The 230,069-nt window shown below is 68.3% G+C and carries 202 protein-coding genes, 2 tRNA genes and 1 other RNA gene (2 of these 205 cut by a window edge); 61 read left to right on the forward strand and 144 right to left on the reverse strand.

Features of this window, described 5'->3' with window-relative positions; all coding sequences use genetic code 11:
- The 3 genes in view from DOE79_RS08905 to DOE79_RS08915 are tightly spaced (at most 56 nt apart) and all read right to left on the reverse strand, a layout consistent with a single transcriptional unit that may run on beyond the window.
- Nucleotides 1-288, reverse strand: partial view of a thymidine kinase gene (locus DOE79_RS08905; RefSeq protein ID WP_120338203.1) — the 5' end (the start) only. It extends 462 nt beyond the left edge of the window; 288 of the gene's 750 nt are visible here — the first part of the coding sequence; it begins with the start codon at nt 286-288; the stop codon falls past the left edge of the window.
- A 56-nt stretch (nt 289-344) separates the two neighbouring features.
- On the reverse strand, nt 345-1,667 hold the full coding sequence (locus tag DOE79_RS08910) for a hypothetical protein (protein ID WP_120338204.1): 1,323 nt from the start codon (nt 1,665-1,667) through the stop codon (nt 345-347).
- Nucleotides 1,664-2,977: a sensor histidine kinase gene (locus DOE79_RS08915; protein ID WP_162942684.1), complete on the reverse strand. Its 1,314-nt coding sequence runs from the start codon at nt 2,975-2,977 to the stop codon at nt 1,664-1,666. Before DOE79_RS08915 ends, DOE79_RS08910 begins: the two co-directional genes overlap by 4 nt.
- A gap of 335 nt (nt 2,978-3,312) precedes the next feature.
- Here DOE79_RS08915 and DOE79_RS08920 point away from each other — a divergent pair, with 335 nt between their 5' ends.
- Nucleotides 3,313-4,533 (forward strand): acyltransferase family protein, encoded by a 1,221-nt coding sequence (locus tag DOE79_RS08920; protein WP_120338206.1) that lies wholly within the window; start codon nt 3,313-3,315, stop codon nt 4,531-4,533.
- Between the two features lie 358 nt (nt 4,534-4,891).
- Here DOE79_RS08920 and DOE79_RS20735 read toward each other — a convergent pair whose 3' ends face one another.
- The 3 genes from DOE79_RS20735 to DOE79_RS08940 all read right to left on the reverse strand — a co-directional run bounded on the left by DOE79_RS20735 (nt 4,892) and on the right by DOE79_RS08940 (nt 10,354).
- Nucleotides 4,892-7,039, reverse strand: coding sequence for an intein-containing Rv2578c family radical SAM protein (locus DOE79_RS20735; RefSeq protein ID WP_181445870.1), 2,148 nt, complete (start codon nt 7,037-7,039; stop codon nt 4,892-4,894).
- A gap of 187 nt (nt 7,040-7,226) precedes the next feature.
- Nucleotides 7,227-8,660: an MDR family MFS transporter gene (locus tag DOE79_RS08935; protein ID WP_120338207.1), complete on the reverse strand. Its 1,434-nt coding sequence runs from the start codon at nt 8,658-8,660 to the stop codon at nt 7,227-7,229.
- A gap of 263 nt (nt 8,661-8,923) precedes the next feature.
- On the reverse strand, nt 8,924-10,354 hold the full coding sequence (locus DOE79_RS08940; RefSeq protein WP_245977310.1) for a malate:quinone oxidoreductase: 1,431 nt from the start codon (nt 10,352-10,354) through the stop codon (nt 8,924-8,926).
- A gap of 159 nt (nt 10,355-10,513) precedes the next feature.
- Here DOE79_RS08940 and DOE79_RS08945 point away from each other — a divergent pair, with 159 nt between their 5' ends.
- Nucleotides 10,514-11,500: a glycoside hydrolase family 6 protein gene (locus tag DOE79_RS08945; protein WP_120338209.1), complete on the forward strand. Its 987-nt coding sequence runs from the start codon at nt 10,514-10,516 to the stop codon at nt 11,498-11,500.
- An 82-nt stretch (nt 11,501-11,582) separates the two neighbouring features.
- Nucleotides 11,583-12,551, forward strand: coding sequence for a response regulator transcription factor (locus DOE79_RS08950; RefSeq protein WP_342767957.1), 969 nt, complete (start codon nt 11,583-11,585; stop codon nt 12,549-12,551).
- 161 nt (nt 12,552-12,712) lie between these two features.
- Here DOE79_RS08950 and DOE79_RS08955 read toward each other — a convergent pair whose 3' ends face one another.
- Nucleotides 12,713-13,069 (reverse strand): hypothetical protein, encoded by a 357-nt coding sequence (locus DOE79_RS08955; RefSeq protein WP_120338211.1) that lies wholly within the window; start codon nt 13,067-13,069, stop codon nt 12,713-12,715.
- Complete coding sequence (locus tag DOE79_RS08960) at nt 13,066-14,508, reverse strand: glycosyltransferase family 2 protein (protein ID WP_245977222.1); 1,443 nt, start codon at nt 14,506-14,508, stop codon at nt 13,066-13,068. Before DOE79_RS08960 ends, DOE79_RS08955 begins: the two co-directional genes overlap by 4 nt.
- Nucleotides 14,509-14,626: 118 nt before the next feature.
- Here DOE79_RS08960 and DOE79_RS08965 point away from each other — a divergent pair, with 118 nt between their 5' ends.
- Nucleotides 14,627-15,229 (forward strand): hypothetical protein, encoded by a 603-nt coding sequence (locus tag DOE79_RS08965; RefSeq protein ID WP_120338212.1) that lies wholly within the window; start codon nt 14,627-14,629, stop codon nt 15,227-15,229.
- A 95-nt stretch (nt 15,230-15,324) separates the two neighbouring features.
- On the opposite strand, the gene DOE79_RS08970 is transcribed toward DOE79_RS08965, so the two are convergent.
- The 15 genes from DOE79_RS08970 to DOE79_RS09040 form a co-directional block, all read right to left on the reverse strand.
- Nucleotides 15,325-16,509: a GGDEF domain-containing protein gene (locus DOE79_RS08970; protein ID WP_120338213.1), complete on the reverse strand. Its 1,185-nt coding sequence runs from the start codon at nt 16,507-16,509 to the stop codon at nt 15,325-15,327.
- A 31-nt stretch (nt 16,510-16,540) separates the two neighbouring features.
- Nucleotides 16,541-18,202, reverse strand: coding sequence for a sensor histidine kinase (locus tag DOE79_RS08975; RefSeq protein WP_120338214.1), 1,662 nt, complete (start codon nt 18,200-18,202; stop codon nt 16,541-16,543).
- A 16-nt stretch (nt 18,203-18,218) separates the two neighbouring features.
- A complete protein-coding gene (locus tag DOE79_RS08980) occupies nt 18,219-20,627 on the reverse strand; it encodes a putative bifunctional diguanylate cyclase/phosphodiesterase (RefSeq protein ID WP_162942685.1) in 2,409 nt (802 codons plus the stop codon).
- A gap of 48 nt (nt 20,628-20,675) precedes the next feature.
- Nucleotides 20,676-21,770 (reverse strand): aspartate-semialdehyde dehydrogenase, encoded by a 1,095-nt coding sequence (locus DOE79_RS08985; RefSeq protein ID WP_120338216.1) that lies wholly within the window; start codon nt 21,768-21,770, stop codon nt 20,676-20,678.
- 273 nt (nt 21,771-22,043) lie between these two features.
- Nucleotides 22,044-23,339: an aspartate kinase gene (locus DOE79_RS08990; RefSeq protein ID WP_120338217.1), complete on the reverse strand. Its 1,296-nt coding sequence runs from the start codon at nt 23,337-23,339 to the stop codon at nt 22,044-22,046.
- 248 nt (nt 23,340-23,587) lie between these two features.
- On the reverse strand, nt 23,588-24,187 hold the full coding sequence (gene recR, locus DOE79_RS08995) for a recombination mediator RecR (RefSeq protein WP_066592631.1): 600 nt from the start codon (nt 24,185-24,187) through the stop codon (nt 23,588-23,590).
- Nucleotides 24,188-27,199, reverse strand: coding sequence for a DNA polymerase III subunit gamma and tau (locus tag DOE79_RS09000; protein WP_120338218.1), 3,012 nt, complete (start codon nt 27,197-27,199; stop codon nt 24,188-24,190). It lies immediately after the preceding gene.
- 229 nt (nt 27,200-27,428) lie between these two features.
- Complete coding sequence (locus tag DOE79_RS09005; protein ID WP_120338219.1) at nt 27,429-27,623, reverse strand: helix-turn-helix transcriptional regulator; 195 nt, start codon at nt 27,621-27,623, stop codon at nt 27,429-27,431.
- Nucleotides 27,620-28,048 carry a hypothetical protein gene (locus DOE79_RS09010; RefSeq protein ID WP_120338220.1) on the reverse strand — a complete coding sequence of 143 codons (429 nt, stop codon included), beginning with the start codon at nt 28,046-28,048 and terminating at the stop codon, nt 27,620-27,622. The genes DOE79_RS09005 and DOE79_RS09010 overlap by 4 nt, the downstream gene beginning before the upstream one ends.
- A gap of 256 nt (nt 28,049-28,304) precedes the next feature.
- A complete protein-coding gene (locus DOE79_RS09015) occupies nt 28,305-30,398 on the reverse strand; it encodes a glycoside hydrolase family 35 protein (RefSeq protein WP_245977225.1) in 2,094 nt (697 codons plus the stop codon).
- Between the two features lie 2 nt (nt 30,399-30,400).
- Nucleotides 30,401-32,548: a beta-galactosidase gene (locus DOE79_RS09020; RefSeq protein WP_120338221.1), complete on the reverse strand. Its 2,148-nt coding sequence runs from the start codon at nt 32,546-32,548 to the stop codon at nt 30,401-30,403.
- A complete protein-coding gene (arfA, locus tag DOE79_RS09025; protein ID WP_220094304.1) occupies nt 32,545-34,083 on the reverse strand; it encodes an arabinosylfuranosidase ArfA in 1,539 nt (512 codons plus the stop codon). The genes DOE79_RS09020 and arfA (DOE79_RS09025) overlap by 4 nt, the downstream gene beginning before the upstream one ends.
- 84 nt (nt 34,084-34,167) lie before the next feature.
- Nucleotides 34,168-35,517, reverse strand: coding sequence for an ABC transporter substrate-binding protein (locus DOE79_RS09030; protein WP_120338222.1), 1,350 nt, complete (start codon nt 35,515-35,517; stop codon nt 34,168-34,170).
- Between the two features lie 120 nt (nt 35,518-35,637).
- Complete coding sequence (locus tag DOE79_RS09035; RefSeq protein ID WP_425455719.1) at nt 35,638-36,447, reverse strand: carbohydrate ABC transporter permease; 810 nt, start codon at nt 36,445-36,447, stop codon at nt 35,638-35,640.
- Between the two features lie 139 nt (nt 36,448-36,586).
- Nucleotides 36,587-37,516, reverse strand: a complete 930-nt coding sequence (locus DOE79_RS09040) for a carbohydrate ABC transporter permease (protein ID WP_120338224.1) — start codon at nt 37,514-37,516, stop codon at nt 36,587-36,589.
- A 219-nt stretch (nt 37,517-37,735) separates the two neighbouring features.
- Here DOE79_RS09040 and DOE79_RS09045 point away from each other — a divergent pair, with 219 nt between their 5' ends.
- Nucleotides 37,736-38,728, forward strand: coding sequence for a LacI family DNA-binding transcriptional regulator (locus DOE79_RS09045; protein WP_120340241.1), 993 nt, complete (start codon nt 37,736-37,738; stop codon nt 38,726-38,728).
- Nucleotides 38,729-38,835: 107 nt separating this feature from the next.
- On the opposite strand, the gene DOE79_RS09050 is transcribed toward DOE79_RS09045, so the two are convergent.
- From DOE79_RS09050 to ffs, 7 genes are all read right to left on the reverse strand, one after another.
- Entirely contained in the window at nt 38,836-39,348 is a 513-nt protein-coding gene (locus DOE79_RS09050; protein ID WP_120338225.1) for a CinA family protein, read from the reverse strand.
- Between the two features lie 231 nt (nt 39,349-39,579).
- Nucleotides 39,580-39,702 carry a hypothetical protein gene (locus DOE79_RS21030; protein ID WP_281270299.1) on the reverse strand — a complete coding sequence of 41 codons (123 nt, stop codon included), beginning with the start codon at nt 39,700-39,702 and terminating at the stop codon, nt 39,580-39,582.
- Nucleotides 39,703-39,853: 151 nt separating this feature from the next.
- Complete coding sequence (locus DOE79_RS09055) at nt 39,854-40,264, reverse strand: YccF domain-containing protein (protein WP_120338226.1); 411 nt, start codon at nt 40,262-40,264, stop codon at nt 39,854-39,856.
- A 187-nt stretch (nt 40,265-40,451) separates the two neighbouring features.
- On the reverse strand, nt 40,452-41,645 hold the full coding sequence (locus tag DOE79_RS09060; protein WP_120338227.1) for an acetate/propionate family kinase: 1,194 nt from the start codon (nt 41,643-41,645) through the stop codon (nt 40,452-40,454).
- Nucleotides 41,642-43,858 (reverse strand): phosphate acetyltransferase, encoded by a 2,217-nt coding sequence (gene pta / locus DOE79_RS09065; protein WP_120338228.1) that lies wholly within the window; start codon nt 43,856-43,858, stop codon nt 41,642-41,644. Before pta ends, DOE79_RS09060 begins: the two co-directional genes overlap by 4 nt.
- A gap of 2 nt (nt 43,859-43,860) precedes the next feature.
- The gene (locus tag DOE79_RS09070; protein WP_120338229.1) at nt 43,861-46,335 is read right to left on the reverse strand and encodes a phosphoketolase family protein; all 2,475 of its coding nucleotides are present in this window, start codon (nt 46,333-46,335) and stop codon (nt 43,861-43,863) included.
- A gap of 190 nt (nt 46,336-46,525) precedes the next feature.
- Nucleotides 46,526-46,622: signal recognition particle sRNA small type (gene ffs / locus DOE79_RS09075), an RNA gene on the reverse strand.
- Between the two features lie 120 nt (nt 46,623-46,742).
- Between ffs and DOE79_RS09080 the strand changes: the two genes are divergently transcribed.
- The 4 genes from DOE79_RS09080 to DOE79_RS09095 all read left to right on the forward strand — a co-directional run bounded on the left by DOE79_RS09080 (nt 46,743) and on the right by DOE79_RS09095 (nt 50,248).
- Nucleotides 46,743-46,830, forward strand: a tRNA-Ser gene (locus DOE79_RS09080).
- 197 nt (nt 46,831-47,027) lie between these two features.
- Nucleotides 47,028-48,458 (forward strand): MFS transporter, encoded by a 1,431-nt coding sequence (locus tag DOE79_RS09085; protein ID WP_245977226.1) that lies wholly within the window; start codon nt 47,028-47,030, stop codon nt 48,456-48,458.
- A gap of 111 nt (nt 48,459-48,569) precedes the next feature.
- On the forward strand, nt 48,570-48,947 hold the full coding sequence (locus tag DOE79_RS09090) for a YciI family protein (protein WP_120338230.1): 378 nt from the start codon (nt 48,570-48,572) through the stop codon (nt 48,945-48,947).
- A complete protein-coding gene (locus DOE79_RS09095; RefSeq protein ID WP_120338231.1) occupies nt 48,929-50,248 on the forward strand; it encodes an RNA polymerase sigma factor in 1,320 nt (439 codons plus the stop codon). Before DOE79_RS09090 ends, DOE79_RS09095 begins: the two co-directional genes overlap by 19 nt.
- Nucleotides 50,249-50,459: 211 nt before the next feature.
- Here DOE79_RS09095 and DOE79_RS09100 read toward each other — a convergent pair whose 3' ends face one another.
- The 3 genes from DOE79_RS09100 to DOE79_RS09110 are packed head-to-tail and all read right to left on the reverse strand — an operon-like array spanning nt 50,460 to nt 52,700.
- Nucleotides 50,460-50,699, reverse strand: a complete 240-nt coding sequence (locus DOE79_RS09100) for a putative acetyltransferase (RefSeq protein ID WP_120338232.1) — start codon at nt 50,697-50,699, stop codon at nt 50,460-50,462.
- Complete coding sequence (locus DOE79_RS09105; RefSeq protein ID WP_066592567.1) at nt 50,696-51,352, reverse strand: potassium channel family protein; 657 nt, start codon at nt 51,350-51,352, stop codon at nt 50,696-50,698. Before DOE79_RS09105 ends, DOE79_RS09100 begins: the two co-directional genes overlap by 4 nt.
- 49 nt (nt 51,353-51,401) lie before the next feature.
- Entirely contained in the window at nt 51,402-52,700 is a 1,299-nt protein-coding gene (locus DOE79_RS09110) for a TrkH family potassium uptake protein (protein ID WP_342767958.1), read from the reverse strand.
- A 213-nt stretch (nt 52,701-52,913) separates the two neighbouring features.
- Between DOE79_RS09110 and DOE79_RS09115 the strand changes: the two genes are divergently transcribed.
- Nucleotides 52,914-53,513 (forward strand): hypothetical protein, encoded by a 600-nt coding sequence (locus tag DOE79_RS09115; protein WP_162942686.1) that lies wholly within the window; start codon nt 52,914-52,916, stop codon nt 53,511-53,513.
- 9 nt (nt 53,514-53,522) lie between these two features.
- Here DOE79_RS09115 and DOE79_RS09120 read toward each other — a convergent pair whose 3' ends face one another.
- The 12 genes from DOE79_RS09120 to DOE79_RS09170 all read right to left on the reverse strand — a co-directional run bounded on the left by DOE79_RS09120 (nt 53,523) and on the right by DOE79_RS09170 (nt 65,859).
- Entirely contained in the window at nt 53,523-54,347 is an 825-nt protein-coding gene (locus DOE79_RS09120) for a GNAT family N-acetyltransferase (protein WP_120338235.1), read from the reverse strand.
- A gap of 218 nt (nt 54,348-54,565) precedes the next feature.
- Nucleotides 54,566-55,939: an NAD(P)/FAD-dependent oxidoreductase gene (locus DOE79_RS09125; RefSeq protein ID WP_120340243.1), complete on the reverse strand. Its 1,374-nt coding sequence runs from the start codon at nt 55,937-55,939 to the stop codon at nt 54,566-54,568.
- A gap of 70 nt (nt 55,940-56,009) precedes the next feature.
- Nucleotides 56,010-56,447, reverse strand: coding sequence for a DUF805 domain-containing protein (locus DOE79_RS09130; RefSeq protein WP_120338236.1), 438 nt, complete (start codon nt 56,445-56,447; stop codon nt 56,010-56,012).
- A gap of 146 nt (nt 56,448-56,593) precedes the next feature.
- Nucleotides 56,594-56,740, reverse strand: coding sequence for a hypothetical protein (locus DOE79_RS20525; RefSeq protein ID WP_162942687.1), 147 nt, complete (start codon nt 56,738-56,740; stop codon nt 56,594-56,596).
- 127 nt (nt 56,741-56,867) lie between these two features.
- A complete protein-coding gene (locus tag DOE79_RS09135) occupies nt 56,868-58,145 on the reverse strand; it encodes a saccharopine dehydrogenase family protein (RefSeq protein ID WP_120338237.1) in 1,278 nt (425 codons plus the stop codon).
- 32 nt (nt 58,146-58,177) lie between these two features.
- A complete protein-coding gene (locus DOE79_RS09140; protein WP_120338238.1) occupies nt 58,178-59,413 on the reverse strand; it encodes a hypothetical protein in 1,236 nt (411 codons plus the stop codon).
- A gap of 37 nt (nt 59,414-59,450) precedes the next feature.
- The gene (locus DOE79_RS09145) at nt 59,451-60,629 is read right to left on the reverse strand and encodes a hypothetical protein (protein ID WP_120338239.1); all 1,179 of its coding nucleotides are present in this window, start codon (nt 60,627-60,629) and stop codon (nt 59,451-59,453) included.
- 37 nt (nt 60,630-60,666) lie between these two features.
- On the reverse strand, nt 60,667-61,428 hold the full coding sequence (locus DOE79_RS09150; protein WP_120338240.1) for a phosphatase PAP2 family protein: 762 nt from the start codon (nt 61,426-61,428) through the stop codon (nt 60,667-60,669).
- A gap of 64 nt (nt 61,429-61,492) precedes the next feature.
- Entirely contained in the window at nt 61,493-62,908 is a 1,416-nt protein-coding gene (locus DOE79_RS09155; protein WP_120338241.1) for a sensor domain-containing diguanylate cyclase, read from the reverse strand.
- The gene (locus tag DOE79_RS09160) at nt 62,905-63,744 is read right to left on the reverse strand and encodes an alpha/beta fold hydrolase (protein WP_245977236.1); all 840 of its coding nucleotides are present in this window, start codon (nt 63,742-63,744) and stop codon (nt 62,905-62,907) included. The genes DOE79_RS09155 and DOE79_RS09160 overlap by 4 nt, the downstream gene beginning before the upstream one ends.
- A gap of 164 nt (nt 63,745-63,908) precedes the next feature.
- Entirely contained in the window at nt 63,909-65,186 is a 1,278-nt protein-coding gene (locus DOE79_RS09165; RefSeq protein ID WP_245977239.1) for a multidrug effflux MFS transporter, read from the reverse strand.
- A 184-nt stretch (nt 65,187-65,370) separates the two neighbouring features.
- Nucleotides 65,371-65,859 (reverse strand): GNAT family N-acetyltransferase, encoded by a 489-nt coding sequence (locus DOE79_RS09170; RefSeq protein WP_120340245.1) that lies wholly within the window; start codon nt 65,857-65,859, stop codon nt 65,371-65,373.
- A gap of 102 nt (nt 65,860-65,961) precedes the next feature.
- On the opposite strand from DOE79_RS09170, the gene DOE79_RS09175 reads away from it, so the two are divergent.
- Nucleotides 65,962-66,888, forward strand: coding sequence for a LysR substrate-binding domain-containing protein (locus DOE79_RS09175; RefSeq protein WP_120338243.1), 927 nt, complete (start codon nt 65,962-65,964; stop codon nt 66,886-66,888).
- On the opposite strand, the gene DOE79_RS09180 is transcribed toward DOE79_RS09175, so the two are convergent.
- Nucleotides 66,880-68,067, reverse strand: a complete 1,188-nt coding sequence (locus DOE79_RS09180; protein WP_120338244.1) for an ROK family transcriptional regulator — start codon at nt 68,065-68,067, stop codon at nt 66,880-66,882. The two genes, DOE79_RS09175 and DOE79_RS09180, sit on opposite strands and share 9 nt — an antisense overlap.
- 278 nt (nt 68,068-68,345) lie before the next feature.
- Between DOE79_RS09180 and DOE79_RS09185 the strand changes: the two genes are divergently transcribed.
- Nucleotides 68,346-69,191 (forward strand): NAD-dependent epimerase/dehydratase family protein, encoded by an 846-nt coding sequence (locus DOE79_RS09185; RefSeq protein ID WP_120340246.1) that lies wholly within the window; start codon nt 68,346-68,348, stop codon nt 69,189-69,191.
- Nucleotides 69,192-69,263: 72 nt separating this feature from the next.
- Here the strand turns inward: DOE79_RS09185 and DOE79_RS09190 are convergent, their stop codons facing one another.
- From DOE79_RS09190 to chvE (DOE79_RS09235), 10 genes are all read right to left on the reverse strand, one after another.
- Complete coding sequence (locus tag DOE79_RS09190; protein ID WP_120338245.1) at nt 69,264-70,721, reverse strand: GH1 family beta-glucosidase; 1,458 nt, start codon at nt 70,719-70,721, stop codon at nt 69,264-69,266.
- Nucleotides 70,718-73,057, reverse strand: a complete 2,340-nt coding sequence (yicI, locus tag DOE79_RS09195) for an alpha-xylosidase (RefSeq protein WP_120338246.1) — start codon at nt 73,055-73,057, stop codon at nt 70,718-70,720. Before yicI ends, DOE79_RS09190 begins: the two co-directional genes overlap by 4 nt.
- A gap of 2 nt (nt 73,058-73,059) precedes the next feature.
- Entirely contained in the window at nt 73,060-73,986 is a 927-nt protein-coding gene (locus DOE79_RS09200) for a carbohydrate ABC transporter permease (RefSeq protein WP_120338247.1), read from the reverse strand.
- Complete coding sequence (locus DOE79_RS09205; protein WP_120338248.1) at nt 73,986-74,975, reverse strand: carbohydrate ABC transporter permease; 990 nt, start codon at nt 74,973-74,975, stop codon at nt 73,986-73,988. Before DOE79_RS09205 ends, DOE79_RS09200 begins: the two co-directional genes overlap by 1 nt.
- Before the next feature lie 121 nt (nt 74,976-75,096).
- The gene (locus tag DOE79_RS09210) at nt 75,097-76,395 is read right to left on the reverse strand and encodes an ABC transporter substrate-binding protein (RefSeq protein ID WP_120338249.1); all 1,299 of its coding nucleotides are present in this window, start codon (nt 76,393-76,395) and stop codon (nt 75,097-75,099) included.
- Between the two features lie 158 nt (nt 76,396-76,553).
- Complete coding sequence (locus DOE79_RS09215) at nt 76,554-77,567, reverse strand: LacI family DNA-binding transcriptional regulator (protein ID WP_120338250.1); 1,014 nt, start codon at nt 77,565-77,567, stop codon at nt 76,554-76,556.
- A 332-nt stretch (nt 77,568-77,899) separates the two neighbouring features.
- Entirely contained in the window at nt 77,900-79,117 is a 1,218-nt protein-coding gene (locus DOE79_RS09220; protein ID WP_245977241.1) for an ROK family transcriptional regulator, read from the reverse strand.
- A 73-nt stretch (nt 79,118-79,190) separates the two neighbouring features.
- The gene (gene mmsB, locus DOE79_RS09225; protein WP_120338251.1) at nt 79,191-80,411 is read right to left on the reverse strand and encodes a multiple monosaccharide ABC transporter permease; all 1,221 of its coding nucleotides are present in this window, start codon (nt 80,409-80,411) and stop codon (nt 79,191-79,193) included.
- Between the two features lie 5 nt (nt 80,412-80,416).
- The gene (mmsA, locus tag DOE79_RS09230; protein ID WP_120340248.1) at nt 80,417-81,925 is read right to left on the reverse strand and encodes a multiple monosaccharide ABC transporter ATP-binding protein; all 1,509 of its coding nucleotides are present in this window, start codon (nt 81,923-81,925) and stop codon (nt 80,417-80,419) included.
- A gap of 129 nt (nt 81,926-82,054) precedes the next feature.
- On the reverse strand, nt 82,055-83,182 hold the full coding sequence (chvE, locus tag DOE79_RS09235) for a multiple monosaccharide ABC transporter substrate-binding protein (protein WP_120338252.1): 1,128 nt from the start codon (nt 83,180-83,182) through the stop codon (nt 82,055-82,057).
- A 474-nt stretch (nt 83,183-83,656) separates the two neighbouring features.
- Between chvE (DOE79_RS09235) and xylA the strand changes: the two genes are divergently transcribed.
- Entirely contained in the window at nt 83,657-84,847 is a 1,191-nt protein-coding gene (gene xylA / locus DOE79_RS09240) for a xylose isomerase (RefSeq protein ID WP_066592498.1), read from the forward strand.
- A gap of 422 nt (nt 84,848-85,269) precedes the next feature.
- Here the strand turns inward: xylA and DOE79_RS09245 are convergent, their stop codons facing one another.
- Together DOE79_RS09245 and DOE79_RS09250 are read right to left on the reverse strand one after the other, a co-directional pair.
- Nucleotides 85,270-85,767: a MarR family winged helix-turn-helix transcriptional regulator gene (locus DOE79_RS09245; RefSeq protein ID WP_120338253.1), complete on the reverse strand. Its 498-nt coding sequence runs from the start codon at nt 85,765-85,767 to the stop codon at nt 85,270-85,272.
- Nucleotides 85,768-85,942: 175 nt separating this feature from the next.
- Nucleotides 85,943-87,238, reverse strand: a complete 1,296-nt coding sequence (locus DOE79_RS09250) for an ice-binding family protein (RefSeq protein WP_120338254.1) — start codon at nt 87,236-87,238, stop codon at nt 85,943-85,945.
- A 503-nt stretch (nt 87,239-87,741) separates the two neighbouring features.
- Here DOE79_RS09250 and xylB point away from each other — a divergent pair.
- On the forward strand, nt 87,742-89,154 hold the full coding sequence (gene xylB, locus DOE79_RS09255) for a xylulokinase (protein WP_120338255.1): 1,413 nt from the start codon (nt 87,742-87,744) through the stop codon (nt 89,152-89,154).
- A gap of 183 nt (nt 89,155-89,337) precedes the next feature.
- On the opposite strand, the gene arfA (DOE79_RS09260) is transcribed toward xylB, so the two are convergent.
- The 6 genes from arfA (DOE79_RS09260) to DOE79_RS09285 all read right to left on the reverse strand — a co-directional run bounded on the left by arfA (DOE79_RS09260) (nt 89,338) and on the right by DOE79_RS09285 (nt 97,015).
- Nucleotides 89,338-90,843: an arabinosylfuranosidase ArfA gene (gene arfA / locus DOE79_RS09260; protein WP_120338256.1), complete on the reverse strand. Its 1,506-nt coding sequence runs from the start codon at nt 90,841-90,843 to the stop codon at nt 89,338-89,340.
- A gap of 86 nt (nt 90,844-90,929) precedes the next feature.
- The gene (locus tag DOE79_RS09265) at nt 90,930-91,871 is read right to left on the reverse strand and encodes a carbohydrate ABC transporter permease (RefSeq protein ID WP_120338257.1); all 942 of its coding nucleotides are present in this window, start codon (nt 91,869-91,871) and stop codon (nt 90,930-90,932) included.
- Nucleotides 91,871-92,827, reverse strand: coding sequence for a carbohydrate ABC transporter permease (locus DOE79_RS09270; RefSeq protein ID WP_120338258.1), 957 nt, complete (start codon nt 92,825-92,827; stop codon nt 91,871-91,873). Before DOE79_RS09270 ends, DOE79_RS09265 begins: the two co-directional genes overlap by 1 nt.
- A 125-nt stretch (nt 92,828-92,952) precedes the next feature.
- Nucleotides 92,953-94,299: an ABC transporter substrate-binding protein gene (locus tag DOE79_RS09275; RefSeq protein ID WP_120338259.1), complete on the reverse strand. Its 1,347-nt coding sequence runs from the start codon at nt 94,297-94,299 to the stop codon at nt 92,953-92,955.
- A 404-nt stretch (nt 94,300-94,703) separates the two neighbouring features.
- Nucleotides 94,704-95,738 carry a LacI family DNA-binding transcriptional regulator gene (locus DOE79_RS09280; protein WP_120338260.1) on the reverse strand — a complete coding sequence of 345 codons (1,035 nt, stop codon included), beginning with the start codon at nt 95,736-95,738 and terminating at the stop codon, nt 94,704-94,706.
- A 173-nt stretch (nt 95,739-95,911) separates the two neighbouring features.
- Entirely contained in the window at nt 95,912-97,015 is a 1,104-nt protein-coding gene (locus DOE79_RS09285; RefSeq protein ID WP_120338261.1) for a glycerate kinase, read from the reverse strand.
- Nucleotides 97,016-97,132: 117 nt separating this feature from the next.
- On the opposite strand from DOE79_RS09285, the gene DOE79_RS09290 reads away from it, so the two are divergent.
- The 3 genes from DOE79_RS09290 (at nt 97,133) to DOE79_RS09300 (ending at nt 100,057) form a co-directional block, all read left to right on the forward strand.
- On the forward strand, nt 97,133-98,458 hold the full coding sequence (locus DOE79_RS09290) for a GNAT family N-acetyltransferase (protein ID WP_120338262.1): 1,326 nt from the start codon (nt 97,133-97,135) through the stop codon (nt 98,456-98,458).
- A gap of 257 nt (nt 98,459-98,715) precedes the next feature.
- Nucleotides 98,716-99,564: a DsbA family protein gene (locus tag DOE79_RS09295; RefSeq protein ID WP_162942688.1), complete on the forward strand. Its 849-nt coding sequence runs from the start codon at nt 98,716-98,718 to the stop codon at nt 99,562-99,564.
- Nucleotides 99,565-99,688: 124 nt separating this feature from the next.
- Nucleotides 99,689-100,057 (forward strand): CHY zinc finger protein, encoded by a 369-nt coding sequence (locus DOE79_RS09300; protein ID WP_120338264.1) that lies wholly within the window; start codon nt 99,689-99,691, stop codon nt 100,055-100,057.
- 33 nt (nt 100,058-100,090) lie between these two features.
- On the opposite strand, the gene DOE79_RS09305 is transcribed toward DOE79_RS09300, so the two are convergent.
- The 3 genes from DOE79_RS09305 to DOE79_RS09315 form a co-directional block, all read right to left on the reverse strand.
- Nucleotides 100,091-100,870, reverse strand: a complete 780-nt coding sequence (locus DOE79_RS09305; RefSeq protein ID WP_120338265.1) for a M23 family metallopeptidase — start codon at nt 100,868-100,870, stop codon at nt 100,091-100,093.
- 400 nt (nt 100,871-101,270) lie between these two features.
- Entirely contained in the window at nt 101,271-101,459 is a 189-nt protein-coding gene (locus tag DOE79_RS09310) for a hypothetical protein (protein WP_120338266.1), read from the reverse strand.
- A gap of 35 nt (nt 101,460-101,494) precedes the next feature.
- Nucleotides 101,495-101,863, reverse strand: a complete 369-nt coding sequence (locus DOE79_RS09315) for an ArsR/SmtB family transcription factor (RefSeq protein ID WP_120338267.1) — start codon at nt 101,861-101,863, stop codon at nt 101,495-101,497.
- 97 nt (nt 101,864-101,960) lie between these two features.
- On the opposite strand from DOE79_RS09315, the gene arsB reads away from it, so the two are divergent.
- Both arsB and DOE79_RS09325 read left to right on the forward strand, forming a co-directional pair.
- Entirely contained in the window at nt 101,961-103,121 is a 1,161-nt protein-coding gene (arsB, locus tag DOE79_RS09320; RefSeq protein ID WP_120338268.1) for an ACR3 family arsenite efflux transporter, read from the forward strand.
- 78 nt (nt 103,122-103,199) lie between these two features.
- Nucleotides 103,200-104,807 carry a helix-turn-helix domain-containing protein gene (locus DOE79_RS09325; protein ID WP_162942689.1) on the forward strand — a complete coding sequence of 536 codons (1,608 nt, stop codon included), beginning with the start codon at nt 103,200-103,202 and terminating at the stop codon, nt 104,805-104,807.
- Between the two features lie 16 nt (nt 104,808-104,823).
- Here DOE79_RS09325 and DOE79_RS09330 read toward each other — a convergent pair whose 3' ends face one another.
- A complete protein-coding gene (locus DOE79_RS09330; protein WP_120338270.1) occupies nt 104,824-105,288 on the reverse strand; it encodes a PPC domain-containing DNA-binding protein in 465 nt (154 codons plus the stop codon).
- A gap of 416 nt (nt 105,289-105,704) precedes the next feature.
- Here DOE79_RS09330 and DOE79_RS09335 point away from each other — a divergent pair, with 416 nt between their 5' ends.
- The 6 genes from DOE79_RS09335 (at nt 105,705) to DOE79_RS09360 (ending at nt 112,854) form a co-directional block, all read left to right on the forward strand.
- Nucleotides 105,705-106,919, forward strand: a complete 1,215-nt coding sequence (locus DOE79_RS09335) for an amidohydrolase family protein (RefSeq protein WP_120338271.1) — start codon at nt 105,705-105,707, stop codon at nt 106,917-106,919.
- A gap of 140 nt (nt 106,920-107,059) precedes the next feature.
- Nucleotides 107,060-108,643 (forward strand): ABC transporter substrate-binding protein, encoded by a 1,584-nt coding sequence (locus tag DOE79_RS09340; protein WP_120338272.1) that lies wholly within the window; start codon nt 107,060-107,062, stop codon nt 108,641-108,643.
- An 87-nt stretch (nt 108,644-108,730) separates the two neighbouring features.
- On the forward strand, nt 108,731-109,813 hold the full coding sequence (locus DOE79_RS09345) for an ABC transporter permease (protein WP_220094305.1): 1,083 nt from the start codon (nt 108,731-108,733) through the stop codon (nt 109,811-109,813).
- Nucleotides 109,810-110,655 (forward strand): ABC transporter permease, encoded by an 846-nt coding sequence (locus DOE79_RS09350; RefSeq protein WP_120338273.1) that lies wholly within the window; start codon nt 109,810-109,812, stop codon nt 110,653-110,655. Before DOE79_RS09345 ends, DOE79_RS09350 begins: the two co-directional genes overlap by 4 nt.
- Nucleotides 110,652-112,352: a dipeptide ABC transporter ATP-binding protein gene (locus tag DOE79_RS09355; RefSeq protein ID WP_120338274.1), complete on the forward strand. Its 1,701-nt coding sequence runs from the start codon at nt 110,652-110,654 to the stop codon at nt 112,350-112,352. Before DOE79_RS09350 ends, DOE79_RS09355 begins: the two co-directional genes overlap by 4 nt.
- A gap of 70 nt (nt 112,353-112,422) precedes the next feature.
- Nucleotides 112,423-112,854, forward strand: coding sequence for an arsenate reductase ArsC (locus DOE79_RS09360; protein WP_120338275.1), 432 nt, complete (start codon nt 112,423-112,425; stop codon nt 112,852-112,854).
- A gap of 10 nt (nt 112,855-112,864) precedes the next feature.
- On the opposite strand, the gene DOE79_RS09365 is transcribed toward DOE79_RS09360, so the two are convergent.
- The 3 genes from DOE79_RS09365 to DOE79_RS09375 all read right to left on the reverse strand — a co-directional run bounded on the left by DOE79_RS09365 (nt 112,865) and on the right by DOE79_RS09375 (nt 114,329).
- Nucleotides 112,865-113,278 (reverse strand): Hsp20/alpha crystallin family protein, encoded by a 414-nt coding sequence (locus DOE79_RS09365; protein WP_120338276.1) that lies wholly within the window; start codon nt 113,276-113,278, stop codon nt 112,865-112,867.
- Between the two features lie 74 nt (nt 113,279-113,352).
- On the reverse strand, nt 113,353-113,721 hold the full coding sequence (locus tag DOE79_RS09370) for a GNAT family N-acetyltransferase (RefSeq protein WP_120338277.1): 369 nt from the start codon (nt 113,719-113,721) through the stop codon (nt 113,353-113,355).
- 68 nt (nt 113,722-113,789) lie between these two features.
- Nucleotides 113,790-114,329, reverse strand: a complete 540-nt coding sequence (locus DOE79_RS09375; RefSeq protein WP_120338278.1) for a MarR family winged helix-turn-helix transcriptional regulator — start codon at nt 114,327-114,329, stop codon at nt 113,790-113,792.
- Between the two features lie 115 nt (nt 114,330-114,444).
- Between DOE79_RS09375 and DOE79_RS09380 the strand changes: the two genes are divergently transcribed.
- From DOE79_RS09380 to DOE79_RS09395, 4 genes are all read left to right on the forward strand, one after another.
- Entirely contained in the window at nt 114,445-114,876 is a 432-nt protein-coding gene (locus DOE79_RS09380; RefSeq protein ID WP_120338279.1) for an Ohr family peroxiredoxin, read from the forward strand.
- A gap of 149 nt (nt 114,877-115,025) precedes the next feature.
- On the forward strand, nt 115,026-115,694 hold the full coding sequence (locus DOE79_RS09385) for a TetR/AcrR family transcriptional regulator (protein WP_120338280.1): 669 nt from the start codon (nt 115,026-115,028) through the stop codon (nt 115,692-115,694).
- Nucleotides 115,695-115,827: 133 nt separating this feature from the next.
- Entirely contained in the window at nt 115,828-117,240 is a 1,413-nt protein-coding gene (locus DOE79_RS09390; RefSeq protein ID WP_162942690.1) for an NtaA/DmoA family FMN-dependent monooxygenase, read from the forward strand.
- Nucleotides 117,241-117,327: 87 nt separating this feature from the next.
- The gene (locus DOE79_RS09395; protein ID WP_120338282.1) at nt 117,328-118,542 is read left to right on the forward strand and encodes an LCP family protein; all 1,215 of its coding nucleotides are present in this window, start codon (nt 117,328-117,330) and stop codon (nt 118,540-118,542) included.
- Between the two features lie 28 nt (nt 118,543-118,570).
- Here DOE79_RS09395 and DOE79_RS09400 read toward each other — a convergent pair whose 3' ends face one another.
- Nucleotides 118,571-119,215: a ScbR family autoregulator-binding transcription factor gene (locus DOE79_RS09400; protein ID WP_120338283.1), complete on the reverse strand. Its 645-nt coding sequence runs from the start codon at nt 119,213-119,215 to the stop codon at nt 118,571-118,573.
- A gap of 229 nt (nt 119,216-119,444) precedes the next feature.
- Here DOE79_RS09400 and DOE79_RS09405 point away from each other — a divergent pair, with 229 nt between their 5' ends.
- A complete protein-coding gene (locus DOE79_RS09405; protein ID WP_120338284.1) occupies nt 119,445-119,738 on the forward strand; it encodes a PLDc N-terminal domain-containing protein in 294 nt (97 codons plus the stop codon).
- A gap of 14 nt (nt 119,739-119,752) precedes the next feature.
- Here the strand turns inward: DOE79_RS09405 and DOE79_RS09410 are convergent, their stop codons facing one another.
- A complete protein-coding gene (locus DOE79_RS09410) occupies nt 119,753-120,313 on the reverse strand; it encodes a universal stress protein (protein WP_120340250.1) in 561 nt (186 codons plus the stop codon).
- Nucleotides 120,314-120,492: 179 nt separating this feature from the next.
- A complete protein-coding gene (locus tag DOE79_RS09415; protein ID WP_245977243.1) occupies nt 120,493-121,923 on the reverse strand; it encodes a protein kinase domain-containing protein in 1,431 nt (476 codons plus the stop codon).
- A gap of 177 nt (nt 121,924-122,100) precedes the next feature.
- Here DOE79_RS09415 and DOE79_RS09420 point away from each other — a divergent pair, with 177 nt between their 5' ends.
- A complete protein-coding gene (locus DOE79_RS09420; RefSeq protein ID WP_120338285.1) occupies nt 122,101-123,030 on the forward strand; it encodes a hypothetical protein in 930 nt (309 codons plus the stop codon).
- Between the two features lie 39 nt (nt 123,031-123,069).
- Entirely contained in the window at nt 123,070-123,801 is a 732-nt protein-coding gene (gene budA / locus DOE79_RS09425) for an acetolactate decarboxylase (RefSeq protein ID WP_245977245.1), read from the forward strand.
- A 57-nt stretch (nt 123,802-123,858) separates the two neighbouring features.
- Here the strand turns inward: budA and DOE79_RS09430 are convergent, their stop codons facing one another.
- The 4 genes from DOE79_RS09430 to ykgO all read right to left on the reverse strand — a co-directional run bounded on the left by DOE79_RS09430 (nt 123,859) and on the right by ykgO (nt 127,223).
- On the reverse strand, nt 123,859-124,140 hold the full coding sequence (locus DOE79_RS09430) for a helix-turn-helix domain-containing protein (protein WP_162942691.1): 282 nt from the start codon (nt 124,138-124,140) through the stop codon (nt 123,859-123,861).
- Between the two features lie 76 nt (nt 124,141-124,216).
- Nucleotides 124,217-125,563, reverse strand: coding sequence for a class I SAM-dependent methyltransferase (locus tag DOE79_RS09435; RefSeq protein WP_120338287.1), 1,347 nt, complete (start codon nt 125,561-125,563; stop codon nt 124,217-124,219).
- Nucleotides 125,560-126,936, reverse strand: a complete 1,377-nt coding sequence (locus DOE79_RS09440; RefSeq protein ID WP_245977247.1) for an FAD-binding oxidoreductase — start codon at nt 126,934-126,936, stop codon at nt 125,560-125,562. Before DOE79_RS09440 ends, DOE79_RS09435 begins: the two co-directional genes overlap by 4 nt.
- Nucleotides 126,937-127,100: 164 nt before the next feature.
- Entirely contained in the window at nt 127,101-127,223 is a 123-nt protein-coding gene (ykgO, locus tag DOE79_RS09445) for a type B 50S ribosomal protein L36 (protein ID WP_120338289.1), read from the reverse strand.
- 47 nt (nt 127,224-127,270) lie between these two features.
- Between ykgO and DOE79_RS09450 the strand changes: the two genes are divergently transcribed.
- Nucleotides 127,271-128,305: a GTP-binding protein gene (locus tag DOE79_RS09450; RefSeq protein ID WP_120338290.1), complete on the forward strand. Its 1,035-nt coding sequence runs from the start codon at nt 127,271-127,273 to the stop codon at nt 128,303-128,305.
- 20 nt (nt 128,306-128,325) lie between these two features.
- Here DOE79_RS09450 and DOE79_RS09455 read toward each other — a convergent pair whose 3' ends face one another.
- Nucleotides 128,326-129,033, reverse strand: coding sequence for an IclR family transcriptional regulator (locus tag DOE79_RS09455; RefSeq protein WP_245977249.1), 708 nt, complete (start codon nt 129,031-129,033; stop codon nt 128,326-128,328).
- Between the two features lie 89 nt (nt 129,034-129,122).
- Nucleotides 129,123-130,463 (reverse strand): MFS transporter, encoded by a 1,341-nt coding sequence (locus DOE79_RS09460; RefSeq protein WP_220094307.1) that lies wholly within the window; start codon nt 130,461-130,463, stop codon nt 129,123-129,125.
- 168 nt (nt 130,464-130,631) lie between these two features.
- Here DOE79_RS09460 and DOE79_RS09465 point away from each other — a divergent pair, with 168 nt between their 5' ends.
- Together DOE79_RS09465 and DOE79_RS09470 are read left to right on the forward strand one after the other, a co-directional pair.
- Nucleotides 130,632-132,914 (forward strand): FAD-dependent oxidoreductase, encoded by a 2,283-nt coding sequence (locus tag DOE79_RS09465; RefSeq protein WP_120340254.1) that lies wholly within the window; start codon nt 130,632-130,634, stop codon nt 132,912-132,914.
- Entirely contained in the window at nt 132,907-133,947 is a 1,041-nt protein-coding gene (locus tag DOE79_RS09470) for a hypothetical protein (protein WP_120338291.1), read from the forward strand. The genes DOE79_RS09465 and DOE79_RS09470 overlap by 8 nt, the downstream gene beginning before the upstream one ends.
- Nucleotides 133,948-134,035: 88 nt before the next feature.
- Here the strand turns inward: DOE79_RS09470 and nrdF are convergent, their stop codons facing one another.
- The 9 genes from nrdF to DOE79_RS09515 form a co-directional block, all read right to left on the reverse strand.
- Nucleotides 134,036-135,010, reverse strand: a complete 975-nt coding sequence (gene nrdF / locus DOE79_RS09475) for a class 1b ribonucleoside-diphosphate reductase subunit beta (RefSeq protein ID WP_066592434.1) — start codon at nt 135,008-135,010, stop codon at nt 134,036-134,038.
- Complete coding sequence (locus DOE79_RS09480; protein ID WP_245977251.1) at nt 135,003-135,830, reverse strand: NUMOD3 domain-containing DNA-binding protein; 828 nt, start codon at nt 135,828-135,830, stop codon at nt 135,003-135,005. Before DOE79_RS09480 ends, nrdF begins: the two co-directional genes overlap by 8 nt.
- A gap of 46 nt (nt 135,831-135,876) precedes the next feature.
- On the reverse strand, nt 135,877-137,982 hold the full coding sequence (gene nrdE, locus DOE79_RS09485) for a class 1b ribonucleoside-diphosphate reductase subunit alpha (RefSeq protein WP_120340256.1): 2,106 nt from the start codon (nt 137,980-137,982) through the stop codon (nt 135,877-135,879).
- A gap of 35 nt (nt 137,983-138,017) precedes the next feature.
- Nucleotides 138,018-138,479: a class Ib ribonucleoside-diphosphate reductase assembly flavoprotein NrdI gene (nrdI, locus tag DOE79_RS09490; protein ID WP_120338292.1), complete on the reverse strand. Its 462-nt coding sequence runs from the start codon at nt 138,477-138,479 to the stop codon at nt 138,018-138,020.
- Between the two features lie 78 nt (nt 138,480-138,557).
- On the reverse strand, nt 138,558-138,791 hold the full coding sequence (gene nrdH / locus DOE79_RS09495) for a glutaredoxin-like protein NrdH (RefSeq protein ID WP_066592430.1): 234 nt from the start codon (nt 138,789-138,791) through the stop codon (nt 138,558-138,560).
- A gap of 375 nt (nt 138,792-139,166) precedes the next feature.
- The gene (locus DOE79_RS09500; protein ID WP_120338293.1) at nt 139,167-140,192 is read right to left on the reverse strand and encodes an ABC transporter permease subunit; all 1,026 of its coding nucleotides are present in this window, start codon (nt 140,190-140,192) and stop codon (nt 139,167-139,169) included.
- Entirely contained in the window at nt 140,189-141,265 is a 1,077-nt protein-coding gene (locus DOE79_RS09505; RefSeq protein WP_120338294.1) for an ABC transporter permease, read from the reverse strand. The genes DOE79_RS09500 and DOE79_RS09505 overlap by 4 nt, the downstream gene beginning before the upstream one ends.
- On the reverse strand, nt 141,262-142,788 hold the full coding sequence (locus DOE79_RS09510; protein WP_120338295.1) for a sugar ABC transporter ATP-binding protein: 1,527 nt from the start codon (nt 142,786-142,788) through the stop codon (nt 141,262-141,264). Before DOE79_RS09510 ends, DOE79_RS09505 begins: the two co-directional genes overlap by 4 nt.
- A 138-nt stretch (nt 142,789-142,926) precedes the next feature.
- Complete coding sequence (locus DOE79_RS09515; RefSeq protein ID WP_120338296.1) at nt 142,927-143,928, reverse strand: ABC transporter substrate-binding protein; 1,002 nt, start codon at nt 143,926-143,928, stop codon at nt 142,927-142,929.
- 338 nt (nt 143,929-144,266) lie between these two features.
- Between DOE79_RS09515 and DOE79_RS09520 the strand changes: the two genes are divergently transcribed.
- Both DOE79_RS09520 and DOE79_RS09525 read left to right on the forward strand, forming a co-directional pair.
- On the forward strand, nt 144,267-145,796 hold the full coding sequence (locus DOE79_RS09520) for a sugar ABC transporter ATP-binding protein (RefSeq protein WP_120340257.1): 1,530 nt from the start codon (nt 144,267-144,269) through the stop codon (nt 145,794-145,796).
- A 151-nt stretch (nt 145,797-145,947) separates the two neighbouring features.
- A complete protein-coding gene (locus DOE79_RS09525; protein WP_220094310.1) occupies nt 145,948-146,961 on the forward strand; it encodes a LacI family DNA-binding transcriptional regulator in 1,014 nt (337 codons plus the stop codon).
- A gap of 13 nt (nt 146,962-146,974) precedes the next feature.
- On the opposite strand, the gene DOE79_RS09530 is transcribed toward DOE79_RS09525, so the two are convergent.
- The 12 genes from DOE79_RS09530 to DOE79_RS09580 form a co-directional block, all read right to left on the reverse strand.
- The gene (locus tag DOE79_RS09530; RefSeq protein WP_162942692.1) at nt 146,975-147,973 is read right to left on the reverse strand and encodes a type IV toxin-antitoxin system AbiEi family antitoxin domain-containing protein; all 999 of its coding nucleotides are present in this window, start codon (nt 147,971-147,973) and stop codon (nt 146,975-146,977) included.
- Nucleotides 147,974-148,445: 472 nt separating this feature from the next.
- The gene (mmsB, locus tag DOE79_RS09535; protein ID WP_066592399.1) at nt 148,446-149,687 is read right to left on the reverse strand and encodes a multiple monosaccharide ABC transporter permease; all 1,242 of its coding nucleotides are present in this window, start codon (nt 149,685-149,687) and stop codon (nt 148,446-148,448) included.
- A 33-nt stretch (nt 149,688-149,720) separates the two neighbouring features.
- Complete coding sequence (mmsA, locus tag DOE79_RS09540; RefSeq protein ID WP_120338298.1) at nt 149,721-151,250, reverse strand: multiple monosaccharide ABC transporter ATP-binding protein; 1,530 nt, start codon at nt 151,248-151,250, stop codon at nt 149,721-149,723.
- 84 nt (nt 151,251-151,334) lie between these two features.
- Nucleotides 151,335-152,414, reverse strand: a complete 1,080-nt coding sequence (chvE, locus tag DOE79_RS09545; RefSeq protein ID WP_181445888.1) for a multiple monosaccharide ABC transporter substrate-binding protein — start codon at nt 152,412-152,414, stop codon at nt 151,335-151,337.
- Nucleotides 152,415-152,541: 127 nt separating this feature from the next.
- On the reverse strand, nt 152,542-154,074 hold the full coding sequence (araA, locus tag DOE79_RS09550; protein WP_120338299.1) for an L-arabinose isomerase: 1,533 nt from the start codon (nt 154,072-154,074) through the stop codon (nt 152,542-152,544).
- Entirely contained in the window at nt 154,074-154,784 is a 711-nt protein-coding gene (locus tag DOE79_RS09555) for an L-ribulose-5-phosphate 4-epimerase (RefSeq protein ID WP_066592387.1), read from the reverse strand. The genes araA and DOE79_RS09555 overlap by 1 nt, the downstream gene beginning before the upstream one ends.
- Complete coding sequence (locus tag DOE79_RS21035) at nt 154,781-154,909, reverse strand: hypothetical protein (RefSeq protein ID WP_281270301.1); 129 nt, start codon at nt 154,907-154,909, stop codon at nt 154,781-154,783. Before DOE79_RS21035 ends, DOE79_RS09555 begins: the two co-directional genes overlap by 4 nt.
- A 186-nt stretch (nt 154,910-155,095) precedes the next feature.
- Nucleotides 155,096-156,115, reverse strand: coding sequence for a LacI family DNA-binding transcriptional regulator (locus tag DOE79_RS09560; RefSeq protein WP_120338300.1), 1,020 nt, complete (start codon nt 156,113-156,115; stop codon nt 155,096-155,098).
- Nucleotides 156,116-156,272: 157 nt separating this feature from the next.
- Nucleotides 156,273-157,289: a LacI family DNA-binding transcriptional regulator gene (locus DOE79_RS09565; RefSeq protein ID WP_120338301.1), complete on the reverse strand. Its 1,017-nt coding sequence runs from the start codon at nt 157,287-157,289 to the stop codon at nt 156,273-156,275.
- Between the two features lie 19 nt (nt 157,290-157,308).
- Nucleotides 157,309-158,214, reverse strand: coding sequence for a carbohydrate ABC transporter permease (locus tag DOE79_RS09570; protein WP_120338302.1), 906 nt, complete (start codon nt 158,212-158,214; stop codon nt 157,309-157,311).
- A 2-nt stretch (nt 158,215-158,216) separates the two neighbouring features.
- Entirely contained in the window at nt 158,217-159,185 is a 969-nt protein-coding gene (locus tag DOE79_RS09575) for a carbohydrate ABC transporter permease (protein ID WP_425455706.1), read from the reverse strand.
- Nucleotides 159,186-159,283: 98 nt separating this feature from the next.
- On the reverse strand, nt 159,284-160,585 hold the full coding sequence (locus tag DOE79_RS09580) for an ABC transporter substrate-binding protein (RefSeq protein WP_120338303.1): 1,302 nt from the start codon (nt 160,583-160,585) through the stop codon (nt 159,284-159,286).
- Nucleotides 160,586-160,775: 190 nt separating this feature from the next.
- On the opposite strand from DOE79_RS09580, the gene DOE79_RS09585 reads away from it, so the two are divergent.
- Nucleotides 160,776-162,806 carry a beta-galactosidase gene (locus DOE79_RS09585; protein ID WP_120338304.1) on the forward strand — a complete coding sequence of 677 codons (2,031 nt, stop codon included), beginning with the start codon at nt 160,776-160,778 and terminating at the stop codon, nt 162,804-162,806.
- Nucleotides 162,807-162,905: 99 nt separating this feature from the next.
- Here DOE79_RS09585 and DOE79_RS09590 read toward each other — a convergent pair whose 3' ends face one another.
- The 3 genes from DOE79_RS09590 to DOE79_RS09600 form a co-directional block, all read right to left on the reverse strand.
- On the reverse strand, nt 162,906-163,580 hold the full coding sequence (locus tag DOE79_RS09590; protein ID WP_120338305.1) for a cyclase family protein: 675 nt from the start codon (nt 163,578-163,580) through the stop codon (nt 162,906-162,908).
- 194 nt (nt 163,581-163,774) lie between these two features.
- Nucleotides 163,775-164,935, reverse strand: a complete 1,161-nt coding sequence (locus DOE79_RS09595; RefSeq protein WP_120338306.1) for a cystathionine gamma-synthase — start codon at nt 164,933-164,935, stop codon at nt 163,775-163,777.
- Between the two features lie 64 nt (nt 164,936-164,999).
- A complete protein-coding gene (locus DOE79_RS09600; RefSeq protein ID WP_120338307.1) occupies nt 165,000-166,364 on the reverse strand; it encodes a cystathionine beta-synthase in 1,365 nt (454 codons plus the stop codon).
- A gap of 272 nt (nt 166,365-166,636) precedes the next feature.
- Between DOE79_RS09600 and DOE79_RS09605 the strand changes: the two genes are divergently transcribed.
- Together DOE79_RS09605 and DOE79_RS09610 are read left to right on the forward strand one after the other, a co-directional pair.
- Nucleotides 166,637-167,329, forward strand: coding sequence for a thioredoxin-like domain-containing protein (locus DOE79_RS09605; RefSeq protein WP_245977253.1), 693 nt, complete (start codon nt 166,637-166,639; stop codon nt 167,327-167,329).
- On the forward strand, nt 167,310-167,972 hold the full coding sequence (locus tag DOE79_RS09610) for a DUF305 domain-containing protein (RefSeq protein ID WP_120338309.1): 663 nt from the start codon (nt 167,310-167,312) through the stop codon (nt 167,970-167,972). Before DOE79_RS09605 ends, DOE79_RS09610 begins: the two co-directional genes overlap by 20 nt.
- Nucleotides 167,973-168,010: 38 nt before the next feature.
- Here the strand turns inward: DOE79_RS09610 and DOE79_RS09615 are convergent, their stop codons facing one another.
- From DOE79_RS09615 to DOE79_RS09630, 4 genes are all read right to left on the reverse strand, one after another.
- Nucleotides 168,011-169,903, reverse strand: coding sequence for an ABC transporter ATP-binding protein (locus DOE79_RS09615; protein ID WP_120338310.1), 1,893 nt, complete (start codon nt 169,901-169,903; stop codon nt 168,011-168,013).
- 126 nt (nt 169,904-170,029) lie between these two features.
- Nucleotides 170,030-171,013 (reverse strand): carbohydrate ABC transporter permease, encoded by a 984-nt coding sequence (locus tag DOE79_RS09620; RefSeq protein ID WP_220094316.1) that lies wholly within the window; start codon nt 171,011-171,013, stop codon nt 170,030-170,032.
- Nucleotides 171,010-171,981: a carbohydrate ABC transporter permease gene (locus DOE79_RS09625; RefSeq protein WP_120338311.1), complete on the reverse strand. Its 972-nt coding sequence runs from the start codon at nt 171,979-171,981 to the stop codon at nt 171,010-171,012. The genes DOE79_RS09620 and DOE79_RS09625 overlap by 4 nt, the downstream gene beginning before the upstream one ends.
- Nucleotides 171,982-172,079: 98 nt before the next feature.
- A complete protein-coding gene (locus DOE79_RS09630; RefSeq protein WP_120338312.1) occupies nt 172,080-173,441 on the reverse strand; it encodes an ABC transporter substrate-binding protein in 1,362 nt (453 codons plus the stop codon).
- Between the two features lie 308 nt (nt 173,442-173,749).
- On the opposite strand from DOE79_RS09630, the gene DOE79_RS09635 reads away from it, so the two are divergent.
- Nucleotides 173,750-174,760 (forward strand): LacI family DNA-binding transcriptional regulator, encoded by a 1,011-nt coding sequence (locus DOE79_RS09635; RefSeq protein WP_120338313.1) that lies wholly within the window; start codon nt 173,750-173,752, stop codon nt 174,758-174,760.
- 62 nt (nt 174,761-174,822) lie between these two features.
- Entirely contained in the window at nt 174,823-175,911 is a 1,089-nt protein-coding gene (locus DOE79_RS09640; RefSeq protein WP_245977255.1) for a DNA-3-methyladenine glycosylase family protein, read from the forward strand.
- A 164-nt stretch (nt 175,912-176,075) separates the two neighbouring features.
- Here DOE79_RS09640 and DOE79_RS09645 read toward each other — a convergent pair whose 3' ends face one another.
- Together DOE79_RS09645 and DOE79_RS09650 are read right to left on the reverse strand one after the other, a co-directional pair.
- Nucleotides 176,076-177,425 (reverse strand): MFS transporter, encoded by a 1,350-nt coding sequence (locus DOE79_RS09645; RefSeq protein ID WP_120338315.1) that lies wholly within the window; start codon nt 177,423-177,425, stop codon nt 176,076-176,078.
- Nucleotides 177,422-177,901: a MarR family winged helix-turn-helix transcriptional regulator gene (locus tag DOE79_RS09650; protein ID WP_120338316.1), complete on the reverse strand. Its 480-nt coding sequence runs from the start codon at nt 177,899-177,901 to the stop codon at nt 177,422-177,424. The genes DOE79_RS09645 and DOE79_RS09650 overlap by 4 nt, the downstream gene beginning before the upstream one ends.
- A gap of 261 nt (nt 177,902-178,162) precedes the next feature.
- Between DOE79_RS09650 and DOE79_RS09655 the strand changes: the two genes are divergently transcribed.
- Nucleotides 178,163-179,101: a DUF559 domain-containing protein gene (locus DOE79_RS09655; protein WP_162942693.1), complete on the forward strand. Its 939-nt coding sequence runs from the start codon at nt 178,163-178,165 to the stop codon at nt 179,099-179,101.
- A gap of 349 nt (nt 179,102-179,450) precedes the next feature.
- Here the strand turns inward: DOE79_RS09655 and rplL are convergent, their stop codons facing one another.
- The gene (rplL, locus tag DOE79_RS09660; RefSeq protein WP_066592329.1) at nt 179,451-179,834 is read right to left on the reverse strand and encodes a 50S ribosomal protein L7/L12; all 384 of its coding nucleotides are present in this window, start codon (nt 179,832-179,834) and stop codon (nt 179,451-179,453) included.
- Between the two features lie 52 nt (nt 179,835-179,886).
- Complete coding sequence (gene rplJ / locus DOE79_RS09665) at nt 179,887-180,402, reverse strand: 50S ribosomal protein L10 (protein WP_120338318.1); 516 nt, start codon at nt 180,400-180,402, stop codon at nt 179,887-179,889.
- A gap of 316 nt (nt 180,403-180,718) precedes the next feature.
- Between rplJ and DOE79_RS09670 the strand changes: the two genes are divergently transcribed.
- Entirely contained in the window at nt 180,719-182,527 is a 1,809-nt protein-coding gene (locus DOE79_RS09670) for an MFS transporter (protein ID WP_425455707.1), read from the forward strand.
- 10 nt (nt 182,528-182,537) lie between these two features.
- Nucleotides 182,538-183,050, forward strand: coding sequence for a MarR family winged helix-turn-helix transcriptional regulator (locus tag DOE79_RS09675; RefSeq protein WP_162942694.1), 513 nt, complete (start codon nt 182,538-182,540; stop codon nt 183,048-183,050).
- 81 nt (nt 183,051-183,131) lie between these two features.
- Here the strand turns inward: DOE79_RS09675 and DOE79_RS09680 are convergent, their stop codons facing one another.
- The 3 genes from DOE79_RS09680 to DOE79_RS09690 all read right to left on the reverse strand — a co-directional run bounded on the left by DOE79_RS09680 (nt 183,132) and on the right by DOE79_RS09690 (nt 186,688).
- On the reverse strand, nt 183,132-184,076 hold the full coding sequence (locus tag DOE79_RS09680; RefSeq protein ID WP_120338320.1) for a hypothetical protein: 945 nt from the start codon (nt 184,074-184,076) through the stop codon (nt 183,132-183,134).
- 357 nt (nt 184,077-184,433) lie between these two features.
- Complete coding sequence (locus DOE79_RS09685) at nt 184,434-185,942, reverse strand: sensor histidine kinase (RefSeq protein WP_120338321.1); 1,509 nt, start codon at nt 185,940-185,942, stop codon at nt 184,434-184,436.
- On the reverse strand, nt 185,942-186,688 hold the full coding sequence (locus DOE79_RS09690) for a response regulator transcription factor (RefSeq protein WP_120338322.1): 747 nt from the start codon (nt 186,686-186,688) through the stop codon (nt 185,942-185,944). The genes DOE79_RS09685 and DOE79_RS09690 overlap by 1 nt, the downstream gene beginning before the upstream one ends.
- A gap of 205 nt (nt 186,689-186,893) precedes the next feature.
- Here DOE79_RS09690 and DOE79_RS09695 point away from each other — a divergent pair, with 205 nt between their 5' ends.
- From DOE79_RS09695 to DOE79_RS09705, 3 genes are all read left to right on the forward strand, one after another.
- Nucleotides 186,894-188,369, forward strand: a complete 1,476-nt coding sequence (locus DOE79_RS09695) for an ABC transporter permease (protein ID WP_120338323.1) — start codon at nt 186,894-186,896, stop codon at nt 188,367-188,369.
- A gap of 47 nt (nt 188,370-188,416) precedes the next feature.
- Nucleotides 188,417-189,088, forward strand: coding sequence for an ABC transporter ATP-binding protein (locus tag DOE79_RS09700; RefSeq protein ID WP_120338324.1), 672 nt, complete (start codon nt 188,417-188,419; stop codon nt 189,086-189,088).
- Nucleotides 189,089-189,272: 184 nt separating this feature from the next.
- The gene (locus DOE79_RS09705; RefSeq protein WP_425455720.1) at nt 189,273-189,956 is read left to right on the forward strand and encodes a YqaJ viral recombinase family protein; all 684 of its coding nucleotides are present in this window, start codon (nt 189,273-189,275) and stop codon (nt 189,954-189,956) included.
- On the opposite strand, the gene DOE79_RS09710 is transcribed toward DOE79_RS09705, so the two are convergent.
- From DOE79_RS09710 to DOE79_RS09725, 4 genes are all read right to left on the reverse strand, one after another.
- Nucleotides 189,944-190,579: a signal peptidase I gene (locus tag DOE79_RS09710; protein WP_120338326.1), complete on the reverse strand. Its 636-nt coding sequence runs from the start codon at nt 190,577-190,579 to the stop codon at nt 189,944-189,946. The genes DOE79_RS09705 and DOE79_RS09710 overlap by 13 nt on opposite strands.
- 1 nt (nt 190,580) lies before the next feature.
- Nucleotides 190,581-191,882: an RICIN domain-containing protein gene (locus DOE79_RS09715; RefSeq protein WP_120338327.1), complete on the reverse strand. Its 1,302-nt coding sequence runs from the start codon at nt 191,880-191,882 to the stop codon at nt 190,581-190,583.
- 96 nt (nt 191,883-191,978) lie between these two features.
- Nucleotides 191,979-192,587: a hypothetical protein gene (locus tag DOE79_RS09720; RefSeq protein WP_162942695.1), complete on the reverse strand. Its 609-nt coding sequence runs from the start codon at nt 192,585-192,587 to the stop codon at nt 191,979-191,981.
- Between the two features lie 121 nt (nt 192,588-192,708).
- The gene (locus DOE79_RS09725) at nt 192,709-193,281 is read right to left on the reverse strand and encodes an alternate-type signal peptide domain-containing protein (protein WP_120338329.1); all 573 of its coding nucleotides are present in this window, start codon (nt 193,279-193,281) and stop codon (nt 192,709-192,711) included.
- A gap of 432 nt (nt 193,282-193,713) precedes the next feature.
- Here DOE79_RS09725 and DOE79_RS09730 point away from each other — a divergent pair, with 432 nt between their 5' ends.
- Both DOE79_RS09730 and DOE79_RS09735 read left to right on the forward strand, forming a co-directional pair.
- Entirely contained in the window at nt 193,714-194,712 is a 999-nt protein-coding gene (locus DOE79_RS09730; protein WP_245977256.1) for an NADP-dependent oxidoreductase, read from the forward strand.
- Nucleotides 194,709-196,139: a cryptochrome/photolyase family protein gene (locus DOE79_RS09735; protein ID WP_120338331.1), complete on the forward strand. Its 1,431-nt coding sequence runs from the start codon at nt 194,709-194,711 to the stop codon at nt 196,137-196,139. The genes DOE79_RS09730 and DOE79_RS09735 overlap by 4 nt, the downstream gene beginning before the upstream one ends.
- Before the next feature lie 96 nt (nt 196,140-196,235).
- Here the strand turns inward: DOE79_RS09735 and DOE79_RS09740 are convergent, their stop codons facing one another.
- The 3 genes from DOE79_RS09740 to aceA all read right to left on the reverse strand — a co-directional run bounded on the left by DOE79_RS09740 (nt 196,236) and on the right by aceA (nt 200,109).
- Complete coding sequence (locus DOE79_RS09740; RefSeq protein WP_120338332.1) at nt 196,236-196,799, reverse strand: GNAT family N-acetyltransferase; 564 nt, start codon at nt 196,797-196,799, stop codon at nt 196,236-196,238.
- A 105-nt stretch (nt 196,800-196,904) separates the two neighbouring features.
- Nucleotides 196,905-198,689: a malate synthase A gene (aceB, locus tag DOE79_RS09745; RefSeq protein ID WP_120338333.1), complete on the reverse strand. Its 1,785-nt coding sequence runs from the start codon at nt 198,687-198,689 to the stop codon at nt 196,905-196,907.
- Nucleotides 198,690-198,735: 46 nt separating this feature from the next.
- A complete protein-coding gene (gene aceA, locus DOE79_RS09750; protein ID WP_120338334.1) occupies nt 198,736-200,109 on the reverse strand; it encodes an isocitrate lyase in 1,374 nt (457 codons plus the stop codon).
- Nucleotides 200,110-200,314: 205 nt separating this feature from the next.
- Between aceA and DOE79_RS09755 the strand changes: the two genes are divergently transcribed.
- Nucleotides 200,315-201,847 (forward strand): helix-turn-helix transcriptional regulator, encoded by a 1,533-nt coding sequence (locus DOE79_RS09755; RefSeq protein WP_120338335.1) that lies wholly within the window; start codon nt 200,315-200,317, stop codon nt 201,845-201,847.
- Between the two features lie 258 nt (nt 201,848-202,105).
- Here DOE79_RS09755 and DOE79_RS09760 read toward each other — a convergent pair whose 3' ends face one another.
- The 4 genes from DOE79_RS09760 to DOE79_RS09775 form a co-directional block, all read right to left on the reverse strand.
- Complete coding sequence (locus tag DOE79_RS09760; protein ID WP_120338336.1) at nt 202,106-202,567, reverse strand: MarR family winged helix-turn-helix transcriptional regulator; 462 nt, start codon at nt 202,565-202,567, stop codon at nt 202,106-202,108.
- Between the two features lie 99 nt (nt 202,568-202,666).
- Nucleotides 202,667-203,509, reverse strand: coding sequence for a transglutaminase family protein (locus tag DOE79_RS09765; protein WP_120338337.1), 843 nt, complete (start codon nt 203,507-203,509; stop codon nt 202,667-202,669).
- Entirely contained in the window at nt 203,506-204,435 is a 930-nt protein-coding gene (locus DOE79_RS09770) for an alpha-E domain-containing protein (RefSeq protein ID WP_120338338.1), read from the reverse strand. Before DOE79_RS09770 ends, DOE79_RS09765 begins: the two co-directional genes overlap by 4 nt.
- Nucleotides 204,429-206,123 carry a circularly permuted type 2 ATP-grasp protein gene (locus DOE79_RS09775; protein WP_120338339.1) on the reverse strand — a complete coding sequence of 565 codons (1,695 nt, stop codon included), beginning with the start codon at nt 206,121-206,123 and terminating at the stop codon, nt 204,429-204,431. The genes DOE79_RS09770 and DOE79_RS09775 overlap by 7 nt, the downstream gene beginning before the upstream one ends.
- 275 nt (nt 206,124-206,398) lie before the next feature.
- Here DOE79_RS09775 and DOE79_RS09780 point away from each other — a divergent pair, with 275 nt between their 5' ends.
- The gene (locus tag DOE79_RS09780; RefSeq protein ID WP_120338340.1) at nt 206,399-208,084 is read left to right on the forward strand and encodes an ATP-binding cassette domain-containing protein; all 1,686 of its coding nucleotides are present in this window, start codon (nt 206,399-206,401) and stop codon (nt 208,082-208,084) included.
- 15 nt (nt 208,085-208,099) lie between these two features.
- Here DOE79_RS09780 and DOE79_RS09785 read toward each other — a convergent pair whose 3' ends face one another.
- The 6 genes from DOE79_RS09785 to DOE79_RS09810 form a co-directional block, all read right to left on the reverse strand.
- Nucleotides 208,100-208,738 (reverse strand): GntR family transcriptional regulator, encoded by a 639-nt coding sequence (locus DOE79_RS09785; RefSeq protein WP_162942696.1) that lies wholly within the window; start codon nt 208,736-208,738, stop codon nt 208,100-208,102.
- Between the two features lie 180 nt (nt 208,739-208,918).
- Nucleotides 208,919-209,608 (reverse strand): 50S ribosomal protein L1, encoded by a 690-nt coding sequence (rplA, locus tag DOE79_RS09790; RefSeq protein ID WP_120338342.1) that lies wholly within the window; start codon nt 209,606-209,608, stop codon nt 208,919-208,921.
- Nucleotides 209,609-209,743: 135 nt separating this feature from the next.
- Nucleotides 209,744-210,175: a 50S ribosomal protein L11 gene (rplK, locus tag DOE79_RS09795; RefSeq protein WP_066592266.1), complete on the reverse strand. Its 432-nt coding sequence runs from the start codon at nt 210,173-210,175 to the stop codon at nt 209,744-209,746.
- 107 nt (nt 210,176-210,282) lie between these two features.
- On the reverse strand, nt 210,283-211,221 hold the full coding sequence (gene nusG / locus DOE79_RS09800; protein WP_120338343.1) for a transcription termination/antitermination protein NusG: 939 nt from the start codon (nt 211,219-211,221) through the stop codon (nt 210,283-210,285).
- 106 nt (nt 211,222-211,327) lie between these two features.
- Nucleotides 211,328-211,600, reverse strand: a complete 273-nt coding sequence (gene secE / locus DOE79_RS09805; protein ID WP_066592261.1) for a preprotein translocase subunit SecE — start codon at nt 211,598-211,600, stop codon at nt 211,328-211,330.
- A gap of 42 nt (nt 211,601-211,642) precedes the next feature.
- A tRNA-Trp gene (locus tag DOE79_RS09810) sits at nt 211,643-211,715 on the reverse strand.
- A 169-nt stretch (nt 211,716-211,884) separates the two neighbouring features.
- Here DOE79_RS09810 and DOE79_RS09815 point away from each other — a divergent pair.
- The 5 genes from DOE79_RS09815 to DOE79_RS09835 all read left to right on the forward strand — a co-directional run bounded on the left by DOE79_RS09815 (nt 211,885) and on the right by DOE79_RS09835 (nt 216,984).
- Nucleotides 211,885-213,087: a pyridoxal phosphate-dependent aminotransferase gene (locus DOE79_RS09815; protein ID WP_120338344.1), complete on the forward strand. Its 1,203-nt coding sequence runs from the start codon at nt 211,885-211,887 to the stop codon at nt 213,085-213,087.
- Between the two features lie 139 nt (nt 213,088-213,226).
- The gene (locus DOE79_RS09820) at nt 213,227-214,147 is read left to right on the forward strand and encodes an ABC transporter ATP-binding protein (protein ID WP_120338345.1); all 921 of its coding nucleotides are present in this window, start codon (nt 213,227-213,229) and stop codon (nt 214,145-214,147) included.
- Nucleotides 214,144-215,004 carry an ABC transporter permease gene (locus DOE79_RS09825; RefSeq protein ID WP_120338346.1) on the forward strand — a complete coding sequence of 287 codons (861 nt, stop codon included), beginning with the start codon at nt 214,144-214,146 and terminating at the stop codon, nt 215,002-215,004. Before DOE79_RS09820 ends, DOE79_RS09825 begins: the two co-directional genes overlap by 4 nt.
- A gap of 52 nt (nt 215,005-215,056) precedes the next feature.
- Nucleotides 215,057-216,364: a sensor histidine kinase gene (locus DOE79_RS09830; protein WP_120338347.1), complete on the forward strand. Its 1,308-nt coding sequence runs from the start codon at nt 215,057-215,059 to the stop codon at nt 216,362-216,364.
- A complete protein-coding gene (locus DOE79_RS09835; protein WP_120338348.1) occupies nt 216,361-216,984 on the forward strand; it encodes a response regulator in 624 nt (207 codons plus the stop codon). The genes DOE79_RS09830 and DOE79_RS09835 overlap by 4 nt, the downstream gene beginning before the upstream one ends.
- A gap of 126 nt (nt 216,985-217,110) precedes the next feature.
- Here DOE79_RS09835 and DOE79_RS09840 read toward each other — a convergent pair whose 3' ends face one another.
- The 3 genes from DOE79_RS09840 to DOE79_RS09850 are packed head-to-tail and all read right to left on the reverse strand — an operon-like array spanning nt 217,111 to nt 219,179.
- The gene (locus tag DOE79_RS09840) at nt 217,111-218,286 is read right to left on the reverse strand and encodes a UDP-N-acetylmuramate dehydrogenase (protein WP_120338349.1); all 1,176 of its coding nucleotides are present in this window, start codon (nt 218,284-218,286) and stop codon (nt 217,111-217,113) included.
- A 6-nt stretch (nt 218,287-218,292) separates the two neighbouring features.
- Nucleotides 218,293-218,736 carry a MaoC family dehydratase gene (locus DOE79_RS09845; protein ID WP_120338350.1) on the reverse strand — a complete coding sequence of 148 codons (444 nt, stop codon included), beginning with the start codon at nt 218,734-218,736 and terminating at the stop codon, nt 218,293-218,295.
- Nucleotides 218,733-219,179 (reverse strand): FAS1-like dehydratase domain-containing protein, encoded by a 447-nt coding sequence (locus DOE79_RS09850; RefSeq protein ID WP_084020535.1) that lies wholly within the window; start codon nt 219,177-219,179, stop codon nt 218,733-218,735. Before DOE79_RS09850 ends, DOE79_RS09845 begins: the two co-directional genes overlap by 4 nt.
- A 95-nt stretch (nt 219,180-219,274) precedes the next feature.
- On the opposite strand from DOE79_RS09850, the gene DOE79_RS09855 reads away from it, so the two are divergent.
- Nucleotides 219,275-219,760, forward strand: coding sequence for a GNAT family N-acetyltransferase (locus DOE79_RS09855; protein ID WP_162942697.1), 486 nt, complete (start codon nt 219,275-219,277; stop codon nt 219,758-219,760).
- 56 nt (nt 219,761-219,816) lie between these two features.
- On the opposite strand, the gene DOE79_RS09860 is transcribed toward DOE79_RS09855, so the two are convergent.
- The 3 genes from DOE79_RS09860 to DOE79_RS09870 form a co-directional block, all read right to left on the reverse strand.
- Complete coding sequence (locus tag DOE79_RS09860) at nt 219,817-220,650, reverse strand: MetQ/NlpA family ABC transporter substrate-binding protein (protein ID WP_120338352.1); 834 nt, start codon at nt 220,648-220,650, stop codon at nt 219,817-219,819.
- Between the two features lie 95 nt (nt 220,651-220,745).
- The gene (locus DOE79_RS09865; RefSeq protein WP_281270304.1) at nt 220,746-221,513 is read right to left on the reverse strand and encodes a methionine ABC transporter permease; all 768 of its coding nucleotides are present in this window, start codon (nt 221,511-221,513) and stop codon (nt 220,746-220,748) included.
- A gap of 2 nt (nt 221,514-221,515) precedes the next feature.
- Entirely contained in the window at nt 221,516-222,502 is a 987-nt protein-coding gene (locus tag DOE79_RS09870) for a methionine ABC transporter ATP-binding protein (protein ID WP_120338353.1), read from the reverse strand.
- A 173-nt stretch (nt 222,503-222,675) separates the two neighbouring features.
- Between DOE79_RS09870 and DOE79_RS09875 the strand changes: the two genes are divergently transcribed.
- Both DOE79_RS09875 and DOE79_RS09880 read left to right on the forward strand, forming a co-directional pair.
- Nucleotides 222,676-223,230, forward strand: coding sequence for a HEAT repeat domain-containing protein (locus DOE79_RS09875; RefSeq protein WP_066592227.1), 555 nt, complete (start codon nt 222,676-222,678; stop codon nt 223,228-223,230).
- Between the two features lie 62 nt (nt 223,231-223,292).
- Nucleotides 223,293-224,045 carry an SGNH/GDSL hydrolase family protein gene (locus DOE79_RS09880; protein ID WP_245977257.1) on the forward strand — a complete coding sequence of 251 codons (753 nt, stop codon included), beginning with the start codon at nt 223,293-223,295 and terminating at the stop codon, nt 224,043-224,045.
- 3 nt (nt 224,046-224,048) lie between these two features.
- Here the strand turns inward: DOE79_RS09880 and DOE79_RS09885 are convergent, their stop codons facing one another.
- From DOE79_RS09885 to DOE79_RS09905, 5 genes are all read right to left on the reverse strand, one after another.
- A complete protein-coding gene (locus tag DOE79_RS09885; protein WP_245977258.1) occupies nt 224,049-224,783 on the reverse strand; it encodes a glycosyltransferase family 2 protein in 735 nt (244 codons plus the stop codon).
- Nucleotides 224,780-226,276 (reverse strand): PIG-L family deacetylase, encoded by a 1,497-nt coding sequence (locus DOE79_RS09890; RefSeq protein ID WP_120338354.1) that lies wholly within the window; start codon nt 226,274-226,276, stop codon nt 224,780-224,782. Before DOE79_RS09890 ends, DOE79_RS09885 begins: the two co-directional genes overlap by 4 nt.
- On the reverse strand, nt 226,270-227,337 hold the full coding sequence (locus tag DOE79_RS09895) for an acyl-CoA dehydrogenase family protein (protein ID WP_162942698.1): 1,068 nt from the start codon (nt 227,335-227,337) through the stop codon (nt 226,270-226,272). The genes DOE79_RS09890 and DOE79_RS09895 overlap by 7 nt, the downstream gene beginning before the upstream one ends.
- A 475-nt stretch (nt 227,338-227,812) precedes the next feature.
- The gene (locus tag DOE79_RS09900) at nt 227,813-228,280 is read right to left on the reverse strand and encodes a nitroreductase/quinone reductase family protein (protein ID WP_220094318.1); all 468 of its coding nucleotides are present in this window, start codon (nt 228,278-228,280) and stop codon (nt 227,813-227,815) included.
- 123 nt (nt 228,281-228,403) lie between these two features.
- Complete coding sequence (locus tag DOE79_RS09905; protein ID WP_120338357.1) at nt 228,404-229,195, reverse strand: SDR family NAD(P)-dependent oxidoreductase; 792 nt, start codon at nt 229,193-229,195, stop codon at nt 228,404-228,406.
- A 101-nt stretch (nt 229,196-229,296) separates the two neighbouring features.
- Here DOE79_RS09905 and DOE79_RS09910 point away from each other — a divergent pair, with 101 nt between their 5' ends.
- Entirely contained in the window at nt 229,297-229,797 is a 501-nt protein-coding gene (locus DOE79_RS09910) for a MarR family winged helix-turn-helix transcriptional regulator (RefSeq protein WP_120338358.1), read from the forward strand.
- A 9-nt stretch (nt 229,798-229,806) separates the two neighbouring features.
- On the opposite strand, the gene DOE79_RS09915 is transcribed toward DOE79_RS09910, so the two are convergent.
- On the reverse strand, nt 229,807-230,069 hold the 3' portion of the coding sequence (locus DOE79_RS09915) for a beta-xylosidase/alpha-l-arabinosidase (protein WP_120340265.1). 2,059 nt of this gene lie beyond the right edge of the window; the window shows 263 of its 2,322 coding nt (coding positions 2,060-2,322); the start codon falls outside the window, past its right edge; the stop codon is at nt 229,807-229,809.

A 230,069-nucleotide genomic window follows, 5' to 3' on the forward strand; every position in this document is an offset into this window, starting at 1 on the left:
CTGGGCCTCGTCGACGAGCAGGGCGCTCACGTCCAGGCCGGTGCCCGCGAGCACGCCGGCGCGGTGCTCCTGGAACGCGGCATACGCATCCGTTTCGGGGGTGAGCAGGAAGTCGACCCCGCGGGTGACGCCCAGGCGGGAGAGGATGCCGCGGTCGCCCTTGGTGTCGATGGACGGTTTGGTGAGCAGCACCCGGTGGCCGCGCTCCTCGTAGTTGTAGGCGGCCTGGAGCATTGAGGTGCTCTTGCCGCTGTTCATCGCCCCGTATCGGAAATACAGTTTCGCCATTACCGCCGGTACCGCCTTGCCCTGTCGGAATTGCGCCGCAAGCGGCCGTTCACCTTTCAGCGTACTTGGCGGGAGGCTTTCGGCGCGCGCACCCCAGTGGGGGTGGCCGGGGTCGCGGGCGCTTCCGCGGTCGGCGGGCGGGCGTCGGTGCGCAGGCCGTCGAACTCGATGGTCAACGACGGGCGCCGCACGGTGACCCGCACATTGGCGAAGGACACCCGGATGACGCCCAGATACGGCCGGAGCAGCGCCCGCACCCGCCGCGGCGGCAGGTCGAGGGCGGCCTGGATGGTGATGGTGTCGACGCGCGCGGGCTGGGGTGCGGCGGCGAGCACGCCGAGCGGCCGCAGGGCGGCGGGCGCGACAGCGGCGGCCGGGCCGGGCGCCCCCGCGATCTGCACGACCAGGCTGTGCGGGTCGAAGCCGGGCGCGGCACAGAGGGCCCCGATCAGCGCCGCCGTTGCGGCCCGCTGTTCGGCGCTGAACGCCGTGGCCCGATGCTCGGGGTCGGCGACGACGAGCAGCCCCGGTGTGCCGCGTTCGGTGAGAGCGGCCCGTTCCCGGGTGGCGACGGTGTCGAGCCAGGTGCGGTCGATCTCGGCGACCAGGCTCCGGCGCACCTCGGCGGCCAGATGGCCGGCCTGGGCGATGTCGAGCGCGGTGACGGCGCCCTTGTCGAGCAGGGCGGTGAGGAAGGGGATCACGCCGGACTTCAGCGCGGTGACCTGCTGCTCCACCACGGCACGGGCCATCTGGCCGCGGGCCTCCTCGGTACGGGCGACGATGGCGCGGCGCGCATCCGCCTGCCAGGCGAGGATCGACTGCACGATGCGACGCGAGTACGCGGCGCCGGCCGCGGCGGGCGCGAGGATCTGGATGGCCGAGACGATCGCGTAGACGGCGATGGGCACGTCGACCCGGAACGATCCGGCCTGCGGCAGGGTCACCGCGACGGCGATGAGGCTCGCGACCGCACCGGAGAGGATGATTTCCCGCCAGGGGCGGTAGGGCGCCAGCGCGAGGAGGAGCAGGCCGATGCAGACCGGGCCGAAGTCGTCTTGCACGAGCAGGTTCCCACCCCACCGGCTGAGCTGCTCGAGCAGGTAACCGAACACGGCCAGGCTCACCATGATGAGGTGCATCCGGGCGCCGAAGGGCGAGTGCGCCGGCTGTGTGGCGATCACCAGGGTGCCCGCCGCCGCGGCCATGGCCAGGATGGCGAGGGTCGCCAGCAGCGGATTCTGCACCTGGTCGGACTGCAGCACGGTGGCGATCACGGAGTAGCAGAGCACGAAGGCCGCCACGGCGGGCGCCAGGGGCCAGGCGGCGAGGGTGCCGAGCGGGTCGAGGCGCTGCTGGGTGGCGCGGCGGGCGATCACGGGGCGACCGCGCCGTCGGGCGTGCCGGAGGGAGTGGACGCGCCGGTGTCCGGGGCGGCCGGGTCGCCGGGCGTGCTGTCTGGGGTGGGCGCGGAAGATACCGGGGTGCTGGCGGGCGCGGGGCCGGCGGGCAGGGTGAGCAGTACCGAGGTGCCCGCGCCGGGGCGCGACCAGATCACCACGGAGCCGCCGAGTCGCTCGATGCGTTTGCGCACCGACTGCCGCAGCCCCAACCGGTCGGAGCCGGTCTCGGCCTCCATGAAACCGCGTCCGGCATCGAGCACCATCACCGAGACGTTCTGGTCGTCGGCCTCGATGACCACCTCGGCGGAGACGATGCCGGCGTGCAGCAGCACGTTGACCAGGCACTGCTGCACGGCCAGGCCGAGCTCGCGATCGCTCTCGGGACTGAGCCGGCCGAGGGCCTCTTTGTCGCCGGTGATGTCGACGACGAGACCACGGTCACGACTGCGGTCGATGGCCCGGAACACGGCACTGGAAAGCCATCCGTCGCTGCCCGCCGGAGCGCCGGCGCTCCGTTCGTCGACGTGGGTGAGCCAGTCCCGGTCGGCGAGGGTCTGCAGGGTCTCGCGCAGCCCGGCCTCGAGGCCGCGGCTGAGCGGACCCGGCTTGGCGCGGGCCACCGAGACGAGCTGGTTGAGGGTGGTGTCGTGCATCAGGGCGATGGCCCGCACGTCGAAGTCGTGGCGCAGGATGCGCGATTCGTCGTCTTGCACCGCCCGGTGGATGGCCGGCTGCGCGGCGCGACCGTGCCGGCGGGCGAGCCCGTCGAGCAGCATCACGGCCACCAGGAAGAGGTAGGTCACGATGGTGAACACGTCGGGCCGGTCGGGCACGGCGGTCTGCGAGACGGCCAGGGTGGCGGCGACCTCCGCGAGGAGGAATCCGACGGTGCTCCACAGCACGCCGACGAGCGCCCCTGAACCGGCGCCGCCGACCATGATGAGCGCCATCTTGGGCAGGGAGATGAGGAACATGTCCGAGGACGGGAACACCCCCGGCATGCCGAGCACCGCGCCGGTGAATAAATAGGTACACACCGCGCCGAGCACCAGGTAGGCGATGGTGAGCGGCACCGTGCGCCACTTGGCCAGCAGCGCGAGCATGGCGGCCATGCCCAGAAGCGCGGCGACGGTGACCTGGAGCCGGTCGGTGACCGGGGACACGCTCAGCGCAAGCACCGACAGCAGCGCACCGGCCAGGCAGACCAGGCCGAACCAGTGCGACGCGCGCGCGAGGGCACGGCTCAACGTGGCCTGAACCAGGTGGCCGGGTAACCCTAGTGACATCGCGCCCTCTCCGCCTCTGATTATCTCAGGTGCACGAGGGCGTGTCAGTCGGCACATCCTGACTTGATCGTGTCAAAGACTCGCAGAATTCGTCATTTCCGACGGCACGGTGCATCGCGGGTCGCGGGTGCCGTTTCACCACCCCGTCCAGGGCCGTGAGCCCAAGACCGAATGCCAAGGCAACTTGAGGGCACGGCTCAGGGCTGATCGCCCCGCAGTGACGTACCGTGGTGCCCCGCTACTGCCCGGTGCGACAGCACCACAATCTGGGTCAGAGTGACGGTGTTGCCTTGCCCAGAAACCTGCAGGAAACTCAATCCCGCTAAAATCCGCGGATGGAGATAACAGAAAACAAAGACGGCCGTGCGCGAATCGATTACCTCGACGGGCTTCGCGCCAGTCTCCTTCTTCTTGGCATCCCCTTTCATGCGGCACTCGCGTTCTCTGGCGAGACGTGGTTCGTAACGAGTCCGGACAAATCGAATTTTCTTTACGCGCTGTCGGAGTTCCTGCATGTGTGGCGTATGCCAGCATTCTTCATTGTGGCGGGGTTTTTTGCCGTGATGATGCTTCGGAGGAGACCTGCGGGCCGGTGGTGGAAAGGGCGACTCAGGCGACTCGGGATCCCCCTTCTATTTGGAATGATCATCCTGAATCCATTGCAGTGGATCACCCTTGGATACTTCGACACGATGTCATCGTCGTCAGCGTTCGCCCTCGCTATGTCGAAGGCGCTCCCGCCCTCGTTCTACTGGACCATGCACCTGTGGTTCCTCGTAGAGCTCCTGATCTACTGCGCCATCGTTGCGGCAATCTTCGCGACACCGTTGCGCTCACACACATCTCGCATTGTCGGCCGGTGCGTCAGCTGGATCATCAATCACCCTGTAGCCGGAATCGCAATCTATCTAGTGGTCCTCTCGATGCTGGTCGGCGCGGGTTTGGCTGCATGGCAGGTTCTCGATCTCGGAACGGTATTCGCTGGCCTAATCTCTCGCAACATTGTCATCTTCGCGCCGGCATTCCTTACCGGTTGTCTGCTCGCAACGCGATCAGACCTTCTGAGCGCATTCACCCGCATCTCAATGCCGGCACTCTCAATAGTGGGCTTCGGATGCGTAGCCGTGATTCTGGTCATCGAGCTAGGACTTTCAAGCGAGTCGTCCGCGATTCTCTCACTGCAGTCGATCGCCTGGACAGTAGGAGGGCTGACCCTGTCAGCGGTGGTTTTCGCCATCGCATCGAAGGTCTTCGTCAAACCGAGCTCGCTCGTCAGAGTGATAGTAGACGCGTCGCTGGTGGTGTATCTGTTGCATCAACCGTTGATCATCCTGATTGGGAATCTACTGATCGATCTACGCATCACAGGCGTGGTGGCCTGGGTAGTCACGGTTGCCAGCACTCTCATCATTGCGCTACTGGCCTACGAGGCGGTGAATCGCGTGCCTGGAATGCGTTTTCTGATGTCAGGACGCGCCGATCGAGGCTGGAGTTTTCTCGATCTGCGGAACAACTTGCCTGAAGCTGCTGCACGAGCGTCGAGCCAAGGTCGCTAGGGTCTAGCGCGACCGCGCGCACCTTTCAGGAATTTCCATTTACCTCTTTTTCGCAGTTGATAGTTGGTTGTCGCCATGCGCGCTGGGCACGAAGCCTGGCCGGACCCTTCCCAGTCATACGGATCTATGATCAGCCGGGTGCGAGGTTCGCTGGGCACCCTGGCCGCGTGCGCAGCCAGGAGTGCGCCGATGACCTCGGCAGTGCTCAGGCGCTCTAGTCAAGCAGCAGGGCAGTCTGCACGGGTTAGGCAACCGCCTCGACAGCGTCCACCCACGCCGCGCCGCGCCGTTCGACCAGATGGGAATACCGACGGTAGCGTCAAACCACCAAACAAGGCTGGTGCCCGCGAGTGGACGTTCAGAAAAGGGTCGGTTCCACATTCATGGGCAGCTCCGCGGCGATGAGGGAAAGAGGGACCTCCAAGCTGTCCTGCGGGCCGGCGCCTTCGCTCGCGGGCACGCCGGTCAAGGCCATCGAGCGGATGCCGCCGGTCGCCGGGTCCTCCCGGCGCCGCTCAAGCCCGTGCGCGCGCAGCAGCGGGTGGATGCGCTCGGCCAGCCACTGACGGTACTCCTTGGGGGCGTAGGCGCCGCGTTTGTAGAGCTCGCGGTATCGGGGCATCAGCTCGGGGTGGTCCTGCTCGAGCCAGTGGAAGTACCACTCCTTCACCCCGGGCTTGAGGTACAGGGCGCTGTAGAGCACCCCGGTGGCACCGGCGGCCTTGGCCTGCCGCATGGCCTCGTCGAGGTGGGCGCGGGTGTCGGTGAGGAACGGCAGGATCGGCATCATGAACACCGAGCAGTCCATCCCCTTCTCGCGGATCGCGGTGACCGTCGCCAGCCGGGCCTTCGTGCTCGGGGTGCCCGGCTCCACGGCCTGCTGCAACGCGTCGTCGTAGATCGCGATCGACAGCGCCAGGTCCACGGGCACCTGCCGGCTGGCCTCAGCGAGCAGGTCCAGGTCGCGGCGCAGCAGGGTGCCCTTCGTGAGGATAGAGAACGGGGTGCCGGAGTCGGCGAGCGCCGCGATGATGCCCGGCATCAGCCGGTAACGCCCCTCGGCGCGCTGGTACGGGTCGGTGTTGGTTCCCAGCGCCACCGGATGCTTGCCCCAGCTGGGTTTGGCGAGTTCCTTGCGGAGCACCTCGGCCACGTTCACCTTGACGATGATCTCGTTGTCGAAGTCCTTGCCGGCGTCGAGGTCGAGGTAGTTGTGGGTGGGGCGAGCAAAGCAATTGTGACTGACGATGCCATTGGCGATGAAGTCTCCGGTGCCCGTGGTGATGTCGATCATGTCCATGGTGGCGCCGAGGTCTTCAATCGACACGATCTGAAGCTTGGCATCCGATTTGACGGCTCTGCCAGCGATGGGGAGCTTACGGTCGATGGCAGGGCCGCTCAGGTTAAAAAACTTCGACCGCATCGCCAGCCCACCGGTCACTCGAACGCAGCGAACACCATTCGGTCTCGCGTCCTCGAGCACGTGATCGATTCCCAGCACCTCCATGGACCTCTGAATGTTGGCGAGAATCGCATCGTCTTTGTTGCTGATGCGCAGAACTCCCTGCGAACACGATCCCTCGGCGTCGAACACGCCCGCAAGATACCCAGCATGCCAATCCACATCCGGCGACTCGGGCCACGCAATCAGTGTGGTGATCTGGGCGTAGTTCGCCGCCTTTCCCGAGTAGATCGAGTTGATCGCCCGCCGCGTTTCGGAGGCGGCTGAAAAGGGCCGCGTTAGCGTGTGGATGTCTTCCTGGTCGAGAAACAGGCGGGTGCGGTTGAGCGCTTCAGGATCAGCCGATGCGAGCCTGAACAGCCGCACCTTGCTACCGCCTCCCGTCCGACGCGGATAATCACGGGAGATCATCATGCCGTCGCCTCGTATCATCCCCGTCAGGTAACCCCGCCTATAACTGGGCGCAAAGTATTGGGGCTGAGTTGTCTCGGTGAGTCCATTGAGCCCGAAGCCCATCAACTTATTGTTCGTGGTGAGATACGGACGTTGCCCATCGCCGCTCATCGAGCCGGTGACGAACTTCCAGCCTCGCTCGGTGAGAAAGCGGTGGTCGCCGCTCGCCACAATCTCCGTACCGTCGCCCAGAGTGATCCGGTGGCCCCGCTTGCGCGTGTTCCAAGCCGCAAGCACGGTGGTCTGCACGAAGCGACGATAAGACCCCTCCACTCGTGTGCCGATGATGGCCTCGCCGACTTTGACGTCCCACAGGGGCTTTTGCCGCCCGTCTGCCATCAGGATGAGGGTTTCAGGGCTCAGGCAATAGGTGCACGCATGGGAACAGCCCCGGTACGGGTTGATCGTCCAGCCGAAGGGCATCGCGCTCTGGCCGGGGACCCGGTTGAGGGCGGACTTGGCGAGCACCTCGTGGAACGTGATGCCGTCGAACTCGGGGGTGCGGACGCTCCGCACCAGGTTGTTCAGCCGGGCGAGGCCGGGCAGGGCCCCGGCCTGCTCGGTCGTCAGTTCCTGTCCACTCCAGCGCATGCCACTAGTCGAACACACGTTCGATTTTGATGCAAGCGGGCTGACGGCATCCGCCAGAGCCGGACCCGACGACGACGGGGCGGCATAACTCGTGCAATCCCCGCCACACCTAGCCCAAACAACCGGTTTTGGACCCATTTCAGAAAAACTGCAGGAGTTATGCACACCGGATGGCGGCAGCGGGCGGCTAGGGGGTGACTGGCTCGGGGTCGAAGCCGAGCGGCTTGGTGCGGGGCATGTAGAAGGCCGCCGCCACGGTCGCGACCGCGGTGATCGCGAGGGCGACGAACACGGCGGATGACGCGGCCGTGATGGCCTCGGGGCCGTGGCCGGTGTTGCCCGGCAGCGCGTAGATCGCGTTGGCGAGGGCGCCGAAGATCGCCACGCCCACGGCGCTGCCGATCGAGCGGGAGAACATGTTTGTTCCGGTGACGACCCCGCGTTCGTCCCACTCGACGCTCGACTGGGCGGCGATCATCGATGGCGTGGCCACCAGGCCCAGTCCGAGGCCGATCACGAAGCACGAGACGGCCACGGTGGCCACCGCGGGGGTTGCCGCGGTGAGGGCCAGGGTCACCGTTCCGAGAACGGTGATGGCCAGGCCGATCAGCACGGTGGCGCGGAAGCCGATCCGCAGGTAGAGCCGCCCCGACTGGGATGCCGAGATCGGCCAGCCGATGGTCAGGGCCGCGACGGCCAGACCGCCGAGGATCGGGGTGACGCCGAGCGAGCCCTCCAGGTACGTCGGCACGAACGAGGTCAGCCCCAGCATGATGGCACCGACGCCCAGACCGATCAGCGAGCTGGTCAGCACCACCCGCCGCGAGAACACCCACATCGGCAGCACCGGTTCGGCCGCCCGGCGCTCGGCGAACACGAAGGCGATCAGCAGCAGTGCGCCGGCGCCGAAGACGCCGATGCTCTGTGGCGAGCCCCATGCCCAGGCCTGGCCGCCCTCGAGCACCGCCAGGAGCAGGGCGCTCAGCGCGAGCATCAGCAGGGTGGCCCCGAGGTAATCCACCTTGTGCTTGCGGTGCTGGATGGTCTCGTGGAAGGTGCGCATGAGCATCCCCGCCGCCAGGAGGCACAGGGGAATGTTGATGAAGAAGATCCAGCGCCACGACGAGAATTCGGCGAACACCCCGCCGAGGGTGGGGCCGACCACGGAGGACACCGCCCACACGCTGGCGAGGTAGCCCTGGGTCTTGGCGCGCTCGGCCACGGTGTAGATATCGCCGGCGATGGTGACCGACATCGGCAGGATGGCGCCGGCGCCCAGGCCCTGCACGGCCCGGAAGGCGATCAGGGCGGGCATGCTCCAGGCGAATCCGCACAGGATCGAGCCGAGCAGGAAGATCCCGATGCCGAACAGGAGGATCGGCTTGCGGCCGATGACATCGGAGAGCTTCGCGTACACCGGCACCGACACCGCTTGGGCGAGCAGGTAGATGGAGAACAGCCACGGGAACTGCGAAAAACCGCCGATGTCCTTCACGATGGAGGGCACCGCCGTGGCAAGGATCGTCGACTCGATGGCGACAAGCCCGGTCGTCAGCATCAGGGCGATGAGGATGGGCCCGCGTTCGGACCGGAAGCCGACGTCCCGTCTATCCACGCTCATCGGATGGACGTTGCCCGGGTGTCGTCGCTAGTGCTCACTGTGGACCCAAGCTTCGGGCAGGGCGAAGTATTCCGGCCACTCGCAGATCGAGCGCGTCGAGATCGGGTCGCGAGGTCGCGACAGGCTCGATCAGCGGACGGGGCACGGGGTCTCTAACGCTTGAAGACAAGGGTGCAACCACTCGGTGATCGAGCTTGTCGAGATCCCGTCGCCAGGCCTCGACAAGCTCGACCAACGGATGGGTCGCCGCCGACCGGAGCGGGCTACGCGGTCAGGTGCAAGGTCTTGGCGGTGGCGGCCAGGCTGGCTGCAGCGGCCGCGGGGTTGTCGGAGAGTTTGGTGCCCAGGCTGGGGATCATTTCGCGCAGCTGCGGCTCCCAGCGGGAGTAATCGCTGGGGAAGCAGCGCTTGAGCAGGTCCACCATGATCGGCGCGGCGGTGGATGCACCCGGCGATGCCCCGAGCAGGCCCGCGATGCTGCCGTCGGCGGAGGTGATGACCTCGGTGCCGAACTGCAGCACGCCGCCGGCCTTGGCGTCCTTCTTCATCACCTGCACGCGCTGCCCGGCGGTGATGAGCTCCCAGTCCTTGGCCTGCGCGGTGGGCATGAACTCCCGCAGCGCCTCGAGCTTGGCCCTCCGGGAGGCGAAGACCTCGCCGATCAGATACTTCATCAGGCCGAAGTTGTTCTTGGCCACCGCGAGCATGGGCACGAGGTTGTGCGGACGCACCGAGAACGGCAGGTCGAACCAGGTGCTGCGCTTGAGGAACTTGGGGCTGAACCCGGCGAACGGGCCGAAGAGCAAGGAGGTCTCGCCATCCACCACCCGCGTGTCGAGGTGCGGCACCGACATCGGCGGCGCGCCTACGGCGGCCTTGCCGTACACCTTGGCCTGGTGCTGCGCCACGATGGCGGGGTTGCTGGTGCGCAGGAACTGGCCGCTGATGGGGAAGCCGCCGAAGCCCTTGATCTCGGGGATGCCACTCTTCTGCAGCAGCGCGAGGGCTCCCCCGCCGGCGCCGACGAAGACGAACTTGGCCTCGACGGTGTTGGTGTACCGGCCCACCAGGCTGAGCAGCTTGAGTTTCCAGGAACCGTCGTCCTGCTGCTTGAGGGTGGTGACCTGCTGGTTGAGATGCACCTTCACGCCGCGCTTCTGGAGCGAGTCGAAGAGGTACCGGGTGACCGCGCCGAAGTCCACGTCGGTGCCGGAGTCGATGCGGGTCGCCGCGATCTTCTGGGTGGCGGCGCGCTTCTTGGTGAGCAGCGGCGTCCACTGGCCGATGACGGCGGGGTCCTCGCTGTACTCCAGACCGGCGAACAGCGGCTGGTCGGCGAGCGCGTCACGGCGCTTGCGCAGGTAGTCCACGCTGGAGGAGCCGTGCACGAAGGTCATGTGCGGGGTGGAGTTGATGAACTTCTCGGGCTCGGGCAGCACACCCGTCTCAACGAGGTGCGACCAGAGCTGGCGGCTGATCTGGAACTGCTCGTTGATCGCCACCGCCTTCTCCGGTGTCACCGAGCCGTCCGCCGCCTGCGGCATGTAATTGAGCTCGCAGAGCGCTGCGTGGCCGGTACCGGCGTTGTTCCAGGGGTTGGAGCTCTCCTGAGCGAGTTCGCCGAGGCGCTCGTAGACCTGGATGTTCCAGTCGGGCTGCAGTTCGGCGAGCAGGGTGGCCAGGGTGGCACTCATGATGCCCCCGCCAATCAGGGCGACATCGACCTTTTCTGAATTCACGCTCTTACTCTAACCCGCGGGATGAGCGGGTCCGCCGGAGCCTGCGGCAACCAGGCGCACCCACGCGCACCCCACACGTACGCCGGGGCGCACGCCGACGTATAGGGTGGCCAAATGGAATCCACCGGAAGCCGTCTCGGCCTCTCCCTGGGCATCATCGCCCTCGCCGCTCCGATCGTCGCGCTGGGCCTGTTCATCGGCAGCTTCGCGATCACCGCCGTCGAAGCGATGCGCAGCAACCCCCTCGCCGGGGCGACCTTCTATACCAATCCGGATTCAACGGCCCGGGTGGCCGCCGCCGCGGCCGACCCGGGGTCCGCCGACGCCGCCACCCTCACCCGCCTGGCAGACCAGCCCGCGGCGATCTGGCTGCTGCCGGAGCGATACCCGATGGACACAGTGCGTGCCGACGTCGCCGCGATCGCGGATGCCGCGGCGGCGGCCGGTCAGCTGCCCGTGTTCGTGATCTACGGCATCCCCGACCGCGACTGCGGCAACTTCTCGACCGGCGGCCTGTCGGAGAGCGACTACCCGATCTGGGTCGAGTCGATCGCCACTGCCCTCGACACCCGCGCGGCCGTCGTCATTCTCGAACCGGATGCGCTCGCCCTCGCCCAGCAGTGCGGCAACGTGCCCCAGCGGGTGGCGCAGATCCAACAGGGCGTCGCCGCCCTGCAGGGCACCCTCGCCACGGTGTACCTCGACGCGGGCCACTCCGACTGGCTCGATGCGGCCACCACCGCCAACCTGCTCAACCAGGCCGGCGTGCAGAACGTGCGCGGCTTCGCCACCAACGTCTCCAACTACAACGACTCGGCCGCCGAACAGGCCTTCGGCGAGGCCGTCTCCGCGCTCACCAACGGCGCCCACTTCATCGTCGACACCTCCCGCAATGGCGCGGGGAGCAACGGCGAGTGGTGCAACCCCACCGGACGGGCACTCGGCGCGACCCCCGAAGCCACCACCGATGACGGGCTGCGCGACGCCAACCTCTGGGTGAAGGAGCCCGGCGAAAGCGACGGCACCTGCAACAACGGCCCCGCCGCCGGCGAGTGGTGGCCGGAGCGGGCCCTGCAGCTGGCCGCCGCCGCGGGCTGGTGACCCTCAGCTAGGTATTGATGGATGCTCAGGGCGAGTAAGATCCTCAGGTATGTCATCGTCTGGAGAAACACGCAGGGTAGCGGTGATCATCGAGGATGACGCGGATATCCGGCATCTGCTCGAAGCCGTGCTCACACAGGCCGGATTCGACGCGATCGCAACGAGCAACGGCCTCGATGGCGTGCGTGCCGTGCGCGCCTACGACCCCATTGTGACCACGCTCGATGTGAGCATGCCCGGCATGGACGGCTTCGAAACCGCCAAGCGCATCCGGGCGTTCAGCTCGACGTACCTGGTGATGCTCACCGCTCGCGACGAAGAGATCGACACGCTGCAGGGCCTCGAGGCCGGCGCGGACGACTACCTCACCAAGCCGTTCCGCCCCCGTGAATTGCGCGCCCGCATCGACGCCATGCTGCGCCGCCCCCGGCTGGCTTCGGCGCCGGCGACAGCCGGCGACCCGGCGGATACTCCGACCGCCCAGCCCGCGCCCGCCGCTCCGGTAGTCCAGGTGCAGGCCACGCCTGCTCCCGCCGAGATTCCGTACACCCCCGCCTACGTGCCGCCGACGCCGGTGGCCGCTCCCCCGGCCGAGGTCATCCCGACCCTGGCCCCGGTGCCCGTGTCGGTGGAGTATGTGTCCGCCGCCGCGCCCACCGTCATTGTGTCCAACGACAGCGCCGTGGCCGACGAACGCGCCGACGACTGGATCGAGCACAACGGGCTGCGGTTGAGCAACGACATGCGCCTGGCGATGCTCGGCTCGGCCGAGCTCGACCTCACCCGCACCGAGTTCGACCTGCTGGCCGCGCTGCTCGAGTCCAAGCGCCGGGTGCGCAGCAAGGCCGACCTGGCGCTGCTGCTGCGCGGTGAGAGCTACGTGACCTCGTACTACGTCAACGAGGCCGACAAGCGGGCCGTCGAGGCGCACCTGAGCAACCTGCGCCGCAAGCTCGGCGACAGCCTCACCGCGCCGCGCTGGCTGGAGACCGTGCGCGGGGTGGGCTACCGGCTGGCGGCGTCAGACGAGGCCGGACGCGAGACCTACTAGCGCGGGTTCACGCGACGGGTCGCGGGGTCTCGACAGGCTCGACCAGCGGAACGGGGCTCGACCCGCGGGAACTGGGCTCGACCGGCGGGTGGGTTGCGCGACCGGCGGGATGGGTGCGTGGCCGGACGGGTGTGCGGGCGTATGGGGTCGGTACTGCGCCGTCAGCGCTGCAGGGCGAACATCGTGGCGAGGTCGTGGCAGGCCTGCTCCCCCACCTCGTTGAGCCGGTCGATGTGCCGGGCCGAGCCGGCGATGTCGCCGTCACGAAGGGCGTCGTGCATCATCGCGGCGGTGGCCTCCACCGTCACGGCGCCCACCATGGTGCTGCTCGAGCGGATGCTGAGCAGCACGACGTGAGCCTCTTCGGCATCCGGAAAGGCCAGTGCCGTGGCGAGGCGCTGCGAGCGGCTGCGCCACAGGTGCACGAAGTCGTGCACAAAACGGCGCTGCATCTCGCGGTCCCCGCCCATCTGGGTGAGCAGGGTCCGTAACGCCGTGGCTTCGATGTGGGCGCTCACACCCGGTAGCCGCGGTGGCGCTTGATCAGGGTGAAGAACATAGTAAGAGTCTGCAGCACAGTGGTGACTCCGAGGATCGGCCAGCCGATCCAGAGGATGGTCGACTGGATGACGACGGGCAGCTGCAACCAGATGAACACCATCGCGGCGGCGGCGGCCACGCCGACCAGCAGCGGCACGAGGTGGGCGTTGCCTGAGCCGCGCTCGGCCTTGGCCTGCTCCGCCCAGTTGTCAACCTGCTTGTTGCTGGCGAACTTGGTCCAGGCCCGCACGAAGTGGCCGATCCGCACCCACATGTAGATCTCGGCGGGGAAGAAGGCGATGGCGAAGAAGATGTCCTTGCCGTTGCGATTCTTCATCGACATGGCCGTGCGCAGGTTGAGCAGCAGCGCCACGGTGGGAGGGATCAACCAGATGGGGCTGAACACGAACGCGCCGATCGACAGGGAGGCGAACAGCAGGATGAAGAACATCACCCGGGTGAGCACGTTGACCACCATCGAGAAGTTCTCGATCCAGCGCAGCCGCAGGTTGGGGTGGAACGGCTGGCCCTTCGTGTCGCCGCGCTGACCCGGCCACATGAGTTCGATGGCGCCGAAGTTCCACTTGACCTGCTGGGCATCCAGGCCGCGCAGGGTGGTCATGCCGCCCACGTTGGCGCGCGCCTGGGCGCTGATCTTGGTGAGGTAGCCGGCGCTCTTGATCTGCAGGGAGAGCAGCGAGTCCTCCACCTCGCTGTCCTTCACCCACGGGGTGGCCTGATGGCTGTCCACCATCACCTCGCGCAGCGCCTTGGTGGAGAAGATCGAGAACTGGCCGCCGAGCACGGCCATGTTGCGGCCGCGCAGCATGTTCTGCATGTTGAAGGCGGCGAACTGGGCACGCTGGCCGGCGATGAGGAAGCTCGGCACGACGCCCTTGATGACGGTGTCGTCGATGCTGTAAATCGCCGAGATGCCGCCGACGCGGGTGTCCGAGGCGATCTCGGCCTCGAGCTGCTCCACGGCGTTCGTCGCCGCGGTCGTGTCGCCGTCGACGCCGAGCAGGAAGTCACAGCCCTCGATGAGTGAGTAGCCGTAGTTGAGCGCGCCGACCTTCTTGTCGGGGTTCTCGCCGATGTCGTGCACGAACACCTCGGTGAACTGCATGACGCCGTCCGTGACGACCTCGTGCGGGCCGGCGTACTGGCTGGCGATCTTCACGGTGTCGTCGGTGGTGTTGTTGACCACCACGTGGATCACGTCGGGAAGGCGCGTCTGGGCGAGCAGGGAGTCGAGCACCCCGCCGATCGAGTCGGCTTCGTTGTACGCCGGCACGATGCATCCGATAGTGGGGCGGAAGGTGGGGAGGCCCTCGACCATTTCATTGAATTCATTGGCGTAGGCAGCGAGCACCGGGTCGACGGGCGCGGGCTTGGCGTAGCGGTTTCTCTCGTTCACATGTGCAACTTTGTCAGGGCAACTCCCGGTTTGTGCTGAGGACGTGTCAAGGTTTTCTCAAGATAAGCTCAAGAACGGCGCAGCAGCAGCACGCCCACACGATTACCGGGGGGACCACATGCCGACGACGACCCGCACGCGCCTCGCGTCGCTCACCGTGGCCGCCGCCCTCACGCTCAGCCTCGCCGCCTGTGGGCAGGCGCCCTGGGCCGGTTTGGATGCCGCGGGCAGCACACCCACGCCCACCGCGAAGGCCACCATCACCCCGATCGTCAACGATCTGTCGGCCGGTTCGGCCCGGCACGAGCTCGTCGCCGGCGATGCGGCCCTCACGGTGGACTACTCATCGTCGCTGAGCATGGACCAGTGGACCGCGTCGGCGAACAAGCCCGTGAGCTTCTCGGTCAGCGCCGCGCTGGGCACCGATGACGGCCAGGGTGTCTACCTGTCCAAGGTCAGCATCGTCACGGCCGTCAGCGGCCCCACCGGGGCCTTGGATGCCCCGGCCACGTTCGTCGACCAGTCCTCCCTGCCCACCGGGTACGTCATGAAGGCGCCGTACAGCTACGGCCAGACGTACGTGCTCTCGGCGATCGACCCGGCCGCCACCAGCGTCACCCTGTCGTTCACCTATGAGCTGCTCATCCAGACGACGCCCACGTCGACGACGTTCGCCAAGCAGACCGCGAGCGACCAGCTCACCATCGCCATCGCGCAGTGACCGCCGGCCCCACTCGGGAACCGTGAGTGGGGCACGCGAACTCGAGTCTTGTGGCGCTCAGCTCCCAGTTCGCGGATGCTTGTTCGCGCGTCGGGTCAGAGGTCGCCGCGGGGAATCGGGGCCGCATCCACGGCCACGGCGATGTCGTTGCCGCCGCGGTGCTTGACGATGTCGATCGCCTGGTTGACCGCGTCGCTGAGCGCACCGAGGTCGTAGCCGTGGTCGAAGGTGTCGGCGATGCCGAAACTCGCCGTGAGCCGGATCTGGTACGACTCGCCCAGCGGGCCGTCGACCAGGGCGTTCTGCACCCGTTCGGTGATCGCCCGGGCCTCGGTGGCGGAGGACACCCCGGCCAGGATGAAGAACCGGCCGGCGGCCAGGTGGCCGATCTGGGCCATCATCGGGGCGCTGCCGCGGAGCGTGTCGGCGAACCGGGAGATGGCCTCATCCCCCGCGGTGCGGCCGAACGCGGTGTTGATCTCGGGCAGGTTGTCGATGTCCGCGCCGATCACGGCAAGCCCACGCTCGGACATCTCGGCCCGCTGCAGGTGGTCGGCTGCGGCCTGACGGAACGACGGCCCGGAGAGCACGCCGGCGGCCGAGTGGATGCCCACGGCGATGTCACCGACGGCGTTGCTGCCCACCCGCTCGGCTCGCAGGATCGACACCGCGATGCTCGCCGTGACGATGAGCGCCATGTTGAAGATCGAGGTGGTGCCCGTACCGAAGTAGGTGGTGAAGGTGATGCTCCCCGGGCCGTCCAGGAGGAAGGTGACCGCGCGGCCGAGGTAGAAGAGGCAGGCGAGGAACAGGACGATCGCGAGGATGCGTCCGTTCACGTTGCGGCGCAGCCGGCGCCGCATCGCCTCTGCACCGCCGAGGGCGCCGAGCGAGGAGATGACCAGCCAGAGCAGCCCTGCGCCGGCCCATTCGCCGCCGTCCTCACCGGGGATGATCGTGACGACACCGACGATGAGGGCCAGTCCGCCGACAACGAGGAAGGCCGAGGACCGGCCGTTGTAGACCCGGCTGCCCGACCAGAGCGAGCCGATGGAGATCACCAGTGCGGTGTTGGCCAGGGCGATGGCCCACCAGGCGGTGTCGCTGATGGCATAGACGCCGTAGCCGACGGCCACCATGATGCCCGTCACGAAAGCGAGGCTCCACAGTCGCCCGGGCGGGTCGTTGCGGTTGAGCGCGGTGTTGAAAATGAAGGATGCCCCGCAGAGCACCACCATCAGCCCGCTGATCATCTGCAGTGTCGGTGCGTCTAGTTCCATGTTGTCCCCCGGCGGGCGTGGCAGTCCACGCTCACCCTCTGTTCACCGGGAGCGTGGCGATCGCCGTGGTTCCCTTGCCTTTGACGGATTCAAGTCTGAGGTCGCCGCCATGCTCGCGCATGATCTCCCGGCTGATGCTGAGGCCCAGCCCGGTGCCGTGCACGCTGGAGCCGCGTACAGAGTCGGCCCGGTAGAACCGGTCGAACAGGTTGCCCTGCTCGTCTTCGCTCATGCCGCGGCCGGTGTCGGCGACGCGTACCTCGATGCCGCAGTCCACTTCGTGCGCCGACACAGTGACCTTGCCGGACTCCACGTTGTACTTGATCGCGTTCGAGAAGACGTTGTCCACGACCTGGCGCAGCCGGAAGGCGTCGGCGATCACAATGATCTCGGGCAGGTCGACGAGTTCGAATCGAATGCCGCGTTGCGAGGCCAACGGCTCGGCCGATTCGGCGGCATCCGTGATGATGGCGGTCAGATCGCACGCCGCCACGTTCAGCGCCAGGCCTTCCTTGGAGGCGCTGGCCGCGGTGAGCAGCCCGGAGACGATCTCGAGCAGCCGGTCGGCGTTCTTCGACGCGATTTCCAGCATCCGCCGGGTGTCGGGGTCGACCCGCTCGTCGTCGAGCGCCAACTCGAGGTAGCCCAGAATCGAGGTCAGCGGGGTGCGCAGCTCGTGGGAGACGGAGGCGACGAGGTCGTCCCTGGCCTGCACCGCGCGCACCTCGGCCGTGACGTCGCGGGTCACCAGCACCCCACCGTCGAACCGGCCGGCGGTGTCGCGGATGGGCCGGGCCGACACGAGCACGGCGGCCTGCTGCTGGTCGGGCGAACCGACCCACACCGTCACCCGGTCGACGGTTTCGCCGCGCATGGCCCGCTGGGTGGGCCGGTCCGGGCCCTCGAAGAGGGTGACCCCGTCTTCCTTGAAAACTATGGCGTCCAGGCCGACCCCGTCGCTCACCCCGAACCGGGCGAGCAGCGATCGTTGGGCCCGGTTGATGAAGTTCACCGTGGTGTCTTTGTTGTACCCGACGACACCGAAGTCGACGGTGTTGAAGATCTCGTCGAGGGTCTGCTCCTGGCGGCGGGAGCGCTGCAGCGCCGCCTCGAACAGGCCCGCTTGCTGGGTGAGCAGCACCCGCTGCGCCTGGGCGCGTCGGTTGGAGGTGTAGGTGACCGAGGCGACGAACGCGAGCATGATCGTCACCACCGCCAGCAGCGGCGCCTGGCCGGCCGTGTAGCCCGTGGCGTTCAGCGGATCGGTGAAGAATTTCAACGGCAAACCGGCCCAGAGCAGCACGGCGGAGAACAGCACACTGCCGGTCGCCCCTGCCAGGCCGAAGTGGGTGGACATCCAGATGACCGGGAAGACGAGCAGGAAACTGACACCCAGTTGCGGCTGGGCTTCCCGGGCCAGGGTGAGCCCGACGATGTCCAGCAGCGGGAGGATCACGATCCACGACTTGGGGAACAGGCGCCACGGCACCGCCGCGGCAAGGCCGGTGGCGGCGAAGATGATCATCACGCCGAGGAAGTACAGCGGGGCCGCGAACATGGCCGCATTGTTGACGACGGTGACGACCACCAGCAGCAGGGTGGCCGCGGCCAAGAGCAGCTGGGAGAGGAAGACGCTGCGTTCCACGCGCTCCCGCACGCCGACGCGCGGCATCCTCAATATCTGCTCGACCATACTGTGACCCTAACCTTTACAGCGACAACCCAGACACGGCGCGCACAGGCAGTACGGCGGCCGCTCCGAATTCCTCCAGGCGGGCGAGGGTCTTCTCGAAACTGCGCGGCACCCCGTAGTGGAATCCCTGTGCGCTCCGGATACCCAACGAGGACAGGTGGGCGGCCATGGCCTCGTTCTCGACACCCTCCACGATCATCGAGTACTCGAGGTTGTCGCCGAAGCCCTGCAGCGCCGTGAGCACCTCGCGCTGGCGCACATCGTCGAGGTCGTCGACGAGGCTCTTGTCGATCTTGAGGATGTCCATGGGCATCCGCACGAGGGCGTCGACCGAGGAGTCCTGGGAGCCGTAGTCGTCGAGCGCGATCATGATGCCGATGTCACGCAGGTGGTCGGCCTGGGCACGCACGGCGGTAGAGACGCGGGCCACGGAGCGCTCGTTCAGCTCCAGGCAGAGCGAGATGCCGGGGTAGCGTTCGGCCAGGTCTTCGACGAACGAACCCACTCGTTGGGGCAGGATCTGGCCCGCCTCCACGTTGATGGTCATGCAGACGATACGCGGTTCGATGAGCCGGAAGTCGGCCGCCGCGGCCATGGCCTTGACGGCCACCTGCCGGGTGAGCGCGTCGAGCCGGCCGAGGCTCTTGGCCTTCTCCACCAGGGAGGGCGGCGACAGCGGGCCGAGCTCGGGGTCGGTGTAGCGCACAAGGGCCTCGAACGCCCAGATCTGGCCGGTGACGAGGCTCACGATGGGTTGGAAGGCCAGTTCGAGGAGGTCCTCGTCGATGGCGCGGGCGACGATGTCGTTCATCTGCGAGGAACGGTGCCCGGAGATGTTGATGCTGCTCTCGTTGGCGGGGCCGCCGCGGCGGCGGGACTTCTTGATGGCGAGCATGCTGCGGTCTGCGTCGCGCAGCAGCTGGTTGACATCCGTCTCCCGGTGCGCGGAGTAGGCCAGGCCGATGCTGAGGATGGGGTTGATGCTGAAGCTGCCCACGGCGAGCGGGGCGCCCGTGGCCTCCATGATGCGTTCGGCGAGCAGCTTCGCCTCGGCGAGGGAGGACAGCCGGGTGAGGATCACGACGAACTCGTCGCCGCCGACCCGGGCGACGACGTCGTACGGGCGCACGACGCCGCTGAGCCGGCGGCCGAGTTCGCTGAGGATCTCGTCGCCGGATTGGTGGCCGTAGCGGTCGTTCATCCGCTTGAAGTCGTCGAGGTCGATGAACAGCACGGCCAGGGCCTCGGAGTAGTCACGGTGGTCGTTGATGTTCGCGAGGGCGTCCTGGAAGGCGCCGTAGTTGGGCAGCCCGGTGAGCGGGTCGGTGTTGGCGCGGATGGTGAGGCCGCCGATGCTCTCCCGTGCGGTGAAGACCACGTCGGCGGTGTGCGCGAGCGCCGCGAGGGCGCGCCGGTCGTCGTTGGTGAAGGGGAAATCCATCACATCGCGACGGGCCACCAGGTACTGGCCGCCGAGAACGGTGATGGCCACCGGCACGTCGATCTCGCCGCGGCCGGCGGGCTCGTGCCGGATGCTGGCGGATTCGACGCCGATGGTGTCGTGCACGGCGCGCAGCAGCACCGTGGCGAGGTCGGCGGTGGGGTTGACGGGGCTGAGGGTGATGGGCGTGATCTGCCCGCCGGTCTTGGTGAAGTGATTGGTGGCGTTCAGGTCGATGACGCCCGCGACCACCCCGGCCAGCCGGCGGCGCATCGCGGTTCCGCGCTGGATGAGGATGGTGCCCGCGGCCGCGACGCTGAGCGGCACGAGGGTGACCGCCACCGCCAGGGTGTCGGTGCGCAGGTCGAAGAACGGATGCGTCCACATGGCGATCAGGGCACAGGACACCGCGTAGCCGCCGCCGACGAGCACCAGGCGAACGGCGGAGTAGGTGTGTTCGGTGGCGGGCTGGGGCGGGGTGCCGGAGAACCGGCGGCGGAGCGCCTCGATCACGACGACAGTGACGATGTAGGCGACAGCACCGCCGGCGGCTACGACAGGTTCGGCGGAGCCGACGGCGTGGAGCAGGGCGACCGTGGCGAGGAAGGCGACGCCGCCGACGCCGGTGAGACCGGCCGCGTAGACGGCCACTTCGACCCGGCGTGCGGTGAGCACCACCACGAGCAGCACACCGAGGCAGACCAGACCCAGGGCGATGCGGGGGGCGAAGGCCGGCTCAAGCGCGAGGACGACCAGGATCGGCAGGCCGACCACCGGGCTGCGGAACCCGAGCGCGCCCAGGCGGAAGCGCGGGATCTCGAACACGCCCGCGCAGACCACAGCGCAAGCCGCGATGAAGAGGTGCTCAGGGTTGCCCTCGAGGATCAGTTCGATCAGCGAGAAGACGATGAAGAAGAGCGCCGTGGCCGCGAACAGGCCGAAAACCACCCGGCCCGCCACCGCTGCCCCTTTGATTGTCTCCACAAGGTCTGACACTACTGGAGCGCTGCCGCGGATCGGGCCCGCGCCGGATTATCCGACCGTGAGTTTTGCGGCCAGGAGTTCGGCGATCTGCACGGCGTTGAGCGCCGCACCCTTGCGCAGGTTGTCGTTGCTGATGAACAGGGCCAGACCACGGCCGTTCGGCACCCCGGGATCCTGGCGGATACGTCCCACGAAGCTCGGGTCGGCGCCCGCCGCCTGCAACGGCGTGGGGATGTCGGTGAGCTGCACTCCGGGAGCGTCGCTGAGCAGCTCGGTTGCCCGGGCGACGGAGATGGGCCTGGCGAACTCCACGTTGATCGAGAGCGAGTGGCCGGTGAACACCGGCACACGCACGCAGGTGCCGGAGACGAGCAGGTCGGGCAGCTCGAGGATCTTGCGGCTCTCGTTGCGGAGCTTCTTCTCCTCGTCGGTCTCGAACAGGCCGTCGTCGACGATCGACCCGGCAAGCGGGATGACGTCGAACGCGATGGGCCGCTTGTACACGGTGGGCTCCGGCATGCTCACCGACGAACCGTCGTGCACGAGCTGGAAGAGGTTGTCGTCGCTCGCGGCCGCGCGGATCTGCGTGGCCAGTTCCTGCGCGCCGGCCAGGCCGCTGCCGGAGACCGCCTGGTAGGTGCTCACGATGAGGCGTTCGAGGCCGGCCTCGTCGTGCAGAACCTTGAGCACCGGCATGGCCGCCATGGTCGTGCAGTTGGGGTTGGCGATGATGCCCTTGACGGCTCGGTCGATGGCCTCCGGGTTGACCTCGCTGACCACCAAAGGCACGTCGGGGTCCATCCGCCAGCCCGACGAGTTGTCGACCACGGTGACCCCGGCGGCGGCGAAGCGCGGCGCCTGGCTCTTGGACAGCGTGGCGCCGGCCGAGAAGATGGCCACATCCAGGCCGGTGGGGTCGGCCGTTGAGGCGTCCTCCACCACGATCTGCTCGTGCTTCCAGGGCAGCGTGGTGCCCGCGGAGCGCGCCGACGCGAAGTAACGGATGCTGGCGACCGGGAAGTCGCGCTCCTCGAGCAGACGGCGCACCACGGCACCGACCTGGCCGGTGGCGCCCACGACGCCGATGTTGATGCCGGCGCGGGTGCTGCTGGGTGCGGTGCTGGTGGCTACGGTGCTGGTCACTGTGTGGTCCTTACTCAGTCAAGTCTCAAGCCGTGCAAAAAGTCGGAGGGTGCGCACAACTCCTGCAATTCTCCCCGAACGGCGCCGAATCGGGCCGGTTTGGGTGTTTTTGGCAGAAATTGCAGGAGTTATGCCGGGGTGTGGGCCGGACGTCGGGAGGGGCGGGCCGTTCACGAGGGGGAACTGTTCCCGAAGCGGACAAATGGTACCGGCGTACCGGGCGCAGATGTCCGTTCGGGCAATAGTCGGCTGCCGGGGCGACGGCCGACGGGGTCAGCGGCCGGTGCCGCCGTGCACAACGGCCTCGTCGTCGGCGTCCAGGCCGAAGGCCGTGTGCACGACGCGCAGAGCCTGGTTGATGGTGTCGGCCCGGGTGACGACCGAGATGCGGATCTCGCTGGTGGAGATCATCTCGATGTTGATGCCGGCCTCGAACAAGGCCTCGAACAGCTTCGCGGAGACACCGGTGTTGGTGCGCATCCCGGCGCCCACCAGAGCGAGCTTGCCGATCTGGTCGTCGTACTGCAGGCCGGCGAAGCCGACGTTCTGCTGTTCGTTGGTGAGCGCGGTGAGCACCTGCTGGCCCTCGGACTTGGGCAGGGTGAACGAGATGTCGGTCAGCCCGGTGGAGGCGGCCGAGACGTTCTGCACGATCATGTCGACGTTGGCATTGGTCTTGGCGACGATCTTGAAGATCTGCGCGGCCTTGCCGGGGATGTCGGGAACGCCGACGACCGTGACCTTGGCCTCGCTGAGGTCGGCCGCGACCCCCGCGATGATGGGCTCTTCCACTGTCTCTCCATTCGATACTGCGGCGGCGTACGGGCTGATGGCGCCCGGGTTGTAGACGATGGTGCCGGTGTTGTTGTTGAACGATGACCGCACGTGCAGGGTCACACCGTGGCGGCGGGCGTATTCCACCGCGCGAATGTAGAGCACCTTGGCACCAGCGGCGGCGAGCTCGAGCATCTCCTCGCTGGAGACCCGTTCGAGCTTGTGCGCCTTGGGCACAACGCGCGGGTCGGCGGTGAAGATGCCGTCGACATCCGTGTAGATCTCGCAGATGTCGGCACCGAGCGCGGCGGCGAGGGCCACGGCCGTGGTGTCAGAGCCGCCGCGGCCGAGGGTGGTGATGTCCTTGGTGTCGCGGTTGAAGCCCTGGAAGCCGGCGACGATGGCGATGGCACCCTCGTCGAGTGCGTCGCGCAGCCGGCCCGGGGTGACGTCGACGATGCGGGCGGCGCCGTGCTGGGCATCCGTGATCATGCCGGCCTGGCTGCCGGTGAACGAGCGGGCGTCGTAGCCCATGCTCTTGATCGCCATGGCCAGCAGCGCCATGGAGATGCGCTCCCCCGCGGTGAGCAGCATGTCGAGCTCGCGCGGCGCCGGGATCGGGGTGACCTGGTGGGCGAGGTCCAGCAGCTCGTCGGTGGAGTCGCCCATGGCGGACACGGCCACGACGATGTCGTTGCCGGCCTTCTTGGTGTCGACGATGCGCTTGGCAACGCGTTTGATGCTCTCGGCGTCGGCGACGGATGATCCGCCGAACTTCTGCACGATCAGGCTCACGTGGGCACTCCTGGCTTCCGGGTACGCGGAGACATCCCGCCATCCCATCCTAAATGCGTTCGTATTCTCGCCGGTTCATGTGACGCCGCGCGCGGGCCCCGATGCTGACTGGCCCATTTCTGCTAGTCGCGAGCACCTCCGCACTAGCAGTTCCGGGCCAGTCATCTCTGAGGGTTGGATGACTGGCCCATTTTCGCTAGTCGTGAGGGGCTCCGCACTAGCCAAAATGGGCCAGTCATGACGGGGCGCTAGGAGGTGACGGTGCGTCGCCCCTCGAAGGCACGGCCGAGGGTGACCTCGTCGGCGTACTCGAGGTCGCCTCCCACGGGCAGGCCCGACGCCAGCCGGCTCACCTTGATGTCGAGGGTCGTCAGCAGACGCGACAGATAGGTGGCAGTGGCCTCGCCCTCGAGGTTGGGATCGGTGGCGATGATCACCTCTTGCACGGTGTTGTCGGCCAGGCGCGTCATCAGCTGACGGATGCGCAGGTCGTCGGGTCCGATGCCGTCGATGGGGCTGATCGCTCCGCCGAGCACGTGGTACAGGCCCTTGAACTCGCGGGTGCGTTCGATGGCGACGACATCCTTGGCCTCTTCGACCACGCAGATGGAGGTGGGGTTGCGGCGCGGGTCGCGGCAGATCATGCAGGTCTCCTGCTCGGAGACGTTGCCGCAGATCTCACAGAACTTCACCTTGTCGCGCACCTCGAGCAGTACGTTCGCCAGGTGTGACACGTCGAAGTTCTTGGTCTGCAAGATGTGGAACGCGATCCGCTGCGCGGATTTGGGGCCGATACCGGGCAGCCGACCGAGCTCGTCGATGAGTTCCTGAACGATTCCTTCGTACATTTAGTTGTCGTTCCTCTGTCGCGAGATGGGGTCGTGCGGCTGCTCCTCGATGAACGTGGCGCCGAGAATCTCGCGCACCACCGCCTCGCCGTACCGTTGCTTCTCCGCGAACGCGGGTGAGCGTCGGGCCGGAGCACCACGCTGACCGGCGGGGGCGGATGCGGCAGGCGCGGCGGTCGCGGATGCCCCGGCTGCCGGTGCCTGACCGGGCGCCTGCTGGCCACGAGCCTGCTGTGGCGCCGCGGGCGGCTGCGCGGTCGGCTGGCTGCCGGGCCCGCCGCCGGGTGCAGAGAACCGCTGCGGGTCCGGCGGCAGGTCGTCGTAGGGCGGCGGTTCTTCGTCGAAGGGTGGGTCGAAGTCGGGCTCCGGTGCGTAGTCGTAGCCCGGTGCCGCCGGGGCCGATGGCTGCGGGGCAGAGGAGGATACAGGCGCGGAGGGGACGTCTGCCGGGGCGCTGGGGGCGGTGCGGGCGCCGGTATCGGAGGGGACTGTGTCGGCAGGGGAAGCGCTGGCGGCCGGGGCTCCAGCAGCAGCGGGGACACCGTGGATCGGCGCCAGCGCGGGCTCCTCGGCCAGGGTCTCCGCGGCAGCCAGGGCGGCGGCGGATCCGGGAATGACGACCGTGGCCCATCCGGTGGACGTGGTCGGCGGCGCGAGGGTGGCGGTGGCCGAGCGAGTTGTTGTCGCGGTGGCTGCACCCGCTCCGGCTGATCCCGCGCCGGAACCTGCGCCGAAGGCGCGTGCGTCACCGGTCGTTCCGCTGCCGGACGGGCCGCCGAACTCCGATGACGGGGCGCCTGCCGCGGTGGGGTTCGACGCGGACGATCCCTGGGCCATCGAGCCGGCGGGAGCAGTGCCCGCGGAAGCCGTGCCCAGGGAGGCCGAGCCGGTGGGCGTGGGGCCGGCAGCTGAGCTTGCGGGGGCGGAGCCTGCGCGACCGGCGCCCGCGGGAGCCTGGGCCGACTCGGCGCTGGAGGGCCGGGAGGTGGATGCCGCGTCGGCGCCAGCGGTCGGGCGCGCGGGAGCTCCTCCGGCGGACTGGCCGGCGCCCGCCGCGGCGAAGGTCTCGGAGTCGGCGCGGGCGATGAACTTCACGCGCAGGCCGAGCACCTTGACGATGGCGCCGCGCAGGAACTCGCTGACCCCCTGGCCGGGCGCCTGCTGAGCCTTGAAACCCTGCATGTCCTGCTCGCTGGGGAAAGACAGTACGAGGATATCCTCGCCGCGCAGGTCCAGCACGCGGGCGGTGTACACCACGAGCCAGGCGCTGAGCTTGACCTCCTTGACGGCGTCGAGGATCTGCGGCCAGGCGTCCTTGATCTGGGCCAGCGTGACCGGCCCGACGGGAACGGCCGGGGTCGCGACAGGCTCGGTGGCGCCGGCCGGCTCGGCCGGGTCGGTACTGGCGGATGCGGCGGACGATGCACCCGAGGTCGCGTCGTCTGCGGGCGTACCGGATGCGGGCTCGGCGGATACAGGCGTGCCGGACGAGGCGGCAGCGCCGGCGGACGCAGGAGTGTCTGAGGACGCAGGCGCACCGGAGTCGGCCACGGAGCCCGCGGTGGGGTTGGTGCCGACGGGGAGAACGTCGGCGGCCGGGGTGGCCGCGGTCGCGCCGGTCTTCGCGGCGGCCGTCGCTGCGGTGTCGCCCGGGGTGGCGGCCGGGGATCCGGGCACGCGAGTGGCCCATCCAGCGCCGACTGGGGCGGCGGCCGCGGCCGGGGCAGGCGTAGCGCCGGCGGCCGGCGCGGCGGCCGGCGGCGCGGCTGGGGCCGCGGAGGCCGGCGGGCGGGACGCCGCGGGCGCGGGCGCGGCGGCCTGGACCGGCGCATCCGTGCTGCCGCCGTCGACGCCGATGCGCCGTTCGAGGCGCTCGACGCGGGCGAGGGCGCCGCGGGTGGTGTCGTCGGCGGCGGGGATGAGCACGCGCGCGATCATGAGTTCGAGGTGCAGGCGGGGCGAGGTGGCGCCGGTCATCTCGGTGAGGGCGGCGTTGAGGATGTCGGCGGTGCGGCTCAGCTCGGCCGGACCGAACTTGGCGGCCTGCACCTGCATGCGGTCGAGTTCGTCTTGCGGTACGCCCCGGAGCACGGCGGCGGCACCGGCGGCGCTGGTGGCGGCCACGATGATGAGGTCGCGCATGCGCTCGAGCAGGTCTTCGACGAAGCGGCGCGGGTCTTGGCCGGTCTGGATGACCCGGTCGACGGCGTCGAACGCGGCGGAGGAGTTGCGGGCGGCGATGGCGTCGACGGCGTCGTCGAGCAGGGTCGCGTGGGTGTAGCCGAGCAGGGCCACGGCACGCTCGTACTCGATGGCCTCGGTGTCGGAGCCGGCCATGAGCTGGTCGAGCAGCGAGAGGGTGTCGCGGGGCGACCCGCCGCCGGCGCGCACGACGAGCGGGAGCACGCCGGGAGCCACGGTCATGTGCTCGCTGTCGCAGAGCTGTTGCACGTAGTCGAGCATGGGCGCCGGCGGCACGAGCCGGAACGGGTAGTGGTGGGTGCGCGAGCGAATCGTGCCGATGACCTTCTCGGGCTCGGTCGTAGCGAAGATGAACTTCACGTGTTCCGGCGGCTCTTCCACGATCTTGAGCAGCGCGTTGAAGCCCTGCGGCGTGACCATGTGCGCCTCGTCGAGGATGAAGATCTTGTAGCGGTCGCGGGCCGGCGCGAAGATGGCGCGCTCGCGGATGTCGCGGGCATCGTCAACACCGTTGTGGCTGGCCGCGTCGATCTCGACCACGTCGAGCGAGCCGCTGCCGTCGCGGGAGAGCTCGACACAGCTGGGGCAGACACCGCAGGGGGTGTCGGTGGGGCCCTCGGCGCAGTTGAGGCATCGGGCCAGGATGCGCGCGGACGTCGTCTTTCCACAGCCGCGGGGTCCGCTGAAGAGATAGGCATGATTGACCCGGTTGGTGCGCAGGGCGGTCATGAGCGGATCGGTCACCTGAGACTGACCGATCATTTCGGCAAAAGTCTCTGGCCGGTAACGGCGATACAGGGCGGTAACCACGAGTTCAATCGTACTTGGTGCCACTGACACGCCGGTCGGCCCATGCACAGGGCGGATGCGTGGCCAGGCAACACGTTGAGCTCGCGACAGTGGTCAGAGGGCTGCTTCGCTGAGCGCGAAGCAACCGTTTCCCCGCTTTCGCGGGAGCTGGGGTGCGGGCTCGCGGCGGATGGCGAGTCTCCCGCTCCGTTCACGTGAGGGTCGCGGTGGGGCTCGGCGGGCACCGCCGTCAGTCTTCGTCGAAAAAGATCTCTTCCACGGGTTTCTCGAACAGCCGGGCCAGCCGCAGCGCCAGGGGAAGGCTGGGGTTGAATCGGCCCGCTTCGATGGCGTTCACGGTTTGCCTGGACACCCCCACCTCTCTGCCGAGAGCCTCTTGCGACCACTTGCGTTCGCGCCGCAGCGCCTCGACGTGGTTCCTCACGCGGCGGCCTTCGCGGCAGACCTCGTGATCACCGAGTAGCGCACCCAGAAGTCGGCGACCAGCACCACGACCAAGCCGATCAGCACCCAGGCCGGATTCGTCTGGGTGGGGAACACGACGAACAGGCATCCCGCGACAAGGGTGAGGATCAGCAGGTCGATGAAGGCTTTGGCTTGAGCCTGCGTGGCCACCTGGCGCTCGAAACTGTCCGGGGCCGACGTGAGCTCGCGGCGCCCGATCCACCGGCGAAGCACATTGATGCCCAGGCCGCCGCCGACGATCACGAGGAACTGCAACACCATGAGAGCGATGGGTACCCACGGTGCGACATCGGCGTCTCGCGCCACGCCCGCGAACCCACCCACCGCTCCGCCAACGACGACCAACACGGCGATATAGGCGATGTAGACGAACCGGACCTTCATGACGAACTCCTGACCTGGCGACCAATGTGTAAAGGTTACTTTCCACCCTAGTGGAAAGTTAGTTTTACAGTTCGCTGGAGAAACGGCGCAACTGTTGCCCAAGCGGACTAGTGCGCCCGGCGTAGCGGACGCAGTAGTCCGCACTGGTGACAGCGGGGCGAACGCGGGGATGCTCTCCAGGTTTCGACAAGCTCAACCAACGAGACGGGCGCGCCCCAACGTCGGTCGAGCTTCTCGAGACCTGGCGAGGTGGCCCCTAGAAGTCGGTGTGGCCGAGGTGGGGGCGCGGCACGAAGCTGATCCGGGTGCTCTCGGTGCCGTGCAGGCACAGGATGACCAACTCATTCTCGGCGCGGAGCACCGGGCCGGGCACGTACAGCGTGGTCTGCGGGCCGCGGTCCCAGAACCGGCCCAGGTTGAACCCGTTGATCCAGGCCTGACCCTTGCCCCAACCGGCGGTGCTGAGGAACAGGTCCACGCCAGGCTCGGCGCCGAACCGGCCGCGCGCGAACGCCGGACCGCAGAGAGAGCCAGCGACCTCTGCGTCCGGAACCAGCGACAGCGGCGCCGGCGATCCGGGCGCGTCGGTCGTCGACGCGGGCACGGTGGCCGTCGCCGCGGGCGAGGTCGCACGCGACATCGGCGCGGTGGCAGCCAACCCGGGTGTGGTCGCAGACAGCGGCGCCGGGGAGCTCAGCTGCGGGGTAGGGGTGAGGTTGAGGGCGAGGTCGAGCTCCACGTCGAGATCGAGGTCGACCGCGCCGGGGCCGGCGATCGGTGCACGATGCGATGAAGCGGCGGTCGCGGCGCCGTGCTGCCCGTGCTGGGGGGCGAAGAGGCCGCTGCCGGAGCGCACGAACCCGTCCACATCGAGCGGAAGCACCTGCCAATGGGCGAGGTCGACGCGGTCGAGGGTGGCCGGGCCGATCAGGCCCTTGTCCTCGCCGATGCGGGGGCCGTAGTTGACCCGGCCCTGGTCCTCCACGAGCAGGTCGAGCCGGTCCCCCGGCGGCAGGCTGAGCGAGCGGTCGTGGTGGTCGCGCTGCAGCACACCGACGGCGGTGCCGTCGACGAAGACCTGCGCACGGTCGCGCACCTCGCCGAAGGAGAGCACCCGGGCGCCGGGCGTGAGCCGGCTGCGGTACAGGGCGAACCCGGTGTACTGGCCGAGCGCATCCATGCTGGGCAGCTCAGCGGCCCAGGCGGCACTCGTGTCGGCCAGCTCCGGGAGGGCATCCCAGAGCGACACGGATTCGTCGAGCACCACGTCGAAGGCCGGGGCCGGGTTCGCGGGTTCGGGCAGCGGCGGCAACGCGGCATCCGCGGCAACCGGCGCATACCGGGTCAGCACCTCGCGGAAGGCGAGGTACTTGGCCGTCACCTCGCCACTCTCCGAGAGCGGGGCGTCGTAGTCGTAGGAGGTGACGGTGGGCTGGAACACGCCCTTGTCGTTGGCGCCGTTGGTGAAGCCGAAGTTGGTGCCACCGGTGAACATGTAGAGCGATACGGATGCGCCGGTGGCGAGCAGGTCGTCCAGCTCCCGCGCGGAATCCTCCGCCGAGGTGGTGTGGTGGTGCGCGCCCCAGTGGTCGAACCAGCCGTTCCAGAACTCGGCGCACATGAGCGGCCCGGTGGGCTGGTGCCGGCGGAGCACGGCCAGGCGTTCGGTGGCGCGGGATCCGAAGGAGCCGGTCTTGTGCAGCTCGGGCAGGCTGCCGTCGTCGAGCATCTGGTCTGTGGGCTGGTCGATCGTGGTGAGCGGCACGGTGATGCCGCCGGCCCGGTTGAGCTCCACGAGCGCGCGCAGGTAGTCCTTGTCGTCGCCGTAGGCGCCGTATTCGTTCTCGATCTGCACGAGGATCACGGGCCCGCCGCGGTCGATCTGCCGGGACGCCACGATCGGAAGCAACCGGTCGAAGTACTCGGCCACGGCCGTCATGTAGAGCGGTTCGTTGCGGCGCACGCCCACGGCGGGGTCGGCGAAGAGCCAGCCGGGCAGTCCCCCGTTGTCCCACTCGGCGCAGATGAACGGGCCGGGCCGCACGATGGCGTACATACCCTCGGCCGCGATCAGGTCGAGGAACCGGGCCAGGTCGAGCTGCCCGACGGTGTCGAAGGTGCCGCGCACGGGCGAGTGCGCGTTCCAGGCCACGTAGGTTTCGATGGTGTTCAGACCCATCAGCTTCGCCTTGTGGATGCGGTCGGCCCAGTGATCGGGGTGCACCCGGAAATAGTGGATGGCGCCGGCCAGGATCCGGAACGGTTCCCCGTTCAGGAGGAAGTCCGTGTCGCCGATCGCGAAAGCGCCCGGGGTCGGGGGCGTGGGTGCGGAAAGGGTGACGTCGCCCATGATCAGGCCTCCGTTCGGGCTCGGCTCAGCACGGCAACGCCGGTGGCCGGGAGGGTGAGGGAATCGGCCGCGAGGGTGCTGCCGCCGAGGTCCACCGCGGTGAGGTCGCCGTCCGCCGCGCCGAGCGGCACGGTCACGGCCAGCGCCGAGTGGTTGATGTAGAAGAGGTACTCCCGGCTGTCGCTCTGACGCACGGCGAGCTGCACGGTGCCGTGCACCTCTTCCGGCAGCGGGGAGTGGATGCCGGCATCCGCGGCGAACCGGCCGACGAGCGCCACCAGGGCGGCGCGGTCGGGCACCGTGGCGACGAAGCTCGCGCGGCCGGCGCCGACGGTGCGCCCGGTGATCGCAGGCACGCCGGGGAACGGGCCGTCGACGAAGCGCGCGAGCACCTCCACATCGGGCCGCACCGCCACGTCGTGGGTCAGCAGCGATCCGGTGGAGCCGGCCGGCAGGTCACCGGACAGGGCCACGGTCTGACCGGCCAGCAGGCCGCCGAACTCCTCGGCGCGGACGCCGAGCAGCTCTCGAAACGCTCCCGGGTAGCCGCCGGGGTGGATGTGGTCATCGGCGTCGGCGATGCCGGAGAACACACCGACCACGAGATGGCCGCCGGCGTTCGTGTAGTCGGCGAGGGCATCCGCCAGTTCATCGGGCACCACATAGAGCATGGGCGCGATGACCAGGTCGTACCCGGCCAGGCCGTGCCCGGCAAGCACCGAGCGGGCCGGCACGATGTCGGCCTGCAGGCCGTTGGCCAGCGCGGCGGTGTACCAGGCCATGGCCTCGGCCTTGTAGCGGAGCAGCTCGGTGGGGTGCGAGTCGAGCTCGGAGGCCCACCAGGAGTCCCAGTCGAAGAGGACAGCGATGCGGGCCTGCTTCGTGCGGCTACCGGCCACCTCGGCCAGGCGCGCGAGCTCGCCGCCGAAACGGGCGACGCTGCGGAACACCGAGCTGTCGGAGCCCGCGTGCGGCAGCATCGCGGAGTGGAACTTCTCGGCGCCGGCCAGCGACGCACGCCACTGGAAGAAGCAGATCGCGTCGGCGCCGTGCGCCAGGTGGGTGAGGCTGTCGCGGCGGAGCTGGCCGGGGGTCTTGGCCTGGTTCACCGGCTGCCAGTTGACGGCGCTGGTGGAGTGTTCCATGAGGAACCACGGTGCCCGCCCGGCGATCTGACCGGTGAGGTTGGCCGAGAAGGAGAGTTCTTCGAAGCGGTGCGGGTCGGCCACGAGCAGGTAGTGGTCGTTGGAGACCACGTCCACCTCGGCGGCCCAGTCGGCGTAGTCCATGCCGCGGGTCTCACCCATCACCATGAAGTTCGTAGTGATCGGCACCTCAGGGGTCGCCCGGCGCAGGATCTCGCGCTCGTCGACGAGGTAGTCCTTGAGCGCGTCGCTGGAGAACCGGGCGAAGTCGAGCTGCTGGGTGGGGTTGGGATGCGTGGCGGCCAGGCGCGGCGGCAGGATCTGGGTCCAGGTGGTGTAGTTCTGCGACCAGAACGCGGTGCCCCAGGCCCGGTTGAGCTCTACGAGCGAGCCGTAGCGGTCCTGCAGCCAGTCACGGAAGGCGCGCGCGGCGTCATCCGAGTAGTCGTAGACGTTGTGGCAGCCGAGCTCGTTGCTGATGTGCCACATCGACAGGGCGGGGTGCTGGGCGTAGCGCTCGGCCATCTTCTCCACCAGGGCGAGCGCGTAGCGACGGAAGACAGGCGAGGTGGGGCGCCACTGCTGGCGGCCGCCGGGCCAGATGGTCTCACCGAGGCGGTTGACCGGCAGCACTTCGGGGTGCAGTTCGGTGAGCCACGGCGGCGGGCTGGCGGTGGCTGTGGCCAGGTCGACGGCGATGCCGTTGGCGTGCAGCAGGTCGATGGCGCGGTCGAGCCAGCCGAAATCCCAGCTGTCGGGCGTGGGCTGCAGCAGCGCCCAGGAGAAGATGCCGACGGAGACGATGTTGACGCCGGCCTCGCGCATGAGGCGCATGTCGTCGGCCCAGACCTCTTCCGGCCACTGCTCGGGGTTGTAGTCGGCGCCGTAGCCGATGCGGGCGGCGTCGGCGGGCAGGCTCTCGGTGCCGTCGGCGAGGGTGTGCGCGGCGGGCCAGCGCACCCAGCGGGCCCCGCTGGTCGAGCCTGTCGAGGCCACGGCGCTCATGCTGCGCTCCGGGCGGTCAGGCGCACGATCGACCAGGACAGCGCGGGCAGCACGACCGTGGCCAGCTCGCCGTCGTCGGAGAGCGTCACATCCGTCAGGGGCACCGGTTGCACCGTGTCCTGGTGGTCCACGGCGTTGGTGCTGAACCGGTCACCGCCCTCGGGCGCGAACAGGCTCTCGGCCGAGAGCACCGATCCGGCGGGGGCGCCGGCCAGGTCCACCTCGAGGGTGAGCGGGTCGGTGGCGGACCGGTTGACCAGGAACAACACGATCTCCTCGTTGGTGGCGGTCACCGCAGCATCCACCAGGTCGACGGTGCCGTACTGGGCGCTCTCGTAGCTGTCGGAGTGGATCGTGACGGCCAGCACGTCGCCCCGCGCGGCGGCGGCGGTGCGGGCGAAGGGGAAGAAGGTGGTCTGCCGCCAGGCCGGACCGTTCGGCTCGGAGCGGATGGGCGCGATCACGTTCACGAGCTGGGCGAGGTTCGCCATCGAGACGCGGTCGCTGTTGCGCAGCAGCGAGATGAGCAGCGAGCCCACCACCACGGCGTCGCTGACGTTGTACTCGTCTTCGATCAGGCGCGGATGCGTGTTCCACTCGCCGCTGAACAGGGGTTCCTTGTCGACCTCGTTGAACCGGGTCTGGTACCAGACGTTCCATTCGTCGACGCTGATGCCGATGAACCGGTCGATGCCCTGGCTCACGGCCACCTCGTCGATGACCGTGGCGACGTCGCCGATGAACCGGTCAAGGCCCACGCCAGAGGCGAGGAAGCTGCCCAGGTCGCCGGGCTTCTCTTCGTAGTACGCGTGCAGCGAGATGTGGTCGACAAGCTCAATGGTGTGCTCGAGCACGGTGCGTTCCCAGTTGCCGAAGGTGGGCATCTCGGCGTTGGAGCTGCCGGCCACGACGAGCTCGATGGTGGGGTCGACCCACTTCATCACCCGGGCGGTCTCGGCGGCGAGCCGGCCGTACTCCTCGGCCGTCTTGTGGCCGATCTGCCAGGGCCCGTCCATCTCGTTGCCCAGGCACCAGACGCGGATGCCGAACGGCTCGGTCTGCCCGTTGGCCCGGCGCTGGTCGCTGAGCGCGGTGCCGGCCGGATGATTGCTGTATTCGAGCAGGGCAGCGGCATCCATGATGCCCCGCGTGCCCAGGTTGACGGCCTGCATGATCTCGACGCCGGCGGCGGCGGCCCAGCCGGCGAACTCGTGCAGGCCCACCTCGTTGGTCTCCACGGAGTGCCAGGCCACGTCGAGCCGGGTGGGGCGTTCGGCGCGCGGGCCGACGCTGTCTTCCCAGCGGAAGCCGGAGACGAAGTTGCCGCCCGGGTAGCGGATCAGGCTGGGGTTGAGCTCGCGTACGAGGTCGAGCACGTCCTGGCGGAAGCCATCCGCGCCGGCGGTGGGGTGACCGGGTTCGTAGATCCCGGTGTACACGGCGCGGCCCATGTGCTCGACAAACGAGCCGAAGAGCTGGGGCGAGACTGGGGCGACCACGTCGTCGCGGGAGATGCTGAGCCGGGCGTGCAACACGGGAGGAATCCTCTTTAAGTAGATAGGTACAGCAGGAGGGTGGGTCTGCCTAGACCCACCCTCCTCAGATGGTGGTGCGGATGCTTACTTCTCGGTGACGGTGAAGCCCTGCTCGTTGCCGTAGCTGGCGGTGGCCTTCTGCCACGCGGTCAGGCCCTCGTTGATGTCGCCCTTGTTGGCGTACGCCTGGCCGACGGTGTCGGAGAAGATGCTGTTCGAGTAGACCTGGAACGGGAGGTAGCTCCAGCCGGGAACGACGTCCTTGGCCGACTGCACGAGCACCTCGTTGATCTTCTGGCCGCCGAAGTACTCGCTCTCGTAGCCGAGGAACTCATCGGAGTCGAGGTCGGCGACGGTGGACGGGAAGCCGCCGGCGTCGATCGAGATCTGGGTGCCTTCGCCCTCGTTCATGTACTGCAGGAAGCCGGCAGCGACGAGCTTGTTCTTGCTCTGCTTGAGGATGGCGTCGCCACCACCACCGTTCTCGGCGCTGGCGGTGTCGCCGGCCGTGTAGGTGGGGAGCGGGGCTACGCGCCAGTCACCGGAGGCTTCCGGTACGCCGGACTCCAGGTTGCCGGGCATCCAGGCGCCGATGTTGAGGGTGGCGATGGTGCCGTCGCCCAGGCCCTTGTACCACTCGTCGCTCCAGCTCGGGGTGGGAGCGAGGAGGTCGTTGTCGAGCAGCTGGTTCCAGGTGTCGGCGAACTTCTTCGAGCCCTCGTCCTGCAGGTTCAGGGTGACGTCGGTCGAGTCCTTGGTGGTGTACGGCTGGCCGCCGGCCTGCCAGATCATGCTGGTGGTGAAGCCCGCGTCGCCGGTGTCGTTGGTGATGTAGGCGTTCGGGTTGGCGGCGTGCAGCTTCTCGGCGGCGGCGATGTACTCGTCCCAGGTGGTGGGCACCTCGATGCCGTACTGGTCGAAGACGGCCTTGTTGTAGAACATGGCCATGGGGCCGGAGTCCTGCGGCAGGGCGTAGATGCCGTCGCCCAGGTTGACGGAACCCCAGGTGCTGTCGGTGTAATCGGAGGCGTACTGGTCGAAGCCGAAGTCGGTGAGGTCGGCGAGCGCGTCGGAGAGCGCGAACTGCGGCAGGGCGTAGTACTCGATCTGGGCGATGTCCGGCGCGCCGGAGCCTGCCTTGATCGCGTTCTGCAGCTTGATGTACTGGTCGTTGCCCGTTCCGGCGTTGACGACCTTGACGGTCACGTTCGGGTTTTCCTTCTCGAACGCCTTGGCGATGTCTTCCACCGCAGGGGCCCAGGCCCAGACGGTGATGGTCGACTTCTCCTTGAGCGCCGCGGCGATGTCGTCGGCGTTGCCGGTCTCGGCCGAGCCGCCGCCGGCCGCGGAGCACGCGGCGAGGGACAGGCTGAGGGCGAGGCCGGTGGCCACGGCGACCGCGGTGCGGCGCAGGGTGCTGTGTGTTGCTTTCATGGGATGCCTTTCACTTCCTTGTAAATGGATGTTCGGTGATGCAGTAGGGATGGTGCGGGTGGTGGTGCAGGTCGTGCGGGTCGTGCGGGTAAGCGGTGATGCGGTCGGAGAGGTCTGGGGCTACGCCTTGACGCTGCCGGACGCGAGTCCGGACTGCCAGTAGCGCTGCAGGAAGAGGAACGCCACGATGATCGGCACGATCGTGAGCAGCGAGCCGGTGATGACGAGGTTGTAGATGACGTCGCCGCCCACGGTCTGGGCCTGCGCGCTCCACTGCTTGAGCCCCACGGTCAGCGGGTACCAGGTGGGTTCGCTGAGCATGATCAGCGGCAGGAAGTAGTTGTTCCAGGTGGCCACGAGCGTGAACAGCAGCACGGTCACCAGGCCGGGGGCCAACAGCTTGAGCGAGATGGTGAAGAACGTGCGGAACTCGCCCGCGCCATCCATTCGGGCGGCTTCGAGGACCTCGGTGGGCACGGCGTCCAACGCGTAGGTCCAGATCAGGTAGAGACCGAACGGGCTGATCAGCGAGGGCAGGATGACCGCCCACGGGGTGTTCGTGAGGCCCATCTGGCTGAACATGAGGAAGGTCGGCACCGCGAGGGCCGTGCCGGGGATGGCGACGGCGCCGAGGACGACCGCGAAGACGGCCTTCTTGCCGGGGAAGTTGAACTTGGCCAGGCCGTAACCGCCGAGGGCTGCGAGGAAGGTGGCGCCGCCGGCGCCGACCACGACGTAGAGCAGCGTGTTGCCGAACCAGCGCACGAAGACGCCGTCGTTGTAGGTGACGGTGGCGACGATGTTGTCCCACAGTGCGTTCGGGCCGGAGAACCAGAGGCCGAACGAGTTGAGCAGCTCGGCCTGGGTCTTGGTGGAGTTCACGAACAGCCAGAACAGCGGCAGCAGGCTGTAGATGAGCAGCGCGCCCATGATCACCGTGAGCAGGATCGACTTCTTGGTGTGCAGGCCCTGGTTGGACTTGCCGGCCTTCTTCTCGCTCGTGTAGCGCGACATCCGCGGGGCTTTCGCCTTGTCGGCGGGTGCGTGGGTCTGGTCAGTCGTCGACATCTCAGGCCTCCTTCCTGGAACCGGAGTTCTGCACGATGTAGGCGATGACGGCGGTGATGAGGCCGACGATGATCGCGATGGTTGCCGAGTAGTTGTACTGCTGGCCGGAGAACGACAGGTTGTACGCGTACATGTTCGGTGAGAAGTAGGTGGAGATGGTGTTGGGGGCGAGCGACTGCAGGATGCTCGGCTCGTTGAAGAGCTGGAAGCTGCCGATGACCGAGAAGATGCCGCCGATCACGATCGCGGGGCGCAGGGCCGGCATCTTGATGCTGCGGATGATGCGGAACGCGTTGGCGCCGTCGAGCGAGGCGGCCTCGTAGAGGTCGGTGGGGATCACCCGGAGGGCCGCATAGAACAGGATCATGTTGTAGCCGATGAACTCCCACGTGACGATGTTGCCGATCGACGCGAGCACCCAGCTGCTGGACAGCGGGTCGGGGATGGAGAGGCTGAAGAAGTCGTTGAGGTTGCCGACCAGGCCGAACTTGGTGCCGTACATGAAGCCCCACATGAGCGTGGCGACCACGGCGGGAACCGCGTAGGGCAGGAAGATCGCGATGCGGAAGAAGCTGGACAGGTGCAGTCGGGCGCTGTCGATGGCGAGGGCGGCGAACAGGGCGATGCCGAGCATGATCGGCACCTGCACGACGAAGAACAGGGTGACCCGGCCCATCGACTCCCAGAACTTGGGATCGGAGAGAGCCTGAGCGTAGTTCTCGAAGCCGACGAAGGAGTTGCCGCCGACGAGCTGGTCCTTAAAGAAGCTGAGGTAGATCGAGTAGAGCACCGGGGCGATGAGCACCAGGGCGAAGACGATCATGAACGGGCCGATGAACTTCCAGCCGGTCCAGTCGCGCTTCTGCACGTGCTGCTTGCGGGGACTCTGAAGTGTCTGGCCACTAGGGGGGAGTGTTGACAGCGTCGTCATGCCTGTTTCTCTGACTCGGGAGGTGGTGCGGTGGATGGTGAATCTCGGGAATCATGTTTACGTAAACATGATGTGTAAGCACGCTAGCATGTTTACGTAAACATACGGAACTTTTTCCGGGACTCTGGAGAGCACGTGGCAACGATCCGCCCCACCGACGGCACGGGATCCGACGACGCGCGCCCGGCATCGTCCGCGCGGCCGGGGCGGCTGCCCTCGATGGCGGATGTGGCCGCGCTGGCCGGTGTCTCCTCCCAGACCGTCTCCCGGGTGGTCAACGCCCGCAGCAACGTCGAGGCCGACACCCGGGACCGGGTGCTCGCGGCGATGGAAGAGATCGGCTACCGGCCCAACAGCGCCGCCCGCGCGCTCAAATCGGGCAAGTTCAGCACCATCGGCGTGATCATGTTCACCCTCTCGAGCTTCGGCAACATGCGCACGCTCGACGCCGTCGCCACGGCCGCCGCGCAGGCCGGCTACTCGATCACCCTCATCCCCGTGGCACTGCCCACCCAGGGCGCGGTCGCCGGCGCGGTCAACCGGCTCGCCGAGCAGGCCGTCGACGGCATCGTGATCATCATGGAAGCGCACATCCTGGACCGCATCGACGTCACCGTGCCCACCGGGCTGCCGGTCGTGATCGTCGACTCCGATGCGGGCGAGCGCTACACCGTGGTCGACACCGACCAGACCGAGGGTGCCCGGCTGGCCACCCAGCACCTGCTCGACCTCGGGCACAAGACGGTCTGGCACATCGCCGGACCCGAGTCGTCCTTCTCGGCCGGGCGCCGCACGGCATCCTGGCGCGCCACGCTCAAGGCGGCGGGCGCCCCGGTGCCGCCCGTGCTCGAGGGCGACTGGAACGCCGAGAGTGGCTACCGGCACGGCGTCACCCTCGCCGCCGACCCATCGGTCACCGCGATCTTCGCCTCGAACGACCAGATGGCCCTCGGTGTCATGCGCGCCATGCACGAGGCCGGGCGCTCGGTGCCGGCCGAGGTGAGCGTGGTCGGCTTCGACGACATGCGCGAGGCGGATGCCTTCTGGCCGCCGCTGACCACCGTGCACCAGGACTTCGGCCAGGTGGGGCGGCTCTGCATCGAGAAGCTGCTGCGCCAGATCGACTCCCCCGCCGCCGTGGGCCCAGGCACGACCATCGTGCCCACCCACCTCGTGCTGCGCGCCAGCACGGCCCCGCCGCCCGCGCCCTGACCGACGACCCCGGCACCCCGGCCGCCCGCCCGCGAAAGCGGCCATGGGGCCGCTTCAGCCCCGCGAAGCACCCCTGTGCCCGCTCTCGCTGACGTGGAACGCGGCGTCTAGTCCAAGAGAACGTTCTTGAGATGGGTCAGCGCCCGGATGGTCGTGAGCGCGATGACCGTTTCCGGCGAGCCGCTGAACCGGTAGGAAAATGAGCGCACCCCACAGCGGGTACCGACGCTGATGAACACGGTGCCGGCCGGCTGCCCCTCTTCGGCTCCCGGTCCGCCGACACCTGTCACCGCCACGCTCGCATCCGCCCCGATACTTTCGAGCACGCCCTTGGCCATTTGCTCCGCGCATTCCGCGGACACCACCGGCCCCGGCTGCACGCCGAGCAGCCGGTACTTGGTGATCGGCTGGGAGGCGATGACGCCACCACCGAACCACGTCGAGGAGTCCGGCGCCCCACCGAGCGCCTGGGCGATCCGACCGGCGGTCAGGGACTCCGCGACCACGACCGTCATGCGGTCCGCCGAGGCCAACTGCCCGATCCGGCGGGCCAACTCGGCCATCTGGGCCTGTTGTTGCTCCGCGCCACTCGGCATGCTGGCTTGCAGAATGGATGTCATCTCGCGGCCGCGACGCTCGGCCCGCGCACGAATGGTCTAGGCACTTGTCCTCCACACTGAGAAACGATCGAAGCCGCCCGAACTGCTCCGTACCTCTAAGACGGGTCGTGACCGGGTTTCGTCACGCCGGCATCCGTTGTCGACCCCGGGCGGTGCCTGAGCGCCCTGCACCGCTCCAGGGATTCGGTGCGGAGATACGGTCTTCCCTGCGCTTCATGCCAGCCGGCTGTATCAGCCGGATGGGTTCTCGACGGGCTTGCCCTCAGGATCGGTTCCGGTCTCCGGGTCGACCTCGTCGGGCTTCACGGGCTCGGAACTCGGGGATGCCGGCGGAGTGCTGTTCTGACTGGTCATGTTTCCTCCTCGGGATGCCGACCGATCGGGAGCTGGACGTTGGCCGGTGCCGCCAGGGGCGGCTCTGATGCGACAAGCGCGTTACTTGTCAGACGGAGTGAACCGCGGATGTGTCACGCTCTCGGACGACGAAAGTTCGGGGCGGAGGGGTTCACGCCTGGCGGGCGCGGGCCCGATCGAACTCGCCGGTGCCGACCGGCACGATCTCCTTGCCGAGCGGCGCGAGCGAGACCGGCACCAGCTTGAAGTCGGCGATGCCCATCGGGATGCCGATGATCGTGACGCAGAGCGCGATGCCCGACACGATGTGCGCCAAGGCCAGCCACCAGCCGGCGAGGATCACCCAGATCACGTTGCCGAGGAACGAGAATGCCCCGCTCGTGGGCTTGGCGACAACGGTGCGACCGAAGGGCCAGAGGGCGTAGAGGCCGATGCGGAAGGACGCGATGCCCCACGGGATCGTGACGATCAGGATGCACAACACGACGCCGGCGGCCAGGTAGCCCAGGAAGAGCCAGAAACCCGACAGCACGAGCCAAATGATGTTCAGAAGGGTGCGCACGCGAGAATAATATCGCGGCCGGCGCGCACCCACTGCGGTCGAGACTGGCCCATTCTCGCTAGTGGCGAGCCCTCCCGCACTAGCAGAACTGGGCCACCCTCGGGAAGGATCCCCGTGGGTGGCCCAGATTTGCTAGTCGGAGCCCCGTCGCACTAGCGAAAACGGGCCACTCCAGGGGTGGTGAAGGCTAGATGACCGCGCGGGTTTCGCGGGCGATCTCGAGCTCCTCGTTGGTGGGGATGACGAGCACGGTGACCCGCGAGGCATCCGTCGACACGACGCGGGCGACGCGGGAGAACGGGTCGTTCTTGGCCGGGTCGATCTCGATGCCGAGGCCCTCGAGGCCGCGCAGGGCGCCCTCGCGGATGATGCCGGAGTTCTCGCCGACACCGGCGGTGAAGACGATGACGTCGAGGCCGCCGAGCTGGGCGATGTAGTTGCCCACGTAGCCCTTGATGCGGTGGTAGTACACGTCGAGCGCGGCCTGGGCCACGGCGTCGCCGGCCACGGCGGCGTCTTCGACGTCGCGCATGTCACCGTTGCCGGTGAGGCCGAGCATGCCGCTCTCCTTGTTGAGCATGGTGTCGAGCTGCTCGATCGACATACCCGCCTTGCGGTGCAGGTGGAACAGCACCGCGGGGTCGATGTCGCCGGAGCGGGTGCCCATGACGAGTCCCTGCAGCGGGGTGAGGCCCATCGACGTGTCGATGGACTTGCCGCCGTCGACGGCGCAGACCGACGCACCGTTGCCGAGGTGCAGCACGATGGTCTTCAGCTCGGCGAGCGGGCGGCCGAGGAACTCGGCTGCGGCCTCGGAGACGAACTTGTGCGAGCTGCCGTGGAAGCCGTACCGGCGGATGCTGTGCTCCGCGGCGAGGGCCGTGTTGATCGCGTACGTGTACGCGGCGGCCGGCATGCTCTGGTGGAACGAGGTGTCGAAGACGGCCACGTGCGGCACGTCGGGGAAGTTCGAGCGAGCCGCGATGATGCCCTGCACGTGTGCCGGGTTGTGCAGCGGGGCGAGGTCAGCCAGGTCGGTGATCTGCTGCTGCACGGCATCGTCGATCACGGTGGGACCGGTGAAGATGCTGCCGCCCTGCACGACGCGGTGACCCACGGCGATGAGGTTGGCGTCGGCCAGCTGCGGGCCGTGCTCGGCGAACGCGGCGACCATGAGCGCGAAGCCCGCGGTGTGATCGGGGATCGGCAGGTTCTGCTCCTGGCGGCCAGCGTCCGAAGCCGTGTTGGTGTGGCGGGCATGTCCGGTGCCCTCGCCGATGCGCTCGACGAGTCCGCCGGCCAGTTCGGTCTCGGTGTCGATGTCGATCAGCTGGTACTTGAACGAGGACGAACCGCTGTTGATGACGAGGATGGCGGTCATACGGCTGCCACCACCGCTGCGAGCGATGCGGCCTGGATGGCGGTGATCGCCACGGTGTTCACGATGTCCTGCACGAGGGCTCCTCTGGAAAGGTCGTTCATGGGTTTGCGCAGGCCCTGCAGGACGGGGCCGATCGCGACGGCGCCAGCACTGCGCTGGACTGCCTTGTAGGTGTTGTTGCCGGTGTTGAGGTCGGGGAAGATGAAGACGGTGGCCTTACCGGCCACGTCGGAGTCCGGCATCTTCGCCGCGGCCACCGCTGCGTCAGCGGCGGCGTCGTACTGGATCGGACCTTCGACGGCCAGGTCGGGGCGGCGTTCGCGCACGATGGCGGTGGCCTCCCGCACCTTTTCGACATCCGCGCCGTTGCCCGAGATGCCGGTGGAGTACGACAGCATCGCGATGCGAGGCTCGATGCCGAACTCGATGGCCGTCTCCGACGCCGAGATGGCGATGTCGGCGAGCTGGGCGGCGGTGGGGTCGGGGTTGACCGCGCAGTCGCCGTAGACGAGCACCCGGTCGGCCAGGGCCATCAGGAACACGCTCGAGACCACGGACACGCCGGGGCGGGTCTTGATGATCTCGAAGCTCGGGCGGATGGTGTGCGCGGTGGTGTGCGACGCGCCGGAGACCATGCCGTCGGCCAGGCCCAGCTGCACCATCATCGTGCCGAAGTACGAGACGTCGGTGACGACGTCGCGGGCCTGGTCGATGGTGACGCCCTTGTGAGCGCGGAGGCGCGCGTATTCCTCGGCGAAGCGCATCCGCAGCACGTCGTCGAACGGGCTGATGACGGTGGCCTTGGCGAGGTCCAGGCCGAGGCCGATGGCGCGCGAACGCACCTCGAACTCCTCGCCGAGGATGATCAGGTCGGCCACGTCGCGGGCCAGCAGGGTGGCGGCGGCGCGGAGCACGCGGTCGTCGTCGCCCTCGGGCAGGACGATGCGCATGCGGGTCTGGCGGGCGCGCTCGAGCAGGGTGTACTCGAACATGAGCGGCGTGACCACGTCGGCGCGGCTCACCTTGAGCCGGTCGAGCAGGGCGCTGCCGTCGACGTGCTGCTCGAACAGCGCCAGGGCGGTGTCGTGCTTGCGCTGCGAGTCGGCGGCCAGGCGGCCGCGGGTGTGCGTGATGCGCAGCGCCGCCTCGTAGGAGGCCAGGTCGGTGCGGATGATGGGCACCGACGGGGCGAGGCCCTTCATGAGCTGTTCGATGGCCTCGGGCAGCGGGAACCCGCCGACGAGCACGACACCGGCCAGCGACGGGAAGGTCGCGGAGGAGTTGGCCATCAGGGCGGCCAGCAGCACCTCGGGGCGGTCGCTGGGGATCACGACGACGGCGCCCTCGGTGAGGCGAGGCAGCACGTTGACCATCGACATGGCGGCCACGACCACGCTGAGCGCCTCGCGGGAGAGCAGCTCGGGGTCGCCCTGCACCAGGGTGCCGTGGGTGGCTTCGAGGATGGTCTTCATGCTCGGGGCCACGAGGAACGCGTCTTCGGGGATCGCCCAGACGGGCACGACGGCCGCATGCATCGCATCCGGTGCGTCGGGCAGGTTGTCGACGCCCTCGCGCACCGCGGCGATGAGGCCGTTGAGGTTCTCGGGGTCGGCGCGGTTGACCACGACGCCGAGCAGGGAGACGTGCTCGGACTGCAGTTCGGTGAGCGCCACATCGGTGAGCTGACGGATGTCGTCACTGGTGCGCGGTTCGCTCTGGCCGAGCTGATCGCTCTGGCTGAGTCCCTCACCCTGGCCGAAGCCCACCCGGCCGGCGAGCACCAGCAGCACCGGAACACCGAGGTTCGCGGCGATACGGGCGTTGTAGGCCAGTTCGGTGGGGCTGCCGACGTCGGTGAAGTCGCTGCCGATGACCACGACGGCGTCGCACTGTGCTTCGACGGCCTTGTAGCGGGCCACGATGCGGGCGAGTGCGGCATCAGGGTCGGCGTGCACGTCGTCGTAGGTGACGCCGACGCACTCGTCATAGGTGAGCGCCGGCTGGGTGGCCGGGTTGGTGCCTGCGGGCTTGCCGGCCTGCAGGTGGTTCAGCAGCAACTCGAGAACGTAATCGGGCTTGTGCTTGGACCGGGCGATGGGGCGGAAGACGCCCACTCGCTCGATGGAGTGCAACAGGGTGTCGAGAACGCCGAGTGCGATAGTAGATTTGCCGGTATTTCCCTCGGCGGAGGTGATGTAAATGCTTCGAGCCACGGTTATACGTTATCCCCGCCGGTGGTGTCTAGTGCGCGCACGGCGGCTGCCGCGGCATCGTTCCCAGCCCATACCCAGTCGGTGACCTCGGGGATGTCTTCCCCGTGGTCGCGGGTGTACTGCCGGGCACGCAGGCGGGCATCCTGCATCTGCTGGCGAAGCAGTCCGGCACGGGCTCCGAGTCCGGGCACCCGGTCGATGACATCCATCACCAGGTGGTACCGGTCGAGGTCGTTGAGCATGACCATGTCGAACGGCGTCGTCGTCGTTCCGTTCTCCTTGTACCCGCGGGCGTGCAGGTTGGAGTGGCCGTGGCGCTTGTAGGTGAGCCGGTGGATCAGCCACGGGTACCCGTGGTACGCGAACACGATCGGCTTGTCGGCGGTGAAGTAGGCGTCGAACTCGCGGTCGCTCAGACCGTGCGGGTGGTCGTCCTCGGACTGCAGGCGCATGAGGTCGACCACGTTGACCACGCGCACGCTGAGGTCGGGCATGGCCTCGCGCAGGATCGCGGCGGCGGCGAGCACCTCGAGGGTGGGCACCTCGCCGGCGGCGGCGAGCACCACATCGGGTTCAGTGCCGGGCTCTTCGGTGCCGGCCCACTCGAAGATGCCCAGACCCCGCTCGCAGTGAGCGACGGCCTGGTCCATGGTGAGCCAGTTCGGGGCCGGCTGCTTGCCGGCCACGACCACGTTGACGTAGTCGACGCTGCGCAGGCAGTGGTCGTAGATCGACAGCAGAGTATTCGCGTCGAACGGCAGGTAGACGCGTACGACATCCGCGCTCTTGTTCACGACGTGGTCGATGAAACCCGGGTCCTGGTGGCTGAAGCCGTTGTGGTCCTGGCGCCAGACGTGCGAGGACAGCAGGTAGTTCAGGCTCGAGATCGAGCGGCGCCACGGAATCTCCCGGGTGACCTTGAGCCACTTGGCGTGCTGGTTGAACATCGAGTCGATGATGTGGATGAACGCCTCGTAGCAGTTGAACAGGCCGTGGCGACCGGTGAGCAGGTAGCCCTCCAGCCAGCCCTGGCACTGGTGCTCGCTGAGCATCTCCATGACCCGGCCGGCACGGGCGAGGTTGGTGTCTTCGGGGATGTACTCGGCGTTCCACTGCTTGTCGGTGGCGGCGTAGACGGATGGTGCGAGCCGGTTGGACGCGGTCTCGTCGGGTCCGAAGATGCGGAAGTTGTCGGGGTTGTCGCGGATGACGTCGGCCAGCCAGATGCCGAGCACCTTGGTGGCCTCGTCGACGGTGGCGCCGGGGGACGGCACATCCACGGCGTACTCGCGGAAGTTGGGCAGCTTGAGGTCGCGGCGCAGCAGCCCGCCGTTGGCGACCGGGTTGGCGCTCATGCGCAGGTCGCCGTGCGGGGCGAGGGCGGAGATGATGCCCACCGGGGCGCCGGCCTCGTCGAAAAGTTCCTCCGGCCGGTACGACTTGAGCCAGGACTCGAGCACGTCGGTGTGCGACTGGGTGTCGCGGGCGTTCACGAGCGGCACCTGGTGCGAGCGCCAGGAGTCCTCCACCTGCACGCCGTCGATGACCGGTGGGCAGGTCCAGCCCTTGGGGGTCTTGAGGATGATCATCGGCCAGCGCGGCCGGTCGGTGCTGCCGGCGAGGGCGGCACGCTTGATCGCGGCGATCTCGTTGAGCACCTCGTCGAGGGTCTGCGCCATGCGCTGGTGCACGGCGAGGGGGTCTTCGCCGTCGAAACCGCCGGAGACGATGTGCGGGTTGTGGCCGTAGCCGCGCATGAGGTCGAGCAGTTCGTGCTCGGGGATGCGGGCAAGCACGGTGGGGTTGGCGATCTTGTAGCCGTTGAGGTGCAGGATCGGCAGCACGACGCCGTCTTCGAGCGGGTTGACGAACTTGTTGGAGTGCCAGCTGGTGGCCAGCGGTCCGGTCTCGGCCTCACCGTCGCCGATGACGGCCGCGACGAGCAGGTCGGGGTTGTCGAACGCGGCGCCGTAGGCGTGACTCAGCGCATAGCCGAGCTCGCCGCCCTCGTGGATGGAACCGGGGGTCTCCGGCGACGCGTGGCTGGGGATGCCGCCCGGGAAGGAGAACTGGCGGAACAGGCCCTTGACGCCGTCGACGGACTGGTCGATGCCGGAGTAGATCTCGGAGTAGGTGCCGTCGAGGTAGGCGTTGGCGACCATGCCGGGCCCACCGTGGCCGGGGCCGGTGATGTAGAGGGTGCTGATCTCGCGTTCGCGGATGACCCGGTTCAGGTGCGCGTAGAGGAAGTTGAGGCCCGGGGTGGTGCCCCAGTGGCCGAGCAGGCGCGGCTTGATGTGCTCCCGGGTGAGGGGTTCGCGCAGCAGCGGATTGTCGAGCAGGTAGATCTGCCCGACGGAAAGGTAGTTGGCAGCGCGCCACCAGGCATCCACACTGGCGAGAGCTTCGGCGCTCAGGCTGTGCGGAAGGCGGCTGGGCCAGGTGAATGATGAGGTGGCGTTGGACGACTGAACCATCACGGACTCCAGGTGCTCTATGGGCGCCACTGGCGCTGTTCAAGTCTAAGAAGTGCCCGGATGCAGAGCAGGGGACGTTAGTCCCGCATGAGGGGCCTGGAGAGGGCTAGGCTGAGCGATTCGCGTGCGGCCCGTGCTGTGGGCGGGTTGCGGGCCTCGATGGGGCCGGCGGCGGGGCGCGTTCTGGGCAAAGTAAAACTCCTCGCGCACCCACCAGAGCCCAGTTACCCTTGCTACGTTTCCGTCCTGGGGGAGTTGGCCGAGATAGCGCCACGCGAGGAGCCATTGCCAGTTTAGGGCGTCTCGGGCGTGCGCCCAAACCCGGCCGCTGAGCGACGTGTCACCGGGACCCCCCAGAAGCAGGTAAGATTTTCCCTGGTCGTTGTCTTGACGAATCGACCGGTTCAGGAGAATTCGCCTAGTGGCCTATGGCGCACGCTTGGAAAGCGTGTTGGGTGAAAGCCCTCGGGGGTTCGAATCCCCCATTCTCCGCCAGTGAAACGCCCGCCTTCGAGCGGGCGTTTCCGCTTTAACCCGCCACTTGTTGCCGAAGCGGACAAATGGTCCTGGTACGCCGGGCGCAATTGTCCGGACGGGCAACAGCTACTGCGGGCTGGCGGCGGGGAGCGGGGCAGGAGGCGGCATCCGCCCGGCTTGACCTCAAGGGCGGTTGAGGTTCTACGATCACACTCGTGCCCCTTCCCCGACCGACCCCGTCCGCGCTGCCGCGAACGCCCTCCATCTTCGCCAAGGAGTACGTCTGGGTCACCGTCGGGATCCTCGCGCTGATCTTCCTGGCCGCGTTCGAGGCCCTGGCCGTGACCACCGTGATGCCCACCATAAGCGCGGCGCTGAACGGCGGGTCCCTCTACGCCCTGGCGTTCTCCGGTCCACTCGCCGTGGGGGTCGTGGGCATGGTCGCCGCGGGCAACTGGGCGGACCGCTCCGGGCCCGTTCCCGTGGTGATCACGGCCGTGGCCCTGTTCGCCGTGGGCCTGGTGATCGCCGGCACCGCCGCATCCATGCCCGCCCTCATCGTGGGCCGGCTGGTGCACGGCCTCGGCGGGGGCGCCCTGAGCGTGTCGCTGTACGTCGTCGTGGCGCGTGTCTACCCGCAACGGATGCATCCGGCGATCTTCGGCGCCTTCGCCGGGGCCTGGGTGATTCCTTCGCTGATCGGCCCGTTCATTGCCGGGGTTGTGGTCGAGCTCACGAGTTGGCGCTGGGTGTTCCTGGGCGTGGTGGTGCTCGTGCTGGCCGCCCTGGTGATGCTGCGACCCGGGCTGGTCTCCGTCGCGGCGGCCGAACGGGAACGGCCGGCCACGGTGCGGACCCCCTGGCGCCTGTCGCGCATGCTGTGGTCGCTCGGCGCCGCGGCGGCGGTGCTCTGCGCGTCCCTGGCGGCTCAGCTGCCCGGCGCCCTGCTCTGGGTGGGTACCGGGCTGGCGTTCGTGCTCGCGGGGGTGGCGCTTCGGCCCCTGCTGCCCGTCGGGACTCTGAGCGGCCGGCGCGGGCTGCCCGTGGTCATGAGCATCCGGGGGCTGGTGTCGGGGGCGTTCCTCTCCACCGAGGTCTACCTGCCGGCGCTGCTGACCGGGGAGTATCGGCTCTCCCCCGTGCTGGCCGGACTCGCGCTGAGCTGCGCGGGTGTCACCTGGGCCACCGCGTCGTGGCTGCAGGGCCGCTACGCCAGCGTGCTGAGCGACCGGAGCAGCATGCGGCTGGGCAGTGCGCTGTTGCTGGTGGCGATCGCGGCATCCGCGCTGACCGCGGCGTTCGGCCTGCCGCCGGCGCTGGCCATCGGCGGCTGGGCCGTCGCCGGAGCGGGCATGGGCACGCTCGTGCCCCGGCAGAGCGGGCGGGTGTTGCGGCTCTCGGCGCCCGACCAGCAGGGTTTCAACTCCTCGGCGCTGCTCATCGCGGACTCGATCGGTGCCGCGCTGGCGCTCGCGGCCACCGCGGTGGTGTTCGTGGCGGTCACCCCGCTGGGCGGCACGGCCACCTACACGGCCTCGTTCACCCTCTCCGCCCTGCTGGCGATCGGCGGACTGCTCCTGGCCGGCCGGGTCGGCCGCGACACCACCGCCCTCGACGCTCCCGCCACCGAGGCCACGGCCGCCTGACCCACGTCCAACATGTCCGCGTGGGCTGCAGTTGCGGCGCGGATGTCGATCGGGGGCTGGCTCAGTCGTCACAGGGGTGTCAGTATCAATCACGCTTGGAAGGGACATCTCATGCAGTATTCACTCCTCGTCATCAGCCAGGAATCCGGCGACGCCGGCGTCACCGAAGAAGACATGGAATGGGGTCGGGCCGCGTTCGACGCCTACGCCAAGGCCCTCGACGCCGCCGGGGTGCTCGTCTCGGCCGATATCCTGCAGCCCGTCGCCTCGTCGACGACGGTGTCGCTGAGGGACGGTGCGTTGCAGATCCAGGATGGGCCGTTCGCCGACACCAAGGAGCGCCTGAACGGCACCTTCGTCATCGACGTGCCCAACCTGGACGCCGCCCTCGACTGGGCCGGCAAATGCCCGGCCGCGCAGTACGGTGCCGTCGAGGTGCGCCCCTCGGCGATCATCTTCACCGCAGGCGAATGGCACCAGGTCGCCTGACCGCCCGGGCGCGGGCGGAGCTCGCCGCCCGCGCCTCCTACGGCCGTCTGGTCGCCGTGCTCGCCGCGCCCACCGGCGACCTCGCCGCGGCCGAAGACGCGCTCGCCGACGCGTTCGAACGCGCCCTCACCACCTGGCCGCGCAACGGCGTGCCCGACAACCCGGAGGGATGGTTGCTCACCGTGGCCCGCAACCGGCTCAAGGACCTCTGGAAATCGGCCGCGGTGCGACTACGGGCACCACTGGACGACAGCGCGCCGGAGCGCCCCGCGGCGACCGGGAACGGTCCGCTCTCCCCGGCCGACCACCTGAGCCCGGGCTCCCCGTCCCTCGCTGCCCTCGAGGCGCTGGACGTCGAGGCGATCCCCGACAAGCGCATCGAGCTGCTCTGCGTGTGCGCCCACCCGGCCATCGACCCCGGCATTCGCACGCCCCTGATGCTGAACACCGTGCTCGGGCTCACCGCGGCGGACATCGCCGCCGCGTACGCCCTGCCGGAGCAGACCATGGCGCAGCGGCTGGTGCGGGCCAAACGCCGCATCCGCAACACCCGTATCCCGTTCGTGCTGCCGTCGATGACCGACCTGCCCAAGCGCCTGCCCGCGGTGCTCGAGGCCGTGTACGGTGCGTATGCGATCGACTGGCCCACGGCCGGGGCGGATGCCCGCCGCACGCCCGATTCGCTGGCCGGCGAGGCACTGTACCTGGCCGAGACCCTCGCCGCACTCCTCCCCGACGAGCCGGAGGTGCTCGGGCTGGCCGCCCTGCTGGCCCTCTCGCTCGCCCGGGCGCCGGCCCGCACCGGGATCGCGGGTGAGGTCGTCGCCCTCGACGACCAGGATCCGGCCCGCTGGGATGCCGCCCTCATCGCACACGGCGAGCGCTACCTCCGGCGCGCACAGGCCCTGCACCGGATCGGCCGGTTCCAACTCGAGGCGGCCATCCAGTCGGCGCACTGCGACCGGGCCCGCTCCGGGGTGACCGACTGGGCGGCGCTGAAGATCCTGCACGCGGCGCTCGTGCGCCTCTCCCCCACCGTGGGCGCCCGGGTGGCGCTGGCCGCGGTGCTCGGCGAGGCCGACGGTGCGGCCACGGGCCTCGACGCGCTCGACGCGCTGGCCCTGGACCGCCCGGACGCGGGGACGTTCCAGCCGTTCTGGGCCACCCGCGCGCACCTCCTGGCCGTGGCAGGCCGGGTGCCGGATGCACGGGCCGCCTACGACCGCGCGCTGGAGCTGACCGGCGACGAACGGCTGGGCGCGGCCTTGCGGCACCGGGCCGGGGCCCTGCCGCCCGTCTGAGCTGCGGTCAGCCTGCGGTGCGCGACCGTGCGCTGGTCGCAACCCTTTCCCTTGGTCGAGCTTGTCGACGCCGTGCTGAGCCCGGCGAAGTAGACCCCGCGAGACGAACTCGGGAACGCGGCTGACTCTCGCAGGCACGTCACCGGGTTTCGACACGCTCAATCAACGTCGACACGCTCAACCAACGAGGGGGACGCGAACCAGAGCGGCGCTACTCGCCGACGTGGCGGCGCGGGCGCGGCGGGGGCGGCGGCGGAACCTCTTTGGCCGCGACGACCTCGGCGAGCGCGAGCGACACAGTGCCCCGCTTGGTCTCCACGGTGCAGTGCGTGAGGTCGCAGGAGCGCAGGTAGCCGAGCGCATCCGTGTACCCGCCCTCGATGCGTGTGCGCACGACGACGCGGATGCCGACCTCGGCGCCGGCCAGGAAGTCGCGGGCCGGGTTCGTCATCGCAACCGGCTGAACGACTCGACGCGCTCGGTGGACCCGGCGACGAGGATGATGTCGCCCTCCTCGATCACGGTCTCCATGGTGGTGTAGCTCCAGCCCTGGCCCTGGCGGTGATAGGCGGTGACGGTGACCCCGTGCACCGTGCGCACCTTCGTCTGGCTCAGCGGCAGTCCGAGGATCTCCCGCGGCGGAGCCGTTTTCACCAGGGCGAAATCCTCACCGATGTCGATGTAGTCCTGCATCACCCCGCGCACCAGGTGCGCGACGCGCTTGCCCATGTCTTTCTCCGGGTAGATCACGTGGTTCACCCCCAGCTGGCGCAGGATCTCGCCGTGCGGCTCGCTCACCGCCTTGGCCCAGATGTTGGGGATGCCGAGCTTGAGCAGAAGCGACGCGGTGAGGATGTTCGCCTGAATATCACCACCGATGGCGACCACGACACTGCTGAATTCCGGCACGGAGAGCTGCCGCAGCGTCTCCTCCTTGGTGGAGTCGGCACGCACCACGTGGGTGAGGAGGCGGTTGTGCGCCTGCACGATCTCCTCGTCGCCGTCGATGCCGAGCACCTCGGTACCGCTCTCCATCAGCTCGAGGGCGAGGGCGCTGCCGAACCGGCCCAGGCCGATCACCACAACGGAGTCTTCCTCGGCCATCCGCGACGGTTCGCGCTGGTTGAACAATGAGAACGCTGACGACCTGAATCTAGCCAATGATCGGCCTCTCCTTGGGGAATTCGTACGCGGGAGGGCGCTCACGCAGAGCGAGCGCCGAGGCGAAGGTGATGGGGCCGAGCCGGCCGATGAACATCAGCAGGATCAGGATCGCCTGACCGGCCGGCGGCAATCCCGCTGTGATCCCCGTGGACATGCCGACGGTGCCGAAGGCCGAGATGGTCTCGAACAGCAATGCGTCCAGGCCGATGTCGGTGATCAGCATCAGGGCCGCGGTCGAGGCCGTGACCACAAAAACGGCCAGGAGCACCAGGGTGATGGCCTGCCGGTGCACGGCCCGGGAGAGCCGCTTGCCGAACACGTTCACGACCCCGTCGCCGCGGATCTCGGCCACCAGGATGAAGTACAGAACGGCGAACGTGGTCACCTTGATACCGCCCGCGGTGCCGGCGGGGCCGCCACCGATGAACATGAGCACGTCCATGCCGAGCAGGCTGGCCGAGTCCATGGCACCGACGTCGATGCTGTTGAATCCGGCCGTGCGGGTCTGCACCGACTGGAAGAAGCCGACCAACACCTTCGCCGGCCAGTCCAGCGGACCGAGCGTGGCGGGGTTCGACCACTCAACGGCCGTGATGTACACGGTGCCGGCGACCAGCAGGGTCACCGTGCCGGCCAGCACGATGCGGGTGTTCATGGTCCACTGCCGCGGAGACCGGAAGTGCTTGCGCAGCTGCACGATGACGGGGAAACCCAGCCCGCCCAGGATCACGGCGGCAGCGATCGGCAGGCAGATGAACGGGTCGACGGCGTAGCCCATCAGATTGTCGGTGAACAGCGCGAACCCGGCGTTGTTGAACGACGACACCGCGTGGAAGACGCCCAGCCAGACCGACCGGCCCACCGTCTCGCCGTACCCGATGAGGAAGCGCAGGCTGAGCAGGATCGCCACAATGGTCTCGATCACCAAGGAAATGGTGACGACGCCGAGCACCAGGCCTTTCACGTCCTCCAGGCCCACACTGCGCACCTCGGAAGCCGCGGTCACGCGGGAGCGCAGGGACAGGCGGCGCACCACGGCCAGCCCGATCACCGACGCGAACGTCATCACTCCGAACCCGCCCACCTGGATGAGCAGCAGGATCACCACCTGGCCGAACGGCGTCCAGTAGGTCGCGGTGTCCACGACGGTGAGGCCCGTCACGCACACAGCAGAGGTGGCCGTGAAGATCGCTTCGGCGAAGGATGCACCACCTGGGCCGGCTTTGGCGACGGGCAAGGACAACAGCCCGGCCCCGATGAGCACGGTCAGCGCGAAGCCCGTTGCCACGGCTTGGGCGGGATGCAACCGAAATCTGGGCCCGGCTGGGCGCCGGCCATTCGTCGTCCGCGGGTTCACCCTGACACTCTACGGGCCGCGCGGTGCGGCCGGGAGCCCGGCCGTTCGCGGCCTGTCGCGCCGCCGGATGACCCCCGAACGGTGTCTACTGAGGGGCCGGGTCATGGGGCATACTCAACAAGACACCGGCGAGGGGGAACAAGGGTGGGGAAAATCACGGGTCGGCCTGTGCGCGCGCAGGTGCTGCGACCGCACGGCCATCTGCTGCGCCAGACAACCCTCTCGATCATCGCCTTCTTCGCGCCCGTTTTCGCCGTGCTGTACTGGCTGACGATCCCCGTGGGGGATTGGCCGGCGGTGGCCGCCGCCCAGCTGGCGGTCATGGTCGTGGCCGCCGTCGGCATCGTCGGTTTCCTCCGCACCTGCATCTGGGTGGACGACACCGGCGTATCCGAACGCGGGTTCTTCGGCCGGCACACCAGCTTCCCGGCCGAACAGATCTCCAGCGTCGTGCTGCTCGAGCTGTACCAGAGCGGCACGGTCGACAGCCAACCGCAGCTCTTCGTCACCGGACAGGACGGTGAGCTGCTGGTGCGGATGCGTGGCCAGTTCTACTCCCGCGGCGCCATGGACACCGTCGCCGACGAGCTGGGCGTGCCGGTGGTGCATGTGCCGGACCCGATGACGCTGTCCGAGCTCAACCGGCTGCGCCCCGAGCTGCTCTACTGGTTCGAACGCCGCCTCACCGGGCGCACCCGGCCGACCGTGACGGACTCAGATTTGGGCGCTGACCTCGGCGGTTAGTCACCCGGGTCAGGCTGATGCGGCGCCGTCGCCGTGCCCGGCGCCCGCGTCGGCCGGTTCCCGGTCGCCCGGATCCGCCGTGAACACGTAGTCGTTGAGGCCGGTCACCTCCGGCCGCAAGCCCCGCCGGAACGCGTCGGCGAACACGGCTCTGGACTCCTCTCGGCGCCGGGCGGCCGCGGCCGGATCATCCGCTCGCAGCCGTTCGAAGTCTGCGTCGAGGGCCCAGGTGCCCTCGGCCCGCCAGAGTGGCGCCGGGCGACCGTCGAGCGCGCGCCGCACCCGATCGGAGCCCAACACCCACCGCGCCTCGAACCTGTCGCTGTGGTCGGCGCCCGAGATCACGTCGTCGAGCCGGCCGTAGAAGTCCGGCAGGAACCCGGTCACCTCGGCGCCGAGCTTGACCAGGTTGAAGTGCGCGTTGCGGCGAATCAGCGGGTCGAAGGTCCAGCGCATCTCGGTGACGCCCTGCTCCAGGCAGACGGCGCGCTGGAAGAGCTTGAGCGCGAAGCCCACACCGCCGCCGCGGTGCCACGGCACCACCGCGGCCATGTGCGAGTGCAGGTGCACCCCGTTGGTCCAGCCCAGGAACCCCAGAGTCGCCCCGACCGGCTTGCCGTTCTGAGTGGCCAGCAACACCGTGTTGCCCGCGTAGTCGAGCGCGAGCAGCATGGCCCGGTCGGGACTGCGCCCCACACCCCAGGTGCGTTCGAACAACCCGATGATGCTGGCCAGATCGCGCGGTTCGGCCATCCGCACGCTCACGCCGGCCGCCAGGGCGGCCTCGTCGTACCGCCGGTAGGCCTCGGCCACGGCCGCTGGGTCAACGCTCATGGGTCGAGTGAACCACACGGCGGGCCCGAGATCGAGAGTGCGACCCGGCCACACGGATGTCGCGCCTCGCACTCCTGGCCGGCGCACGCGCGTGCCGGTCGACCGCCGTCACCGGTTAGAGAGGAGAAGGTGACTTTGATAGGACGGGATTGCGCAGGCGGTCCTTTTTTTTCGGCCTATCCCCTAGGAAGCGTGAGTCGCTCAGATGGCGCCGGACGCTAGTGGCCCCGGCCGGAGACGCGGTCGGCGAGGGTCGCGAGCGGCGAGGTGCTGTCGCGCCGGGTGAGTTCGGCGCGGTCGGCGCGGGTGTAGGCCTGGTACAGGGCGGTCACGGCCAGCCAGCGCAGCGGCTCCGGCTCCCAATTGCGCACCCGGTGGTTCACCCAGGGCAGCTCGGTGAGTGCGCTCGCCCGGCCGAGGATCAGGTCGGTCAGGGTGCGCCCGGCCAGGTTGGTGGTGGCAACGCCGGTGCCCACGTAGCCACCGGCCCAGGCGAGGCCGGTTCGCCGGTCGAGGCCCACGGTTGCGGCCCAGTCGCGGGGCACGCCCAGCACGCCGCTCCAGGCGTGCGCGATGGCGGCATCCGTCGTGCCCGGAAAGAACCGGTGCAGGATGCCGCGGAGCGCCTCGACCGCGCTCGCCGGGGTGTGCCCGTCGGAGTCGGTCTTGGACCCGAACCGGTACGGCACCCCGCGGCCGCCGATGGCGATGCGGTCGTCGGCGGTGCGCTGCGCGTACATGTAGGCGTGCGCCATGTCGCCCAGGGTGGCCCGGCCCTCCCAGCCGATGCCGGCCCACACGTCGGCGGGCAGCGGTTCGGTGACGATCAGCGACGAGTTCATCGGCAGCCAAGCCCGGTGCAGGCCGGCCAGGCCCGCGGTGAAGCCCTCGGTGGCGCGCACGATGAACTCGGCCTCCACCGTGCCGCGGGCGGCGCGGGCGGCGTGCGGGGTGATCTCGGTCACCCGGGTGTTGTCATAGATCTCCACGCCGAGCGCCAGCACCGCCCTGGTGAGCCCGGCCACGAGCTTGGCCGGTTGGATGCGGGCGCAGTGCGGGTGCCACATGGCCCCGGTCGAGCCGGCCACGTTGATCTGCGCGGTGGCGTCTTCGGCGCTGAGCAGCTCCGCATCCGTGTGCGGCCAGGCCTGTTCGGCGCGCACGGCGGCCTCGAGCCGGCGCTGCTGCGGCCGGTCGTAAGCGACGGTGAACTCGCCGCCCCTGACGATGTCGGCATCGATGCCCTCGAGCGCGGCGACGCGGATGACCTCGTCGACGGTGTCGTTCATGGCCAGCTGGAAGGCGCTGGCGGCGTCGCGGCCGTGGCTGCGGATGTACTGGTCGCGGCCGCCGGTGACCGAGTTGGTGAGCCAGCCGCCGTTGCGGCCGGAGGCGCCGTAGCCTGCGAACCGCTGCTCGAGGATGACGATGCGCAAGCGCGGCGCCGCCTTCTTGAGGTAGTACGCGGCCCACAGCCCGGTGTAGCCGGCGCCCACGATGCAGACATCGGCGCGGGTGGAGCCGGGCAGCGGGGCACGCGGGGCTGGGCGGCCGACCTGGCTCCACCAGAAGGAGACGTCCCCGTTGATCATGCCCGCACCGCTTCCCATGTCGATCGCCGTAACGCGATCATGGCGCATCCGGGCCCGGGTTGCGAAGCACTCAGCCCAGGTTGGATCCCTGGAACGACAGGCCGGGCGCCTTCGGCAGCCGGGACACGTCGAACCGGGCGCCCGCGGGGTTGCTCGGCAGCAGCGTGAAGACGAACAGGATGATCGCACCCACGCCCGGGATCAGGCCGAGGAAGACGAACCAGCCGGAGAAGTTCGCGTCGTGCAGCCGGCGCACGAGCACCGCGAGGCTGGGCAGCAGCACGCCGATGAAGAGGATGGGCCCCAGCAGCATCGGGACGATCTCAAGGTTGTGGGCGGGGTCGCCGTACATATTGGTTCCGGTGGGGATCAACGCAATCACGCTGATCAGGGCGATAACGACCCACAGCAGCAACCCGAACCACCAGTACTCGCTGCGCGGGGCGCGTCCGGTGAAGTCGGCGTATTTGCGGAAGACGGACTTGATCGCTTGGGCGGGTGTGAGCATGGGGGTCTCTTTCGTCGGCTCTGGTGAGTCGGCGCAGGCCGACGGAGGCCGTGCACCCCCGCGTTCAGGCTAGCGGTCCGGGTGCGGCGCGGTCAGGCGGCGCGGCGCGGGCGGCACGATCCGGTGCGACGATTCCGGCGCGGCTCCTAGCGCTGGAAGAGGAACAGCAGGGTCGTGGCCCCGACGGTGATGGCGACCAACGACAGGATCAGGATCCAGGTGAGCCCCTTCATCCCGCGGAGCTTGCCCATGAATCCCACTGGGCGGCCGTCGTAGTCGTCGTAGTCATGCATGGGGCGACTCTATCGAAGCGGGTCGGGTAAGGGCTGTGTGTGCCGGCCGAGCACGCCGGTCAAGCCTGTCGAGACCACGCGAAACGACCCACGGACGCGCGGCAGCAAACGCCCGCGAAGAGGCAGGTCACGCGGCGGGGGTTCGCTCCTGAAGGCCCCAGGGCTGGCCATAGCCGGCGGGCTCGGGGGCGGCCATGAGGTCGAGGTACGGCTTCGCGTCGAAGGCCTCCGGGCCGAGCACCCCGGTGCCGCTCCAGACGCCGGTCGCGAGCAACTCCAGCGCGATCGCGGGGTTTAGCGCGGTCTGCCAGACCACGCATTGGGCGTCGTACTCAGCCATCGTCCACTCGTTGTCGCTCACGTGATACAGGTAGACCTCCCGCGGCGCGCCATCCGTGCCGGTGCCGGTCACCCACACGCCCGCGCAGGTCTTGCCCGTCATGCGCGGCCCGATCGTGGCCGGGTCGGGCAGGCTCGCGGCCACCACATCCCGCGGCGCGACCATCGCCGGGCCGTCCGCGGTGCGCACCCGCACCGGGTTCACACTGTCCAGGCCGAGCAGGTGCAGAGTCTTCAACACCCCGATGAACTCCTCGCCGAGCCCGTACTTGAACGTGACCCGCTTCGCATCCAGCCAGCGCGGCATCAGCAGCACCTCCTCGTGCTCCACGTTCACGCACTCCACCGGGCCGATGCCCTCGGGAAAGTCGAACACCTCCGGCTCGCTGAACGGCGCCGTGGTGAACCAGCCGCGGTCCTTCTCGAAAATCACCGGCGGGTTCAGGCACTCCTCGATGGTGGTCCAGATGCTGAACGACGGCGCGAAGATCTCGTTGCCGGCCTCATCTCGCACCACCAGATTGGCGCCATCCCGGGTGCCGAGCTCGTCGATCTCGCTGAACAGGTGATCCGAGGCATACCGGGCGAACACATCGCTGAGGCCGGGCTCGACACCCATGCCCACGAGGGCGAGGCGTCCGCTGGTCTCCCAGTCGGCGGCCTGCTCGAATTGGTCGTCGCCGAGCTTGATGCCGGTCTCGGTGTGCGGGTCCGTCGGATGCGGCTCGCTCAGGCTCATCGCCATATCCAGATAGTCCGCGCCCGCGGCGAGCGCCCCGGCGAAAATGCTCTGCACGAACTTGGGCTCCACGGCGTTCATCACGTGGCTGACTCCGTGCTCCCGCGCCACGCGAGCCACGACATCCGGGTCGGATGCGTCGATCTGCGCCGCCGTGAACCTCTCGGCGGTCTCTGCGCCGTGGCGGGCCTCGATCGCCGCGACGGTGCGCTGCGCCCGTCCCAGGTCGTAGTCGCTCACCACCACGTGCTCATAGAACGAACGGCGGGCAATGATCTTCGCGAACGCGTCTCCGACGCCACCGGCACCTACGAGGAGAATTCTCATGCCCTGACGCTAGCGCGCCGCCGCCTGGAATGTCAGTACGCGGTCGACATCCGTTTGCGCGGTCCCTCCGGCCCGTATGGCCAGGATGGCACTCGGGCCACGGGCAGCTCAGAACGTTCGACCCTTCGCACCGAATACACCAACGGTGTCGTTTCGAGGACGTCCACCGCGCTGCGGTTGAGGTAGACCTGGGCCGTCTCGTCGTTGCAGCCCTCGACCTCGTAGGTCTCGCCCCGCCAGGTGGTGGTCGCGGACACCTGCGTGAGGTCGGTGACCTCGTTCGCGTCGAGGTGAGCTCGCCACTCCCAATACGAGTCGTATCCCGACGTGCACGGAAACAGGAAGAAATCGTCGGTCACGGACTCACCCTGGCCCTTATCGGCCACGAACCCCGTGCCGGCAGCGGCGACAGGGGCTTCCCCCGGCTTCGGTCGTGGCACGGCGGGCCGGCTGACCAGCGCGTACCGACCGCGCACGCGGCCGACGAACCCGGCCGTGGTGCCGGATCCCACCGGACGGTCCACGCGTGTCCACGACCGCAGGCTCAGCTGCTCCGCCGGCACCAGCGCCGACCAGCCGCTGTTCAGATTGTCCTCGACGATCGTGATCTCGGGAACGTCGAAGTCTGGCACTCCCCCTGTGGGCACGTAAACCAAAGCCAGACCCTCGCGGATGCCGGCAACGGTCACCGTGAAGTCCCGCCAGACCGCCTGCCACGTCACCTGCCGCACCGCCGAGGCCCGACTCCGGTCCACCAGCGCCGTGTACGCGCCGTAGCCGTCAGGCGTCCAAGCGGCTCCAGCTACTAGGTCGGCGGTGGGTTCGCCGGCACCGGGCCCGATCAGCTGGAGCTGCGGCACCCCGGCCTCGCTCACGGTGCCGCAGGTGTCGGCCACGGCGAAGTCCCGGCCGTCGACCCTGGTCGTGACGCCGGGCTGCGGGGTGCTCTCGTCGATCACATCGTAGGTCGTCGTGCGGGTCAGCCAGAACCGGTCCAGCGCCCGGAAGTCCACCATTCCCGTCGCCCCTTCCAGCCGGGGGTCGTCGTCGCGGCGGTAGACGCCCTTCTTCGGCAGGTCCCCGCCGATGTACACCCGACCGTCATAATTCACGAGGTAGACGTCAACGCGCACTCCCCGGAAGGTCGCGTGACCGCGGACCTCAGTGTGGCCGCCCGGGATCGGCCGGGCTCGCAACACCTCCACGCTGGCGGGGTTCGTCAGCGAGCCGTCGAAGGGGTCCGGCAGTGCGGCGGCGGATGCGGGCATGTCAGGTTTCCTATCGTCGGTGGCGGTGATGCTGGGGCTAGTGGAGCGACAAGACCTTGGAGTCGACGGGCAGCGCGCTCCGATCGATGGGCTGGACCGTGTAAATGAAGGGAGTCGTGTCCGCGATGTCCACCGTGGAGTGGCTCAGGTACACGAGTCCCGCACCGTCATCACGCCACTGGACGGGATGGGTCTGCCCGTTCCAGGTGGTGGTGGCGGTCACCTGTCGGAGGTCGGACACCTCGCTCTCGTCGACGGTCACCCGCCACGTCCAGTAGTGCTGGGACGACGCGACCAGGACAAACTCGTCGGTCACGGTGTCACCCCGGTTCTTCTCGACGACGACGGCGCTGCCCGGGGCAGCCACCCGCTCCTCGCCGGCGACGTGCGGCTCCGCCACGCGAACCATCGACGCCGTGCGGCCACGCAGCGTTCCCACGCATGCGTCCACGACTCCGACGCCCAACGGGCACTCGGTGAGGGTCCAACCGCGCAGACTCAGCTGCGCCAGCGGCACCACGGCAGACCATCCGTTCCTGCGACGGCCTCCTCCCAGCACGACCTCTGGTGCGTTCGACGGTGGCTCCCCGCCTCCCCCGGCGAAGATCATCGCCTGTCCGTCACAGATCGCGGCGATCTGCACGGTGAAATCCCGCCAGATCGCGGTCCACTCCACCCGGCGCACCACCGAGACGAGACTCCGGTCGACGATCTTCGTGAATAAGCCGTAGCCATCCGGTGCCCAGCCCTCGCCCTCAGGCTCGGCCGTACTTAACCAGATCAGCTGCAGCTGAGGCACCCCCGACGCACTGACGGTGCCTTCGGTGTCGACCAGGCCCACCGTCAGCCCGTCGATGGATGCCGTCAGCCCGGGCTGCGGCGTGGTCTCGTCGATCAGGTCGAAGGTGGTCGTGCGGGTCAGCCAGAACCGGCTCAGCCACCCGAAGTCCACCCGGCCGAACGCGACTCCCACCTGGGGGTCTTCCTCGCGCCCGAACACCCCGTACAGCGGAAGGTCACCGGCGACCGATACCCGGCCATCCCTGCCGACACCGCGCACCCGCAGCCGCACGCCCTGGAAGGTGGCGTGCCCGGAGACCTCCATGCGGCCGCCGGGTACGTTCCGTTCGCGTACGACATAGATGCCCGAGGGATTGGTGAGCGAGTCGTCGAACTCGTCGGACTCGTCGGACGGATTGGTGCAAGGTTCGGTCATCCGTTGAACCGGGCGGATGCTCGTCGGTCGCGGCGGGTCATCGCGGCGCCGGGCGCGCTGACGCGTTTGACCCTGCTGCCCGGCGTCTGGCGAGAGTGTTCTCACCGTCGAGCTTGGCCGCCAGCGGCGCCCACAAAACCACGGCCACGCCCACACCGAGCAGCAGGCCGCCGATGGTGTCGGTGAGCCAGTGCGCGCCGAGATAGGTGCGGCTGACCATCATCGCCACCGTGTACACCGCCCCGGCGATCCATACCCACAGCCGGGGGAAGATGATGCCCAGCAGCACGGCCATGGTCGCCGCGTTCGCCACATGGCCGGATGGGAACGAGCCGAAGTCGGAGGTGACCAGCATGTCTTCGGGACGGGCCCGACCGAACAGGGTCTTCAGCAGCTGCACCAGGCCGGCACTGGCGACGGTGGCGAGCACGAAGTACAGCGCCGCCCACGGGCGCCTCAGCACGAACAGGGTCACGACGATCGCGATCGGGATCACGAACACCCCGGCGATGCCCGCGCCGAGGAAATTCATCACGAGGGCGGGCACCTCCCAAACCGGCGACCGGTGCTCGAGGATCTCTTCCATCCACTCCAGATCGGCCTCGATCGGGCGCCCGCTGCCTCGGGTGAGGATCAGGGCGCCGAGCAGGAAGGCGAAGAGAACGGCAATCGCCCCGCTGATCAGCGGCCAGCGCCGGGCGATGCGGCGGGAGGGGGCATCCGCCGCGGCTTCGGCCGTGGCCGGGGTGGGCGAATCGGGTCTGGTGGGCTCAGTCTCGTCTGATCGGGAGGGGTCCATCAGCCCATGCTAGATCGGCGCGCATGGGAACCGGCTCGGACCCGCGGAGCCCGGCAGCACCGGCTCAGGCGGTGAGCAGCGTGTCGCGGCCCTTGCCGGCCCGTTTGGAGGCGAGCATGGCCTCATCGGCGAGGGCGATCAGGTCGTCCGGGCTCATCGGCACGGCACGTCCCGGGGTGTACACGCTGATGCCGATGCTGGCCGACACGCGTTGGCCCCGCGCGAGGCCGTCGAGAGGTTCCCGCACGGCCTGGCGGATGCGCTGGGCTACCTCGAGCGCGCTCGTCTGGTCGATGCGGTCTGACGCGATCACGAACTCGTCGCCGCCGAACCGGCTCGGGGTGTCGTCCTCCCGCAGCACCCGCCGCAGCCGTACGGCGACCTGCTGCAGCACCTGGTCGCCGGCCTCGTGGCCGAAGTCGTCGTTGATCGCCTTGAAACCGTCAAGATCGAGGAAGAGCACCGCGACCGCCCGCCCGTGACGCTCCGCGTCGCCGATCAGCCGGCGCAACCGGTTCTGCAGCGCGCGCCGGTTGGGTAGGCCGGTGAGGGAATCGTGCAGGGACTGGTGTTCGATCTGGTGTTGCAGGTGGATGCGTTCGAGCACCGGTGCCGCCTGGGTGGCCAGCGCTCCGAGCAGGTCGAGCAGGTTCTCATCGAGCACCCGCTGCCGCTGGAACCAGCAGGCGATGGCTCCGCTGACGGTGCCGTTGTCGATGATGGGCACGACGCAGAGCGCCTCGACGCCCTCCGCATCGAGCGGGGCCGCCAACGCGGGAAAGCTCACCGCGATGTCGGCGGCGCTCCGGCACAGCACCGGCAGCCCGGAGGCCAGCGCCGCGCCCACAGGCAGCAGATCGGCCAGCTCGACGGTTTCCGCGAGCGGCCGGGCCCCGGACACCAGTTCACGGGTGCCGCCTGGACCGGTGACGATCACCGAGACGTGCGCGGCATCCGTGGCCATCTCGGCCGAGACCCGCAATGCCGACCCGAACGCGGCGAGAGTGGATGCGGGCGCCAGGCCGGCCGCGGCGGCCTGCAGGATACGCACCCGGGCCACGGCGGTCTCGGCCGTGCGCCGGGCGTCCAACAGGTCGCGCTCGTACTTGAGCCGGATCCCCGCGTCGAAGACGGCGGCGTAGACCAGCGGCTCGGCTCCGGAGCCGTCCAGAACCGAGCTGACCAGCACGTCGCGGGTGCCGCCGGCGCTGGTGGAGAGGGTGAGCATCATCTCGTTGAGCCGGCTCTGGGCCTGCAGCAGCGGCATGTAGCGGGTCTCGAAGATGAGCTTGCTGCCGCGGGAGAGCAGCGCCAGGAAGTACCGGCCCACCACGTCCTCACGGGGATAGCCGGTCCACTCGCAGAACGTGTCGTTGGCCGAGCGGATGACCCCGTCCGCCGTCATGGCGAACAGGCCGGCCGGCGCGTGGTGGAACAGGGCGCGGGCGATGTGGTCCGTCGTGCCGCCCGCATCCGTCACAGAAAGCGCCGGATCTGGCGTTCGATCTCGCCGGGATCGGACAGGTGCGCGTAGTGACCGGCGGCGTTGAGCACCACGAGTTCGCTGCCGATGATGTGCTCGTGCAGGTACGCGCCCACCTCCAGAGGGGCGATCAGATCGTCGGAGGACTGCAGGATCAGGGTGGGCGTGGTGATGTTCTTGAGCAGACGGCGCCAGTCCGAGAGGAAGGTGACCCGGGCGAAGTGTTGCGCGACCATGGTGTTGGTGCGGGTCATGCTCTCGGCCAGCTCGGCGGCCAGCTCGGGGCGGTCGGCGTTCTGCATCAGCGCCGGCGCCATCTCGGCGGCCCAGCTCACGTGGTTGACCTCGAGGGCGTCGAGGAGGGCGTCCACGTCGGCGCGTTCGAAGCCGCCCAGGTAGCCCTCGTCGTTGAGGTAACGCGGGGACGGCCCGAGCATGATGAGCCGGGCGAAGCGGTCCGGCTCCTCCACGGCGGCGAGGGCGCCGATCATGGCGCTCACCGAGTGGCCCACGAACACCACATCGTGCAGGTCGAGAGCGCGCAGGATCTCGAGCAGGTCGGCCGCGTAGCCGCGCAGCGAATCGTATTTGCGCCGGTCGTAGGCCGAGACGTCGGAGTCGCCCGAGCCGACGTGGTCGAAGCGCACCACCCGGCGTTCGTCGGCGAATTGCGGCGCCACCAGGCGCCACATGTTCTGGCTGGTGCCGTAGCCGGGGCCGAAGACGACGGGCTGCCCGGCCGGGTCGCCCAGCACCGTGACGCCGTTGCGGGTGAGCACGTCGGCCGTTGAACTCTCGGGGAGGTTCGCTCCGGCTGGCTGAGTGAAGGTCACGTTCGAAATTCTTCCATACCGAGGCATCGCTCCGGTGACGAGAATCGCCCGGTGAGGCGGCACCCGGGCCGCGCAGGCGCGTTCACCGGGTCAGTGCGTCGCGTCAGTGTGTCGCGGGTCAGTGCGTCGCGGGTCAGTGGGTCAGCGCGTCAGTGCGTCGCGGGTCAGTGGGTCAGCGCGGCCACCGTGCGCGGGCGCACGATCAGCCACAGGCTCAGCACGGAGATGATCGCGCAGACACCCATCACCGAGGCCATCGGAACGGCGGTTCCCACGCCGAGCAGGCCGACGACCGGGGAGATCAGGCCGGCGATACCGAAGTTGGCCGCGCCCAGGACGGATGCGGCGGTGCCGGCCTCGCTGCCGTGCGAGTTGAGGGCGATGACCTGCACGGTGGGGAAGGTGAATCCACAGCCGGCGATGAAGAACCAGAGCGGGATGAGCGTGCCCCAGAGGCCGGCGCCCAGCAGGTCGAGGGTGAAGATGGCCGCCGACGTGAGCACCAGCACGGCCGTGGCGCCGATCAGGATGTTCTGCGGACCCACGTTGTAGCGGTGCATCAGCCGGGAGCTGGTCTGCACCCCCACGACGATGCCGAGGGAGTTGATCGCGAAGAGCACGCCGTACTGCTGGGCGCTGAAGTCGTAGACCTGCTGGAACAGGAACGGCGACGAGGAGAGGTAGGAGAACAGCCCGGTGAAGGTCATCGCGCCGATGATGGCGACACCGACGAAGGTGCGGTCGCCCAGAACCGCGCGGTAACGCTGGCCGAGGCTGGAGTGGCCCGGAACCGTCCGGCGCTCCTTGGGCAGGGTTTCCACGATCCAGATCGCCACGGCGATCATCACGACGATGCCGTACCCGGCGAGCACCCAGAAAATACCGCGCCAGGGCATCACGAGCAGCAACTGCGAGCCGATCACGGGCGCGAGCACCGGTGCGAGGCCGCTGACCAGGGCGAGCCGGGAGAGCATCTTCACGAGAGGCTTACCGCCGAAGAGGTCGCGCACCATGGCCATGGCCACGACGGCACCGGCCGCGGCGCCGAAGCCCTGCAGAACCCGGAAGATTCCGAGCGAGACGATGTCGCTGGAGAGCGCCGCGCCCACGCAGGCGAGCACGTGGAAGCCGGTGGCCAGCAGCAACGGCAGACGGCGGCCGATCTTGTCGCTCCATGGTCCGACGATGAGCTGGCCGAAGCCGAACCCGATCATGGTTCCGGTGAGGGTGAGCTGGATGGCCGCGGCCGAGACCCCGAGTTCGCTTTCGAGGATGGGGAACGCCGGCAGGTACAGGTCGATCGTGAACGGACCGAGCGCGGTCAGCGCGCCCAGGATGATGATGTAGACGATGCGCTGTCCCCGGGAGAGCGCGTCACCCGGGTGCCGGGCGGTCGAGTGCAACTGTGCATCGGTGATGACGGGGATGACGGCGGTAGTCACGTGTGAGAGTCCTCGGTCGGGATCGTACGGTGGGGAGGGCGGGCGCGCGGGCCCAATGGCGGAAAGCGTGCCCGACCCGGTTCTATTCCCCCCGCCGGGGCATCCGGGCAAAGATTGCGCGGATGCGCGAGTTCCTGCAATTTACCGCCGGTCCCGGGCGGCTCCCGGTGCCGTCGGCGACCCGTCAGAGCAGCAGTTCCATGAACACGTCCGCTCGGGCGTAGGGCATCGGGCCGATCCGTTCGGCCGGCACGTGGGTGAACCCCACCGACTCGTAGAGATGAACGGCGTTGGCGAGCCTGGTGCTGCTGCCGAGGAAGAGGGAGCGGGCGCCGAGCCCTCTGGCGGCGTCGATCGCGGCCAGGATGAGCTGCCGGCCGGCTCCGCGGCCCCGCAGGGCCGGCCTGACCGCCATCTTGGACAGCTCGAACACGCCGTTCCCTGTGGGCACCAGGGCGACGCACCCCACCCGGTCGTCGCCGAGCCGGGCGATCAGCACGGTGCCGCCGGGGCCGACGATGCGGGCGCCGGGGTCGTTCAGCAGGGCACTGTCGGCGTCCTCGAGGGTGAACAGCCGGCTTATCCACTCCTCGTTGAGCTCCCGGAAGGCTTGCGCGTCCTCGGCCGAACTCATCGGCTCGATGACGAGTGACAGCGGGTGGGTGAGGGTCATGATCTGCTCCTTCTTCCCCTCCATTTTCCGGCCCACGCATCCAGACGTCCAATATCGAATGCCGTCTCTTCCAGACGTCTGGCGTCTTGATAGGGTCGGGGCATGACGGCGAATCTGGAGCTGAGACATCTGCGCTACTTCGTGGCGGTGGCCGAGGAACTCCACTTCGGCAGGGCGGCGGAGCGCCTGCACATGGCGCAACCTCCGCTCTCCCAACAGGTGCGGCGGCTGGAGGAGCTCATCGGCACAGCGCTGTTCGACCGCACCTCGCGCCGGGTCGCCCTCACCGAGGCCGGAACGGCCTTCCTCGAGCGCAGCCGAAGGATCCTCGACCAGGTGAGCGCGGACGTCGACGAGGCCGCCCGCATCGGTCGGGGCCAGCAGGGGCGGCTCGACATCGGCTTCATCACCTCGGCCATCCCCCTGGGCATCACCGAACGCATCCACGCCTTCCGCTCGCTCTATCCGGCCGTGCAGGTGCAACTTCACGAGGGCTACACCTCGCTGATCCTGGACCGGCTGCTGGCCAGGGAGATCGACATGGGCGTCGTGCGGGATTCCGAGCCCGACCCGGCGCTGACCACGACCGCCCTGGCGACCGAGCCGTTCGTCGCCGTCGTGCCTGTCGAGCATCCCGCGGCCGGACAGACGGTGCTCGACGCCGGACTGCTGCGCGACGACCCGTTCGTGTTCTATCCCCGGGCCGCCGGCGAACGGGCCTACCTGCGCAACCTCGAACCGTGCCGGCAGGCCGGCTACGAGCCCCGGGTGGTGCAGGAGGCCTCGTCCTGGGTCACCATCCTGCACCTGATCGGGGCCGGACTGGGTGTGAGCATCGCCCCGGCCAGCGCCACCCTCACCGTGCCGGCCGGGGTGCGCATCATCCCGCTGGCCGGCACGCATCCGCGCAGCGAGGTGCAACTGGTGCGGCGCGCCGATGACACCCGCGCGGTACTGACGAATTTCCTGCGGGTGCCCGGGTCGCTCACCCCCACCCTCACCCCGGGAGCGCTGCCGGCGTCAGGCTGACGGGCCGCCCACCCCGGTGGGCAGTGCGGCCGGGTCGTCGAGCAGGCCCTCGAAGGCCAGTTCGGCGGCGCCGATCATGAGCAGGTTGGAGCCCAGTTCGGCGGCACTGAGCCGCACGCTGCCGAACGCGGCGCCGAGCGACAGCGCGGCAACGGCCGAGCGCAACCGGTCGGCATCCACGGCCAGTAGCGCGGCGAGGAACCCGCCGAGCACCACCACCTGGGGGTTCAGGATGTTGATGGCGCCGGCCAGCGCCACCGCGAGGTGGTCGATCTGGCGGTCCACCTCCGCGCGCACGGCCGGTGACGTCGAGGCCAGCAGCGCCTGCTCGAGCTCGTCGGCATCCGCCCCGGCCAGGCCGAGCACGTCGAGCAGTTCGCGCCGCGTCACCTCGGCCTCGAGGGTACCGCGGATGCCCGCGGAGTCGACCCGGTCACTGTCGCTGACCCGCGTGTGGCCGAACTCGCCCGCGTAGCCGGCGATGCCCCCGGCGGGCACTCCGCCCACGATCATGCCACCGCCGATGCCGCTTGCCCCACCGTTGAGGTAGATGAGGTCGGTGATGCCCTTGCCGGCGCCGAAGAAACGTTCCGCCATGGCGCCGAGGCTGGCGTCGTTGGCGGCCAGCACGGGGTAACCGGTGGCCGCCTCGAGCATCTCGGCCAGCGGCTCGTCGACCCAGCCGAGGTGCGGCGCGTGCCGCACCAGGCCGTCGTGCGCCCGCACGAGCCCGGGCACGGCCACACCGATGCCCACGACGGTGAACTTGGCATCCAATTCGCCGCGCATACCGTCGATCACGGCGGCGGCGATGTTGACGGCCTCGGTGACACTCGGGGACTGGTCGGTGGGGTAGCGCACCCGGCGGTGCACCTGGCCGTCCAGGCCCACGATGCCGATTGTCACCGCGTCGATCTCGGGGTTCACGGCGAGCGCGACGACCCGCTCGCTCACGCTCACGATCGGGCTGGGCCGGCCGACCTGATTGGTGGCGCTTGGTTCGCTCTCGACGACAAGTCCGCGCTCGGCCAGTTCGGACACGAGGGCGGCGATGGTGGAGCGGTTCAGCCCGGTCACCTTGGTGAGCTGCGACCGGGAGGCGGCGCCGCTGCGGTGCACGAGTCGCAGCACCACCGACAGGTTGTGTCGGCGCACATCGTCATGGCTGCTGCCCTGCACGGTTCCTCCGTCTGACTGGTGCCCAGTCGATGTCCCGCGGGCGACCGACTGGCTGCGGCAGGGGTTCCCCCGCGCGCCGGGCGTCCTTCGCCGTGGACCTCAGAATACCCGGCAGAACTCTCGGGGCGGCGTGATACGTTGCACCACGCCACAAATCGCCCGGAGTCCTTCCCGGCACGGGCACACATAAGCAGGAACCCGTGAGCGCAAGCAGGCTCGACGACGGGCGCTCGCGGCACACACGATCGACGACAAGGATGTCCATGGAATCCCCCAGCATGAGAATCGCCCTCACCGGCGGCAGCGGCAAACTCGGCAAGACCGTCCTCGCCCGGCTCCGGGCCGAGGGCCACCAGGTGATCAACTTCGACCTGGCCGGCAGTCGCGGTCCGGGCTTCGTGCGCATCGACCTCACCGACTACGGTCAGGTCGCCGACGCGTTCACGGGCGTCAACGACCAGATCGACGGCTTCGACGCCGTGGTGCACCTCGGTGCGATCCCCGCCCCGGGCCTGGCGCCCGACGTCGCCACCTTCCACAACAACATGCTCTCCAGCTACAACGTGTTCCAGGCGGCCCGTCGTGCGGGCATCCGTCGCATCGTCTACGCGTCGAGCGAGACCGTGCTGGGCCTGCCATTCGACACCGACCCGCCCTATATCCCGGTCGACGAGGAGTACCCGGCCCGCCCGGAGAGCACCTACTCGCTGGTCAAGCACCTCGAGGAGCAGATGGCCATCGAGCTGGTGCGCTGGGACCCGGCGCTCTCGATCACGGCGCTGCGCTTCTCCAACGTGATGGACCCGGAGGACTACGACGGGTTCGAGGCGTTCCAGGCGGATGCGACGCTGCGCAAGTGGAACCTCTGGGGTTACATCGACGGCCGCGACGGCGCCCAGGCCGTGCTCAAGGCACTGCAGACCGCGCCGCCCGGCTTCGAGCGTTTCATCATCGCCGCCGCCGACACCGTGATGCGCCGGCCGAGCGCCGAGCTGGCTGCCGAGGTGTTCCCGGAGGTGCAGCTCACCCGCGAGGTCACGGGAACCGAGACCCTCCTCGGCATCGACAAGGCCCGCCGTCTCCTGGGCTTCTCCCCCGCCCACTCCTGGCAAGACCCCCGCTGACCCTTTCGAGAACGACGACGAAAGCCCCAGAATCCGGACGATTCTGGGGCTTTCTCACGGTTCAGGGAAGGGTCAGGCAGGGAGGGTGTGGGTGGCGACCAGGGCGGCGTACCAGTGCGCGCTGTCCTTGGGGGTGCGCACCAGGGTGTCGTAGTCCACGTGGATGATGCCGAACCGCTTGGAGTAGCCGTAGCCCCACTCGAAGTTGTCCATCAGCGACCACACCTGGTAGCCGCGCAGGTCCACGCCGCGGGCCATGGCCCGGTGTGCGGCGGTGAAGTGCCTGCGCAGGTAGTCGGTGCGTTCCACGTCGTGAACGCGGGGGCCGTCCTCGGTCTGAACGACCTCGTCCGCGAACGCGGCGCCGTTCTCCGTGACCATGAGCGGCTGGTTCGGGAACTCCTCGTGCAGCGCCACGAGCAGCTCCTCGAGGCCGGCCGGTTCGATGTTCCAACCCATCTCGGTGTACGGGCCGGGCTGGGCGAGGAACTCGACCCGGTCGGCACCGGGCCACGGAGATGCGCCGACGTCCTTGTGGCCGTCGGAGTTCTCGCGGGGCGAGACGCCGTCCCACATCCGCACCAGGGTGGTGGAGTAGTAGTTGACCCCGAGCACGTCCAGCGGCTGGTGGATGATCTCCGTGTCGCCGGGCAGGATGAACGCCCAGTCGGTGATGCCCTTGGTATCTTCGAAGACATCCGCCGGGTACGCGCCGGTCAGCAGCGGACCGAGGAACACCCGGTTGGCCAGCGCGTCGATCTGCCGCACGGCCTCCGGCCCGGTCTCGCCCTCGCCGCGGATGACGTGCAGGTTGAGCGTGATCGAGAAGTCGGGGTCGTTGGTCACCAGGGGCTTCAACGCCTGGATCGCCAGGCCGTGGGCCAGGTTGAGGTGGTGCACCGCGGTGAGCGCCTCGGCGCCGTCGGTGCGGCCGGGCGCGTGCGCGCCGGAGCCGTAGCCCAGGTAGGCCGAACACCACGGCTCGTTCAGGGTCGTCCAGGTGTCGACCCGGTCACCGAACTCGCGCCCGAGGATCGCCGCGTAGTCGGCGAAAGCGTAGGCCGTGGCCCGGTTGGTCCAACCGCCCTCGTCCTCCAGCGTCTGCGGCAGGTCCCAGTGGTACATGGTCACGATCGGGCGGATGCCGCGGGCGATCAGCCCATCGATCAGGCGCCCGTAGAAATCGAGTCCGGCCTGGTTGGCCGGGCCACGCCCGGTGGGCTGGATGCGCGACCAGGCGATCGAGAACCTGTAGGCCGCCAGGCCCAGCGACGTCATCAGGTCGAGGTCGGCCTCGAGCCGGTGGTAGTGGTCGGCGGCGACGTCGCCCGTGTCACCGTTCCAGACCTTGCCCGGGGTGTGGCTGAAGGTGTCCCAGATGGAGGGCCCGCGGCCGTCTTCGTCGAAGGCCCCCTCGATCTGGTAGCTGGCGGTGGCGGAACCGAAGAGGAACGACTCGGGGAACACGAGGCCGGAGTCGCGGTAGTCGGGGTTTCCCGCGGACGCGGTGGGGGCGGTGGTGCTGGTCATCGGAGCAGTGCCTTTCGGTCGGTAGCGACCACGGTAGTGCCACCGGCCAGGCGGGCGCGGAACGGCACCGCCGAATCGCCGGTAACGACAGTCTGGCCGAGTTCGGCGCTGACGGTCACGGAGACGTGGCTGCCGTCCAGCGGGTTGTCGATGACGACGACCCGGTCCGCTCCGTCGCCGCCCGGATACACGGTGATGAGGGGCTCGTCGGTGTAGTCGTAGTCGGGCCGGTCGTCGCGGGACCCGGTGACAAGCACCGCGCCCTCGCGCACCCACAACGGGATGCTGTCGAACGCGTGGGTCTCCCGGCGCCAGACCGGGCCGGTGACCACTTCGTCGGTCAGGTAGTTGGTCCAGGTGCCGGCGGGCAGGTAGTACTGCACGTCGCCCGTGGCGCTGAAGACCGGCGCCACGAGGAGGTCGTCGCCCAGCAGGTACTGCTTGTCGAGGTAGTCCACGGCGGGGTCGCCGGGGAATTCGAGTTGCATGGGCCGCATGAACGGGGTGCCGGTGGCGTGAGCCTCCAGGCCCACCCGGTAGAGGTAGGGCATCAGCGCGAGCTTGAGCTTGGTGAAGAACCGGGTCACATCCACGGCGCTCTGGCCGGGTTCCTCGGTGCCGTCGTCGAAGAGCCACGGCACCCGGTAGCTGGTGGAACCGTGCAGCCTGGAGTGGCTGGACAGCAGGCCGAACGCGAGCCAACGTTTGAACACGGCGGCATCCGGCATGCCCTCGAAACCGCCGATGTCGTGGCTCCAGTAGCCGAAGCCGCTGAACGCGAGCGAGAGCCCGCCGCGCAGGGTCTCGGCCATCGACTCGAACGACGAGGAGTTGTCTCCGCCCCAGTGCACGGGCTGCATCTGACCGCCAACGGTGGCCGACCGCGCGAAAAGCACGGCGTCACCCTCGCCGCGGTGCTCCTGGAGTACCTCGAAGACGGCCTTGTTGTAGAGCTGGGTGTACCAGTTGTGCATCACGTCCGGCGAGGAGCCGTCGTGCCAGACCACATCCGTGGGGATGCGTTCGCCGAAGTCGGTCTTGATGGCGTCGACCCCCTGGGCGAAGAGGCCGCGCAGCTTGTCCTGGAACCAGCGGGTGGCCGCCGGGTTGGTGAAGTCGACCAGGGCCATTCCGGCCTGCCAGAGGTCCCACTGCCAGACGTCGCCATTTGCCTTCTTGACCAGGTAGCCGGCCTCCTTGGCCTCGGCGAAGATGCCGGCGCGCTGGCCGATGTACGGGTTTATCCAGGCGCTCACGTGCAGGTTCTTCTCGTGCAGCCGGGCGAGCATACCCTCGGGGTCGGGGAACACCCGCGGGTCCCATTCGAAGTCGGTCCAGTTGAATTCGCGCATCCAGAAGCAGTCGAAGTGGAAGACCGAGAGCGGCAGGTCGCGCTCGGCCATGCCGTCGATGAAGCTGTTGACGGTGGCTTCGTCGTACTGGGTGGTGAACGAGGTCGACAGCCACAAGCCGTACGACCAGGCCGGCACCTTGGCGGGGCGGCCGGTGAGCCGGGTGTAGCGCTCGAGCACGTCCTTGGGGGTCGGCCCGTAGATCACCAGGTACTCGATGGCCGGGCCGGCCACGGAGAACTGCACCCGCTCCACGGCCTCTGTGCCCACCTCGAAGGAGACGTGCTCCGGGTGGTTGACGAGCACACCGTAGCCGCGGTTGGTGAGGTAGAACGGCACGTTCTTGTAGGACTGCTCGCTGGAGGTGCCGCCGTCGGCGTTCCAGATGTCGACGGTCTGGCCGTTCTTGGTCAGCGGACCGAAGCGCTCGCCGAGACCGTAGACGAGTTCGCCCACGCCGAGGGAGAGCTGCGCGTGCGTGTAGGCGGATGCCGGCGCCAGGCCCGTGGTGGTCACTCCGGATACCCCGGCCGGTTCCGCCGCCACCGGCGCACCCTGAGCCAGGTCCATGTGCCCGATCGACTTGTGGCCGCTCTCGGTGAGGACGCGACCATCGGCCTCGAAGCTGAGCGCGAACGGGGCGCCCGGCTTGATACGTGCGGTCAGCGGGCCGGCCGTGAGGGTGCCGCCGGTCTGGTCGATCACGATGACTCCGGCATCCGCCTCGGCGCCGACCAGATCGAACCCCGGGCCGGTCGCGGTTCCGGTGTGCTGTTCGACCCGAACCTTGACGATGCCCTCCAACGGAGAGGACAGCGTCACGGTGAGCAAGGCCCGGTTGAGCACGTCGCCGCGGCGCTCGATCACCTTCGTCGGCGCCGAGATGCGCAGGGCGGTGCCGTCTTGTTCGATGTCGTATGCCTCCTGTGCGTAGAGCGCGGTGACGCCGGGGCGGGTGTGCCAGAAACCATCGGTGAATTTCATAACTACTTGACTGCTCCTGCGGTGATGCCCCTGGTGAGGGTGCGTTGGAAGATGAGGAAGAAGATCAGGGTGGGCAACAGGCCCAGCAGGGCCGAGGCGCTCGTGGTGGTGACGTCCATGAGCCGGTCGCCCTGCAGCACCGCTATGGAGACGGGCACGGTCTGGCTGGCGTTGCTGACCAGGAAGGTCAGCGGGATGAGGAACTCGTTCCAGGTCCAGATGAAGAAGAAGATCACCAGAACGCTCAGGGTGGGCTTGGTGATGGGGTAGACCACCCGGTAGAGGATCGTCCAGCGGCTCGCGCCGTCCAGCGACGCGGCCTCGAGGATCTCCTTGGGGAAGGTGCCCAGCACGCTGGCCAGTAGGTAGGTGCCGAAGGCGCTCTGGATCACCACGAAGATGATGATGACGGCCCACTGGTTGTCGTACAGGCCCACCGACTTGAACATGAAGTAGAGCGGGTAGAGCAGCACTTCCTGCGGCAGCATATTGGCGAGCAGGATCAGCAGCACGATCCAGGTGCGGCCGCGGACCCGCCCGATGCCCAGCGCGAACGCGTTGAGCAACGAGATCACCACGGCGAGGATGGCCACGATGCTGGAGATGAAGAAGCTGTTCCAGAGCTTCTCCGGAAAGTTCACCCGCTCCCAGAAGTTGACCATGCCGTCGAAGTAGAGATTGGTGGGCAGGGTGAGGGGGCCCGCGGCGTTGTAGTCGGCCGGCGACTTGAACGAGTTGATCAGGATCAGGAAGAACGGCACCGCGATGAGCAGGCCGATGAGGATGGCGACGAGCAGGATCATCCAGTCGCCGAAGGTCTTGCGGGTGGTGCTGCTGCGGTTCTTCCGCTTGGCCGGGGGCCGCGGGGCCCGCGCGCCGGGGGCGCTGACGGGACCGGTGGGCTCCTCGAGGATGGTGGTCTGCGACATTAGCGTTCCTCTTCTTTACGCTCGAGTCGGGTCTGGGCGAGGAGGAAGACGACCGAGACGGCGGCGATGACGATGGTGAGGGCGGTCGCGATGGTCGCGCCGTATCCCACCTGCTGGGACTGGAAGAACTCGCTGTACGCGTAGTACGCGGGCACGATGGTGGATGTTCCGGGCCCGCCGCCGGTGAGGGTGTAGATCGGGCCGAAGACCTTGAGCGCCGCGATCGTGCAGGTGAGGGTGACCACGAAAATCTCGGGGCGGATGATGCTGACCGTGATGGCGCGGAACCGTTGGATCCAGTTGGCACCGTCGAGTTCGGCCGCCTCGTAGAGCTCGGGGTCGACGCGCTGCAGCGCGGCCATGAAGATGACGATCGGGTAGCCCAGCTGCACCCAGATCATGATGACCATGATGCTGGGCAGGGCGGTGTCGGGGCTGCCGAGCCAGTTGTGGGTGAGGCCGCCCAGGCCCACACCCTCGAGCACCTGGTTGAGCGCGCCGTTCTGCGGGCGCAGGATCCAGCCGATCACGATCGCGGCGACGACGCCGGGCAGGATCTGCGGAAGGTAGTAGGTGGCGCGCAGGAAGCTGGCGATCTTGCCGCCGAACTTCTTGCCGATCAGGTCGAAGAGCATGGCGGCCAGCACCAGGCCGAGCAGGGTGGGCACGACGACCATGGCGACGATCATGGCGATCGAGTTGCCGAACGAGGTCCAGAAGGTGGTGTCGCCGGCGAGCTTGGCCCAGTTCTTCAGGCCTACCCACTCCGGCGGCTTGATTCCGCGGTAGTCGGTGAAGGTGAGGTACACGTTCCACACCAGCGGGATCACGATGATCAGCGTGAGCAGCGCCAGTCCCGGAATGAGGTATATCCAGAATTTCTGGGGATTGCTTCCCGGGATGAGGCTCTGCCGGACAGGGCGGTTGCCTGTCGACGGAGCCTCGCCGGGCGCATCGTCGGGTGCATGGAGCACGGATGCTGTCGTCATGCGCTTTCCTTCTCTTCTGTCTCTTCTGTCAGTGGTGGCCGGGGGCCGTGAGGCCCCCGGCCGGGTACTGCGAGGTGGTACCTGGGGGCGGGTACCGGTCGAGCCGGGCTCGGGTGGGGTGTTAGCCGACGATGTCGTCGACGCCGGACTGGTACTGGCCGCCGAGCTGTTCGTTGACGTCAGCGGGCGACTTGGTGCCGTTGATGAGCTCCTGCAGGCCCGCGTTCAGCTGGTCGTAGAAGGTGGCGGTGGGCCAGTCGGGGTAGAACGCGATGCCGTCCTTCTCGGTCAGCGCGTTGAAGTTGCCGATCAGTTCCTGGCTCTTCGGGTCGGTGATGTCGGCGGTGTTCGCCGCGACGGGGATGCCGCCGTTGTTGCCGATCAGGGCCTGGATCTCGGGGCGCATCGTGATGTCGATGAACTGGGTGGCGAGGTCCTTGTTCTTGGCCTTCTCGGGGATGACCCACATGTTGCCGGCGGAGCCGGGCGACATGTCAGCCTCGGGGAAGAGGAACGTGCCCCAGTCGAAGCCGGTGGCCTCGGTGGTGAAGCGGTTGTGCCACCACGAACCCGAGAAGAAGATCGGGTAGGTGCCGTTGATGAACGCGGTGCCGGCATCCTCTGCCTTGAAGCCGCTGGCGTCGGTGGAGATGTAGCCGGCGTCGGTCCAGTCCTTGATGGTCTCGGTCGCGTAGCTCAGCTCTGGGCCGCTCCAGTCGACGTCGCCGGTGTAGAGCTGGTAGTCGTCGACGAAGCTGCGGTCGGCCTTGGTCAGCGCGAGCTGGTACCAGAGCTGGCCGAGCGGGTACTCCGCGGCCGACTCGGCCAGCGGGGTGATGCCCTGGTCGGTGAAGGCCTTCATGACGCTCTCGAGCTCGGCCACCGTGGTGGGCACCTCGAGGCCGGCGGCCGCGAACATGTCCTTGTTGTAGTACATCTCCACGAACTCGCCGTAGTTGGGCACCCCATAGAACGCGCCGGAGCCCATGATGCCGTCTTCGTCGTACCGGGCGGTGGTCTGCAGCGACGGGGCGAGAGCGTCGTCCCAGCCGTATTCGGCATAGGCGTCGTCGAGGTCGGTCAGCAGGCCCTGGCTCGCGAGCAGGCCGGCGGTGGCGTTGCCCTTGTTGTACTCGAGGATGTCGGGGGCCTGGTCGGAGTTGAGCACCTGGCTGGCCGTGGAGCGGATCTGTTCGAAGCTCTTCTCCTCGAACTCGACCGTGGCGCCGGTCTCTTCCTCGAAGACCTTGATGGCTTCGTCCCAGGCGATGCCCATGGCGCTGGTGTCGCTCTCGAAGTGCCAGAGCTTGAGGGTATTGCCGTCGCCTTCGCTGGATCCGCCGGCCGAGCAGCCGGAGAGGAGGAGGGCGCTGACGCCCAGCACGGCAATGCCGGCGAGGCTTCTCTTGGTTTTCTTCACTGTTCTACTTCCTTGTAGTGATGCGCTGGTGATGATGCACGGGTGATGGGGCTGTGGTGCGGTGGAGCGCGGTGCGGTGGAGCGCGGTGCGGTGGAGCGTCGGGATGCTGTCGAAACGTTTCGATAGTCAGCCCGCGAGAATCCTTCCTTTCCGGGTCTTAGTGGCGGCGGTGGGCGGTCGTCGAGCCGAGCTCGACGTACGTCGGTTCGATGAACTCGACGTGCGGCTCGGCGTTCCCGCTCAGCTGGGCCATCGTGAGCTCGATCGCTCGAGTGCAGGACTGGTCAGCGGGCAGGGGGATCACGTCGAGAGGCGGGTTGAGATGGTCGGTGGAGAAGCTGGAGCAGGCCGAGACGACCGACAGGTCGTTCGGCACACTGATGCCGCGCTGGGCGAGCAGGTCGAGCACCATGGACTGCACGGGTTCGTTGCAGTGCAGCACCAGGCCGGTCATGCCGGGAAGTGACGCGGTGAGGCCGTCGAGCGCGGCGCGCACCCCGGCCGATTCCTCCGCCGCGGGCGTGAAGGCCGTGGTGACGCCCAGTCGGGCGGCCTCGGCCAGGAAGGCGTCACGGAAGCGCGGCGGGAAGTTCGAGCCGCGTTCGTAGATCAGCGGAGCCTGGCCGATCAGGCCGATCTCCCGGTGGCCGAGGTCGACCAACCGGCGCACGGCCAGCACGGCGGCCTGCTCGAAGTCGAGGTCGACGCAGGTGAGGCCGTCGGTGTCGGTGGGGATGCCGATCACCGTGGCCGGAAGGCCGAGTTCGCGCACCAGGTCGGTGCGGGGGTCGGCGGTGGAGACGTCCAGCAGCACGATGCCGTCCACCAGGGAGCTGCGCACGACGCGGCGCAGGCCGCTGGTGGCCTCGTCCTGGGTGAGGAGCAGCACGTCGTAGTCGTACTTGCGGGCGGCCGTGACCACCGAGAGCACGAACGTCATGTGCGCCGGGGCGTGGGTGCCGGCGTGCAGCGGGGCGCTCAACGCGAGGATGTTGGTGCGGGCGCCCTTGAGCATCCGCGCGCCGGCGTTGGCACGGTAGTCGAGCTCGAGAACGGCCTCGTCGATGCGCTGCTTGGTGGAGGCCGCGATCGAGCGCTTGCCGCTCAGGGCGTAGGAGACCGTGCTGATGGACACCCCGGCGACGCGTGCAACGTCGTGAATGTTGGCCATCGGGACTCCATCGTCGTATCGGTTCAAGCGCGGTGGGATGCGGTGGTGCACCCATTCAGCGGCCGTTCGGCTAAACGTTTCGACTGCTGCGCTAGGAGCCTACGACACGCATCCACGGTTCCGCAAGCAATTTGTGGTGATTGTCTACAAATGCCCGATCAGAGGCGCTCCGGCGCTCCGGTGGATCTCGCCGACGCGACGGGAGCCGATCCACACGCCACGACCCATCCGCCGGTCGAGCCCGTCGAGGCCCCCGCGAGGCGACCTGCGGATGTCAGCAAGTCGCCCGGACAGGTCACCAAGTCTCGACGAGCTCGACCAGCGTGACGGGGTCAGCGGCGGCTGGAACGGCCGCGGACGAAGCCGGCGGGGTCGTCGAGCAGGCCGGCGAAAGCCAGTTCGGCCGCGCCCACCATCATCAGTCGCGAGCCCAGGCTGGCACGCTCGATGGCGACGGTATGGCCGATGCTGCTCATCGAGCGCACGATCATGGCCGCCGTGAGCTGCTCGCGGCCCACCGAGAGCAGGGAGCCGAGGAACCCGCCGAGCACGACCATCTCGGGGTCGAACATGTTCACGAAGTTGGAGATTGCCTCAGACAACAGCTCGATCTGCCGTCGCACCTCGGCCAGCACGGCCGGGTCGCGAGAGACGCCGAGAGCGATGTCGAGGTCGTCCTGGTCGGCGCGGGGCAGCTTGAGCACGGCAAGCAACCGGCCCATGCTCACCTCGGTCTCCAGGCAGCCGATGCGGCCGCAATGGCACCGCACCCCCTGGCTGTTCACCAGGGTGTGGCCGAGCTCCCCCGCGTAGCCGCTCGTACCGCGCAGCGGCGAGCCGCCGATGATGAGGCCGCCGCCGATGCCGCTGGCGCTGCCGTTGAGGTAGACGAGGTCGTTGATGCCGCGGGCCGCGCCGAACATGCTTTCGGCGATTGCTCCGAGGCTCGCGTCGTTGCCGGCGAAGACCGGGTAATCCAGCACCCGGGCCAGGTCGCGGGCCAGGTTGGCATCGCGCCACCCCAGGTGCGGGGCGACGAGCACCCGGCCGTCGGCCGAGTTGACCAGAGCAGGCACGGCCACGCCCACCCCAGCGATGCTGTAGCTCTGGTCGATCTCGCCGCGCATGCCGTCCACGATGGCCTTGACCGCGTTGATGGCCTCGGCCAGGGTGGGCACCCGGGTGGTGTCGAACCTGATGCGCCGGATCACCTCGCCGCCGAGCCCCACCAGCCCCACCGTGATGGCGTCGATGTCGGGGTTGACCGCGATCGCGGCCAGCCCCGGGTTCGGCACCACCTGCGGACTCGGCCGGCCCACCCGGCCCACCACGCTCTCCGGCTCGACCTCGAACGCCATGCCCAGCTCCACGAGCTCGGCCACGAGGGCCGCGATCGTGGAGCGGTTCAGGCCCGTGCGGCGGGTCAGCTCGGCGCGGGAGCATCCGCCGGCGTGGTGCAGCATCGTCATGACCATCGACAGGTTGTACCGCCGGAGCTGGTCGTTGCTGGTGCCACCCCGAGAGCCGAGGGTGGGTGGCGCGTAGGTCACGGGTGGGTCACTGTCCTCTCGGGTGGGGGCCTGCCGGGTGGCTGCGTCGACAGGCACTCCCGACGGAGAAGTTCTATCGTCCCCCAGCGCGCCGCTTGTTGAAGATATCAAACGCCACGGCCAGCAGCAGCACCAGCCCCTTGATCGTCATCTGCCAGGCGGCATCCACCGAGAGGATGGACAGGCCCATGTTGAGCACGCCCATCACCAGGCCACCGACCACGGCGCCGACCACGGTGCCCACGCCGCCCTGCACAGCCGCGCCGCCGATGAAGACGGCCGCGATCGCGTCGAGCTCGTAGTTCTGTCCGGCCGAGGCGACGGCGCCGCCGGCCCGGGCGGTCGAGACCACACCGGCCAGGCCGGCGAGCACGCCCATGTTGACGAAGATGTAGAAGTTGACCCACTTGGTCTTCACGCCGCTCATCACGGCGGCGAAGAGGTTGCCGCCCATGGCGTAGACGTGCCGGCCGAACACCGTGCGGTTGAGCACGAAGTTGTAGATCAGGATGAGCGCGGCCAGAACGATCAGGATGATCGGGGTGCCGCTGTAGTCGCTGAGCAGCCAGGCGAACCACACGATGGCGATGGCCGCGATGCCGTTCTTGGTCCACATCGAGGCGGCAGGTTCGCGCGGCAGGTCGAGCCGGGCCAGGGTGGCCCGGGTGCGCAGCTGGAAGACGATCAGGGCCACGGCGGTGAGTATGCCCAGCGCCAGGGTGAGCACGTCGCGCCCGCCCAGTTCGCCCAGGTACGACGGCAGCCAGCCGGCGCCGATCGCGGTGAACTCCGGCGGCAGGCCGCTGATGGTGCCGCCCGTGAGCAGCACGAGGGTGAGGCCGCGGAAGATGAGCATGCCGGCCAGCGTGACGATGAACGCCGGGATGCCCACGAACGCCACCCAGTAGCCCTGCCAGGCGCCGACCAGGGCACCGACCAGCAGCGACACGATGACCGCGGCCCACCAGGGCAGGCCCCAGTTGTTCATGCTGATCGCGGCGACGGCGCCGACCATGGCCACGACGGAACCGACCGAGAGGTCGATGTGACCGGCGATGATCACGATGACCATGCCGATCGCGAGGATCAGCACGTAGGCGTTCTGCTGGATGAGGTTGTTCACGTTGCCGGGCAGCAGCAGGCGACCGTCGGTGAGGATCTGGAACAGGATGACGATCACGGCCAGGGCCGCGACGATGCCGTACTGGCGAAGGTTGATCGAGAGCTTGGGCATCCGTCGCTTCACGGGTGGTTCTGTGGGCGCCTTGCTGCTCGCTGGCGTGGTGGTGGTCATCGCGCTCAGTCCTTTCCTGCGGTCATGTAATGCATGAGGGTTTCCTGCGACGCGTCAGCCTTGGCGACCTCGCCGGTGAGTTTTCCTTCCGAGATCGCGTAGATGCGATCGCAGATGCCGATCAGCTCGGGCAGCTCGGAGGAGATCACGATGACCGCCTTACCCTGCGCCGCGAGTTCGTTGATGATGCCGTAGATCTCATACTTGGCGCCCACGTCGATGCCGCGGGTGGGCTCGTCGAGGATCAGCACGTCGGGGCCGGAGAAGATCCACTTCGACAGCACCACCTTCTGCTGGTTGCCGCCGGAGAGCTTGCCGGTGATGGAGCCGACCGACGGCGCCTTGATGTTCATCTTCTGGCGGTACGAGTCTGCGACCTTGTACTCGCGGTGCCGGTCGATCACGCCGTACTTGGCGAGCTTGGCCAGCGCCGCGGCGGACACGTTCACGGTGATGTCGCCGATGAGGTTGAGGCCGTAGCGCTTGCGGTCCTCGGTGGCGTACGCGAAGCCGTGCTCGATGGCCTCCCCCACCGTGCGCATGTGGATCTCCGTGCCGTCCTTGAAGACGGTGCCGGAGATGTTGGTGCCGTAGGAGTGGCCGAACAGGCTCATCGCCAGTTCGGTGCGCCCGGCACCCATGAGGCCGGCGAAGCCGACGATCTCGCCGGCGTTGACGGTGAAGGATGCGCCGTCGACGACCTTGCGGGCCACGTCGACCGGGTGGTGCACGGTCCAGTTCTCCACCCGCAGCACCTCGGCGCCGATGGCGGGTTCCCGCGGCGGGAACAGGTTGTTGAGGTCGCGGCCGACCATGGCACGGATGATGTGCGCCTCGGTCGCGTCCGGGCCGTCCATCGGGATGGTCTCGATGGTCTTGCCGTCGCGGATCACCGTGACGGTGTCGGCGATGCGTTTGATCTCCTTGAGCTTGTGGGAAATGATGATGCAGGTGATGCCCTGCGTGCGCAGGTGATCGATCAGGCCCAGCAGATGCGTGGAGTCTTCGTCGTTCAGTGCGGCAGTGGGCTCGTCGAGGATGAGCAGCTTGACCCGCTTGGAGAGCGCCTTGGCGATCTCCACGAGCTGCTGCTTGCCCACGCCGAGCTCGAGGATCTTGGTGGCCGGGTTCTCGTCCAGGCCCACCCGGGCCAGCAGCAGGGCGGCCTCGCGGTTGGTCTTGTTCCAGTCGATCACCCCGCGGGTGGCGTTCTCGTTGCCGAGGAAGATGTTCTCCGCGATCGACAGGTACGGGCTCAGCGCCAGCTCCTGGTGGATGATGACGATGCCGTCGTGCTCGCTGTCGTTGATCGACTTGTAGGCCACCTCGTGGTCCTCGAACTCGATGGTCCCGTCGAAGCTCCCGACCGGGTACACCCCGCTGAGCACCTTCATCAGCGTGGACTTGCCCGCGCCGTTCTCCCCACAGATGCCATGCACCTGCCCCCTCGTGACCTCGAGGGACACGCCGTCGAGGGCCTTCACCCCATTGAAGTCCTTCACGATGTTGTTCATCCTGAGGATGATCGAATGCTCCACTACCGTCTCCTGGTTTGCTGATGGACCGGGCACCCGGTTTCCCGGGTGCCCGTCGAATGGGCCGGTCCGCTCCAGCGAGCGAGCGGGCCGGCCCGGTTCGGCTCGTTAGAGTCCGACGTCCGATGCCTTGATGAAGCCGGAGTCGATGAGCTTGGACTGCACGTCGTCCTTGACGACGACCTCGGGGTCGAGCAGGTAGGACGGAACCACGTGGTCGCCGTTGTCGTAGGTCTTGGTGTCGTTGACGGTGACGTCATCGCCGGCCACGATCTCCTGGATCATGTCGAAGACCTGCTTGCCGAGCGTGCGGGTGTCCTTCCACACGGTCATGGACTGCTCGCCGTCGAGGATCGCCTTGACGTTGGCCTTGTCGGCGTCCTGTCCGGTGATGATCGGGTAGTCGGCGCCCGGTGCGTATCCGGCGGACTTCAGCGAGGCCTCGATGCCGATGGCCAGGCTGTCGTTCGGGGAGAGCACCACGTCGACCTTGTCGCCGCCGGTGTAGAAGGACGACAGACGGTTGTCCATCTCGGACTGTGCCTTGTCGCTGGCCCAGCCCTGGATGCCGATAGAGGCCCAGTCGTCGTCTGAGGCGGGCGACTGGCCGCTCGGAACCACGAGCACGCCCTTCTCGACGTAGGGCAGCAGAACGTCCCAGGCGCCGGAGAAGAAGAACTTGGCGTTGTTGTCGTCGGGGCTGCCGGCGAACGGTTCGAGGTTGATCGGTCCGGTCGCGTTGGCCAGGTCGAGTTCCTTCTCGATGAACTCGCCCTGCAGCTGGCCCACCTTGTAGTTGTCGAAGGTCGCGTAGTAGTCGACATCCGGGGTGCCGTTGATCAGGCGGTCGTAGGCGATGACGGTGGCGTCCTGCTTCTTGGCCTCGGCGAGCACCGGTGCGAGCACCTTGCCGTCGACGGCGGCCACGACGAGGATCTTCGATCCGCCGGCGACCTGGTTCTGGATCTGGCTGATCTGCTGGTCGGTCTTGTTGTCTGCGTACTGCAGGTCGACCGTGCAGCCGGCGTCTTCGAGCAGCTTCTTGAGCTGGTCGCCGTCGTTGATCCAGCGTTCGAGCGAACGGGTGGGCATGGAGATACCGACGTTGCAGTCGGCACCGGAGGCTGCGGCCCCGTCGGAGCTGGTCGACGTGGATCCATTGCTGGCGCAGGATGCGAGCGTCAGCGCGAAGACGCCGGCCGCCGCGAGGGCGAAAATTTTCTTGGTCTTGGACATTGTTGGAGCTTTCCTCTCTGAGAGCTGCCAGTCACCACAGGCACCGGGTTGCCGGCACCTGCCAGAGGAGGAAATCTTGTCCCGCACTGTCCCGGCGTTGGGAAGCGCGTGTCAGGGTTACCTCCTTGTAACGGGACATCGCTGTGATTGACCCACCGCTAAAAGCGGCCTTTGTTGACGGACAGAACTTATCTCAGGCTGTCGCGGTTTCACAAGGGGCAAATCTGAAATGCCCACCTTTGGGGGGTGTGGAACACTGGTTGCGAGGCCTGCAGGTGTATTTGTGGAGTGAATCGTCGAAACCGTTCGACGGCTCGACGGTCATTCCTGAGGCACTCTCGGCGTCTCAGTGAATAAGTTGTGGCCGGGCATTTTCCAACGATGCAGAGGAGCGTCTGTACGAATCCCCTCGTCGTGTGTAATATGTTGGTAATTGCAACAAATCGCCAATGAAGCTGAATCGGAGCACCGAACATGTCCCTCACCCCCACCCCCGCCGACAAGTTCTCGTTCGGCCTGTGGACCATCGGCTACAACGGGGCTGACCCGTTCGGCGGGCCGACCCGCCCGCAGCTCGACACCGTCGAGGCGGTCACTCGCCTGGCAGAGCTCGGCGCCTACGGACTGACCTTCCACGACGACGACCTCTTCGCCTTCGGCTCCACGGATGCCGCCCGCCAGAAAGAGATCGACCGCCTCAAGCAGGTCCTCGCCGACACCGGCGTGATCGTTCCGATGATCACCACCAACCTCTTCAGCGCCCCCGTCTTCAAGGACGGCGGCTTCACCTCGAACGACCGCTCCGTGCGCCGGTTCGCGCTCCGCAAGGTGCTGCGCAACCTCGACCTCGCCGCCGAGCTCGGTGCCAAGACCTTCGTCATGTGGGGCGGCCGCGAGGGCGCAGAGTACGACGCGGCCAAGGACATCCGTTCGGCCCTCGACCGTTACCGCGAGGCCGTGAACCTGCTCGGCGACTACGTCACCGACAAGGGCTACGACATCCGCTTCGCCATCGAACCCAAGCCCAACGAACCGCGCGGCGACATCCTGCTGCCCACGGTCGGCCACGCCATGGCGTTCATCACCACCCTCGAGCGCCCCGAACTCGTCGGCGTGAACCCCGAGGTCGGCCACGAGCAGATGGCCGGACTGAACTTCACCGCCGGCATCGCCCAGGCGCTCTACCAGGGCAAGCTGTTCCACATCGACCTCAACGGCCAGCGCGGCATCAAGTACGACCAGGACCTGGTCTTCGGCCACGGCGACCTGCAGAACGCGTTCTCGCTGGTGGACCTGCTCGAGAACGGCGGCCCGAACGGCGGCCCGTCCTACGACGGCCCGCGCCACTTCGACTACAAGCCGAGCCGCACCGAGGACATCACGGGCGTCTGGGACTCCGCCGCCGCGAACATGCGCACCTACCTGCTGCTCAAGGAGCGCGCCGCGGCCTTCCGCGCCGACCCCGAGGTGCAGGAGCAGCTCGCTGCCTCGCGCGTTCCGGAATTGTCGGTGCCGACCCTGTCCGAGGGCGAAAGCTACGACGACTTCCTCGCCGACACCTCGGCCTACGAGGACTTCGCCCCCGAGGAGTACTTCGGCGGCAAGGGCTTCGGCTTCGTGCGCCTGCAGCAGCTGGCCCTCGAGCACCTGCTCGGCGCCCGCTAACCCGCATCCGCTAGTCCATTCGCACCATCGCCCCGGCCAGGGAAACCTGGCCGGGGTTCTGCGTGTGCGGCGCCGGTGGGCGGGCTCGCCGGCCGCCGCATCCGACGGAGGCCGCATGCCCGACGCGCGGGCACGGCGCCGGTACAGCGCCTCTTCGCGGGCGTTCGGACGCCCCGCCCCGACGCGCGGGCACCGCGCCGGAACGCGGGTGGCACGCCACGGGCGCAGCGGCGCCTGACCCGCGCGAGGGGTCTCACCGGTCACGACGCGGGCAACAGCGCGGGCAAGGCGCCGTTCCGCGGGCGCGGCGCCGTTCCGCGGGCGACCCGGCCACCGCAGCCCCGAAGCGCGGGCACCGCGCCGGAACGTGGCTGGCACGCCACGGGCGCAACGGCGCCTGACCCGCGCGAGGGCGGAGGCAGCTACGCGGCCGGCTGCGCGCCGTCGTCGATCGCGGACGTCACCGCTGTGAGCAACACGACGACCCGCTTCGCCTCGCGCAGCGACATCCCAGACACCAGCAGGCTGAGCACGGACTGGCTGTCGTCCAGGGTGTGACTCACGGCGCTCGTGGCCTCGGGGCTGAGGTGCAGCAGCTTGCCCCGGCCGTCCCGCGGGTTGGCCGTGCGGGTGAGATAGCCCAGCTTCACCAGGTGCGACAGGATGACCGACGTGGCACCGCTCGTCACACCCAGGCTGTGCGCCACGTCCAGGGCCCGCACGTCCCGACCGAGACTTGCCAGGCGGGAGATGAACTGCAGGGCGCCGAGTTCGTTGGCGCCGATGTTGAGCCGCTCGCGCAGCCGGGACTGGTGCAGCGCCTCGGCGTTCTGCAGCAGGTAGAACGCGTCGATGACGCCGTTGGGCACGGGTGCCGGCGGGATATCGCCTGATTCGAGGGCGGAAGCAGGGCCGCTCATGAGGACCTTTCGAGTGGGTCCGCGAGCATCCGAATTGAACGATGAACATCCGCAGGGTACTCATAGAAGCACACCGGGGGTGCCTGCGTCGCGTGTTCGACGCAACTCGTCTCACGGCCCGCTCGGATGGGAGCGGATGCGGGTGCCGCCGGAAGCCGACGGCACCCGGTGTGTGCTACTGGTTGTGCGTGCGTGCGTGGCGGCGACGCAGGCCGACGAACGTCACCAAGGCGATGCCGGCCAGAACGACCAGTGCGCCGACCACGAGAACCGGGGCGGCATTGGCGCCGGTCTCGGCCAGCATGCCCTCGCCGGCACCGCGGCCGCCACCGCCGCCGGGGGCGGCGCTGTTGGTGGGCGTGGGAACCAGCGGCGCGGGCTGGGTGCTCGTGGGCGTAGGCGTGGCCGTCGGGGTGGCGGTCGGCGTCGGAGTCGGCGTGACCACGGCGGCCGGCGTGGTCGTCACGGTGTAGTCGGCCGTCGCATCCGGTGCCGTGCCGTTACCGGCCGAGACGGTGAAGCCCGTCGAACCCGGGGTCGTGGGGGTCCCGGAGATGACACCTGTGTTCTCATCCAGCGTGAGGCCGGCCGGCAGCGTGCCGGCGGTCACGGTGAAGGTGGGCGTCGGGGTGCCAGTGGCGGTGACGGTGTGCGAGTAGGGCGTGCCTTCCGTCGCGTCCGCCGGTGCGCCCGAGGTGATGGTGGGTGCCGTCGTACCGACCGGCGTGCCCGGGGCGGCGCAGCCCGTGGGAGCGGTGATGGTGTTGGTGTCGAGGGTGACCGCGGCGGAGCGGGCGAGCAACCGGCCGACGATGGTGGCGCTCGTGGTCGCAGTGATCGACTGCTGGGCCAGGATGGTGCCCTGGAAGGCGGCACCGGTGCCGATCGACGCGGAGCTGCCGACCTGCCAGAACACGTTGCAGGCGTTCGCGCCGCCGGTGATGATGATCTGGGTCGCCGACCCGATGGTGAGGGTCGAGGCAGCCTGGAAGACCCAGACGGAGTCCGCGGCGCCGGCCAGGGTGAGGGAGCCGTTGTTCGAGAGCGCCAGTGCGCCGCCGGTGTACACGCCGGGGGTGAGGGAGAGGCCGGTCAACTCGCTGATTCCCGTAGTGGTGGGCGTGAGCGCCGCGGCGACGTTGTAGGCCGTGGTGGTGTCGCGTTGGGCCTGAAGCGCCGCGGCATCGGTGGCGTGCACGGTGCCGTTGACGATGCCGTTGGGGGCGGCGCCGAACCCGGTGATGGCAGTGCCGGGCGAGATGCCCAGGTCACCGTTGACGACCGTCGGGCCGGTGTTGGTGACCGCGCTGGCGGCGAGCACGCCGTAGCTCGCCGCGGTGCCGAGGTTGATCGGGCCATCGGTGGTGACGGCCGCGGACGCGGAGGAAGCAGCGCCGAAGACGAGGGCTGCGGTGAGGCCGAGGCCGCACACCGTTCGCACCAGGGAGCGGCGAGGGGAGGTTGTGGCCATTGTGGTGCCTGACTGCGAGGGAGAGCCACTCGCTGGGCGGTCGATGACCCCCCGTGTTCCCCGTTACGCAAAGCTACCCCAGAACGGGCCGGAAATGGAGAAAGTAGCTCATAAATTAAGCGACAATCGGCCACGGGGCCCGCGCACCATGCGGGAGCGGTACCGCCAGAGTGCTGAGCGCGGCGGCGTCGGGGCCACCGATGCGACAGGTGCGGGGCGGCCGGATCGGGGCGGCACCGCCGGAATTCCGCGGCGAAACGACCGCTGGAATGTTTGAACATCCGCCCCTGACCGAATATGTTTAGACCCAGAACATTTTATTGTGAACCATCCCGGGCACCCGCGGCGAAGACGCCGCCCCGCCCGTGGGTGGTGGCATAACTCCTGCAATTTCCTCCTCAGGCGCCGCCCGCCCCCGCAGAACCGGGGCGGGCATCCGGCCCGGGCGAAAATTGCAGGAGTTGTGCTCACCCACCGCTGCTTTTTCTAGTTTGGAGTTCGTCATGCTGGTTGCCGGAGTCGACTCGTCGACACAGAGTTGCAAGGTGGTCGTTCGGGATGCCGAGACGGGGGCGCTCGTGCGCACCGGTAAGGCCAGCCACCCGGCCGGCACCGAGGTCGACCCGGCCGCCTGGTGGGATGCGTTGCTCCTCGCGATCCGCGAGGCGGGCGGCCTGGACGACGTGGCCGCCGTCTCGGTGGCCGCGCAGCAGCACGGCATGGTCGTGCTCGATGAGGACGGCCGGGTCATCCGCCCCGCCCTGCTCTGGAACGACACCCGCAGCGCCCAAGCAGCGATCGACCTGATCGAGGAGGTCGGCGCCGCCGAGTACGCCCGCCGCACCGGCGTGGTACCGGTGGCCTCGTTCACGGTCACCAAGCTGCGCTGGCTGCGCGACGCCGAGCCGGCCAACGCCGCCCGGGTCGCAGCCGTGGCCCTGCCCCACGATTGGCTCAGCTGGCGCCTGCGCGGCTACGGCCCCGCAGGCGAGAGCGAGTTGGGCCCGCAGCTCGACCAACTCAGCACCGACCGGTCGGATGCCAGTGGCACCGGCTACTACTCGGCCGCACTGGGCGAGTACGACCGCGAGCTGCTCGCCCGCGGGCTCGGCCACGTCGCCGTGCTCCCCCGGGTGCTCGGCCCTGGCGACACCGCCGGCACCACGGTGGCGCTGCCCGGGGTTCCCGCCGGGCTCGTCGTGGGCGTCGGCGCCGGCGACAACGCCGGTGCGGCCCTCGGCCTCGGTGCCGCGGCCGGCGACGTCATCGTCTCCATCGGCACCAGCGGCACGGTCTTCGCCGTGACCGAGCAGCCCAGCGAGGATGCCTCGGGCACCGTGGCCGGGTTCGCCGACGCCAGCGGGCTGCACCTGCCGCTGATCGCCACCCTCAACGCCGCGCGCATCCTGGACTCGATCGCTGGACTGCTCGGTGTGGACCACACCGAGCTCGGCAAGCTGGCACTCGAGGCACAGCCGGGCGCCGACGGCCTCGTGCTGCAGCCGTACTTCGAAGGCGAACGCACCCCCAACCTGCCGGATGCCACCGCCTCGCTGTTCGGGATGACCCTGGGTTCGACCACCCGGCCCAACCTCGCCCGCGCCGCGATCGAGGGGCTGCTCTGCGGCCTGGCCGACGGACTGGACGCGGTCCGCGCCCAGGGCGTCACCGTGGAGCGGATCCTGCTGATCGGCGGCGCCGCACAGAACGTGGCCGTGCAGCTCATCGCCGCGCAGGTGTTCGAGGTGCCCGTGGCCGTGCCCACGCCGGGCGAATACGTGGCCGACGGCGGAGCGACGCAGGCCGCCTGGTCGCTCACGGGCACCCGCCCGGCCTGGTCGGTGGCCATCGCCTCGCAGCCCACGCCGGACTTCCACCCGGTGATCCGCTCCCAGTACGCCGCGCACCGCGCCTGACCCGCACACCGAAGCGGCCATCCGCTCACCCCGAGGTTGTCGAGGCGAGCGGGTGGCCGCTGTCGCGTGCTCTCGGCACGAGAAAGTGCTCGCAGCGTGGGACACGTCGTGCCATGTCGCACGCCGCGAGCACCAACGCACGCTGGGAGCACCACCCGGTGCCGTCAGCGGGCCGCGGACCCCCTAGGCCAGCGCGACGGCCGACCAGGAGACCGGCGGCAGTGTGACCGTGAGGATGCCGTCGGCCAGCTCCGCCCCGGCCAGTGGCGACAGGCCCACCCGGTTCTGGTCGGCGAGGGTGTTCTTCGCGTAAGGATCGTCGTCGTGCAGGGTCACGGCCTCGACGATGCGGCCGGCGCCGACGTCGGACAGGTCGACCACCACGTCGATCGACTCGGTCTGACTGCGGTTCACCAGAAACACGGCCGACGTGCCGGTCTCGGAATCCGCCGTCACCACGGCGTCGACCAGCGCGACCGAGCCGTGCAGGGCCGTGTCGTACCGGCCGGTGTCGATCCGCGGCCGCAGCACCTCGCCGCGGGCGAGCCGCGACGTGACCGAGAACGGGAAGAACGTGGTCTGGCGCCAGGAGTCGCCGCCGGGTTCGGTCATGATCGGTGCGATCACGTTCACCAGCTGCGCGAGCGACGCCGAGGTGACCCGGTCGTGGTTCTGCAGCAGGGTGATGAGCAGGTTGCCCAGCACCACGGCATCCGCCACCGAGTAGACGTCTTCGAGCTGGCGCGGGGCGACGCGCCACTCGTCGTTGACTTCCTCGGAGGCCTGGTGCTCGTCGAGGTACCAGATGTTCCACTCGTCGAAGGAGAGCTGGATGGTCTTCTGGCTGCGCAGCTTGTGCTTGACGTGGTCTGCGGTGGCCACGACGGTGTCGATGAAGTAGGTCATCTCCACCGATGAGGCCAGGTAGGAGCCCAGGTCGCCGCCGCGCTCCTGGTAGTAGGCGTGGCAGGAGATGTAGTCGACGTTGTCGTAGCTCGCCTCGAGCACCACCCGTTCCCACTCGCCGAAGGTGGGCATCGCCGAGCCTGAGGAGCCGCAGACCACGAGTTCGAGGTTCTTGTCGGCGGTCTTCATGGCCGACGCGGTGCGGGCGGCGATCTTGCCGTAGTCCTCGGCCGACATGTGGCCGATCTGCCAGGGGCCGTCCATCTCGTTGCCCAGGCACCACATCCGGATGTCGTACGGCTCCGCGCGGCCGTTGGCCACCCGCTGGTCGGCCAGGGCCGTGCCGGGCTCGCCGTTGGCGTACTCGAGCAGGTCCAGGGCATTCTCGATGCCTCGGGTGCCGAGATTCACGGCCATCATGAGCTCGGAACCGGTGAGCTCGCACCAACGGCCGAACTCCTCCAGGCCCACCTGGTTGGTCTCCAGCGAGTGCCAGGCCAGGTCGCGGCGCACCGGCCGTGTCTCGCGCGGGCCCACGCCGTCTTCCCACTTGTACCCCGAGACGAAGTTACCGCCGGGGTAGCGGATGGTCGTGGAGCCCAGCTCCTTGACCAGCTCGACCACGTCGAGGCGAAAACCGTCGGCGTTGGCGGTGGGGTGGCCGGGTTCAAAGATGCCGTCGTAGACACAACGGCCCAGGTGCTCCACGAAGGAGCCGAAGATACGCCGGTTCAGCGGGGCGACCACGTTCGTGCGGTCAATGTCGATGCGTGCGGTGCTCATTGAGAGTCTTTCTTTTCTTTATGTAACAAGTGGAGAGGAGATGCGCTCCGCCGGGGCGCGCCGTGGTGGCCCTGGCGGCAACTCGGTTACTTCAGGGCTCCGAGCGAGAGGCCGCCCTGCCAGTACTTCTGCAGGGACAGGAAGGCGATGATCAGCGGCAGCACCGATACGAAGGCGCCCGTGACAATGAGGTTCCAGACCTGCTCGCCTCCGGCGCCGGCGTTGGAGAGTGCCTGCCAGTTGTTCAGTCCCACCGTGACGGGGAGCAGGTTCGGGTCGCTGAGGACGGCCAGCGGCAGGAAGAAGTTGTTCCAGGTGCCCACGACCGACAGAAGCAGTACCGTCACGATCGCGGGGCGCAGCAGCGGCAGCGACACCTGGAAGAAGGTGCGCAACTCGCCCGCGCCGTCGACGCGGGCCGCGTCGAGGAGCTCGTCGGGAACGGCGTCCTGCGTGTAGACCCGCATCAGGTAGACGCCGAACGGGCTGAGCAGTGATGGCAGGATGACCGCCCAGATGGTGTTGACCAGTCCCATGTTGCTCAGGAGCACGAAGGTGGGAATCACCAGGGCCGTCATCGGCACCATCACGGCGCCCAGGAGCACCGAGAAGAAGGCGTTGCGGCCGCGGAACCGGTACTTGGCAAAGCCGTAGCCGGCCAGCACGGCCAGGATGGTGGCCCCGACTCCGCCGGAGAGGGCGTAGAAGAACGAGTTGCCCAGCCACCGCCAGTAGATACCGCCCTGATGTTCGAAGAGCCCGGCGATGTTGTTGAACAGGTTGAACTCGCCGTCGAACCAGAGCGGTCCGCCGCTGCCGCTGAACAGGCCGGCGGTGTCCTTGGTCGCTGCGACGGTGAGCCACCACAGAGGGGTGATGAAGTAGATGACCAGGATGATCAGCAGCACATGGGAGCCGATCTTGCGGCCGCCATCCCGGCCGGTATTGCCGCGGCGGGTGGGGCGGCTGGGGCTGGAGCCGTCGGGAGCGTCGACCGGGGCCGTGGCGCCGGGAGTGAGAATGGCCATTACTTGAGTCCGCTCTGCTTGCGGGTGAGGAAGAGGAACAGGTACGAACCGGCGAAGACCACGATGCCGAGCGCAAATGAGATGGCCGAGGCGTAGTTGAACTGGCTGTAGGAGAACGCCAGCGAGTAGGCGTACATATTGGGCGTGTACGAGACGGGGATGGCGCCCTGCGCCACCGCTCGCAGCACCTGCGGCTCGGTGAAGAACTGCAGGGTGCCGATGAGGGCGAAGATCAGCACCATCACCATGGAGGACGAGATCATGGGGACCTTGACCCGCAGCGCGATCTGGCGGCCGTTGGCGCCGTCGAGGCGGGCAGCCTCGTAGATGGCGGGGTCGATGCCGCGGAGGGCGGCGTAGATGATGATCATGTAGTAGCCCGCCCATTGCCAGGTGACGATATTGACCAGGCTGGCGAAGATGGTTCCCTGCGACAGGAAGTCGGGGGCGGTGAGGCCGATCAGGCCGAAGATGTCGGTGGCCGGGCCGAATCGGGGGCTGTAGAGGAAGCCCCACATCAGCGCACCGATGACGACCGGGATCGCGTAGGGCACGAAGATCATCAACCGGGAGAACTTGGACAGCGCGGTGGAGAGGTTGTCGAGAACGAGCGCCGCGACCAGGGCCACGATCATCTGCGCGGGGATCATGATCAGCGCGAACGAGGCGACCCGGCCGAGTCCCTCGAGGAAGATCGGGTCGGTGAACGCCTTGGCGTAGTTGGCGAACCAGGTGAACGAGGTACCGGTGGCCAGGGTGCTGGTCTGCAGGCTCATCCAGAAGGCGTAGGCAAGGGGCGCCACCAGGAAGGTGACGAAGACGACGGCGAACGGGGCCACGAAAAGCCAGCCCCAGCGCTGGCGCTTGCGGTCCATCCGGTCGATCTGCCTGCGCGGCCGACGGGTGGGCCGCGGCGTGGCCGGCACCGGTGGCGGTGCCAGTTCAGTGAGTGCCATATCTGTGTCCTTCGTACGGTTGTGCTCTTCGGTCGCGCCGGGCGCGATCATCGAAAGGGCACCGCCGGCCGGCCGGAGACCGGCCGACGGTGTCAACGGATGCCGCGCGCGGCGATCCGGTGCTGCTACTTGGCGACGGTGAAGCCCTGTTCGGTGGCGTAGGTGACGAGACGCTCCTGCAGGTCGTCCAGTGCCTGGCTTCCGTCCTGTTCGCCCTGCACCATGGAGTACAGCTCCTCGGTCAGCTGGTCGTAGGCGTAGTTCTGGAACGGGCTGAAGGTGGCACCGGTGTAGCCGGCGGCCGCGTTCAGGAACACGTCCTTGTTGATCTGCTGGCCACCGAAGAACGGGTACTCGAGGTTGGCGAAGTAGTCCGAGTCGAGCATGGGCTTGTAGGACGGGAACAGGGCGCCCTTTTCCACCCCGATCTTCCAGGACTCGTCGGTGCCGAACAGGCCCATGGCCACCTCGGCGGAGAGGTCCTTGTCACCGGCCTGGCTGGTCACGGCGAAGGTCGAGCCGCCCCAGTTGACCTGGACGGGGTTGGCGGCGTCCCACTGCGGCAGTGGGGCGACGGCCCAGACGGCGTTCTCGTCGGCATCCGAGAGGCCCTGCAGGTAGCCGGGGCCCCAGGCGGCAGCCAGGTAGACGGCGTAGGTGCCGTCGACGAGGCTGGTGTTGTAGTCGGCGGTGAAGGCGTCGTCGGTCGTGACGAGGCCGTCCTGCACGAGGCCGTTCCAGTAGTCCAGCACGTCCTTTGCACCCTGGTCGTTCACATCGATGCCGATGTCGGTGGGCTTGGTGGAGTCGTAGACGAACGGCACCGACCCGGCCTGCGCGAACAGAGCCTGGTTGAATGCGCGGCCGTTGGTGGGGAAGTTCACCAGCACGCCGTCGGAGCCGGACGCTTTGAGCGTGGCGGCGGCGGTGGCGAACTCGGCCCACGTGGTGGGAACGGCGATGCCGGCGGCCTCGAAGAGGTCCTGGCGGTAGAGCATGCCCATCGGCCCGCCGTCGACGGGAATGGCGTACACGGCGTCGCCGCTGGACGCGTCCTTCCACGAGCCCTCGGTGTACTTGTCCTTGACGTCGTTGGCACCGAACTCGGTGAGGTCGACGAGGGCGTTGCGGATACTGAAGCTGGAGAGCACCTCGGATTCGAGCTGGATGACGTCCGGAGCGCCCGACTTCGACTCGATCGAGGTGGAGAATTTGGTGTACTCGTCGTTGCCCTGGCCGGCGTTGGTCCAGCAGACCTGAACGTCGTCATGGCTGTTGTTGAACACGTCGACGACCTCTTCGAACGCCGGGTACCAGGCCCACACGCTGACCTGCGGGGCGTCGGCGTTGACGATCTTGTTGGTGCAGGTGGCCTTGCTGCTGCCGCTCGATTCCGAGCCGGCCGAGCATCCGGTGAGCGCGGCCGCGGCGACGGCGATGACGCCGACCGATGCCAGGAATTTGGTCTTCATTGAGTTGCTTCCTCTCGCTGGTGTGGGAACACCGTTGTCGTCAGTGCACGACCCGTCGCCGGCGGCGACCAAGTCGGAGCGGGTGCTGTGGGTGGTGCGGTGCGAGAAGGTTCGCGACGAGGGCGATGCGCAGTGAGTGAACAGGGCCTTCACGAATCCTCCTTGATTCGAATCGTCATCGAGTCGGCTGCAGGCGGTCGATTCGCTCGGGGCGAAGGGACGCGACGGTGACCGATTCCAACAATTACAACGTTATAGGTAAACGTTGTAAATGCATCATGCCGAGCAGCGTCCTCCGCTGTCAAGCGATCCGCACGAAGTGCGGCATAACAATTTCCCGCCGCCGCGGGCGCGCCTCAGCCCGACTGGCGGACGGCACGGCGCAGGCTGTGGGCGACCGACCACTACCCGGCGAAGGCCGGCGACGACGCCGGATCGGTCGATTCGCGCTGGACCAGCCGGAACTCCGTCTCGATTTCGCGCGGCCCCTGCTCGGCGTCTCCACCGGAGATGCGCTCGAGCAGGATCCGGACGGCCGTGTCGGCGATCTCGTCCCGACCGGGATTGATCGTGGACAGCGCGGGCAGGCAGTAACTGGATTCGTCGAGGTCGTCGAAGCCGACCACCGCGACATCCAGCGGGATGCGCCGCCCCGATTCCTGGAGTACCCGCATCGCCCCCAACGCCAGGGTGTCATTGAGCGCGAACACGGCGTCGAACTGCACACCGGTGTCGAGCAGGGCTCGCATGGCGGTGGCACCATTGGATCGGTGCCACAACGTGGTGTGGCCGATCAACGCCGGGTCCACCGTGATCCCGGCCGCGTCGAGGGCTTCGCGGTAGCCGCGGAGGCGGAGGCCCGCCGACCCGATCACCTCGTCTTCGTGCGCCCCGATCACGGCGATGCGCCGTCGTCCGGAGGCGAGCAGGTGTTCGGTCGCCGCCCTGGCCGCCTCGATGTTGCGCATCGTGACGTGGTCGGTGGGCCCGTTGAAGATCCGTTCACCCAGCAGCACGAGGGGATAGTCCACGTTGAGGTAACCCGCGTCATCATTGCCCATGCCCAGCGGGCTGAAGATCAGGCCGTCGGTGAACTGCCGGTGTGGGCTGGTCAACAGTTGGATCTCCCGCTGTCGGTCACCGCCGGTCTGCTCGATGAGCACGGAGGTGCCGCGCCGCTCGGCGGCCTGGATGATGGCATCCGCCAGTTCGGCGAAGTAGCTCAGGCTGAGTTCGGGTAGGGCCAGGCCGATAACGCCGGTGCGGCCGGACCGCAGGCTGCGCGCCGAGATGTTGGGTTTGTAGCCGAGCTCGTCGATGGCCGCGAGCACGCGCTGCCGGGTCGACGGGCGAATATGTTCGAAGTCGTGGACGACGTTGGAGACGGTCTTGATCGACACCCCGGCCAGCGCCGCCACATCGCGGAGTGTTGCGGCCATTTCTCTCCCCTGGTCGGTCGTGCGATCGTGCGGTCGTTCGGCGTCAGGAACGTAGGCCGCACCGCAGCGCGCGTTCGTCGTTCCTACCTGTGAACTTACCGCGTCGATTACAACGTTGCAGCCCACACACTGGCGGCGCACCGGGATGGTGCCGAAAGATGCGGCGGAGAAGCTCAGAACACGCCCGCCAACCTCGCTCCGGCGGCCTCGAGCCATGCCAGCGGATCGGCCAGGGCAGCCGCCCTTCCGCCGGCGAGGTCGGTGAGCGCCAGGGCTTGGGCGAACGGCACGGGGGCGGCGGCCAGGGCCCCGGCGTCGATCGCGCCGGCCACGAGCAGCGCCGGGGCACCGGCGGCCGCCGCGAGCCCGGCCAGGTACGAGGGCACCTTGCCGGCGGCGGACTGACTGTCGTACCGTCCCTCGCCGGTGATCACGACGGATGCGCCGCCCACCGCCGCTGGAACACCGAGCGCCTGGCCCACCGCGGCCGCGCCCGCCTCGAGGTTGGCGCCCCAGGCCAGCAGGCCGAACGCGGTTCCGCCGGCTGCGCCCGCTCCCGGAGTCCGCGGGTCGGCGGGCAGCAACGCGGCCAACCGGGCCAGGCCGGCGTCGAGCAGGCCGCTCTCTGCCGCATCCGCCCCTTTCTGCGGACCGAACACCGCCGCCGCGCCCGCCGGCCCGAGTAGCGGATTGGTGACGTCGCTGAGGATCACCGCGCCGCCCGGCGGCAGGGCGGGCAGGCCGCCCAGGTCGACGGCGGCCAGGTCGACCAGGCCGCGGCCGCCGGGCCGGATCGGCCGCCCCGCGGCGTCGAGGAAGACCGCACCCAGCGCCGCGAGCGCCCCGGTTCCCCCGTCGGTGGACGAGCTGCCGCCGAGCGCCAGATTAAGGCGAGAGACGCCGTGCGCCAGGGCGTCCGCGAGAGCCGTGCCGAAGCCCGCTGAGTGAGCGTCGAGGGGGCGCAGCGGATCGAGCAGGGTGATTCCGCTGGTGCAGGCCAGCTCGACCACACCGGTGCCGTCCCGCAGCAGCAACCAGGAGGCTTCAACCGGCCGATCGTCGGGGCCGGGAACGGTCACGGGCATCCGTCGGGCGCCGGGCATGGCCAGTTCGAAGGCCGCGAGGGTGCCCTCCCCGCCGTCGGCCATGGGCAGCAGCACCAGTTCGTCGTCCGGGCGCACCGAGGACCAGCCCGCGGCGAGCGCCAGCGCCACGTCAGCGGCGCCGACGGTGCCCTTGAAGGAGTCCGGCGCTATCACCACCCGCGTGCGTGTCATCGTCGAAGCCTCTCCCCGGCCAGCCTGACCGCCGCCCGGCCCGGCTGTCAAGCACGGCCGTCCCGGCCGGTCCGGAGCACCCCGGAACGCCCAGGGACGCGTGACTAGGCTGGAAGAGTGAATGCCTACACGTCCGTGCCCATCGACCCCGATTCCGCCGCCGCCCTGCAGGAGCAGGGTCTCCGCCTGGCCGTGCTCGACGCCGCCGACGAGGCTGGCCTCAAGCGCTGGCTGCTGGCGGATGCCCGCGGCTTCCACGAGATCACCCCCTCGGAGGGCACCCTCGAGGTGCAGGTGGAGGACATCGCCACCGACCGGGTCACCGGCGTCTGGGATTCCTCCCAGGCCGACCCCGACACCCCGGTGTCCACGGTGCGGTCCTGGCAGATGGACCTCACGGTGCCCGGCGGCGGCGCCCTGGGCGCGTACGCGATCAGTTCGGTGACGGTCTCGCCCACCCACCGCCGCCAGGGCATCGCCCGGGCCATGCTCACGGCGGAACTGCGCACCGCCGTGCGCCTCGGGCTGCCGATGGCGATGCTCACGGTGTCGGAGGCCACCATCTACGGCCGCTACGGATTCGGTCCGTCTGCGCGGCAGTCGTCCTACAGCGTCGACACCGCCAGGGCCCGCTGGACCGGCCCCACGCCGGCCGGCCGGGTGCAGTTCGTCAGCCCGGAGTCGCTCCTGTCCGACGGCCCCGCGGTGTTCGAACGCACCCGGGACCGCTCTCCTGGGGAGGTCGACCGCCGCGAGATCTGGTGGAAGCGCGTCCTGGGCCTGCTGCCCACCGAGCCCGAGGCGCGCAAGCGTGGCATCCGCGCGGTGCGCTACGACGACGCCGACGGCGCCATGGCCGGCTTCGCGCTCTACGAGATCGCCCTCCAGAACGTGAGCCACCCCGGCAAGCTCACCCTCGTCGACCTCGTCGCCGCGACCGACGACGCCTACGCGGCGCTCTGGCGCTTCCTGATCGAGATGGACATGGTCGACGAGATCGCCGCGCCGCTGCGCAGCGTCTCCGAGCCCGTGGCCTGGCAGGTGGCCGACCACCGCGCCGTGCGGAAGACCGGCGAGCGCGACCACCTCTGGCTGCGGATCCTCGACGTGCCGGCCGCCCTGGCCGCACGCCGGTACGCGACCCCCGGCCACTACCTGCTCGACGTCACCGACGACCTCGGCTTCGCAACGGGCCGTTTTCTGCTCGCGGTGGCGGCCGACGGGTCAGGGCAGGCGCATCCGCTCACCTACGCCGCGGCGCCGGAGGGAGCCGTGCAGGTGTCGCTCTCCGCGGCCGACCTCGCCTCGCTGTACTTGGGCGGCACCAGCGCAGTCGATCTCGCCCGCGCCGGGCGCATCACCGAGCACACCCCGGATGCCGCCGTCCGGCTCGACACGGCTCTGCACTCCGCTTACGCGCCGCACCTGAGCACCTGGTTCTAGGCCGGCCGTTCGGGGGCGGCCCGGGCGGTGCCCAGGCGGTCCGGCGAGCGCCGGAGTGCCCCTAGGCTCGTCCTGGGCGTCCGGTACGGCAGCCCTGCCGTCCGAGCCCTTCCCAGCAGCCTCACAGCACCCGGCAATCGACTTCATAGGCGCGGCCGCTAGCGTCGGGCTCGAATTACTCCCGACGAAACGGCACACAGTCCATGAATGCTAGAACCCCCGGTCAGCCGCTCCCTCCGAAAAAGGATCGACGCGAGGTGGCGCGCGAGAGCGCCCGCCTGATGCGCGAGGAGCAGAAGAAGCGTGAGGCCCGCCGGCGCTGGTACTGGCGCGGCGGTATCGGGGTGGGGCTGATCGCTGTGGCCGCCATCGTGGCGATGGTCGTGGTGGGCAGCGTCAAGCCGCCGTCGCCCGGCCCGCTGAACATGGCCAGCGACGGCGTATTGGTGCAGGGCGACGGCACCAGCATCACGGCCGTGCCGACCGCGGCCACGGCGGCGGGTGCCGACCCCACACCCACCGACGTGAGCGCGCTCACCAGCACGGTGAACATCACGGTCTACCTGGACTACCTGTGCCCCTACTGCGGCCAGTTCGAGACCACCAACGGCGCCCAGCTGAGCAGCTGGCTCACGGCGGGCAACATCACGCTCGAGACGCACCCGATCTCGATTCTCGACCAGTCCTCGAACGGCACCAAGTACTCCACCCGCTCGGCCAATGCCGCGGCCTGCGTGGCGAACTACCAGCCGGACAGCTTCCTCGACGTGAACGCCGCGTTGTTCGCGAACCAGCCCACCGAGGGCACCGACGGACTCACCGACGCCGAACTGGTGAGCCTGGTCGAGACGGCCGGCGTCACCGACGCCTCCGTGGCCAGCTGCATCACCGACCAGGAGTTCGGCTCCTGGGTCGGCGACGCCACCGACCGCGCCCTGGCCGGCCCGCTGCCCAACACCGACGTGAAGAACGTGGCCGGCACCCCGACCGTGCTCGTTCAGGGTGTGCAGTACACCGGTGCGCTCGACGACGCCGCGGCCTTCGAGTCCTTCGTCATGGAGCAGGCCACCGCGACTGGCGACGGCGGAACCGACACCGGCGAGTAGCCCGTCGGTAGCGCATCCGGCTCGGCTACTGTTGCCGGTGCGGGCATGTGCGCCCGGTACGCCGGGCGCACATGTCCGCACCGGCAACAGTTACGTGGACACCTGGGCCCCCGAAGGAGAACCGATGCGGCACGATGAGCGGGCCGGGGACCTGGGCGCCGGGCGTCCGCGCGTGTACGGCGCCGTGGTCGACGACGCCACCCGGTGCGTGCACTACAACGGGCCCACCGACATCGTCGCGATCGAGTTCCGCTGCTGCGGGCGCTTCTACCCGTGCTTCCAGTGCCATGCCGACGCCGAGACGCATCCGCTCGAGCGGTGGGCGCCCGAGGAGTGGACCGAGCGGGCGATCCTCTGCGGAGCCTGCGGCCACACACTGGCGATCGACCGGTACCGGTCGGTCTCTGGCTGCCCGGACTGCGGGGCGGACTTCAACGACGGATGCCGCCTGCACGCCCACCTGTACTTCGAGGTTCCGCCACCCACCGTCTGATGACAAGGGCCGCGGCCGGGTTGCGCCGGTCGGCTACATCGGTCCCGCGTGCTGAACCAGCCAGGAGTAGGGGTCGATCGCGGTGACGCCGTCGAGGTGCAACTCCAGGTGCATGTGCGGACCGGTGCTCTGGCCGGTGCTGCCCACGTTGCCCAGTCGCTGGCCGGCCGAGACGGACTGCCCCTCGCTCACGGCGGCGGAGCCGGCCTGCATGTGCCCGTAGGTGCTGGTGACCTTCTGGCCGTCCACGACGTGGTCGACCATGACATGCACACCGAGGCCGCCGTCGTCGTAGGCGGTGACCGAACTCACGACACCGTCGGCGATGGAGCCGATCGGGGTACCCTCGCCTGGGTTCATGTCGAGGCCGTCGTGGAAGGTCGAGCATCCGCTACAGGGCGCGGTGCGTGGGCCGTAACCGTCGGAGATACGAGTGACCCCGGGGAACGGCCAGACCACACCGACGGCGACGGGAGCGGGCGCCGCCACAGGGGCGGGAGCGGCCGCGGCCGCGGGGGCGATCACCACGGGCGGCGGCGGCACCTCGGCCGAGTACGTGTCGACCTCGACGGCGATGGGCGCATTCGCGGTCACCGTGACACTCTGCTCGGCCGCGAGTCGCGCGCCGGCAGCGGCCGAGCCCACCGAGCGCGCCGGAACACCGTCGGCGTCGACGTACGCGGCCTGAGCGGGCAGGGCGCCCATGGTCGTGAGCAAGGCGACGACGGTCATGGCCGTCACGGCGGTCACCCCGCGGCCGGCGGAGGCCGATCGGCGGACGGGTGGGGCGATGAATCCGGTGCGCCTACGCATGAGCCTCCCCGATGGGGCGGCGGGCGCGGGTGCGCGCGGGAGAAATAGGCATGGCGGAGCTTTCTGTCGGAGCGGGATCGGGACGCGGATCCACACAACCTCGTACACGGGTTCTCGCTCACCGGCGGCACTCCGCACGTGGGCACAGCGCCCGGCCGGATAGAGCAGGGTTCGAAACGGGACCGGTCGCGGCCCCGCCGAAAGGAATCCAGCACCACGTCGGCATCGTCGGCTCCGGGTACCAGAAAGTGACGTTACGTCACGTTTCTGGGTAAACCGTGTGCATCCATGCATATGCACGCATCCGGGCGCGGCGGCGGCCGCCGCCGGTCACCCCCGTGGTGCGGGGCCGCAGCAGTCGCCGGGCGGCAGGGTGGCCGGCCGCGGAATCGGGGCAGCGCTAAGCGCGGCGGGCGCGAAGGGCCATTCCACCGAGCGGCAGGATCACCAGGCCGGCCGCGCAGAGCAGAGCGATCCACTCACCCGTGGCCAGACTCACCCACACACCAAGGCCGAGGATGACCACTGACCACACCCAGCCGACGAGCGTCGTCCAGCGGGGCGGGCGGGCAGATCCGTCGGCAACCATGGCTCCACCCTAGGGGAACCTGCTCCTGGGAGGCCTCAGACCGTGACGACGGAGTGTGCCAGGGCATCCAGCGCCCCGGGGACCAGGCGGTAGTACGCCCAGGTGCCGCGCTTATCGCGCGACAGGATTCCGGCATCCACCAGCACCTTGAGGTGATGCGACACCGTGGGTTGACTCAGGCCGAGCGGCTCGGTGAGGTCGCACACACACGCCTCGGCGTCATCGTGCGCCGCCACCATGGAGATCAGTCGCAGCCGCGCCGGATCCGCAATGGCCTTGAGGGTCTTGGCCAGCTTCTCCGCGCCCTCGGCAGCGAGCGCCTCGCGCACCGGCGGCGCACAGCACTCCGCGCCGGCGTCGACGGCCGTGCTTGCGGGGCCCTGCAACAGTGTGACGTTCGCCATGCTTCCAGTCTGCCACGTGAATTGACATCGATCGATGTGATCGACACACTCAATATCGACGTTCATCTATTTTATCGGCGCATTCTGATGGGGTTCCATGACCACCGACGACCAGCCTGCCTCCGCCCCGGCGCGGCTCGGCAGCACCGACCGGCTGTTGCCGGTCTGGATCCTCCTCGCGATGGGCCTTGGGCTGCTGCTCGCCGTCTTCGCTCCCGGTGTGGGCGACCTGCTGCACGCGTTCTCCATCGGTTCGGTGAGCGTTCCTATCGCCGTCGGCCTGCTGGTGATGATGTACCCGGTGCTGGCCAAGGTGCGGTACTCGGATGCGCGCGCCGTCGCCGGCGACCGCCGTCTGCTCGTCTCCTCCCTCGTGCTCAACTGGCTGGTCGGACCGGCGCTGATGTTCGCGCTGGCCTGGGTGTTCCTGCCGGACCTGCCCGAGTACCGCACCGGCCTGATCATCGTTGGCCTGGCCCGATGCATCGCCATGGTGCTGATCTGGAACGACCTCGCCTGCGGTGACCGGGAGGCGGCCGCGTTCCTGGTGGCGGTCAACTCGGTCTTCCAGGTGCTCGCGTTCGCCGCCCTCGGCTGGTTCTACCTGCAGGTGCTGCCCGCGTGGCTCGGCCTGGCCACCACGAGCGCCGAGTTCTCGGTCGGGGCGATCACCGCCAGCGTTCTGGTGTTCCTCGGCATCCCGCTCGTGGCCGGCTACCTCTCCCGCCGCATCGGCGAAGCCACCCGCGGCCGCGCCTGGTACGAGGGCCGTTTCCTGCCCCGGGTCGGGCCGTTCGCCCTCTACGGCCTACTGTTCACGATCGTGCTGCTCTTCGCCCTGCAGGGCCGCCAGGTCGTCGACCGGCCCCTCGACGTGGTGCGCATCGCGTTGCCGCTGCTGGTCTACTTCGCCCTGATGTTCGGGGTGGGGATGCTCACCGGCCGCCTGGTCGGCCTGCCCTACGCCCGCACGGCCACCCTGGCCTTCACAGCGGCGGGCAACAACTTCGAGCTGGCCATCGCCGTGGCGATCGGCACTTTCGGCGCCACCAGCGGCCAGGCCCTGGCCGGCATCGTCGGCCCGCTCATCGAGGTGCCGGCGCTCATCGCCCTGGTCTACGTGGCGCTGTGGCTGCGACCGCGCCTGTTCGGCCCGCCCGGTGGACCCGCGGCATCCGCCCCCGCGAGCCGGATGTCGAGCGGCTCGCCGCCCCGCAGCGGTAGCGTGCACCGGCTGCCGTCCCAGCCCGTCCCGTAAACTTGCCGGACGGGAGCGGTCAGCCGATCCCGCCCGCAGCTTGTCGTGCGGACAGAACCGAGCCTGGAGGGTCACGCGGTGAGGGTACTCGACCTGCTCGATCGCACGGAGCTCGGCCTGTCCGTGGCCTGGGCCGAACCCGCGATGCTCGAACGCGAGGTCAAGGGCTCGTACATCATCGACCTGCCCCGCCCGGGACGGTTCCTCTCCGAGGGCGACCTGGTCCTGACGGGCGCCCAGTGGGCCACCGGCCCGGCCAGCGCCGAGATCTTCATCTCCGAGCTGGCCGAGAAGAACGTCGCCGTGCTCGTCGTCGGCCGCATCCTCATCGGCGAGATCCCCGACTACGTGGTCACCGAGTGCCGCAACCGGCACATCGTGCTGCTGACCACCTCGGCCGACGTCTCGTTCAAATCGATCAGCCATTACATCGAATCCGCCGTCAGCGCCGACGCTGGGTCCGACTCGCGCGGCCTGGGCTTCACCCGCGACCTGCTCGACAGCCTCGCCTCCGGGCAGGGCGCCCAGGGCGCGCTGCGCATGTTCTACACCGAATTCGCGGTGGACTGCTGGCTCCTGGAGGCTGACGGCACCGTCACAGCCATGGTGGGCCAGGCGCCCCGTACCGAGCGCATCGGCGAAGTCTGGAACGCGGCACTGGCCGCTCCGGCGGATGTCCTCGTGCTGCCCGACGAGAGCGGGCGACCGTCCTCTGTCTATCCGATCGTCGGCGACACAGCCGCCGGTTTCCTCGTCTGCCTCGGCGACCACCGCACGTTCTCGCCCGAGATCGACCGGGTCATGCGCACCCTCGTGCTCGTGATCCGGGTCGAACTGGAGCTGGCCAACGACCGTCGACGCGCCGCCGAACGGCAGGTCGAAGAGCTGGTCGGTGCCCTGGCGAATGGCAGCTTTGCACCCGACGAGGCCGCCGCACGGTTGCGCCTGCTCGGCGCCGACCCGAACCTGCCCGTCACCGTGATCGCCGCCACCGTCGACGACGCCGGCTACCCGGCCCGGGCCGTGCTCGAGGCGGTCACGGGCATGCTCGCCGGGGCCGGGTATCTCCTCGTCGGCACCGAGCGGGGCGACGCGTTCGCCGAGTCGGCCACCGCAGCCACCGCCCCCACGACGGATGCCGGCACCGAGGTGGTCCTCCTCGTCAACGGGCCTGACCCTTCGGCTGACTCCCTCGCGCACCTGCTGGCCCGCCCGGCCGACCGCCAGCATGCTCTGCTCGGCTCCAGGCGCCTGCGCATCGGCATCAGCGACCCCACCACGAGCGTCGGCCAGCTCACCATGGCCGCGCACACGGCCCGGTCCCGGATGCGCTCGATCGCCGGCCCCGGGCCCATCCGGTGGTCGGCGGGCGCCAGCCCGCCTTCCCACGACGCCCTGCTCGCGCTGCTGCCCGACCGGGCGCGCCAGAGCTTCGCCCAGGCGCTGCTGGCCCCGCTCATGGAGTACGACGCCCGGCACGGTTCGGAGCTCGTGCACAGTCTGCGCGCGTTCCTGGACGCGGGGTGCGCCTGGCAACAGGCCGCCGGAGATCTGCACGTGCACGTCAACACGCTGCGCTACCGCATCGGCCGCATCGAGACGCTCACCCAGCGTGACCTCACCGGGATGCGCGACCGGGTGGACTTCTATCTGGCCCTGGAGAGCATGAGCCCGCCCGACGCCTGACCCCGTCTCTGCCGGCTCAGACGGCGGCGAAGACCAGGTTGGCGATATCGTGCGCCGCCGGGTCGGGCCGGCGCAGGAACCGCGGTGCGAGCACCTCTTCCACCACGATCTCCGTCACATAGTGCACGGTGCCGCCCAGCAGATGCCCGGCGTACCCCTCGGCCGATCTGGCCTTCATACCGATGGCGACATGCACGTGGATCTGCACAATCTGGCTGTCCGCATCCCACGCGATCGTGCCGGAGCCGGTTCCCTCGACATTCGTCACCCGCACGGAATCCTTGAGCGGGGCATCCTCGTCTTCGATGGGCTGGCAGGTGCCGATCAGCGAGACCTCGGTGAACGCGCCGAGGAACACCGGGAGGTAACCCTGTTGGATACCGTGGGCCGCGCAGGCCTCGGCGAGAGCGCCGAGAATGTCATCGCCGGGCTGCAGCACGACCGCGAAACGGCGGCCGCCGACCAGCTCGGTACTGAACATTCTGGGTCCCTCCGTCGTGCCTGACCTGGGTGCATGCCCGGGCGCCGGGGACGGTTTCCGCCGGGGCCAGTCGAGCTAAGCACAGTTGCCCCGGCCGGGCCTTCGTAGGATCCTTCAACGTTGACGGCCCCCGTCGTGCCCCCGTTCATCGGTTCCTCCGAGGGGTAATACGTTCGGCATCCGGCGTAACCGCACCGAAACCTGTTCATTCGATCGACCAAAGACCCGCCACCTGCGACACGGTTTTCTTGTACAGACCGCGATTGCGCCGCCCCGCGCCGGCTTGCTTGACTGGAGGCACGCCCCACCCCTGGGTATTCCCGTCATCGCGGCACCGGCCGCTCTCCCCCGCTCGTGAAAGTTGCCATCATGCCCGCTGTGCCTCGTTTCGACCGCGCTGAACGGTTCCTCCGCTGATGGGCGAGATCTCCGGCATCGCCGTCTGGGACGGCCACACCGCCCGCGGCGCCAGCCGGCTCAGCTGGGACGCCGACAACATCGTCGCGCTCGAACCGGCCACGGATGCCGACGCCTCGCTCGCCGAGTACAGCATCATCCCCGGCCTCGTCGACACTCATGTGCACCTCGGAGCATATTCCGGCGAGCGGTCCGTCGACTGGTCCACCTGGCCGCTGATCACCCCGGCCGAGGAACGCGTCTTCCACATCGCCGCGAACGCCCAGCGCGCCGCCCGGTTCGGCGTGACCACGCTGCGCGACCTCGGCGGCGACGCCACGCACCTGGCGGTCAGCCGCATCTTCGACGAGGGCATCCAGGCCGGCCCCCGCATCCTTGTGCACGGGCAGGTGGGCATGACCGCCGGGCACGGCGACCTGTTCGTGCCCCCGCACTACCCGCACCGTCCGCCCGTGGCCGACAGCCCCGACGAATGCCGGAAGCTCGTGAGGCAGTGGGCCCGCAGCGGCGCCCACGGCGTGAAGATCTACACCAGCGGCGGAGTGCTCTCGATGGGCGACCGGGTGGGCTGGCGCAACCAGACCAACGCCGAGATCGCCACCACCATCGACGAGGCGCACGCTCTGGGCATGCTCGTGGCGGCGCACACCCACAGCACCGTCGGCGTCGACATCGCCCTGGCCGAGGGCGTGGACTCCATCGAGCATGGCACCGGCATCACGCCGGCCCACTTCGACACCCTGCTCGAGCGCAACCTGCCCATCGCCCCCACCCTGATGATCAACGACGCCATCGCCGACGGCCGGGTGAACGTGCCCGCCGAGGCCCGCGAGAAGGCCAAGGAGGTCGTCGCCCAGCGGAACGCCGAGTTCACCGGAGCCGGGGCCGCCGGCATCCGCTTTGTGCTCGGCACCGACGCCAACGGCGTCATGGTGAAGTTCGGCGACCAGCTCGAGGAGGTGCGCCTGATGCGCCAGATGTTCGGCTGGAGCGCCGACCGGGCCCTCCGCGCCGCCACCTCGGACGCGGCCGACGCGATCGGGCTGGGCGCAAGGGTCGGCACCCTCGCCGCCGGTTTCGGCGCCGACTTCGTGGTGCTCCGCGGTCATCCGGCCGAGAACCTCGACGACTTGCACACCGACAATATCGTCGCCGTCGTGTCCCGCGGCCGGCTGGTCTTCGGCGAACTACCCGGCGGCGCCGGATCCCACTAGGCCTGCACCCTCCCCACCCCACAGCCCCCGGCCCGGCCGGTCCCCCCGGAATACCCGCACCACCCGCAGCACAGCACAGCTCCCTCCCTGCACCCGCACCCGCACCCGCACCGCATTCAGCTCGTGAAAGGCACCCCGCAATGTCCCGCAGCACTCCCACGTTCTCCCGCTGGGTCGCAGCGCCCGTCGCCGCCCTGGCGACGGTCGGCCTGCTGGCCGCCTGCAGCACCCCGCTCGCCTCGGCCAAGGACACCGTGATCTTCGCGATCAAGGAAGACCCCACCTGCCTCGACCCGCAGCAGACCTCGCTGACCACCGCGTTGAACATCGGCCGCCAGGTCGTGGACTCGCTCACCGACCAGAACGCCGACACCGGCGAGATCGTGCCGTGGCTCGCCGAGAGCTACGAGACCAATGACGACCTCACCGCGTTCACCTTCACGCTGCGCGACAACGTCACCTTCAGCGACGAGACCCCGCTCACCGCCGGAGTCGTCAAGGCCAACTTCGATGCCCTCGCCGCTCTCGGCTCGGCGGCCTCGCTTGCCTCGCAGTACCTCGCCGGCTACGAGAACACCGTCGTCACCGACGACACCACCCTCACGGTGAACTTCTCCACCCCCAACGCCCAGTTCCTGCAGGGCACCTCCACCATGACCCTGGGCCTGGTCGCCGAGGCCAGCACCGCCGCAACGGCCGAGGACCGCTGCCAGAGCGTCATCGGCTCCGGCCCGTTCGTCTACGACTCCTACGTGCCCAACGACTCCCTCGTCATCGTCAAGCGCGACGGATACGACTGGGCGTCCACCCTGCGCGAGCACACCGGTGAGGCGCTCGTGAGCACCATCGAGTTCCCGATCATCACCGAGAACGGCGTGCGCACCGGCGGCCTGGAGTCCGGCGAGTTCGACATCATCCAGGACCTCCCGTACGCCGACGAGGCGCGCTTCGACACCGACGACTTCACCCTCTACGCCAAGGCGAACACCGGCGTACCGAACAGCCTGATCCCCAACACGAGCCGCCCGATCGTCTCCGACGACGCCGTGCGCCACGCCATGCTGCTCGGCACCGACCGGGAAGAGATCAAGACCCTCACCGGAGCCGCCACCGCCGAACCGCCTACCAGCGCTCTCACCTCCTCCACCACCGGCTACGTCAGCCAGGCCGACGCCATGGAGTACGACCCCGAGGCCGCCGAGAAGCTGCTCGACGATGCCGGCTGGGTCCTGGGTTCCGATGGCATCCGTGCGAAGGACGGCGTGAAGCTCAGCGTCTCGGTCACGGCGTTCTACGCCCAGGACGTGCTGGAGACCGTGCAGATGCAGCTCAAGAAGATCGGCATCGACCTGCAGCTGAACATGGTCACCGCCGGTGACTTCTTCGGGGTCATCGCGAGCGGCGACTACGACTTCCTCGGCGCCGCGCTCACCCGCACCGACCCGGATGCCCTGCGCGTCCTGTTCTCGCAGGCCGCCTCGTCGCACTGGGCAATCGTCGACAACGCCGAACTCGAGGGTGTGCTCACCGAGCAGGCCAAGACCGCCGACCCGGATGCGCGTGCCGCCCTGGTCGAGCAGGCGCAGGAGCTCATCATCGACAACGCGTATCTCATCCCCACCCTCGAGACCACGCAACTGCACGCGTCGGTCGCGAACGTCGGCGGTGTCACCTTCGACTCCGCATCGCGCATCGTGCTCTACGACGTGCGTATCGCCGAGTAACCCCTCGGGCGGGCGGCGCTGCTCCAGCAGCGCCGCCCGCCCGCCTGTTCGTCCCCCGCACTTTCGATCCTGACGAGGTAGTGAACCGTGGCACCATCCCCCAGAGACCGGCTGGGCACCGTCGTGCGTTATCTCGGCCCCAAGCTTGTGCAGTTCGCGTTCGTGATCTGGGCCACGTACACGGTCACCTTCCTGCTGATCCACTTCCTGCCCGGCGACCCGGTCCTGGCGGCGCTGTCGCTCAAGGGCGGCGACGCCACGACCACCGACCCCGCCGAACTCGCCGCCTTGCGCGCCCAGTACGGCCTGGACGGCTCGCTCTGGCAGCAGTACATCGGCCACTTCCTCTCCGCCCTCCGCGGGGACCTCGGCGTGTCGATCGCCACCGGCCAGCCCGTGGCCGACATGGTCGCCCGCGCGTTGCCCAACACGGCGGCCGTCGCCGTGCTCGCGCTCGTGCTCGGCGTCGTGACGGCCGTCGTGATCACCTTCCTGGCCTTCGTGAGCCCGTGGCGGTGGCTCCGCCAGACCCTCCTGCAGATCCCACCGCTGGGCGTGGCCACCCCCGCGTTCCTCAGCGGCCTGGTGCTGGTCAGCGTGTTCTCCTTCGGGCTGGGCTGGTTCCCCTCCTCCGGCAGCCGCAACCCGCTCGGCGTGGTGCTGCCGGCCATCACCCTCGCGCTGCCCGTCGGCGCGATCTTCTTCCAGGTCTTTTCCGCCGCCGTACTCGAGGCCATGGCCGGCCCCTACGTGTTCACCGCCGTCGCCAAGGGACTGTCCACCCGCACCATCTTCCTGCGGCACGTGCTGCGGAACTCCCTGCTGCCCTCTGTGACCATCCTGGGCCTGCTCATCGGCTACCTCGCCGGCGGCACGGCCGTGGTCGAGACGGTCTTCTCCCGCGACGGCATCGGCCGCATCACCGTCGACGCAGTGCTGGCCCGTGACACCAACGTCATCCAGGGCGTCGTGATCGTCGTGGCCCTGGTCTACTCGGTCGTCAACCTCCTCGTCGACCTCTCCTATGGCGTGATCGACCCGCGCACCCGGCCCGCACTCGGCGGCCGCCGCACCGGTACCGGCCGGGCCGGCTCCCCGCAGGCGGATTCCCCGCAGGCCGGCGCGACGAGCGTCGACGCCGCACGAGACAAGGCGGTCATCGAATCATGAGCACCACCGAACAGCCATCGCTCGCCCGCCGCCTTCCCCCGGCGCTCCGCACCGCGCTCTCACCCGGGGTACTGCTGGCCGGCCTGATCGTGCTGGCCGCGCTGGCCATGACGCTCCTCCCCGGCGCCATCGCCACGCACGATCCCTACACCGGCATCGCGGCCGACCGGTTGCTCGCGCCCAACGCCACCTACCTCTTCGGCACCGACCACCTGGGCCGCGACTTGTTCTCCCGGGTCGTGCACGGCGCGTTCCTCTCGCTCGCCTCCGCAGGCACGGCCGTGCTGGTGGGCGTGATCGTCGGCGCCCTACTGGGGCTCATCTCCGGCTTCGTCGGCGGCACCCTCGACTTCATCGTCATGCGCTTCATAGACGTGCTCATCGCCGTGCCGAGCATCCTGCTCGCGCTGATCGTGGTCGCCACCCTCGGCTTCGGCCCGTGGTCGGTCGCCCTGGGCGTCGGGCTCGGCGCCGCCGGGTCGTTCGCCCGCATCATGCGCTCCCAGGTTGTGCGGGTGCGCAACGCCGAGTACGTCGAGGCCGCGCGCACTCTCGGTGTGCGGTGGCCGGGCATCCTGTTCAGCCACATCCTGCCCAACGCCGGCCGCCCGGTGATCGCGCTGGCCGCCCTCGAGCTGGGCACCGCCATCCTGGCCGTCTCGGCGCTCAGCTTCCTCGGCTTCGGCGCCCAGCCGCCCGAACCCGAGTGGGGCGCGCTCGTCTCGGGCGGCCGCGACTATGTGGCCACGGCCTGGTGGCTGAGCATCCTTCCCGGCGTCGTCGTGCTCGCTGTCGTGCTCGCCGTGAACCGCCTCGCCCGTCTGATCGGAGGAGACCGATGACAACGACCGACTCCGGCGCGGCCCTGCTGCGCGTGACCAACCTGCAGATCGACTACGACACCCGGTCCGGCCTCACCCACGCCGTGCGCGGCGTCGACTTCACCGTGGCGCCCGGCGCCATCGTCGCCGTCGTCGGTGAGTCCGGCTCGGGCAAGAGCACCATTTCGCAGGCGCTCGTGCGCCGGCTGCCCGACGGGGGCCGCATCGTCTCCGGCACGATCGAGTTCGCCGGCCGGGATCTCACCGCGCTGCCGGAACGGGCGCTGCGGCGCATCCGCGGGGCCGAGATCGGTTTCGTGCCGCAGGACCCGAGCAACTCGCTCAACCCGCTCATGAAGGTCGGCGAGCAGATCGCCGAGAGCCTGCGGCTGCACCGGGGGCTGGGTCGCGCCGAGGCGGCCACCGCCGCCGTGCGCATCCTCGACGAGGTCGGCATCCCGGATGCCTCCAGTCGCGCCGGCCAGTACCCGCACGAGCTCTCCGGCGGCATGCGCCAACGCGTGCTCATCGGCGTGGCCTGGTCGTGCTCGCCGCGGCTGGTGATCGCCGACGAACCCACGAGCGCCCTCGACGTGACCGTGCAACGGCATGTGCTCGACCGCCTCGAGACGCTGGCCAGGGAGCAGGGCACCGCGGTGATCCTGGTCACCCACGACCTCGCGATCGCCGCCGACCGGGCCGACCACATCCTGGTCATGCAGGCCGGCCGCATCGTCGAGCAGGGCACCCCGGCGGATGTGCTCGGCACACCCTCGCACCCATACACGCGGGAGCTCGTGGCCGCCGCGCCCGGTCTCACCAGCGGCCGGCTGGCCCCGCGCCCGGCGACCGCCACGGACGACCCGGCTGCCGCCGCCGCGCGCGCCTCGCTCACCCTGGCGTTCCGCGCCTCTGCCGCCGCCACGTCCGCCGCGGACATCCTCGTCGTCGACGGGCTGACCAAGACCTACACCCTGCGCCAACCCGCCGGCGGGCCGCAGACCCTCACGGCCGTGGACAACGTGTCGTTCGCGGTGCCGCGCGGCAGCACCTTCTCGATCGTCGGCGAGTCCGGGTCGGGCAAGACCACCACGGCGCGTATCGCGGCCCGGATCGTGGCCCCCGATTCCGGCCGGATCAGCTTCGACGGCCAGGACATCAGCACCGTGGCCGGCGAGGAGTTGCGGCAGCTGCGCCGGCGCATCCAGGTCGTCTATCAGAACCCGTTCGGCTCGCTGGACCCCACCATGTCGGTGGAGCGCCTCGTCAGCGAACCACTCCGGGCGTTCCGGATCGGCAGCCGCGCCCAGCGCGCGGGAGCGGTGCGTGAGCTGCTCGCCGCGGTGCGCCTGGACCCGGCGCTCGTGGACCGCCGGCCCAGCCAGCTCTCCGGCGGCCAGCGCCAGCGGGTCGCGATCGCCCGGGCCCTGGCACTCGGACCCGAGCTGCTCGTGCTGGACGAACCCGTCTCAGCGCTCGATGTCTCGGTGCAGGAACAGATCCTGCAACTGCTGGTGGACCTGCAGGTGGAGTTCGGGCTGAGCTACCTGTTCATCTCGCACGACCTCGGCGTCATCCGGCAGGTCTCCGACCGCGTCGCCGTGATGCGCACCGGACGGATCATCGAGCAGGGTGAGGCCGCGGCCGTGCTCTCCGCTCCGGCCGAGGAGTACACCCGCGAACTGGTCGCGTCCATCCCCGGCCGCCGGCGCAGCTAGCGCCACCCACGCAGATCGAGAGTCGTATATATTGACAGGTATCGATTCATTTCCCGCGAAGGAAGCTGCCATGCCTGACACCGACACGACGCCCGCCGCCAAGCCCACGGTTCTGTTCGTCTGCGTGCACAACGCCGGCCGCTCGCAGATGGCTGCGGGCTACCTGGCCGCACTCTCCCACGGGCAGGTCGAGGTGCTCTCCGCGGGCTCAGAGCCCAAGGACCAGATCAACCCCGTCGCGATCGCGGCCATGGCCGAGGACGGCATCGACATCGCCGACAACGTGCCCAAGGTCCTCACGGTCGAGGCCGTCAAGGACTCCGACGTCGTGATCACGATGGGCTGCGGCGACGCCTGCCCCATCTTCCCCGGCAAGCGCTACGAAGACTGGGAACTGGCCGACCCGGCCGGCCAGGGCATCGAGGCGGTGCGCCCGATCCGCGACGACATCAAGGCGCGGATCGAGAAGTTGCTCGCCGAGATCCTCCCGCCGGCCGTCTGACCGGTGCGCGTCAGGCGCGACTGACCGGGATCTTCGCCTTGGTGGCGGGCTGCTCGGCCACGGGCACCCGCACCTCGAGCACTCCGTCCCGGTAGCTCGCCGAGACATCCGAGTCCTTGCTGCCGCTGGGCAGCGGCACGTCCCGGGCGAACGAGCCGTACCGGAATTCGGTGCGGTAGCCGCCTTTCTCCTTGTGCTCGGTGGTCTCCTGGCGCTCGGCCTGGATGTGCAGCACCCCGTCGGACACCGTGATGTCCACATCCTTCTCCGGGTCGATGCCGGGCATCTCGGCCTTCACGACGAGCGTGTTGCCCTCCTGGTATTCCTCCACCCGCATCGCGGCGGCGTCCCAGTCGCCCTCGAAAAAGCGTCGCACCGAGTCGGGCAATTCGAATCGATCGCGACGCGCTACTCCACCAGCCATGATGCATCTCCTTGAGTCGGGTCCGGTTGTCGCTGCACACAGTACCCCCGCCCTCCGGCCCACGCAGGGGCCGCTCAGAGCAGGTGCGCCTCACGCAGGTCCGACTTCAGCCGCGGAGTGACCGGGTCGACGATGTCGTCGTACTCGCGGTGACCGCGCAGGTACGCGGCCGTGAACGGGCAGATCGCCACGACCCGCAGCCCGCGTGCGCGCACGTCTGCGAGCGCGCCGGACACCAACGTCGAACCCAAGCCCTTGCCCGACTGATTCATGTCGATCTCGGTGTGCACGAAGACGCGCTGGGCGCCGTGGTCGACGTACGTCGTGGAGCCCACCCGCTCACCGTCGAGCAGCAGCACGTAACGCCGCTCGTCCTCGACAAGTTCTACCGTGCGCAGCTCGCCGCCGCCGGCACCGTCCTCGGATTGTGATGGGATACTCATCCCCCCAGTGTGCCCATCGCGGCGCAGGATGCAAGTACCGCCGTCAGGTCTCGCGGTGCCCACCCTGGTCAGCCGACGGCATCCGACCCGGTGGCGCTGACGGCGGGCACGGTCTTGCGCGGCGCCCGGCGGAACGTGGAGCGCTTGGGCTGTTCCTTGAGCTGCTTGCGCACGTCGTCGAGGATCTCGGTGACGGTCATCAGGTCGGCATGGCTGAGCCGATCGAAGAGCATCTCCCGCACCAGGCTCACATATCCGGGGATACCCGCCCGCAACAGGTCGAGGCCGGCCGGCGTGGCGTGGGCGATCACCGACCGCTCATCGTCGGGGGCCGGTTCGCGCCGCACCAGTCCCTTCTTCTCGAGCTGGCCCACCTGGTAGGTGAGTCCGCTGCGGGAGACCGTGAGGGCGTCGGCGACATCCGTCATGCGCCGGCCATCCGAGCCGGCCTCGCCGACGCGGAGCAGAATCTCGAACTGCGCGAGCGTCAACCCCACCGAGTCACGCAGGTTCCGGTCCGCCGCGTACTGCACGATGTTCGAGGTCTCGAAGAGGGCCGCCCAGGCACGCATCTCATCGGCGGAGATGGAGGGTTCGGGAGTTCCCATGGTCGGTCCTTCGGCTGGCGGGCGTATAGTTGTTTCGAATACGAAGCACTTTGGAGAGGTGCTCGATTCGAGCACTGACTCCAGTGTCCTCCGATCAACCCGAAAGAAGACAATCATGACCACCGCCATTTACACCGCCTCCGCCACGTCCTGGGGCGGACGCACCGGCAAGGTCGTCACCAGCGACAACAAGCTCGACCTCGACCTGTCGATCCCCAAGGACATGGGCGGCGACGGCGGGCCGGGCACCAACCCCGAGCAGCTCTTCGCCAGCGGATGGGCCGCCTGCTTCCACAACGCGCTCAAGGCCACCGCGCGCCAGAGCAAGATCGACGTCTCGGAGTCGGCCGTCACCCTCACGGTGAACCTGGTCGGCAGCATGGCAGCCGGCCTGGACTTCGAGGTCACCATCGAGGCGCAGATCCCGGGCGCCGACCCGGTCACCGCCCAGGCCGCCATGGAGGCCGCCCACGCGGTGTGCCCATACTCGCGCGCCACCCGCGGCAACCTCAACGTGGTGCTGAGCGTCGTCACCGACGAGGACTAACCGTCACCATCTGGTCCACGCCCGGACACGTGCACCCGGTACGCCGGGTGCATTTGTCCGCTGCGGCACCAGTCCTCCCGGCGGGGCGGATGCGTTCACCCCGGGGCGTCGGTTGGCACGCCGGCCGCGAAGGGCCTAGCGTCACAGGCATGACTGTGAGTCCGACCGGCACGACGAGCACCCCTGAGCATCCGAGCTCCGCCGGCACCACGGGCGGCGCGGCGCCCGGCAGCGGCGGCGCCGACCGCCGCGAGCGACTGCTCGACCGCGTGGTGGACTACGTGCTGGAGAACGGCATCGCCGACCTCACCCTGCGCCGCCTGGCCGACGCCGTGAGCTCGAACAACCGGATGCTGCTCTACTACTTCGGCAGCCGGGAGGAGATCATCGTCGCCGCGCTCACCGCGGCCGAGGCCCGCTTTCCCGGCATGCAGCAGATCCTGCTGCGCCTCGACGATTCGGCCGTGCCGCTCGGTGAGCGCCTTCCCGCCACCTGGGCGACCATTGCCGATCCGCTGAACCTGCCCTTCCACCGGCTCTTCTTCCAGGTCTTTGGCCTGGCCGGGTTCGAGCGCGACCGCTACGCGGACCTCCTCGGCACCATCGGCACCGAGTGGGTCGACCACGTCGCGGCCGCCATCGCGGCGGAGGGTGTGCCCGCCGTCGAGGCGCTGTCTTTCGCCCACGAGACCGTCGCCCTCTGGCGCGGGCTCCAGGCCACCCTCATCGGCGGCGGCGACCGAAACGCGGTCGACCAGGCCGCGCAGGCCGGCACGCAGGCGTTGCTCGCCCGCATCCGCTTCACTGCCGCGCACTGAGCACACGCCGGGGCGGGGCGACTCCTCCCCCGGCCAATGTTAAGAGTCTGTTTCGTGGCTGGACAGCGATATGAACCATTTGGTTCAATCGGTGCAGAGGGCCACACGGGCCCGGACGAGACGGGATCCCACCATGAAGCAGATGCACCTGGGCGTCTTCGAGGTCGCCGGGCCGCAGGTCGGCGGCACTCTGAGCTGGCCGCACCCGCGCAGTGACTCGCTGCGCTTCCACGAGTTGGAGCACTGGATCCACATCGCGCAGGTGCTCGATGCGGCCGGGTTCGACTTCCTGTTCTTCGCCGACGGCTACGGCTTCCCGTCGATCGACGGTGACCTGCCCGACCTCGCGGTGCGCGGCGGCATCAACTTCCCGGCCCTCGACCCGGCCCTGATCATCCCCACCCTCGCCCATCTGACCGAACGACTCGGCTTCGTCGTCACCTCCTCCACGGGCCTCGACCACCCGGTGCAGACGGCCCGGCGCTTCGCCACCCTCGACCACCTCACCGGCGGGCGCATCGGCTGGAACATCGTCACCGGCGCATCGCAGAACACCGTCGCGGAACTCTTCGGGCACACCGAGATGACCGGGCACGACGCCCGCTACGACCAGGCCGACGAGTACGTCGACCTGGCGCTCACCCTCTGGGAGGGCTGTTGGGAAGACGACGCCCTGATCGGCGACAAGACGGCCGGCGTCTTCGCCGACCCGGCCAAGCTGCACCGCATCACCTACGAGGGCACGCACTTCCGCTCCTCCGGCTACTTCACCGTGGACCCCTCGCCCCAGCGCACCCCGGTGCTCTTCCAGGCCGGCACGTCGGCCCGCGGCCGGGCCTACGCCGCGCGCAACGCGGAGTGCGTGTTCGTGCAGGGCACCACCGTCGAGCAGACCCGGGTGAACGTCGCCGACATCCGCGCCCGGGCGGCCGAGAACGGCCGTGACCCCCGGGGCATCCGCGTGATGGTGGGGGTCACGGTCACCGTAGCCGCCACGCACGACGCGGCCGTGGCGCTACGCCGCGAGTTCGACGAGCTGCAGACCGACGAGGTCGTGGCCGTGCTCTACGCCGGCAACACGGGTATCGACCTGCTCTCCCTCGACCCGACCCTGCCGCTCAGCCAGCTGCAGGATGGCGCGGGGCCGGCCGGTCAGATGGGCCAGAGCAACATCGACAGGTTCCTCGGCACCGACGGGCGCCCGGCTCCCACCGTGCGAGAGATCCTCGATCAACTCCGCGGTCGCGGCACCCGCGGTTTTCAGGTGGTCGGCAGCCCTGCCGAAGTCGCCGACCAGCTCGAGCAGTTGATGGACGACACCGACCTCGACGGCTTCCTGCTCGAGCCCATCTTCGACCCGGCCGACCTGGAGGACTTCGCGGCGCTCGTGGTGCCGGAGCTCCGTCGCCGGGGCCGGATGCCCGCGGCACCGGGAACGGGCACCCTGCGCGAGCAACTCACCGGCACCGACGACCCGCACCTGGCCGGTGAGCACCCGGGCGCCCGGTTCCGGGTCACCCCGCCGCTGCCGGCATCCGTCCCGTAGCGCGTGAGGCTGGCTTCACCCCCATCGGGCATTTCCCCAGAAAGGGGATGCTAGCCTCCGGGTTCGGCAAGAAGAGGGGGTCCGACCATGTCCAGACCACGGCAGCAACACACCGGGATCGCCCGCCATGGCCGGTTGACACCTGCTCGACCGGTGCGCACGGCGCTCGCGTTCGTGGCCCTGAGCCTGGCCGTGATCCTGGTGAGCGGGGTGGCGGTGGCCGGGCTCGCCTTCTGGCAGTTCACCAGTACCGTCACGGCGAACTCCATCGACCTCAACGGCACGGATGTGCCCGACGCGGCTCCCTCGATCGGCAGCTACGAGACCGGCTTCAACATCCTCATCGTCGGGGTCGACAACGACTCCGAGCAGGGCGGTGCCTACGGCGAACGTGACTCCACGCTCAACGACGTCAACATCCTGGTGCATGTCTCCGCCGACCACACCAATGCCGTCGTGGTGAGCATCCCACGCGACCTCATCGTGGCGCACCCCAGCTGCACCGACATGAACACCGGCGAGGAATACAGCTCGATGTCGGCCCGGCCCGTCAACGAGGCCATGTCCCGCGGCGGCCTGCCCTGCGTGGTGACCACGATCGAGAAACTCACCGGGCTGGAGATCCCCTTCGCGGGCCTGGCCTCGTTCGACGGGGTGGTGCGCATGAGCGACGCCGTCGGCGGCGTGCCGATCTGCCTCTCCGAGGCTATCGACGACCCGCTCGCCGACCTCAACCTGCCCGCAGGCACGAGTGTCGTCTCGGGCTCCACAGCCCTGGCGTTCCTGCGCAGCCGCCACGGCGTGGGCGACGGCAGCGACCTGTCGCGCATTTCCTCGCAGCAGATCTACCTGGCCTCCCTGATGCGCACCGTTCAGGGCGACGGCACCTTCACCGATCTGCCCAAGCTGTTCTCGCTCGCCACCGCAGCGGCCACCAACATCAAGCTGTCCACGAACCTCGCCCACACCGACACCATGGTGTCGATGGCCCTGGCGCTCAAGGACATCGATCTGTCCCGCCTGGTCTTCGTGCAATACCCCGGCACGACCGAGGACCCGAACTTCCCGAACAAGGTGGTGCCGCTGCAAGACCTGGCCGACACGATGTTCGCCAAGATCCTGGCCGACGAACCGTTCTCCCTGGCCGCAGACGAGCCGGAGCCCACCGACGAGCCGACGACCGACGCCGAGGCTCCGGTGGAAGCGGATGCGCCGGTCGTCGAGGCCGCACCCGAGGTGCTGAGCGGGCTCACCGGCCGGACTGCCGAGGACCAGTCCTGCGCCCAGGCCTTCAGCGGCTGAGCCGCGGCGCGTCACCGGACCAGGTGATTCACCGGCCCCAGCGGTCGGCCATCTCCTGCGCCAGAGGGCGCAACTGCTCCCAGCGCTCGGGCACGACCAGCCCCGGCAGCACGAACGACCACATCTCCACCAGCCGCTGCATGAGGTCGGCGCGGCCGGTGAGCACCCCGGAGACCACTTGCACCCCGGTGAACGCCGGGCTGATGAAATGCGCGGCGGCGGTCACGTCCAGGTCGTCGCGCACGTCGCCGTCGAGGATCGCCCGGCGCAGCAACAGCTCGCAGGCGGCCATCCAGTCCTCGTAGGGGGTCACGACGGGCGTCGACAGACTGCTCGACTCCATGGTCAAACGGATGCCCGCACGCGAAACCGCGTCGTCGCGCACCTGCTTTCCCAGTTCGAAGGTCAGGCGCATCAAGACGTGAAGGCCGGGCTGGTCACTGTGCAGCAGGTCGTCGCCCAGCGCGAGCGCCCGCTCGTGTTGGGCGTCGATGACCCCCCAGGCCAGCGCCTCCTTCGAGTCGAAGTGGAAGTACAGCGCGCCCTTGGTTAGACCGGCAGCCTCACAGATATCGGCCATCGAGGCGCCACCGTAGCCGCGCACGCCGAAGACGTCGGCGGCGGCACGGATAATCGCCGCACGGGTTTCCACGGCACGGGCCTGCCTGGTCATGATGCTCCTCGCGTCGAGACGGGCATCCGGGGGAGGCGCCAGGACCGATTGCGTCATCGTCCGACATTGAATCATACCGTTTGGTATGCTTTCGGGAGGCCGGGCGAATATTCCGGGGGGAACCTGTTCTCCCGGCCGACAGCATCCAGCACAGCACGACTGCAGCACCGCACGACCGCCCCGCGTTGACGCCGGGCACCATCTGCCGGGATCGAGGGGAAACCGACGAATGACAGTGATCAGGACGTTTATCGAAACCGCGGGGGCGCTCCCCGAGCGGAGCAACGTGCTCGACGGCGCCGGGGTCGACGGTGCCAAGCTGGCGGCCCTGATCGGCCTGACCCTCCTCGGTCTGGCTGCGCTGGGCGCGATCGCGCTCGTGGTGGCGGCCCTCGTGCAGGTGGCCCAGGCCGTACACCTCAGCGAACCGGCCCGGTCACGCTGGGTACTGGCCGTGGTCTTCGCGCCCGTTTTCGGCGCGCTGGCCTGGTTCGCCGTGGGCAACCGCCTGCAGATGGGCTGACGCCCGCTCGGGCGTCACGCCCGCGGTCGCACCACGAGCACCGGGCAGTCCGCGTGCCGAACGCACTGTTCGCTCACCGAGCCCAGCAGCATCCCGGCCAGGCCGCCGCGCCCCCGCGAGCCCACCACGAGCATCCGGGACCCCCTGGACACCTCGATGAGCGTCTTGGCCGGCGCACCCAACGCCACCCGGTACTCGACGTCGACGCCCGGATGAGCCGTCACGGCCGCCCGGGTATCCGCCGTGAGCCGGCTCCGCACCGCGGCCGCGTAGTCGGAATACGACGAGACGTAACCGAATTCCCAGTTCGCCGGCCGGGGCGCGGTGTCGATCGACCAGGCCCGCACGATCGTCACGGGTGCCGAGAGTCCGGCAGCGAGGTCGAGGGCCACCGCCAGGGAACGGTCGGCATCGGCCGAACCGTCGTGTCCGACCACGATGCCCGCGCGGGGACCGGGCTCCTGGGCCGGTTGCGCCGCGGCCTCGGCGTGCACGTCGGCCGCGTCCCCCGTTTCCGCCTGCGTCCCTGGCTCTCGCCCAGCAGCGCTGTCGCTTGTGCCCGTGTCAGCATCCATGATGACCTCCCGCACGCAGAAGGCGGTCGCTCCGACTTCCGGTGGTGTCCCCATTCAACCGCTCGGCGCCGGCCGCCGGAAGAGCGCGGCATGTTTCCGGCCGCAAATTCCGGCCCCGACCGGCCTGGCCGTTCCGGCCGGACCAAGCATGGGAGCGTCCCGGCAGGCCGTCAGAGCGGTCAGCCGAGCAGCGACCGGCCGCCGAGGAGAGCCTGGCGGCTGTCCAGCCGCAACTCGAGTTCACTCATCACCATCGCCGCGAGGTCCGTGAGGGTGGCCTGCTCGGCGGGTGTGAACTCGCGCGGCACGTAGTCGATCAGGCAGAGCGCACCGAGATTGTGGCCATCCCGGGAGGTCAACGGCACGCCGGCGTAGAACTGCAGGCCCATCTCACCGGCAACCAGCGGGTTCGCCAGCGCCCGCGGGTCGCTCCGGGCATCGGTGACCACCCACGGTTCGGCCTGCAGGATCGCCGAGGCGCAGAGGCCCGCGTCGCGGTCGATCTGCTCCACGGTGAGGCCGTGCCGGGACTTGAACCAGATCCGGTCGTAGTCCACCACACTGACGAGCGCTATGGGCACCTGGAAGATTCGCGCCGCCAGGGCGGTGATGCGGTCGAAGGCACCGTCCGGCGGGGTATCCAACAGATCGTAACGGCGCACCGCCGTCATGCGGCCCTCCTCGTCTGAGGACTCGGGGGCGCCGGGCCGCACGATGGGCCGGGTGGCCGCCAGCTGCACGGGGACGCCGGCGCGGTGGCGGCCGGAGGCACCGATGATCAGCTGGCGCAGGGCCAGAACCAGGTCGTGCACGAGTGGGCGGTCGCGCGGGTCGCGAGCCGTCATGGCTCCGATCAGCCCGGCCCAAGCGGCCGGCACGGCAGCGGGAATTTCCGGGTCGTTCATCAACCGGGCCAGCGCGGAGGGCACGGCGGCGCCGGGGAACGCGACCACGCCGGTGAAACACTCCAGCAGCACGAGGCCGAGAGCGTACACATCGCTGGCCGGGCCGACCGGGTCGCCCGTGGCCTGCTCCGGGCTCATGTAGTGGGCGCTGCCGGTCGCGGAACCTTCAGCGGTGAACCGCTCGGACTCGGCGAGCAGCGCGATGCCGAAGTCGGTGAGCTTCGCGCGGGTGCGGGAGTTGTCGCCGTTGTAGTCCACGAGCAGCACGTTGGCCGGTTTGATGTCGCGGTGCACCACCCCGCGGGAGTGGATGTACTCCAGGCCCTCAGCGAGGTCGTAGGCGAGTTGAGCGATCTGCCGCACAGGAAGGGGACCGCGGGCGAGCTTGCGCTGCAGGTCGGCACCCTCGACGAGCTCCATGACGAGGTAGATGCGCGGCCGGGTGGGATCGCTGCGATCGACGGCGGCGTCGAGCAGGGTGACGAGGCTGTGGTGGCTGAGCGAGGCGAGGATGTTGACCTCGTCCTCCTGGCGGCGCACATCGGCCGGAGCCGTGGCATTGGCGAGGAAGATCTTGATGGCCACGTTGCGGCCCAGGAACTCGTCGGTGGCCTTGTAGACGGCACCCATTCCGCCCTGGCCGATGAGCTCGATCAGCCGGTACCGCCCGCGCAGCAAACCTGTCGCTGCCCCGTTCTCCGGCACGTTCTCCGCCTTTCCTGACGAGCAATCTTATCCGGCGCGGCACCCCCGTTCGTGTGCCGGCCGGGGCCCGGTTCGGCAATCGTTAGGTGGCCGTAATACATTCGCCGCCGCCGCGACCGCCGGCTTCTCGCAGGCGCCTCCCACCCGCCCGCCCTGCGGCTTCGCTAGTGTCGAACAATGAGGTTCTTCGAGCGCCACCGTTTGTCCGCGCTCGCCACCGCCGCGCTTCTCATCGTGATCCTGGGCGGGGCCGCATTGATCACGTCGGCCGTCCGCGCGGAGCCGGCTACCGCCGACGCCGCCGCACCGGTGGTCCCCGTCGCGACGGACACGATCGACCTCGCCGGATTCGAACCGGGCCGCATCCTCAGCGACTACAGCTTCTACAACGCCGCGGCCATGACCGAGGCCGAAATCGAGACCTTCCTGCAGTCGCGCAGCTGCATCCGCACCGATTCCTCCCCCTGCCTCTGGGAGTACCGCGAGACCACCACCGACGTGCCGGCCGCCGGCGCCGGCCACTGCGCCGCGTACACCGGTGCCGCCAACGAGCACGCCAGCCGCATCCTCAGCAAGGTCGCCGAGGCCTGCGGCATCAGCCCCCGCGTGCTGCTGGTGCTGCTGCAGAAGGAGCAGTCGCTGCTCAGCCGCCCCACCGAGTCCGGGTACCTGCGCGCCACGGGTTACGGCTGCCCCGACACCGCCGATTGCAACGCGGACTACTTCGGCTTCTTCAACCAGGTCTACAACGCGGCCTGGCAGTTCCGGCAGTACACCCAGGAGCCCGATCGCGCCTACAAGATCGGCGCCGTCGACGTGGGCTACAACCCCGACGCCGAGTGCGGCGCCAGCACCGTCGACATCCAGAATCAGGCCACCGCCAACCTGTACAACTACACGCCGTACCAGCCGAACGAGGCCGCCCTGGCCGACCCCGACAGTGACGGCGACGGATGCTCCACCCACGGCAACCTCAACTTCTGGCTGTTCTACACGGCCTGGTTCGGCCCCGGCGGAACCGACCCGTACCCCGATGTCTTCGACGCCTGCCTGAATTACGCGCACGGCCAGGACTGCCGGGTGCCCGAACTGATCCCCGCCCAGTAACCGGCACCGCGAGCACCAGCACCGGAGAAGGAGTACCCCGTGGACCAGACCCCCGCCGGCCGCCACCTCGTCTACCAGACCAGCCTGATGAGCGCGCTGCTCGACGGCATCTACGACGGTGACACCACGGTGGCCACCCTGCTCGAGCACGGCGATTTCGGCCTGGGCACGTTCAACGCGCTCGACGGCGAGATGCTCATCCTCGACGGCGTCTGCTACCGGATGCGCGCCGACGGCACGGTGACGCCGGCCGCGGCCGACGACCTCACCCCGTTCGCGGTCGTGACGGAGTTCGTGCCCAGTGTGAGCATCCGCGTCGACGAACCGATCACCCGGGACGAGGCGGTGGCGCTCATCAACGAGACCATGCAGTCATCGAACTACCTCTATGCGGTGCGGCTCACGGGTGAGTTCGACTGGGTGCGGGTGCGGGCCGTCGAGCGACAGGAGAAGCCCTACCGACCGATGAACGAGGCCATCCGGGGCGAAAAGACGATCGAATTCGGGCGTTCGGCCGGCGTCGTCGCCGGATTCCGCACCCCGCTCTACGGGCAGGGCATCGGCGTGCCAGGCGGCCACGTTCACTACATCGACGCCGCGCATCGACACGGCGGCCACGTGCTCGATTTCGCCCTGCTCTCCGGCACCATCGACATCTGTATCGGCACCGACCTGCATCTCGAGCTGCCGCTCACCGCCGAGTTCAAGAACGCCGAGCTCAGCCCTGACGACCTCGCCGCCCAGGTCGACCAGGCCGAGAACCGCCGCTGAGGGAGCTCGACAAGCTCGATCAACGATGGGGCGATCAACCATCACACCCGAAGCTCGTCAGGACGCGGTCTGGTACCCGGGCCACAGCGCCACATCCAGCCCGCGCTCGAGCTTGGCGATGGTCTCCATGTCTGGCCAGGCCCGGCCCTCCAGAATCCCGATCAGGGTCGCGTGGTTCATCCCGCAGGCCTCCGCGGCGCTTCGAATGCTTCTCTCCCCGATAGCCCGGCGCAGATTGGCCGCAAACACTCGGGCCACCTCCCCGATCGCGTCGCTGGCGGGCCCATCCGGCCACGCCGTGACCAGCTCATTGGGCTTCAGGCGCATGGTGCGAGACATTCCCCCAGCGTAGGCCGCCGCCCGGCCCTGCCCGAACGAAGCGGTGCCAACACGCTGCACCACCCAGCAGGTCGACTCAGGGCGTCCACCACGGCCGCAACGGCAGCTCGCCGACACCGCCCTGCTTGCCCGGCCTGGTCAACAGAATCTGATGCAACTGGATGCCGTTGCTCTCGAACCCGAGCCGAGACCCTGCCATGTACAGACCCCACACCTTCGCGGTGGGGAGCCCGACCTCGGCGACCGCCTCATCCCAGTGCTCGACGAGGTTGGCACACCAATCGCGCAGCGTCATCGCGTAGTGCGGTCTCAGGTTCTCGTCGTGCAGCACCTCCAGGCCGATGTCCTGGGCATCACTGATGATCCGGCCCGATCCGGTGAGCTCCCCGTCGGGGAAGACGTAGCGATCAATGAAACCGCGCGCCTCGGGCAGTTTTCGGTTCTCGGGCCGGGTGATGCTGTGATTGAGCAGCAGCCCGCCGGGGCGCAGCCGGGATTGCAGAAAGCCGAAGTATGACGGATAGTTGCGCAGGCCGATGTGCTCGAGCAGCCCGATCGAGGACACCGCGTCGAATCCCGTCTCCGTGACGTCGCGATAGTCGCCGTACCGAACCTCGGCCAGGTCGCTCAAGCCCTCGTCTGCGATGGCGCGACGCGCCCACCCGGCCTGCTCGGTCGACAGCGTCACACCGGTGGCCCGCACGCCACGGCGTGCGGCGTAGCGCACCATGCCGCCCCAGCCGCATCCGACGTCGAGCAACCGGTCGCCCGGTGTCAGCCGCAACTTCTCGAAGACGAGCCGGTACTTGTTCTCCTGCGCCTCCTCGAGTGAGGCGCTCCCGCGGGGGTAACACGCGCAGGTGTAGGTCATCGACGGCCCGAGCACCAGCTCGTAGAAGGTGTTCGAGACGTCGTAGTGGTGGTGGACCGCCTCCGCGTCACGGGTCTTGCTGTGCCGCAGTCCCCCGGCGATCCTGCGCCATCGGGGCTGAGCTTCCTGGGGAGGCGGCGCTATCGGGCGCAGGTGTTCGACGCCGACGGAGCGGATGATGTCGACCATCGTCCGCACCGGTGGGCGGATGAAGATGAGGCTGTCGGCGAGGGCTTTGAGCAGTTCATAGGGGTCCCCGGGGTGCACACCGCGGATATCGAGGTCGCCGGCGATGTAGGCGCGGGCGAGACCGAGGTCTCCACGGCCGGTGGCGAGGTAGCTCGTGCCGCGCGGGGTCTTCAGGTCCAGTCCGAACGACGCGTCAGGCGGTCCTGCGGAACTCCCGTCGTAGGCGGTGAACCGCAGCGGAAGCCGACCGCCGGCCAAGATCTCCAGCACCTCGGCGAGTGAGTACCTCCCCGCCGTTCTCGCTTTCCCCGTCGTTACCGCCGGCGACGGCGAGGTCGTCGAGCGGTCCTTGAACGTGGTCATCGTCGTTGCACCGCCTTGGCATAGAGGTCGAGGAGCCGGGAATCAGGGTCGTAGGTGTTTTTCACGGCCCGGTAGCTGTCCCCGCCATAGAGTTCGTCGAACTCCTCCCGGGAGTAGTAGGAGTCGGAGTACAGCGACTTGTGCCCGTCCAGCTCGCGGACCCTGCGTTCGATGAGGCGGTTCGTCGCCCCTTCGGTGGCGCCGACCGGCACCGTGGACCAGAAGCCGACGTTCACGTAGCTCTGCCGGGGCCGGATCGGGTAGAGCGGCCAGCTGTTCTCGCCCTGCAACCGCAGAGGGCACAGCCAGATCGGCGTGATCGGCACGGTGTCCAGGAACCAGTCCAGGAAATCAGCGCATCGCCCTATCGGCACCTCGATGTCCTGCACGACGCGTTCGCGTGGTGGTCGGCCGCGAATCTTCTCGATGTGATCGCCGATGTGGAACCGTTGTTCGTATTTCATCAGATTCCCGTAGACGCTGCTGCGCCGGTAGCGTCGTGGCCAGAGCCTGCGGATCTGCGGATTCTGTGCACCGAACGCCTCCGAGCACCAGAACCAGTCGGTGTCCCACCGCCAGAGGTAGTCGTGGACGGTGAGGCGGTCATCCGTCACCCCGGTGTCGTGCCGGATGGAGCGATAGTAGATCTGCTGGCCGGTGTAGTCGCTGACGGACCCGGGCGCACCGGTCTTCCGGCCGAGGCAGAGATAGCTTTCCGCCGTGCCGAACACCACGCCGTCGAGGTAGTCGACCCGGTCCCCGTCGAAGCTCCCGGTCTCGATGATGTCCTGCATGGCCCTGACCAGGTCGAGGAGCGAGTGGAAGCGCACGTGGCTGATCGCGACGAACGGTTGGACGGGTTCGAGTGCGATGCGCAAGCGCACCGCGTAGCCCAGGGTTCCATACGAGTTGGGGAAGGCTTGGAACAGATCGGAGTGCTCGTGTGGGGATGCGGTGAGCACCTCGCCGGCGCCGGTCAGGATGTCCATCTCCAGCACCGATTCGTGCGGCAGGCCGTTGCGGAACGACGTCGACTCGATGCCGAGGCCGGTGACCGCACCGCCGAGCGTGATGGTCTTCAACTGAGGCACCACCAGCGGTGCCAGTCCAGACGGAAGGGTCGCGGCAACGAGGTCCTCATAGGTGCACATGCCGGCCACGTCGGCTGTTCGTGTCTCTGCGTCAATTGCGATGAGGCCGGTCAGCCCGGAGGTGTCCAGGCCCCGCTCGCTGGTGTTGACGCGTGCCCGGAACAGATTCGACGTGGGCTTGGCCAGCCGGATCGGGGCACCGTCGGGTACGTCCCGATAGCTCTCGAGAAGGCGCTCCACGCCAACGGCATGAGCGCGCTTCGCATCGACAAGAGCGGGCACGCCCACACGATAGCCCGCGGTCGCCCCGCCCGCGACGGGCATCCACCCTCCCCGTCGCAGAGCTCCTGCAATTTCGGCACCGGCCCGGCCGCGCCCTCGTATTCCCGCGGGTGCTGGATAGGTGCGCGGGCGAATGGCAGGAGTTATGCACCGATCGGCACGGCTCAGCCCTGTCGGGCCTTCAGGCGCGGGTTCTTCTTGTTGATCACGAACACCCGGCCTCGCCGGTGCACGATCTGGGCGCCGGGGAGCTTCTTGAGGGCTTGGAGCGAATTGCGGACCTTCATGGCCACACCTTCCTTGATGAGAATGAATATCAATTAGAGTAACAGCCATGACACCGACTTCATTCCTCACCGTCAACCTTGTCAGCGGACTGCCCGGCGCCGGCAAGACCTCCATCGCCCGGGCGAGCGGGCGAAGGAACATCGGCCTGCAGGCATCGGATCCCGAGACCGTGGGCCTCGCCATTGCGAGCGCCAACACCTCGACCGACGTCATGCTCGAGGTGCACCCCTCTGCCGCCCCGGTGGATGTCGCCATCTCGGTCATCGCGGCCGGTGACCCGGCCCTCCGACCCGGCACCGCCGCCATCCGTCTGGGCAATTTCGTCAGCGTGCTCGACGCCTCCAGCTTTTGGCGGGACATCCGCAGCGACAGGCTCGCGCCCGAGCCCCCGGTTCCCTGCGTCACGCACGGTGAGCACGACCGCACCGTCGCGGATGCCCTCGTGCAGCAGATCGAGTGGGCCAGCGTGGTGGTGATCAACAAGACCGACCTCGCCAGCGCGGCCGACTGCGCAGACCTGCGCGACTTCGTGCGCCTGCTCAACCCGTCCAGCCACGTCGTCTTCGCCCGGCACGGACGCAGCGCGGTCAGCCCGTGGCTGCCGCCGCGGGAAGACATGCTGCACTGGCTGCAGCAGAGCCCCGGCTGGATCCGGCAGCTGAACGGCGAGGGCCTGCTGGCGTCCAGCCGCACCGGTCTCGGCTGCGTCGTCTACCGCGATCCGCGTCCGTTCCACCCGGGCCGGCTGGCCGACTTTCTCAGCGACAGATCCGCCCAGTCGGGTGAAATCCTGCGATCACGCGGACTCTTCCGCCTCGCGACCCGCCCTCACGTCGTCGGCTCCTGGAACAGCGCCGGCCCGACCATCGAGTTCGAGCCGACCGGAATGGGCAGTCACGACCCCGACTCCCCCTGGGGCCAAGAGATCGCCTTTTTCGGCCGCAATCTCGATGCCGCCACCCTCACCGCCAACCTCGATGCCTGCCTGCTCGACGACCGCGAGTTCATCGGCGGACCCCTGGAGTGGAGGAGCCTGGCCGACCCGTTCCCAGCCTGGGACCTGGACAGGGACGACGCCTAGGGAAACGTCGGGTACCGCCGTTAGCGCTTGAGCGCAGGAATAGCCGTGATCAAGCCCAGTCCGATGCTGACCCGATCGGCGACTTCGATGACCTCTTCGGACAAGGCGTCCACGTCATGGCTTCGCATGACGCTCAAACGCCCCGACACCGAGATAGCGGCGACGATGGTGCCGGAGGAGTCTCGGATCGGTGCGGCGACGCACAGCCGGCCGAGGGCGAGTTCCTCGATCTCAGTACACCGGCCGAGCCTGGCCGATTCACGCAAGTCACTCGTGAGCTGCTGGTGCGAAGCAATGGTGTTCGCCGTGTAGCTCGGAAGCGTGGGACCGAGAAGCGCGATTCGCTGGTCTTCGGTCATGTCGAGCATGAGGCATTTCCCTAACGCCGATCCGTGCATCGGTTGGCTCATCCCGACCATCGTGTGCGCCTTGGGAGCCAGAGGTCCCTCGAAGTGACAGAGGTAGACGAGACCAGCCCCGTCACGCACCGCGACGTTGACGCTCAGGCCCGTGCGCTGGGCAAGGTCCTGAGCGGCAACCCGCGATTCACGATGTACTGGATTCTGATTGAGCGCCAGGCTGGAGAGCGCAACGATGGCCATCCCGATGTGGTAACTCAGCCCATCCGGCTCCTTGCGGACGTACCCGAGCTCCTCCAGCGTTCCCAACAGTCTCGAGGTGGTCGATGCGCCCAGACCGATGGCCCGAGCGATATCGGATGCCCGCATAGACCCAGTCTTCGACTCGCCGAGTGCAGACAGAACTGCCGCGGCGCGTCCGATGCTCTGGTTGATCTCTGCTGGCACGTGGTCTCCGTCTAGGAAGGTAATGGCTTGTGTGCTGTCTCGCGAGCTCGGAGCACGACCACCAGCGATGTGAGCGCCGCGGCCATGACGTAGAACGCGGGAGCAAATGTGTTTCCCGTACTGGCGATGAGGAATGCGGCGAAGAGCGGGGTAATGCCACCGAAGAACGCAACCGCCAGGTTGTACGCGATGGAAATGCTCCCGTACCGAATGCTCGTCGGGAACAACTCTGCCATAGCCGCGCTGGAAGCTCCGTCGAATGCCGCCATGAACACCCCGAGGAGCACCATCGCGCATGTCGCGGCCAGGAAATTGCCGGCATTCATCAGCATGAGCGTCGGATAGGTGAACACCAGGAAGCCCACGCATCCGGCTATCATCACCGGTTTGCGCCCGACCTTGTCGGACAGCAGCCCCATGAACGGGACGAGCACGACGATGGCGGCGAGACCGATGACGGTCACTGCATAGCTGACCGGCCGCGTGTAGCCGAGGTCGGTCTGCAGGTAGGACGGCATGAAGGTCTGCAGGATCCAGTGCCCCACGGCCTTGAGCACGACGAAACCGACGCAGAAGAGCAGCGCCCGCCAGGACGTCTTCAGCGAGGCGAGCAGCGGTGAGCGTTCCAGGCTGCCCTTGGCCTTGATGGCAAGGAACTCGGGAGTGTCTTCCAGGCGACTGCGCATGTAGAGGCCCACCAGGCCGAGCGGTGCCGCCAGCAGGAACGGGAGGCGCCAGCCCCAGTTGTTGAGATCGTCGGGCGTCATGACGGCGGTCAGGAATAGCACCAGGCCACCGCCCGCGACGAAGGCGGCAAAGCCGAACACGTCGATGAAGCTGGTCACGAATCCCCGACGGTTCGCCGGAGCGTATTCGAAGAGCAGCGTGGTGGCGCCCGAGCTCTCGCCGCCGGCGGCGAAGCCCTGAATGAGACGCACGAGCACGAGGAGTATCGGAGCCCAGAGCCCGATCGCACCGAAGGTCGGGAGTAGTCCCATCACAAACGTGGCGCCGGACGTGACCAGGATGACGACAGCGAGAATCGTCTTGCGACCGATCCGGTCACCCAGGGAGCCGAAGAACAGGCCGCCGATGGGGCGCATGACGAATCCGGCTCCGAACACCGCGAACGCGGCCAGGACTGCCGCTTGGGCGTTGCCCTGCTGGAAGAAGTTGAGGCTGATCACTGTGGCCAGGGTGCCGTACAGCCCGAAGTCGAACCACTCGACGAAATGGCCGATGCCGGCGGCCCCAATCGCTTTCCTGAGTTGACGGGAGCGCTCCGCGTCCGACAACAGGACCGGTTCCGGCGTGCTCGAGGCCGCCGCTTCTGTGGTGGTTGGATCAATCAATTTTCATTTCCTCACGCATCTTTGTCATGGGCGCCAAATGGCGACTACAAGTTACCACCAAGTGAGAACAAATAACCACTGAGTGACATAGCTTTTCCGGTGTGTGGTAATTTTGGGCATCCTCGAGTCGGAGGATGCGGGACTGAAACCCGCCGATTGGGAGTGCTGATGCGCAAGAGAAATGAATCCAGTGACGTCGTGGTTATTGGAGGCGGACTGGCCGGAGTGTCGGCGGCGGTCGCTGCCGCCCGAATGGGATCGCGGGTGTCACTCATCACCAACCGCCCCGTCCTCGGGGGCAATTCGTCCAGTGAGATCCGCGTCTGGGTGGTGGGCGCAACGGCCCACGGTCGACAGCGTTTCGCACGCGAAACCGGCCTCATGGGCGAATTGTTCCTCGAGAACCAGTTTCGCAACCCAGAAGGAAACCCCTACTACTGGGATCAAACGGTACTCGATCTGGTGAGAGCCGAGCCGAATCTCACTCTGCATCTGAACACGGACGTGCGCGATGTCGAACTCGGGGAGCACGACAGCGCTCGCATCACAGCCGTGACCGGCTGGACCATGGGTTCAGAGATCCTCACCCGATTCGACGCCCCCATTTTCATCGACTGTACCGGCGACGGCCTGGTCGGCGCACTCGCCGGCGCTGACTTCCGCATCGGTCGTGAGTCTCGCGACACCTACGGTGAGGAGTGGGCACCGGAACATGCCGACGACGAACTGTTGGGCAGCAGCCTGTTCTTCTACACGAAGGACGCGGGACGCCCCGAGAAGTTCGTGCCGCCGAGCATTGCGAAAGACATCTCGCAGACGCCGATTCTCACCAACCGGATCATTCGCACCGGCGACAACGGCTGCGACTACTGGTGGATCGAGTGGGGCGGTGAACTGGACACGGTCGGCGACAACGAAGTAATCCGCGACGAACTCTGGGGCGTGGCCTACGGCATCTGGGACTACATCAAGAACTCCGGCAAATTCGACGCCGACAACTTGACGTTGGAATGGGTCGGCTCCATCCCCGGAAAACGCGAGTACCGCCGGTTCGTCGGCGACTACACCCTCACGCAGAATGACATCCTCGAGCAGACGCAGTTCGATGACGCCGTCGCATTCGGTGGATGGTCGATCGATCTCCATCCGGTCGAGGGCGTCTACGCGGAGACCGCCGGCGCGCTGCAGAAGTACTCCAACGGTGTCTACGACATTCCCTTCCGCACGCTGTACTCGCACAACGTCGACAACCTGTTGTTCGCCGGTCGCAACATCTCCGCCTCCCACGTCGCCTTCGGCTCCACCCGGGTGATGGCGACGTGCGCAACCCTGGGCCAGGCCGCGGGAACGGCCGCGGCGCTGGCGTCATCCCTCGGCGTCACTCCCCGGGACATCGGAACCACCCACCTCCAGCTGCTCCGCGAGACTCTCGCACGCACCGATGCTTCCGTTGTCGGATCACGCGTCGACGACCCGCTGGACCTCGTCACCAGTGCCACGGTCACCGCGTCGAGCACCCTCGACCGCCTGGAGATCCCCGCGGCAGCGGCCGTCGAGACTTTCCTCCTGGACCGCGATATCGCCATCGTGCTCCCGGTCGAGCCCCGTCTCGACTACATCGATTTCACCGTCAATGCCACGGAGTCGACGTCTCTGCAGATCGAGCTCTGGGACACCGGACAGCCCCAGAACTACGTGCCGATCAACCACGTCCTCACCACCCAGGCGCCGGTGCCCGCCGGCGCAGGGGTTGTGGTCCGCGGGCATCTGCCCTGGGAACCGTCCGAGCCCCAGAACGCGGTCGTCGTCGTCCGCGCTCATCCGGGAGTGTCCCTCCTCGTTGCCGACGAGCGTCCGTACGGTGTGATGTCACTCGTCGCCAAAACGGCCGCCGATTCGGAATTCGACGACCACATCCCCGATCAGGCGAATCAGCCGATCGTCGAGTGGGGTGCAGCAGCCCTGCGCCATCGTGGATTCGTCTTCTCTGCCGGCCCGAGCACCACAGCGTATGCCCCCGGTCACGTGTCGGATGGTTTTCAACGGCCGTACTCCGGGCCCCATATGTGGTCCTCCGCGGCTCCTCCGGCGACGTCGGAAGCCGGGGCAGAAGCGGTCGAGTGGGTGCAGGTCGACTGGGCAGCACCGGTCACCGTGAGCTCCGTGCGAATCGTCTTCAACGATGACGTCGACGAGGACCTCATCAACCTGCACCACCATCGGACCGAATTCGAGGTCGTGCCGGAACTCGTGGCGGACTACCGCCTCGAGGTGGCGTCAGGACCGGCGGATGCTCGCGAGTGGCGACCCGTGGCCGACGTGGTCGCGAACCACCACCGACACCGCATCCATACCTTCGAGGCTGTCAGCACCACGGGCCTCCGGCTGGTCACCACGCGCACCAATGGAAGCCCGACGTTCATGGTCAGTGCGATCAAGGCTTATGCGTGAGCACGCGTTCAGGAACCAGGCCGTAGGCGCGGCATTCCGCCCCGAGGTTCTCACCTACGGCCATTCGTTCTTGGCGGAGCAGGGTGTGGCAGACGAAACGCGGTATTACGCGCGACAGGTTGCCGCCGAGCTCGGCCTGGCGTACCCGACGGCGGTCGGCGGACAAGAGAACGCACTGAACAGAGCCGTCGGTGGAAGCTCGATGAGGGATGCCGCAGCGCGAGCGCTCGGTGAATACCACCGTGACGTTGCCAGCGGATCGGCGGTGGTCATCATCCAGGGCCTCATCAACAGTGCGCGTCTGAACGGGATCGCGCCCGCCGACATCACCACGGCACGCCATGCCCTGCACGCCCTCCTCACCGTCGTGAATGCTGAATCGCGTCGCGACGTCACCGATGCGGCGACGTTCAGGTTCGGCGGCGTGTGGCGCAGCCCAACGGACCACGGCGACCGGCCGCCGACGCTGTGGCGCGACACGTCCTCTCCTGGCGCCTGGGTAGACATCGCCGCACCGGATCATGACGCGTACCTGGTGTTCGCCGGCATGAGCACGAGCGGCGGCCCGACGGTCTCGGTCACAGACCGCACGGATCCCGGATGCCCCGCCGAGTCCTTTTCCCTGGGAGACCAGTGCGTCCAGTCCGCACTCTGGGTGCCCGTCGCCTACCGCCTGCCGCCGGCAATGCGTGGTCATAGCGTTCGCTTCAGCTACGCGGAGGGTACCGCCCCGCTGGCTCTGAGCTCGCTCCTCGTCCAGTCGCCCACGCCACCGGTCGTCCTGCTGATGAAGGAACCGTACTTGGCCGACTACGCGGCATCGACGGCATTCCCGCATGGCTCGGACGAGGCGCTTGATGCGTTCAACGCTCTCGCGGACGAAGCGGCGGCCGCGTTTCCGAGCTGTCGGGTCGCCGACCCGAACGTGGCGGGTTTCTGGGACAAGGCTCATCACCTGCAAGCGGATCACGTTCACCCGAACGAACGCGGCAATGATGCGCTCGCCCGCACGGCACTGGCCGCCTTGCCGTGACGTGTCGGCAGGTGGCACGAGCCACGGGCGCCCGAATACACGAAGAGGGCGGATGCCGAAGCATCCGCCCTCTAAGTGATCTAGGGAATTAGAAGTCCCAGTCGTCGTCTTCCGTATTGACGGCCTTGCCGATGACGTACGAGGAGCCCGACCCGGAGAAGAAGTCGTGGTTCTCGTCGGCGTTCGGCGACAGGGCCGAGAGGATCGCCGGGTTCACGTCGGTGACGGCCTTGGGGAACATCGGCTCGTAGCCGAGGTTCATCAAGGCCTTGTTGGCGTTGTAGTGCAGGAACTTCTTGACGTCTTCGGTCAGGCCGACTTCGTCGTAGAGGTCCTGGGTGTACTGGATCTCGTTCTCGTAGAGCTCGAACATGAGATTGAAGGTGTAATCCTTGATCTCGTCGCGACGCTCCTGGGTCTCCTTCTCGAGGCCCTTCTGGAACTTGTAGCCGATGTAGTAGCCGTGCACCGCTTCATCCCGGATGATCAGACGGATGAGGTCGGCCGTGTTCGTGAGCTTGGCGCGGCTCGACCAGTACATCGGCAGGTAGAAGCCCGAGTAGAACAGGAACGACTCGAGCAGGGTCGAGGCGACCTTGCGCTTGAGCGGGTCGTCGCCCTGGTAGTAGTCCATCACGATGGACGCCTTCTTCTGCAGGTTGACGTTCTCGGTCGACCAGCGGAACGCCTCGTCGATTTCCTTCGTCGAGCACAGCGTCGAGAAGATCGACGAGTAGCTCTTGGCGTGCACGGACTCCATGAACGCGATGTTCGTGTAGACGGCCTCTTCGTGCGGGGTGATCGCATCCGGGATCAGCGACACGGCGCCGACGGTGCCCTGGATGGTGTCCAGCAGGGTCAGGCCGGTGAACACGCGCATGGTGAGCTGCTGCTCAACCGGGGTGAGGGTGTTCCAGGACTGCACGTCGTTGGAGAGCGGGATCTTCTCGGGCAGCCAGAAGTTGTTGACGAGGCGGTTCCAGACCTCGACGTCTTTCTCGTCTTCGATCTTGTTCCAGTTGATCGCGTCAACGTGGGAGACGAGCTTGAGCTTGTCAATCATGTTTTTTTCCTCTTGGTGATACGTCGTTGATCGAGCTTGTCGAGATCTGAGCCGAGTCTTCGACGCAGTACTTGCATTCGGGCTTCAACACGCCCTTGTTGGTGTGATACCGGGTATGAGCACTGCGTTTACTCTTCGGCTGCGGAATGCCTTTGGTTGCGGCCGATAATTTTGCAATGGTCTCAGCACTGGTTGTCTTACCAAAATTCGGATTCAACGGACCTCGACGCTTGGCCGCCAGAATGAGCTTCGCCTCGTCCGACATCGTATGGCCGAAGCCTGGGTGATCTGATCCAAACTTACCGAAGTTGGGGTTGTCTGCACCTGTATGAGTGCCCTTCCGAGATTCGCTCCAACGGGCCCTCTGCTCGTCAGAGTGGCTCCGACCATACATCGGGTTGTCCACTCCATAGCGTGGCTGTATCGAGCGGCCCGTGGAGCGTATTCGCGCGGCCTCCCGCTGCTCTAGCGACCATTCGATTCCGGTCGGACCCAATCCCCCTTCCGAGAGATTGAGAAGCCTGTCACCCTGTGCCCGCAGTTTCGCTATCCACAACACCTCAGCCTTGCCGAGGTCTTCCAGAGTGCTAGTCACTACCTGAAGCGACTGCACATAGACGAATTCGGTAGGCGCTTTGCGCAGCCAGTCGTAAAACGGGTTGCGAACGCCCATCTCAGCTTTTCGCCTGTGCTGTTGCATTCGCCGGCGAATGCTGGCGGTCGTGAGCCCGACGTAGCGGAACTCCGGAGATGTCTCGAGTCGGACGCCATAAATGACACCGATGATACTTCCCGGAAGCGGCGACTTCGCCAGGCTCACGTTTGTGCCCTTCTCTATATGCTCAGGCGGCTCACAGCGAACTCACTCATAACGCACAGGAAACACAACCCTCAACCTCCGTGCCCTCGAGGGCCATCTGGCGCAGACGGATGTAGTAGATCGTCTTGATGCCCTTCTTCCACGCGTAGATCTGCGCGCGGTTGATGTCGCGGGTCGTGGCGGTGTCCTTGAAGAACAGGGTCAGCGAGAGGCCCTGGTCCACGTGCTGCGTCGCCGCGGCGTAGGTGTCGATGACCTTCTCGTAGCCGATTTCGTAGGCATCCTGGTAGAACTCGGTGTTGTCGTTCGTCATGAACGGCGCCGGGTAGTACACGCGGCCGAGCTTGCCTTCCTTGCGGATCTCGATCTTCGAGGCGATCGGGTGGATCGACGCGGTCGAGTTGTTGATGTACGAGATCGACCCGGTCGGCGGCACGGCCTGCAGGTTCTGGTTGTAGATGCCGTGTTCCATGACGGATGCCTTGAGCTCGGCCCAGTCGGCCTGCGTGGGGATCTCGACGTTGGAGTTGGCGAACAGCTCGGCGCCGCGGGCGGTGGCCGGCTCCCAGACCTGGTCGGTGTACTTGTCGAAGAAGGCACCGGAGGCGTAGGTGGAATCGGCGAAGCCCTCGAAGGTGATGCCACGCTCGATGGCGATCTTGTTGGAGGCACGCAGGGCGTGGAACAGCACCGTGTAGAAGTAGATGTTGGTGAAGTCGATGCCCTCTTCGCTGCCGTAGTACACCCGCTCGCGGGCGAGGTAGCCGTGCAGGTTCATCTGGCCGAGGCCGATGGCGTGCGACTTGTCGTTACCGCTCTCGATCGAGCGCACCGACGCGATGTGGCTCTGGTCGGAGACGGCGCTGAGTCCCCGGATGGCGGTGTCGACGACCCGGCCGAAGTCAGGCGCATCCATGGCCAGCGCGATGTTCATCGAGCCCAGGTTGCAGGAGATGTCCTTGCCGATGGTGTCGTAGGAGAGGTCCTCGTTGTACGTGGTCGGGGTGTTGACCTGGAGGATCTCCGAGCACAGGTTCGACATGTTGACGCGGCCCTTGATGGGGTTCGCCTCGTTCACGGTGTCTTCGAACATGATGTACGGGTAGCCGGACTCGAACTGGATCTCGGCGAGCGTCTGGAAGAAGTCGCGGGCCTTCATCTTGGACTTCTTGATGCGCGGGTCGTCGACCATCTCGTGGTACTTCTCGGTGACCGAGATGTCGGCGAACGGCACACCGTAGACGCGCTCGACGTCGTACGGGGAGAACAGGTACATGTCCTCGTTGTTCTTGGCCAGCTCGAAGGTGATGTCGGGGATGACCACACCGAGCGAGAGGGTCTTGATGCGGATCTTCTCGTCGGCGTTCTCGCGCTTGGTGTCGAGGAAGCGCATGATGTCGGGGTGGTGCGCCTGCAGGTACACCGCGCCGGCACCCTGGCGGGCACCGAGCTGGTTGGCGTAGCTGAAGGAGTCTTCGAGCAGCTTCATCACGGGGATGATTCCGCTGGACTGGTTCTCGATCTGCTTGATCGGCGCACCGGACTCACGGATGTTGGACAGCAGCAGGGCCACGCCGCCGCCGCGCTTGGACAGCTGCAGCGAGGAGTTGATGCCCCGGGAGATGGACTCCATGTTGTCTTCGATGCGGAGCAGGAAGCAGGAGACGAGCTCGCCGCGCTGGGCCTTGCCGGAGTTGAGGAAGGTGGGCGTGGCCGGCTGGAAGCGGCCGGCGATGATCTCCTCGACGAGGGCGACCGCGAGGTTTTCGTCGCCCTGGGCCAGGCCGAGGGCGGTCATCACGACGCGGTCCTCGAAGCGCTCGAGGTAACGCTTGCCGTCGAACGTCTTCAGCGTGTAGGAGGTGTAGTACTTGAACGCGCCGAGGAAGGTCTGGAAGCGGAACTTCTTGGAGTACGCCAGGTCGTTGAGCCGGGTGATGAACTCGAAGCTGTACATGTCGAGCACGGCCTGCTCGTAGTACTCCTTCTCCACCAGGTAGTCGAGGCGCTCGCGCAGCGAGTGGAAGAACACCGTGTTCTGGTTCACGTGCTGCAGGAAGAACTCCCGGGCAGCCTCGCGGTCCTTGTCGAACTGGATCTCCCCGCTCGGACCGTACAGGTTGAGCATGGCGTTCAGGGAGTGATAGTCCATGTCCAGGCCTGACGGCGGGCTGATCGGGGTGACCTTCACGGCTGTTGCTTCCAAAATTCTTCCAATCCCTCGTGAACGGTGGCTACGTCGTCCGGTGTGCCGAATACTTCAAAGCGATACAGATGAGGCACACCGCACTTCTGCGCGATGATGTCCCCGGCGAGGCAGTACGCCTCACCGAAATTTGTGTTCCCGGCGCCGATGACGCCGCGGATGAGTGAACGGTTTCGTTCGTCGTTCAGAAAACGGATGACCTGCTTGGGTACCGCAGACCCCTCGATGCCGCCGCCATAGGTGGGCACGACGAGCACATAGGGCCGCTCCGCGACGAGCGGCGCATCCTTGGGGTAGAGCGGGATGCGGGCGGCAGGCCGCCCGAGCTTCTCGACAAACCGTTTGGTGTTGCCGGAGAGGCTCGAGAAATAGATGATGTCGACCGCGGCGGAGCCAGCGCTACCGGCGGTGGACTCGCGAGTGGAATCAGCCTGAAGCAGCATGGGTCCCCTTTTCGTGCGAGTTGTGCGAACGCCCTCGTCGGGCCTTCGGCGGGCGGCGCCCCCCAGGCGCGGTGATCGTTACGCCAGGCGGGCGGCGAGCTCGTTGATCTTGTCGGGGCGGAAGCCCGACCAGTGGTCCTCGTCGGTGATGACGACGGGCGCCTGCAGGTAACCGAGCGCCTTGACGGCTTCGAGCGCGTTCTCGTCGGCCGACAGGTCGAGGATGTTGTACTCGATGCCCTTGTTGTCCAGCGCACGGTAGGTGGCGGTGCACTGCACGCAGGACGGCTTGGTGTAAACGGTGATTGCCATGGAGAGGCCTCTCGTATCGTTCTCGTCGTTCAGGTCCGTGGGCAAAGCTGAGCAAAAACCGTGGTGAAGACGTGATGGAAATGTGGTGGAAATGCACCCGTGAGGTGCGAAGTTCAGTTTCAGGCGTTGTGCGATTGCTTGGACTTCAATACTACATCTAGTGATCCCCAATGGGAACGGCCACTACATGCGGGAATTACAATTATGTACTTATCCACCGACATTCCACTGGTTGTCAACAGGGCGGCACGCCGAAAAGCCGCAGAATCACGCGGGCGGGCGCAGAGTTATCCACAGGTCGAGGAACACCACGATTCCGACCTGTGGAATCCGGCGCCGGGCGCGTCGGAGTGTCGCAAACGGCCCGGCCGGCCATCACGCCTTGCGTTTGCGGGACACCACGAATCTCTGCAGCAGCACGAAGGCCAACAAGATGCCGCCGGTGATGATTGTGGTCGCCTCCGGCGGGATGCCACCGTCGCGGGTGATGAGCACGTTCATCAGCCCCAGCACCAGGGCTCCGATGACGGAGCCGAGCACGAACCCGGCGCCACCGGTGAGCAACGTGCCGCCGATGATGACCGCGGCGATGGCGTCGAGCTCCCAGCCCACCCCGGTGATGTTCTGCGCGATGCCGAGCTTGGAGGTATAAACCACGGCGGCCAGTCCGGCGAGAGTGCCGCTGATGATGTAGATCGCCAGCTTCGTGCGCACCACCGGCAGCCCCATCAAGAGCGCCGACTGCTCGGAGCCGCCGATCGCATAGACCGTGCGCCCGAACCGGGTGCGGTGCAGCAGGAAGAAGGCGACGATGACCACGACGGCGGCGATGAGCACATTCGGTGTCGTCACCAGGTCGTCGATCTTGGGTCCGTCGTAGACCTTCCACTGGGTGGACAGGGTGCGGATCACCGAATCGTCTTCGAGCCGCTGCGGCGTCGTACTGAGAATAGAGGCGAGCCCACGGGCGAGGAACATCATCGCCAGGGTCGCGATGAACGGTTGCACGTTGAAGTACTGGATCAGCACCCCCGACGCGACGCCGAAGACCGAGCCGATCAGGATCATCAGCACGATGACGATGAGCGGGTTCCAGCCGGCGTTGGCAAGCATCACCCCGACCAGGCTGCTGATGGCGATCACGGCCCCCACCGACAGGTCTATGCCGCCGGTGAGGATGACGAAGGTGAGACCGACGGCCAGGATGATCAGATAGGCGTTGTTGATCAGAAGGTTCGAGATGGTGCTGAACGCCACGATCCGCCCGTAGGCGATTTCGCCATAGATCAGCATGGCGACGAAGATCGCCACCGCGGCCAGAGTGGGCAGCGTCTCGAGGTTCGGCTTCATTCGCGACAGCAGCGAAGGTGCGGCCGGCCGATCGAGTTCGGTGATGGTCATGCCTGCACCGCTTCCTTCTCCATGATGATGACGCGGGTCTTGCGCCTGTTGAACATCGAGCGCACCCGGGGGGACTGCAGGAGGCAGATGATCACGATGACCACGGCCTTGAAGGCCGGCGTCGCCGACGACGGAATGGACATGTACACGATGGTCTTGTCGAGCGTCGCGATCAACAGCGCGCCGATGATGCTGCCGGTGAGGGAGAACTTGCCTCCGGCCAACGAGGTCCCGCCGATCACAACCGCGAGGATCGCATCCATTTCGGCGGTCATGCCCGTCTTCGCCACCTCCACCGTCATCACGCTGGCGGTGCTGAAGATCCCGGCCACGCCGGCGAGCACGGCGCTCACTATATAGACGGAGATGAGGATGCCCACCGGGCGGATCCCGGCCATTCGGGCCGCTTTGGGGTTGATGCCGATCGATTCGATCATGAGGCCCAGCGCGGTGCGGCGCACCAGGGCGGCCAGCACCGCCACGATCAGCACGGCGATGACGAACACCACGGGGAACCCGAGGATCGTGCCGTTGGCAATCCACCGGAACGATTCGTTCGTCACCGAGGTGTTCTGCCCAGCCGTGATCACCTTGGCCAAGCCCCGGCCGGCGAGCATCATCACCAGGGTGGTGATGAACGGCTGCAAGCCCACGATCGAGACGAGGATGCCGTTGAGGGTTCCGAGAATCGCGCTGATCCCGAGTGCCAGGACCACGGCCATGGCCGCCGTGCCGAACGATCCGGTCCCGGTGTTCTTCATGAACTCCATCGAGACGGCCCCGGCAACGGCCATGACCGACCCGACCGACAGGTCGATGCCCCGGGTGGCGATGACCAGGGTCATCCCAACCGCGATCATCATGATCGGCGCGCTGGCCCGCAAGATGTCGATGACGTTGCCCGACAGATTGCCGGTGGCCGGGTTGACCGACACCCCGAGGTAGCCGGGGTTCTTGGTGAGGTTGACGACGAGCAGCAACAGGAGGGCCACGATCGCCCAGACATACGGTTGGTGGAACAGCGCGGTGACCATGCGCACCGCCGTGGAGGAACGTGAGGCCGGGATGGTCATGAGGCGCTCCCTTCAGAAGCGATCAGATCAACGATTGACTCTGCGGTCACCTCGGGTCCGTTGACGATCTCGCCGATCTTCCGGCGGTCCTTCAGTACGATGATGCGTTCACTGAGGCGCACGACTTCCTCCAGTTCGGATGAGATGAAGATCACCGACATGCCGTCATCGGCTAGCGCCACGATAGTCTCCTGGATCTCAGCCTTGGCCCCGACATCGATGCCGCGGGTCGGCTCGTCGAGGATCAGGAGTTCCGGCTGGGTGGCCAGCCAGCGACCCAAGAGCACCTTCTGTTGATTTCCGCCGGACAGGTCCCGCACGGCGCGCTCCGGGTCGGCAGGTCGCACGTTGAGCTCCGCCAGGTATTTGTCGCAGATGGCCATCTGCTCGCGCCGGGACAGCGGCCGGGCCCAGCCGCGGCGGGCCTGCACCGCCAGCACCAGGTTCTCCCGCACGGTGAGGTCCCCCACGATGCCCTCGTCGCGGCGATTCTCGGTGGAGAAGGCGATCTTCTGCGCCAAGGCGCCGACGGGGCTGGTCACCTCGGTGGCCTTGCCGTCGATGGTGACCGTGCCGGCGTCGGGCTTGTCGGCACCGTAGATGAGTCGGCCGAGCTCGGTGCGGCCGGAGCCGAGCAGACCGGCAAGGCCCACGACTTCACCGGCATGCACCTCAATGTCGACGGGTTCGATCGAGCCTTTCCGGGTCAGGTCCTTCGCACTGTAATACGGTGCGCCGCCCGAGTGCACGACCCGGGACCGGTGGGAGCCCAGCGAGTTGAGAGTGTCCACGTCCTTGCCGATCATCTCCGAGATGAGCTGGTTGCGCGACAGGGCTGTGGTGCGGTGTTCGCCGACGACAACGCCGTTCCGAAGCACGGTGAGCCGGTCGCTGATCGCGTACACCTGGTCGAGGAAGTGCGACACGAACAGGATCGCCACGCCTTCGCTGCGCAGCCGGCGGATCACGGTGAACAGGCCTTCCACCTCGTTCGCGTCCAGACTGGAGGTTGGTTCGTCGAGAATCAGTACTGTCGAGTCGGTGACCATCGCGCGGCTGATCGCGACCAGCTGCTGCAGGGCGAGGGAGATGCTGGAGAGCGGCTGTTTGGGATCCAGCTCGCCCAGGCCCAACCGGATCAGCGCCTCGTGGGCCGCCTCGTGGGTCTTGCGCCAATTGATGCCGAGGGGCCCGCGAATCTCGTGGCCGAGCATCACGTTCTCCCCCACGGTGAGGTTGTCGCACAGGTTGACCTCTTGATAGACAGTGGAGATTCCGGCGCCCTGCGCATCCGCGGTGCCCGCGAACCGGCGCGGAACGCCGGACACTGTGATGGTGCCTGAGTCGACCTTGTACACGCCGGTGAGAGCCTTGATCAAGGTGGACTTGCCGGCCCCGTTTTCGCCCATCAGGGTATGCACTTCACCCGGGAAGAGTCGGAAGTTCACGTTCTGGAGCGCCTTGACCCCAGGGAACTCGATCGAGATGTTCTCCATCTCCACGATCGGCTGTGTCGCTGCCATGTCTCTGCCTGGTCGTCCTGCCGGTATGCCGGCCTCGTCGTTGAGCGTGGCGAACCTGCCACGAAGGGGTGTGGTCGTTCCTGCGGCCGGTTGGCCGCAGGAACGACCCCGCGTGCGTCGCGGATGGATCCTCGCCGGTTAGTACTGACGGTCGGGCAGAGCCGCGGTGGCCGCCTCGGGCGAGTCGAATGTCGTGCTCGGCACGACGATGCTGGACTCCACGTCGTCGCCGGCCAGGGCCGCGTTCACGACCTCGATGGCGTCATCCCCGAAGAGCGGGTTGTACTCGGCCACGAAGCTGAGCCGGCCCGCTGCGAGGGCCTCGAGGGCGGCCTTGGTGCCGTCGATGGTGATGATCTTCACGTCGGTGCCGGGCACGAGCCCGGCCTCCTCCACCGCAAGAGCCGCGCCAAGACCCATCTCGTCGTTCTGAGCGAACACCAGCTGGATGTTGTTGTTGTTGGCCTTGAGCATGGTCTCGAAGACGCTCTTGGCCTCTTCGGTCGACCAGTTGGCCGACTGGCTCTCCAGCTTGGTCAGGTTGGCCGCGACGGCCTCATCCCAGCCCTTGTTGCGGTCGTTGACCACCGAGAGCCCGGGAGGGCCTTCGAGGACGACGTAGTTCGCACCGTCCGGGAACTGCCCGTTGGCCCATTCGGCGGCCGACTCGCTGATGCCCACGTTGTCCGGAGCGATCCGGCTCGTGTAGAGGCTCTCGTCGTTCGGTTCGATGCCGCGGTCGAGCAGGACCACCGGAATTTCGGCCTCCTGCGCTCGCTTGAGAACGTCCTCCCAGCCCGTTGCCTCGGTAGCGGAGAGCAGGATCGCGTCAACGCCCTCATCGATGAACGACGTGAACGCCGTGATCTGTGAATTCTGGTCGCCGTTGCTGGACGGTGCGTACTTGAGGTCGAAGCCGTTCTCCTTCGAGAACGCGTCCTGGATGTTCTGCTCGTTCGCCGTGCGCCATCCGCCCTCTGGGCCGACGGCCACGAATCCGACAGTGGTGAGGTCCCCGCTGTCACCGCCATCGGAGGCGGCCGTGTCGCCAGACCCCGACGAACAGGCGACGAGACTGAAAGCCAGAGCTCCGGCGAGGGCCAGCCCCGTGAACGCTCTGAACCGTGTTGTGGGTGCCATGTGATCTCCTCCTTGAGACCTGCCGGCACGAGCGTCGTGCCTGCAGAATGAATGTGTTCGAGTGAACTGCTGAGGTGCCCAAGCGATGTGTGATCGCTAACAATTTGCACTAAGCCAGCCGCTTGATCGTTTCTGACTTCGATGTCGGAATCAATTGTTAGCCTTCACAATTGCTCTTTTCGGAGGCTATCCGCGTCTCCAGCCCGTTGTCAAGGCCTTTTCCCGGCGGGCGAGAGCCCGTCGCCGAGTCTTGCGCCGAACCAGTTGTGAACCCTAACATTCAGGAGAGACGAGGAGGTCGCGCCGTGCACGGGAGCAGAGCCGAACCCATCGTCGTCATGACCGGCATCACCGTCACGTTTCCCGGCGTCACCGCGCTGGATTCCGTGGACTTCAGGCTGTTCCCCGGCGAGGTTCACTCCCTGCTGGGCGAGAACGGTGCGGGCAAGAGCACCCTGATCAAGGCACTCACCGGCGTCTACCGCATCGACGGAGGACGCATCGAGGTCGACGGGGCCGAGGTGGCGTTTGCGAGCCCGGGCGACGCGCAGCGGGCCGGCGTGAGCACGGTGTACCAGGAGATCAACCTGCTGCCCAATCTCAGCGTGGCCGAGAACATCCTGCTCGGACACGAGCCCCGCCGCCCGTGGGGTGGAATCGACTGGCCACGCACGCGCCGGCAGGCCGGCGAGATGCTGCGGGGCATGAACCTCGAGATCGACCCGGCATCCACTCTGGGGGACCATTCACTCGCCGTGCAGCAGCTCATCGCCATCACGCGGGCCGTTGCGGTGCAGCCCAAGGTGCTGATCCTCGACGAGCCCACCTCGAGCCTGGACAACGACGAGGTCACCGAGCTCTTCAGGGTGATCGCCCACCTCAAGGAGGCCGGCGTGGCCATCCTGTTCATCTCGCATTTCCTCGAGCAGGTCTATGAGATCTCCGACCGACTCACGGTGCTTCGTGACGGCCGGCTCGTCGGCGAGTACCTCACGGATGAGCTGCTCCGCATCGACCTGGTGCAGAAGATGGTCGGCGCCGAGCTGTCGGTTCTCTCCGAGATGCAGAACCGCACGAGTGAACGAGAGGTCGAGGAAGCGCTCGGCGGCGAACTGCCGCTGGTCAACGCCATCGGGCTCGGCCGGGACGGGGCCATCGAGCCGATCGACCTGACCGTCTACGAGGGGGAGATCGTGGGCATGGCCGGTTTGCTCGGCTCCGGGCGCACCGAACTCGCCCGGCTGCTGGCGGGCATCGACCGCCCCGACCGCGGCAGCGTATTCGTCGACGGTTCCGTACAGAAATTCCGTGGGCCGCGGGATGCGCTGAAGCGCCGGATCGCCTACGCCTCGGAGGACCGCAGAGGCGAGGGCATCATCGGGGACCTGACGGTGCGCGACAACATAGTGCTCGCCTTGCAGGCCGATCTCGGCTGGTTCCGTCGTATCTCCCGTAGGCGGCAGGATGAACTCGCGCTCAGCTATATCCAGGCATTGAATATCCGGCCGCCCAACCCGGAGGCGCTGGTGCGGCATCTCTCCGGCGGCAACCAGCAGAAGCTGCTCCTGGCTCGATGGCTGGCCATCGCACCGCGTCTCCTGATCCTGGATGAGCCGACCAGGGGCATCGATATCGGCGCCAAGGCCGAAATCCAGACCCTGGTGACCAACCTCGCCGAGAACGGGCTCGCGGTGGTGTTCATCTCGGCCGAGCTCGAGGAGGTGCTGCGGATCAGCAACCGGGTCGCGATTCTCCGCGATCGCAGGAAGGTGGCCGACATCCCCAATCACGACCTCACCGTCGAACGATTGCTCACCGTCATCGCCGACGGCGCGGAGGACGAGGAGCCGCAGGGGGATCCGCGGTGACCCGTAGGGGCGTACGCCTGGCGATCACCGGCCGGGGCACTCGTCTAGAATCGGTGACACAACCCTGCGCTCAGTGGGCTGGCCGCATGTTCCGCGTGACGATCGACCGCGGACAGGTGGGGCCTCGTCAGCCGCAGGGAAAGGGATCGCCGTGAGAGAGGAAACTCCCCGCCAGGCGACCATCTTCGACGTCGCGCGACTCGCCGGAGTATCGCACCAGACGGTCTCCCGGGTGCTCAACGACCTGCCCAACGTCCGAGCGTCTACCCGGGTGCGCGTCGAGGACGCCATCAAGAAGCTCCGGTACGTGCCCTCCCCCGCCGCACGCGCCCTGGTCACCCGCCGCTCGCGCACCATCGGGCTCATCGCCACCGGCACCCCCGAATTCGGTCCGGCATCGACACAGCTCTACTTCAACGCCGCCGCCCGCAAGGCTTCCTGGTCGGTCTTCACGGCCAGCCTCATCGACACCGAGCCCGCTGCGATCAGGGCGGTCGTCGAGGCGTTCCTCCGGCAGAATGTCGAGGGAATCGCGGTGATCACCAGCCGCCAGGGGGTCGTCGACGTCGTCGCCGGTATGGAACTGGCCATCCCCGTCGTGGCGCTGGAGGCGACACCCCGCACCGGCATCACCACGGTCGGAGCCAACCAGTACAGCGGCGCCAGGACCGCCGTGGCCTACCTGGCCGGCCTCGGCCACCGGCATATCGCGCACCTGGCCGGCCCGAGCGATTCGATCGATGCCAGGGAAAGGGAGCGTGGCTGGCGGGACGAGTTGGCCTCCCGCGGCCTGGAAGCGCGGCGCATCGGCATCGGGGACTGGTCGCCCTCCGCGGGGTACAACTTCGGGAAGGCTTGCGATCTGGAGGGTCTCACGGCCATCTTCGCGGCCAACGACCAGATGGCGGTGGGGCTCATGCACGCCCTGTCCGAACGTGGTCGATCGGTTCCGGCCGACGTCAGCATCGTCGGGTTCGATGACGTCCCGGAGGCCGAGCATCTGTCGCCGCCCCTCACCACGGTGCGGCAGGACTTCGAGCGCATCGGACGGGACATGCTCAGCGAATTGCTCGGGCAGATCAACGGCGACGGTTCCCCTGTGGCGGCATCGGTGCCCGCGCTCATCGAACGGGCATCCACCCGCCGGATCGACGCCGAGGCCTGACCTCGCCGTCCGATCAGGCGCGGGGAACACCCCGTTCGGTGAGGAAGGCGAAAAACCGGGGCGGCGAGAACGCCAGTTCCCAGCCCCACCGGTCGAAACTGTTCACCCGGGCCCGCAGGGCATCCTCGCGTTGTTTCTCCGCCCACACCACCGCGCTGGGGTCGCGGTCACCGAGCACCGGCCCCGATCCGTACTTGAGGAACCCGTCGAACTCGCCGATCTTGCGCACCCGGCGCCAGAAGAAGTCCACCCAGACGTCACCGCCCAGGATGTCGGGGAAGCGCACCTGCAATTCCGGCACCTCGAAGCCCAGCTCAAAGATCCGCACCCGGCTGAGCGTCTCCCCAGGGTTCGCCGCGAGCGGGCTCGCAAACGCAATGGCCTGCTCCGCCCGGCGCCGTCCTGTCCGAGGGTTCACGGCGTCCAGCTCCCGATACAGGTCCTCCTTGGTCACCCCCGACAACATCGTTGGGACCGCCCGCGTTGGATCCACCTCACGCGACGCCGCTCCCGTCGGCCTACCGCGCCCATCCGAGTGCTGGCCCACGTCGATCCCGTGCTCACTCCGAGCTCGCCCGTCCCACGGCTGCGCGACCCGAAGCGCGTGATCCATCATGGTCACCCCCACCAGAAACGATGAGGAGGCGGCCACATCCACCAGCGTGCGAGCAAGTGATGTCACCTGGCACCCGTCAATTGTCTGCACCTTCCCCGGTACGGGCCCGCGGTGTCCGGTGGTGGAGCGGGCGGTATTGCCACCGCTGGCATCCGGCGTGCTGGTGTGCACGGTCGCCGGCCAGCCGCCGATGATCGGCAGACCGTGCAATACGGCGGCGGACTGGTGCGACAACACCGGAATGCGCCCCGCAGCCAGCGCTGTCGCCCGCACCAGGAGACGGTACCGCTCGTCGACGCCGGCGGCGCGCCAGCGTTCTGCCGTCACATACACACCGCGGCGGATGCCGTGTAGTACCCCCGATCGGCACAGGCCCCGCAGAGTGTCGGAAGTCACGCCCACCTCCCGCAATGCGAAGGTCGGAAGCAGCCCGCCAAACCTCAACGCCACGACATCCGCGACGGGAACAAACGGGTGCACGGAGGGCTGAAACCTATCGACAGCCGCCGGCCCTGTGGCGCTCGGGCGGCGGGGAGGGACGTTCTGCGAATTGGCCATACCGCACGATGCGTCCTGCCCCGAGCTCCGCACGCGCTTGAGCCACGCCCTGTGCGACCAGGTGACACACGGCCCCCTGTGGAGGACCACCCGCCGACTGGTCCCCACCGTGCCGCGGCAAACGCACTCGCGGCGCAGGAAAAACCTGGCGGCGCAGGAAAGATTGCCAGCTAACGTGCGCCACGACACCAAAGGTGCGCCGCGACACTGACCATGCATGCGCGGGGCGGGAGCGGGCGGACGCAGAGAGACCGCTGGCCCCGCATCCGTAGAGAGGATGCGGGGCCAGCGGCCGGATGGGGCGGAGCGGTTAGCGGCCGCCGGCGCGACGCTTGTTGTAGACGTCGAAGGCCACGGCGAGGAGCAGCACGAGGCCCTTGACGGCCTGCTGCCACTCGATACCGATGCCCATGATCGACATGCCGTTGTTCAGCACACCGATGATCAGACCACCGATGATGGCGCCACCGATGGTGCCGACACCACCCTGAACGGCCGCGCCACCGATGAAGGCGGCGGAGATGGCCTCGAGTTCGAAGCCGTCACCGGCCTTCGGGCCGGCCAGGTTCAGGCGGGCGGTGAAGATCAGGCCGGCGAGGGCAGCGAGCACGCCCATGTTCACGAACAGCCAGAACGTCACGTTGCGGGTCTTCACACCGGAGAGCTCAGCGGCGTGCAGGTTGCCACCGATGGCGTAGATGTGACGACCGAAGACGCTGCGGTTCATGATGATGCCGTAGACCAGCACCAGCACGGCCAGCACGATCAGGGTGACCGGGATGCCCTTGTAGGAGGCGAGGGCGTAAGCGAACAGGCCGATACCTGCGGTGATCAGAACGAGCTTGGCGATGAACCAGGCGAGCGGCTCCACCTCCTGGCCGTACGACGCACGGCCGCGACGGGTGCGCACCTGCTGCACGATCAGGGCGATGACCGCCAGGGCTGCGACACCCAGGGTGAGCGGGTCCAGCTCGAACTCACCGAAGATGTCCGTGAGGAAGCCGTTGCCCAGGGCACGGTACTCGGCCGGGAAGGAACCGATGTTGGCGTTGCCGAGCACCACGAGCGCGAGCCCGCGGAAGATCAACATGCCGGCCAAGGTCACGATGAAGGCGGGGATGCCCACGAACGCGATCCAGAAGCCCTGCCAGACACCCACGAGGGCGCCGACCAGGAGCGACAGGATGACGGACAGCCACCAGGGCAGACCCCAGTTCACCGCGAACACACCGGACACGGCACCGACGAAGGCGGCGACCGATCCGACCGACAGGTCGATGTGGCCGGCGATGATGACCATCACCATGCCCACCGCGAGAACAAGGATGTAGCCGTTCTGCACGATCAGGTTCGAGATGTTCTGCGGCCGCAGCAGGATGCCGTCGGTCAGGAAGCTGAACAGCACAACCACCACGATCAGCGCGATGAAGATACCGTTCTTGCCGAGGTCGGTGACGACATGGCTGAGCCAGGCCCCCACCTTGGAGTTGCTGGGATTGACTTGTGCGCCTGCGGCCGTGTTGCTCGCCGGCTTGGTGTCGAGATCACTCATTTTGACGTTTCTCCTATTCCGATAGCGCCGACGCTAACGGGCCTTTTCCATGGTCATGTGCTTGATGAGGGTTTCCGGGGTGGCATCGTCGATGGGGAATTCTCCCGTGATGCGTCCCTCGGAAAGGGTGTAGATGCGGTCGCAGATGCCGATCAGTTCCGGCAGCTCGGACGAGATCACGATGACGCCCTTGCCCTGTGCGGCGAGGGCGTTGATGATCGCGTAGATCTCGTATTTGGCTCCGACGTCGATGCCGCGGGTGGGCTCATCCAGGATCAGCACATCGGGGTTCGAGTAGATCCACTTCGACAGCACGACCTTCTGCTGGTTGCCACCGGAGAGCTTCCCGGTCTTGGCCAGCACAGTCGGCGCCTTGATGTTCATGCTCGTGCGGTACTCGTTGGCGATCTTGAATTCTTCGTTGTCGTCGACGAGCCCGCCCTTGACGAGCTTGCCGAGGGACGCCATCGAGATGTTGCGCTTGATGTCTTCGATGAGGTTGAGGCCGTAGGTCTTGCGGTCCTCGGTGGCGTAGGCGATGCCGTTGTCGATCGCTTCGGTCACCGTGCGGGTCTTGATCTCCTTGCCCGCCTTGAAGACCTTGCCGCTGATGCGGCTGCCGTAGGTGCGGCCGAACAGGCTCATCGCGAACTCGGTGCGTCCGGCGCCCATGAGGCCGGCGATGCCGACGATCTCGCCGCGGCGCACGTTCAGGTTCACGTTGTCGACCATGACCCGGTTGGGGTCCTGAGGATGGTGAGCGGTCCAGTCCTCGACCCGCAGGATCTCCTCGCCGATGTTGGGCGTGTGATCCGGGTAGCGGTGTTCGAGGTCGCGGCCGACCATGTCCTTGATGATGCGGTCTTCGGTGACCTCCTGCTTGGCGATCGTCTCGATGGCCTTGCCATCGCGGATGACCGTGACGGCGTCGGAGACCTTCTTGATCTCATTCAGCTTGTGGCTGATGATGATCGAGGTGATCCCCTGGCCCTTGAGGTGCAGCATCAGGTTGAGCAGGTGGTCGGAGTCCTCGTCATTGAGGGCGGCCGTCGGCTCGTCCAGGATGAGAAGCTTCACGCGCTTGGAGAGGGCCTTGGCGATCTCCACGAGCTGCTGCTTGCCGACACCGATGTCCATGATCTTGGTCGTCGGGTTCTCGCGCAGGCCCACGCGGGCGAGCAACTTGACGGCCTCGCTGTTGGTCTTGTTCCAGTCGATCAGGCCGAGAGCGCCGCGCTGTTCGTTGTTGAGGAAGATGTTCTCCGCGATGGAGAGGTAGGGACTCAGGGCGAGTTCCTGGTGGATGATGACGATGCCCTTGGCTTCGCTGTCCCGAATGTCTTTGAATTCAACGACTTCGTCTTCGAAGACGATGTCGCCGGTGTAGGTGCCGTGCGGGTATACGCCGCTGAGCACCTTCATAAGCGTGGACTTGCCCGCGCCGTTCTCACCACAGATGGCGTGAACTTCGCCGCGAGCGACATTGAGCGTCACGTCCTGTAGCGCCTTGACGCCGGGGAAGGTCTTGGTAATACCGCGCATCTCGAGGATGTTGGTGGTCACGTGCGTTCCTTTCTGAGGTCTAATGCTTTGTGGTGACCGGCCGGCGGGGCGTGAGCCCCGCCGGCCGGTCAGAACACGTGACTCTTAGCCGTCGATCTCGGCCTGGGTCCAGTAGCCGCTGTCAACCAGCTGCTCCGTGATGTTGTCCTTGACCACGATTGCGGAGTCGAGGAGGTAGGAGTCCACAACCTTCACGCCGTTGTCGTAGTCGGTGGTGTTGTTGATCTCCGGGGTGTCACCGTTGAGCAGCGCGAGGGTCATCGAGACGGCGACCTCGGCCAGCTTGCGGGTGTCCTTGAAGATGGTGGCGTACTGCTCACCGGAAACGATGGCCTTGACCGAGTCGAGCTCGGCGTCCTGGCCGGAGATGACGGGCCATTCAGCACCCGTCGAGTAGCCGGCGCCCTCGAGGGCAGAGATGATGCCTCGGGAGATGCCGTCGTACGGGGAGAGGATGCCGTTCACCTTGCTGCCGTCGGAGTACGTCGACGTCAGGATGTTCTCCATACGGCTCTGTGCCTCTTCGCCGTCCCAACGCAGCGTCGCCGCCGTGTTGAAGTCGGTCTGGCCGCTCTTGACGACGATGGTCTTGTCATCGATGAGGGGCTGGAGGACGTCCATCGCACCGTTGTAGAAGAACGTGGCGTTGTTGTCGTCCGGGCTACCGGCGAAGAGCTCGACGTTGAACGGGCCGGCGGGGGCACCGTCGGTGGGCGTTCCGTCGAGCCCGACCAGGCCCAGGCCGTTGAGCATGGACCAAGCCTGCTGCTGGCCGACCTTGAAGTTGTCGAAGGAGGCGTAGTAGCTGACGTTGTCGGTGTCGCGGATCAGTCGGTCGTAGGCGATGACGGGGATGTCGGCGTCTGCGGCGTCCTGGAGCACGCTGGTGAGCGTGGTGCCGTCGATGGAGGCGACGATCAGGGCCTTGGCGCCCTTGGTGATCATGTTCTCGATCTGGGAGACCTGGGTGGGGATGTCGTCTTCTGCGTACTGCAGGTCGACCTTGAAGCCCTTGGCTTCGAGCTGTTCCTTGACGGCGTTGCCGTCGTTGATCCAGCGCTCAGAGGACTTCGTGGGCATCGCGACGCCCACGAGGCCGCCGTCGCCGGCGCCCGCGTCAGAGCCGGAGCCTCCGCCTGAACAGGCGGCGAGGGATACGACCATGGCTCCAGTTGCCAGGACGCCGAGGAGTGATTTGAACTTCACTGGGTGTTTCCTTTCGTGTTGTCAATCGACATTGATGTCAATACGTAAAAAGCTGATGGTGCTGTGTGTTGGTGATGCAGGGGTGTTACAGGCCTTGCGCGAGGCGGTAGTAGGCCTGGTTCCAGCGCACCTCGCGGGTGAAGTCCCGCAGGGTGGTGGTCTTATCGATCACGAGGAGCTCGGTGTGAGCTATCTCGGCGAAATCGTGGAACACCTCGATGCCGACGGCTGTCGACATGACGGTGTGGTGGGCGGCGCCGGCGGTGAGCCAGGCTGCGGCGGATGTCGCGAAGTCGGGTTCGGGCGCCCAAACGGCCCGGCCGACCGGGAGCTTGGGCAGGGCCGCGGTGGGTTCGACGACCTCGACGACGTTCGCGACGAGGCGGAATCGGTCGCGCATGTCGCTCATTGCGACGACCACGGCGGGTCCCGGGGCGGCGTTGAAGACCAGGCGCACCGGGTCGTCCTTGCCGCCGATGCCCAACGGGTGGATCTCCAGGGTGGGCTTCTCGGTCGCCAGGGCCGGGCTGACCTCGAGCATGTGGGCGCCGAGGATGAGTTCGGCGCCGGGGGTGAGGTCGTAGGTGTAGTCCTCCATCAGGCTCGCCCCACCGGGCAGACCCGAACCCATCACGTTGGCCACCCGCACCAGGATCGAGGTCTTCCAGTCGCCCTCGGCGCCGAAGCCGTAGCCCTGCGCCATGAGGCGCTGCACGGCCAGGCCGGGCAGCTGCTTGAGCGCGCCGAGATCTTCGAAGTTGGTGGTGAACGCACTGAACCCGCCCGCTTCCAGGAACGACTTCAAGCCCAGCTCGATCGCGGCGCCGTACCGGAGCGACTCGTGCCGGTCTCCGCCGACCTTGAGCTCGGGGGCGACGTCGTAGAGGGTTTCGTATTCGGCCACGAGAGCGTCGATGTCGGCATCCGTCTGGGCGTGCACACTGTCGGCGAGTTCGTTGACCGACCAGGTGTTCACCTGCACGCCGAACCGCAGTTCCGCTTCGGTCTTATCGCCCTCGGTCACCGCGACGTAACGCATGTTGTCGCCGAACCGGGCCAGCTTCATGCTCCGGGACGCCGCCCACCCGGCCGCAGCACGCGTCCAGGTGCCGATCGACGCGGTCACGGCCGGGTTCGACACATGCCCGACAACGGTCTTCCGCGACACACCGAGACGGGTCTGGATGTAGCCGAACTCCCGGTCACCGTGCGCGGCCTGGTTCAGGTTCATGAAATCGAAGTCGATCTCGCTCCAAGGCAGCTCCACGTTCGCCTGCGTGTGCAGGTGCAACAACGGCTTGGTCAGCGCGTTCAGGCCGCCGATCCACATCTTCGCCGGCGAGAACGTGTGCATCCACGCAATCAGACCGATCACACTGTCATCACTGTTCGCATCCAGCGCGGCCCGACGGATGGACTCCGCATCCTTGAGCACCGGCTTCCACACCACGGTCACGGGCACGGCGCTCGACGCGTTCAACGCGTCCGAGATCGCCTTCGACTGCTCGGCGACCTGCCGCAGGGTCTCCTCGCCGTAGAGGTTCTGGCTGCCGGTGAGGAACCACACCTCGTAGGAATCCAAGGTCGTGGCCAGGGCGGTGGGGGTGGAGAGTGACATTACTTGAGTGCTCCTTGCGGTGCTTGTCCGTAGACATTCTGATAACGGTTGAAAAGAGAATCGATCGCGTCCTGCGGGATCGGGATGAGCTCCCCGCCCTGACGGGCCAGATGCACGGTCCGGGCGACGTCCTCGACCATGACAGCGGCCTTGACCGCGTCGCGGGCATCCTTGCCGATGGTGAACGGGCCATGGTTCTGCATCAACACCGCACGCGAGCGGTGCCCCGTCAACGCCTCCACGATGCCCTGCCCGATGGTGTCATCGCCGATGATCGCGAACCGGCCCACCGGAATGGGACCGCCGAACTCATCAGCCATCGCCGTGATCACACACGGGATCTCCTCACCGCGCGCCGCCCACGCCGTCGCGTAGGTGGAATGCGTGTGCACCACCCCGCCGACCTCGGGCATGTGCCGGTACACATACGCGTGCGCGGCAGTGTCGCTGGACGGCGACCGGTCCGAACCCGGCGTCTCCGGAACAACAGCGCCGTCCAGATCGCACAGGATCATGTTCTCCGGCGCCAGATCCGCGTAATCCACCCCACTGGGCTTGATCACGAACAGGTCCGCACCCGGCACCCGGCCCGACACATTCCCGCCAGTCCACACGACCAGACCATTGCTGGTCAGCTCCCCGTGCAAGCGCGCGATATCCGCCCGCACCCGCGCAATCGCCACCTCGATCTGCGGTCCGAAAGTGCTCATGCGAACACCGACTCGGTCTCGACGGCGATGAACCGGTCCGAGGAGGGTGCGTGGTCGATTCCGGCGACGTATGACTCGTCTGCAGCGGCTGCCGGTGCGGCGTGCTGAGCGGTGGACGTGCTCACAGAATCGACTCCCTTGTCTGAGGTGGTGCTGGTGGTGCGAATGTGACACCCAATGTGAACGGTCACATTGCTGACCTCATGTTAGCCGCATCTGGGAATCATCTGTCAAGTTCGGTTGGTCACTTTTGCGTAACGCCCCGTCCAGGTCTCCCGAATCGCAATCGCGGCCGCCGAGTCGCCCGCCGGTCAGAAGGCCGGCGGACCTGTGGAGGCGCGCACGATGAGCTCCGGGATGATGGCGCTGCGCTCCTCCTCGGGCCCATCGGTGATGTCGTCGAGCAGCAGGGCCATGCAGCGCCGGCCGAGCTCGGAGAAGTCCTGGCGCACGGTCGTGAGCGGCGGCCAGAAGTGTGCCGCTTCCGGAATATCATCGAAACCGATGACACTGACGTCGCCCGGAATGTCCAGCCCGGCATCGCGGATGGCGTGCATCAGGCCGAGCGCCATTTGGTCGTTCGAGGAGAAAATGGCCGTGAAGTCGCGCACCCGCAGGAGTTCCCGGCCGGCGTAATACCCGAAGTCCGCCGTCCAGTCACCCAGGATCGGTGCCGTGGTCGGCACGTCCATGGCTCCCATCTCGTCCAGGAAGCCGCGCATTCGCGCCTCTGCTTCGATCCAGTCCTGCGGGCCGGCGAGGTGGTAGATATTGCGATGCCCGAGGTCGATCAAGTGACGGGTGGCCAGCCGGGCACCGTAGATCTGGTCCACGGAGAGCCCGTGGTCGTTGAGTCGTCCGGTGGATTGCAGGGTCACATACGGCACCGAGATCGACAGCTGCTCGAGCACGTCGAAGACTCGCATCTGCGGGGCGATCACGACGATCCCCTCCACGGACTGCAGCATCAGGTGGTCGAGGGCCGCCTCGATCGACTCCGGGTCGACCGAGGTGAGGTTGGCCGTGTTCACGTAGTACCCGGCGTCCCTGGCGGCATCCTGGATGGCAGCGATGCTGCTGGCCGGTCCGTACTGCGAACTCGACGCCGACAGAACGCCTATCGTTCGCGAGGTGCCGCGGGAGAGTGCCCGGGCGGCCCGGTTGGGCCGGTACTGCAGGTCCTCCATGACCTGCTGCACGCGGGCCTTGGTCGAATCGCGGATGCTCGGATGGTTGTTGAGCACGCGGGAGACCGTTTGGTGCGACACACCGGCAAGGCGCGCGACATCCCGGATGCTGGGTGCGCGACTCTTGGGCAGTTCAGCTGACACGGGACAGGCCTCGTTCGAATGTGCACGGTCACAAATGTGAACGCACCCCAATTATGCACGGGTCGGACCCGGAGGGCATCCTCGATGTGACAGTCACATGAGAGGTGAGAGAGCAGATGTGACAGTCACAATTGCGAACGGGGCCGGGCGGAGCCGTCTACGCGCTCTCGCGTACCACCAGGTCGGTCGGCAGGACGATGGCCGCCGGGCGCTCTCCGTCGATGACGCGCAGCAACAGGCGCACCATCTCCTCGCTGATCCGTTCGAACGGCTGGTGCATCGTGGTGATCGCGGGAGTGGTCATCGTGGCGATCGGGGCGTCGTCGAACCCGCCGACGGCAACATCCTCCGGCACGCGCCGGCCCTGGGCGAGAAGCACGTCGATGGCACCGGCGGCCATCACGTCGTTGGCGGCAAAGACCGCATCCAGGTCGGGGTTCCGTTCCAGGAGCTCGGTCATCGCGAGCGCCCCGCTGGCTCGGCTGTAGTCGCCGCGCGCCACCAGGGAGGCGTCGAAGGCGTCGCCGAGTTCATCGACGTAGGCGTCGTACCGACGTATGCCGCCCGAGGTATCTTCGGGGCCGGCGATCGTGGCGATCCGTGTGCGACCGAGGCCGGCGAGGTAGCGCACCATTTCGCCGGCGCCGTCGTAGTCGTCGGCGGCCACGTAACCCATCTTCTTTTCGAAGCCCAAGGGCACGCCACACGCGATCGCCGGCACACCGGCGGCAATGATCTCAGAGATCAGGCCTCGCCGGCTGCTGTGCGAGGAGACCAGCAGCACCCCGTCGACGTGGCCCGCCGTGATGAACTCGGTGGCGCGGCGCTGTTCGTCTTCGTTGCCCGCCATGATCAACACGAGCGAAATATCGTGGGCGGACAGGGCTTTGGACGCTCCCCGCATCAGCACGGCGAAGTTGGGGTCCTCGAACAGGCGCTCGTGGGCCTCGGTGAGGAGGAAGGCCACGGAGTTGGCGCGGCTCGTCGCGAGGCTCCGGGCGTGCGGGTTGACCCGGTAGCCCGTCTTCTTGATGGCGGCATTGACCGAGGCCAGGGAATCCGGGCTCACCCAGTGGCCGCCGTTGAGCACCCGGGACACCGTGCCGCGGGACACGCCGGCGGCCGCCGCCACATCGTCGATGGTCGGGCGGCGCTTCGCGGGGGGCGGGGTCACGTGTGAATCCTAGCGAGCGTCAGGCCTTGACGGCGCCGGCGGCGAGGTCCACCTTCCAGTAGCGCTGCAAGACGAGGAACAGGATTATGAGCGGGATGATGGACAGCAGCGCTCCGGTGATCACCAGGGTGTACATCGACGGTGCCGAGGCGCCCTGGTTGAGCAGGCCGCTGAGCCCAACGGTGACCGGGAACAGTTTGTCGTCACCGAGCATGATGTACGGCAGCATGAAGTTGTTCCACACGGCCACGAACTGGAACAGGAAGATCGTCACCAGACCCGGGCCCATCATCGGCAGGGCGATGCGGTTGAAGATGTACAGCTCGCCGGCCCCCTCGGTTCTGGAGGCTTCGATGACCTCGGTCGGCACCGAGGCGGCCGCGTAGATCCGGGCCAGGTAGATGCCGTACGGGCTGATGATCTGGGGCAGCAACACCGACCACATGGTGTTGGTCAGCCCGACTTCGGCGAGCAGGAAGTACTGCGGGATCGCCAGGATCACGCCGGGCACAAGCACGCCCATCAGCAGGATCGAGAAGACGACCTTCTTGCCGGGGAACTCGAACTTGGCCAGGACGTAGCCGGAGATCGCCGAGATCCAGGTGGACGCCAATGCGCCGACGCCGGCGTAGATGGCGGTGTTGAGCACCCACCGCCAGAACAGGCCGTTGCGGTATTGGCTGAGCTCCACGATGTTGTCCCACAGGTGGCTACTGGGCATCAGGGTGAAGGTGGAGAACAGTTCGGAGCTGTCCTTGCTCGATGCCATCAGCACCCAGAAGACCGGGAACAGGCAGTAGATCGCGCCGATGATGAGGATGCCGGTGGAGACCGGGCTGGCCTTCTGCCGGAAGGTGCGTGCCGAGTCGCGTTGTGCTTTGCGCTCTGCCCGGTCGGGCCGGGAGAGGGTGGATGAGGTGGTCATGGTCAGTCCTCCTGGCCGAAGGCGCGTTTCTGCACGACGCGCAGGAACAGGAACGAGAAGGCGAAGGTCACCAGGGCGATGACGATCGAGGTGGCGGCGGCCGAGTAGATGTCGTCGCGGGTGAAGGCATCCCGGTACACCAGCATCAGCGGCGACCAACTGGTGGAGAGGGAGTTGGTGAGCGGGCGGAGTGTGGTGGGTTCGGCGAAGACCTGCAGCGTGGCGACCATGGAGAACAGCGCGGTCATCACGATGGCCGGGGCGATGATGGGGATCTTGATGCGCAGCGCGATCTGGATCTCGCTCGCGCCGTCCAGCTTGGCCGCCTCGTAGATGTCGGAGGGCACCGACTTGAGCGAGGTGTACATGACGATCATGTTGAAGCCGACGCCGCCCCAGAGTGCGATGTTGGCGATGGCGAAGGTCACCCCGCCGGCGGAGAGCAGGGATGGCACATCCCAGCCGAGCTTGTCGAAGACGAAGTAGAACGGGCTCACCGCGGGCAGATAGAGGAAGCCCCACAGCAGCGAGCTGATCACGGCGGGAACGGCGTAGGGCAGGAAGATGGCGGTGCGGGAGAAGCCGGCCGCGCGGGTGCGGCGCGAGTCCAGCAGCAGTGCGAAGAGCAACGCCAGACCCAGCATCAGCGGGATCAGGATGAAGCCGTAGAGCAGCACCCGGCCGACACTGGCCCCGAACTCGGTGTTGGTGAGGGTGGTGACGTAGTTGTCGATCCCGGCGAAGACCGCGGTGCGCGCTCCGGAGCCCAGTCCGAGGCCCGAGACCTTGGTCTTCTGGAAGCTCAGGAACAGGGTGTAGACGATGGGCGCGGCCATGAAGGCCACGAACAGGATGATGCCGGGGGCGAGCATCGCGTACGGCACGAGCACCCTGGATCGGAAGGTGCCTCGGCCTCGGCGCACCGGCGGCGTGCTGGTCCGGGCGGCCGCGGGGGCCTCTGTCACTGTCACGAGTTGTCCTCAATCGGTGGGGTCGTGGATGGGGGTGGCCCGGGTCCGCCGACGATGGCCGGCGGACCCGGGGATACAGCGAGGTGCTGCGTGACGGGCTACTTGACGGTGAAGCCGCTCTTCTTCATGTCGTCTGTCGTGATCTTCTGCATCGCGGTGACCGCATCCAGGAACGCGCTCTGGGTCTTGGCGTCAGCCGCCTTCGCGAACTCGTCGTTGTAGGCGCTGTAGGCCACGTTCACGTTGGGCCCGTAGGTGAAGGGGCTCACGGTGGCGGCCACATCGGCGGCGACATCGTAGAAGTCAGGCTGGTTGGAGAAGAACTCCGGCGGCGAGGTCAGCGCTGCCTTGGCCTGGGCGGCGTCGGCTGGGTAAATGCCCGAGGTCTTGACGAGGGCCTGCACGGCCTCAGCGTCGGTGTTCAGCCAGGTCGCGAACTTGGTGGCCGCCTCCTGGTGCTTGGACTGCGTGGTCACAGCCGTGGACGAGCCACCCCAGTTGCCGGTGGCGGGTGCGTCAGCGTCCCACTGCGGCATCGGAGCCGCCTTCCAGAGCCCGGCCGTGTCGGCCGCGTTGCCGCCGAGCACGCCGGGGGCCCAGACTGCGCTCAGCCAGCCCACCTGGGTGCCGTCGTTGAGGCCGGCGTTCCACTCCGGCGTGTACATCGGCTTGTTGTCGATGGCGCCCTCTTCGACGAGACCGCCCCAGTAGCCGGCCACGGTTTCGGTGGGCGTCTTGTCGATGTCGACGCTCCAGGCCTCGCCGTCGATGCCCCACCAGGAAGCACCCGCCTGCTGGGCCATGCCGGTGAACCAGCCGGCGTCGTTGGACGAGAAGGTGCCGAGGTACTTGGCCGGGTCGGCGGCGTGCACGGCCCGCGCGACCTCGGCGTACTCGTCCCAGGTGGTGGGAACACTCAGGCCGAGCTGTTCGAAGATGTCGGCGCGGTAGAAGAACATCATGGGGCCGCTGTCCTGCGGGATCGCGTAGATGGCGTCAGAGCCCAGCGTGACGGAGTCCCACACGCCGTCGGAGAAGGAATCTTCAATGTCGCCGGCGCCGAACTCGCTCAGGTCCGCAAGCGCATCGGAGGACACCAGGGTGGGGATCTTCTGGTACTCCGCCTGGATCAGATCGGGCGCACCGCTGCCGGCCTTGATGGCCGTGAGCAGCTTGGTGATCGCGGGGTCGCCGCCGTCCTGCTTCTGCACGGTCACCTGGATGTCGGGGTTGTCTTCGTTCCAGATGTCCACGACCTGCTCCAGGTTCGGCGCCCAGGCCCAGTAGTTGAGTTCAACCGGCCCGTCGTCACCGCCACCCGTGTTCGCCGAACAACCTGACATGAGCAGCGTTGCCGCTGTGGCCATGGCCACGGCCCCGACCCGAATTGACGTGCGCATTCGTCCTCCTTGATGAAAGCTGGTGCTGTGAGTGGCGCCCGAGAATATCGCCGGTGATTTCGCCAGCGGCTGGGAGCGGTACTAGTAATTCACACAATTCTGGCGTTGTCAACGTGGGAATATCATCTGGTCTCGGCGCATTTGCTGTGCTAGAACTGGGAGCGCACACAGTAGAAGGAGCCTCAGGCCAATGCCGATCGATACCCCCACCCCCGTCAGCTCCCCCGCCATGCAGCGCCTGCTGCACGGTGCGACCGGCATCCGCTACGGCGGCGACTACAACCCGGAGCAGTGGCCGCGGGCCACCTGGCTCGAGGACATCGAGCTGATGAAGGAGGCGGGCATCAACCTGGTCAGCGTCGCCATCTTCGCCTGGGGCATCCTGGAGCCGCGCGAGGGCGAGTACGACTTCACCCAGCTCGACGACATCATCACGCTGCTGCACGAAGCCGGCATCGACGTGGACCTGGCGACCCCCACGGCCGCACCGCCGGCCTGGTTCTGGAAGAAGTACCCGGATTCGCGTCCGGTCACCCGGGACGGCATCACCCTGGGTAACGGATCCCGCGGCATGGTCAGCCCGTCCAGCCCCGACTACCGCCGCGCCGCCGCGGCCATCACGGAGCAGCTGGCCCGCCGGTACGCGAACCATCCCGCGCTCGTGCTGTGGCACGTGCACAACGAATACGGCGCACCGATCAGTGACTCCTACGACGAGCATTCCGTGCTGGCCTTCCGCTCCTGGCTGCAGGCCCGTTACGGCACCCTCGAGGTGCTCAACGAGAAGTGGGGCACCACCTTCTGGGGCCAGGTCTACGGCGAATGGGACGAGATCGATGCGCCCCGGCAATCCGCGTCGGTGAGCAACCAGGCCCAGCGGCTGGACTTCCACCGGTTCACCTCGGACGCGCTGCTCGAGTGCTACATCAACGAGCGCGACGTCATCCGTCGCTTCACCCCGGACATCCCCGTGACCACGAACTTCATGGCCACCAACTGTCTCTCCGCCGACTACTGGAAGTGGAGCAGGGAGGTGGACGTCGTCGCCAACGACCACTACCTCGTCGCCGAACGCGCCGACAACCACATCCTGCTGGCGATGGATGCCGACCTCACCCGATCGTTGGCCGGCGGGGCGCCCTGGATCCTGATGGAGCACTCCACCGGGGCCGTCAACTGGCAGCCGCGCAACATCGCCAAGCGCACCGGCGAGCTGGCCCGCAACTCACTGTCGCACCTCGCTCGCGGCGCCGACGGGATCCTGTTCTTCCAGTTCCGCGCCTCACGCTTCGGGGTCGAGAAGTTCCACTCGGCGATGCTGCCGCACGCCGGCGCCGACACCCGAATCTGGCGCGAGGTGGTCGCCCTCGGCCGGTCGCTTGGCGCACTGGCCGATGTGCGCACCTCCCGCGTGCATGCGCGGGTGGCGCTGATCTGGGACACCGAATCCTTCTGGGCTCAGGACTTCGAGTGGCGACCGAGCGTGGAACTGGGCCACCGCGAACGCATCGAGGCCTTCTACCGCGCGCTCTGGAAGCGCAACGTCACGGTGGACTTCGTGCACCCGACCGCGGACCTCGACTCGTATGCGCTCGTCATCGCACCGAGCCTCTACCTCGCCGGGCCGACCGCGTCGGAGAACATCACCGCCTACGTTCGCGGCGGCGGCACCCTGCTGGTGTCGTACTTCTCCGGCATTGTGGACGAGAACGACACCGTCTACGCCGGCGCCGCGCCGGGTGCCCTGCGGGAGGTCCTCGGCCTCACCATCCCCGAGTTCCTGCCCCTGCACGAGACGGAGACCGTCACGCTCAGCGATTCGCGCACCGGCACGGCCTGGGCAGACGACATCGTCGTCTCCAGTGCCGAGGTGCTGGCGCGCTATGTGGACGGCCCCGCATCCGGCGGCCCGGCGATCACCCGCAACAGCTTCGGGTCGGGTGCGGCCTGGTACGTGTCGACGAAGCTCGACGGCGCCGACCTCGACTCCCTGCTGCTGGACGTGCTCAACAGCGCCGGCATCGAGGCGGCTCGCGGCGCCGATGGCGTCGAGGCGATCACCCGGTCCTCGGAAACCGACGATTTCAGGTTCCTGATCAACCACACGGATGCCGACCAGGCCATCGAAGCCACCGGCACCGAGCTGCTCACGAACACGCCAGTCGATGGCACCGTGCTCGTGCCCGCCGGCCTCACCCGGGTGGTGCGGACGCCCCGGTAGCCGGCCCCGCTCCACGCCCCGCCCACCTCGTCCCCGTGCGGACATCTGCACCCGGCGCACCGGGTGCAGATGCTCGGTTGGGGACCAGTTGGCGGGCGGTCAGGGCACCCGCGCGAACGCGCGCACCGGGAAGGTACCGAAGTCACGAACGCGCGGCGGCACGGCGAAGAAGTGCGCGCCCCGTTCGGGCAGGGCGGCCAACCCGGTGAGGTGTTCGACGACCGGGATGCCCGCGGCCAGGAGGAGCGAGTGCGCCGGCCGGGTTCCCCCGGACTCGGTGTCGTCGATGTTCAACGAGTCGATCCCCACCAGGGTCACCCCGGCCGCCACCAGGGCTGCCGCCCCGGCCTCGGTGAGGAAGGGTGCTCCGGCCGCGTAGGCCGGAGTGCCGAAGTGCACGTCCCAGCCGGTCTGCAGCAGCACGGCGGTTCCGGTGAGCTCCTCCCCGTCGAAGAGCGTCGCCGGAATCCCGCGCCCCGCCGCCAGATCGTGCCTGAACACGCGGGCAGGCAGGTCGGCCAGGGCATCGAGCGCCAGCCCGGCCAGGTCGGTTCCGCCGTCGTAGCGGTGGAACGGGCTGTCCAGGTAGGTGCCGGTGTTGCCGAGCATGGTGATCGTGTCCATCGCGAACTCGGTACCTGCCGTGTAGTGGCTGCGCGAGTCCGCCCGGGTGAGGTGCGGGGTGATCACCGGAACGGGCAGTCCGGGGTAGGTGACCAGGCCGGCGCTGATCTCGTGGCTGAGGTCGACGAGGCGGGAGTGGGATGTCGTCATGCGGGTGTCTCCTGCTGGGTCGGGCCGTGGAGGTGAGCCTCCAGTGTGCCGGGCCCAGCGGGTCACGGCGCTCTCCGGCTGGCCACTCTCCGTCGATTTACCGCCATGACCGGGGATCACGCTCACCCGGGGCCGGCCCCGCCGGGGCCGGCCCGCGGCGCTCCGGCGAGACGCCGCCGGCATCCGCTCGCCGGTCAGCTGGCGGGCAGGGCCTGGGCGAGGTCGGCCAGCAGGTCGTCGAGGTCTTCGATGCCGACCGAGAGCCGCACGATGTTGGTCGCCACCTCGAGTTCGGTGCCGCGCACAGAGGCGTGGGTCATCTCGGACGGGTAGTTGACCAGGGATTCCACTCCGCCGAGCGATTCGGCCAGCTGGAAGAGGTGCATCGACTCGGCGAAGAGCCGGGCCGCGCTCTCGCCGCCCCGGAACGCCAGGGAGAGCATGCCGCCGAAGGCGCTCATCTGGGACGCGGCCAGCTCGTGGCCGGGGTGGCTCTCCAGTCCCGGGTAGTAGACCTTCTCGATGGCCGGGTGGGTCTCGAGGTACCGGGCAATGGCCAGGGCGTTGCTGCTGTGCCGTTCCATGCGCACCGCGAGGGTCTTGATGCCGCGCACGGTGAGCCAGGCGTCCAGCGGCGCCGAGACGGGGCCGGCGGCGAACTGGATGAACTTGGTCTTCTCGGCGAGCTCGTCGTCGTTGATGACGAGGCCGCCGCCGATCACGTCGGAGTGGCCGCCGAGGTACTTGGTGGTGGAGTGCACGACCACGTCGGCGCCGAACGCGAGGGGCTGCTGCAGGGCGGGCGACGCGAAGGTGTTGTCGACGACCACGAGCACACCGTGGCGGTGGCCGATCTCGACCAGGCCGGCGATGTCACTGATCTTCATGAGCGGGTTGCTGGGCGTCTCCACCCAGAGGATCTTGGTCTCGCCGGGGATGATGGCGGCCTCGACGGCGGCGAGGTCGCTCATCTCCACCGTGGTGTTGCGCACACCCCAGGCGCCGTGCACCCGGTTGATCAACCGGTGGGTGCCGCCGTAGACGTCGTTGCCGAGCACCACGTGGTCGCCGGGCTTGAGCACCGCGCGCAGCAGGCTGTCTTCGGCGGCGAGGCCGCTGGCGAACGAGAGGCCGTGCTTGCCGCCCTCGAGCGCCGCGAGCATGGTCTCGAGCGAGGTGCGGGTGGGGTTGCCGCCGCGGCTGTACTCGTAGCCGCCGCGCAAGCCCCCGATGCCGTCCTGCACATAGGTGGAGGTCTGGTAGATCGGCGGGATGACCGCTCCGGTGGTCGGGTCGAACTCCTGGCCGGCGTGGATGGCGATGGTGCTGAACTTCTGGTTCTCGGACTGGCTCATGGTGGGTCTCTTTCGAAGAAAGTCGGGATGTATACGTGTGGGTGCGGGGTGGGCCCGCCCGGAGCTAGGCGCTGAGGTAGGTCAGGAGGTCGTGCCGGGTGATGACCCCGAGCGGCTTGCCGCCGTCGGTGACGAGGAGGGCGTCGTGCTCGGCGAACGCGGCCCGGGCCGACCCCACCGGTTCGTTCACGCCGATCAGCGGCAGGGCGTCGCCCACGATCGAGCCAACCTTGTCGGTGAGCTGCGATTCTCCGGAGAACACCCGGCCCATCAGGCTGCGTTCGTCGACGGAGCCGACGACCTCGCCCATCACGACGGGCGGCTTGGCCGCGAGCACGAGCAACTGGGACACACTCGAGGAGGTCATGGTCTCGATCGCGTCGCGCACGGTGTCGTTCGGGTGCACGTACACGAACGCCGGCAGGGTGCCGGTTTTCGAGCGCAGCAGGTCGGCCACGGTGTGACCGGCGGGAGCGTTGGAGAAGCCGTAGCTGCGCATCCAGCCGTCGTTGAAGATCTTGCCCAGGTAGCCGCGGCCGCCATCGGGCAGCAGCACCACCACGACGGCGTCGGCGGGCAGCTCGCGGGCCGCGCGCAGGGCGGCGACGACGGCCATGCCGCTCGAGCCGCCCACCAGGATGCCCTCTTCGAGCGCGAGCCGGCGGGTCATCGCAAAGGAGTCGGCATCCGACACCGCGATGATCTCGTGGGGCACCGCCGGGTCGTACGCGGTGGGCCAGAAGTCCTCGCCGACACCCTCGACGAGATACGGACGCCCGGAGCCGCCCGAGTAGACCGAGCCCTCCGGGTCCGCGCCGATGATGCGCACGCCGTCGTCCGACACCTCGCGCAGATACCGTCCGGTGCCGGTGATGGTGCCGCCGGTGCCGACGCCGGCGACGAAGTGGGTGACGGTGCCGTCGGTGTCGCGCCAGATCTCCGGTCCGGTGGACTCGTAGTGGCTGAGCGGCCCGTTCGGGTTGGAGTACTGGTTGGGCTTGAAGGCGCCCGGGATCTCGCGGGCGAGCCGGTCGGAGACGCTGTAGTAGGACTCGGGGTCGTCGGGGGCCACGGATGTCGGCGTCACGACGATCTCGGCGCCGTACGCGGTGAGCACATTGCGCTTGTCCTCACCCACCTTGTCGGGCAGCACGAAGATGCACTTGTAGCCGCGCTGCTGGGCCACCAGGGCCAGGCCGACGCCGGTGTTGCCGGAGGTGGGCTCCACGATGGTGCCGCCGGGCAACAGGTGCCCGTCACGCTCGGCGGCGTCGATGATGCGGGTGGCGATGCGGTCCTTGGAGGACCCGCCGGGATTCAGGTATTCGAGCTTCACGAGCACGGTGGCGGAGATGCCCTCCGTGACCTTGTGCAGCTTGACCAGGGGCGTGTTGCCGATGAGGTCGAGGATGGTGTCAGCGATTTTCATGAAGGGATCCTTCGAACGTGAGTGACGTGGCGCGGAGCGATGCCGGCGTGGCCGCTGGCCTGGTGGCGGTCTGAAACCGGTGAATACGGGTGTGCGAGTCGGCTAGCGAAAGCAGCAACAGGGACACGACGTCAGGATGATCACGGTTTCACTCTAGTCGCCGCCCCTGAGTCCCGACCAGCCTGTGAACCATCTGTGAGATGCCCCGCTCGGGAAGCGCGGGCGGCGGTGCATACGTTCGAATGAGAGAACAGCAATCGAAAGAGGCCCTTGTGACCCCTGCCCCGCCCACCGGCCCCTCCGCCGGCTCGTCCACCCCCAAGCCCGGCGTCAAAGCGCAGCGAGCGGCGCAACGTGCCGCCAAGCTCGAGCAGTACCACCGCGAGCAAAAGCGGAGCGCCCGCAACCGGCGCATCGGCCTGATCGCGGGCATCACGGCCGTCGTCGCCGTGGTGGGCCTGGTCATCACGTCCGTGGTCCTCACCCCCAAGAGCGCCAGCTACACCGCCGGCGGTGGCACGGGCGCCGAGATCGAGGGCGTGCAGACGTTCCAGAACACGGCCGCCCACGTGCAGACCGCCGTGACCTACCCGCAGACCCCGCCGGCCGGCGGCGAACACAACCCGGCCTGGCTGAACTGCGGTGTGTACACCGAGCAGGTTCCGTCGGAGAACGCCGTGCACTCCCAGGAGCACGGCGCACTCTGGATCACCTACGACTCCTCGCTCAGCGACGACGATCTGGCCACCCTGCGCGGCCTGTTGCCCTCCAGCTACGTGATCCTCTCGCCGTTCGAGGGACTCGACTCCCCCATCGTGCTCAGCGGCTGGAACTCGCAGCTGGCGGTCGACGCGGTCGACGACGAGCGCATCCCGACCTTCATCCAGGAGTACTGGCAGAGCAACTCGGTGCCGGAGCCCGGGTCCCCGTGCACCGGCGGCATCGATGGCCCCGGCAAGGCGTAGCGTCGGCGCCAGGCGCGTCACCCTGATCATCGCGGCCGCGATCGCGGTCGCGATGGTCGCGCTGGTCGGCTACTCCGTGGGCCGTCTGAGCGCGAGCGACAGCCCAGCACCCACCGCCACGAGTGCCGAGGCCGGATTCGCCCGCGACATGCAGGTGCACCACCTGCAGGGGGCCGAGCTGGCCATGATCATCCGTGACCGCAGCACCGACGAGGAGGTGCGCCGGCTCGCGTATGACATCGCGCTCACCCAGTCGCAACAGGCCGGCCAGCTCTACGGCTGGCTCACCGAGTGGAACCTCTCCCAGGCCGGCCCCGAGCCGTCGATGACCTGGATGACCCGGCCCGGTCGCTCCGACGAAGGCCACGGCCATACCGGCGGGGCGCACACGCCGGGGCAGCGGATGCCCGGACTGGCCACCGACGACCAGATCGCCGCCCTCACCGCGTCCACCGGTGTCGACGCCGAGCGGATGTTCCTTACCCTGATGATCGCGCACCACAGGGGCGCCGTCGACATGGCCGAGGCCGTACAGGATCGCGCCAACGCCGCGTCGATCCTCGGCTTCGCCAACTCGGTCATCATCTCCCAGGAATCCGAGATCGCCCTCATGGAGTCGATGCTCGCCGCCCGCGAACTCTGATCTGTAGCCCCACAAACCCGGGCTTTTCGGGGCTCAGCTCACAGTTCGGGGAGACGTTCGGGGGCCTGCTCGGCGTAGAGCTCGGCGTACGTGCCGCCGGCGGCGAGCAGCTCCCGGTGGGTGCCCGACTCGACCACCCGGCCCGCGTCGACCACGAAGATCACGTCGGCCGTCACGATGGTCGACAAGCGGTGCGCGATGGCGATCGTGGTGCGTCCGCGGGAGGCCGTGTCCAGGGCGGCCTGCACGACGCGCTCAGAGATCGCGTCGAGGGCGCTCGTGGCCTCGTCGAGGATCAGCACCTCCGGGTCCTTGAGCAGTACCCGGGCGATCGCCACCCGCTGTTTCTCGCCGCCGGAGAGCCGGTAGCCGCGTTCTCCGACGACGGTGTCATACCCGGCGGGGAATGACGCGATGGTGTCGTGGATGTTCGCGGCCCGCGCCGCCGTCTCGAGTTCGGCATCCGTCGCCTCGGGCTTGGCGTACCGCAGGTTGTCGGCGATGGTGGCGTGGAAAAGATAGGTCTCCTGGCTGACGATGCCGATGTGCGAGACGAGGGATTCCTGTTCGAGGTCGCGTACGTCCACGCCGGAGAACAGTACCCGGCCGCCGGTGGCCTCGTAGAACCGCGGGATCAGATACGACACCGTGGTCTTGCCCGCACCGCTGGGCCCCACGAAGGCCGCGAACGCGCCGGGTTCGATCGTGAAGGAGACAGCGTCCAGGGTCGGTCTGGACTCGGCGGACGCATCCGGGTACGCGAAGGTGACGGCGTCGAACTGTACCTCACCGGTCACCGCGGGCACCGGACGCGCGTCCTGGGCGTCGCTGATGGCCGGGGTGAGGTCAAGGTACTGGAAGATGCGCGCGAAGAGGGCGCTGGAAGTCTGCAGGTCCAGGGCCACGCGCATGAGGCCGAGCAGCGGGAAGAGCAACCGCGCCTGCACGGTGGTGAACGCCACGACGGTGCCCGCGGTGATGTCGGTGGCGCCGTTGGTGAGCAGCAACCCGGCGACGAGGTAGACGATGGCCGGGATGCTGGACAGGAAGATGCTGACCATGGCAAAGAACCACTGACCGCTCATCTGCTGGCTGACCTGCAGCCGCACCTGGTTGTCATTCTCGTGCGAGTACCGGGCGATCTCGGCGTTCTGCCGGGTGAAGCTCTTGGACAACAGGATGCCCGACACGCTCAGCGTCTCCTGAGTGATCGCGGTCATGTCGGAGAGCGACTCCTGCGTCTTCGAGGCGATGCGGGCCCGTACCTGGCCGACCCGGCGCTGCGCGAACACCAGGATCGGCATCAGGATCACCGCGACGATCGCCAACTGCCAGTTGAGCAGCAGCATGGCCACGAACGCCGCGATCACGGTGACGGCGTTGCCGAGCACGCTGGAGACCGTGTTGGTGAGCACCCCGGCCACCCCGCCGACGTCGTTCTGTAGCCGGGACTGGATCACGCCGGTCTTGGTGCGGGTGAAGAAGCTGAGCTCCATGGCCTGTAGGTGGCTGAACAGCTTCACCCGCAGCTCGCCCATCACCGAGTTGCCCACCGTGGCGGTGAGCCAGGTCTGCCAGACGCCCAACAGGACCGTGGTCACATATGCCGCGATCATGAGGGCCACGAGCACGGTCAACCGCTGCAGGTCGGGTCCGCCGGATTCCGGGAAGAGGCCCTGATCGAACGCCCGCTGGATCAGCAACGGCGGCAGCACCGAGAGGCCGGCGGAGAGCAACACCAGGATCACCGTGACGGTGAGCTTGCGGCCGTGCGGTGCAAACAGGGCCCGGATGCGTCCCAACAGGTTCGGGATCACGGGCGCTTCGGCGTTCTCGGCCTTCTGGGCCTGCGGGTCATCGCCGCTGACACGAGTGCGGCGCCCCCGGAATTGTTCTGCGGGACGTGCTCCCCCGCCGTGCATTCCGCTCATTGCTTCACTCTAAGTCAGCGGACCGACCCCGAAGATTCGGGGCCGGTCCGTCGCGGCGATGCCAGTGCCGGCATCGACCACGTCTGAAAGGTGATTCAGATCATAGCCTCTGGCCTGGCCGGGGGTCTATCCCTTGGTCGACCCTGCCAGCAGGCCGCGCACGAAGTAGCGCTGCAGGCTGAAGAACACGATCAACGGCACCACGAGCGACACGAACGCCGCTGCGGTCAGTCTCTGCCAGTCCTGGCCTCTCGTACCGGTGAGCTCCGCCAGCCTCTGGGTGAGCGGTGCCACATCTTGTGTGCCACCGGAGAAGATCAACGCCACGAGCAGGTCGTTCCAGACCCAGAGGAACTGGAAGATCGCGAAGGACGCCAGCGCCGGAACGGCCAGCGGCAGCACGATGCGGAAGAACACCTGGCCGTGGGTGGCGCCATCCACTCGTGCCGCCTCGATGACCTCGCCGGGGATCTCGGAGATGAAGTTGTGCAGCAGGAAGATCGCCAGGGGCAGCGCGAAGATCGTGTGCGCGATCCACACGGGCAGGTAGCCCTGTTCGGGGATCATCGGGATCAGGTCGTGCACCCAGGCCTGGCCGGGGCGCAGGAACTGCGTGAACATCTGCAGCAGCGGGATCAGGGCCAGCTGCAGCGGCACGATCTGCAGGGCGAAGATCAGCACGAAGAGGGCACCGCTCCACTTGAACTTGATCCAGGCGAAGGCGTACGCGGCCATCGCGGCGATCACGAGCGGGAACAGGGTGGCCGGGATCGCGATGGCCAGCGAGTTCACGAAGTAGGCGCCCAGCTGCGGCGACGACTGCGAGGTGCTGAACAGCACCTCTTTGTAGTTGTCCAGGGTGAAGCCGGGGTTCTGGAAGATCGTCCACCAACCGGTGGTGCTGATCAGGCCGGCCGGACGGAACGACGAGATGAACAGGCCGAAGGTGGGCAGGGTCCACAGCACGGCGATGACGAGGGCCACCACCGTGGCGGTTCGCGAGGTGAGCCGGCGCTTGACCCGCTCGGACTTGCCGACGACCTCGGCTGTCGTGTTCGCCTTCGCCGTGGTGGCACCCGGGATGGGCAGGTCGACTACGTTGTCGCTCATCGGATCTCCCTCTGCTGACGCAGGATTCGTACGTTGTAGATGACGATCGGCAGCACCAGGAGGAACAACACGATCGCGAGCGCGGCGCCACGGCCCTGCTCGCCGGCCCGGAAGGCCTGGGTGTACATCTCGTTGGCGATGACGCTGGTGTTGAAGTTACCGGCGGTCATGGTTCGCACAATGTCGAACACCTTGAGGGTGGCGATCGAGATCGTGGTGATGACCACGACCAGCGAGCCACGGATGCCCGGCAGCGTCACGTTGGTGAACCGCTGCCAACCGTTGGTGCCGTCGAGCTGAGCCGCCTCGATCTGCTCGGTGGGCACGCCCTTGATCGCGGCGGAGCAGATGACCATGGCGAAACCGGTCTGGATCCAGATCATCACGACGATCAACAGGAACGTGTTGATGGGCGAGGTCTGCAGCCATTGCACGGGCTCGGCGCCGAACCAGACCAGAATCTGGTTGAGCAGGCCGATCTGGGCGTTGTCGCCCGACTTGTAGTCGTAGACGAACCGCCAGATGATGCCGGCGCCCACGAACGAGATGGCCATGGGCATGAAGACCAGGGCCTTGAAGTACTTCTCACCGCGGGACTTGTCGATGAACATCGCGTAGGCGAGGCCGATGGCGGTGGAGAGGATCGGCACCACGACCACCCAGATCACGGTGTTGCCGAGGGTGACGAGGGCGGCCGGCTGGGTGAACATCCAGACGAAGTTGTCTGCTCCAACCCAGTCGCCGGCGCCGTTGCTGAAGGCCAGCAGCGAGGTGCGGATGGCCGGATAGATGAGCCCGACGAGCAGCAGCAGCAGCGCGGGGAGGAGGAAGAAGGCGAGTTGCCAGTAGTCGCGCCCGCGTTTGGGCGCTTTGTCGATCAAAAAGAGTATGAGCCCGATGACGAGCGAGAAGGCGGCGAGAGCTGCCACCACCTGAATTATCTTGCCGAGTAGATCCGCGGTCGTCATTGGCCGGACCCTTCTATGGTGTCGAGGAAGAAGCTGCGAAGAGTGGGAGGTATGCGGGTGGGTCCGCCTCACGGCGGACCCACCCGGTCACGCTGGTGCTAGCTCTTCGGCCAGCTGGACTCGATGGTGTCGACAACCTTCTGGGTGTCGTCGCCACTGAGCCAGTTCACGATGCCCTTCCAGAAGGAGTCGGTGCCAACGGCACCCGGCATCAGGTCAGAGCCGTCGAAACGGAAGACCGTGTTCGGGTCCTGCAGGATCTCGACGCTCTGCTTCAGGATGTCGCTGGATGCGAGCGAGGCGTCGAGGCCGGTGTTGGCGCTGATGACGCCGCCCAGCTCAACGCGGTTGTTCGCCCAGGTGTCGCTCGAGAGGTAGCTGAGCACTGCGGTGATCTCGTCGCTCTCGTTGAACGCGCTGACCAGCTCGCCACCACCGGTGACGGCCTGCTCTCCGCCGGCCTCGGCGGGCGGCAGCAGGAACGCGTAGACGTCGCCGTCAGGCGCGACCGTCACGGCCGAGCCATCCGCGTTCTTCCAGAAGCCCTCGTAGAACGAGGCCTGGTGGTGCAGGGCGCAGGTGCCGTCGAGAACCGGCAGGCCGGCGTCGCCGAACTCCGTGGAGATGATCGAGGACACGTCGCCGAGTCCACCGTTGACGTACTCCGGGTTCTTCAGGATGTCGCCGACCGAGTTGAAGGCGGTGACGATGGCGGGATCGTTGAACGGGATCTCGTGCTTGACCCACTTGTCGTAGGTGTCCGCTCCGGCCTGGCGGAGAACGTAGTCCTCGACCCAGTCCGTTCCCGGCCAACCCGTGGCGTCACCCGATCCGACACCGGCACACCACGGCACGGTGCCGTCGGCGGCGATCTTGGCGGTGAGGGTCATCATCTCGTCGAGCGAGGTGGGGACTTCGTAGCCCTTCTCCTCGAACATCGACGGGGAGTACCAGACGTAGCCCTTGACGCTGGCCATCAGCGGTGCGGCGTAGAAGGTGCCGTCGGACGCGGTGCCGTAGCCCTTCCAGTCCGTCGACCACCACTTGTCCACGTTGGCCTCGACGGCCTCGGGAGCGGGCTTGAGGAAGCCGGCGTCGGCAAGCTTGTTGAACAGGCCCGGCTGCGGGATGATCCCGATGTCCGGCGCGCTGCCACCCTCGGCGAGAACGGCGATCTGAGCCTCGAACTCCTTGGTGCCTGTGTAGTTCACCGTGATACCGGTGCAGGCCTGGAAGTCGGCCCAGGACTGCACGAGGCGGTCGGCCTCGTCATCCTGAATGGTTCCACCGATGCTGACCTCGGGGTTGCCCTCGAAGGTTCCGTAGTCGGTGTAGGCGGAGCAGTCGGTGTCGGCCGCGTCCTGGGCGGCGATGTCGCCGGTACAACCGGTCAGGGCGAGTCCCATCACTGCGGCTGCAGCGACCGGGACGAAAAGCCGGCGATGCTGTTTCACGCTCATGCAAATCCTCCTCGTTGAGTGTTGCTTGTGGTCGCTTTCGGTTTTTCCGAACGACCGAATGTGTACTGCAGGTGCTCTGGGTCACACATCTGGAAACGGTTGCATAAGGAACCGGTTCCACACCACAAAGTACGGCACTGATTGCTTCGCCACAAGCCCAAAATGATTACGGATTGGCAAAGATCGCGCTCTCACGCCAAGTCGCACAGATGAGCGTCACGCTCCGGTCCCGAGTTTATGGAACCGGTTCCACTGGCGAGTGGGAACCGCTAGGGTGTGCACTAGCGTTTCCAAGGACGGAGGCTGAGATGAGCGCAATAGCCGATGTCGCGCGCCTCGCGGGAGTCGCCAAAGCCACGGCGTCCCGCGCCCTCAGCGGCCGGGGGTACGTCTCAGAAGAGACCCGGCAGAAGGTCGTCGCCGCCGCAGCCCTCATCGGCTACGTCGCCTCGCCCAACGCCGCGAGCCTCGTCACCGGTCGCACGCAGAGCGTGGGCGTGATCATCCCGTTCATCAGCCGCTGGTTCTTCTCGGAGATCCTGGAGAGCCTCGAGCAGTCGCTGCTCGCCCAGGGGTACGACATGACGCTCTACAACTTGCCCACGCACTCCGTCGAGCGGGAGCGGGTCTTCGATTTCTTCCTTGCCCGCAAGCGGTTCGACGGCGTCATCTCGGTCGGCGTGGAACTCAGCGACGACGAGGTGACCCAGCTGCACCGCCTCGGCCGCCCACTGGTGGGCATCGGCGGCGAGATCCCGGGCGTGCACACCATCGCGATCGACGATGTCGCCACCGCACGCCTGGCCACCGAGCACCTGCTCAGCCTCGGGCACACCGACATCCGTCATGTCGGCGGCGACCAGATCGACCAGATGGACTTCGCCGTGCACACCAAGCGGCTGACCGGCTTCAATGCGGCCATGCGGGCCGCCGGCCACTCGACCGACGACGGCTTCTCCGCCTGCGCGTTCACTGTTCCCGGCGGGTACGAGGCGGGTCTCGCCCTGTTCGGTGACCCGCGCCGCCGGCCGACGGCGGTGTTCGCCGCGAGCGACGAGATCGCCGTCGGACTCATCATCGCCGCCAGGGAACTCGGCATCCAGATTCCCACCGAGCTGTCGGTGATCGGCATCGACGGGCATCCGTATGCCGAGATGTTCCGGCTCACCACCATCGAACAGCATCCGCGCAACCAGGCCCGGATGGCCGTGGATTGGCTGCTCAGCGCCCTCGCCCAGCCGTCGACCGTCGGCTCGGCGCAGCTGACCCGGGCGCCGACCAACCTGGTGATGCGCTCCAGCACGAGCGCGCCGCGCTGATCGAGGGCGTCGGATGCGCGGCCGGTGTGCGCGGTGTCGCCGCTCCGGGTTAGCCTCGTGGGATGATTCCCGACCCGAGCACCGAGCAGACGGATGAGCCGGTGCGCGATCGCTGCGGCGCCGATGCCGGGAGCACCACCGCGGGGCGCCTCGGTTCTGCAGGGTCGGGAACAACAACAGCAGCAGCAGCGGCACCAGCAACAGTTGCAGGACCAGCAGCGGAGGCCGTGGGCGGCACAGGTGACGTCACCACCGTGACCACGCGGTACGCGCCCGCCCGCCCCGTGGACCTGGCTGCCACGATGGCCCCGCACTGCCGCGGCCGGGGGGATCCCACCTGCCGCACAGACCCCGCGGGAATCTGGCGCACCCAGCGCACCCCGATCGGACCGGCGACCCTCCTGCTCCGCCAGGGCGCCGACGGCGACATCCACGCCCAGGCGTGGGGCCCTGGCGCCGGGTGGTGCATCGACCGGGTGCCCAAGCTGCTCGGTTCAGAGGACGACTGGAGCGGCCTCGACCTCACCGCGCATCCGGCCATCGCGGAGGTCCGCCGCCGGGCACCCGGCGTGTGGCTGGGCAGTTCGGGGCTCGTGTTCGAGTCCCTGATCCCGGCGATCATCGAACAGAAGGTGACCGTGCTGGAGGCCCACCGCGCCTGGTACCGGCTCATCCGGCAGCACGGCGAGCCGGCCCCAGGGCCGGCCCCCGCGGGCATGATGGTCTCGCCGGGGCCGGAGCGCTGGCGGCTCGTACCGTCGTGGGATTGGCACCGCGCCGGCGTGGACCCGCGGCGCTCACGCACGGCCGTCACGGTCGCCGCCGTCGCGGCCTCCCTCGACCGCCCGGTCGACGCCGTCACCGCCGCACGCCGGCTGCAGTCGTTGCCGGGCGTCGGCCGCTGGACGGCCGCCGAGGTCACCCAGCGCTCGCACGGCGATCCGGATGCCGTGAGCGTGGGCGACTACCACCTCGCCGCCCAGGTGGGCTGGGCACTCACCGGCGCACCCGTCGACGACGACGGCATGCTCGAGCTGCTCGAGCCCTTCCTGGGCCACCGGCAACGGGTGGTGCGCCTCATCCTCGGCAGCGGCTACCGGGCACCGCGCCATGGCCCCCGGATGACCATCCAGGACCACCGTCGGCACTGACGGGCGCCGCGTGGGAACGTGCTCGCGGCGCAGGGAAGAGCTCGCGGCGGAGGAAAAATGTCGCGGCGCAGGTAAGGCGGCCGTGTAACCTGCGCCACGAGGTCAAACCTGCGCCACCACTGCATACCTGCGCCACGAGCGCACCGGCCGAGGGCCGGTGGCGGTCAGCTGTCGCCGGCGCCGATCGCCTCGGCCTCGTCGAGGGCGCTCTCCACGCCGCCGTCGGCGCGGGCCAGGTGGTGCCGGCCCAGCACGATCACGAGCAGGGCCACCAGAACGGATGCGCCCGCAGCGAAGAATGGCGTGGCCGAGGTGAACCCGTCGGCCAGGAGGGTGGCCGCAGGAGGTGCGATCGCGCCGCCGAGGAACCGGACCCCGGAGTATGCCGAGGACGCCACGCTGCGGGGCAGGTCGGTGGCCTCCATCACGCTTTCGGTGAGCACGGTGTTGAGCACGCCGAGCAGCAGGCCGCCCACGATCACGCAGAGCACCAGGCCCACGGCCGAGCCGATCAGCAGTCCGGCCGCGACCAGGTCAAGGGCGAGCAGCGGCAGCACGAGCCAGAGCACGCGGCTGCGGCGCATCCGGCGGGTGAGCAGCGGGGCGACCCACACCGACGTGATGGCGAGCGAGAGTCCCCAACCGAAGAAGACCAGGCCGAGGCTCACGGCGCTGCCCAGGCCCAGCGGAACGAGGGCGAACGGTGTGTAGGCCAGGAGCACGAAGAAGCCGATGTTGTAGAACAGGGCGGCGCCGGCGAGGATACCCAGGCCCGGCCGGGCGAGCGCCCGGAAGGGGGCGGACAGGCGGGTGGGCACGGGGCGCGGGCCCTCGGTCTTGAGGAGCACGACGATGGCGATGAAGCCCACGGCCATGAGGGTGGCGCTGCCGAAGAACGGTCCGCGCCAGCTGATGCTGCCCAGCAGTCCGCCCAGCAGCGGGCCGATGGCGATGCCCAGGCCCAGGGCAGCCTCGTAGAGGATGATCGCCGACGAGGTGCCGCCGGCCGCCGCTCCCACGATGGTGGCCAGTGCGGTGGAGATGAAGAGCGCGTTGCCCAGGCCCCAGCCGGCGCGGAAGCCGATGATCGACTCGACGTCCTGGGAGAGGCCGGCGGCGAGGGCGAACACCACGATCAGGGCGAGGCCGATCAGCAGGGTGCGTTTGGCGCCGATGCGGCTGGACAGCCAGCTGGTGAAGAACATGGCCACGCCCGTGATGAGCAGGTAGCTCGTGAAGAGCATCTCGGTCTCGGTGGGCGTGGCGGCGAGGTCGGCGGCGATGGCCGGCAGGATCGGGTCGACCAGGCCGATACCCATGAACGCGATGACGCAGGCGAAGGCCACCGCCCAGACCGCCTTGGGCTGGTGCAGGATGCTCGCGCCCGCGGCAGACCCGGCGACGGCATGGCCGGCGGCGGGCCCCGCACTGGTCGTGGCAGTCGATACCGATCCGCCTGAGGCAGATCCGGCCGAGGCGAGACCGCTCGAAACCTGTCGTGTGCGGCGGCTCATCGGGCGACCTCCGACGGCGTCTCGGCCAGGCGCCCCGGCGCCGCCTGGCGTTCGGTGGCCTCGACCCGATCGCGGAGAATGGCGACGGCCCGCTCGAGCGTGTCGACATCGGATGCGGGCAGATCGGCGAAGTAGGGCAGCAGGGCGGCGGCCAGCTCGGTGCGCCAGGCCAGCAGGGCGGCCTCGCCGGCCGGGGAGATCGCGATGAGGCTGACACGCGCGTCGGCGGCGTCGCTGGTGCGCGCGATCCAGCCGCGGGCGAGAAGGCCTCCCACCAGCTTGGTGACGGTGGGCTGCGAGACGCGGCTGAGCTCGGCGAGCTCGCCGAGACGGATGGGGCCGCTCGTGAGCAACACGCTCAGCGTGCGCCAGAGGGCCGGCGATTCGGTGCCGCGGGCGGCGCGGGCGGCGACCCGGGTGAGGCGGTGGTTGACGGAGACCAGGTCCCCGAGGATGGCATGTAGATCAGCAGGCATCCGCCAACTATATACATAGCCAAGCTATATATCCACCCCACCGTCCCCACATCGGCTCCCCCCAGCGGTGCCAGGCACCCTCCGCCATGGCGCGCGCCTCGCCAGACTGGCCCATTTTCGCTAGTCACCGCGGCTCCGCACTAGCGAGAACGGGCCACTCATCGCCCGGGAGCCGGACAGGGCCGGGTGCGGCTACAGACTCCGGGCGCGAGGCTGTGGACAACTCCAGCGCCTCGGCCGCAAATGCGGAACAGTCTCCGCATGAACTCGAGAAAACCACTCCCGCCCGGCCTCCCCGAGCCGGCCTTCACCGTCGGTCAAGCTCAGAGCGTCGGAGTCCCCGGACACCGGCTGCGCGCCCGCGACCTCAACGCCGAGGTCGCCGGTGTCCGATCTCTGCGCCACGATCTGGAGCTCGCCGAACGCTGCGCCTTGTTCCAACTGCGGCTGACTCCGGAGAGCTTTTTCAGTCACACAACCGCCGCGCAGCTGCACAAGATTCCAGTCCCGCACGATGCTGCCCACAGCTCCCTGTTACACATCTCCCTCCCGGCACCGCACCGAGCCCCGCACGCGCGCGGCATCGCCGGGCATTCGCTGCAGATCGAACCGCATGACCTGCTGACGCGCCCCGACGGGCTTCGGGTGACCACACCGCTGCGCACATGGTTCGACCTGGCACACATGCTGGGCCTACTCGACTTGGTGGCAGCCGGCGACGCACTCATCCACTGGCGGCTTCCGCTTGTCTCAGCGGTGGATCTGGCGGATGCCCTCAACCGCCCGCTCAACAGACGCATCCTGCGCAAGATTCGACAGGCAGCCGCACTGCTGAACGACCGTTCGGAATCCCCTCCGGAGTCGAAACTACGAGCAATCCTTGAACTAGCCGGGTTGCCGCTCTCAGGCGTGAATCACGTTGTCAGCGATGCGTTTGGGGAGTTTGTGGCCAGAACCGACCTCACCATCGCTCGATATCGGATCATCCTGGAGTACCAGGGCGACTACCACCGCACGACAAAAGGACAGTGGCGGGCGGACATGACCCGGCGCGCCAAGCTGGAAGCGCAGGGATGGCGCGTGATGGACCTCAATGCCGACGACCTGAAAAACCCGACGGAACTTGTGCAGCGCATCCGCGCCCTTGCGCAGCTGCCACCCCTGCTGTCGACGCGGACGACTCCCCTCTCCACCACATGACGTGACGTGACGTGCTCGATGTCGCGAGTGCGCCGCACGTTTCGCTAGCCAAGATGGGCCAGTCAGGGACGAACGGGCATGGGTGGCCCGGAAATGCTAGTGCGGGAGGGGCACGCACTAGCAAGAATGGGCCAGTCAGGTCTCGACCGGCGACGGGAGTCGCGGGAGGGGTGGAGAGTCGCGGAAGGGGCGGGAGTCGCGGGAGGGGTGGAGAGTCGCGGAAGGGGCGGGAGTCGCGGGAGGGGCGGGGAACGGAAACGGGCGCCGCATCCGTGTGGATGCGACGCCCGTTTCACGAGTGTGCGGCTAAGCCGTTACACCTGAAGAACCAACCCCTTGCGGGGCGTGATTACTTGAGGGTGACGGTGGCGCCAGCGGCCTCGAGGGAAGCCTTTGCCTTCTCGGCAGCTTCCTTCGCAACGCCCTCGAGGACGGCCTTCGGCGCGCCATCGACAACGGCCTTGGCCTCGCCGAGGCCCAGGCTGGTGAGCTCGCGCACAACCTTGATGACCTGGATCTTCTTGTCGCCAACGGCGTCGAGGATGACGTCGAACGCGCTCTGCTCTTCGACCTCTTCGGCAGCGGCGGCGGGGCCAGCGGCTCCGGCGACGGCGACGGGGGCAGCGGCGGTGACCTCGAAGGTCTCCTCGAATGCCTTGACGAACTCGGAGAGCTCGATGAGGGTGAGGCCCTTGAACTGCTCGAGCAGCTCTTCAGTGGAAAGCTTTGCCATGATTTTTCTCCTATTAGTTTCTAAAGTTACTCACCGCGGTACAGGCAGATGCCTAGTTCGCGGACTCCTGCTTTTCACGCAGCGCGTCGATGGTGCGAACAGCCTTCGACAGCGGTGCGTTGAACAGATATGCGGCTCCGAACAGCGAGGCCTTGAAGGCGCCGGCAAGCTTGCCGAGCAGAACTTCACGGGACTCGAGGTCGGCGAGCTTGCCTACCTCTGCGGCGGTCAGGGGGTTACCGTCGAAGTAACCGCCCTTGACAACCAGGAGAGGGTTTGCCTTGGTAAAGGCACGCAGCTTCTTTGCGACGGCGACAGGGTCACCGTGCACGAAAGCAATTGCGGACGGGCCAACGAGCTCCTCGTCAAAAGACGTGATGCCGGCGTTGTTGGCCGCAATCTTGGTCAGCGTGTTCTTTACCACGGCGTACGTGGCGTCCTCACTGATGGACGTGCGCAGCTCCTTGAGCTTCGCAACAGTGAGACCGCGGTACTCGGTGAGCAGAACGGCGGTCGAGCTCTGGAACTTGTCCTGCAGCTCGGCGACCGTTGCTTCCTTGTTCGCCATGGCGCTCCTCTAAATATTCATGTGCCGGTAGCCCGGGGCGCAGACATGAAAAAAGCCCCAGCGCAAGCGCCGGAGCTGAGGCCAGTTGGACTGGCTAACTTCGAACACCTGCGCGGGCCGTTCACGTGAATGAACCTTCGATCGCTTTTCCATTTCTGGGCAGCGACAACCGGCGGTCTTTGGCTGTTCCCCACCCTACGGGATGCGCGGGGCCCGGCGCAAATCGACGGCCACACACGCAATCCCGAAAAAGTAGTTGACAGAAGTCCACTAAGTATTTATAGTTGACATCTGTCAATCAGATCTATGGAGATTCATGCCTCGCCGCTCTCGCACCACCACCACACCGAAACGTGCCATCTCGGCCGACGGTTCCATGTCCAAGCGCCAAGTGCTCGAGGCCCTGTCCGGCCTGCTGCTGGGCATGTTCGTCTCGATCCTCGCCGGAACCGTCGTCAGCACGTCGCTGCCGATCATCATCTCCGACCTGAAGGGTGACCAGTCCGCGTACACCTGGGTCATCACCGCGACGCTGCTGGCCACCACGGTCTCCACGCCCATCTGGGGCAAGTTCGCCGACCTCTTCAACCGCAAGCTTCTCATCCAGCTGGCCCTGGCCACGTTCGTGATCGGCTCGGCCCTGGCCGGCTTCTCCCAGGACACCGGAACCCTCATCGGCTTCCGCGTGCTGCAGGGCCTCGGCGCCGGCGGCCTCGCCGCGCTCAGCCAGATCATCATGGCCGACATCATCAGCCCGCGTGACCGTGGCAAGTACGCCGGCCTCTTCGGCGGCGTCATGGCGCTCGGCACCGTCGGCGGACCGCTGCTCGGCGGCGTGGTGACGGATGCGTTCGGCTGGCGCTGGAACTTCTTCATCGCCCTGCCCATCGCCATCGTGGCCATCGTGCTCCTGCAGCGCACCCTGCACCTCCCCGCCCGCGTCAAGCGCGTGGTCAAGATCGACTACCTGGGCGCCGCACTCATCGCCGGTGGCGTGTCACTGCTGATGATCTGGGTCACCCTGGCCGGCAACGACTTCGAGTGGGCATCCGTCACCTCGTTCATCATGGTCGCCGCGGCCGCCGTGCTGCTCATCTCCGCTGTGATCGTGGAGTTCAAGGTCCCCGAGCCCATCATCCCGCTCACGCTGTTCAAGAACCGCACCTTCACCCTGGCCACGATCGCCAGCATCTCGGTGGGTGTCTCGATGTTCGGCACCTCGGTGTTCCTCAGCCAGTACATGCAGCTGGCGCGGGGCGCCACGCCCACCCAGTCCGGCCTGCTGACCATTCCGATGATGGGCGGTCTGCTCATCTCGTCGACCCTGTTCGGCACCCTGATCAGCCGCACGGGCAAGTGGAAGGCCATCATGGTCTCCGGCGCGGTCCTTGTGGTCGCCGGCCTGCTACTGCTCGGCACCCTGCAGTACGACACCAACCTGGTCCTGGTCGGCATCTTCATGGCCGTCCTCGGCGCGGGCCTCGGCATGCTCATGCAGAACCTCGTGCTCGTGGTGCAGAACTCGATCGAGGTGCAGAACCTCGGCGTCGCCACCAGTGCTGTCACGTTCTTCCGCAGCCTCGGCGGCACCGTGGGCGTCTCGGTGCTCGGTTCGGTACTCGGCACCGTCGTGGCCCAGCACATCAAAGACGGCATCGCAGACCTCGCCCCGGCCGACCAGGCCGTCGCGGTGCAGACGCTGGGCTCCGGCGCCATCCCGCACATCAGCAATCTGCCCGGCGCGATCCGCGTCGTGGTCGAGTCCGCGTACGGCTCGGGCGTCGGCACCGTGTTCCTGCTCGGTGTGCCGTTGGCCCTGATCACGCTTATCATGGTGGCGCTGATGCCCAACGCTTCGCTCGGCACCCAGAATGCGATCTCGCTGGCCAAGGCCAAGGCCGAGATCGACTCGTCCGCGCCGACCCGCACCGGAACGGGCCACATCGCGGCCGAGAGCCTCGAAGACGCCGACCTGCGCGAGCGTGAAGACGCCGAAGACATCCTCATCGAGGTGGGTGCGGCATCCGCCGGCCTGACCCCGGTGGGCCTGGCCCACCCGACGGGTTCGATTCGCGTGCAGCCGGGCGCAGACGAGACGCTCGGACAGCACAGCACGGGTCGCTAGTGTGATGGTCATGACCGACCACGGCGAACTCCCCCCGGTCGCCGGCGCCCCCGGCGACGCGGCCCCCTCGGCCGACGTCGCCGAGGCGCTGGCCCAGGTGGAGGAGCAGATGATGGTGCTGGCGGCGTACGTGCGCGGCGCCATCCGCGAGGCGGCCACCCGGATCGACCCGGCGCTGCAGCCCTTCGGCCTCAAGATCCTGCGGTCGCTGCGGCGCTGCGGCCCCACGCACGCCAGTGCGCTGGCCGAGTCGCTCGACGTGGACCGCAGCGTGATCAGTCGCCAGGCCCGGCTATTGCAAGACCTCGGCCTGCTCGAGCTCAAGACGGATCCTGCCGACGGGCGAGCTCGGTTCCTCGCGGCGACGCCGCTGGCGATCGCCAAGCTGGCCGAGGTGCCCGGGAGCGACAGGAGCCTGCTGTACTCCCGGCTCTCCAGCTGGCCGGAGGCCGATCTGCACCAGTTCGCCCGGCTCCTGGAACGGCTGAACTCCCCCAACGGCGACCTGCCGGCCGGCTCCTAGCGGATCGACCCCGCCGGCCGGTGACGGGCGGCCGGCAGCCCGGCCGCCATTCCGAGCAGTGCGGGTATTGGAGACCCCGGACTAGTCGATCGTGATGATGTCGGTCGGATTCTCCGACAGCGTGTACATCCGGTAATCGGGGTCGTGACCGGCGATCTGGAAGAGCGACCCCTCCTCGAACGTCGACCTATGCTGGCCGGTCAGCAAGTACCCGCTGTCTTGCCCGTCGAAGAGGCCGGGGTCTGCAACGCGGAGATCTTCCTCGGTTTGTTCCGGGTGGTTGCGCAGAATCGCGGCGACAAGGTCAGCGTCGGACCCGCCATGGAACGAGACCGTGAACGTGGTGAACACGTTCAACCATGCTCCGTGTGCTGGTACGTCGCCCTTCGCAGCTTCGGCGGGAAACCCCGAGAATGTGGGCGTGGAGAGCTGGATGTCGTCCGCTCGCGGCAACCCGTCGGGGATGGCCCGCGGAGGTCCGTAGAAGCTGATGTTGTTGTCGGCAACGATCTGTGCGTCACCGATGATCTTGGCGTAGGCATCCCGCAACCCGGCGTTCATCAACGGCCCGCGTTCGGTGAGCCAAGCGCTACGGTCCGCGTCGGGGTTGTCGTAGAACGGCGAGTCGATCACATCTTCGATGAGAAAGGTCAGCGCAGCGTCGCGGGCCGATTTCGCGTCCTTGATAGTGAAGCCGTTCTCCGTCACGGACTTGTCGACGGCGGACGGATCCCACATGAGGTCCGGCGAGGTCGTGTCCCACGTGACGTGGCAGTATGTGCCTACGGTGTCCGCGACCTGCTCCAGGGCAACGACGTCGCTCTCATCGGTGGTGCCATGAGCGCACGGTTCGCCGAGCGGTCTAAGTGCGGCGGATGCCGTCGGATCGACGGTCGCCGCAGACGTGTGCACCGGCTTGTCGCTCGCCACGTCGCCCGCCGAGGACGCGCAGGCGCCCAATGTGAGCGCGGCAGCAGCGACGAGCAGGGCACTTCCGGCAGCCCGGTACCGCAACGTGTTGAGCATCTGGTCTCTTCTCAGGTGGATCTGGGCCCTGCCGCACGCTCCGGACTTGCCACAGGACACGGCGGGATTGCTTTGCATTTGCCTGCACATCAGGGATAACTCTCATAAACCTAGTGGCGAGCGAGGCCGGGTGCCGACGTGTCGCAGCCCCCCGGAGCGGATGGCGCTCTGCCGGGCGCCCGGTTTCGGGATGACGAGGCGGTCGTCAGCCCGGTCGACGGGCCCGGTCCGGCGGTGCGGCGTATGCAACGTTCTGCTCGACGAGAACCACACGCCCACCGCCCCGCTGCCCGGGTTGCACGCGACTCGCCGCCGGGAGACACCCGGTCGTCGACCCCACCGGCCGGCTGACGGGCGTCAGGCCAGCGGCAGCTCCACCCGGAAGCTCGTGCGGCCCGGCCGGCTGTCCACCGTGACCTCGCCGTGGTGCGCCTGCACCACGGCCTGCACGATCGCCAGGCCGAGGCCCGTGCTGCCGCCGGTGCCGCGGAACCTGGAGGTGTCGCCGCGGGCGAACCGCTCGAACAGGGTGGCCCGCAGGTTCTCGGGGATACCAGGGCCGTCATCCGTCACCGTCACCACGGCCCGGTCGCCCTCGGTGGCGAGCGCGACCTCCACCCGGGTGCCCGGGTCGGTGTGCACGCGGGCGTTGGCGAGCAGGTTCGCGAAGACCTGGTGCAGGCGCGGGCCGTCGCCGGCCGCCAGTACGGGCTCCTCGGGCAGGTCCAGGTCCCAGACGTGGTCGCGGCCGGCCGCGTGGGCATCGCTGACCACGTCGACGAGCAGGCTCGTAAGGTCGACGGGTTCGCGCTCCAGTTCGCGACCCTCGTCCAGCCGGGCGAGCAACAGCAGGTCCTCGACGAGGCCGGTCATCCGGATGGATTCGCTCTCGATGCGGCCGATGGCGTGCTTGGTGTCCGGCGGCAGGTCCTGGCCGCTGCGCCGGGTGAGTTCCGAGTAGCCGCGGATCGACGCGAGCGGGGTGCGCAGCTCGTGGCTGGCATCCGCGACGAACTGGCGCACCTTGTTCTCGCTGGCCTGCCGGGTCTCCAGGGCGACGTCGACATGGTCGAGCATGCGGTTGAGCGCCGAGCCCACCCGACCCACCTCGGTGCGTGGGTCGGTGTCGGCTGCCGGCACCCGCTCGACCAGGAGCACCTCGCCGCGGTCCAGCGGCAGTTCGGAGACCCGTGTAGCGGTCTCGGTCACCCGCTGCAGCGGGCGCAGGGCCAGCCGCACGATGGCGGTGGCCAGGAAGGCCACCAGCACGATGCCGGCCAGGGAGACCAGCGCGATGATAACGGCCAGTTGGGTGGCGGTCCCCGTGACCGACGAGACCGGCAGGCCCACGAGGAAGAGTGTTCCGGAGCGGGCGGTTTCGGCCATCACCCGGTACTCCCCCACGTCGCCGCCGAGGTCGACGCTGAACGGCTCCGAGGTCTGCCCGTTCCGCACGGCCGTGTCCAGCTCGGTCACCAGCTGGGTGACCTGGTCGTTGGTGAGCGCCACGACCGTGCCGCTCTGGTCGGTGTACCCGGCCGTGACGCTGCTGCCGTCGTAGACCAGCGCGAGTGTGCCGGACTGCTGCGACGGCCCGTTCAGCACGTCGCTGGCGGAGGGTGACACCCCGCTCGGGGGACGGTCGAACAGGTTGATCGACCGGTCGGCGGTGTTCTTGAGTTGGCTGTCGAGCCCGTCCATCAGGTTGGCGCTCAGGATGGCGACGCTCACGACGCCGATCACGAGGCTGACCAGGGCGAGCAGCCCCACGACCGCCACCACCAGGCGGCGGCGCAGGGTCCAGGGTGCCCGGCCGCTCGGCGTGGCGATGATCGGCGCCGGCGGCCGGGTGGAACGAGTGTTCATCAGGCGATCTTCAGCATGTATCCGGCGCCGCGCACGGTGTGGATCATCGGCTCCCGGCCGGCGTCCACCTTCTTGCGCAGGTAGGAGATGTAGATCTCGACCACCGACGACTTGCCGCCGAAGTCGTAGCTCCAGACCCGGTCGAGGATCTGCGCCTTGCTGAGCACCCGGCGGGGGTTGCGCATCAGGAACCGGAGCAGCTCGAACTCGGTGGCGGTCAGTTCGATCTGATCGCCGGCGCGGAACACCTCGTAGCTGTCCTCGTCGAGGGTGAGGTCGCCCACGGTAATCCGGGGGTCGGTGGAGTCGGACACCGCGAGGGTGGACCGGCGGATGAGGCCGCGCAGCCGGGCCACGACCTCCTCCAGGCTGAACGGCTTGGTCACGTAGTCGTCGCCACCGGCGGTGAGGCCGGCGATGCGGTCGTCGAGAGAGTCCTTGGCGGTGAGGAAGAGCACCGGCGTCTCATAGCCATCCGCCCGCACCCGCTGCAGCACCTGCAGGCCGTCGATGTCGGGCAGCATGATGTCGAGCACGATCGCGTCGGGCCGGAACTCGCGCGCCAGGGTGAGTGCTGCACGGCCCTCACCGGCGGTGCGCACCTCCCAGCCCTCGTAGCGCAGAGCCATCGAGAGCAGATCGGTGAGCGTGGGTTCGTCGTCGACGACGAGCACCCGGATAGGGGAACCGTCGGCCTTGTGAAGGCGGGGTCCGTGGGCCGACTGCTCGTTCGCTCGTGGTGTCATGAGAAGTAGTATCCATGCCCTTCCTATGAGCCGGCTATGTGTTCTCCACGGCGACTCTGTGAACCCCCGCGCTGATTGTTCGGCGGGGCGGATGCCTCCGATTCCCTGGGCAAATTCATAGGCGCGCCATAGTCCGGCCATAACGGCGCTGCCTAGCTTCGAACTCATGAAGGCGGGATCCTCCCTGCCCCGGACTGGAGAATCGATGTTTGTCACCTATTTGCGACGAGAACTGGCGGGTCGCCGCAAGCAGACCGCCATCGTCGCCATCGGCATGGCGCTCGCCATCGCCCTGGTCATTATCGTCAACGCCGTCTCGAGCGGCGTGCAACTGGCCCAGTCCACCGTGCTCGCCTCGGTCTACGGGGTGGGCACCGACATCACGGTGAGCCAGACCCCCACGGCGCCCACCGAGGGTGAGTCCGGCGCGGGCGGACCGCAGAACTTCGACTTCGGCGCGGATGACGGCGCCACCACCGACGGCACCACCACCGTGAGCCAGGCCCGGCTCTCGGTCGACCGCGGCACCACCTCCTTCGACTCCACAGCCCTCGACACCGTGAGCGGCATCGACAACGTCACCGCCGCCGCGGCCACTCTGTCGCTGAGCAACACGACCTTCGACGGCGCCCTGCCCGACTTCTCCGAAAGCGGCGGCATGCCCACCGGCGGCGACGCCGCGGCCGGCGGCACCCCGCCCAGCGGCGGCCCGGACGGCGCCGGCGGCAGCTCGTTCAGCGTCGACTCGTTCACCGTGCTCGGCCTCGACCCGGCCGACGAGGCCGTCGGCCCGTTGTCCGCCGTGAGCCTCACCGACGGCCGCAGCCTCGAAAGCGCCGATGCGGGGACGAATGTCGCCGTGCTCGACGCCAGCTACGCGACCACCGCCGAGCTCGTCGTGGGCGACACCGTCGCCATCGCCGGCACCGACTTCACCGTCGTCGGCCTGGTCAGCGCATCCAGCGCGGATGCGGCCACCGCCTCCAACGTCTACATTCCACTCGACGTGGCCCAGTCGCTGTCCGGCCTCGACGGCCAGGTGACCGACGTCTACGTGCAGGCCGCATCGTCGACCGACATCGACCAGATCCAGACCGACATCGAGACCGCCCTGCCGGACGCCACCGTGCAGACCCAGTCCGACCTCGCATCGAGCGTGTCCGGTTCGCTCTCCAGCGCCTCCGACCTGGTGAAGAACCTCGGCCTGTGGCTGTCGCTCATCGTGCTGGCCGCCGCGTTCCTGATCGCCATCCTCTTCACCATCTCCGGCGTGACCCGGCGCACCCGCGAGTTCGGCACCCTCAAGGCGATCGGCTGGTCGAACGGGCGCATTGTGCGGCAGGTGGCCGGCGAGTCGCTCGTGCAGGGCCTGATCGGCGGCATCGTCGGCATCGCCATCGGCCTGATCGGCATCTTCGTGATCAATCTGGTCGCGCCAACGCTCACCGCCGGAGCGGCGGCCACCGAGGCCGGCCCCATGGGGATGCCGGGCGGCGGCGGCTTCGGCCAGCAGGCCGCGGAAGCCGCGACCAGCGACATCGTCCTGCAGGTTCCCGTGACCCTCTCGGTGATCCTCATCGCCGTGGGACTGGCCGTGCTCGGCGGCCTGTTGGCCGGCGCCATCGGCGGTTGGCGCGCCTCGCGGCTACGCCCGGCCGAAGCCCTCCGCAGCATCGCCTGATCCGCCTGACCACGTTTTCTCAAGTCCAGAGAAGGAACCTCGTAGCCATGTATCAACTGACCAACGTCACCAAGAAGTACGACCAGGGCAAACGCTCCGTGACGGCCCTCAACAATGTCACCCTGTCCATTCCCGACGGCCAGATGGTCGCCATCCAGGGTCCCACCGGCGGCGGCAAGTCCACGCTGCTGCAGATGCTCGGGGCGCTCGACCGGCCCACCGACGGAACCGTGGAGCTCGGCACCTCGAACCTCTCCAAGCTCGGTGACGGCCCGCTCGGCCAGATCCGGGCGCAGGAGATCGGTTTCGTGTTCCAGGGCTTCAACCTGATCCCCACCCTCACGGCGCAGGAGAACGTGGAGACCGCCCTCGCCCCGTTGGGCATCCCCGCGGCCGAGCGCACGTCCCGGGCCAGCGCGGCGCTGGCGTCGGTGGGGCTCGGCGAGCGCGGCAGCCACCTGCCGGCCGAGCTCTCCGGCGGGCAGCAGCAGCGCGTCGCCATCGCGCGCGCCCTGGTGAAGGAGCCGGCCGTGCTGCTGGCCGACGAGCCCACCGGCAACCTCGACGAGCAGACCCGCGACGAGATCATGGATCTGCTCGAGGGGCTGTGGCGAGACCGTGGCCTCACCCTGATCGTGGTCACCCACGACACCGCCGTGGCCAAGCGCGCGCAGCGCCGCCTGCTGATCAAGCAGGGCGTTGTCAAGGAGATCGGCTGACCCGACCGGGCACATCCCGGTCGAATGACGCGCGAACCCGCCGGATCCCCGTGGATCCGGCGGGTTTGTTGCGTTGTGCCGCGGAAGCGCGGCGGGGTGTCCGCCGGCGCCGCCGGCACGGAGCAGAATGGAGGACGTGTCCGATTCCCTGCTGTCCCTCTTCGAGCTGGACGAGCAGATCCCGATCTCCCTGCACCTCGGGGGCGTCCCGGCCGTCGCGGCCCCGGCACCGGCCGCCACCACCCCGGGCCTCACCCATCTCACCCGTATCGTCGCCGACTCCACCGACCGGGTCGCGTGGCTCCGGGCGCGCAGCCAGGGCATCACGGCAACGGATGTCGCCAAGCTCGCCACCGAGAAATCGGTGCATGCCGCGGCCAGGGAAAAGATCAACGGCAGCGGTTTCGGCGGCAACCCGTACACCGACCACGGCCGGGCCAGAGAGCCCGAGATCGCCGCCTGGGTCCTGGCGAACTACGGCATTGAGCCGAGCACCAACCTCTTCCACGCGGCGGGGCAGCCGCGCCACCTGGCCACGCCCGACGGCCTGGGCCTGGGCGGGAACGGTGTTTTCGAGCTCGCCGAGATCAAGACCACGAGCAAGCCGTGGCGCAGCATCCCGCGCTCGTACCTGCGGCAGATCTGGTGGCAGCAGTACGTGCTGGGCGCCGACCGCACCCTGCTGGTCTGGGAGGAGCACGACAACTTCGTGCCGCGTTCCGCCGTGCCCGAGTGCCGGTGGATCGACCGGGACGACGACCAGATCAGCATCCTGGTGCGGTTCGCCGACCAGCTGATCGACCTGCTCAACCACCAGCGCGAGCGTGAGCGCGCCGACGCCCCGCCGCCCTACGACTACGGTCGCTGAACCGCCCGGTCGGAGCCGGCCGGCCGGCCTCTTCGTTGGGCTCGCGCCTCGACGATCCCGCCGACGACCATCACCCCGGCGTAGCCGAACAGTCCGACCGCCGCGAGCGGCACGACCCAGGCCTTCACCGGGCCGGTCAGCACGGTGTTGACCAGGCCGACCAAGGGCACCGAGTACCAGAGCCGGCCGCGCATCTGGGCGGCCACCACAGGATCGGCGTCGGGGGCGCTGTTGTTGTCCCCGCGCAGGGTGAAGGTGCGGTCGCCGTCGGCGGCCAGGCTGATGCCCACGATGCGGTGGGTGACGACGGCCGGTTCACCCGAGCGGATCTGATACGTGACCACGTCCCCGATGGCAAGGCTGTCGCTGGGCACGGGACGCACCACGATGAGGGTGCCGGGCGGCAGGCCGGGCTCCATCGAGCTGGTGAGCACGGTGAGGGGGATCGCACCCGTGAGCTGGGGCACCACGATCACGAGCGCGGCCAGCGCGATCACCAACAGCAGCAGACCCGCGCTCAAGCCGCGGCCCAGGTAGTGCCAGGCGCTGAGCTCGGCCGGGTCGGCACTGCGACGGGCCTGCGCGTGCACCTGAGCCGGGCGCTGCGCGCTGTGCACCGTCATGTCAGCCTCCGTTCGTCAGGGTGAACGTCTGATGGGCCGAGGCGTCGCAGCTCGCCACCCGCAGCTGGGTGTTTCCCGTCGCCGTCGTACCGCCCGTCACATCCAGGCACATGTTGTTGCGGTTGCGGAACAGGAAGGTGCCGCTGCCCGGCGCGATCTCCACGACAGTCCACTGCTGCGAACTGGTCTTGGCCGTGCCGCGCAGGATGGACGCATTGGTGTTCGCGCTGTCCCAGAACAGGGTGGGGGCGTACCGGGCCGCAACCCGCACGTGGACCCCGGTGGCGACGAACTGCCAGTTCTGGTTGCTTGCGCCCACGGTCTTGCAGGGGAAGCTGATCAGGGCGGTGCCCTCCACGTCGGCGGCCGCCTCCCCGTCCACGCAGAGCTGACTGGTCGTGTTCCGGATCGAGTACCAGCCCGTCGCGGTCGGGCCCGTCGTGCTGAGGATGCTGGCCGCCGACGCGGGCGAGACGTCGACCGGGAAGGCCGCGTCGACAGCCTGCACGGTGTAGCTGTGCCCGGTGGCCACGGTGAGGCCCAAGTCGGTGAAGGTGCGGGTCGCCGCCGGCACCGTCCCGATGACGACCCCATCGCGCAGTATGCGATACCCGGTCACCGCTGCCGTATCGGCCGGAGCCGCCCAGCCCAGAGTGACGCTCGAGTCGGTAGCCCCGGTCGCGGTCGGCGCCCCGGGCGTGAGGGTGTCGGCCACGGATTGTGCGGCGCTCGCGGTCGCGGTGCTGGTCCAGGTGCCCTGGCCGGCGATGAGTGTCGCCGTCACCGTGACGGTGCCGCGCAGAAGAACGAATCGTTGGGCCTGGGTCACGGAGCTGCGCATGCAGTAGACGGTGCTCGCCCCCGGCGCCAGCACTCCTGTCAGGGGCCCGACCGTGACCCAGGTGAGACCGGGTGTGCCGGCCGCGGCAGCGGCCGGCGTGCAGGCCGCTGCCGTCGCCACGGGCCAGGCCCGCACCGACGCCGCGGTCGCGAGAGCCGTCACGGCCGGGGACGCGAGGGTGAGCGTGTAGGGCACCGGCACGCTGCCGGTGTTCCGCACTGTCACCGGCGCTGTCGCCGCGAGCGCCGCCGACGAGTAGACCGTCCGTAGGGCGGCGAACCCCGACAGAGTGACGCCGAGAGTGCCCGCAGTGACGGATGCCGTCGCCGGGCGCTCCGGGGCCGTCCAGCCGGCCCGCGCCGCGCCGGCACCGGCACCGAGCCCGCCGCCGAGGAAGGCCGACACGAGAATGACGGTCAGCGCGACCGGGACCGGTCGGACCGTGCGGCGAAGGCCGCGCACGCCGCGATGCCCGCCGGCCTGCCGTGTGCGGGTAGAGCGCCGCCCAGGGCGGAGGATCCGACGCTCGCTGTTCGGCGCTGCCCGGCTGGTCATGGGTCAGGCCTGCGTTCCGGTGATGCGCAGGGCGAAGCCGGTCGACGACTGCCCCTGGCTCGCCGTCGGGGCGGTGGCCGGCAAGGTCACCGAGACGCACAGGGTGCGCGAGGCGTCCACGGCCAGGGTCACTCCGAGCAGGCCGGCCGGGGCCTGGGCCTGGGCCTGGGCAAACGATCCCCGCCAGGCCGGGGTCGCGGTGCCGGCTGCGCACGCCGCGCTGGAGTCGGCCGCGCCGAGGCCGACGATGAGAGCCTGGGACAGGGCATTCGAAGCGGTGGCGGCGCTCGGCGGTGTGAGGCCGGCCACGCCGAGCAGGAGCGGCACGTCCCCCGTGTTGGTCGCGGTGACGGCCGCATACAGGGTGAGGCCCGGGTAGAGCGCCGTGGTGGGCATCGACAATGCGGACACGCTCAACGCCACCGTGCCCGAGGTGATCACGGTCGGGGCGGCGGCGGTCGACGCCCGCGCCGTGAGGAACGCAGATGAATCTCCGGCCGCCGACACACCCAGCACGGTCGCGGCCAGGACAGCGACGGTGAGCACGAGGACGGGCGCCCGGGCCGGCCGATGCGCGCGGGGCGAGCGGCGCGGCCAGGCAGGCCGCGCCATCCGATGGCCGGGGTGGGGTCGGCGCGTCCGCACCGACGGACCGCTCGCGCCTGCTGTCGGAGGCATTCGAACCGCCCTTCGTTTCTCCGGGGGATATCAATGTCGGCCGCGACGGTCGGCGCTATTTCTGGGTGAGTGTGACCGCCAGGGCGGCGAGGTTGACCGAGCCCAGCTTCGAGGAGTTCTCGAAGCCTGCCGTGCTGCTCTTCGGGTAGGTGATGGTGACGTTGACCGTGACATCCTGCGACACCCCGGCGGTTCCGGCGGTCACCGTGTACGGCGCCGCTCCCGTCGAAATCCCGGTTCCGGTGGCTGTCAGCGTGGCGGTCTTGCCGAGGTAGGCGGCCAGTGCGATATCCGCGGGCGCGGACGGCGAGGAGGGGGCGATGGAGGCCAGGTCCACTCCCAGCGTCGCCACGAGGTTGTCACCCGTGGCCGTGATGCTCAGGCCCTTCGTGTACACGAGCACATCCCCGGGGACGATCTTGAACCCCGTCATGCTGGCCCGGGGCGCGCCTGCGTTGACGGTCCAGGATCCGGCGGTGGTCGAGGAGACCACGTCCAGGGTGCCGGCGACGATGGTCCCGCCGCCGATGGTCGCTGCGGAATTCCAGAGGGCGAAGGAGCCCGCACCGCCGAGCAGGAGCACCACACCGGCGACACCGGCGATCGTACCTTTCAGGAGCTTGTTCATGATTTCCCTTTCACGACGGCCGTCCAGGCGTCGGGTTCCGCCTGCCATTCGGCGGGCGCGCAGCACCTTCCGGCACGCGGGCACACCGAACCGACCGGCCGCGACGCACGCGGGCGCGGGGTCGGTGAGCTCGGGATGCCTGAAAGACCGAACGGGGCAACTGACGATGAGTTGCGGCGGGTAGAGGTCGAGGCCACGGTGACACCCGGCTTCTCTTCCTGATTCCACACTAGATTCGCCCGGCGCACTCGGCGCGTGTCCCGTTCCCCCAGCAGTGGGCACAATGGCCGGTTTCCCACCCCCAAACTGAGGCACAACCGCTAACCGATGGTGCGGACCGGCCGATGGTGCTGGTCACATCGCTCCATACGGCCGCCCCGCCCGGGTGTCGGCACCTGCGCACCCGGTCCGTCCGTGACGCAGAATAGGAATATGCCTCATTCTCCGGCCCTGCCCCCGCACATGCGCGCCCTCGTGATCGACCGCACCGGCGGTGCGGAGGAACTGCATCTCACCGAGCTGCCCGTGCCCGTGGCGGTCAGCGATGAGCTGCTGATCCGTGTGCTCGCCGCCGGCATCAACCCCATCGACGCCAAGACCCGGGCCGGGTCGGGCGCCGCCGCCGCGATCCCGGGTTTCCCCGTGGTGCTCGGCAACGATTTCAGCGGCATCGTCGTGCGCTCCCCCTATGACACCTTCCCGTTGCAGCCCGGGGACGCCGTGTACGGCATGGCCCGGCCGCCGCGCATCGCGGGCAGCTACGCCGAGTATGTCGCCGTGTCGAGCATGTCGGTGGCCCGCAAGCCCGTCGCCGTGAGCCATGTGGAGGCCGCGGGCATCCCCCTCGCCGCCCTCACCGCGTGGGGCATGGTGACCCTCGCCGGTGCGGCACCCGGCCAGCGGATGCTCGTGCACGCCGGCAGCGGCGGCGTCGGCCACTTCGCGGTGCAGTTCGCCAGGCACCTGGGCGCCCACGTCACCGCGACGGGGTCCACGGCGTCGGTCGAGTTCCTGCACCGCCTGGGCGCCCACGCCGTGATCGACTACAGCACCACCCGGTTCGACGACGAGCTGCAGGACATCGACAGCGTGATCGACCTGATCGGCAACGTGCACGATCAGACCGGGACGCGATCGCTGAAGGTGCTCCGGCCGGACGGGCTGCTCGTGAACGCGCCCACCGGCAGCTGGCCGACCATGCAGGCCGAAGCCGCAGCGGCGGGCGTGCGCGCCACCGGCTACAAGGTCGCCGCCGACGCCCGGGTGCTCGAAACCATCACCACCCTGATCGACAACGGCACGGTGCGGGTGAACACCGACCAGGTCTTCGACCTGGCCGACGGCGCCGCCGCGCACCGGGCCCTCGAGGGTGGGCACACCCGGGGCAAGATCGTGCTGCGGGTGTCCGACGTCGACGAGAGCGCCGCATGACCGGCACTGGCGCCGCTTCCGCGCCCAGCCCGGCCCGGCCCGACGGGCCCTCGCTGGTCTGGCTGCGCGACGACCTCCGCCTCGGCGACAACCCGGCCCTCACCGCCGCGGTGGAACGCGGCCGTCCCGTGCTCCTCGTCTACGTGCTCGACGAGGTGTCCCCGGGCATCCGCCCGCTCGGCGGCGCCGCGCGCTGGTGGCTGCACCAGAGCCTCACCTCGCTCGCGGCCGACACCGCCGCAATCGGCGGCCGGCTCCTGCTTCGCCGCGGCCTGGCCGGCGAGGTGATCGACGCCCTGGTCGACGAGCTCGGCGCCGGTGCGGTGTTCTGGAACCGGCGCTACGGCGCCGCCGAGCGGGATGTCGATACCGCGGTGAAGACCCGGCTCACCGATGCCGGCATCGTGGCGCACAGCTTCGCGGGTTCGCTGCTCTTCGAACCGTGGACCATCCGCACCGGCGGCGGCACCCCGTACACCGTGTTCACCCCGTTCTGGCGGGCGTGCACCAACGGTCCGCCGCCCCGGGCGCCCTACCCGGCGCCCGGCGCCCTCGACGATGCCGCCGCCGGCCTTTCCTCCGACGCTCTGGATTCCTGGGAGCTGGAGCCGCGGCATCCGGACTGGGCCGCCGGCCTCCGCTCGGCCTGGGCCGTCGGCGAGAGCGCGGCGCAGCAAGCCCTCGCCACGTTCCTCGACGAGGCGCTGCCCAAGTACGGCACCGAACGCGACCAGCCGGCCCAGCAGGCCACCTCCAGGCTCTCGCCGCACCTGCGCTGGGGCGAGATCAGCCCGCACCAGATCTGGCACGCCACCGACGTGGCCCGCCGCGGCCTCACCGGCGCTGCCGCCACGAGCGCCACGCGCTTCCTCACCGAGGTGGGCTGGCGTGAGTTCGCGTATCACGTGCTGTTCCACGCGCCCGACCTGGCCACGGCGAACCTGCGCCAGGGCTACGACGCCTTCCCCTGGCCGCCGCTGGACGAGCGGGCCCTGCAGGCCTGGCAGCAGGGCCGCACGGGCTTCCGCCTAGTAGACGCCGGCATGCGCGAGCTCTGGCGCACCGGCAGTATGCACAACCGGGTGCGCATGGTCACGGCGTCCTTCCTGATCAAGAACCTGCTCATCGACTGGCGCGAGGGCGAGCAGTGGTTCTGGGACACCCTGGTCGACGCCGACCCGGCCAGCAACCCGTTCGGCTGGCAGTGGGTCGCCGGCTCCGGGGCGGATGCCGCGCCGTACTTCCGGGTGTTCAACCCCGAGTTGCAGGCGGCCAAGTTCGACCCGAACAACGAGTACGTGCGGCAGAACGTGCCCGAGTGGGGCACGGATGCCTACCCGGCGCCGATCGTGGACCTCGGCGAGACCCGCCGCGCTGCCCTCGCCGCCTACGAGCAGGTCAAGGCCGCCCGCCCCACCCCCGCCTAGCCGCACTCCCGGCACAACCGCTCCCCGTGCGGACAAATGCGTCCGGTGCGCCGGGCGCAGAAGTCCGCTTCGGCAACAGTTGGCCGGGGCGGCGGGTCAGAGGGCGCGCTCGAGGACGTAGTCGTCTTCGTAGCGGGTGCCGACCAGGAAGTGCTTGGTTCCCACCCGCTCATAGCCGTGCTTGCCGTAGAACCGCAGGGCACGGTCGTTCTCTTCGTTCACGCCCAGCCACGAGCCGGCGGCGCCACGTTCGCGGGCGGCACTCAACGTAGCCGCCATCAGCGCCGCCGCGGTTCCGGTGCCGTGCGCCTCTGAGCGTAGGTAGCACTTGCTGAGTTCGACGGTGGGGCGGATGCGGATCGCCGCGGCGGCATCCGCGTCGGTTGGTTCGCCGAAGACCAGCATCGTGTAACCGGTGAGGGTGCCCGTACCGTCGTGGGCCACGAGCAGGAGCCGATCGGGGTCCGTCAGGTAGGACTCGAAGTTGGCCGTGGAGAGCACGGTGCGGATGAAATCGGCGATCGCCTCTGCACTGGTGTGCGGCGGGCAGGCCAACGGGAAGGTGGCGGCGGCCAGCTCGGCGAGCGCGGCGGCCTCGTCGGGTCCGGCCGGGCGGATTCGCGCCTGCGCGCCTGGCGTGACAGGCAGTGAATCAATCATGGGTCCAGCTTCACAGTCCGGCCGGCGGCACGCAAACGCCGCTCGCGGCCGCACCGGAACGACCCTGCCGGGGTGCCGGCGGGGCCGTTCCGATAGGCCTGGCGCCTACAGGTAGCGGGCGTACGCGGCGACGGTGAGGAAGGTCGGGAACTCCGGCTCGAGCGCCGAAGCCCGGAAGACCTCGAGCGCGTCGTCGAAGCGGTCTCCCGGCGTGCGCGGCAGCGCCGCCACCTCCTCTGTGACCAGCCCGGCGACCCACTCCGCGTCGATCCGGCGGCCGTCTGCGAGCGCGGAGTTCTCGTGGATCCACTGCCAGACCTGCGACCGGGAGATCTCCGCCGTGGCGGCGTCCTCCATCAGGTTGTCGATGGCCGCCGCGCCCACGCCGCGCAGCCAGGATTCGATGTATCGGAGGGCGATGCGCACGTTGTCGCGCACCCCGGCCTCGGTGATCTGGCCGCCGGCCGACGCCACATCCAGCAGGTCGGCCGCGGTGACGTGCACGTCCTCGCGGGTCCGCTCCAGCTGGTGGGGCCGGTCCCCGAGCACGGCGTCGAATTCGGCCCTGGCGGTGGGGATGAGGTCCGGATGCGCCACCCAGGTGCCGTCGAAGCCGTCCCTGGCCTCGCGCCGCTTGTCGGCGGCGACCTGCTCGAGCGCCCGCTGGGTCACGGCCGGGTCCCGCCGGTTGGGGATGAACGCGCTCATCCCGCCGATCGCGTACGCTCCGCGCCGGTGACAGGTGGCCACAAGCAGCTCGGTGTACGAGCGCATGAACGGCACCGTCATGGTGATCTCCCGGCGGTCGGGCAGCACGAACCGGCGGCCCCGGGCGCGGAACGTCTTGATGATGCTGAAGATGTAGTCCCAGCGCCCCGCGTTCAGGCCCGCGCAGTGGTCGCGCAGCTCGTAGAGGATCTCCTCCATCTCGAACGCGGCCTGGATGGTCTCGATCAGCACGGTGGCCCGGATGCTGCCGTGGCCGAGGTCCAGGTGGTCCTCGGTGTGGCTGAAGATGTCGTTCCACAGCCGCGCCTCGAGGTGGCTCTCCAGCTTGGGCAGGTAGAAGTACGGCCCGCTGCCCTGATCGATCAGACGGTGGGCGTTGTGGAACGCGTACAGGCCGAAGTCCACCAGACTGCCGGAGGCCGGCATCCGTCGGTTGGCCCGGTCGACGAAGGTGAGGTTCTTCTCCACCAGGTGCCAGCCGCGTGGCCGCATGACGATGGTCGGCGTCGTCCCCGGCCGGGCGCCATCCAACCGGTCGGCCGGCGCGCCGGTCACCCGGTACGCCTTGCCGTCGGGGCCGTCGTACGTGAGCGCGCCGCGGATGGCGTCGGCCAGCGTGAGCTGCCCCTCGATGACGTTCGCCCAGGTGGGGCTGGTCGCATCCTCCTGGTCGGCCAGCCACACATTGGCACCCGAGTTGAGTGCGTTGATGGCCATCTTGCGATCGGTCGGGCCGGTGATCTCCACCCGCCTGTTCTGCAGGCCGGGCCCGGGGCCCGCGACCCGCCAGGTGGGGTCGTTCCGGATGTGCGCCGTCTCCGGCAGGAATCTCGGATCCCGGCCGTTCGCGGCATCCACCCGGGTCTGCAGCCGGGCGGCCAGCAGGTCGTGCCGGGTGCCGGCGAACCTGTCGTGCAGCTCGGCGAGGAACTCCAGGGCCTCCGGCGTGAGGATCTCGTCGTAGCGGTCGCCCAGCTCCCCCGTGATCTCGAGGTGCGGGCGGATGGTGGCGAAACTCCCGGTGCTGGTCTCCCCGAACGCCCGGGCGGGGCGCGGTGCGCTCGGTGTGCCAGTCCCGGTGGTCGAGCCAGTCCCGGTGGTCGAGCTTGTCGAGACCCGGTGAGCAGTGCCGGGAGCGGTGGACAACGGTGGTGTGGTCATGATCGGTTTCTCCTTCGAAACGATGCGAATGTCGGGGCGGGGCCGGCTAGAACTGCTCGGCCTCGGTGGATCCGGCCAGCGCGAGGGTGGCGCTGGTGGGGTTGAGCGCGGTGGCGATCCGGTCGAAGTAGCCGGTGCCCACCTCCCGCTGGTGGCGGGTGGCGGTGTATCCGTCGGCCTCCGAGGCGAATTCGGCCTCCTGCAGGTCGACGTAGGCGCTCATCTGACGCTCGGAGTAGTCCTTGGCCAGGGTGAACATGGAGTGGTTGAGGGCGTGGAAGCCGGCCAGGGTGATGAACTGGAAGGCGTAGCCGCAGGCCGCGAGCTCGCGCTGGAACGCGGCGATCTGGTCGTCGTCGAGGTGGGATTTCCAGTTGAACGACGGCGAGCAGTTGTAGGCGAGCTTCTTGCCGGGGAACTGCGCGTGGATCTCCTTGGCGAAGCGCTGGGCGAGTTCGAGGTCGGGCTCGCTGCTTTCCACCCAGAGCAGGTCGGCGTACGGCGCGTAGGCCAGGCCGCGCATGATCACCACGTCGGCTCCGTTCGCGGTGTCGTAGAACCCCTCAGCGGTGCGGGAACCGGTGAGGAACGCCTGGTCGCGCTCGTCGATGTCGCTGGTGATGAGGGTGGCTGCGAGGGAATCGGTGCGCGCGATGATGATCGTGGGCACCCCTGCGACATCCGCCGCCAGCCGGGCCGCGTTCAGGGTGCGGATATGCTGGCCGGTGGGCACGAGCACCTTGCCGCCCATGTGTCCGCACTTCTTCTCGCTGGCCAGCTGGTCTTCCCAGTGCACACCCGCCGCGCCGGCCTCGATCATCGACGCCATCAGCTCGTAGGCGTTCAGCGGGCCGCCGAAGCCGGCCTCTGCATCGGCGACGATCGGCGCCATCCAGTCGATGCCGGTGCCGTTGGTCGTGGCGTCGGCACCGGATGCGACGGCTTCCGCACCCTCGATCTGGCCGGCCCGCAGCAGCGCGTTGTTGATCCGCCGCACCACAGCCGGCACCGAGTTCGCCGGGTAGAGCGACTGGTCGGGGTAGGTCTGGCCGGAGAGGTTGGCGTCGGCGGCGACCTGCCAGCCGGACAGGTAGATGGCCTTGAGCCCGGCCCGCACCTGCTGCACGGCCTGGTTGCCGGTGAGGGCGCCGAGCGCGGCCACCCACTCGGGGTTCTCCGGGGTGCCGTTCTGGTGGATGAGGTCCCAGAGCTTCTCGGCGCCGCGGCGGGCCAGGGTGCGCTCTTCCCGCACGGCGCCGCGCAGGGCGATCACGTCCGCGGCGGTGTAGTCCCGGCGCACGCCCTCCCAGCGGGGGTCGGCGGCCCACTCCAGGGCGAGCTCGGCGGCCGTCTGGGTCTGGTCGCCGGGGCGGGATGCGGGGCGGCCGGATGCGGGGCCGGTTGCGGTGGGGTTCGTCATGGTGTTCTCCTCGGTCTGCGACAGTGCGGATTTACGGATTGCGGATTCACGGATTGCCGTTCGGTGGCTGCCCGGGAAAAGTCCCTCCCGGTTGCTGCCTGCACCCACTCTGAGTCCCGACCCCGCGCCGGCCGGGCACCCACACATAAGAAGAAAACGAGTTCTTCCGGTTGTGTGAACAATCGCCGCGTGTGAGCATGAGCACATGGTCACCGTCGATCGCCCCGCCCATTCCACCGCCCCCTCCGCCGACCTGCTCGCGGGGCCGGCCGGCTCCCCGGACACCGAGGCGGGCATCGACGCGCTCACCCTGGGCCGCCGGGTGCGGGACCGCCGGCACCGGCTCGGCCTCACCCTGGACACCCTGGCCGCGGCCGTCGACCGGGCGCCGTCGCAGATCTCCATGATCGAGAACGGCAAGCGTGAACCCCGGCTGTCGATGCTGCGGTTGATCGCCGCCGCGCTCGACACCACGGTCGACGAACTGCTCCGCACCGACGCGCCCAGCCCGCGCGCGGCCCTGGAGATCGCCGTCGAGCGTGCCCAGCGCGGGCCGGTCTTCACGGCCCTGGGCCTGCCCCGCTTCCGGGTCGGGCCCGGCCAGCCCGACGAGACCCTGCAGACCATCCTCACCCTGCACAACGAGATCGAGCGGCTGCACCGCGAGCGCGCCGCAACTCCGGAGGAGGCCAGGCGGGCCAACGCCCAGCTGCGCGCCGAGATGCGGGCGCGCGACAACTACTTCCCCGAACTCGAAGCTCAGGCGCTCGAATTGCTCACCGCGGTCGGTCATTCCGGCGGCCCGGTGTCGCACCAGGTGGTGGCCGACATGGCCGCCCACCTCGGTTTCACCCTGCACTACGTGGGCGACCTGCCGCACTCCACGCGGTCGGTGACCGACAAGCGGAACGGTCGAATTTATCTGCCCACCGAGCAGGCGGCCTCCCGCGACAGCCGCTCGCCGATCCTGCAGGCCTTCGCCAGCTACCTCTGCGGCCACGCCGAGCCGGGAAATTACGCCGATTTTCTGCGACAGCGGGTGGAGACCAATTACCTCACCGCGGCCATCCTGCTGCCAGAAACCGACACCCTGCGGATGCTCAGCGACGCCAAGGCGGCCCGCCGCATCTCACTCGAAGACCTGCGGGATGCCTTCTCGGTCTCCTACGAGACGGCGGCGCACCGCTTCACCAACCTGGCCACCGCGCGCCTGGACATCCCGGTGCATTTCATGAAGGTGCACGAATCCGGCACCATCATCAAGGCCTACGAGAACGACGACGTTCAATTCCCCAGCGATGCCCTGGGCGCGGTCGAGGGCAGCACGGTCTGCCGCAGCTGGACCGCGCGCACGGTCTTCGACGTGCCCGACCGGTTCAGCCCCTGGTACCAGTACACGGACACGCCGGCGGGCACCTTCTGGTGCACCTCCCGCATCGAGAAGGCCAAGGAGGGCGACTATTCCGTGAGTGTCGGGGTGCCGTTCGCCCACGTCAACTGGTTCCGCGGCCGGGAGACCGCCAACCGTGCCGTGTCCCGTTGCCCGGACGAGTCCTGCTGCCGGCGGGCGCCCGATGAGCTGTCCGGCCGCTGGGAAGGCCAGTCCTGGCCCGTGGCCCGCACCCCGACGAGCCTGCTCGCGGCGCTGCCCACCGGCACCTTCCCCGGCGTGGACCCCACCGAGGTGTACCAGTTCCTCGAGGCGCACGCCCCGACTGACTCACCCCACCCCACCTGACCTCGCCCCGCCGCCTGCCCTCGCCCCGCCGCCTGCCCTCGCCCCGCAACCATGACTGGCCCGTTTTCCCTAGTGCGCAGCCCCCTGCACTAGCAGATTCGGGCAAGTCACCACGGGGCCTGACGAGGGTGGCCCACTTTTGCTAGTCGCGAGGGTCGCGCACTAGCAAAAAAGGGCAAGTCTGGGCCTGGGGCGGATGCGAGGGCCCACGGAGGCGGCCGGGAGGGCGGGCCAGATCAGGCGGTGGCGCGGGCCAGATCAGGCGGTGGCGCGGGCCAGGTCGGGCAGGCGGTGCAGGGCGTCGACGAGCGGGCCGAGTTCCGGCTCCTCCTCGGCGTCGGCCAGCGCATCCGCGAGTGCCTCGTCGTAGACCGGGCGGGCGCGGGCGAGCAGGGCCTTGCCGGCCTCGGTGAGTTCGGTGTAGATGCCGCGGCGGTCGTCGGCGCAGAGGATGCGGGTGAGCAGCGCCCGGTCCTCCAGCCGGTTCACCAGCCGGGTCGTTGCGCTGCTGGAGAGCGCGGCGGCGCGGGCGAGCTGCTGCATCCGCATGTGCCAGCCGTGCTGGCGGCTGAGGGCGTCGAGCACCGTGAACTCGACCACGGAGAGATCGAACCCGCCCTGCAGGGCGCGCTCCAGCACGGTCTCGATGCGGCCGTGCAGAGCCGCAAGGGTGCGCCAGCCCTGGGCGCGAATCTCGACGGCGTCGTCTTCGATGCTCATCCGTACAGCTCCCCTGCCCTGGTCACTCCTGAAAGACGCAAGTACAACGCGCTTGCAACTACCAGTCTAGGCAAGGTCGCGGTCCGGTGCGGTCCCTGGTCACGACTCCCGGGTGATCTCCACCTTCACGAAGAGCTGCGACCCGCCGGTGCCGGCATACACCCCGCGCAGCGGCGCGATGTCGTTGTAGTCGCGGCCACGCCCGACACCCACGTGCCGGTCGCCGATGTCGATGAGGTTGGTGGGGTCGTAGCCGCGCCATTCGCCGCAGAACCACTCCACCCAGGCGTGCGATTCACCCGTCACGGTCTCGCCGATCTCGGCCAACGGCTTGGGGTGCAGGTACCCGGAGACGTACCGGGCGGGGATGCCCACCGCGCGCAGCGCCCCGAGCGCCACATGGGTGATGTCCTGGCAGACCCCGCGTTTGTCGGCCCAGGCCTCCCTGGCGTTGGTCTTCACCCCGGTGACACCCTGCACGTACGCCATGTTCTCGCCCACGAAGCGGCAGATCGCCAGGGCGGCGTCGCACGGGTCCAGGCGCCCGGCGATCTCCTGCGCGCTCGCGACCACATCCGCCGGAGGTTCGGTCAGCGGCGTCTGCCAGGAGTGCTCGACCGACGAGGTCGACCGGGCCACCGCGGTGGCCAGGTCGTCCCAGCTCACCGGATGCACCGGGTGCTCCCGCGGCGACACCTCCACGAGGCTGTTGGCGGTGAGGGTGAGCTCGGCATGCGGGGTGAGCACCTCGAACGACGACACCCGGGTGCCCCAGTAGTCCAGGTAGTTGTGGTTGCTCGACACCGGGCTGATGTCGAGGTTGGAGTAGAGCACGAACTGCTCGGGCGAGGTGACGGGCAGCATCCGCGCCTCGTTGTACGAGGTGGCCACCTCACCCTCGTACCGGTAGCCCGTGGTGTGGCGGATCCGCAGGCGCTTCATGAGGCCTCTCCCGTCCAGGTCGGCACCGCACTGGTCGGGAAGTAGCGTTGCCCGATCGATTCGCTGGCGGTGCTGGTGGCGTCCAGGACCATGTCCATGTGCTTCGGCAGGTCGCCCAGGATCTCCATGATGGGCCGGTACTCCAACTGGCTGCGGATCTGGCCGAGGATGCGCTGCGACGAGTCGGACACGCCCACCCGGTCGGTGCGGGGTTCGAGTTCCTGCAGGCACTGCTCGGCCCGGGAGATCGAGAAGACGATCGACCGGGGGAACAGCCTGTCCAGCAGCAGGAATTCGGCCGCGTTCCGGGCCGACGGCACGCCGCGGTAGGTGCGCAGGTACGACTCGTAGGCTCCGCAGGAGCGCAGGATCGTGGTCCACGACGGCCCGCTGTTCTCGGTCAGCGAGCGGGTCGCGAGCAGCCGGGCGGTCATATCGGCCTGTTCGAGGCTGCGGCCGAGGGTGAAGAAGTGCCAGGCGTCGTCCCGGCTGGCGCTGGACTCGACGATGCCCACGGCCAGCGCCGCGCGCTCGCGCACCCAGCCGAAGAAATCGTGGGTCTTGGCGCTGGCGATGTTCTTGGGCATCTTCGTGTAGGTGGTGTTCAGGCACTCCCACAGCTCGGTCGAGACGATCTCCCGGGCCCGCCGGGCGTTCTCCCGGGCGGCGCCGAGCGAGTAGGCGATCGAGGCCGGATGCGTGCGGTCGGCCGCGAGGGTCGCCAGCACGTCCTTGCGGGTGAGGTCCCGGTCCGACGGCACGGGGCTGCCCATGAGGTGCAGCAGCGACCGGCAGGCGAGGTTCTCCTCGATCCACGGGTCCTCGAGCAGCAACTGCAGGTGCACATCCAGGATGCGCGCGGTGCCGTCACTGCGTTCGATGTAGCGGCCGATCCAGAACAGGCTCTCGGCGATGCGGCTCAGCATTCGAGGGTCCCTTCTCCCGTGGTGGATGCCGTGGGCGTGGTGCGTTGCTGTTGTTGCTGCTGTTCCTGGTCCTGGTCGCCGCCCGGCGGGGTGTCCTGCGGATTGTGGTCGACGCTGCGGGTGGGGATGATCGAGATCGACTGGGTGTTCGCGGCCTGGTCGGCCACGAGTCCCTGGATGTCGTGCGCCGAGGTGCGGGTGTGGAAGTCGGGCTCCAGCCCGATCACCCAGGTGTCCTTGGAGCCGCCGCCCTGGCTGGAGTTGACCACGAGTTCGCCCTCGGGCAGGGCCACCCGGGTGAGGCCGCCAGGCAGCACCCAGACATCCGTGCCGTCGTTCACCGCGAAGGGGCGGAGGTCCGCGTGCCGCGGGCGCATGCCGTCTTCGACGAGAGTCGGGATGGTGGACAGCTGCACCACCGGTTGCGCGATCCAGCCGCGCGGATCCTTGAGCAGCTGCTGCCGGAGCGTCTCCAGTTCGGCCTTCGACGCAGCCGGGCCCACCACGAGGCCCTTGCCGCCGGAGCCGTCCACGGGCTTGACCACGAGCTGGTCGAGCCGGTCGAGCACCTCCTCGAGCGCGAGCGGGTCCTCCAGCCGCCAGGTGTCGACGTTCGGGATGATCGCCTCCTCGCCCAGGTAGTACTTGATCAGGTCGGGCAGGTACGTGTAGACGAGCTTGTCGTCCGCGACGCCGTTGCCCACGGCGTTGGCGATCGTGACGTTGCCCAGGCGGGCTGCCATCAGGATGCCGGGCGAGCCCAGCTGGGAGTCGGCGCGGAACTGCAGCGGGTCCAGGAACTCGTCGTCGACCCGGCGATAGATCACGTCGACCCGGGTCGGGCCCGCCGTGGTGCGCATCCACACCCGGCCGCCGGAGCAGAACAGGTCGCGGCCCTCGACAAGTTCGACGCCCATCAGCCGGGCCAGCAGGGTGTGCTCGAAGTAGGCCGAGTTGAAGACGCCCGGTGTGAGCACCACGATGTTCGGGTCGTCGACCCCGGCCGGCGCTGACGCGCGCAGGGCCTGCAACAGCTTGTTGGGGTAGTCGCCCACGGGGCGCACCCGCATCGATACGAACAGTTCGGGCAGGGTCTGTGCCATCACGCGGCGGTTCGAGATCACATAGCTGACGCCGCTGGGCACCCGCACATTGTCTTCGAGCACCCGCCAGGCCCCCACCTCGTCCCGGATGAGGTCGATTCCGGACACCTGGATTCGCACGTTGTTCGCCGACACGATCCCGGCCGCCTGGCGGTGAAAGTGCTTGGACGAGGTGATCAGGCCGGCCGGGATGACCCCATCCCGAACGGCCGCCTGCGGCCCGTAGATGTCGGCCAGGAACGCTTCGAGCGCCAGCACCCGCTGCTTGATGCCGGCCTCGACATTCACCCACTCTGGCTGTTCGATGACGCGGGGCACGGCGTCGAGTGGGAACGGCCGCTCCTCCCCGGCGAAGTCGAAGGTGACCCCCTGCGCCAGGTACGAGCTGGCCAGCGCGTCGGTGCGACCGCGCAACTCCTCCTGCGTCATCCGGGCGAGCGCACCGTAGACGTCTTTGTAGGCCGCACGGGCCTCGGAGGGCGACAGCGATGACGGATCGGGGAACATCTCGTCCCAGGCCGAAGCCTGTCCGCGTTCGCGCGGTGGTGCGGAGGTAGCGCCGTAGCCACTGAATAGGTCAACCATGACTGGATGTTAGTCGAGGGGTGTTGCCGGTTTGTTTCCTGACGCACGGCGTGGCGGCCGGTTCACAATCGACCGCCGCCCATGCCGATGGTCAACGGAATTTCGGGCGGCCGGTCCGTGCGAATGCATACAACATCACTGCACACTTTCCCCGTGACCAGCGAAAATCGCCAAATCTCTGCCGTTCATTCAGTTTTTTGCATACAGTTAGTGCAGTTCAGTTCCTGACGAAATCGTCAGTGCTCGTCGACCGCACCGACCAGATGTGAGCAGATATGCGCGCAGTTGTAGGGCCCCGCTGGCTGGGTCTGATGATTCCGGCGTCGCTCCTGGTCATCGCCGTGATCCTGGCGGCCCGGCTGGCCGGCCCCTCTGACGCGCTCCTGTCCATGCTGTCCACACGCATGCCCTTCACCACCGCGGCGGCGGCCGCTGCACCGGCCCTGTCGGGCATCCTGGGCGTGGGGCTGGGCCTCCTCGCGGCGCAACGGACCCCGTGGGCCGGCCGCTCGCTGCGTGCGCTGGCGCTGGCCGGCAGCGGTTTGTGCGTGGTGTGGATCGGCCTGTCGTGCTGCTTCTGGTTCGCCATTCAGTCCGAGGCGACGCCCGGCCTCACCGGCTCTCCGCTCGAGCGGGCCGGGCTGAGCCTGCTGAGCACCCTGATCCTTCCCGGCACGGCGGTGGCTTTCGGCGCATCGCTTGCCGTGGCCGTGCATGTCCGCGCCTGCGCCCGCCGGGTGTCCCTGGAGCCGTTCGTGCAAACCACCCGCAGCCGCGGTCTGCCGATCTCCCGGCTGCTGATCCGCACGACCCTCCGCCGCACCCTCCCCGCGGTGCTGAGCGTCCTGGCCACCGAAGCCGTCCTGATCTACGCCGGCGCCCTGCTCCTGCAGTCCGTGTTGACCCGGCCGTCCCTCGGGGCGCGGCTGCCGCCGCTGCTCCCGTCGGAGAGCCTGCCAGTTGTGATCGGTGCCGCACTCAGTGTGACGGTGGGGATCGTCATCGGCGGTGTGCTGATCGCTATGGCCGGCCAGGGCGACCTGGCCCTCACGCAGCGCCCCCACACCACCCGCTCCGTTGCCGCCCAGGGCAGCGGCAGCCTGGCCGTGATCCTGTCTGACTTCAGCCCTCCCGGCCCCAGCCCCGCCTTGGCGTCCACGAGCTTCCGGGCATCCGACATCCTGGATATTCGCGATTTGCAGATCCGGCCGCCCGGTGCCTGGACCGAGTCGGCCGGCTCCAACGGCATCAGCCTCACCGTGTCCCGTGGTCAGGCGCTCGCTGTGATCGGCAATGAGGGGTCCGGCGCCGCTCCCCTGTGCCTGGCCATCGCCGGGCTCCTGCCGCCCGCCACGGCGGTGGCGTCGGGATCGGTTCTCTTCGAGGGCACGGAACTCGTCGGCCTGGCCGAACATCACTTCCGGAAGCTGCGCGGGCGGCGAATCGGCTTCGTCGATGGCCCGGCAGGCGACCGGATTCCCCGCGACTGGCGCATCTTTCGTCACCTGAGCACCGTGCTCCCGCCGGCAGACACCCGCCAGACCCGCCGCACCGCTCTCGACCTTCTCGAGCGGGTGGGCGTCGAGACCCCAGAGGCCATCCTGGATGTGCACCCGCGCGACCTGAGCGCGACCACCCTGCAACGGGTGCTTCTGGCCAGCGCGCTGGCGCTCAACCCGCAACTCCTCATCGCCCTCGACCCGGCGGCCGGGTTCGATCCGCAGGAGGAGGCCGGCCTGCTCGACCTGCTGCACGACCTGCAGCAGGAACGAGGGCTCACCCTCATCGTCGCCTCCGCCAGCCCGGCGATCGTCACGAGGTGCGACAGGGTGGCCGTACTGCAGGCCGGAACCGTCATCGAGCACGCCTCGGCCGGCGAGATCGTCACCGCACCCCGGCATCCGCACACCCGCCGCCTGCTCGACGGAAGCGCCTCAGGGCCGGCTCCGATCACCCGTTGACCGGCCGAGCGGCGCTCAGTCCTCGGTCACCGCATTGCGGGCGCCGAGCACATGCGAGCGCATCGCCACTTCGGCCCACACGGTGTCGCCGGTACGCAGGGCGGTGAGGATGTCCCGGTGCTGATGATTGCTGCGGGCCCGGAAGTCTCCGCCGTCCCGCCGGAAGGCAGCCGCCATGAGCGGCACCCTCGAGACCGAAGAAGTCAGGGCCACCAGCTGGGGGCTGCGTGAGGCCGCCACGACGATGCGATGGAATTCAGCGTTCAACCGTCCGAGCTCGGCCAGACCCGCGTCGTCCTCAGCGGTGAGAAAGGGCTCCATGGCGTCGATGAGTTCGGCGAGCCGTCCCAGCTCCGCCACGGAGATCCGGGTCGCAGCCAGCCCGGCGGCACGACTTTCCAGGGACGCCCGCACGAAATACGTCTCGCGTACCTGCTCGATGGTCCAGGCAACGACCGTCGCGCCACGATTGGGCACAAAGGTCACCAGACCGGCCTCGTCCAGACGTCGGAGCGCCTCCCGCACCGGTGTGCGGCTCACACCCAGCTCCTGGGCGAGAGCTTGCTCGCGCAAGGTGGAGTTCGGGCCCAACTCGCCCGAGAGGATGCGCGCGCGCAACGCCAGATAGACCTTTTCACCGCCGGTGGAGACCACAGCGCCCTCCCTCAGCTCCGGGCGCTCCCCACCCGTAACACCGAGCCTTCCATAAACCCCGGGTCCGTGGGGAATTCCGGGCAAACCCGCATCCGGTGGCCAAGCCGCCGGACGCACGAAAAGGGCCCGTCTTGCGACGGGCCCTTCCGGTGCTTCTCGCGAAGCGGTTACTGCACGTGCTTAGATGCTGTTCACATCGAGCGGGATGCCGGGGCCGAACGTGGTCGACACGGCGCCCTTGGTGATGTAGCGGCCCTTTGAGGAGCTCGGCTTGAGGCGAACGATCTCCTCGAGTGCTGCACCGATGTTCTCGTTGAGCTGGTCGGCCGAGAACGAAGCCTTGCCAACGACGAAGTGCACGTTGGAGTGCTTGTCGACGCGGAATTCGATCTTTCCACCCTTGATGTCGTTCACGGCCTTGGCGACGTCAGGCGTCACGGTTCCGGTCTTCGGGTTGGGCATGAGACCGCGCGGGCCGAGGACCTTACCGAGACGACCGACCTTGCCCATGAGCTCGGGGGTCGAGACGGCGGAGTCGAACGAGGTGTAGCCGGCGGCTACCTTCTCGATGAGCTCGTCGCCACCGACCTCGTCGGCGCCGGCAGCGATTGCTGCCTCAGCCGCGGGGCCCGTTGCGAAGACGATGACGCGGGCGGTCTTGCCGGTACCGTGAGGAAGAATAACGGTGCCGCGGACCATCTGGTCGGCCTTGCGCGGGTCGACGCCGAGCTTGAGCGCGACCTCGACGGTGGAGTTGAACTTGACGGAACCGGTCTCGCGAGCGAGGGTGACGGCTTCGGTGGGGGTGTAGAACTTATCGGCTTCGATCTTCTCGACCGCAGCGCGGTAGGCCTTTGACTTGGGTGCCATTTTGAATCTCCTGTAGATGCATGTGCTGAGAGCGTGGTTTTCGTGAGCCTGGCTGGCTCTTCCACTTGGTGCCTGTCGGCAGGTCAGAAAGACCATGCCTGTCGGCTGGTGTTCGACGAATCGAACGAGAGGGTGTTAGCCCTCGACCGTGATGCCCATGGAGCGAGCGGTTCCGGCGATGATCTTCGACGCGGCGTCGAGGTCATTGGCGTTGAGGTCAACCATCTTGGCCTCGGCGATTTCGCGAACCTGCGCCTTGGTGAGCTTGGCAACCTTGACGGTGTGCGGGGTTCCGCTGCCCTTGGCAACTCCTGCGGCCTTCTTGATGAGCTCCGCTGCGGGCGGGGTCTTCAGGATGAACGTGAACGAACGGTCGTCGTACACGGTGATCTCAACCGGGATGACGTTGCCGCGCTGGGATTCGGTCTGGGCGTTGTATGCCTTGCAGAATTCCATGATGTTCACGCCGTGCTGACCCAGCGCCGGCCCGATGGGGGGTGCGGGGTTGGCGGCGCCGGCCTTGATCTGAAGCTTGATCAGACCAGTAACCTTCTTCTTCGGTGCCATTGTTCTTCCTTCGTTATTGATGTTCGAGCGGCCGCGAAGGTCGCTCTCCCGGTGGCCCGGATGGGCCCCGGTGGTTCAAAGTCCTGCTGGCCGAAGCCGGGCAGAACCTAAAGCTTGGTGACCTGGTCGAAGCTGAGCTCGACCGGGGTCTCACGCTCGAAGAGCGACACGAGCACGATGAGCTTGCCGCTCTCGGGCTTGATCTCGCTGATCGAACCGGGCAGGCCCGCGAACGAGCCTTCCTTGATCGTGATGGTCTCGCCGATTTCGTAGTCGATCTCGGCGGGCAGCACGCGCTGGGCGGCCTTGCCGGGGGCACCGGACTTGGTGACCGGAACATCCTTGATCTCAACGAGGCCCTTGAGCATGCCGAAGGCTTCTTCGAAACGCAGCGGGGTCGGGTTGTGGGCGTTGCCCACGAAGCCGGTGACCCCGGGGGTGTGGCGCACGACAGACCAGCTGTCTTCGTTGAGGTCCATGCGCACCAGGACGTAGCCGGGGATGCGCACGCGGGTGACCATCTTGCGCTGGCCGTTCTTGATCTCGACGACGTCTTCCATCGGAACCTCGACCTGGTAGATGAAATCTTCCATGGCCATGGACTGCTTGCGGTTCTCGATGTTCGACTTCACGCGACGTTCGAAGCCGGCGTAGGAGTGGATGACGAACCACTTGCCGGGCTGGAAGCGCAGTTCCTTGCGGAAGGCTTCGTACGGGTCCTCGTCTTCGGCCTCGACCTCGACCTCTTCTTCGTCCTCGACGGCCTCAGCGGCAGCCTCGGCCTCGTCGGCGGAGTCGATGTCGAGAGCGTCCTCGACGATGGCGTCGGCTTCGGGATCGGTCGACTCGGCGAGGGCATCCAGTGCGGCGTCGAGATCGTCTTCGATGTCGGCGTTCTCGTCTTCTACGTGCAGGGCGACCTGCTCGGCGGCTTCGACCGACGTCTCGTCGGCGGCGAGGGTGTTGCCCTCCTGCGCCTCATCGTCGTTGGAGGACTGTTCTGCGGCGGTGGCCCAGTCGACGTCGTCGCGATTGGTCTCAGTCACTAAATATCAATCCTTCTTCTATTGCGCGGGCGTGAGGCTGCACCATGGTGCTCACTCACCGATCCTGCGTTCATGATCAGTCGGGGTGCCGCTTCTGCGGCACGGCTCAACTGGGAGTGCCGAATACGTATGTGACGACGAGCGCGAACACCCAGTCGAGTGCCGATACCAGCGCCATCATGATCACCACGAAAATCAGAACCACTCCGGTGTAGCTGAGCAGTTCCTTGCGGGTCGGGGTGACGACCTTACGGAGTTCGGCCAGGACCTGCTTGATAAACAGGGACACCCGAGCGAACGGACCGCGCTTGGTTTCGCGGGCCACTCTGGCGTTGGCGACGATTTCCTCGCTGGGTTCGTCGATAACTTTTCGGGCCACCTGTTACACCTTTCGTGGGCCGGCAGAAAGACCACCGACTTGCAGGGCGGACAGGACTCGAACCTGCAACCTGCGGTTTTGGAGACCGCTGCTCTACCAATTGAGCCACCACCCTATGAAGCGAAACCCGTGGGCTTCCTTTGTGCATCTTCCAGTCAAACGACCAAAATAGGCGCAAAAAAGCTTGGCAGATTTCAACTACCGGATCAAGTCTAGGTCACGGCGGGTGCCCTGTAAAGCCAGCCCCTGTTCCCACGGCATGGCCGCCCCCGTATGCTCGAAGCGTGGCACACGACATCAAACGGATCTCCACCAGAATCGGCTCCATTGCGGAGTCCGCGACCCTCAAGGTCGACGGCAAGGCCAAGGCGCTGCAAGCGGCCGGCCGGCCGGTCATCAGCTTCGCGGCGGGCGAGCCCGATTTCCCCACTCCCGCGCACATCGTGGAGGCGGCCCTGGCGGCCGTGACGGACCCACGCAATCACCGCTACACCCCGGCGGCCGGCCTGCCGGACCTCCGCGAGGCCATCGCCGCCAAGACGCTGCGGGACAGCGGCCTCGAGGTCGGCCCGTCCCGGGTGCTCGTCACCAACGGCGGCAAGCAGGCCGTCTACCAGGCCTTCGCCACCCTGCTCGACCCGGGCGACGAGGTCCTGCTGCCCACCCCGTACTGGACCACCTACCCCGAGGCCATCCGCCTGGCCGGCGGTGTTCCCGTCGACGTCTTCGCCGGCAGCGACCAGGGCTACCTCGTCACCGTCGAGCAGCTCGAAGCCGCCCGCACCGAGAAGACCAAGGTTCTCCTCTTCGTCTCCCCGTCCAACCCCACCGGCGCGGTCTACTCCGAGGAGCAGACCCGGGCCATCGGCGAGTGGGCCGAGGAACACGGCCTCTGGGTGATCAGCGATGAGATCTACCAGAACCTCACCTACGACGGGGTTCGTGCGGTCTCGATCGTCGAGGCCGTCCCGGCCCTGGCCGACCGCACCATCCTGGTCAACGGCGTCGCGAAGACCTACGCCATGACCGGCTGGCGGTTGGGCTGGATGGTGGGACCGCAGGATGCAATCACCGCCGCGGCGAACCTGCAGTCGCACCTCACCTCCAACGTGTCGAACATCTCGCAGCGCGCCGGTATCGCGGCCCTCAACGGCCCGCAGGACGACGCCGAGGCCATGCGGGTCGCGTTCGACCGCCGCCGCAAGCTCATCGTCGCCGAGCTCAACAAGATCCCCGGCATCCTCACGCCCACCCCGCAGGGGGCGTTCTACGTCTACCCCGACGTGACGGGTCTGCTCGGCCGTACCTGGGGCGGAGTCACCCCCACGACGTCGCTCGAACTGGCCGACCTCATCCTCGACCAGGCCGAGGTCGCTGCGGTGCCCGGAGAGGCTTTCGGCCCGAGCGGCTTCCTGCGCCTGTCCTACGCGCTCGGCGACGACGCGCTCCTCGAGGGCATCCACCGCCTGCAAACCCTCTTCGCCTGATCCGCGAACTGTGACCTGAGCCCCAAAAACCCCGAGTTTTTGGGCTTTACGCACAGTTTGCGGCATCCACCGGTCGGTGGATACCCAGGTCGGCCAGACGGGTGTTGCCGGGCGAGGGTTCTGGGACGAGTGTGGAGGCATGACAACTTCCCCTCCTGCCGTGCGCGTGGCGCGGCTGAGCAAGTCCTACGGGCCGTTCGACGCCGTCACCGACATCAGCTTCGACATCCGCCCGGGCGAAACCTTCGCCCTGCTCGGCCCGAACGGTGCGGGCAAGAGCAGCACCATCGAGATCCTCGAGGGCTACCGGGACCGCTCAGAAGGCGACGTCACGGTGCTCGGCGAAGATCCCCAGCACGCCGGCCTTGACTGGAAGGCGCGCATCGGCATCGTGCTGCAGTCCAGCGGCGAGAGCGGCAACGCCACAGTGCTCGAGCAACTGAAGCACTTCGCCGGGCTGTACCCGAATCCCCGCTCGGTCGACGAGGTGCTGGCCGCGGTCGGCCTCGAGGAGAAGGCCAAGACCCGCATCCACCGGCTCTCCGGCGGACAGCAGCGCCGGGTGGATGTCGCGCTCGGCATCATCGGACGGCCGGAACTGCTCTTCCTGGACGAACCCACCACGGGCTTCGACCCCGAGGCCCGGCACCAGTTCTGGGACCTCATCCGGCAGCTCAAGGCCGAGGGCACCACCATCCTGCTCACCACCCACAATCTCGACGAGGCCGCGGAGCTCAGCGACCGGGCCGGCATCATCGTGGGCGGCCGACTGATCGATATCGGTGCGATCGGCGAACTGGGCGGCCCGGCCGCTCGCACCCCGAAGGTGCGCTGGCGGGACGCCTCCGGCACCCCGCAGGAGGTGCGCACCGACACCCCGGCACGGCTGGTGGCCGAGCTGGCCGGCGCCGCCGGCGGCGAACCGGCCGAGCTGCAGGTCATCCGCCCCAGCCTCGAAGACATCTACCTCGGCCTGGTGCGCGGTCACGCCGCCGGCAGCGCCACTCAGTCCCGCACAACCGCGAGTTCCACGACCGACAGCACGGAGGTGCTCGCATGAGCGCGACCCTGACCGCCGCGACCGCGCGGCCGCGCACCGCCAGGCACGGGTTGTTCCGGCTCGGCATCGCCCGCATCGGCTTCGAGATCCGGCTGTACTTCCGCTCCACCGACACGGTCTTCTTCACGTTCCTGTTCCCGTTCATCATGCTGGGCATCTTCACCGCGGCGTTCAGCGCGCAGGGCAACATCGGCACCAACCCCGACGGCTCCGGCGGCATCAGCGTGGGCGCGTACTACCTGCCGGGGATGCTGGCCGCTGGCATGCTGCTCTCCGGGCTGCAGAACCTCGCGATCGACATCGCCGGCGAGAAGGGCGACGGCACGCTCAAGCGCCTCGGCGGCACGCCGCTGTCACCGCTCAGCTATTTCATCGGCAAGATCGGCCAGGTGCTCGTCACGGGCATCCTGCAGGCCGTGCTGCTGCTACTCGTGGCCCGGTTCGCCTTCGACATCGCCCTGCCCACCGAGCCCGAGAAATGGCTCACCTTCGCGTGGGTGTTCCTGCTCGGCGTCATCACCTGCGCCTTCCTCGGCATCGCCCTGTCGGCCCTGCCCCGGTCGGGCCGTAGCGCCTCCGCGGTCGTGATCCCGATTGTTCTGGTGCTGCAGTTCATCTCCGGCGTGTACCTGCAGTTCAACGCGCTGCCCGAGTGGATGCAGAACGTCGCCGGTCTGTTCCCGCTCAAGTGGATGGCGCAGGGTATGCGGTCGGTCTTCCTGCCCGACAGCTTCGCGGCCCAGGAGCAGAACGGAGCCTGGGAGCTCGGCCTGGTGGCGATGGCGCTGCTGATCTGGCTGGTCGTGGGACTTGTCGGCAGCCGGCTCACCTTCCGCTGGATCCGCAAGGACGCCTAGTGCCCCGCCCGTCACGGCCGCAGACGACGCTGCGGCATGGGATGCTTGGCGCATGAATGCCAGACGGTGGTGGGACCTGATCGTCACCGGATCACTGATCGTCCTGGCCGCAATTGCACTGGAAGGCTCGGACACGCATGCGGCGGGTGCCACCGGAGCGGTGCTGTCGCTGGCGGCGGTCGGGCTGGCGTACATCGTCTGGGGCCGGCGGATGCTGCGACCCCGCCCCGTACCCGGCGACCGCGGGTCTTCCGGCTTCGATCATGTGACGTACCCCGGTTCCGCTCGGATGCTGCGTATCGCCATCATCATCGGCTGCGGTGTCGCCACCTCCTTCGACCCCAACATGGCCACCCTCCAGACGCTGGTCTTCCCGCTGATCTGGGCCCTGGCCGACTCGTGCCGGCACGCCGTCGTGCTCAGCACGAGCCTGACCGTCGTGACCGGCGTGGGCCTCTGGGTCGGCAGCGGGCGAACACCGGACGCCGCCGCCCAAGCCGTGGCCATCGAGACGATCTCACTTGTGTTCGCGCTGGCCATGGGCATCTGGATCACACGCATCGCCACCGCCGGCGCCGAGCAGCGCCGACTGGTGGAAAAGCTCACCCTGGCCCAGGATGAACTCGCGGCGCTGCACCGGGATGCCGGCAGCGCCAGCGAGCGGGAACGCCTGGCCCGTGAGATCCACGACACCATCGCGCAGAGCCTGACCAGCCTGGTGATGCTCGCCCAACGCACCCGCCGCGAACTCGACGCGTTGCCGGTCGACACCTCCGTCGCCGCGGACAGCGTCGACCTCATCGAGGCCACCGGCCGGGACGCCCTGGCCGAAGCGCGCGCACTGGTGGCCTCGATGGCGCCGGCCCGGGTGGGTGACGGCGACCTCGCCCACACCCTGGCCCGCTTGGCCGAGCGCTTCGAGCGTGAGACCGGGATTCGGGTGGGCGTCGACCTCACCGGGCTCGGCAGCGACGGCGATGGCACTGCGCCCCCACTCGACCGGGCCCTCGAGGTGGTTTTACTGCGCTGCGCCCAGGAGGGCCTGGCCAACGTACGCAAGCACTCCGGTGCGGGAGCCGCCCATGTCGGTGTCGCGCGGGCCGGCCACGACATCGTCCTCACCGTGTCCGACAGCGGCAGGGGGCTGGGCGACTACACCCCCGACACCGAGCACGGCTTCGGCCTGGCCGGGATGCGCGACAGGCTCGCCCTGGTCGGCGGGAGGCTCGAGGTCACCGACAGTGCGGCCGAGGGCGCCGCCGGCGGGCACGGCACCACCCTTCGGGTGACCCTGCCCGTCTCCGCGCCGGCTGCGTCGACCGGGCCGGCATTGCCCGCCGGTGTGGGGGCCCGCGGATGATCCGGGTACTGGTGGCCGATGACCATCCGATCGTGCGCGGAGGCATCGTGGGCCTGCTCGGCACTGCCGGCGACATCGAAGTGGTCGGCGAAGCGGCCGACGGCGCCGCAGCCGTGCTCCTGGCCGCCGAGGTGCGGCCCGACCTGGTGCTGATGGACCTGCGGATGCCCCAGCTGGACGGCGCCGCCGCCACCGCCCAGATCCTCGCGCACAACCCGGCAACCCGGGTGCTGGTGCTCACCACCTACGAAACGGACGACCAGATCCTCGGCGCCATCGCGGCCGGGGCCAGCGGCTACCTGCTCAAGGCCGCACCGCAGGCCGAGATCATCGAGGGCGTGCGCTCTGTCGCCGGGGGCCAGACCGTGCTCGCGCCCGTGATCGCCGCCAGGCTGGTGCAGCGGGTGCGGGCGGATGCCGCGCCGGCGCCCCGGCTGTCGGCCCGCGAACTCCAGGTGCTCCGCCTGGTGGCGACGGGCGAAAGCAACCCGCAGATCGCCCGGTCGCTCTTCATCGGCGAGGCCACCGTGAAGACCCACCTGTTGCACGTGTTCGAGAAGCTCGGCGTGAGCGACCGTACCCGCGCGGTCACCCTGGCGATGGAGCTGCGCCTGCTCTAGCCCGTTCCGCGGCCGGGATCGGCTCGCCGCACGTTGCCGATTCGGCGCCCCTAGAGGGATTTTTTGCCGCGCGTCGCGGGCGCACCACTACGAATCGCGCTTGCGGCGGGCAAGCGGGCGGGCGGGTCAGAGCAGGGAGAAGCCGACGAACACCGGCTCCGGCTGCAGGATCACACCGAAGTCGCTCTGCACGCGCTGCTGCACGAAACGGGCGAGCTGCCCGATCTCGTCGGCGGTGGCCCCGCCGGTGTTGGTGATCGCCAGGGTGTGCTTGCTCGAGATCGCGGCCCGCGACCCGGGCAGCCGGAACCCGCGGTGGATGCCGGAGTTCTCGATCAGCCACGCCGCGCTGAGCTTCACGGTGCGGAGCACCTGGCTGCCGGGGACGGGTCCGACGCCGGCGTACTCGTCGAGCGGGATCACCCGGTCGGGCAACTCGATCTCGGCCTGCTTCCAGCGCGGCGCATCCGTGGGCAGGGTGCGGGCGAAACTCTCGGTCACGATCGGGTTGGTGAAGAACGACCCGGCGCTGTGGGTGTCGGGGTCTGCGTCGTCGAGCACCATGCCCTTGCCGGCGCGCAAGCCCAGCACGCTCTGGCGCAGAGCGGTCAGCGGCACCCGGTCGCCCACCTGCACGCCGAGGGCCTGGGCCAGCTGCGGGTACCCCACGGGCCGGCTCAGCGGCGTGCCGAGCACTTCGGCCTGCGGCGTCATATCGCGCAGCTCCAGCTCGATGGCAAGTACTACGCCGCGGCGCCCCTGCTTGAGCACCGAGGTGCGGTAGTCCAGCTCCAGGTCGGCGGCGCTGAGCCGTTCCACCTCGCCGGACTCATAGTCCAGGAAGTCGATGGCGGCCAGGCTGCTGGAGAGCTCCTGGCCGTAGGCGCCGATGTTCTGCACGGGCGCCGCACCACTGGTGCCCGGGATGCCGGACAGCGCTTCGATGCCCGCCCAGCCGTTCGCGACAGTGTGGGCGACCAGCTCGTCCCACGGTTCGCCGGCCTGCACCCGAATGCGCACGGGCCGCCCGTCGAGGTCGTCGTCGGGTGCCGACTCCGGCGCCGTGTAGAGCCGCTCGATGCCGCGCGTGCGCACCAGGATGACCACGCCGTCGAAGCCGGTATCCGCCGCCACAGTGTTGGAGCCGCCGCCGACGAGCACCCATGGCTCGTCACCCGCCCAGGCCTCCCGAGCTGCCGCGATCAGACCGGCCTCGTCGGTCGGGGCCACCAGCTGCGTGGGGGCGCCGCCGACGCGCAGGGTGGTCAGCTCGGACAGGTTCACGGGCACAGGCTCGGTCATGGCGGATCAGACGAGGCTGACGCGCGCCTGCGCCTTGCCCAGGACGGTGGTGTTGTTGAAGGTGACGGTCAGGTCGATGCGGGCGATGCCGGCCTCGGCGTCGAGGGCGCCGACCTTGGCCAGAACGGTCACGACCGCGCCGAGGTCGGGGTCGACGGGCACCGGCCGGGTGAACCGCACCTGGTAGTCCACGACGCGCGCCGGGTCGCCGGCCCAGTCGACGACGGGCTGGATGGCCAGACCCATGGTGAGCATGCCGTGGGCGAGCACACCGGGCAGTCCCACCGACTCCGCGACATCGTCACGGTAGTGGATCGGGTTGAAGTCGCCAGAGGCGCCCGCATAACGCACCAGGGAATCCCTGGTGAGCGGGAAGCTGCTCTCGGCGACGATGTCGCCGACCGAGAGGGAGTCGAGGCTGGGCGTGGCGGGCACTGTCTTGTTGGTCATTCGTCTCCCCTGACGACGAGGGTGGAGGTGGCCGTGACCACGTGAGCGCCGGATGCGTCGACGATCGTCGACTCCGCGGTGACCATCGAGTGGCCGCCGAGGCTTTTCACGCTGGCGACCGTGAGCGTGGCGGTGAGCTCGTCACCGGCCACGATCGGCCGGCTGAAGCTGAAGCGCTGGTCGCCGTGCACCACCCGGGTGAAGTCGATGCCCGCGTCGGGTTCGGCGAGCAGCTGGGCCAGGGTGGCCTCCTGCACGACCACGGCGAAGGTGGGCGGCGCCACGACGTCGGCGTAGCCGGCGGCTTGCGCGGCCTCGGGGTCGAAGTTGATCGGGTTGGTCGCGAAGACGGCCCGCGAGAACTCGCGCACCTTCTCCCGGCCCACGAGATACGGCGGCACAGCGGGAAAGACCCGGCCCTGGATTGCTGGATTCACAGACACGTACCGAGTGTACTTGCGCCGGGAGCCGGCTGGCCCGCACGCCGGCACCCGCTGAGGAATTGTCGGAAGCTGGGCGTTAAGGCAGGATTGGCCCAGTGGATTACCAACAAGTCGCCCTGACCGCCCCCGAGGTCGCGCCCCTGCTCACCGGCCTCCGTCAGGAATATGACGCCCGCTACGGCCCGGGCGCCGGCGACTCGGTGCTGGATGTGGAGCCGCAGGAATTCGAGGCCCCGAGCGGAGCCTTCGTGGTGCTGATGGATGGGAAGTGCACCGTCGCGGGCGGCGGACTCCGCCGGATCGACGATGAGACCGTCGAGATCAAGCGGATGTGGACCAATCCGGACTATCGCCGCCAGGGCCACGCCCTGCGGCTGCTGCGCGAGCTGGCCGGCCTGGCCGGGCAGCTCGGTTACACCACCGTGCGCCTGGAGACCGGGCACGCCCAGCCCGAGGCACTCGCCCTGTACCGCGGACTCGGCTTCACCGAGATCGACAGCTACGGCCCCTACGAGCACGCCGCCGCGTTCGAGTTCCGCGTCGACGCCGTCACGACGACGCCCCGCCACTCCCGCCACTAGGGCGGAAGGACGGGGCATGGACGTTCGGACGCGCTGACCGAAACGGCTCAGCCTGCTCAGACGGACGGGATGACCAAGCCGCCCCAGGTGTCGAGCATGTACTGCTGGGTCTCCGGGGAGAGCAGCAGTTCCTTGAGCTTGACGATGCGCGGGTCGTTCTCGAGCTCGGGCGTGGTGGCCAGCACGTTGGCGTAGGGGCTGTCCTTGCCCTCGATCAGGATCGCCTGGTCGGCTGTCAGGCCGGCCGGCAGCGCGAACGAGATGGTCACGAACGCCGCGTCGACGTCCTGCACGGCCTGCGGCAGAGTGGCGTTCTCGATCTCGCGGAACTCGTACTTGTTCGGGTTCTCGGTGATGTCGGCGAGCGAGGTGGGCTCATCCGTCGTCTCGATCAGGCCTTCGCCGGCCAGGATCTTGAGGGCGCGGCCCTCGTTGGTCGGGTCGTTCGGGATGGCGATGGTGGCGCCGTTCTTGAGGTCGTCGAGCGACTTCACGGTGTTGCTGTAGAACGCGGCGCTGGGCAGGTAGATCTCGCCGACGCTCACCAGGCTGCCGCCGGCCTGCTCGTTGTAGGTCTCGAGGAACGTGGCGTTCTGGAACAGGTTCGCGTCGATCGAGCCGTCGGACAGGGCCACGTTGGGGGTGTTGTAGTCGGTGAAGTCCTGGAACTTGATCTCCAGGCCCGCGTCGGCGGCGAGGTTGTCCTGCACGAACTTGAGGATGTCGCCGGCCGGGGTGGCCAGGGCGCCCACAGTGACGGTGCCTAGGTCATCGGCTCCGCCGGTGGCGGACGGCTCGTCGGAGGATCCGGCGCAGGCGGTGAGGGCGAACAGGGCGGAGATGGCAACGGCGGCACCAGCAAGGCGCGTGCGGCGTGAGGTGAACTGCATGGGAGGACTCTTCTCGTGGGTGGCGGGTGGTGAGAGCCGCGCCGTCATGCTGACTTCGGCGCGACCGGGTGAGACAGGGGGTGGGACGGGGCAGCTCAGGCGCCGGTGGCGACCTCGGCACGCAACATTGGTGACGTCTTCTCCGCGCGGCTCGGCCGGGAGCGGTGCGCGAAGCGCTTGGCCAGCATCGTCGCCAGCCCCTGCAGCAACATCACGATCACGAAGATGACGATGATCACGGCGACCATGTGGATGGTGCTGTAGCGCTGGTAGCCGTACCGCACGGCGACATCGCCCAGGCCGCCGCCGGCAACGGTGCCGACCATGGCGGAGAAGTTGATGATGGAGGTCACCGTGGTGGACAGCCCGAGGATCATCGGGGCGAGCGCCTCAGGTACGAGCACCTTCGACACGATCTGCCAGCGGGTGGCGCCCAGCGACTCGGCGGCCTCGATCAGGCCCGTGTCCACCTCCTTGATCGCGATCTCCACCATGCGGGCGAAGAACGGGATAGCCACGACGGCCAGCGGCACGATGGCGGCGGTGGGGCCGATGAAGGTGCCCACGACGAGGCGGGTGAACGGGATCAACGCGACCATCAGGATGATGAACGGCACGCTGCGGCCAAGGTTCACGATGAAATCGAGCACCCGGTTGATCACCCGGCCGGCCCGGCGCGAACCGAACGGGCTCTCGAACAGGCCGCCGGGTTCGGTGCCGACGAGCAGGATGCCCAGCGGTAGCCCAACGATGACCGTGATGAGCAGCGAGACGCCCACCATATAGAGGGTCTGCCCGGTGCCGATGAGCAGCACCTGGAACAGGTCCGACCAGAACTGCGGCAGTGATGGATCCAGAAGCACGGTTACTCCCCCACGATTTCGACGAGCATGCCCTGGCTGCGCAGGTCCTCGATGGGCCCGGCGTTGCCCGCCGGGCTTCCCGGCAGGGCCAGACGGGTGCGCCCGGCCTGATTGCCGCCAATGGTCTCGATGGCCGCGCCGAGGATGGACACGTCCAGCCCGTAGGTGCGCGCCAACTGGGCGATCACCGGCCGGTCGGCCGACCCTCCGCTGAAGGTGATGTCGATCACCGTGTCCCCGGGCAGCGACGGGGCGTCACCGAGCGGGAAGAGTTCGTGCGCCAGGCGGGAGCCGGCGGTGGAGATGAGCGAGACGATGCGGCCCTGTTCGACGATGCGGCCGCCCTCGATGAGCGCGGCGGAGTCGCAGATGCGCTTGACGACATCCATCTCGTGGGTGATCAGCAGCACGGTGAGGCCCAGGTCGGTGTTGATCTTCTTGACCAGGTCGAGGATCGACCGGGTGGTCTCCGGGTCGAGGGCGCTGGTGGCCTCGTCGGAGAGCAGCACCTTGGGGTTGCCGGCCAGCGCCCGGGCGATGCCCACGCGCTGCTTCTGCCCGCCGGAGAGTTCGGCGGGGTAGGCGCCGGCTTTGTCGTCGAGTCCGACGAGGTCGAGGATCTCCAGGGCCCGGCGGCGGCGTTGGTCGCCGTCGACCCCGATGATCTCCAGGCCCAGTTCGACGTTGCCGCGCACGGTGCGCCCGGCCAGCAGGTTGAAGTGCTGGAAGACCATGCCGATCTTGCGGCGCGCCCGGCGCAGTTCGGCCGGCGCCAGGGCGGTGAGCTCGTCGCCGTCCACCGTGACGGTGCCGGAGTCGGGGCGTTCGAGCAGGTTGACCGCCCGGATCAGGGTGCTCTTGCCGGCACCGCTCTGGCCGATCACGCCGAAGATCTCGCCTTCCGCCACCTCGAGAGAGACGTCCCGAAGGGCGGTGGTGACCGTGCCGCCGGAGCGGAAGGTCTTGGAGACGTGCTGAACGGAGATCACGGTGGTCCTGAGGTGTCGGGCTGCACGGTCGGGTGGTGCGTTCTGGCGGCTTGTACCCCAGTCCTTCCGAGTCTGTCAACCGCAACGCCGTGGGCCAAATCAGTGTGACGGAATGTGTCGGGTGACCCCTTCTTGCCGCGTCGACCCCCGTAGAGGGATAACGTGGACACGTTATGCATAACAAACTGACCCCCCACCCCGATCTTCCGATCGACCTGCCCACGGCCGAGCGCCTCGCCAAGGCCGTCGAACACTATGGCGAGTCCACCGTCGTCGACCACTCCGTCGCCCTCATGCGCGGCAAGAACGCCGGCAAGGACTTCCTCCTCTACGTGGGCGGCCGGCACGCACTCGGCATCCTCGAGGGTGCCCCGGCCCTGTACTGGCCTGAGCTGTGGGGCGCCCGCGCCCTGCTGCACGTGTGGAACGACTCCGCCGCACCGTATGTCGTCGTCGGCCTCAACAACGAGGCCTGGCGCATCCGTGAAATGTGCGCGAAGGTCGTGCTGCTGCGCGGCCTGGATGTGGCACCCAAGCTCGTGAAGGCGACCACCGACGAGGTGCCGCGCGTGCGCGTCGCCGCCCTCAACGCCCTCGCCGTGCAGGGCCGCGAGCAGGACATCCCCACCATCACCGTGCGACTGCGCGACCCCGACAAGGACGTTCGCCGCGCCGCCCAGCAGGCCCGCGACGCCATCGTCAGCCGTCTCAACCTGCCCAAGGAGTAACCACGAACGCCACCCAGGAGCCCCACTCCGCGCCGTCGACCCTGCAGCCCTACCGGCGGTACGTGGCCATCGGTGACAGCTTCACCGAAGGCGTCGGCGACGACCTGCCCGACGGCCAGGTGCGCGGATGGGCCGACCTCGTGGCGCTTGGACTGGCCGCGGCGAGCCCCGAGCCGGTCTCGTACGCCAACCTCGCCATCCGTGGCAAGCTGCTCGGCCCCATCGTGAACGACCAGTTGGAGCCGGCCCTCGCGCTGGGGCCCGACCTGCTCACGGTGTGCGGCGGCGGCAACGACATGATGCGGCCCCGGGTGGAGATCTCCTACGTTGTCGACCTGCTCGACCGGGTCGTCGACAAGGCGGTGGCCGACGGCATCCACGTGGTGGTGCTCAGCGGCGGCAACCCGTCCCGGCACCTGCCGCTCGGCTCGCTCATGCAGAAGCGCGGCGACAGGCTCGCCGAGGCCGCCAGGGAGACCTTCGGCAAGCCCGGCGTCACCCTGGTCGACAACTGGATCGACACCGAACTCATGCAGAGCCGGTTCTGGTCGGCCGACAAGCTGCACCTCAATGCCTGCGGGCACACCCGGGTGGCCACCAACGTGCTCACCGCCCTCGGCGTGCCGGTGCCGGCCGGTTGGGCGCAGGGCGAGGCCGGCGAGGCCCCGCCGCGCGAGCGTATCCAGGACACCGCCGCGTACTACGCCGCCTACGTGTTGCCCTGGATCGGGCGCCGGCTCACGGGCCGGTCCTCCGGCGACGGCCGCCCGCCCAAGCGCCCCGAACTCACCGAGGTTGTCGTCCCGTCCGTTTAGGTCCTAGCGGTTCGCGGCCACCTGGTCGGCCAGGTAACCGCCGAACCCGCCCGGCGCCCGGCCGTCCAACCGACCGGAGGTGAGCACAGGGATGAGGGCCGTGCGGCACTCGTGCACGCCCAGACGGCGCAACTCCCCCACCAGCAGCACGTCTTCGTCGGAGTCCACGTCACGGAAGCCACCGGCGGCGAGGTACCGGTCCGCCCGCACGCCCAGGTTGGCGCCGTGCACGTGCGGATGCCCGTCCACCAGGCTGTGCTCGTCGTGCCAGCGGGCACGCTCCCCGGCGGGAAGGTCGGCGTCGGGCAGCACCGTACCCAGCATCAGCTCGGTGCCCGCCTCGGCGAGCGCCAACTGCACGGCCAGCCAGCGCCGGGGAACGGCGGAGTCGGCATCCGTCGTGGCCACCCAGGTGTGTTCAGGAACGGTGCCGGCCAACAGCCGGTGCACCCCGAGGCGGCGGGCCGAGCCGACCGAGCCGGCGTCGCTCTCCATGGTCAGGAAGCAGGGCCACTCGGCCAGGACATCGGCCGAGCCGTCGGTGCACCGGTCGAGCACGACAAGCACCGAGATGGCGGGGGCGTCGACGCCGAACTCCTCCCGCACCACCGCAACGGCCTCGGCCAGGGCGGCCAGGCAGCGCGGCAGCCTGCTCTCCTCGTTCCTGGCGGGCACCACCACGAGCACGGCATCGATCCGCGCGGGCTCACGATGCGGAGTCTCGAGCGGCCTGGTCACGGCGCCAGGCCCTCACGCTGGGCGACCGACCGGGCCGGGGCCGGTTCGTAGACCTCAAGCACGAAGTCGCGTTCCAGATGCAGCACTGTGCGCTCCAGGCCCGGCAGCGCGGCCAGTGCGGCGTGCACGTCGTCGCCGCCGAGCGGGTATTCGCCTACCGGGTGCCGCCAGTGGCAGGCCACGAGCGACCCGCCGGGCGCGAGGCTGTCCCGGCAGCGGGTGAGGAGCACATCCAGGTCGGCCGGCGAGCAGTAGTAGCCGATCTCTGACAGCACGACCAGATCGAAGCTGCCTTCCGGCCACTCGGCGGGCAGGATGCGTTGTTCGACAGTGACCCCAGGGAGCCCAGCCAGCCGGCGGCGGGCCACGTCGAGCGCCCGCTCGGCGAGGTCGGTGGCGAGGAGGGTGTCGCAGCGGTCCGCGAGCTCGCGGCTGAGCACCCCGATGGAGCAGCCCAGTTCGAGCGCCGCACCGTAGCGTTTCAACGGCAGCGCGGCCAGGGTGACGGCGCGCTTGCGCGACTCGTACCACCGGGTCTCGAAGCCCCACGGGTCGTCCGAACCCGAGTAGAAGTCGTCGAAGAATTCGGCCGTCAGGCTACCGGGCGCCGGCGTATCGGGCGCGGCGCGGTCGAGCGTGGGCGCATCGGGCGCGTCACTATCAGGCGCCGGACTGCCGGGCGTTTCTGCGGCGTCGGGTGCACGCACGATGGAGGGCCTCGCCTCCAGGAACATCTCCCAGGGGCGTTCGAAGTGCGCGGCGAAGCCCGGCTGCACGATCGCCTCGTCGCCGGGGTAGGCCGAGAGCGGACGCACCTGGCTGACGTGCGCGGCCATCGCGGCGCTCTTGCGCGCATGACCCGCCGCGCCCAGGGCGATCGAATACAGCACCTCGGCGCCGTCGCCGGCCGGCCAGACATCATCCGCCGGGGTCGACCAGTGCCAGGCCCAGATGGGGTACTCCAACAGCCGGGCGCCGATACGGGCGGCCACGAGCGCCGCAGCCTCGCCGGCCGCGGTGTGGTCGGGGTGACCATCCTTCCGCCACGGGGCCACCAGCCACACCCCACCGGCATCCGCGGGCGCATCCGCCGTCGCCTCTGCCACGAGCGCGTCGGCCAGCTCCGTACGGTGGGCCGCGAGGCTGCCGTCGGGCAGGTCGAGCAGCCGGATGCGCGCCGCCGGCGTCAGCGCGCGCACGGCCGCCACCACCTCGGCACGGCGAACCACCGCGAGGGCGGCGGGTGTGGTTGTGGGCGAGTGCGGGTGCGAGGCTTCACCGTTGCTGGCCACGATCACGGTGACCGGGATCCCCTGGGCCGCGGCCGCGACAATCAGGCCGCCGGCACCGAGGGACTCGTCGTCGGGGTGCGCCGCGACGACCACGAGCCGGTCACAGCCGGACAGGGTGAGCGGCCGGGCGCGCACCGCCCAGTCGGCGCCCTGCCAGACCTCTTCGCCGGTTCCGCCGCCGTCGTGAGTGAAGGTCACCATGCCGGGAGCTCCTCGCCAAGCACGCGGTCGCCGAGCGCCGCGTCGTCACGCTCGGCGTGGTGCTGCCGCACGTACAGGGTCAGATCGGCGACCCGTCGGGCGTGCCGGGCGTCAAGCGCGAGCGGCGCCGGACCGAGCGCGTGCCCGACCCGGGTCACCACCTCGTCGACCGTGCGCGCGACAAGCCCGCGCACCCGCGCGGCGAGCAGCACGCCATCCGCCCCCACGGCCTCACCCGCGTCGATCGCGGTCGCGGCATCGAAGAGGGCAGCCCCGGCGCCGAGCAGCGCCAGGTCGACCGCGCCGAGATGGGCCCGCATGATCTGGTCGGGCGCACGGCCCTCTGCGGCCCGGCGCAGCTGCCGGCCCACCCCCACGGCCCCACCCCACCAGCAGGCCGCCACCTGGATGCCGCCCCAGCTGAACCCGGGCCGGCTCAGATACCAGTCATCCTCGCCGACCGGCACGGCGGGAACCGCGCTGAAGTCCACGGGACCGCTGGGCACCTGGGTGAGCCCGGTCGCGACCCAGCTGCCCTCGTGCACGCGCACTCCGGGGTCGCCGAGATCGACGGCGAACAGCCGGCGGTGCCCGGGCTCGGCACCAGCGGGGGTGGTGTGGGCGGTCACCAGGGCGTGGCTGAGCGATCCCGCCAAGGAGCACCACGGCTTCGTTCCGTCCAGCTGCCAGCCGGAGTCCTCGGGCGCGCCGTCGCTGCGGGTGGCGGACAGCCGCACCCCCGGCCCCTCGGCGGCGAAGACCCCCCAGCTCTGCGTGCCGGCGCCGGTCGAACCGGGCACCGCCGTGTCACCGCGAGCCTGCCGCAGGATGGTCAGCGCATCGGCGTGCGCCTCCAGCACGCGCGCCGCGGTGAGGTCGGCCGCGGCCGCGCTGGCCAGGGCATCGAAGAGCAGCGAGGTCTGCCCCGCGCCGGGCTGCGGCAGCAGGCGCGCCGTCTCCACGGCGAACCGGATGGCGCGGCCCGCGTCGCCATCCACCGCCCCTGCGGCAGCCGCCACCGCGCTCGCACTGCCCGGCTCGTGCGGCCCCGCGGCTCTCACGCCGGCCGCCCCGACCGCGGATCCTGGCCGGCGTCGGACGCCCCGCACCGAAACCGGCGCCGACGCCGACGCCGCAGCATCCCTCGCCGGAACTGCCGCCACCGGTGCCCCGGGTGCCCCCTGCGTCGCCGCGCCTGACTGCGTTGCCATTGTTCTCCTCCGGTGCGCCATCCGCGCCATCCACTCCGCGGCGCCGGCTCCCCGAGCGCTGCGACACCTGTCAGAACATCCTGCCAAATCAACCGGCGACCCGGCCAGATCCGTCGCCCTCCAGGCCTTACGAACCGATGAATTCGGGGATATGATCCCCCCAAACGGGGGTGTTCCCCGAAGTGTGGCCCTGAGGCACCGTTGATAGGGCCTGACCGAGGTCACACCAGAAACATCCCCGCTTGGGGTGGGCCGTCATCGGGGTGGCCCGCCCCTTCCTTCTGTCCGGTCGGCCGGCCCTCTGCCCGGTGTCCCCCCGGCTCGGTCAGCGCACCCGGCCGATCTCGAAGACCGGGTAGTCCGCCGCGATCGCCGCAAACTCTGCCACCGGCGCATCCTTATCCACCGGGATGTGCGGGCGGGCGCCCGGGGCACGCTGCAGGTAGTTCTTGATGATGGCGGGCCGGCGGGCCACGTCCACCTCGGTGAGCCGAACCTCCCGACGCAGCCCCGCCCGGATCGACACGCGCCCATCGGCGGCCCGCACGTTGCGCACCCACCGTGCTCCCTGGCCGAGCATCGAGACGACATAGCGACGCCCGTCCACCCGGGCGGTCACCAGCGGCAGGCGCAGGGGCGTGCCCGACTTCGGGTTCACGGTGTCCAGCCGGATCAGCCACCAGCCCAACAGGCCGGACGCTGCGAGCCGGCCCATGAATCGGTTTGATCGCAGGGCCGCCCGGCCGGGGCGACCTCCGCTGTACATCTGCCGGTGCCGGTCATCGAAGCTCACCGGTCAGATACTACGCGCGAGCCGCCGGGCCGGACAGGGCCCGTAGTGACGCCGCCGCCGCGGTCGAGTCGGTCACCCGCATCCTCGGCTGACCTTGGGCCCACTGACGTGGGGCGGCTGGGCCTAGAGCACTCCCGTCAGCACTCCACCATCCACCCGCACTGCCGCACCGTTCGTGGCTGATGCGAGCGGGCTTGCCAGGTAGGCCGCCAGCGATGCGATCTCCTCGGGCTTGATGAACCGCTCGAGCAACGTGGTGTGGTTCTGTCCGATGATCGACGCCTTCACCGCGTCCACCGGGGCGGACTGAGCGGCGGCGATGGATTCGATTGTGGCGGCGACACCGTGCGAATAGGTCGGGCCGCCGAGGATCGTGTTGACCGTCACTGCGGTACCGCGGGTGCGTTTGGCGAGGCCGTTGCTGAGCGCGATCATCGCGGCCTTCGTGACTCCGTAGTGGATCATGTCGGCGGGCACGTTGACGCCTGACTCGCTGCCGACGAAGAGGATGCGGCCCCAGCCTCGCTCCAGCATGCCGGGCAGGGCGTGCCTGGACAGCCGAACGCCGCTCATCAGGTTCACCTCGAGGTAGCGCAGCCACTCGTCGTCGGTGATGGACTCGAACTCCGCGAGGCCGAAGAGGCCGACATTGTTGACGAGGATGTCAACGTCGCCGAGTTCGGCGATCAGCCGCTCGACGGTTGCCGCTTCCGCGAAGTCGGCGACGAAACCGGCGTGGGCCGCCTCGGGATGCGCACGCCGCAGGTCGGCCACGGCCGCGTCAACCGACGCCTGGTGACGGCCGTTCACGATCACGCGCGCGCCTTCTCCGGCGAGCGTCGAGGCCACGGCGAAGCCGATCCCCTGTGTCGATCCGCTGACAAACGCCGTCTTGCCACGCAACTGCAGGTCCATGTCGTCTCCATCCGGCGGCAACCACCGCGCGATTTTTACTTGCTCGAGCAAGTCAGGCTAGGCCTTTTCACTTGCTTGAGCAAGTCGGTTAGACTGAATACATGACGCCTTCCCTCGACCCGTCCGGCCTCAGCGGCGACCGGCTCGCGGCGTGGGCCTCCATCGCAACTCTGCTCGAACGCCTCCCGGCGGCGCTCGATGCCCAGTTGCAGCGGGACAGCGGCCTCACGCACTACGAGCACGGCCTGCTCTTCGCGTTGGACAGCGCTCCAGGACGCACGCTTCGGATGAGCGTGCTCGCCGGCTACGCCAGCAGCACGCTCTCCCGGCTCTCCCGGGCGATCTCGCGGCTCGAAAAGAAGGGCTGGGTACGGCGTGAGGTCGACCCGGCCGACGGCCGGTTCACCCTGGCCATCCTCACCCACACCGGGCACGCCCTCGTGGCCGCATCGACCCCCGCGCACCACGCCCTTGTCGAAGAGCTCGTCTTCGGTTCCCTCACCGCCGCGCAGGTGCGCCAGCTCGCGGCCATCAGCGGACGGATCGCCACCACGATCGATTCGGCCCCAGCCTGGGCGCCGTCAACCGCAGGCGGCGAATAGTCCTTCGCGTCAGGCGGGCACCGCCTCCGTGCCCCGCGACCGCTCGGCCAACCGCTCGACCGCGGTGGCGACCAGCCGGGCATCCTCCACGGTCACGCGATGCACGGCCCCGGTGATGCGGATGCTCCCGGTGGTCTCCTTCGCAGCGCAGGACGGACCCACCCACAGCTCCACCTCGCCGGGCTCCACGATGCGCTCGAAGGCCAGTCCCGTGAAGGCCAGTCGCGCCGTCGGAACCTGGAAGCGCACCACGGCCTCCTCACCCGGCTCGA

Origin of the sequence: Cryobacterium soli (assembly GCF_003611035.1) — a bacterium.
GTDB lineage: Bacteria > Actinomycetota > Actinomycetes > Actinomycetales > Microbacteriaceae > Cryobacterium > Cryobacterium soli.

Bases quoted from the DNA above. Each gene is read 5' to 3' on its own strand.
- DOE79_RS08915 (WP_162942684.1), bottom strand. From the start codon at position 2,977: ATGTCACTAGGGTTACCCGGCCACCTGGTTCAGGCCACGTTGAGCCGT.
- DOE79_RS08920 (WP_120338206.1), top strand. From the start codon at position 3,313: ATGGAGATAACAGAAAACAAAGACGGCCGTGCGCGAATCGATTACCTC.
- DOE79_RS20735 (WP_181445870.1), bottom strand. From the start codon at position 7,039: ATGCGCTGGAGTGGACAGGAACTGACGACCGAGCAGGCCGGGGCCCTG.
- DOE79_RS08935 (WP_120338207.1), bottom strand. From the start codon at position 8,660: ATGAGCGTGGATAGACGGGACGTCGGCTTCCGGTCCGAACGCGGGCCC.
- DOE79_RS08940 (WP_245977310.1), bottom strand. From the start codon at position 10,354: ATGAGTGCCACCCTGGCCACCCTGCTCGCCGAACTGCAGCCCGACTGG.
- DOE79_RS08945 (WP_120338209.1), top strand. From the start codon at position 10,514: ATGGAATCCACCGGAAGCCGTCTCGGCCTCTCCCTGGGCATCATCGCC.
- DOE79_RS08965 (WP_120338212.1), top strand. From the start codon at position 14,627: ATGCCGACGACGACCCGCACGCGCCTCGCGTCGCTCACCGTGGCCGCC.
- DOE79_RS08970 (WP_120338213.1), bottom strand. From the start codon at position 16,509: ATGGAACTAGACGCACCGACACTGCAGATGATCAGCGGGCTGATGGTG.
- DOE79_RS08975 (WP_120338214.1), bottom strand. From the start codon at position 18,202: ATGGTCGAGCAGATATTGAGGATGCCGCGCGTCGGCGTGCGGGAGCGC.
- recR (WP_066592631.1), bottom strand. From the start codon at position 24,187: ATGTACGAAGGAATCGTTCAGGAACTCATCGACGAGCTCGGTCGGCTG.
- DOE79_RS09010 (WP_120338220.1), bottom strand. From the start codon at position 28,048: ATGAAGGTCCGGTTCGTCTACATCGCCTATATCGCCGTGTTGGTCGTC.
- DOE79_RS09015 (WP_245977225.1), bottom strand. From the start codon at position 30,398: ATGGGCGACGTCACCCTTTCCGCACCCACGCCCCCGACCCCGGGCGCT.
- DOE79_RS09020 (WP_120338221.1), bottom strand. From the start codon at position 32,548: ATGAGCGCCGTGGCCTCGACAGGCTCGACCAGCGGGGCCCGCTGGGTG.
- DOE79_RS09030 (WP_120338222.1), bottom strand. From the start codon at position 35,517: ATGAAAGCAACACACAGCACCCTGCGCCGCACCGCGGTCGCCGTGGCC.
- DOE79_RS09035 (WP_425455719.1), bottom strand. From the start codon at position 36,447: ATGGGCGCGCTGCTCATCTACAGCCTGCTGCCGCTGTTCTGGCTGTTC.
- DOE79_RS09040 (WP_120338224.1), bottom strand. From the start codon at position 37,516: ATGACGACGCTGTCAACACTCCCCCCTAGTGGCCAGACACTTCAGAGT.
- DOE79_RS09045 (WP_120340241.1), top strand. From the start codon at position 37,736: ATGGCGGATGTGGCCGCGCTGGCCGGTGTCTCCTCCCAGACCGTCTCC.
- DOE79_RS09050 (WP_120338225.1), bottom strand. From the start codon at position 39,348: ATGACATCCATTCTGCAAGCCAGCATGCCGAGTGGCGCGGAGCAACAA.
- DOE79_RS21030 (WP_281270299.1), bottom strand. From the start codon at position 39,702: ATGACCAGTCAGAACAGCACTCCGCCGGCATCCCCGAGTTCCGAGCCC.
- DOE79_RS09060 (WP_120338227.1), bottom strand. From the start codon at position 41,645: ATGACCGCCATCCTCGTCATCAACAGCGGTTCGTCCTCGTTCAAGTAC.
- DOE79_RS09070 (WP_120338229.1), bottom strand. From the start codon at position 46,335: ATGGTTCAGTCGTCCAACGCCACCTCATCATTCACCTGGCCCAGCCGC.
- DOE79_RS09090 (WP_120338230.1), top strand. From the start codon at position 48,570: ATGCAGTATTCACTCCTCGTCATCAGCCAGGAATCCGGCGACGCCGGC.
- DOE79_RS09095 (WP_120338231.1), top strand. From the start codon at position 48,929: ATGGCACCAGGTCGCCTGACCGCCCGGGCGCGGGCGGAGCTCGCCGCC.
- DOE79_RS09100 (WP_120338232.1), bottom strand. From the start codon at position 50,699: ATGACGAACCCGGCCCGCGACTTCCTGGCCGGCGCCGAGGTCGGCATC.
- DOE79_RS09105 (WP_066592567.1), bottom strand. From the start codon at position 51,352: ATGGCCGAGGAAGACTCCGTTGTGGTGATCGGCCTGGGCCGGTTCGGC.
- DOE79_RS09120 (WP_120338235.1), bottom strand. From the start codon at position 54,347: ATGAGCGTTGACCCAGCGGCCGTGGCCGAGGCCTACCGGCGGTACGAC.
- DOE79_RS09125 (WP_120340243.1), bottom strand. From the start codon at position 55,939: ATGATCAACGGGGACGTCTCCTTCTGGTGGAGCCAGGTCGGCCGCCCA.
- DOE79_RS09130 (WP_120338236.1), bottom strand. From the start codon at position 56,447: ATGCTCACACCCGCCCAAGCGATCAAGTCCGTCTTCCGCAAATACGCC.
- DOE79_RS20525 (WP_162942687.1), bottom strand. From the start codon at position 56,740: ATGCATGACTACGACGACTACGACGGCCGCCCAGTGGGATTCATGGGC.
- DOE79_RS09135 (WP_120338237.1), bottom strand. From the start codon at position 58,145: ATGAGAATTCTCCTCGTAGGTGCCGGTGGCGTCGGAGACGCGTTCGCG.
- DOE79_RS09140 (WP_120338238.1), bottom strand. From the start codon at position 59,413: ATGCCCGCATCCGCCGCCGCACTGCCGGACCCCTTCGACGGCTCGCTG.
- DOE79_RS09145 (WP_120338239.1), bottom strand. From the start codon at position 60,629: ATGACCGAACCTTGCACCAATCCGTCCGACGAGTCCGACGAGTTCGAC.
- DOE79_RS09150 (WP_120338240.1), bottom strand. From the start codon at position 61,428: ATGGACCCCTCCCGATCAGACGAGACTGAGCCCACCAGACCCGATTCG.
- DOE79_RS09170 (WP_120340245.1), bottom strand. From the start codon at position 65,859: ATGACCCTCACCCACCCGCTGTCACTCGTCATCGAGCCGATGAGTTCG.
- DOE79_RS09175 (WP_120338243.1), top strand. From the start codon at position 65,962: ATGACGGCGAATCTGGAGCTGAGACATCTGCGCTACTTCGTGGCGGTG.
- DOE79_RS09185 (WP_120340246.1), top strand. From the start codon at position 68,346: ATGAGAATCGCCCTCACCGGCGGCAGCGGCAAACTCGGCAAGACCGTC.
- DOE79_RS09190 (WP_120338245.1), bottom strand. From the start codon at position 70,721: ATGACCAGCACCACCGCCCCCACCGCGTCCGCGGGAAACCCCGACTAC.
- yicI (WP_120338246.1), bottom strand. From the start codon at position 73,057: ATGAAATTCACCGATGGTTTCTGGCACACCCGCCCCGGCGTCACCGCG.
- DOE79_RS09200 (WP_120338247.1), bottom strand. From the start codon at position 73,986: ATGTCGCAGACCACCATCCTCGAGGAGCCCACCGGTCCCGTCAGCGCC.
- DOE79_RS09205 (WP_120338248.1), bottom strand. From the start codon at position 74,975: ATGACGACAGCATCCGTGCTCCATGCACCCGACGATGCGCCCGGCGAG.
- DOE79_RS09215 (WP_120338250.1), bottom strand. From the start codon at position 77,567: ATGGCCAACATTCACGACGTTGCACGCGTCGCCGGGGTGTCCATCAGC.
- mmsB (WP_120338251.1), bottom strand. From the start codon at position 80,411: ATGACCACCACCACGCCAGCGAGCAGCAAGGCGCCCACAGAACCACCC.
- mmsA (WP_120340248.1), bottom strand. From the start codon at position 81,925: ATGAACAACATCGTGAAGGACTTCAATGGGGTGAAGGCCCTCGACGGC.
- chvE (WP_120338252.1), bottom strand. From the start codon at position 83,182: ATGTCCAAGACCAAGAAAATTTTCGCCCTCGCGGCGGCCGGCGTCTTC.
- xylA (WP_066592498.1), top strand. From the start codon at position 83,657: ATGTCCCTCACCCCCACCCCCGCCGACAAGTTCTCGTTCGGCCTGTGG.
- DOE79_RS09245 (WP_120338253.1), bottom strand. From the start codon at position 85,767: ATGAGCGGCCCTGCTTCCGCCCTCGAATCAGGCGATATCCCGCCGGCA.
- DOE79_RS09250 (WP_120338254.1), bottom strand. From the start codon at position 87,238: ATGGCCACAACCTCCCCTCGCCGCTCCCTGGTGCGAACGGTGTGCGGC.
- xylB (WP_120338255.1), top strand. From the start codon at position 87,742: ATGCTGGTTGCCGGAGTCGACTCGTCGACACAGAGTTGCAAGGTGGTC.
- arfA (WP_120338256.1), bottom strand. From the start codon at position 90,843: ATGAGCACCGCACGCATCGACATTGACCGCACGAACGTGGTCGCCCCG.
- DOE79_RS09265 (WP_120338257.1), bottom strand. From the start codon at position 91,871: ATGGCCATTCTCACTCCCGGCGCCACGGCCCCGGTCGACGCTCCCGAC.
- DOE79_RS09270 (WP_120338258.1), bottom strand. From the start codon at position 92,827: ATGGCACTCACTGAACTGGCACCGCCACCGGTGCCGGCCACGCCGCGG.
- DOE79_RS09275 (WP_120338259.1), bottom strand. From the start codon at position 94,299: ATGAAGACCAAATTCCTGGCATCGGTCGGCGTCATCGCCGTCGCCGCG.
- DOE79_RS09280 (WP_120338260.1), bottom strand. From the start codon at position 95,738: ATGGCCGCAACACTCCGCGATGTGGCGGCGCTGGCCGGGGTGTCGATC.
- DOE79_RS09285 (WP_120338261.1), bottom strand. From the start codon at position 97,015: ATGACACGCACGCGGGTGGTGATAGCGCCGGACTCCTTCAAGGGCACC.
- DOE79_RS09300 (WP_120338264.1), top strand. From the start codon at position 99,689: ATGCGGCACGATGAGCGGGCCGGGGACCTGGGCGCCGGGCGTCCGCGC.
- DOE79_RS09305 (WP_120338265.1), bottom strand. From the start codon at position 100,870: ATGCGTAGGCGCACCGGATTCATCGCCCCACCCGTCCGCCGATCGGCC.
- DOE79_RS09310 (WP_120338266.1), bottom strand. From the start codon at position 101,459: ATGGTTGCCGACGGATCTGCCCGCCCGCCCCGCTGGACGACGCTCGTC.
- DOE79_RS09315 (WP_120338267.1), bottom strand. From the start codon at position 101,863: ATGGCGAACGTCACACTGTTGCAGGGCCCCGCAAGCACGGCCGTCGAC.
- arsB (WP_120338268.1), top strand. From the start codon at position 101,961: ATGACCACCGACGACCAGCCTGCCTCCGCCCCGGCGCGGCTCGGCAGC.
- DOE79_RS09330 (WP_120338270.1), bottom strand. From the start codon at position 105,288: ATGTTCAGTACCGAGCTGGTCGGCGGCCGCCGTTTCGCGGTCGTGCTG.
- DOE79_RS09335 (WP_120338271.1), top strand. From the start codon at position 105,705: ATGGGCGAGATCTCCGGCATCGCCGTCTGGGACGGCCACACCGCCCGC.
- DOE79_RS09340 (WP_120338272.1), top strand. From the start codon at position 107,060: ATGTCCCGCAGCACTCCCACGTTCTCCCGCTGGGTCGCAGCGCCCGTC.
- DOE79_RS09350 (WP_120338273.1), top strand. From the start codon at position 109,810: ATGAGCACCACCGAACAGCCATCGCTCGCCCGCCGCCTTCCCCCGGCG.
- DOE79_RS09355 (WP_120338274.1), top strand. From the start codon at position 110,652: ATGACAACGACCGACTCCGGCGCGGCCCTGCTGCGCGTGACCAACCTG.
- DOE79_RS09360 (WP_120338275.1), top strand. From the start codon at position 112,423: ATGCCTGACACCGACACGACGCCCGCCGCCAAGCCCACGGTTCTGTTC.
- DOE79_RS09365 (WP_120338276.1), bottom strand. From the start codon at position 113,278: ATGGCTGGTGGAGTAGCGCGTCGCGATCGATTCGAATTGCCCGACTCG.
- DOE79_RS09370 (WP_120338277.1), bottom strand. From the start codon at position 113,721: ATGAGTATCCCATCACAATCCGAGGACGGTGCCGGCGGCGGCGAGCTG.
- DOE79_RS09375 (WP_120338278.1), bottom strand. From the start codon at position 114,329: ATGGGAACTCCCGAACCCTCCATCTCCGCCGATGAGATGCGTGCCTGG.
- DOE79_RS09380 (WP_120338279.1), top strand. From the start codon at position 114,445: ATGACCACCGCCATTTACACCGCCTCCGCCACGTCCTGGGGCGGACGC.
- DOE79_RS09385 (WP_120338280.1), top strand. From the start codon at position 115,026: ATGACTGTGAGTCCGACCGGCACGACGAGCACCCCTGAGCATCCGAGC.
- DOE79_RS09390 (WP_162942690.1), top strand. From the start codon at position 115,828: ATGAAGCAGATGCACCTGGGCGTCTTCGAGGTCGCCGGGCCGCAGGTC.
- DOE79_RS09395 (WP_120338282.1), top strand. From the start codon at position 117,328: ATGTCCAGACCACGGCAGCAACACACCGGGATCGCCCGCCATGGCCGG.
- DOE79_RS09400 (WP_120338283.1), bottom strand. From the start codon at position 119,215: ATGACCAGGCAGGCCCGTGCCGTGGAAACCCGTGCGGCGATTATCCGT.
- DOE79_RS09405 (WP_120338284.1), top strand. From the start codon at position 119,445: ATGACAGTGATCAGGACGTTTATCGAAACCGCGGGGGCGCTCCCCGAG.
- DOE79_RS09410 (WP_120340250.1), bottom strand. From the start codon at position 120,313: ATGGATGCTGACACGGGCACAAGCGACAGCGCTGCTGGGCGAGAGCCA.
- DOE79_RS09420 (WP_120338285.1), top strand. From the start codon at position 122,101: ATGAGGTTCTTCGAGCGCCACCGTTTGTCCGCGCTCGCCACCGCCGCG.
- DOE79_RS09430 (WP_162942691.1), bottom strand. From the start codon at position 124,140: ATGTCTCGCACCATGCGCCTGAAGCCCAATGAGCTGGTCACGGCGTGG.
- DOE79_RS09435 (WP_120338287.1), bottom strand. From the start codon at position 125,563: ATGACCACGTTCAAGGACCGCTCGACGACCTCGCCGTCGCCGGCGGTA.
- ykgO (WP_120338289.1), bottom strand. From the start codon at position 127,223: ATGAAGGTCCGCAATTCGCTCCAAGCCCTCAAGAAGCTCCCCGGCGCC.
- DOE79_RS09450 (WP_120338290.1), top strand. From the start codon at position 127,271: ATGACACCGACTTCATTCCTCACCGTCAACCTTGTCAGCGGACTGCCC.
- DOE79_RS09455 (WP_245977249.1), bottom strand. From the start codon at position 129,033: ATGCGGGCATCCGATATCGCTCGGGCCATCGGTCTGGGCGCATCGACC.
- DOE79_RS09465 (WP_120340254.1), top strand. From the start codon at position 130,632: ATGCGCAAGAGAAATGAATCCAGTGACGTCGTGGTTATTGGAGGCGGA.
- DOE79_RS09470 (WP_120338291.1), top strand. From the start codon at position 132,907: ATGCGTGAGCACGCGTTCAGGAACCAGGCCGTAGGCGCGGCATTCCGC.
- nrdF (WP_066592434.1), bottom strand. From the start codon at position 135,010: ATGATTGACAAGCTCAAGCTCGTCTCCCACGTTGACGCGATCAACTGG.
- nrdE (WP_120340256.1), bottom strand. From the start codon at position 137,982: ATGGACTATCACTCCCTGAACGCCATGCTCAACCTGTACGGTCCGAGC.
- nrdI (WP_120338292.1), bottom strand. From the start codon at position 138,479: ATGCTGCTTCAGGCTGATTCCACTCGCGAGTCCACCGCCGGTAGCGCT.
- nrdH (WP_066592430.1), bottom strand. From the start codon at position 138,791: ATGGCAATCACCGTTTACACCAAGCCGTCCTGCGTGCAGTGCACCGCC.
- DOE79_RS09500 (WP_120338293.1), bottom strand. From the start codon at position 140,192: ATGACCATCACCGAACTCGATCGGCCGGCCGCACCTTCGCTGCTGTCG.
- DOE79_RS09505 (WP_120338294.1), bottom strand. From the start codon at position 141,265: ATGACCATCCCGGCCTCACGTTCCTCCACGGCGGTGCGCATGGTCACC.
- DOE79_RS09510 (WP_120338295.1), bottom strand. From the start codon at position 142,788: ATGGCAGCGACACAGCCGATCGTGGAGATGGAGAACATCTCGATCGAG.
- DOE79_RS09515 (WP_120338296.1), bottom strand. From the start codon at position 143,928: ATGGCACCCACAACACGGTTCAGAGCGTTCACGGGGCTGGCCCTCGCC.
- DOE79_RS09520 (WP_120340257.1), top strand. From the start codon at position 144,267: ATGACCGGCATCACCGTCACGTTTCCCGGCGTCACCGCGCTGGATTCC.
- mmsB (WP_066592399.1), bottom strand. From the start codon at position 149,687: ATGAGTGATCTCGACACCAAGCCGGCGAGCAACACGGCCGCAGGCGCA.
- chvE (WP_181445888.1), bottom strand. From the start codon at position 152,414: ATGGTCGTATCCCTCGCCGCCTGTTCAGGCGGAGGCTCCGGCTCTGAC.
- araA (WP_120338299.1), bottom strand. From the start codon at position 154,074: ATGTCACTCTCCACCCCCACCGCCCTGGCCACGACCTTGGATTCCTAC.
- DOE79_RS09555 (WP_066592387.1), bottom strand. From the start codon at position 154,784: ATGAGCACTTTCGGACCGCAGATCGAGGTGGCGATTGCGCGGGTGCGG.
- DOE79_RS09570 (WP_120338302.1), bottom strand. From the start codon at position 158,214: ATGACCACCTCATCCACCCTCTCCCGGCCCGACCGGGCAGAGCGCAAA.
- DOE79_RS09580 (WP_120338303.1), bottom strand. From the start codon at position 160,585: ATGCGCACGTCAATTCGGGTCGGGGCCGTGGCCATGGCCACAGCGGCA.
- DOE79_RS09585 (WP_120338304.1), top strand. From the start codon at position 160,776: ATGCCGATCGATACCCCCACCCCCGTCAGCTCCCCCGCCATGCAGCGC.
- DOE79_RS09590 (WP_120338305.1), bottom strand. From the start codon at position 163,580: ATGACGACATCCCACTCCCGCCTCGTCGACCTCAGCCACGAGATCAGC.
- DOE79_RS09595 (WP_120338306.1), bottom strand. From the start codon at position 164,935: ATGAGCCAGTCCGAGAACCAGAAGTTCAGCACCATCGCCATCCACGCC.
- DOE79_RS09600 (WP_120338307.1), bottom strand. From the start codon at position 166,364: ATGAAAATCGCTGACACCATCCTCGACCTCATCGGCAACACGCCCCTG.
- DOE79_RS09610 (WP_120338309.1), top strand. From the start codon at position 167,310: ATGGCCCCGGCAAGGCGTAGCGTCGGCGCCAGGCGCGTCACCCTGATC.
- DOE79_RS09615 (WP_120338310.1), bottom strand. From the start codon at position 169,903: ATGAGCGGAATGCACGGCGGGGGAGCACGTCCCGCAGAACAATTCCGG.
- DOE79_RS09620 (WP_220094316.1), bottom strand. From the start codon at position 171,013: ATGAGCGACAACGTAGTCGACCTGCCCATCCCGGGTGCCACCACGGCG.
- DOE79_RS09625 (WP_120338311.1), bottom strand. From the start codon at position 171,981: ATGACGACCGCGGATCTACTCGGCAAGATAATTCAGGTGGTGGCAGCT.
- DOE79_RS09630 (WP_120338312.1), bottom strand. From the start codon at position 173,441: ATGAGCGTGAAACAGCATCGCCGGCTTTTCGTCCCGGTCGCTGCAGCC.
- DOE79_RS09635 (WP_120338313.1), top strand. From the start codon at position 173,750: ATGAGCGCAATAGCCGATGTCGCGCGCCTCGCGGGAGTCGCCAAAGCC.
- DOE79_RS09640 (WP_245977255.1), top strand. From the start codon at position 174,823: ATGATTCCCGACCCGAGCACCGAGCAGACGGATGAGCCGGTGCGCGAT.
- DOE79_RS09645 (WP_120338315.1), bottom strand. From the start codon at position 177,425: ATGAGCCGCCGCACACGACAGGTTTCGAGCGGTCTCGCCTCGGCCGGA.
- DOE79_RS09650 (WP_120338316.1), bottom strand. From the start codon at position 177,901: ATGCCTGCTGATCTACATGCCATCCTCGGGGACCTGGTCTCCGTCAAC.
- DOE79_RS09655 (WP_162942693.1), top strand. From the start codon at position 178,163: ATGAACTCGAGAAAACCACTCCCGCCCGGCCTCCCCGAGCCGGCCTTC.
- rplL (WP_066592329.1), bottom strand. From the start codon at position 179,834: ATGGCAAAGCTTTCCACTGAAGAGCTGCTCGAGCAGTTCAAGGGCCTC.
- rplJ (WP_120338318.1), bottom strand. From the start codon at position 180,402: ATGGCGAACAAGGAAGCAACGGTCGCCGAGCTGCAGGACAAGTTCCAG.
- DOE79_RS09670 (WP_425455707.1), top strand. From the start codon at position 180,719: ATGCCTCGCCGCTCTCGCACCACCACCACACCGAAACGTGCCATCTCG.
- DOE79_RS09675 (WP_162942694.1), top strand. From the start codon at position 182,538: ATGACCGACCACGGCGAACTCCCCCCGGTCGCCGGCGCCCCCGGCGAC.
- DOE79_RS09680 (WP_120338320.1), bottom strand. From the start codon at position 184,076: ATGCTCAACACGTTGCGGTACCGGGCTGCCGGAAGTGCCCTGCTCGTC.
- DOE79_RS09685 (WP_120338321.1), bottom strand. From the start codon at position 185,942: ATGAACACTCGTTCCACCCGGCCGCCGGCGCCGATCATCGCCACGCCG.
- DOE79_RS09690 (WP_120338322.1), bottom strand. From the start codon at position 186,688: ATGACACCACGAGCGAACGAGCAGTCGGCCCACGGACCCCGCCTTCAC.
- DOE79_RS09695 (WP_120338323.1), top strand. From the start codon at position 186,894: ATGTTTGTCACCTATTTGCGACGAGAACTGGCGGGTCGCCGCAAGCAG.
- DOE79_RS09700 (WP_120338324.1), top strand. From the start codon at position 188,417: ATGTATCAACTGACCAACGTCACCAAGAAGTACGACCAGGGCAAACGC.
- DOE79_RS09710 (WP_120338326.1), bottom strand. From the start codon at position 190,579: ATGACGGTGCACAGCGCGCAGCGCCCGGCTCAGGTGCACGCGCAGGCC.
- DOE79_RS09720 (WP_162942695.1), bottom strand. From the start codon at position 192,587: ATGGCGCGGCCTGCCTGGCCGCGCCGCTCGCCCCGCGCGCATCGGCCG.
- DOE79_RS09725 (WP_120338329.1), bottom strand. From the start codon at position 193,281: ATGAACAAGCTCCTGAAAGGTACGATCGCCGGTGTCGCCGGTGTGGTG.
- DOE79_RS09730 (WP_245977256.1), top strand. From the start codon at position 193,714: ATGCCTCATTCTCCGGCCCTGCCCCCGCACATGCGCGCCCTCGTGATC.
- DOE79_RS09735 (WP_120338331.1), top strand. From the start codon at position 194,709: ATGACCGGCACTGGCGCCGCTTCCGCGCCCAGCCCGGCCCGGCCCGAC.
- DOE79_RS09740 (WP_120338332.1), bottom strand. From the start codon at position 196,799: ATGATTGATTCACTGCCTGTCACGCCAGGCGCGCAGGCGCGAATCCGC.
- aceB (WP_120338333.1), bottom strand. From the start codon at position 198,689: ATGACCACACCACCGTTGTCCACCGCTCCCGGCACTGCTCACCGGGTC.
- aceA (WP_120338334.1), bottom strand. From the start codon at position 200,109: ATGACGAACCCCACCGCAACCGGCCCCGCATCCGGCCGCCCCGCATCC.
- DOE79_RS09755 (WP_120338335.1), top strand. From the start codon at position 200,315: ATGGTCACCGTCGATCGCCCCGCCCATTCCACCGCCCCCTCCGCCGAC.
- DOE79_RS09760 (WP_120338336.1), bottom strand. From the start codon at position 202,567: ATGAGCATCGAAGACGACGCCGTCGAGATTCGCGCCCAGGGCTGGCGC.
- DOE79_RS09765 (WP_120338337.1), bottom strand. From the start codon at position 203,509: ATGAAGCGCCTGCGGATCCGCCACACCACGGGCTACCGGTACGAGGGT.
- DOE79_RS09770 (WP_120338338.1), bottom strand. From the start codon at position 204,435: ATGCTGAGCCGCATCGCCGAGAGCCTGTTCTGGATCGGCCGCTACATC.
- DOE79_RS09775 (WP_120338339.1), bottom strand. From the start codon at position 206,123: ATGGTTGACCTATTCAGTGGCTACGGCGCTACCTCCGCACCACCGCGC.
- DOE79_RS09780 (WP_120338340.1), top strand. From the start codon at position 206,399: ATGCGCGCAGTTGTAGGGCCCCGCTGGCTGGGTCTGATGATTCCGGCG.
- rplA (WP_120338342.1), bottom strand. From the start codon at position 209,608: ATGGCACCCAAGTCAAAGGCCTACCGCGCTGCGGTCGAGAAGATCGAA.
- rplK (WP_066592266.1), bottom strand. From the start codon at position 210,175: ATGGCACCGAAGAAGAAGGTTACTGGTCTGATCAAGCTTCAGATCAAG.
- DOE79_RS09820 (WP_120338345.1), top strand. From the start codon at position 213,227: ATGACAACTTCCCCTCCTGCCGTGCGCGTGGCGCGGCTGAGCAAGTCC.
- DOE79_RS09825 (WP_120338346.1), top strand. From the start codon at position 214,144: ATGAGCGCGACCCTGACCGCCGCGACCGCGCGGCCGCGCACCGCCAGG.
- DOE79_RS09830 (WP_120338347.1), top strand. From the start codon at position 215,057: ATGAATGCCAGACGGTGGTGGGACCTGATCGTCACCGGATCACTGATC.
- DOE79_RS09835 (WP_120338348.1), top strand. From the start codon at position 216,361: ATGATCCGGGTACTGGTGGCCGATGACCATCCGATCGTGCGCGGAGGC.
- DOE79_RS09840 (WP_120338349.1), bottom strand. From the start codon at position 218,286: ATGACCGAGCCTGTGCCCGTGAACCTGTCCGAGCTGACCACCCTGCGC.
- DOE79_RS09845 (WP_120338350.1), bottom strand. From the start codon at position 218,736: ATGACCAACAAGACAGTGCCCGCCACGCCCAGCCTCGACTCCCTCTCG.
- DOE79_RS09860 (WP_120338352.1), bottom strand. From the start codon at position 220,650: ATGCAGTTCACCTCACGCCGCACGCGCCTTGCTGGTGCCGCCGTTGCC.
- DOE79_RS09875 (WP_066592227.1), top strand. From the start codon at position 222,676: ATGCATAACAAACTGACCCCCCACCCCGATCTTCCGATCGACCTGCCC.
- DOE79_RS09890 (WP_120338354.1), bottom strand. From the start codon at position 226,276: ATGGTGACCTTCACTCACGACGGCGGCGGAACCGGCGAAGAGGTCTGG.
- DOE79_RS09905 (WP_120338357.1), bottom strand. From the start codon at position 229,195: ATGGACCTGCAGTTGCGTGGCAAGACGGCGTTTGTCAGCGGATCGACA.
- DOE79_RS09910 (WP_120338358.1), top strand. From the start codon at position 229,297: ATGACGCCTTCCCTCGACCCGTCCGGCCTCAGCGGCGACCGGCTCGCG.